The following is a 230,686-nucleotide window of genomic DNA, read 5'->3' on the forward strand; positions in this document are numbered from 1 at the left end:
TGGACAATGCCAGTTCAAAACTGGAACCTGACATTGTCACAACTGGCCATCCACTTTGAAGGTCGATTAGATGGTGAACTAGAACTTTAATTTTTAGGCTGACACAGAATTCTGAACGCCCTCTATTAAGCCCCCTCAATCAAAAACGTAAAAATGTGTTCAGATTTATCCACATTATTATTTCTACTTCTTGATCGAATAAGCCTCAAGCAACCGTCGTCAACAAGGGTTTGCCTTTTGTAATGATCATTGTGTGTTCAAATTGCGCAGAAAAATTACCTTCACCGGAAACCAATGTCCAGCCATCACTTTTCGCTTCGGTGAATTGCGACTTAGTGGATAAAAAGGGTTCTATGGTAATGACCATACCCTCTTCCAAAATCCGTTTATCATTCTTATCAAAATAGTTAGGAATACATTCAGGGTATTCGTGCAAGCTTTTGCCAATTCCATGACTCGCCAGATCTCTTAATGTTTTGTAGCCTGACTTTTTCGCCACTTGCTCAATGGCCCTACCTATCAGGTTTAATTTGTTTCCCGCCTTAGCTACCTTAATCGCTTCCTGCAATGCTTTTTGAGTGCACTCGATTAAATGCTGTTTTTTTGGATGAATCGGTTCAACCAGAAAAGTAAAACCCGTATCGCCAAAATAGCCATTTTTTTCTGCAGAGACATCAATATTAACTATATCACCAGCCTGTATCGTACGACTTCCTGGAACACCGTGTGCGGCTTCTTCGTTAACACTGATGCAAGTCGTTCCAGGAAAGTTATACATCACGCGAGGCGCAGAATGTGCATTGTTTAGTTTCAAAAAATCGTCGCCAATATCATCGAGCTGTTTGGTCGTAATGCCCGGCTTTAAATGCTTTCCCATTTCCTGCACGCAAGCAGCAACAATTTGCCCAATGTGCTTTAAGTGTTTGATATCGTCTTCGGATTGAACAATCAAAAGCTATTCCTGTTTATAAATGAAGCTTAATTGAATATTTACTGATGGGTTACGCTTGGCTTCACCACATCCTATAGAAATCCCGGCAAATTTTTAGCTTTGAATCACTCTTTATAAATACCAACATAAATTTTACCTTCGGTATCAATATATCCTCGGTACATCCCGGATGTATTAAATGAAAATACGGGCTGCCCTTTGGTATCCATGCCAACAATGCCACCTTCGCCTTGCATTTTAACCAGCTTATCTAGAATCACTTCGTCTGCTGCTTGTTGTAACGATATTGTTTTGTACATAACTCTGGCACAAATATCGTGAGCAACCGCGGCTCGAATAAAGAATTCGCCATGCCCAGTGGCCGATATCGCACAACCGTTATTATCCGCATAGGTTCCCGCCCCAATAATTGGAGAGTCACCTATTCTACCGTACTTTTTATTGGTCATTCCGCCTGTTGAAGTGCCTGCAGCTAAATTTCCTGCTTGATCGATTGCAACCGCGCCTACCGTGCCAAATTTTTCGTCGTTAGGCCATGTGCTTTTATTGGTCGATGACAATTTGGTTCCTTCATCTTCAGAAAGTTGTGTTGAATCCGAATCTTCTTTTAGCAGCTCTATCAATTGATTCCAACGGCGTTCAGTAAAAAAATAGCTTTTATCGACTAACTCTACCTTTTGTTGTTTTGCGAACTCCTCCGCACGATCACCGCTCAACATGACATGATTCGAATACCTCATCACCTGAAACGCTAGCTTAATTGGATTTTTCACATGTGAAACACCGGTCACAGCTCCGGCGTTTAAGTTTTTACCTTCCATGATGGACGCGTCCATTTCATTGGTTTTATGATGCGTAAATACCGAGCCTTTACCTGCATTAAACAGTTCCGAATCCTCCATAACAGCAATGGAGGCTTGCACCGCATCAATGCTAGAACCACCCTGCTTTAATAACTGATACCCAGCTTGCAAAGCTTCCGCTAATTTTTGCTGATAAGCTTTTTCCAATGCTGGTGTCATGTTTTCTTTTAAAAGGGTTCCGGCTCCACCATGAATGGCAATCGCTACATTTGGATGAGACATTGTGCCCTCTCCCCATACCCAACTGGAACATATCATTAAACTTAATAATAGTGTCTTCATCGTAATCGCTTCAAAGTTTTTGTTTTATTGATATTCTTTAAAAGAAAAACATGATCAAGTTGCCAACGGACAACACAATAATCGCAAGCCAAGTAAATAACGTGCCCCAAAAGCGTCCAAATGAGGTACCCGGATCGCTCCCTAACCCTTGCGCATGTAACACGCGCCCAATAACCAGTAGCATACCCATAGAATGCGACAAATAAGCATTGCCTTGATTGGCTTCATAAAGCCCGAGTAATAGTAACGCAATCGGTATGTATTCGATGGCATTAGAATGTACGCGTATGGCTCTTTCCAGTGATTTATCGTTACCGCTTCCAATGCCAATGCGATATTTACGGCGCATGTACACCACCTGAGCCGCTAAAATGATCACTAAAATCCCGCAAAGCGAACCATAAAGTGCCGTTATGGGAAAAATCATAGAATAATTCTCGTTATTGTAGGGATAAGCGAGAGTATAGAATTTTAACTAAGGAAATTAAACACCTATTGTGAATAGCCAGAAAAGCTGATAAAACACCTTAAGCTTTCATTATTTTTTTAAATTTATGGTCACATCGATATTTTTTCGCAAACTCCACAAATGGCTCGGGCTTATTGTCGGGTTACAACTGGTTTTTTGGGTGGTTGGAGGCTTAATCATGAGCAGTTTGCCCATCGATGAAGTACATGGCGATCACTTATGGAAAAGCGCTGCAGCAAAACCTTTACCAGTAAATAAAATAGAACCCATTGGCAAACTCGCAGCCCAGCATCAACTCAACATCAAGGAGTACACTCTAAAATGGATTGCGGGGAAACCGCTGTACCAAATAAAAACGGTGAACGGTCAAGAATTGTATTTTGACGCACTAAATCATCAAACAATAACACCTATCGATCAAAAGCAGGCATCATCGATAGCCGCCAACTTGTATACCGGTAAAGCCAGCGTTTCCGCTGTAGACTATGTAACCGAAAATTCTACGGAATACCGAAAGAAACTTCCGGCATGGCGAGTTTCATTTGATGATGATGAATCGTCGACCTTCTACATTGCTGCAGCAACCGGTGAATTAATGTCGGTAAGAAATACACAGTGGCGTATTTTTGACTTTGTTTGGATGTTGCACATTATGGACTATGACGATCGATCCGACTTTAATCACCCTCTGCTTATCATTGCCGCACTTCTTGCTGTAATGATCAGTTTTAGTGGTGTTTATCTGGTATTTAAAACTTTTCGCAAACGTGACTTTTTCTGGCTAAAAAAATAACCACTTATTTATTCGGAAGGTAAAACCCAGACTTTTTGCACAATCACCGGGTAAGCCGGTACAAACTCGCCGATTTCATCCACTTCACCTACCGGTATTTGGCCGATTTTGTCGAGCACATCCATCCCTTCGATAACCTTTGCAAACACCGTATAACCATAGCCCAAATTGGTATTATTTCGATGATCAAGGTGGGCGTTATCCGATAAATTAAAAAAGAACTGACTGTCTGCACTGTGTTTATCGGTAAAGCGAGCCATAGCTAAGGTTCCCCGAACATTCTTTAATCCATTCGTTGCCTCATTTTTGACTGGCTCATAAACCTCTATCGGTTGATAGGTTTTGTTAAAGCCACCACCCTGAATGACAAAATCTTTTTCTACACGATGAAAAATAGTGTTATCGTATTTTTTATTTTTAACATAGCGCATAAAGTTTTTGCTGTTGACGGGCGACTTTTCCGAAAACAACTCAATCACAATATCACCATAATTCGTTTGTATTTTCACTTGTTCACTGGCAAAAACCGAAGTCATAAAAAATTGAAAAAGTAAGAAAAAAAGGACATTAAACGTAGAGGTATTCATGACAATGCCGGCATCTTTCATGTTGGATTTGATACAACTATTGTAATCAATTCTTACTGTCATTGCGAAACAGAAAGCAATAATTTCAAGCCATATAGATTGGTTTGGCTATTAGTATCAGGCGACACACTTTATTCGAGTAGATACCTTTGTGCCGCAGTGGTGAAACCACTCTAATATCCATTACCCCCAAAGAATGAACCCCATCGTCACCTCTATGTTGGCGATAAGAGAATATATTGAGCTTCATTATAACCGCTTAATGGTGTAACTGAGGCATCAAAGAGACAGGGAAGTTTAGAAAAAAAATTCGACCAGCCCACAATAATGCACCTATTTAAAAGGGAGTGCTCACTGAGCTGGTCATTGATATATTTAAAGCTAATGCGACTTAATTTCCGCCAGTCGTTTGCTGTTTTTCAGTAAAATATAGTCGGCTAAAATATTACCGGTTTCTTGTAGTTTGAAGTCGTCGTTTTCAAATAGAGTTTCATCAAAGTCTTTCAACGATTTTAAAGGTTCCATACCTTTATCTTTTAAACGCTGATTAACTCGTGCAAGGCGTTGCGCCTTTTTCGTTTCGATTTCATTTTTGCGTTTTTCCAGATTTAACGAAACCGACTTATCCATTTTACGCTCATTGTATTCCGCAATGTCTTCACTCAAATAGCCAAACTCTTTACTGCTTGAACGCCGTAATTGGTGCTTTTCTTGTAACGAGTTAATAAACTCCTGAACCTCATTCACGGGTTCATAACTGGCCTTTTTAATGGTATCCCACTCGAGTGCATTTTCGTAACTGCTTTCGCCATAGTCGTTCCGATCGAATGCGGTTGGAAATAATATGTCCGGTACAACCCCTCGATGTTGTGTGGTTTCACCTGAAATACGATAAAATTTGGATGTCGTCAGCTTTACCTGCCCTAATTGACTGTCGAGCAACCCTCTGAAGTGATTTAAATCTCGCAGTGATTGTACCGTACCTTTTCCAAACGTTTGTTCACCAACAATTAAACCTCGGCCGTAATCCTGAATCGCACCGGCGAAAATTTCGGAAGCGGATGCACTACCACCATTAACCAAAACAGCAAGTGGGCCGTCGTAAAACACGCCTTCATCCAAATCTGGGAAAACATGAACACGATTACGAGAGTCTTTTTGCTGTACCACCGGCCCTTTGTCAATAAACAGCCCAGTTAACTCAACAGCCTCATCAAGAGCACCACCACCGTTATTACGCAAATCGATGATCAATCCATCAACTCCTTGCTTGCGAAATTCAGTGATAAACTTGGCAACATCGCGAGAGGTACTCTTGTAATCGGCAATTCGCTTGTTGTATTTCGCATCCCAATCTACGTAAAACTTGGGAATATCGATAACGCCAAATTTCATTTTTTGATTATTGACTTCCACATCGATGACTTTCGACTTTGCCGACAACTCTTCGAGTTTGACGGTTTCTCGAATCAATTTTACCAATTTGGTTTCACCCGCGACGACTTCATCTTTAGGCAATACTTCAAGCGTAACTTCGGTACCCGCTTCGCCACGGATCAAATCGACGACATCGTCTAAACGCCAGCCAATGACATCTTGTACCGATTCATCTTTTTGGCCAACTCCAACAATTCGATCACCGGCTTTTAATTGCTTCGATTTTTCTGCCGGTGCACCGGTTACCAATTTATTGATTTTGGTGTACACATCATCGACTTGTAAAATGGCACCTATGCCTTCTAACGAAAGCTTCATTTCAATGTCAAAGTTTTCTGCTTCGCGCGGCGAGAAATAAGTAGCATGGGGCTCAATCGTGAGTGCAAAGGCATTCATAAAATACTCAAAGATGTCTTCACTTTTGTTCTGGCTCATGCGACGTTTAGCCATGGTATAGCGCTTGGTTAAAATATCCTTGGTTTCATCCCAGTTTTTTTCCGCAAGAACCAGCGCAAGAGCATCCGCTTTTACCCGTTGGCGCCAAAGTTCGTCTAGCTCTTCCTTCGATTTGATCCAAGGCGATTTTTCACGATCAAAAAAGTAGGTTTCATCGACTGTAAAATCAAAAGGTTTATCGAGCAAGCTGATCGCATAATCGTACCGTTCTAACCAACGCGTTTGAAACACCTGATAGATATCGTAAGCAGGCTTTAATTGACCGCTGATAATGTTGTCATCGATCATGTATCGATAACGTTGAAAATCGTCGATATCGCCCGACAAAAAGTAACTTTTGTTGCCGTCGAGAATATCAATATACTTGTTAAGAATTTTCTCTGATAGCTTGTTATTACGCTCAATATTGGGTTTGAGATAATGCAGTTCAGAAAAAATACGTGCAATATAGCGACTGGAGCGACCATGGCTCGGCTTGGGCATTAATTCGTCGATATTGGTAACGGGAGTCTCTATTAAAGACTTATCGACATTTGTCGTCGCTTGTGGTGGATCTTGAGCGACAACCCCTAATGACAACGCCATCAGAGTTGCAGCAGTGATATGTTTAATGGAGGACGCTGTATTCAACCAATGTAACTTCATAACTACTCAACTTTTCCCAACTTTAGATAAATTCAATGATTTTTGCAGACCTGGAACCCTATACCAGCGTTTCTCAAACAAGTACCAAAAAACCAGTTATCCAGTACAGACCTCGATTTTCAGCGTTTGTTTCATATCCTTTAGAGGTTCCTTGATACTTTATGCCTCTTCAAGCACAACATTGCAAGAAATCATTTCAAGGATTGTGATTGAGATTTACTCAATTGGCCCCAAATTAACTATAGTATATTTAACGCCTTGTTTTTTCTGGATTATTAATGTTAAAGAAAATGAAATCCTGGGCCGAACGGTGGCTAAACCAAGAAACGCCTGCCGGCGCCTTTCCGCAAACCGATTTTGAGAAGTTGCGTTATGGTTTACGACCGGGAGATGTGATTTTGGTCGAGGGTCGAACGCGTGTTTCGGAGGTAATAAAACTCATCACTCAAAGCCGATGGTCGCACGCTGCACTCTACATTGGCCGCCTTCACGACATTGAAGAAGCCGAAGTTCGGGAGCAAGTGCAAAAATTCGCCAACTTCGAAGCATCGGATCAACTCATCATTGAAGGACTGCTCGGCCAGGGAACAATTTGTACCCGCTTGTTAGACTATGAACACGACAACCTGCGAGTGTGTCGGCCGGAAGCTTTGTCGCACGCGGATGCCAAAGCGGTGATTCGCTATGCTGCCAATCACTTAGGCACACCCTACAATGTACGCCAGATGTTGGATCTGGCGCGTTTGCTGTTCCCATGGATGATAATACCCCGACGATGGCGTTCTTCGCTGTTTCGCAGCAGCGCCGGCGAACCGACACGTACGGTGTGCTCATCCATGTTGGCTGAAGCATTCAGCGCGGTAGATTACCCTATCCTACCCAAATTTAAAAAAATCGGAAAAGACCGCATTGAATTAATAAAACGCAACACCAAGCTGTTTACACCCGCCGATTTCGACTACTCGCCTTTCTTCCAAGTGCTCAAGTTTCCTTTTTGGGGGCAAATTGACAAGGCACATTATCGCGAACTGCCATGGAACCAAGACGGCTTGATGGCCAATGACGATGATCAGTTTACACTCGGATAAAATCTCTCGCTGTCCTTTAAATATTTTTTGCGATTTTCTTGCAATTCATAGTATTTGATCTAACTTTTAATCAAAGTGTCCATCAAATTCCCCTAACCCAGGTTACCGAAAGGGCCTGGGTATTTTTTGTGCTAAATTTGCGACCAGGCTTAGAAAACGCTGCGAAGGCGCAACAAAGAGACATTGATAGGAATCAAGCTCCCGGTTACCTTTTTCGGAATCTCAAAGCTTTGAGCGATGGCTTCTTACGCCTGCGAGTCGCCGCCAATAGCAGCAAACCTATCCCAAAGCTCAAGCTTCCGCTACTGGATGATCCAACACTTTGAGCGATGACTGAAACAGAAACCTGCCCACTTGCTGAGGCTCCGAGCTCGTCCGTTACCGTTATTTCAAACACTAAATCCGATGCTTGCGACGGCGCTGTAAAGGAAGCATTCAGTGTATCTGCATTGTTAAGCGTAACGTCTATGCCCGACAGCTGATGCCACTGATAGGTTAATGATTGATTTTCAGGGTCGGATGCCGTTGCTGACAGGCTGACAACTTGGTTAATATTAACCTGAATATTATTTTGAACATTCACTACGGGCGCTCTATTCGCGCCATTTAAAATCACTTTTACGTAACTTGGGTTCTGCAAGGTCGCGCCAGAGGATGGATTGAAAAGACGTATAAAAAAATCTTCTTGTAGCTGGGTGCCTTCAATATCATCAGCGACATTAATATGGATGGATTTATCCGTTGAATCACCAACGTCCCACGTTAATGCCTGCGTGGAAACACTGTAGTCTTCATCTCGTGTTGCACTACCCGGTAAAATCTCGTATTCAACTTCGACACTTTCAGCATCAACTGAGGCATTCACTCTTTGGACATTGATGATTAAGCTGTCACCTCTGTTCACATTAATTTGAGAGTGCGCAAACTGAATACTGCCTTGATCGTTCGCCAGCGTTTTGTCTCTCAATACGTATAAGCCACTATTAATATCACTCACTAAAATGAGTCCGGAAGGTAAAAAAGGATAAACGCCCCACGCGCCATTGTAAGTTGCATTATTACTCGATGGAAACGTGTCAAAATATCCGACGTGTTGAGGTGCTGATGGATCCGTAATATCGAGAATGGTCAAACCTCTTTCATAGTTTGACATATAATATCGATTACCACGCACAAAGCCATTGTGATCAATGGCCCCTGTCGGCCCTGTCCATTGCCCAACTTGCACAGGAGCTCGCAAATCATCGATCTGAAAAATTCGAACGGTCGAGTTTAAACCCCCACGGATTTCATCAAACTCATCGTGCAATAAAATATACCGCTTGTCTTCCGTTACCCAGCCAGAGTGAATGTACTGAGCGGATAAAGGCACATCATCATACCCAATGCTCGATAATTGCCGAGTGTCCGATGGCGTCGTAATATCCCACAACAACATTTCTTTTTCATTAAAGTCGACAAAAACACTGCAACCGGTGGATGTCGCATTAAAGCAGTCATTGTCTTTTCGAGCGTCGTGAATTAAAACCGAAGCACCATCATGAGTATATCCATTAAAACTCGACTGATTAGACTCTAGCGTAATCGTTTTAGGGTTCGCTAGTGAATAACTGTGAAACGATCCCGAATAACGGCTCGCACCAACCAGCTGCAATTGAGCTTCTGTATTTTCTTGGGCAATGTTTAACGAATGATCCACGTTACTGATATAAATATTGTGAGCATTTCCAACACTGTTGTTTTGCTCTTCCAACAATATCGAGTCAGGTAAACTGTTTAAGTCGATTATCGTTACACCATCGGAGGCACCATCAACCGTACAATATGCGTACGCTTGCCATGCACCTTTTTGCTGATCAAAATATTGATAGACTTTGATATCTCGCCAAGTCGCAGAACTTCCGCCGATTGTTCCAACTTCAACAGGGTTTTCTGGGTCGATTAAGTCAAAAACCGCAATGCCATTGCGAACCCCCATGATCGCGTACTCTCTGCCTGTATTCAGGTCCACATGCCCCCAAATATCGCTGCCCGAACTGGGATTAGAGCTGAAAGCGTTTAAAGGTACATGGGCGACCAAGTCAACGTTGTCACAAGGGAAACTACCCGCCATCCCATTATCACACGCTTGACGACTTTGCTTTTGATCTAACGCTTCAATGGCTTTCAACTTTTGCATGAGCTCAGAAGAGTGATTCAGGCTTTTTCCATCCGAAATCACCCGAAAGCCTTTCGCGCGTAGCGCTTCCGCCATCTCAGCGGGCACGCCATAAAGATTGGTGACGTTAATATCTGGGCTTTGCACCTGGAAATGATCAAATCGATTATACCCAGCCAACACAGGTACGATGTCACTGTTTAGATAAAATAGATCTTCAACGGACTGAACAAAATAATGGCCGCTCGCGACGAGCACTCGGTCGCCTTTATTGACTCTTTGAGCGGCATAGCCAATCGTTTTACACGGTCGCAATGGGTTATCACAGAAACCGACGTTTTTACCTTGTTCTGCAACATAACGATCTTTGTTAGGCTCCGAGTGTGGGTAAACCAGGCCAACATAAACCAAAAGCAAGAATAAAACTAAGGCGCTTTGTTCTGATAATCGGATCATCGTTATTTCCTAACCCAAGTCAAGCAGATACCAGTTATACAATATAAGGCATTAGAACACGTTAATTAGTTTCAAAAAGTTGAATATATACATCAATAATGGCACAAATTGCCTATTATGTTGTTAATATAGGCACGATGATTGCCCAACAATCAAGATGATTACACTCCAGCTTGGAAGAGTCTTAAAATGAATACTTACTTTAAAATGATAACGTTGTTTGTCTTCACAATGGGACTACTGGCTTGCCAAAAGCCAACGCACACCCATACTGTAGCGTTTTCACCAATCTATAACGCCAAAAAATTTGAATGCAATGAAAACTTTAGAAAAAGTGGACATAACTGGTCGTTAACGCAGCTGCAATTTTATCTTCACAATATACAATTTAAAGATTCCGATAACCAATGGCACTCGGCTTCAGTGGCAACACCGCCTCATCCTCATCGCGATATTGTACTGTTAGGAGGCGTTTGCGGAAGCGCCTTCAACTGGAACCTGCAACTTAATAGCGAAGTAACGCCAGAAAAAGTCACTGCCATTCGCTTCACGCTTGGTGTTCCTTTTGAATTAAACCACCTAAACCCAACGACGCAACCCGCACCACTCAATCAACCGGATATGTTCTGGACTTGGCAAACCGGATATAAATTTCTGCGACTTGAGTTAGCTGCCGAAAACAATACTTTCCTCTTCCACCTTGGCTCAACCGGATGCGAGTCGCCAGCGGCGGTGAAAGCCCCACAAAAAGCCTGTAAAAACCCCAATCGATTCACCATTGAACTGGATAACTTTCAAGCAGGCAAAACCATTGCGGTGAATTTGTCACAACTTTTGTATGACTTTCACTTGATCTCATATCCCACGTGTAAGTCCAATCCAGAAAACGAAACCTGTATTATTTTATTTCCACGAGTGGGTTCGGAAGGTGAGCAGCAACTGTTTAATGTTATATGAAAATTGTTGTTTATTTATTTGCACTCTTTCTACTCACCGCCTGCGATAAACAACAGCATCCATCTGATTTTTCCTGGCCACTAAGAGAAGGGTTCCCAAAACCACAAGTGCCGGAAAATAATGTCATGACCCAAGCGAGAGTAGAACTCGGCCGGCATTTGTTTTACGACAACAATCTTTCGTTCAACCGAACGCAAAGTTGCGCGTCTTGTCATCAGCAGCAATTTGCGTTTGCTGAACCTTTAAAAACATCCATTGGTTCCACTGGAGAAGTTCATCGGCGCAATGCCCCCGCGCTGGTAAACATCGCCTACAACAAAGTATTAACCTGGGCACACGATGGTTTAACCGATATCGAAACACAGCTGCTGCTCCCCATGTTCGGTGAAGAACCCATAGAACTTGGCATTACCGGACACGAAGATGACGTTTTACAGCGATTTTTTAGCCCCAAGTATCAAGCATTGTTTGCAAAAGCTTATCCTAACGAAAACATTTCATTTAATACGATCAGTAAAGCCATCGCGAGCTTTGTACGCAGTTTGATTTCATTGAACTCCCCTTTTGATCGTTACGCTTATGATGGAGACGACTCTGCACTTTCGCCGTCGGCACTTCGAGGCATGAATTTGTTCTTTTCCGAAAAATTAGAATGCCACCATTGTCATGGAGGCTTTAATTTCACTCAGTCGACGTTTCATGAGCAACTGATTGTTGATCGACGACCTTTTCACAATACAGGTCTTTACAACGTCAACGATGATGGTGCCTACCCCGCTATCGACGATGGGCTTTTTGAAATTACTTTAAACCCGAAAGATCACGGCCGCTTTCGAGCACCAACATTAAGGAATATCGAACTCACCGCTCCCTATATGCACGATGGAAGCCTAGCAACCTTAGAAGAGGTTATTGAATTCTATGCAGCTGGTGGTCGCACTATTCTCAATGGGCCAAACAAAGGTGATGGACGGAAGAATCCATTAAAGAGTCCCTTTATGAAAGGCTTTGATTTAACCGAACAAGATAAAAACGATTTAATGGCCTTTTTGATTTCTTTAACCGATCACGCGTTTACACTCAACGAAGCTTATTCCAATCCCAACAACTGAGTTTAAACGCACGCGTTTAAAACCCATCTTGAGATTCACAATAACCTGTCACTGGATTTCTGTACAAAAGTATGTAATTTATGACGTTTTCGATTAAAAGAATAAGGAAGGTACATGAGATCAATTGTTCAACTTGCCGTATCTGGCTTACTAGTCGCTAGCTCATTCAGTTTTGCCAAAGAGCAAAAGCTTAGCTTTACCTCGACCGAAGTGGCTCCCGGGATCTTCATGCTGATGGGTGTCGGTGGCTTTACCGGTGGTAATATTGGATTATCGATTGGTTCTGATGGTGTGGTTATGATTGATGACTCTATGCCACCAATGCTCGACATAATGAAAACAGCAATTAAAAGTGTAACGGACCAACCGGTCGACTTTTTGATCAATACCCACGTTCATGGTGACCATACAGGCAACAACGCAACAATGGCTGCAGAAGGCACTTATATCGTCGCGCATGAAAATCTGCGAGAGCACATGCTCACTAAAGGCATTTTTGACGGAAAAACGAATATTAAAGCCACCCAATCCATGCTTCCTGTGATCACGTTTTCAGAGTCCATGAACTTTCATTTAAACGGTGAAAACTCCGAGTTAATTCATGTTGCTCAAGCGCACACCGATGGCGATGCCATCATACATTTTAAAAATGCCAATGTGATACACACGGGAGACGTTTTCTTTAATGGTATGTTTCCTTTCATCGATCTTGACAGTGGTGGCAGTGTTGCAGGGTATATTTCCGCACAAAGAAAAATACTGTCTCTTTGTAATGAGACAACCAAAATCATTCCTGGCCATGGCCCTCTAGCTCATAAAGCCGATCTTGAAAGTGCCGTTGCTATGTTAGAAGAATCCAGCAGCATAATCACGAAACTCATTAAGCAAGGTAAATCCGAAGATGAGGTGGTTCAGCTGAATCCATTAAATCAATTTGATAAACAATGGAACTGGCCATTCATCACCACTGAACGAATGACGCGCCAACTTTACAAAGGACTGAGTCAAAAGCAATCGCACCATCACACACAATCCACTCATTCACATTAATGCTGAAAGGGAGCCTTTATTCAAGGCTCCCTTAAATTAACCAATTAAAACTCTAGGCGTGCAATTAACGACACATATCGCGGACTTTGATACGTTTGTGTTAATCCATAATTTGGACCACTCCACTCCTCTACATCAATGGCAGCATCATGGCCAAATAAGTTAAACACGGTTGCTTTAAGCAATAAGCCGTCGAACACATCTTCATTTCGATAGCTGTAAGATAAATCAAACTTATGCGTCCACGGTAAATTGCCCGCTGAACCACGGGGTGCCGGATTGCCATTTTCATCATAAAATCCACCGATGTACCAACGGCTGACACAATCACTCCAAGGGCTATCGGGCGCACAAGAGTCGACACCTTCTGGATGCGGATTTAACGTATTCAATGGTCGACCGGAAGCCCCCCGATACACCAACCCTAGCGTTTGAGAGTCGGTTAAGTCATATATCGCAGACAATTTTACCGAGTGACGACGATCATTCGGTAAATCACCGTAAGCGTGATCCAATGCATCACCGTAGTCGTAGTCGGAAGTCCATCCAGGGTCCGCTTGCCCATTGGTCGTTTTTACCAAACCTTCTGTGTTACCGAAACTGTGCGACCAAGTGTAAGACGCATAAATTTCCAAGTTATCCGTAACCGGACCTTCTAAAATAAAATCCCAAGCAATGTACTTTCGTTGAGGCTTCGCCAATTGGAGTTCTGACGGAGTCAATGTAATGTGATCAACATTCCCGTCACCATCGAAGTCATAGGCAATTTGCACTTCTTCTCCCGGATTGGCCAAAATGTAAAAGCTGCTTTGTCCCGTGTTGTTTTCAATGCCCAGCTCTTCAAGTTTACCGGATAATACGGGCATATAATCGGTATCTTCAACACTGCGCTTTAGCTCATTAAATGTCGCTCGCACACTGGCGGTATAATCAGAAAACTGAGTCGCGTATCCAAATGAAATTTGATCGGAGTACATCGCCTTTAAATTTTTAGACGCAATCAAATTAGGATCAGTAATTCCGACCTGACGATAATAACGATCAACCAAATTAGTGCCACGTACTGGAGAACCGTCTGAGTTTAATGCCGGTTGTTCACCTGGCGTAGGGTTTTCGTAATAGTCAAAATACTCAACCGACGAACTGCCTTGTGTAATATTCATGCGCGCGGCCACTGGCTGATAATAGCGACCAAAAGACGCAAACACTTTGTGCTCTCCTTTGCCGCCGATATCCCAAATAGCAGCCAATCGAGGTGCAAAATTACCGTCCATATCCACATACTTTTCACCACTGGAAACGGTATTAGCAAACTCAACGTAACGCAGTCCGTAATTAAACGTCCACTCTTCCGACATTTGCCAACTGTCTTGCACATAAAACGCATCCGATGACACCGTTGAATCAGAAAAGCGATTACGTACGCGACGACGAATGAACTCTGTACCGTCCGGTACACCGTCTAAAAATGCTTGATAACCAACATTCCCAACTTGCGTTGAATCCTGTCCGGAAATTCCATACAACCACCAACCGGTTGCGGCACTGTCATCCAGGTCGTTGATGTCTCCGACGGCAACACCATTTTGTCGGCTGTTGTGATACACATCGATATCGTAACTATCAAACCCAAAAGAAACCCTGTGGTTGTCAAGATCCAAATGAAAGTCTGCTCGAAATTGCTCTCGTGTAAACTCTCTTGGAAGAATAGACGCGTTACTATGCGTACTGTAGGTTACGCAGGTTCCCGTAATACAGTTTTGAACTAATGGTCGATCATTCGCAGGAACCGGCTCTTCTTCCTCTAACGTTTCTCCCCAAACAACATCAAGAGAAAACCGGTCTGAAAACTGACCGCGATAAGTTACGCCTCGAAATTGTCCCCCATCTTTTCCGTAAGATTTCCCATCGCCTTCATCTATGGGTAAAACAATATTATTGGCAGAATCGTAGGGGTAGGTAACCGTTTCCCACTCTCGAGCCGTATTAAAAGCAGTAATGCCCAGTGAGTGGTCTTCTGAAAGGTGCCAATCTAAATTGATGAACCAGCGATCGGACGTCGTTTCCGTTGATGAAAACGTTGAGTTGCCTGCACCTTCGCTGTTCGTTGTTTGTGGGTTGAACAGTGCGTAAAAAAACGCTCTATCGTGCACAATGGGTCCGCTTGCCCAAACACTGTATTCACGAAACTTTAGTGAATCACGCTCGTTATTGATCATAAAAGAGTCGGGATCATCGTTTAATCGGACAGACTTATGTGGGTCATAAAGCGACGAAGGATCGAGACGGTATTGACCGCCAAAGCGATATTCATTATCTCCTGACTTTGATACCGCATTAACAATACCACCTAACGCTCCACCAAACTCAGAGGTTATACCGCTTGTTTGTACGTTGGTTTGGGCGATCGCTTCCCATGGCATGGTGAATGCGCCAAGACCTGACTCAATTTGAGTAATATTAATGCCGTTTAGGTAATACCCATTTTCGGCCGAAGAAGCCCCCCCAATGGAGCTTGCGCCGCGAAAAGAATTTGGTGCGCCATTCTCTACCGTTCCGGGCGTCATCAACACCATCGACTCAAAACCATTTTCAACCGGCATGATTTGCATGTCTTCGTAATCGAATGATCGTCCGGCGGTGGTTTCAGCCATATTGAGCGATTGAACGCGACTCCCAACGACCTGAACGAAGTTTCCTCCTCCATTCCCCAACACCGTATCGACAATGGTTGGTTCACCAATAATAATGCGAACCCGTTGCGTTTCTTTGTTATACCCTTCACCGACTATTTCAACCTCATATTCGCCTACGGGTAAATTACGTAACGCGTAATCACCCACATTATTGGTGGTCACACTTCTAACAATACCCTTAGATGTATGGCGAACAACTACTGTTGCATTGCCAATATCACGACCACTGCTTGATTCCACATGCCCTCGAATTTCTCCGCCGGTATCCGCAGCAAATAGTGAACCGCCAGATAGCGCGACAACAACGGCGGTCGCTATGATTTTTAATTTCATTTGATATTCCTCCTACCTAATGTCATGAGTTGCAAAACCCCGAGTTAACTTGTGATGGTTATCAAGTTATAAAATCACGCTATCACAGCAAACTTTTTGTATACAATATACATATTTGAGAATGTGTTTTTTTGAGCGAAATATGTCGATTTAATACAAAACGGAAAGTCGCTTTTGTGCTTTACAACAATCCGTAAAATAATCTGGCAGGAAAATCTCACTCTGCTAATATCAATTCATGAGCAGTGCCGAACAAAAAAAAGCTGAAAGACGTGTTTACACCCGCAAACGATTGCGTTGGGCAGTAAAATTAAGAAGTAATACGGAAGATTTGATAAGCACGCTAACGGTCAATATTTCTTTTGGTGGTATTTACATCGAAACCAGTGACTTTATTGAACAAAACACGCCGGTTCTCTGTCTTTTAGCCGTTAACAATAATCCAAAGCAATTAATTAAAGTTCCATCTAAAATCGCGCGTATTGTGTTTTTAGCCTCCAACCGAGGATACGGATACGGCGTTGCTTTCGGTGGGTTAAGTAAAGAGGCGCTGGAACTCCTTAAAAAATATTTGTTATAAAATAAATCCTTTTTAAAACTTAGTATGAAAACTCAACTCTATCGTTCGAGGTGGACCTATAGCAATTTGATTGGGATAGAAGATATCGCCCCAAGGCGCATAATCTTGATCGAACACATTTCGAATGTTTAAAGCGACTCTCGAGTTAAATCCGGTTTCGTAAGCCACAAACACATTGGCCAATGCGTATTCCTTTAATACGACAGAGTTTTCAAAGTTGACAAATCGATCACTGACATAACGAATACCACCACCAATTTCGATCGGATAATCCCAAATATAATTATTGCTAAACCAAACATTCGCCACCCATTCTGGCACATTAGGTGGTGTATTTTGTGACGCATTAACACCAAAGTCTGGATCGACAAATTTACCGTACTTTGCATCCGTATACGCAATGTTGCCGCCCACTCGAGCGTCTGAAGAAAATTTATGTGACAATGCAAACTCGATACCTTGTGAAGACTGCTCTCCCGAGTTACCAACCGTATCGTGCGTTACTAACAATAAAATATTACTGCGCTTAATATCAAAAAGGGCACCGGTAAATTCAGTCGTTCGGCCACTGGAAATGTATTTCATTCCGCCTTCGTATTGTCGAATATCACTGTAATCGAAGTTTTCATTGGCATTAACTAAAAGCGTATTCGATCCAACGGGATCATGGCCTGTACTCCACTGAGCATAGATCGAGAGGTTATTGGTCAACCGGAAATTGGTCGCCAAACGGTGTGATGTAGGCTTTAATGTTCGAGAAAAACTGTCTTCCGCAATATAGTCTCCATTCACATCAAAGTTGTCTCTCGTTAATTGAATTTTTTCAGCTCGAATACCCCATAACCAAGTCCAATCTTTTGAAACCCACATCATATCTTCAAGTATTAGAGCGAATACCTTGATTTCGGTCGGACTGGCTCTTTTATCTAACGGACCAAAAGCACCCCGACTGGGCATAAAAGGATCGACACTGTCCCCGTCCGGAAATCCTCTCTCTCTTAAAAAATCCGTTTGACTTACATCAACACCCAAATACAACTCGTTGTCCATTTTACCAATATCAAGCTTCCACGTTGAATCGAATTGAAACCCGTAAAGATCATGATCATGAAAAACAAAAAATCGATCCCGATCGATTTGCTGTGTATCCGAGTTAAAAACATAACTTTCCGCATTTTGCCAAGCTCTTCGGGCATGGAAGTGATACAACTGAAGCTTCACTTCGTTGTCATTATCTAATGTCCAACGATTCAGCAGACGACTCCAAAGGTGCTTCGAGTCGGAACGTTGGTCAAACACATTGTAATTATTGAACCGCATTTGCTCGTCTAAGACACGCCCATCGTTCGTTTCAATTACGCCACGAATTGGGTTACGAGCAAATGACGCGGGTACCAGAGGTGTGCCCCAATAAGCCGGTAAATCATCTTTTAAATAATCAAAACTTAATAAAGTTTCGAAATTTTCCGTGTGTCGATTTAATAATGAAAAAGTCATATTCAACGAACTGGAACGCGTATTGTCTACCCAGCCATTTGATGTGGCTCGATTCAAGTCCACACGTAACGCAGAGCTTTCTTTCAGCGAGTGATTAACACCCAACGCCCACTCGTTGGTATTGTAGGTCGCATTGGACCCAAACAATTCGGTTGTCGTCCCTCCGGTGAGCTCGGGTTTTTTAGTAATCATATTGATCACACCTGAAGCGGTACCTGCTCCGTATTTGAGTGTGGATGGACCTTTTAATATTTCGATGCTTTTCAAATTAAACGTATTTTGAGGACGCATTGTCATTGAAGCAGGCCCTGTTCGAATACCATCTCTGAGGATGATCACAGAATCCCGTATAAACCCTCTCATTGAAAAGCTTGAAGGTTCCGCGGGTGACTCGCCTGAAATAACGCCGACTAAATTCTCGGCGGCTTCGGTCACACTTTTTAAACCTCGAGCTCGTGTTGTTTTGCTGGTGATAATATCGATGGACAAAGGCAGCTCCAATGCACTCACTGAAAATGGATTGCCGGTTTCAGGAACTTCATCGAGTTTGAGTTGACGAACAGCGGCACCGGTCACTCTCACGGCCAACAACTCTTCCAAAGTCATATTAAATAAATCTTGAGACTTATCTTTCTTGACCTCTTCAAGCGTACGCTCCGAAGCAATGACATAATGTGAAAACACAAATAAAAACCACAAGAAGCAGTGGCGCATAATCATAATCACCAATATTTAATGTTTAAGGTTTATTGAATGAAGCTAAAAGCAGTATAGTCAAAAAAGTCGGAGAACGTGGCGGGATTAAGACAACAGCTCTAATCTATATCATTGATACAAAAGCGTAATTTTTACCTATTTACAAACGTTATAAGCACTATTGCCATCCTTGGCCGTGTTAATTTTACCTCACAGGAATCTCGAGTTTAGATACAAGAGATTTTGAAAATTTAAACTCCAAGGTATACGGCAACAACGTAGGTACGGCGTACAAAAGATCGAAAGTATCAATCGCTACGGCAATTCGATGACCCGCTGGAACATTGTATGCGGTAGCAACCAAGTCCCAATTCACTTGTTGCGTTTCAAACACTTTTGCATCGTGGCGAGTAACCGGCCCATGCGTGATCAACCGCGCCATTCCATTAGGAGAAACATCATACAGGTAGGCATTCATTTGAAACTTCGAGTATGAAGGCTTCACTTGCACTTGCAATTTCGGAATGCCCCGAATTTTGAGTTCGCGATTTAAGGGCTCACCTTCAAATACAATGCCATTTACCCGGCTAATACTGGCAAGAGGCACCGTGACTGGAACATCGAGATGCGCATCAAGCAGTTGCGATAAAATAGGAATGCCCGTCGTCGCCAAGGTATCCAACCCACTGATGATCACGTCAGTTTTTCTCCACCAAGGCTTATAAGGTGAGCTCCTCAATTCGCCATTAGAAAACAAACCACGATCCGCCAGATAATACGTTTGATTGCTTACCGAAGGACTTGGCCAACTGTCGAATAAGTCTCGTGAATCTTCATTCGCCAGCTTCATAGTGGTTGAAGGTTCGTCCATAATGCCAGTGTCTTCACCCTTTAACCAATAATCAAACCAACGATGTGTATTCGTCCAGGTATAATTCTGTAACCCAATTAAACCAAACCCTTCTGCTGAAGCGTGGGTTCCTTGATTCAAGTCCAAACGTTTTGGACCGGTCAATTGCTGATAAAACTGAATCAGGTTGTTGGGTTGGAAAAGATTATCACCAAAGCTGTTTGCAAGATAAACCGGTGCTTGCCGATCGTTTATCGCTTGTACAAGAGGACCTACTGAGCGCTCTTCAGCCCATTCGATCACTTCCGGAATATCTTGATGAGTGATTAAATTCCAATAGTTTTGCGGAATCGACGCTTCCAGATTGGCCGTAATCAGTCCGCTGGTTACTAATAAAAACCCCCAGAACATACGCGGCGTTTCAAATTGATACAACGCCTGTTCTAACGATGCCCAAGTACTCATAGCTACCGCTGTTTTTAAGCGTGGCTCCAACGCTAATCCTACCGTTGCAATCCCAGAGCCATAAGAAATACCACTGATTCCGATATTATTAACATCTACCTGAGTATTGCTTTCTAACCAATCGATGATAGCACTCAAGTCGGCCATGTCTTTTTCGCCGGCCACATTAACCTCTCCAGAGGAGCATCCCCAACCTCGAGCGCTGTAACTAAAAACCAGATAACCTTTTTCCGCAAAAGATTTTGCCTGCACGATGTACTCATGCTCATCAAGCACCCAGCTGTTTACAAAAATTATGGCTGGATACCCAGCATTCCCAGGAGAAATTTTTGGCGTAAACAAGTTGCCTGCAATGGTTACACCGTCGTAGGAAGTGACTTCGATACTGTCATCAAATTCATACCGCTCGGACTCGGGTAACTGAATTTCAAAACAGATTTGAGCTTGTGCGGAAAAAGAAAAAAGCAGCAACCAGACAACACAACTGAGTCGCACAACACGTGTGATAAATGTTTTCATGGCATTGGTCCTGTAGTGGATTGTTTTTGTTGTTCGTATTTTATCCAACCACATATCGGAGGTCTGATCATCTTACCAGATGAGATTTTTATAAATTCTTTTTTTTCTGAGATTATTTTGTTTCAAACACCCAGCTACCTTATTGTTTTTATTACATTATTTTTATCTTGGTCGTTCACTTTTAATTTTTTTCACAAAAAACAAAATGTGCAAGTGCAATATGAAACCGGAAAACCCAGCAGCGAGGAAATTGGGATAAATCAAAGCGGTACTCGCAGAACGGCAGGAAGAATGGACCCAAATTAACACTCCACTGCTCTTTAAAAGTTGACAAAAAAACGATTCAGACTTAACTTTGTAAGCGCTTTCATAACACACCTCATGTTTAACGCGTTAAAGAGCCCAATACACAAAATCGTTCCAGTTTAGAGGTTCACATCGCATTCCAAAACTAAGGTGTCCGTGTTCACCCTGAGCCGGTAGTCGTTGGTTAAGAACAGTTCAGAAAGATAAAGGAGAAAACCAATGCATCGCAGGGCCGTATCGACTAAATGTAAGCCTTCATTCTTGAGCATCACATTATTGGGTTTATGCATTTCTATTTGGAGTTTTACACCGCTTCACGCCGACCTGTTACTCGAAGCTGAAAACTATCAACGTTATTTTGATACGACGCCAGGAAATGCAGGCGGAGCATTTCGCACCGATAACGTTGATATTGAGCCCACATTGGATCAAGGAGGTGGCTTTAATGTCGGTTGGACCGACAGCGGAGAATGGCTGGCGTTCGATTTTGAAAGCGTGGCTGGAACCTACCAGCTGATATCGCGAGTCGCCTCTTTACCCGGAAATGCTCACTATCGCATTTTAGTGGACAACCAATTAATCGCCTCAGACACTGTCGCTTCCACAGGAGGTTGGCAAAACTTTGAAACGCACACGTTAGCGCAAATCCAGCTAACCGAAGGCAGTCATACATTACAAATCGCAATAGACGGCGGAGAATTCAATTTAAACTGGATCCAATTATTAAAACATGACGATGATGACGGCGATGGTGTTTTAAACGAGCAAGATCAATGCAGCGACACACCACCGAATACACCAGTGGATAACCATGGTTGCCCAAACAATGCCGACACCTATGGTATTGAAAATCCGCAAGCCAATAGCATCCAATTTTATGTTGAGAGCGAGCAATGGGCGATTGTGCATTACCAAATTAATCAGCAACCACAGCAAAATATTACCATGTCCAATAATAATGGTCGCAATACGTTGCTTCTCGAACACTTAAATGACGGGGATCTTATTAATTACAACTTTACTTATTGGGATGTAGCCATTAATGGAGCCAAAGATACACCTCTGTCTCAATACACACATCATTTCGATTCCACACCGTCAGACAGCGACAATGATGGTGTATTTGATGACGATGACGAGTGCCCGAACACAGCACCTAATACACCGGTTAACAGTGTTGGCTGTCCTCAAAGTGAACCTGATAGCGATGGTGATGGTATAGCAGATGCACAAGATGCATGCCCTAACACACCTTCAGGCACACCTGTTGATGAACAAGGGTGTCCTCACGACACGGATCTCGACAGTGATGGGGATGGCGTTACAGACGACATCGATTTATGCGCAAATACGGCTAGCGGTGTTGCCGTCGATCAAAATGGCTGTCCCATCAATTCTCTGGGTGAAATAGTGCCACTTTATGACGCGTCTACACCATTAGAACCCGCCATCACTTACGATCGGGGTGATGCATTAGTAACCCGTTTTTCCGATCGCGCGCGCGATCGACACGCAAAAGAAAACCACTTTCAAGCTTACGATCATTACCTCGCGTTTTACTGGGAAAACCGGACTGCAAGTATTGAAATCGTTGATTACATTGCCAAGGGTGGTGATCGGATTCGTATGAATGTCACTACGCAAAGCAAACTACGAAGCCGTGAAGCAGAAAACCGTTGGTTTTATCTAGGCACCGGAACACTGGCCCACTACTGTGACAATTTATCCATGAACGAGATCGATACAACGCACTACTGGCGAGAAGGCACCTACAACTGTCGCGAAGGTCGCCCCATTCAAATCGGTGACAAAATCGAATTTGAAATCAGTCAGTTTCTAGATGAAACAACGTTACCCAGAGGCCGCGCAAACTATTACGGAACCACCTATTTATATATTGTTGGACAAGGCTTAGTGCCTTGGGATGTTACGGACAAAGAGGTTTTTCAAGCGGGGAAGCTTTATCAACGAGATTCCATTCCCGTACCCGAAGAGGCTCGACTTGGAGGTGATACAACATTGCACGTACAAATGACTGCGGAACCCGATGGTCACTTTCAACAAATGGCCAACAACATAGGTTATGACAATGGACAGCCGTTTGTATTAGGTCGTAGAGTGCATCACTCATCGTTTGTCGATGGTTCGCACGATGAACATTCAGAAAATGGCGTTTTCGATGTCGCTGTGAATAAAGCCGGCCCACTTTACATCGAGTCGCGGTGCTCTAGTTGCCATGTAAGAAATGGGCGCGCAAAAGTTTTGGACGTGGGAACGCCATTAAAACATTGGGTTTTTAAAGTGGGAGACGCATTAGGCAACCCACACCCGAAATTAGGTCGTGTTTTACAAACTGCGGCGGTTCCAGAAACGCAGAGTGAAGGAAACGTTTTCATTTCTCATTACTCCGTTCACAATGGATTACGCAAACCCCATTACCAGTTCAGTGACACAACGCCAGAAACGTTTTCTGCCCGTCTTGCACCGCAATTAAATGGACTTGGTTTACTCGAAGCCATTCCGGAACAAGCCATTTTAAATCTTGCTGATGAAACCGATCGGAATGGTGACGGCATTTCTGGTAAGCCACAAATGGTCTTCGATCCATTAACCGGTGAAACGCGACTTGGACGATTTGGCTACAAAGCAGCAACCAGTTCCTTAAAACATCAAATTGCGGCAGCTTTTAATACGGATATGGGTGTCATGACGTCGTTGCTACCGACACCAGATTGTGGAAGTGAGCAGCAAAATTGCGGGAACATCGGCAGTGAGCTGGACGATCACCACCTTGAAAACTTAGTCAAATACATTGCGTTGTTGGGCGTAAGACCACAGCGTAACTACAACGATGATGCCGTGGTACGAGGCAAAACGGTTTTCCGTCAAATTGGCTGTAATGGTTGTCATGTCGAAACGTTCCAAACCATTGCCTACCATCCTTTCGCAGAATTGCGTAACCAAACAATACACCCCTATACCGACTTACTGCTTCACGACATGGGAGAAGGACTGGCCGACACACTCGGAGAAGGAGAAGCATCAGGTAGTGAATGGCGCACTGCTCCATTGTGGGGGCTCGGTCTTTCGGCTTGCGTTACGGGTGGAGTCGCTGGACAACGCGGGTGGGATGCATTCGGCCTAGATGGCCATGAGTACTGTACTCCACACCACAATTACTTGCACGATGGTCGTGCCAGAACCATTGATGAAGCCATTCTATGGCATGGTGGCGAAGCGCAAAACGCCAGAGACTCTTATCGCTCTCTTCCCGAAAACGAAAAAGACGATCTCCTCCAATTTTTGCAATCGCTTTAGTATGAGCCCGGAGCTTTAAAGGATTAAAGCTCCTGAATTAACTGAACAAACAGTGCAACGAGCGCTGATTTACCTTTCATTGAGACGATTCAATTTTGCGGTGCAAAACTGTATAATTTCGAATCAATTTACGAAATTGCAGTACTCCATGTTAAAACAATGTTTTTTATTTCTATTATTCTCGTTGCATGCAAAACGCTTTACGCACAAGCAATAAGTCCTTAAGTATTCACGACTTTCTCAAAGGCCCCTTCTTTTTGCTTTGTTTGTCTTACTTTTTGAGATAAACCTTCATTAATTTTTACCAAGTAATTTTATTTCATTTAAAGTATCAGAAAATTTTTAAAGAAATAAAAAGAGACACCTGTGAGCGAAAAAGTAAAGCGATTACAGCACATCGATTTAATGCGCGGCTTAGTGATTATTCTTATGGCGCTCGACCATACCAGAAACTACTGGGGCATCACTCAGTTTGATCCTACAGATTTATCGCAAACCACCCCAGAGCTTTTTTTAACGCGATGGGTCACCCACCTATGCGCACCTGTTTTCGTATTTTTAAGTGGCGTTAGTATCTGCTTATACGGCAATAAAATTCAATCGAAAAAGGCACTGACTCAATATCTGTTGAGTCGTGGTTTCTGGTTGGTTCTACTTGAATTAACGATTGTTAACTTTTCGTGGAATTTCGACTTGGGCAACTTTTTTGTACTTCAAGTTATTTGGGTGCTTGGCGTTTCCATGATAATCATGGCAGCACTCATCTGGTTACCAAAGTTCTGGGTAACATTGATGGCTATAGCCATTTTACTCGGGCACAACGCCTTAGATAATCTTCAGATTGCAAATACCAGTGATTTGCATTGGTTTTGGTCTTTTCTCCACCAAAGCAGTTTACATAAAATCACCGAACAACTCTCCGTTTATGTCGCCTACCCTTTACTACCATGGGTCGGCTTAATGGCTTTCGGTTATGTCACGGCGCCTTGGGTTGCAAATGCAGAAAGTAAACAGCTACTGCATGCCGGTTTGTTACTGATCTCTGTTTTTGTGTTTTTGCGATATTTTAATATTTACGGAGAACCCATTCATTGGGATACGCAGGACCAAGGCATTATTTACAGTGCTTTATCGTTTATCAACCTTAATAAATATCCGCCTTCTTTACTTTATTTAATGGCGACATTAGGCGTAAGCAGTTTGATCATGGCCAAAATACAAAACTGGCCAATTTTTATAAAAAATATTTTACTCATTTTCGGTCGAGTACCTTTGTTTTTCTATCTGATTCATATCGCAATAATCCATGCCTCTTTGCACGTTTGGTACTTTCTTATCAACCAGAGCCAGTATCACCACAACTTACACATTGTCCCGCCGGATTTTTCACCCAGTTTAGTGAAAACGTACATTGCATGGTTAATTCTTATAGGATTGCTGTATCTACCTTGCCGTTGGTTTTACCTGCTAAAATCTCAAAACAATAATAGATGGTTAAAATATTTATAGATCGACTCTGATTGCGAGCATCCATTTTTATTTTTGCGGCTCTTTCCACTATGTTTAATGATACTGAAATAAACATAGTGGAAGTATGCCATGCGATCGATCACTCTATTACTGCTGTTATTAAGCACACTTTTACTCAACGCCTGCGGTAACTCCTCCAGTTACGGTTCATCGAATTATTCACCTACAACCGGTTCATTACAGATCACCGTATCCGGATTACCCGATGGTAGTGACGCAAACGTTACGGTAACGGGCCCTGGGAACTATAGCCAATTGGTGACCGAATCAATAACACTGGAACAATTGACACCAGGCTCATACACCGTTACAACAGAGAATGTTTTAGCCGATACGGAAACTTATGGCTCTTCGAATGCGAGTCAATCCGTTACCGTTACGGCGGGACAAACCGCTTCAGCGACGGTCGAGTACGCGGTTTTAGGTTTTAATAAACAAACAACGTTTCCAAAAGGGTTAGCGGTAACCTCACCAACCGAAACGGTCACTGACATTCCACCTTTACTTTCGAAACTCACTCAACCGCTATCGGTGAATTGGACGACCGCCTATGCCGACGCTGTGAACAGGATCAATGAGTTACTCAATGGAACACTAGCGGTAAACGATGCGTTTACACCTAATTTATTTTTTCAATCGGGCGTTAATGCGAATTGCTATGGTCCCAACCTGCTCTACCAAGACCACCCGGATGGTGCCATTCCAAATTCCGGTGAGTTACCTGGTGGCGATTTAATGATTTGGTTAGAAACCGATACGGCAAGCGGACATACTTGTTCGGCGGCTCAGCTCAATGCTCGGCTCCAAGGTGTTCGAAACCAATCGTTTGCCGCATTAATGGGTTTGGCAAGCATGCTTTACCTTGCGGATGCAAACAGTTATCCACGCCCAAGTTCAGGCGATACATTAGACTTAACCGATGAAATGAATGATGCGGGCATTTCAGGAGTCACATTCAGCTCCGCAAGCTTAATGCGCGTGAGTGATTCGGAATGGCAATATGAACAAAGTTACGATTATACCGAAGGCTCAAACACTTATGCGATTACGGTTTCCATGAACCATATCACCGCGTCCAGTGAATTTAACTTTGAAGGATTACTGCAATTTTCGGTCACCGGAGACAGCTCAGTCTTTGGCGGCGGAAATTGCCCAGACAGTGATAGAACTCTGAACGGTAGCCTTGCTTATTCACGCAGCAGCGAAACGGTGCTCGCCTTTCAAAGTCGAACCGCAATCTTGTGTGGTCCAGATGTGGAAGGTTTTGTGACCGATTCAATGGCTGCCGATTTTGGACAAGTCGATCCGAGTAATCGTTACGACGCAACCAGCAACCCCGATGGTTGGAGTGAAAACTTTAATTTATTTGGCGCAGAAATGGATCCAACAACATTAGAAGGAAGTTATGCCTATGTTTGGCAAGCCGGCGTGGGAGACAGTCACACTCGTACTTTTTTAATGGGGGTGAATTATCATGAAACAGGTGGTACCGGTCCGTTGGACGGCGAAGCCTACGCTGGATTTGGTGATCCCATTCAGTCAACCGATGGCAACATTCAAGGCATGATCTGCAATTGGGCAGGCCCGAACAACAGCCATACTTTGCAGCCATTCGCGCAACGACAATTTTTCTCGTTAGATGAAGTGAGTGGAGTTTTTAATACACCTACCGGTGGTAACGATATTACTTACGCCCCAACCAATAGCTGCGAATACGACGGTATGGGAAGCTTTATTTACGATACGGATTTAGATAACGACTTAAGCGATGAAAGCGCATCGCCGGCGATTACCGAAGACTTACTCAATGCGTTTGATTTAGATAGCGACGGCACACCAACCATACCCGAGGCCATTGAAAACAGAGGCTATACTTTACCGACTATACCGGGTAATTTCCCAGGTACGTAAAGGCGTTTGGCCACTCACCCAGGCAGGTGAGTGGCCCTTGTTTTTAACTGGGATAAACGTAGCTTGATTGCAGCCCTAACGGAATACCAATCCACCAGTAAATCAATAAAAAGATACTCCAACCAACAAACAGTGCCACACTGTAAGGCAACATCAATGAAATGACGGTACCGATACCGGTATCTTTAACATAGCGTTGGCAATAAACCACAACCAAAGGAAAGTAAGGCATTAACGGCGTAATAATATTTGAGGTTGAGTCGCCCACACGATAAGCCGCCTGTGTTAAGTCGGGAGAAATACCTAACTGCATCAACATAGGCACAAAAATGGGCGCTAATAATCCCCACTTTGCCGAGCTGGAACCAACAAATAAATTAACCACACCCGTTAAAACGATAATACCGACAATCGTTACGGCACTTGGCAGTTGTAAGGCTTTTAATAATTCAGCGCCTTCTATTGCCATTAATGCACCAATGTTTGATTTACCAAACGCATCGATAAACAACGCACAGAAAAATGCCATAACGATGTAGTAAGCCATCGAGTTCATCGACTTACTCATCGCATTGATCATATCTTTGCTGCTTTTAAAACTTCCGACCAAATAGCCGTATACAACACCGGGAATAATGAACAATAAGAAAATAAGCGGTACGATGGACTGCATGAGCGGCGCGCCAAAGTTCGATAATTCACCATTCTCAGCTCTTAGCGGTGAATCCGACGGATAAGCGGCAAAAAATAGCAGCACTAATCCTAAAATCATGACTAAAGATGCCGCTAAAAAACTTCGCTTTTCTTTGCTGGTAATTTCGTCAAACGTGGGATGATCATCGTCATCCATTTCAACTTTGGTCGAAGCCAGTTTAGGCTCAATGATTTTATCGGTGATGTACCACCCGATTAAAACAATTAAAATGCTCGAGGCCGAAGTAAAAAACCAGTTGTTGAGCGGGTTAATTTGCATATCGGCTTGAATAATTTGTGCACCACTTTGCGTAAAGCTCTGTAATAGCGGATCGATTCCTGAAGGAATAAAATTGGCACTAAATCCGCCGCTTACACCCGCAAATGCAGCCGCAATACCCGCAACAGGATGACGCCCCATTGCGTAATAAATAATTCCAGCAAGAGGAATGACAAGAACGTATCCAGCATCGGTTGCAGTATGGCTCACAATCGCAATTAAAATAACCGAAGGGGTAAGCAAAGCTTGCGGTGTCACTTTGAGCATCAATTTTAAACCAGCATTAATAAAGCCCGAGTGTTCTGCGACACCAACACCTAACATAGCCACTAACACAACCCCCAACGGTGCAAATCCGGTAAAGGTTTTAACCATACCCGCTAAAAACGCAGCTAATGCATCGCCTGTTAATAAGTTATTTACAACAATGGGGTTACCGGTTCGAGGATCTAATGCTTCAAAGGACACTTGAGAAAGTATTGCAGACAATACCCAAATAATTACCATTGAAATAAGAAAAATCATGGCGGGATCGGGTAGCTTGTTTCCCGCCCGTTCTACGCCATTGAGTATTCGCATAATCAGTGACTGTTTGGTCAACTCAGACATCGACTCTCCTAAATTATTTTTATACTAACGGTGAAAAATGGGCACTAAGGTGCCATTTTTTAAGGGTTTAAGCAAATTTTTTGTCAATGAGCGCTTTAAGGGAACATCCATAACCAGCTCAATACGATTCGGAACACTAGAGTCTCTAGCTCAGCGCTTGCTTGAACTTTATTTTGATCGATCGCCAATGCGTTAACGGGACGTTAGGCGCTTTATTGAGCAATTCAGCGTAATCTTCATCCGAAAGTTGAACCTCCCCACCGTGTGCCAAAATAACCGAATGACTTTTCATCGACTGAATTTTATTTAAAGACATACGATAGCGATTTGGGTGAAATATAGGAAATGGCGGAATAAACTGCCCTCTTACTTTAACAATTAAATCCGCAACATAGGTTTTCTGACTGGGTAAATGATGCAGTGATAAATCTCGATCGGTGTGGCCTTGCGTAAAATGCGCTTGCCACTCTTCAAAACCGGGAATGACGTCTAAATCATTCAACCGAACGTCTGGCTTTAATTTTGCCGAATACCAAAGGTTTTTGAAAGGCTTGCCTTTTCGCTTGGCAACCCATCGCGCCAAAGCAATATCCGTTAAGTGCATTAATGTTCCATCAAACCCCGAATACCATTGCCCTTTCACATTACTGGCAGCGATTTTACAACCGGTTAAACGTCTTAACTTATGAGCGGCGCCAGCGTGATCCGGGTGCATATGAGTCACAATCACTAAAGCAAGGTCAGAAAATGAACGGCCCAGCTCTTGAGTTATGAAATGTTGAATCACATCGATATCCGCTCGGCAGCAGCCATCGAGTAACATGAATTGATTATCGCTTTCAGCAAGATAAATGGACTGGATGTAACCGGGTAACTCGTATAGCTTCATCGACGAGTTATCGAGATTTATGACGTTTACTTTCATTGATGCTTTCGGATATTGCTAGATGAGGTCGATTATGCGCTAAGAGAGGTGACAGATCAACTGGTCGGACCATGAAGATTGAGTCGCTTAATTTCTATTTAACCGCCATTCCTTCATTTCGGTTATTTAACGCTTGCTGAGACACTTCCGCGTCCCAGCGCAATGTCACAATAAAAGAAAGTCTACTCACTCCAATGAACGATGATAAAGTCCATCATGACGGAATAATCGTCATTAAAAATTTTAACGGGTGTTTCACTGCTGAATGCACAGTCACCATAACCCAAATAAACGTTTGCATGGTTTTCTAAACCCCATGACACTAAATCCAGTATTTGAGTATCATTCCACTCTACGCCAGTGTAGTGCGTGTTCCGCAACTCATCGATAAGAGCGTTGAGCGGCAAGTTATCGTTAATCCCAACATTATAAAAACCATAATAACAATAGCTCGAATTGGGTGAATCCAAATTGCTGTGCAATAACATTTCAAATTCACGTTCGTCCGAAGTATCAAAATTGCACGCTTCAATATTACTGACGTTTACCAATCCACTAAAACTTCCACTCACATTTTCTTCTGTTGCACAAGACAGGTCATTTGAAAATGATAATGAACAAAAAACTGAAAAAACGAAGACGAAAAAAACATTTTTTTTCATAACAGTACCTTGAATAAAATGAATAACGGATATTCGACACTAACAACGAGAGCCAAACCCAAACGATAAAATCCATAGCGGATAATACGAGCCGCACATTACAGAAACTTTTCGAAAAGAACAAATCTCTTATTGTGATTGAACTGATTTTCATTTCAATACGTTATCCATTGCCTTTTGACTGACAACGATTGACTCAAAGAAACCTATAAAAAGTATTATTGGTTCAAGGTATTTGGAGATTGGGCAACTTGATAATATTGAATTAATTTTGAACTGAAAAATTAGGCTAATAACGATTTATTGTCATTACCAACTCGTTAAGAGGATAGTGTGGATAATGGGTAAATGTCACGACGCCGATCAACGAAAAACATCGTGACATTTGAAAAGAGCAACCGTAATTGCGTTCTAAGTAATCGAAGTCCATCGCAATAATTACGGAATCGATTACTTATAACGCTTATGTTTCGCATCGCACTGAAAACAAAAAAATCCTCAATACGTGTCCTTTGAACCAGTCACTAGTTGCCACCTAATCGATTCAACTGTTGAATAACCGATTGCGATCGATTCGTTACTCCAGTTCTTATCGGCCGACTTGACCAAGCACTGTTTAAAAATTGCCAAAGCCCATGATCTGATACACCCGGTGGCGCGCTTGGGTTGTAAAGCCAACCCGGATGCGCATGGCGATAAGCTCTATCAATCGCTTGTTGGCCGCGTCCGAAATACACGTAATTATTTGTTTCTGAGCTTATAACGGAATACCGAGTGACCCATTGACCATCGATTAATTGAGTATCAAAGCTGAGAGTTACTGTAACTTCCAAGTACGCCAATCCGCCTCCCGCACCATCATAAAAATAGACACTGTAAGTTTCAGCAGTAATTCCCTTGAGTGGCGAGCCATCATGGTATGCAGACCTATTAATTAATTTTACGCCTTGTGAAGTCTCGGCGAGTTCTCGTAGCCTTTTATAGGTTACATTTTTTTCGCCATTGAGTTCCCTAAAAATAACTTTGTCTTTCTTTATGTGCATTTCGTGATTAAACGCTTGTACAAACGCTGCCGTTACCGCACCGTTAGCAAACTTACCACCCGTTAACGCCGATGCGGTCCCTCCAACAACGGCGGCAGCAGAAATTCTTGCGGCTCGTGCTGCCACACCCACTCCTTTTATCAGTCCGATACCTCCACTGGCCAGCTGCGTTAACCCTGCACTTGCAAAACCGTGCCCAAATTTTCCTCCTTGCAAAACGCTCATTACTCCGCCACTCACTCCATGAGCGGCGGCTTTCGCAATATAAAGTCCGAGCCCTGCAGCACTTTTAAAAATTTCACCGATACCAAACGTTACAACTGCACTCATGGCACCAAAAAGAGCCCCCTTTAACGTACCCGTATTAATGTATCCTGCAAGCGCTCCGGCCAGAAATACCGATGCCCCTCCAGTAAAAGGCGCTAAAACAACACCAACTACCGTAACCACAAGAGACAATATAGGACGCCAATACTTCTTAAAAAAGTTACCGATGGCTTTGAAAAAGTATCCGCTCGGGTCAGTCATACTGAGGGGGTTATTCAAAACATAACTGTAACGATTAAAGGCTTGTAAATTGTCAGCGCTTTGAATGTTTGGATCCGCTTGTAAAAATCGTCCCAAAGTCGAATCGTAAATCCGACCGTTCATATGAATAAGGCCCACTTCATCCAGATGTTCATGTCCGGTAAAGCCACGCGAAGTGATGAGTTCCGTAACTCGGTAGGAAGACTGCTGAGCCGTAGTCAGAGGATTCCAGCTGTTAAAATTGCGTCGAGCACCAAAGGCATCAAAGCTGAACTCATCGACAATATTTTGATCATCGTCGGTAACGATACTGATTGAACCCAAATGGTCTTTGTGCAAATAGTGAGTTTGATGATCAATTAAAATACCCTGATTGTTATAGCGATAAATATTCAAGACATCACCGCCAATATAACGCTTGTATTCAACCTCTCCGTTGGACAAATACACCACTTCGGAGCGACCGACAAAATGTCGAGTTGATGTTCCTTCGCTCGATCGATCTACCCGTTCGTAACGTGTTCGCGTCGGTGAGTATTTAAACTCAGTTGTATGTGTGTTTTTTGTTATAGAGGCAGGTTTATTAAATGGCGTATAGGTCAAGATACGTCCATCACCTGAAGTCATATTCCCGTTATTGTCGTATTGAAATTGCTTTGTACCGTTCGATCCACTAATTGCCGTAACCGCATGAGGACCGGCACCGTTTTGACCATAAGTGTAATGCCCCACATCCGATTTGTAGGTGATGTTTCCAAGATCATCGTAGGCAATGGTTTGAGTATTCCCTTGAGAAGTGGTCGCTTGAGTTAAGCGGTTCAGATCATCATAAACAAACGACTCAGACAATTGCTTATTACCACTAAAATCCTCTCGATAAGTTAAATTACCCAAAGCATCAAATTGATAGGCCATATTTTGGATAATGCCATCGTCACTTACAATAGAACTGATTCTGCCCGTATGGTTTTCATGTGTACGATTTATTGCAACGCCATTCCCCAGTAACTTCCGTTCGATTTGTCCCCTCGCGGTCATGGATAGAATACGAAAGTAGCGCTTACCGCTTAAGGCTTCTTCTTGCTCGTATAAATAGCCAAACCGATTGTAGTGATATTGAATACCGATACGACTATCGACCACATCAAAATATTGAAACTTCCGATTGAATTGATCGTAGGTGACTTCTTCGGTATAGGTTTTAGTAGCGATTTGACTGGTCGAGCCAATCGGCCGGGCAAAATTATCGTAATGATACGTTTTTAAATAATTCGAAACGATATCTTCCTCTGAGGAAAGCGTACCTATTTTCTCCGCATCGTAGTGCCAGCGCGCATCCGCAGCTAACTGGCCACTGGCGCTGAGATCCACTCGTCGTATTAACCGTCCTAGCGCATCATAATAATTGCGACTGACTTGGTTTTTTGCATCCCTTTGTTGAACCAGTTCATTCAAAGCATTGTAGTCGTACATCCATTGACCTTTATTTTGATCGTCCATTGCATATTTTCTTCCGAGTCGATCGTAAAAAATATGAGTGATGTTACCATGATCATCAATCACTCTTTTCGGTTTACCAAATACATTAAACTCCGTTTGGATTTGGTTACCCAATGTGTCTGAGACTTGAACAATTTCACCCAAAGCGTTTCTTAATTCTATTTTCTCCTGATTTAAGCTGTTTCGATAAATGACTCTAAACCCGTCATACTCGGTTGTAGAAATATTGTTATCTGGCAATCGAACACGCGTCATTCGTCCCAAAATATCGTAATTAAATAGACTCCAATAAGCAGTTTCATCCTCGTAATAAGGTTCGCTTTTCCGCTTCACTCGCCCCAATCCGTCGTATTCAACATCCACATGAACCATGCGGCCATCAAAACCGGTTGTCACTTGCCGAATCTCTCGACCAAGTGCATCAACATAGCTGAATACGGTTGGATTGCCAGCGCTTTCACGTTCTACTCGATAAACAGCCGATGCCGGACACTCTATGTTTGTGCACAATCGTTTAGTGATTTTCGAGTACTCTCCTGTACTGGTTCGACTAAAGTATTGCCCTCCTAATTTGTCGTAAGCGATGTCGGTCGTTACACCATGAATATCGATTGTTTGCGTAGGACCAAACAGTCCAATACGGGTAACATTAAGTGTACGTTGATTAAGTGCATTATACGTTTCCAATGTGTAACGCCCATTATCATCGTAAACATTGGTGCTGAAGCGATTAATAAAATAGGGATTACTTGGATCCTGCTCATTACTCTCACCGCAATTAACAACATGCAAACTGCACTGGCTGACACGTTGTTTATTACCATAAGCATCGTACTGATGCACTGTCGTAAGTTTTTCGGATTCACTACCCTTTGGTTCGAATACCTCTTCAATTAACAGTCCATTATTGGGGTCATAAGCAAAAGAAGTTGTGATCTCACGATGGCTTAAATTTCTCCGCATATGCGTGACTTTCGACTCGGTGAGTCGACCTAAGTACCAGTTGTCAATGTCGTCTGTGTAAGTATTTTCGGTAATTTTTTGTGCTTGCACATAACCATTACTGTCTTGTGTTACAACACGCGAGTAAACGGTATTTCCGTATACGTCATTTTCAAAAGTCGTGGTGACTTGCTTTAACTTTGTTCCATCTAGAGAAAAGCTCACTTCTTTCGTTTTAATAATATGAGGCCTCACAACATTAACGTTCGGCGGCATAGGAACACCCGTATACGTTTCATGACCTTTAAAATAATTGTTAGCGGTACTCAACAACACCGCATTTTCTGGAATTTGGGGTTGTGAACAAGCCAAACTTTCACCGATACAAATACTCGGAGAACAATCTTCATCGCAATAAGATACTGGCGGCTGTAATAGTCCGTCCAACGTGTGGGTGTAGTTGTTCCCCAACCAAACGACCTCTGTTTTTTCAGGCATACCTATGAATGGAAAGTCCTGACGATACGTCGTGGTCGTTAATATTTTGGTTTGAACATCCAGCGAGCTGACTTCATGAAATCCAAGAAATCCTCGGCCACCACTTTGTACTTTTGCACCACGGTATCGATAAGTTACACTACTTACCGCATCAGGGTTGATGGCACCCAATTTAAATGCTTCTACCTTGGGCGCCGTAGAACTGACAGAAGCTACAACGTATAAGGGTACAGCAATATCGGTTACTAATGAGCAGCGCCATAGGCATCGGTCGTTTTGAGGATCAATTTTTTCTTTGGTATATACGTTTGGATCCGTCAAAGGTTTGTATCTCACTTCCGTTTTACTCGATAATCCATTATCCACTCTAATAATTCGATCATGTGCAAGTTCACTCGAACGAGCTTTACGGGTGATTAATTTATTTTCACTTTTATCTAAACGAACATGATCAGCAACACCATCACCTGTAAAGTCGATAAAAAACTGAATGTCTTGGGTGAGGTCTCCGATGCTAATGTAGGTATTGGTTTCGTACGTATCGAAATCATTGTGTTGATCCCCCTGCCAAATGCGAACCATCCAGCTATTTTCTCCGGGATACACAATATCAAGCAGGCCATCGTGATTGTAATCGATCAGTTCCAAACGATTATTATCGTTCGGTAATATACCTATAGAGCCGGACAATCCCGAACCTGTTCCAGAAGAAAGCCAGAAGTACCAACGATCACCATTTTTGTATATAACGTCTGAAAAACCATCCGCGTTAAAGTCCACTACTTTGATATGTTCAATGTCCATATCATTTGCGCTACTGCTTGCAACTGATGTCATTTCGCTGAGTGTTAAACTGCCATTCGATGTAAATACGGACCAATAGTATTGTGTCGTCGATGAGCCACCACTACCTTCGCAAGGCTCGATGACTGCATTAGGTTGAAGAGTCTTTTTGACATCACAACTTCCACCAGAATTATCATCCCAGGTTTTAATGACCTTTGCTAAAACATCAACATGCCCATCTCCGTTAAAGTCGCCAGGTTGTGGTACAAATTGTTGCGAAACGGTCGCGTGGTCGGCCGAGTGTTCGTTTAGTCGAAAAGTTAAGCTTTGACTGTTTGAAAAATTTCCGTGTTCGGTTTGTTCTTTTAACTTCAACCGACCGTTTTCAGGATGTAAAATATCGGCCAAGCCATCGCCATTAAAATCCACAAAGTGAGTGAATTGAGCGGCTTTTTGGTAAAATGAATCCGAAGCACCCTTAGATACGCGATGTATTTTCTTTTGTTCCAAATAATCGGTAAGTTCTGTACCATCGGACTGATTCAGCCACCATTCGTATTGAACATCCGTATAATCGGCCAAAAATCGACGCGAATAAATCACATCACCTAAACCATCGCCATTCGCATCTAAACTCCTCGTAGATACAATTCCCTCTTGTAAGTGCAACAAAAAGTCATCACGATTCCATCCCCAGCGCCAACTGTTATCATAATTTGCATCCTCAATGAAACGTTCACCATCGGAAATCATCGTCCGTTGATAGGCAGCGCGATCACCGTTGTCGTAAAAATAAACCAGATCCTGTATGCCATTTCCATCAATATCAACAGGCATCGCATGAATCGGGTTGTTTTTTAGCAATGCCTGATGTCTAGCAGATTCAAACCCCGAATATTTGGTTTGCCACTCAAAAACAACGGGGCTAAAGCAAGCAGTCTGCGCAACGTCGTTGCACTCTTGAATGGACGTAAGCCGTGCTCTTTTTCTGTCGATAGGGTAATCGTAAGAAAGGTGGTAAGAACGATAAGCTCGATTTTTATCGTAACTATTGATCGATACCAATCGTTTGTTCAACGTATGTTTAGAGCCAGCTAAAAAACGTATTGGCCGATCAGTACGTAGCTCATCATAAATAAACTCAACATAATTGTAAGGCGATTGACTTCCCTCCCCAATTTTACCGGTATAATCGATTCGCGAAATATAAAACTCACCAGTGGGTGTGTTTTCGATGTATTGAAAATCGATATAATTGCCAACATTGTCAGAAAATCGGTTGATCGCCCAGGCTAATGCTGGCTTTGAAGAATCAATGTGACCGTTTCGGTTTGCTTCAATAAACGAATCTTCCGTTAATCCGTATTCACTTACCGAACCATCTTTTCGCCAGACTTTAAAGTAAGCAGGCCCACCCTTTACATTGCCAAACGATTTTATTCGAGCAAAACTATCGATTTCCGTTCGATACTCTGCTCCGTCTTTTCCATATACCCCGGCATGCAGCATGAGTCGCTGTCCATCCAAACAAAACCGATCGTTGTCATCTAATTGAATGCTACGATTCACTTCATCTTGTTCAAAAGTTTTCGGGCATCGAGAGATCGCAGAGAGACCACTGAGCGACCACCCCACACCGATGACACCGTTTCCTAGATGACTGTTGTAATTAAGCGATAATGTAGGCGCAACACCAGCAGTACCTGTAGGTATGGTTAATGGTATTTGATACGTTGCCGCCCCCGATTCATCGACACGAAATACACCCTGAGTAGCACCCACTTGCTCAGAGAAAATATCGACTGGAGGAATGGGTTCGATATGCGGCGCAGGCGCTGGTTCGGGGCTGTCGTATTCGAACGAAACATCCACCGGCCCACCTACCTTAAAGTTTCCACAACCTTGATTGTTGCACGCCTGAACGCGATAACTGAATTCACCCCGAGCGGCTTTGTTCAATGGCTTACTGAGATCGGTTCCTTGGTAAACTAATTGCCAATCATTCAGTTCGCCAGATTCTTCTAATCGATATTCCGTCACTTCATTATGTTCACCGTCTAGTGGCGAAGTCCAAGAAATCAAGTAAGACTGACCCGCATTGTTAGGTACATTGATAGATTGTGGTGCTCCAGGTGCTCTCAATGCCACTTGAGTAACAGCAGGTGTTGATAGGCTACTGCATTCACTCCGTTCATTACACGCAGATACACTAAACGAATAACTTCCATTTGTTGACAACGACACGTTAAAGCTCAGAGCGGGCCCTTCGTAAAGTAAACGCGGTCGAGTTGCCGTTCCCATTTCTTCTAAGCAGTTTTCACCAAGACACTCAAAACGTTGAAACAGCCGATAAGAAACGGCATTATCTTGTTCAGTCCATTGAACATTAAAATCACCCGTAATGCTTGAACTCGGCGAAGAAACCGTTGGAGAATCGGGTATCAACATTACATCAACCGCATGCGATAAACTTCGATAACCGCTGCACCCGGAATCATTACAGGCCCGAACACGGTAAAAATATTGATTGTTGGTTTTACTGTGCAAATATTTTAGTTGAGCAAGTCCACTATAAATCGGTGAACTGCCCCATTGATTACCGACTTTTTCGAAAAGCTCGTAGCGTGAGACGGTGCCTTCTGAATTTCCCCATCCGATGGTGTAATCCCCTGAAGCGTTCATTGATGGACCTGAAATGGATTTTGGAATTCCTGGAAGATTGAGAACACGAACGCTTGAACTTTCTTTATAGGCACCACAACCGGTTGAGTTACATCCCCTTACTTTATAGGTGTACGATCCGTCGCTTTTTAATGTCACCGATTTTGATAAACCATTTCCTGAAAATAGCGAGTTCCATGAACCGCTATTTTTTCGCTCAAGCAGCTCATATCTATTCACTACGCCCGTTGCTTCGCTCCATGAAATGGTATAGCTACCCGTTGCGTTTGACGAAGGAACATTGATGGAAGCCGGCTCACCAGGAACCGGAGTATAAACCGTTAGAATTGAAGACAGTTTATAAGCGCCGCAACCAGAGCTGTTGCAGGCCCTTACCCGATAGTAATAAGAGCCATTGGCTTTGTTTGTAAAAGACTTACTTTTACCACTACCGCTGTATTTTTGTCGCCATTGGCCGCAGCCAATCACTTTCCCATAATGTTCAGATGAGGTATTGTTTTTAGATACGTCACACGGTACTTGTTCGTACTCTTGCAATTCATAAAACGACACTCGTCCACTGGCGTCTCCCCAGCTAACGGTATAGTTGCCGGTATCGTTAGAGCCAGGCACGTTAATGTGCGCTGGTATACCCGGTACATTTAAAACATCGAAAGCAGTACCGGCTCTATAACTGCTGCATCCTGAATTGTTACACCCTCGAACTCTGTAATTGTAGGTACCATCACCACGGCCGCTTACGCTTTTAGCTCGTGCCGTTCCACTGTATATTTTCGTCCACCCACTACTTCCTTTCTTTTCAAACAGTTCATAGCGCGAAACCGCACCATTTGAAACTCCCCAACTGATGGTATAACTGCCATCACTTTGCGTCCCCGTTGGGATCGAAAGAGAGCCCGGAACTCCGGGTACCAATAACACAGAAAAATAGGAACTGGTTTTATAACTTCCACAACCATTCGCATTACACGCCCGAACTCGGTATCGATAACGACCATTTCCTCGTGGTGATAAGCTTTTTGACCGACTTGAACCGCTGTACACCTTGTTCCAACTACCATCGTTTTTCTGCTCGTAAAGCTCGTATCGTGTCACCGTGCCACTGGCAACTCCCCAACTGATGGTATAGGACCCTGTTTTGTTCGAAGCAGGAACCGAAATAGTGCTTGGTGTACCAGGAGGCGGCTCGACAACCGTTACTGTAACAACGCCGCTGGTTTTGTATGCACTGCACCCTGCTGTATTACAACTACGAACTCTATACCGGTAGCTGCCACTGTTTCGTCCAGACAACGAGGTATTCACGTTGGGACCATCGTATACTTTTATCCATGAACTTGAATTTTTTTGTTCAAATAGCTGATACGTTGCTCCAAACTTCGACATTGACCAACCAATTGAATAACTCCCCGTATTACTGGTTGCCGGAACAATAATGGCAAGCGGCGTTGTGGGAGGGTAGCTGCTTCCGCCATCCTCGACGATTATTTTATCGGCAGTCACTTGCTCTAATTTTATTGGGCTAGCAAAAACTTTCGGTAATAAACTCACTGCCGTAAAAATCATAATCCAAAATAGCGGTTTATAATTCACTTCTATCCCCTAACTTTATATTTATTTTTGAAAACCTGAGGTCAGGCATTGTCGGTTACTCAAACCTTACAAAAAAATACAGAGAAAAAAGTTCGGAAAAGATTAAAAAAAGCTTAAGTTAAGTATTAGGCCAACACTAACTCATTGAACACAAAGCTTTTTTAGTTTTTCAAAGTGAATGGGCTGGAATGGGTAATCACAATCGCAACTTGTTCATTTTTCAATCAAATCGTACCAAATCAGCGCTTTTGCCTCATTTGCTCAAAAATGCTCAACCGAAAAAAGTCACAAGTCGACAGAAACTCGGGGCAAATCCACTGAAAAAATAAACGAAAGGGGCAATGATTAATACAACTTGAGACGAGTACACCAGATTATGGATTTCACCAAGTGCACCTTCTTGAAATAATGCCAACCCGAAAATCGGATTGGCATTTTATTAACGGATCTTATTTAAAGGATAAGTAATACTAGAATCAATGTCGCCAATGATGCTTAGCCTGCTTTTCTTCTAATGCTTTAGCTGCCGCTTCTGGCATTCCGCTTAAATTTAAGCGCTCAAAGAAAAACGGTTCACGTTTGTGACCTTTACGCCCGACTTCGTTCATGGTTTTTGCGTCAAACAAGCGGCCATTGATCATGGTGTAAGCGACTTTTTCAGATTGTTGAATGTCTTTTAACACGTCACCATCAACCACGACCAGGTCGGCGAGTTTGCCTACTTCGATAGAGCCGATATGTTTATCCATACCCAAGTATTTCGCACCATCGTAAGTGGCACCACGCAATGCTTCCCACTGAGAGAATCCACCTTGATGCATCATCCAGGTTTCCCAATGCGCAGCCAAACCTTCACGCTGACCATGCGCGCCAATCACAACACGTACGCCTTTATCCCGCAGTTCTTTTGCAAAACGGGCGACTTTAAAGTGATTGTAATGATCGTCTGGTGCTGTAGTACGACGAATGGAAACCGGTTCTACAAAATATTTAGGCGTCCAACGCAGCAGACGCTCGTTTTCCCATACGTTGGTGCGATCATACCAGTAGGTTTCACCACTTAATCCTCCATAAGCCACAACAAACGTCGGCGAATAACCGCTTTCGGTTTGTGACCAAAGTTGCTTTACGTCATCATAACCTTTAGCAATTGGAATGGCGTGTTCAATACCAGTATGACCATCAATCACTTGCGTCATGTTCGCATAAAACTTGGCACCACCTTCTGGCACGACCATAATGCCTAACTCATTTCCTGCAGCAATCACTTGCTGACGTTGATCACGACGTGGTTGGTTGTAACTCTTTACCGAAATAGCACCGAGATCTTTCAAACGTTGAACGTGAAATTTCGCATCGTCGTAGCTGTCAATATTCGCACTGTATCCTGGTGCTTTTGCGCCGTATAAAATAGTGCCTGTTGAAAATATTCTTGGGCCAATTATTTCGCCGGTGCGTTGCATTTCTGATGCGGCAAAAATCTCCGAACTGTCGTTTGATGGATCGTGAATTGTCGTAACACCAAACGCAATGCTGGAATAATTGGCCCAGTTTTGTTGCGGTGTGATTTCATCTCGACCTTGTCCGCCGTGCGCATGCACATCGATCAGGCCAGGGAATATGGTTTTACCGCTAACATCCACAACCGAAGTATCTTTAGGAATTGTCACCGTGCCGTTTTCACCAATGGCTTCAATGCGATTGTTATTAACCAAGATCACCGCATTTTTGATCACTTCTTGATTGTTGTCCGCATCACGCATCGTGATCACGTTCGCGCCAACCAATGCTATGCGACCTTTTGGTTTATCCGCATTAACACTGAAACTTAAATCAATGCCTTTTGCTACTGGTTCTGGTAGTTCTTCCGGTGCACCGGGTAAATAATCATAAGCATCTTTTAAATCTCGACTGAACAGGGTCGCACCGTGCGCCCAATTCAAGCGTTTGCTGTCTTGCGACCAATGCAAAAATTCACCACTGCGTTTCGATACTTTTTTCACAGCAACCGACTGTTCACTGGAGCCCAGCACTTCCGATTTTCCTGTAATGGTAAATGGCGCAACGTACGCATTAAACTGCTCCATAAAAGCGATCCAGCTTCCGTCGGGAGAAACACGATACTCAACGATGTCCTTACTGGAATAATGTTCTCGCACATCTTTCCCATCAACACCAACACTGAAAAGTTTTCCTCCTTGTCCCCAACCAAAAGTTGAGTAAAAGATGCGATCATTTTTCGCGCCAAAGTGAGGTTTATCCCCCTCTTCCTGCACTCGTTTCATGCCATCGCCATCAACATCGGCAATATAAATTCCAGGCTCCATTGAATACTCAGGAGAGGTTAACCAGCCACCCGCAAATCGACGAAACACAACTTTCTCACCGTTTGGAGAAAAGTCTGGCTCGACATAATGCCCAGGTTCTGTTGTTATCACTTTACCACGACCACCACGCGATGATACAACACGCACACTACCCAACTTTTTATCGTCCCAAGTGACATAAGCAATGGATTTACCGTCTCTTGAAAACGTTGGGTAAAACTCAAAATGATCATTCTGTTTTGTTAAACGTTCTCGCTTACCAGACTTCACGTCTCGAATATAAATTTTCCCTAACGCTTGATACGCAATCTTTTTACCATTAGGTGACATTTGTGCCCAACGGATCATTTTGACGTCAAAAGTATCGGGGGCAACGTCCACATCGAATCGTAGCGCTTTGGTAACTTTCTTTTCCGCTTTAACTTGCAATGGCAATGTTTTCAGCTTGCCAGAGCGGGCATCAACCTTTTGAATTTTTCCACCGGCCCAAAAAACCAACGAGCGATTGTCTGGCGTCCAGTCAAAATGAGTAAAGTTACCCTGACTGCCATTGGTTTCTTGCAGGTCACGATCCATTCCATCATACAAAGGCGTTTCTAAACCGGTTTTTAAATCTTTGATAAACAAAACCGTTTTTGAATCAACTCGCCGAACAAAGGCAAGAAACTTTCCGTCGCTGCTAGGTGTGGGTGCAATGGCACCACCTGGACCACCGGCAATTTGAATATCTTCGCCAGTTTCGGTGTCATAACGTCTAATTGAAAAAATTTGAGTGGTGGGGTTTTTATTGTATTCCCAAACGGTTCCGGGCGTTGAATCGATAGAGTAATAAACAAAACGACCGTCTGGTGTGAACGCTGGTTCGGCAATGGTTTTTTGTGCCTGTTCACCACCCAACCGTTCTTTCAGCTGCAGTCCGTTACCACCGGCTTTGTGATAAAGCCAGATTTCACCGGCTGCAATGCTTCGGGCCGATACAAAGCCTTTTTTAACCGCAATGTACTGACCATCGGGTGACCAATTCGGATTGTGTACCAGATTACGCTTTTCTTTACTGATCTGCTTTGGCTCACTGCCATCAGCATTCATAAGCCAAAGGTTATCGGCTCCGTCTTCGTCAGAAATATAGGCGATTTGCTTACCATCCGGACTAAACCGTGGCTGCATGCTCCAACTCATACCTTTCGTAATGGCTTTGGCGGTTCCACCTTCGATCGGCATGGTATAAATATCACCCAACATATCGAAAGCGATGGTTTTGCCATCAGGGCTCACGTCGACATTGGACCAAGTGGTTTCCTGAGTATCAATCGTAATGCTCTGTTCTTCGCCAGGAGGGTTGTTAACATCCCACTTATCGGCTTTTTTCTCTTCTTGTTTTTGTTCAGCAGGCTTGGCGCTGTCTTTTACCGCCTCATCGGACCAGGCGGTGACGTTTATAAACGACACAGACAGTGCTGCTGCTATACAGGTTGTTTTAAACTTCATTCATTTCTCCCGGTATCGCAGATATCATTGATTTTCGGGTACGCAGACTACCGGGGATGCGATTTCAGGTAAAGCAAAGAAATGTTTCAAAGGTTGAGAAGTTTAAAAACCATCTCAAAGATGCCTTTTATTGCCTATAGCGTGTTGCAGGATTGTCTAAACCACACATCTCTATTTTAGAGAAGATCTCTAGTAACATCTAAGAAGTTATCAAGGTTGACACTTTAATGCCGCCGTTCCTTGGTCCACGACTTGATCTGGGTTAGTCATTATAGTTATCGCATTGTCGAGTAACGAGTCGGCACACTTGTCATAGTAATCCAGAGTACGTTCAACACACTCTTCCGCGGTTATCCCAAAGCGCTCAGAAAAACCAGGCTGGTTGCACATTTGTTCGGTCGCCTCCAACAATGCCTGATGCACCTCTTCGTCGCTGTAGTTTTTAAGATTAAACTCTGATAATTGATCGACACCACGCTTTTTGGCCACATCACGGGCCACCTGCAGGTTCCACTCCTTTAAAGCTTTGTTTTGCTGTGTGGCATTGTAGAGCGCCATTCGAGGATGTGGTGGCTCTTCTTTAAAAAACGTAGGTTCAATCCAAAACAACCAAGAGACAGACACTAACGCAGCACCCAAAATAATATTGACTATAACGTTAAACACTTTCATACATGTTGCTTAAATAATTTATATACGTTTCATTATGTCTTAAATACTGTCGATTCGCTATCATTCAGGTTTACTTTTTACAGTTCAAAAAACGATGAATCAATACAACAAATTCGACAGCCTTAAGCCCGAGCTTACTCAACGAAGAAGATTAGCAAACAGTATTTGCCGAGAATTTGCACGCGATCCCAGTAAAGGCAATTTAAAGAAGCTTAAACAACTCTTCGCCCAATGCGGAGAACAAGTGTTTATCGAATACGGCTTCCATTGCGACTACGGCGATAAAATCACACTCGGTGATCGCGTCTATATCAACACTCGCTGTACTTTACTTGATGGTGGACAGATCGTAATCGGAGACGACTGCTTGATTGGTCCTAACGTACAAATACTAACGGTTTCGCACGATAAAGATTCTGAAAAGCGTTTATCAAAAGCCAATTATGCACGAGACGTTACGATCGGCAAAAACGTGTGGATTGGTGCCGGAGCCATTATCCTTCCGGGCGTTTCCATTGGTGACAACGCAATCGTTGGTGCCGGTTCGGTTGTCACTAAAAACGTGACCGACAACACGACGGTTGTCGGCAATCCGGCTAAAGTTTTAAAACAATCGGTTTAAACCATTTAGTGCAGCGACACGATACGCTTCGGCCATGGTTGGGTAATTGAACGTTGTATTCACAAAATACTCGATGTTATTGCCCCCATTTTGTTGCTGCATAATGGCCTGCCCAATGTGAATGATTTCTGAAGAACGCTCACCAAAACAGTGAATGCCTAATATTTCTTTGGTTTCGCGATGGAACAAAATTTTTAAACTGCCGACCGTGGTATCAGCAATTTGTCCACGAGCCAAATCTTTAAAACGCGCACGGCCTACTTCATAAGGTACTTGATCTTCTGTCAGTTCCTGTTCCGTTTTACCTACCGAACTGATTTCGGGAATGGTATAAATGCCTGTAGGAATGTCTTCGACCAGTCTCAAGTTACAGACATCCTGTAAAATATTGGCTGCCGCAATACGACCTTGATCCAATGCAGCACTGGCTAGGCTAGGATAGCCTATCACATCACCGACCGCATAAATGTTCTCAGCCGATGTCTGATAACAACCGTTAACCTCTAGTTGACCTCGACTGTTTGCCTGCAAACCAATGTTATCCAAGTCCAGAGAATCGGTATTTCCCGTTCGACCATTGGCAAATAACAAACAATCCGCCTTGATTTGCTTTCCGGATTTTAAGTGAACCACAACACCATTACTGCCCCCTTCCACTTTCGCATATTCTTCATTATTGCGAATAATGACACCGGAGTTCCAAAGGTGATAACTGAGCGAGTCGATAATTTCTTTATCCAGAAAACTTAACAGTTGATCACGCATATTTACCAGATCCACTTTGACACCTAAACCACGAAAAATAGACGCATACTCGCAACCAATGACACCGGCACCGTAAATAATGATGCTACGTGGATTACGCTCAAGCGATAATATGGTATCGGAATCGTATATTCGTGGATGATCAAAATCGATATCGGCTGGTCGATACGGTCTCGAGCCTGTCGCAATAATAATATTTTCCGCACTGATTTGATTAATGCTACCGTCGGCTTCATTAATGGCAATGGTATTTGCATCAACAAAGCGAGCGTCACCGTAATATATATCGACACGATTCCTATCGTAAAAACTGGAACGTAACGAAACCTGTTGTTTAATTACAGATTGTGCGTGTTTTAGAATATCGGCAAACGTCAGGGTTGCAGGATGATCAAACTCCTGAAATAACGGACTGGAATTAAACTCGACTAAGCGTGCGACACTATGACGCAACGCTTTTGATGGAATCGTTCCCCAATGCGTACAACCGCCTCCCACTTTTTGAAAACGCTCGATGATAGCGACTTTCTTTTTACTTTTTGCCAAATTCATGGCAGCGCCTTCACCGCCAGGTCCGGAGCCAATAACGATGGCATCGTAATCGTATTTAGACATAATATATTCAGCTATGTATTGTCCGACGTATTTTCAAATAAAAAAGGCACCGCAATTTTGCAATGCCTTTATGGTATTCAACGTAAATTGAATTTACTTCTACTTAAAATGCTTTTAAGTTTTAGGCAAAGTAACACCGGTTTGCCCCTGATATTTACCACCACGATCTTTATAAGACGTTTCACAAATTTCGTCTGATTCATAAAACAGCATTTGAGCAACACCTTCATTTGCGTAAATTTTAGCAGGAAGCGGCGTTGTGTTTGAAAACTCTAATGTGACGTGCCCTTCCCACTCTGGCTCCAACGGCGTTACGTTTACAATAATGCCACAGCGCGCGTAGGTTGATTTACCAAGGCAAACGGTTAATACGCTGCGAGGAATACGGAAGTACTCGACCGTTCGCGCCAAAGCAAATGAGTTAGGCGGAATAATACAAACATCAGACTTCACATCAACAAAACTTTTATCATCAAACGCTTTAGGATCAACGATTGCAGAATTAATATTTGTGAAAATTTTAAACTCGTCAGAACAACGCACATCGTACCCGTAACTGGACGTACCGTAAGATACGATTCGCTGATCGTTAGCGTAACGTACCTGGCCGGGCTCGTAGGGATCGATCATGCCTTCGTTTTCAGCCATTCGGCGGATCCATTTATCTGATTTAATTGACATGCGTTACCTCAATTTAACTTTAATATTTAAAACTCTTTTAATCGTTCAACATACATAGGTGCATTTGGATATTCTTAAACAGTTAATCAGAAAGTGTTTGTGGCAAGGATGCCACTTCCAAGCCTCCAGGGATGGATACACGGCGACTTTCTGAATAACTGTTTAAGAATATCCAACTGGATACCTTTTCTAACTATTTGATTAATAACTTTAATCGTTCGTTATTGAAATTTTAGGAAAAGTCGAGCCATAATCTTTTGCCAACAGCGATAACCGCGCGGCCATGGTTCGAGCAATGTGCCGATATATCTGGGCAACCGCACTTTCCGGATCCGCAACCACACTGGGCTTACCGGAGTCGGCATCATCGCGAATGCTTTTCGCTAAAGGCAAACTGCCTAAAAATTCAACATGACTTTCATGTGCCAAAGCTTCACCACCACCTTCTCCAAATATGTGTTCGGCATGGCCACAGTTAGAACACACATGAACGCCCATATTTTCTACAATGCCGAGTACCGGTACCGATACTTTCTCAAACATGTTCATGGCTTTTACGGCATCGGCAAGCGCAATATCTTGCGGGGTAGTAACAATGACGGAAGCGGTAACGGGCACTTTTTGTGACAGCGTAAGTTGGATATCGCCCGTACCGGGTGGCAAATCAACAATCAGATAGTCCAGTTCACGCCACTGAGTATCATTTAATAACTGTTGTAATGCGCCACTTGCCATGGGGCCGCGCCAAACCATCGCCTGCTCGGGCTCAACCAAGTAACCGATCGACATGGATTGAACACCGTATTGCTCCACCGGCAAAATGCGTTTTTGATCGAGCGTTTCCGGACGAGCATCCGCTTTACCTAACATGATAGGTTGACTCGGCCCGTAAATATCGGCGTCAAGCAAACCCACTTTTGCACCTTCCGCCGTGAGCGCCAAAGCCAAATTCACGGCAGTCGTGGATTTTCCAACCCCTCCTTTGCCCGAAGCCACCGCAATGATATTTTTTACGCCTGCCAAAGAAGCAACTCCGGCCTTATGAACATGGCTCGCCACCTGCCAGTTCAATTCAATTTCAGCACAAATGTTCAATTTCTGCTTTAACAGTTGTTTTAAACTTTCGATATAAGTGGCTTTTTCCTTACTGCACGGAAAGCCAGCGACCAGTTTAATTTGGGCATTATCTCCGTCGATCTGGATTGACTTGACCCAGTTTGCCGAGACGACGTCTTTACCCAGTTCGGCCAATTCATATGACGCCAGACACTCTTTGATATTTTGTTCGGAAACAGACATTGAAATCCACTTTATGAGAGCGAAACGGTTTAGAGGCGCGATTATAACGAAAAGATGTCCGCTTTTATACGTCCTTGCGGTCACATTCGTATATTTTGGGCAACAGTTTTGTTATAGTTCGCCGTTCTGAACTCAATTCCAAATTTTTGTTTATTTTCCAACCTTTAGGGTTTAACAGGTTAAATAATGAGCCGAAAAATTCTCGTCACCAGCGCATTACCGTATGCCAACGGATCCATCCATATTGGACATATGCTGGAGCATATTCAAACCGATATCTGGACGCGTTTCCAAAAAATGCGTGGTCACCAATGCATCAGTGTTTGCGCTGATGATACCCATGGCACACCGGTAATGCTTCGTGCTCAAAAAGAAGGTCTTTCACCGGAAGCTTTTATTGCCGCCACCCGCGAAGAACATCTCAAAGATTTTGAAGATTTTCTGGTGCATTACGACAATTACCATTCAACCCACTCCGAAGAAAACAAAGCATTGTGCGAATTAATTTATAACCGTCTGAACGAGTCCGGTCATATCGCTCGCCGCACAATCTCACAATTGTTTGATCCGGAAAAACAGATGTTTTTACCCGATCGCTTCGTTAAAGGAGAATGCCCGAAATGTGGCTCCGACGATCAGTACGGTGACAATTGCGATAATTGCGGTGCAACTTACAGCCCGACTGAATTGAAAAACCCGAAATCAGCCGTTTCTGGAGCGACACCGGTTTTACGCGATTCCGAACACTTTTTCTTTAAGCTCACCGATTTTGAACAAATGCTCAAAGTATGGACGCGCCAGGAGCACGTACAGGAACAAATTGCGAACAAGCTGGATGAATGGTTTGATGCCGGTCTGGCGGAGTGGGATATTTCGCGTGATGCCCCTTATTTTGGTTTTGAAATTCCTGGCGCACCCAACAAATATTTTTATGTGTGGGTGGATGCGCCCATTGGCTACATGGCCAGTTTTAAAAACTATTGCAGCAAAAACCCGAACATAAACTTCGACGATTTCTGGAAAACCGACAGCGACGCGGAAGTGCACCACTTTATCGGCAAAGACATTGTTTACTTCCACACGTTGTTCTGGCCGGCCATGTTGGAAGGTGCCGGATTCCGCAAACCAACACGTGTACACGCACACGGCTTTTTGATGGTCAACGGCACCAAAATGTCAAAGTCAAAAGGAACCTTCGTAAAGGCGCGAACCTATCTGAATCACTTAAGTCCGGAATACTTGCGTTATTATTTTCTCGCCAAACTCACCAGTCGCGTCGACGATTTTGATCTGAACCTCGAAGATTTCGTGGCGCGTGTCAATGCCGATCTGGTTAACAAATACGTGAATATCGCCAGCCGTTGCGCCAACTTTATCAGTAAGCGATTCGACGGAAAGTTGGCTGAAGGCACCGCTGAACACCCACTTATTAAAGAGTTTCAGCAAGCCGCGGAAACCATTGCCAACTATTACGAACAAAAAGAATTTGGTAAAGCGGTACGCGATATTATGGCCCTGGCCGATAAAGCCAATAAATACGTCGATACCGAAGAGCCCTGGGTAAAGATTCGTGACGAAGCGACGGCTGCTGAAGTACACACCATCAGCTCGGTCGCATTAAATTTGTTCCGTATTCTGACGATTTATTTAAAGCCAGCGATTCCCGCAATCGCCGAACAAGTCGAAACCTTTTTCAATATTGAACCCTTGCAGTGGCGTGATGTTCAAACCGTATTAGAAGATCACGAGATTAACCGCTTTAAAGCTATGATCAAACGCGTTGAAGCCAAACAAATAGAAGCCATGATAGAAGAATCCAAAACAGAAACTGCGGCGGCAAATGAACCGCAACTCGCCGAGCCGTTAAAAGACACCATTGAATTTGGTGATTTCGAAAAAATCGACTTACGCATTGCCCGTATCGCCAAAGCAGAACACGTCGAAGGCGCAGAAAAGCTTCTGAAACTGCAACTGGATCTCGGCGGCGTTACCAAACAAGTATTTGCTGGCATAAAGTCAGCCTATTCACCAGAAGAGCTGGAAGGCAAATTAACGGTCATGGTCGCCAATCTGGCACCACGCAAAATGCGCTTTGGGCTTTCCGAAGGTATGGTTTTAGCAGCTGGCCCTGGCGGTAAAGACCTCTGGATCCTAAATCCTGATGAAGGCGCCGAACCCGGCATGCGTGTGAAGTAATCAAGAGGTATTGCCGTTCATGTTGTTAAGCGCTCAACCTTTTGCCCTCTACGCTGAAAGCTGGTGGGCCTATATTGGATGCGGACTGCTATTTCTAGCATTAGTGTGGTGGAAAGTGCGTCATTGGCATTTTGCCGCTCAGTCTATTTTGTTGTCGATGTTTGCCGCCGGTGCTTTCAGCTTTACTCAAGTACCGGAGGCCGAAACCTATGCTCCTGCAACCATTGCGTTTATCCTAGAGTTGGAAAACGAAGGCAGTGCAGGAGAAATCAATATGCTGCTGCATATTGCTTTGGTGTGGTTTATTCTTATTTTACTAAGTGCTTCGGCGCGTTACGCCTGGATTTATTTTAGGGGTAAACACATCAAGCATAATGAGCCGTCGAATGAGCCAAATTCCACAAAACATTGATGGACCAAAAAGATCTTGAAAATCATTTGGTTGAGTCTGTTCGACTAAGATAGGATAATGATGAGCTGATAAGCAAACAGCCTGCACCTATTAAAGAATATCCTGCTACGTGACTGAATACTTATTGCTGCTGGTCAGCACCGTTCTTGTGAATAACTTTGTACTGGTCAAGTTTCTTGGCCTGTGCCCCTTTATGGGTGTTTCGAGCAAAGTTGAAACAGCGGTCGGTATGTCTTTCGCAACAACCTTTGTGCTCACACTCGCTTCTGCCTGTAGCTATATTGTCGATACGTTTTTGTTAACGCCGCTAAATTTGGAGTATTTACGTACGCTCTGTTTTATTCTCGTAATTGCCGTAGTTGTGCAATTTACGGAAATGGTGATCCATAAAACCAGCCCATTGTTGTACCGCTTGTTGGGCATATTTTTACCCCTCATTACAACAAACTGTGCGGTATTGGGTGTTGCACTACTCAACATCAATGAACAACATAATTTTATCGAGTCCATCGTTTATGGTTTTGGTGCTGCGGTTGGATTTTCTTTAGTGTTGGTACTTTTTTCTTCCATGCGAGAGCGCATCGCCGCTGCCGATGTGCCAGAACCGTTTCGAGGGCCAGCCATTGCACTCATCACCGCAGGGCTAATGTCTTTGGCATTTATGGGCTTTACAGGGCTGGTGAAGTTTTAATGGATGTCATCACTGCGGTTCTGATTTTAGTAGGTTTAACAGCAATTTTCGGTGCCTTGCTGGGCTATGCGGCGATTCGTTTTAAAGTGGAATCGGATCCGGTTGTTGATCAAATCGACAATATATTGCCACAAACGCAATGTGGCCAATGCGGCTACCCAGGCTGTCGCCCTTATGCCGAAGCCATCGCCAATGGCGACGCAATTAACAAATGCCCTCCCGGTGGAGAAGCTGGCGTTAAAGCGTTAGCCGATTTATTAGGGCGCGAGGTGGTGCCACTGGATGAATCCTTAGAAAAAAGCATTCCGCGTGTTGCCTATATTCGAGAAGACGAATGCATTGGCTGTACTAAGTGCATACAGGCATGTCCGGTAGACGCCATTGTCGGAGCAGCCAAATTAATGCATACCGTTATAGTCGATGAGTGTACTGGCTGTGATCTCTGCGTCGACCCATGTCCGGTAGACTGTATCGATATGTTGCCGATAACTCACAACTTACAACAATGGCAGTGGCCGGACCCAAAGCTCCATAACAAACATTCTGCACAGTTAATTCCAGTGAAGCAGGTATCCTGATATGTCGGAAGCTGGCGATATTCTGTTCCACAGCGAATACAAGTTTCACGGCGGTGTCCATCCCGAAGAAATGAAGTCACTGTCTAACGCATCGGACATTGCTGAGTTACCCCTTCCGCCCTATTTGATTCTACCGCTTGGGCAACATGTTGGAATAACCGCGCAACCGATCGTGGCAATAGGGGATTACGTAAAAGCCGGGCAAGTAATAGCCGAAGCGCCAGTCAATGTTTCAGCCAATGTCCATACAGGCTGTAGCGGTAAAGTAATTGCAATAGAAAACCGACCGGTTCCCCATCCATCGGGAATGGAAGACTTGTGTGTAGTCATCGAAACCGATGAGCCACAAAAGTCTGTAGCATTTGATCCCATTACATCGCCCTTAAGCTGTGATCGACAAATGTTACTGGAGCGAGTGCAACAGGCCGGTATCGTTGGATTAGGCGGTGCATCATTTCCAAGCCATATCAAATTAATGGGCTCTATTGAAACACTCATCATTAATGCTGCTGAATGTGAGCCTTACATCACTTGCGATGATCGCATGATGCAAGAGCAAGCCCCGCAACTTATCGAGGCTTTTAACATTGTTATGCACCTCACTCATGCGAAGAGCTGCGTAATAGGCATTGAAGACAATAAGCCGGAAGCGATTGAACGTTTACACGAAGCCATAAAAGCATATGGGCATACAAACATTCGCATTTGTGTTTTACCGACCAAATACCCAAGCGGCGGAGAAAAGCAGCTGATTGAATTGGTTACCGGAAAGCAACTGCCGAAAAACGAGTTGCCAAGTTCAATGGGACTTTTGGTGCATAACGTGGCTACAGCCTTTGCCATTTATCAGGCCATTGTTCAGGGTATTCCATTAACGGAGCGCATTGTCACAATAACGGGAGAGGCTTGCGAACTCCCCGGTAATTACCGTGTTAAATTGGGGACACCCATCAACTGGTTACTGCAGCAAGTTGACGCTAAAGAAGTGAACTCAATTATCATGGGTGGCCCAATGATGGGTTATGCCATTCAAGACCAGAGCGCCCCTGTTGTTAAGGCTACCAATTGCCTAATTGCAGCAAAACCAGGAGAGCTCGCGATTCCGGAACAATCGCTGCCTTGCATTCGGTGCGGTCAATGCGCCGATGTGTGTCCGGCATCTTTGTTACCGCAACAGCTTTACTGGTTTGCTCGCAGTGACGATTTCGAGAAAGCCGAAGCTTACAACTTGTTCGATTGTATTGAGTGTGGTGCCTGTTCCTACGTTTGCCCTAGCAAAATCCCGCTAGTGCAGTATTACCGATATGCGAAAAATGAAATCCGTCACCGCGCCGAAGAAAAACAAAAAGCGGAACAGGCTCGCGAAAGGTTCGAATTCAGAGAGTTTCGCTTGAAGCGAGAAAAAGAAGAGCGCGCCGAGAAACATCGAAAAGCCGCCGAAGCGCGTAAGAAAGCTGCCGAAGCGCAAGGCGAAGCCGATGAGAAAAAAGCCACCATTGCCGAAGCCGTAGCGCGTGCTAAAGCCAGAAAAAAAAATACGGAATCCTAGACGCCTTTTAACTAGAACAACAGCCATTCCCGGCGAGGTGCGTCTTGCCAGGAACACAGACAAACCAACTGAACGGGCCATTAATGACAGGAGGCTCCATTAGATGTTGCACTCATCCCCTTTTAAGTCTGCAGAAAATACAGTCAGCCGACTGATGCTGACGGTGATACTAGCAACGGCTCCTGGTGCATTAACACTGATTTATTTTTTTGGTTGGGGTGTGTTGTTCAACTTGATGACCTGCGCTTTCGTTGCCTTGGCGAGTGAAGCCATCGTATTAAAACTGCGACAACGTGACATTCGTCGCGGCCTTTTTGATCACAGCGCGTTATTAACCGCCGTTTTACTCGGGTTAGCCTTACCTCCTCTGGCACCTTGGTGGGTCGCATCAATCGGCACGGTATTCGCCATTGTTTTTACGAAGCATTTATTTGGGGGGTTGGGTTATAACCCGTTTAATCCGGCTATGGCGGGCTATGTATTACTGTTGATTTCTTTTCCGGTTGCCATGACAAGCTGGCTACCACCGAGTGAGTTAGCCAACTCTACACCTGGTTTTACCGATAGCCTCTCGTTATTTTTTACCGGAAAAGACACCCTGGGTGAAAATTTAAGGTATTACCTGCTAGGCGCTGACGGGTTTACCATGGCCACACCGCTTGATCAGTTAAAAACAGCCGCTTCTATGGGCTTTATTATTGATGAGGTCGCCGACAAGCCGATATTCGATGGATGGCAAAACGTTGGTTGGCAATACGTAAACCTTGCGTTTTTAGGCGGCGGTATTTTGCTTTTATTGCTCAAAGCAACCAGTTGGCATATTCCGGTTGCTTTCCTCGCCAGCCTTTTTGTTATTGCAGCGCTGCTCCACGGTTACGACGACACGCGATTTGCTTCGCCCATGCTGCATCTGTTTAGCGGTGCGACCATGTTAGGCGCGTTTTTTATTGCGACCGATCCGGTGTCCGCAGCAACCACCAATCGAGGAAAAATTGCGTTCGGGATCGGCGTCGGATTTTTTACCATTTTAATTCGTACATTTGGTGGCTACCCAGATGCTGTCGCTTTTGCAGTCCTGCTGATGAATATGTCGGCACCATTAATTGATCACTATACCCAACCCAAGGTGTATGGCGCATGAAAAAATCTTGTGTATTTCCGGAGTTAAATAAGTCATGCTAGCGCGATCCATTTACAAAAATGCGATGATTCTGGCCGCTTTTGCTTTGCTCTCGATTGGGCTTATTGCGCTGTTCAATCAACTCACCAAAGATAAGATTCGTGCGGAAATGCAGTCAAAGCTCGCACGTACTTTAGGAGAGTTGGTTCCAGGATCGGCTTACAATAATGATGTGTATCATGACTGTGTTGAATTCGACTCGAAAGGCGTTTTAAACAAAAATGGAAGCACTCGATTTTATCGTATGACTCAGGATAACCAGCCGGTTGCATCTGTGTTCACGGTTGTAGCGCCAGATGGTTACAACGGTAACATTGAATTGATCATTGGTTTGTATGCGGATCAGCGAATCGCCGGTGTGCGCGTAATTCAACACAATGAAACGCCTGGTCTCGGAGACAAAATAGAACTTCGTAAATCGGACTGGATGTTGCAATTTGCCGGCCTTTCACTCGACCAGGTTTCAGAAGACGAGTGGAAAGTACAAAAAGATGGTGGGAAGTTCGATGCGTTTACCGGCGCTACCATTACACCCAGGGCGGTCTTAAAAGCGATCGAAAAAGGTTTGGTGTTTTATCAAAAGCATGCCAACGAAATCTTCAACCGTCCTAACGCTTGTGGAGCGAGTCATGAGTCAACCTGAATACCGACAAATCAGCATCGACGGCTTATGGAAAAACAATCCGGCTTTGGTTCAGTTACTGGGCCTATGCCCGTTATTGGCGGTCAGCAATACCTTAATCAACGGGCTTGGATTAGGTATCGCAACCACCATGGTCTTAGTCGGTTCCAATATTTCCGTTTCATTTGTACGTCATTGGGTGCCCAAAGAAATTCGCATTCCTGTGTTTGTCATGATGATCGCTTCTTTCGTAACAAACACTCAGCTGTTAATGAACGCTTTCACTTATGAGTTGTACTTAGTACTCGGCATTTTTATTCCACTGATTGTCACCAATTGCAGCATCATTGGTCGCGCCGAAGCGTTTGCATCCAAAAACCCCATTCTGCCCTCATTTGTAGACGGACTAACTCAAGGCATTGGGTTTTCCACTGTGCTGGTTTTGTTAGGGGCTATTCGCGAATTATTAGGGCAAGGTACACTGTTTGACGGTGCTCACTTGCTGTTAGGAGAGTGGGCTAAGGTATTAACCATTCAAGTGGTTGAAATTGACCAATCTTTTCTGTTCGCTATTTTGCCACCGGGTGCTTTTTTTGGACTCGGACTTTTAGTCGCGGCTAAAAACTTAATCGACAAGCGCATGCAATTAAATGCACTGAAAAAAGCGGAGTTGATTGAGGCTTCTTCCGTCTCGAATTAGATCTTAATAACGTAATGTGCTATCACAAGACTAATGGTGGTTCCGTTACTTGCGTCATAGATTACACTAGACGCGAGCATCAATTACTGGCACCATGATCCGTAAATAAAAAATACAGCACCCCTATGCCAAATGGTCGTCTTGTCGTGGTTGGCACCGGCCTAATCACGCCGCAACATATCACACAGGAAGCGAAACGCCATATTCGAGCGGCTGATCGCGTCTACCATATCGTTCCCGATCCACTCGGTATCGACTACCTCTCCTCGCTTAATGAAAACCTTGTGTATCTCGGTGACTGTTATCAAAAAACATCGAATCGACGTGAAACCTACAACATGATGGTTGAACGCATTATGCAAGGCGTACGTGAGGATTTAAAAATTGTCGCAGTGTTTTACGGACATCCAGGTGTATTTGTAACGCCTTCTCATGAAGTTATTGATATCGCCCGAAGCGAAGGCTATCGCGCTTTTATGTTGCCCGGTGTGTCTGCAGAAGATTGCTTGTTTGCTGATTTAGGTGTCAATCCAGGCTCTTCAGGTTGCCAAACTTATGAAGCCACTTATTTTTTAACACATCATCTTTCAATCGACACAACCACGCCTCTTATTCTTTGGCAGCTTGGAGTTATCGGTGATATTGATAACTCACGACTGAGTCCGGTGACAAAAGCGATTCAAATGCTCTCTTCTAAATTAAGCGCTTTATATTCAGATCAGTACCATGTCGTGCTTTATGAAGGCGCAACAAACAGCCTCCTAGAGCCAATCATAAAAACAGTACCAATTGACGCTTTGGTCGACCAAAGTCTGTCTCACCGTTCTACTTTATTCGTTCCTGCGAAAAACAAAAGTGAAATCGACACTTTTATGTTCGAAAAACTCGAGAAGTTGAAATTAACGATCTTGTAATAAAGTTAAATTTTAAGGAGAATCATAATGTCAAAAAAGCTCGAAGAATTACTTAAAAAAGTGACTAATGACCCTGACTTCCAAGAAAAGTACCGTTCCAATAAAGAAAAAGTCATGGACGAATTTGGGTTAAACGAAGAAGAAAAAGAGCTGCTCAGAAACAATGATACAGACAAGCTGAATCAAAAACTGGATAACAAATATAATTTGAAAGCGAATGGAATAATTCAAATTAATAAAAAATAACTTTTTGAGGTACTATGTACCTCTATTTATCAGAGAATTTTTCATGCGCTTTCGATTTGTTTTATTTCTACTCCTTTATTTGAGCCAAAACACTATCTTAGCAACCGACGAGGAATCAATTTCTCAAATCAATGACCTAGCCTATCAAAATATAAAATCGGGAAATTATGGAAAAGCGTTTAATTTTGCTGAGCAAGCAAGAATTGCCTCTTTCTACAACAATGATAAGAACAACTTAATCATAGCGTTAAAGCATCAGGGGTCATGCTATTTCTACCTTAACCAATATGATAAAGCGATTCAGCATTACAGTAACGCGCTGGAGTTAGCAAGAAGCACCCAAAATATCGTTGAAATTTCAAAACTATTAAACAACCTCGGAACAGTATATTTAGAGCTCGAAAACTTCACTATTGCAAAAGAATTTTATCAAGAAGCCTACAATAAGAGCTTAAACAGCAACGAAATATCCGAACTTAGTCGCTGGCAAACATTGGTTAATTTAACTCAGTCTTCCGCTTATGCCGAAGATCAATCTGAGTATGAAACCTTTTCAGCGATTATGGACGAATCTTTTAAAACCATTTCTGATGCATTTACGTTAATGTATTACTTTCAAATTAAAGGAGATATAGAGGCATACAAAGGAAGACTAAAAGACTCTCGCCAACATTATGAAAAAGCCTTAGAGATTGCTTCTAGCAATCAATTCTCTGCGATTGAAAAAGAGATTTTATTAGACATTGCCGAGTTGAATATCGCTGAAAATGCCTTAAGCGACACCAAAGAGAAGTTATTGCAAATTACGAAAGAGTTAACACTTAAAAAATTTCCTGAGCAAGCCAATAGAGCCCATGAGTTGCTTTATAGCATCTACAAACAACTGAGCCAATTTGACAGAGCCCTTTTCCATTTAGAACAAACCATCGAACTGAAAAATCACATCAATAGCTTGAAAGTTATGCATATTGGAGAAATAACAAAAATTGAACAACAAACAGAAAAGCAAAAGGAAAGTTTATCAAAGCTGAATAAAAGTAATGAGCAACTTATGCAAAGTCTTGCTGAAACAACCGCATCAATGTGGTACGGCTGGATAGCATTTGGTTTCGTTTCTGTATTATTGATTGTGGTTCTTTGGGTAACGAGAAAAAGATAGAGGTACCGCTTCCAAACCATCTATTTATAATTTTCGTTGAAATGGAGCGCAAGCCTAGCGTTTTGCATCCTTTTTATTGGTTTGTTATTTAGGCACACTTATGGTTAATAAAAAACTGACAGCAACGCCACAATTCCCATAAAAACAGCTAAAAAAGCAAAACCAATTTTTCGATTGTCATCTTGCTGTTCGGAGTGAGGAATATGCAACTTCTCAATGATTTCACCGTTTGTCATGCCTTTACAGTAAGGGCAAGTAGTTTCCTCAAGCAAATGCTTCAAGCCGCACTTGGTACAACGAGTTGTTTCTGAAGGCTGAATAAATACACTTTCATCGAAGTCAAAAATTCGCATAATAACTCTTTTAGACTATATAACGCCCAGCACACTGGCCGACTAAAAAACGCAGCTAAGGAGGTCCCGGCCGAAGACGGATGGTCCTGCTGCAAATGACTTTTTGCAAACAACTCTACTTATCAGAGCCATTAATATTTTGTTTGCCTTTCTGACTTGCTCCAATAGCAACACCAATAGCTATGCCGATCCCTATACCAAGTGCAAGATTACCCACTGCCACCCCAATTCCAGCTCCGATGGCAACACCTATACCGATTCCAAAACCGGTTGGATTTTCAATTTTGCTACTTTTCTTTTTCCAGTTACTCATGTGGTACACCTAGACAGCTAACCACCTAAAGCCTCGGCGCGTTAGTGCGCACGGCCCGCAGGGCGATGCTGTCTTTACTGTTAGCATCTAATTTAATGGTTTACTTGTGGTCACCCCAGTTTTTCCACCACTATGGCAATTCGAATTACGGATAACCCAACTTTTTTCACTTAATTTAATCAGATACCACGAGGACTCATCGATATTTGGCTGATTCAATGCTACTCCCGTTTTGCTCATGGATGTTAGTTGTTTTTTATGGTGGTTAACTGCAGTCTCTAAAAATAATTTGTCATATTGTAATTTAGTATCTTTGTATCCTTCTTTTTCTAACTCTGATAGGACACAAATTTATCTTTGGATTTATTTTGAATGATGAGCATATGAAAGCTATTATTCTGGTCATACACGTCGTAAAGTCCTACATAAGCCGATACAGGCCAAGATTTATTTTTTTAAAAGAATTTAAACTGAATGTAACTTTAATGCCATCTGCGATATCTCCTATTTCTTTTATATTAATCAGCCCACTTTCCGCTTCAAGTTCAATGATATTTTCCGAGGCCATCACAAGTAAGCAAATCAGAAGCGCAAAGAATAATGTACCAATATTTATCATATTAATTACTTAACTCTACGCTAAACCTGCTAAACCAAAACGAAGTGCGTGGTTTGAGATCGGCTTAAGCGCTTGGTTAAATTTATAAATTTGTGCATTCGTCAGTTAACTATATTTGTGATACAACATAATTTTTAGTCTGTAACCCATAAAGTATGAACAATTGGTTTAGTTGCTGAGCCGCCCCAGAATGGGATAATGTCACAACCATTACTCCATAAGCCAATTTTCTTACCGGAAGCGTAGGCTGCCATTGCAGCTGAAATCATACCATCATAACCTGCCATGGTAGGTTTAATATGAACGAGTGTAATATCATTGCAATTGTCAGGGTTACTTATTCCTGATACCCACAAGGTCATGCCTCCTTCACCATGCATGGTATATTTTTGAATTTTTACTCCCTGACCGTACGGTGTAAGATAACCTGAAGCAAAAGATTTAAATGGAATCAACAAAAAAACCACTAAAAGAAATGAATACTTTTTCATAATTGATACTCTTAATATTGAAAGAAATTTAACATTAGTGCATTCGGACCCTAAGAACCGCACATCCAATTATCTCATTTTAGCAATTTTCCCATATTTTTGAACAATCACTTACAGTTAAGATTACCACCGTCTCATAATGAATTAGGAAAAAGCAGACCAAATTTCGGCATAACACAGCTGAACAAAATTCATACTCAAACTAATTCTTGAAAAACAATAAGTTACAAAATAGAAAGTTTTACGTCGGAAAAAACGAACTGTTCAAGCTCATTGCATAACTTTGTGAATGCCGCTAGTAAAATTTAGGTGTACTTAACAAATACGCATCGCTCAAACTGGGTTTTCTCAGCTTTTAGGAAGATCCTTTTCCGAATATTCAACTTCAGCTCGAAGATACTATCCCAAATAAGGGTTGTCAGATATACCTAACCCACAAACTCCCATATGATAGGCTAAGACGCGACTGGTCCATATTAGGTATTTTCTTAACATTCGATACAAAAAAGCCGCTAATTGTTAGCGGCTTTTTTTATTTCGATAGATAGCTATCTAATCTTTAAACTTCTCAAACACTAAACAAGCGTTTGTTCCGCCAAAGCCAAAGCTGTTGCTCAAAATCCGGTTGAGCTCAATGCCCTCTTCCAGTTTTTGCACAATGGGCAAGCCTTCGGCATCAGGATCCATTTGTTTAATGTTAGCTGAGCCTGCAATAAAGCCATCTTTCATCATAATTAAACTGTAAATGGCTTCGTGCACACCGGTTGCACCGAGTGAATGACCCGCTAACGACTTGGTTGATGAGATTTTCGGCATTTTATCGCCAAACACTTCTTTCAATGCTTTTAATTCCGCCACATCGCCGACAGGCGTGCTGGTGCCATGCGTATTCACATAATCGATATCACCCGCTACGGTTGCCATGGCCTGCTGCATACAGCGTACCGCACCTTCACCCGACGGGGCTACCATATCGTAACCATCCGATGTGGCGCCATATCCAACCAGTTCCGCGTATATTTTTGCGCCACGGGCTTTTGCGTGCTCCAACTCTTCCAGCACCAAAATACCACCGCCAGAAGAAATTACGAAACCATCTCGCGTTGAATCGTACGGACGAGAAGCCGTTTCTGGCGTGTCGTTGTACTTGGAAGACAGAGCACCCATCGCATCGAATAATAAGGTTAAACGCCAATCTTCTTCTTCCCCACCACCAGCAAACATAACGTCTTGTTTACCCATAGCGATTTGTTCATACGCATTACCAATACAGTGCGCGCTGGTCGCACAAGCGGACGAGATGGTGTAGTTAATGCCCCTAATTTTAAAAGGCGTTGCTAAACAGGCTGAAGTGGTACTGGCCATGGTTTTTGGCACTGCGTAAGGACCAACCCGCTTTACACCGCGCGATTGTGAAATTTCTACCGCTTCAACCTGCGTGCCTTGTGAGCCACCGCCAGAACCCGTGATTAACCCAGTGCGCACATTAGACACATCAGAATCCGTTAAACCCGCGTCTTCGATTGCTTGTTGCATCGAAATGTAAGCGTAACCGGACGCATCCGCCATAAAGCGCACAATCTTACGATCAATGTGATCTTTGATATCCAGATCGGGACGCCCTGCTACATGACTGCGCAGTCCTTTTTCTTTATAAATTTCTTTAAATTTAATACCCGACTTACCCGCCTTTAAGGAAGCAGTAACTTCTTCAACATTGTTACCAAGGCAAGACACAATGCCCATACCTGTGACCACGACACGTCTCATAATGATTCCTGAATATTTCGAGTTGAGAATTTATTTCTGTTCAACATACAGAAGACTCAAAGGACCGGCAAGTACGCCCTGCCCTAAAAGCTGTCGGTTGAATCGAACAAACCCACTTTTAAGTCTTTTGCTGTGTAAATTTCTTTTCCGTCAACAGCGACAGAACCGTCCGCGATAATCATCTTAAGTTTACGTAAAATCAAGCGTTTTACATCAATACGGTAGCTGACTTTTTGCGCTGTGGGCAAAATTTGCCCGAAAAATTTAATTTCACCAGAACCCAACGCTCGGCCCTTACCTGACTGCCCAAGCCAGGAAATGAAAAAGCCCGTCAACTGCCACATCGCATCAACCCCTAAACAACCTGGCATTACTGGATCGGATTCGAAGTGACAATCAAAAAACCATAAATCCGGACGAATATCGAATTCCGCATCGATATACCCTTTATCGAATTGTCCACCTTGATTACTGATGGCCGTTATACGATCCATCATAAGCATATTGGGCAGTGGTAAGCGAGAAACAGTGTTTCCAGCTGGTCCTACAAGCTCACCTTTGCCGCAAGCTATGAGTTCGTCGCGCGAGTATTGACTGGTTATTAACATGGATTACCTTAGGGTTTCTGACTGAAACAAGCTATCGTCAGGGCACTAGTTTGAGCGCGTATTATGCCTATGTCGACTCACTAAACTGGTATGACCTTGAGTTTACATGTGTTCGCTTAGACACTCTACCGCATCTCAATGTAAGTGACCGTTTTATAAGAAATTGTCAATCGCAGACAAAGCAATAATTTTACCAAATGCTATGCTGTTATAGGTGAAGGACTCAATTAAATATCTCAACAATAGCACAATAAGAGCATTGGTATTCTCATGTTAAAGATTGCACCTCGCCTGTTAGCACCGCTCATCACCGTGTTACTCACCGGCCACCTTTTAATACTTTGGCTAATCAAAGCCGAATTATCGATATACCTTTGGGTTCTGCTGATAGACGCATTAGCTGCGGTTATTCTTTATGCGCTATGCAACATTAAAGTCACTCCCGCACTGAGTGAACTTGAGCGTTATGTCAATGAGTATTCAAAAACCAATAAAGTGAATATGAACTTTCGATTTCAACTCACCAAAAGTGGTTGGTTTGAAGCGCTCTTTAACAAAGCCAATCACCGGTTAGGTAAAGCCGATGAATTACTCAACTTGGTTTACAGCTCTAGCGCTCGATTAATGCCAATGTCGCAAGACTTAACCGAGTCCTACAATTCGTTGCATACAAAAGCGGAAAATCAAGAAAGCTACGGGAAAAAACTGAATGAGTCCGTGGCTCAAGTTGTAGACGCTTCCGCACAACTGAACCAACACATAGATTCAATTTTTGAACAATTAAGTGAAGCAACACAAGCGGTGCAGGAAACTCGTAGTAGTGCCGGCCAAAATGCAACCAGCTTGCAAGCCTTGACACAAAGTATGACTCAAGCGAATGAACATATTAATCAACTGAAAATCGACAGCGAGCAAATCAATAGCATTATTGATGTCATCAACTCAATTGCCGAACAAACCAATTTGTTAGCTTTAAACGCTGCCATAGAAGCGGCTCGAGCCGGAGAACAAGGTCGTGGCTTTGCAGTAGTTGCAGACGAAGTGCGAACACTCGCGGAACGCACTGCTGAGTCCACTCAGGAGGTAAGAGCCATGGTTGAGCGTATTCAACAAGGTACTTCCAGCGTTTTTGAAACAATGGCTTCGGGGAAAGAGGCCAATGAACGAACCGTCGACCTGTCAGATACCTCAACAAAACAATTAAATCAGGTGGATGATGCCATGCATGAAATCGAAAACCTGATGCAAGCCAGTGCGCAATTGGTTCGTCAACAAATTGGTGTTGTTGAAGAGTCTAAGAAGTCGGTTGCTTTACTGGTGACCTTAAACGAAGAAACGTTACAAGATACTGAGCATCAGGCTGTTACAGCTGAAGATCTGGTCAATTTATCCAATTCTCTGCGCAAACAGCTGAATGAATTTTCTCTTAGCGAAGCGAGCTGGAATGAACTGCGACGCAGCAAACCTCGCACCGCAGAACAAGAACCTAACTCTCAAAAAGCAACAAACTAAATCGTTCGTCACTTTTTAATTAACGATTATTCTTTACGCCAAGTTGTCCCTTCGCGTGTATCTTCAAGCACAATGCCTTCGGCCAGCAATTGATCACGAATTTCATCGCTGCGAGCAAAGTTTTTATCTTTCCTCGCTTGGGTTCTTTCCGCAATTAATGCCTCGATATGTTCCGCGTCAAAGTTTTCACCCATCGAAGTAGACTGCAAAAACTCAGCCGACTCTTGCTGTAATAGGCCCAATACTCCGGCCAGAATTTTCAATGTATGTGCCAGGTTCGACAGCTCAGGGTCGGCATCCTTTTTCGCCCGGTTCACTTCGCGCGCCAGTTCAAATAACACAGCAATGGCTTCCGGTGTATTAAAATCGTCGTCCATCGCTTGTTTAAACTTTTGCTCGTACGCGTCAAGTACTTTCCCTGTCGAAAAATCCACATCGCGTAATGCAAGGTATAAACGCTCCAGGCTCGCATCCGCAGCATTTAATGACTCGTCGGAATAGTTTAATTGACTGCGGTAATGGCTCGACAATAGGAAAAATCGCACCGACTCTGCTCGATATTGCTTCAGCACATCGCGAATGGTAAAAAAGTTGCCCAAGGATTTAGACATCTTTTCTTTATCCACTTGTACCATACCGGTATGTACCCAGTAATTCACAAATCGACACCCATTGGCCGCTTCGGATTGAGCAATTTCATTTTCGTGATGAGGAAACTGCAAGTCAGAGCCTCCACCGTGAATATCAAATTGGTCACCCAAGCATTGCTTACTCATGGCCGAACACTCAATATGCCAACCCGGTCGCCCTTTGCCCCAAGGTGAGTCCCAACTGGGTTCATCAGGTTTTGCTGCTTTCCAGAGTACAAAATCCAGTGGATCGCGTTTGTCCTCGGCGACATCAATTCGCTCACCAGCCCTCAAATCTTCTATATGTTGCTTACTCAGCTTACCGTAATCTTTAAAAGCAGAAACCGAATAGTACACATCGCCTTTATCACCTTGATAAGCAACCTGCTTGTCCATCAGCGTTTGAATCATGTTAATAATATCGTCCATCGATTGCGTAGCACGGGGTTCATCGTCTGGTCGCTCCAATCCCAGAGCATCAAAATCCTCGAGCATGATACGCTCAAACCTTTCCGTTATGGATTCAAACGACTCTTTATTTTCATGCGCGCGGTTGATAATTTTGTCATCAATATCGGTTACATTTCGTACATAATAAACGTCATAACCACTGTATTTCAGATAGCGAGCCATGACGTCGAATGCGGCATAAGTTCGCCCATGACCGATATGACAATAGTCGTAAATGGTAACGCCACACACATACATACCCACTTTACCTTCCACTATCGGTTTAAAGGCTTCTTTTTGGCGAGTGAGATTGTTGTATATCTGTAGCATTGGATTGATATTCCGTAGTTGTTAAATGCATCGAAACCACGAATTATACTGAGTTATCAACTTCATTCGTAGCTTCAAATCGATATTAAAATGGCTGGCGAGGTAATTCATACTATTTTTATGGCATAATGCCCCGAAAATTACCGACGAGGAGTTAAAAATGGTTATTCTGCATACCAATATGGGCGATATCACATTAGAGTTATTCGCTGATAAAGCGCCGGAAACGGTTGCCAACTTTCTTGAATACGCAAAATCAGGTCATTACAACAATACAATATTTCATCGCGTGATTGATGGTTTTATGATTCAAGGCGGAGGCTTTGAACCCGGGTTGCAACAAAAAGACACTAACAGCCCGATTAAAAACGAAGCGAATAACGGTTTATCCAATGAAGCCGGCACAGTTGCTATGGCAAGAACCATGGATCCCCACTCTGCTTCGTGTCAATTTTTTATTAATGTTAACGACAACAAGTTTCTCGACTTTAAAAGCGAATCACCTCAAGGTTGGGGCTATTGCGTATTTGGTAAAGTAACTTCAGGTATGGAAGTGGTTAACCAGATTAAAGGAGTAGCCACAGGAAATTTAGGTGGGCACTCCGATGTGCCGAAAGAAGATATTGTGATTGAAAGTGTTGAAGTTCAATAAGAAATTCACTTTTAACTGATGATGATCACACACTTTATTTCAGACTTACATCTTTGTGAAGAACAACCGCACCTGTTGCGGTTGTTTCATCATTATCTGGATCATTTTGCAACAAAAGCCAATCGGCTTTACATTCTTGGCGATCTTTTTGAAGTCTGGATTGGCGATGACTATCAAACCGACTGGATCAACGAGTTACAAAAAAAACTTCAACAGCTTACATTGGGCGGAACGTCCATTTATTTTTGTCATGGTAATCGCGATTTTCTATTAGGAAAAGAATTTGCAGCAAGCGGCAGTGTGACATTGTTGGAAGAATACGCTCTCATTGATTTGGAAGGACAAAAAGCGTTAGTTTGCCACGGAGATTCAATGTGCATCGATGATGTTGCCTATCAAGAGTTTCGAGCAAAAGTTCGCACCCAAACCTGGCAAGATGAATTTTTAAACCTACCGATTGAACAACGTTTGGCAATTGTAAACAGTTACCGAAAACAAAGTAAGGATGCTACAGCTGCAAAAGACAATGAAATTCTCGACGTTAATACCCAAGAAGTGGCTCGAATTTTTAAAGAAAACAAAGTTTCGTTGATGATCCACGGTCATACCCATCGACCTGCGGTTCACAACGTTGAAAATACAACACGAGTTGTTTTAAGCGACTGGCGAAACTATGGGCAATTTTTAGAATTTAAAAGTGGTAAGTTTCAATCTTTTCATTTTGATTTGGCCAGTATTCAAAACGATGAGCAACTAAAGTTTTCTTAAACAGCCCCTACCTCGCGCCTCAGGTTGATGGCACCCCACTGTGAAAGCGAAACACTTTGTCGGGTGATTGGATCAGCTCTGCCTCTAACTTACCAAAGAAGTCAACGCGCTCGGCGATGGGCTCTTTTGAGTACTCTTCAGCCAGCGCTAAATAATCCATAAAATGCCGGCTTTCCGATTTCAACAAAAAGCGATAATACTTGGCAAGCACGGGATCCGAATCTTCCATCACAGGTGCCAGGGCCGCAAAGCGTTCACACGACCGCGCCTCGATATAAGCACCAATAATTAACACATCAACCAGACCGCTCTCTTCACCCATTTTTACCGGTTCACGCATTTTGGCCGCATAGCGAGAAGCCGTGAGGTGCTGATATTCAATTTTGCGCTCTCGCATTAAGTCGAATACCTGCTCAAAATGACGCAGCTCTTCGCGCGCCAATCGACTCAGCTTGTGCAATAAAGAAGCCCGCTCTGGAAACTTGAACATCAAGCTCAAAGCCGTTGAGGCGGCTTTCTTTTCGCAACGCGCGTGATCAATTAACAGCAAGTCTCGGTTTTCCAATGCAGCGTTTAGCCAGGCTTTCGGTGTTTCGCAATGTAAAAATTCTTGTACAGCAGAGATATCCATGGATTGGCGTAGCTTTTAAGGTAAAAAGTTTGAGAAAGTCGGCATTATATCAAGCTGGGTATCGGTTAACCATTCAGATTATTTTAAAGATAAGCTTCGCACGTTTCGAGTAAGACGCTCCCTTACCCCTTTGTTATTCTCACATTGTGCGTATTTCAGTAATGTGTAGTCCCGTAAAATAGGTGAAAGCTGCGCACGCCATTCGGGCTTTTGCTTTATCACACGCCGTATAAAGGTTTGTGCTCCTTCCTGTGGATGCTTCTCGATACCCAGTTTCTTCAATCGATTGAGTAACTTTCGATAAGCGTTAGCCACAGGATCGAGAGCGGGCTGATATTTCGCAATTCGCCAAGCAATAAAACCAATAACGGCACTGACGAGCAACAAAATAACCAGATGACGTGTTGCTCCTGACAATTTGCTCAGTTTCAAATAACGCAGCAAATCCCATTGATTGTCCTGGTTAAAATCCAGCACCCACTCTTGCCAAAAAGCGTTCATATTATCCATCCATTGGCGCGCATAATCATACCAACGCACCCCTAATAATTCTGCGTCTGGTAGCGTATCGAATAAGAATCCGCGTTGCCCAACTTCACTTAACAAACTTTGTTCAATTCGGAACGGTGCAATCGCTGCCGTTGGATCCAACCTCACCCAACCCTTATCTTGCAACCAGTACTCTAGCCAAGCATGAGCATCGCTTTGTCGAATCAGATAATAATCGCCAATCGGGTTGTATTCACCTCCTTGATATCCGGTCACGACACGTGCCGGGATCCCGACCGCTCGTAAAATAAAAGTGACACTCCCTGCATAATGCTCACAAAATCCTCGCTTATGATTGAACCAAAAATCATCCACCATGTCTTCACGCATAATGGGCGGCTGCAAGGTATAAAAATACGGCTGCTGATTAATGTACTGCAATAAAAAAGCAACAAAATCTTCAGGATCGTTGAAGTTCTGATACTGCTGTAGTGCCCATTGACGTGATTCTGGATTGGAGTTTTCAGGCAACATTAAATTGAGCTGTCGCGCAACTGGGTTAAGTGTTTTATCAATCACTGCATTCACCGAAGACTTTACAGAATAACGAATTCGATTACTTATTTTACTTGGCGAATAAAAAGTAGCATCGGAATTAACAGCACGTCCTTGCTGAAAGCTAATGGGTACATCTAATCCAAACAACCAATTTTGTCGCGTCGGCTCTTGAGTCACAAAGTATTCAAAAACCGTATCGACATCTTCTTGGATCTGGCTTGAAAGTCCTTCCCTTATGGGATCCGCCCGCCAGGTAATGCCATCGTAATTTTCAAACACCAAACCTCGCCAATACAATTGATCACTGCTTGGTTTCAACTCTTCCTCAAACTTCACTCGAAATGCCGGGTCATCATTTAAGTTCAAGACACCAATGTCTCCCGGAGTCATCGAATCGGATATGCCGCTACCGGCGGAAGAAACACCTGGCATTTTCCACAAAGGACCTGGTAGTCGTGGAAAAAAAAGAAAGAGTAAAATCATGATCGGTAAAGACAAGGATAAAATTTTCACACTGCTCTTCCAATCAAATACAAGTGACTGATGACTGTTCGCTTGCGTAAGCGCATGTACCAGAAACGTAAACGCTGCGAAGACATAAATCATTAATAAGAACGATTGCGAGAATAAAAAACTCATTGACAAAATGAAAAAACCTAAAGTAAGTAACAAGTTTAAGTCACGATATTTATAGGCTTCTAATATTTTCAAACTGTACATAGTAGCAATTAAAGCAACACCCGCATCTTTTCCGCGTAGCGTTCCGAAATAACGCCACACGATTACAGCTATTACTAATGTGATTGCAATGATCAACCAACGATTTAACCGAGTCGATTTATGAGTATGTAGTCTGAACAATACCCAACTTGGTGCCAATAAAATAAAAAACACCAAAAAAGAAGGCAGGCTAAATAAAAACGGAAACAGCACCACGAGTTGTACAATGGCTAATCGACGCAAGGTAGGTTGTGTTAAAGTTCGTTGATTTTCTGGAAGTAGTAACACGTTAAAACCTTTGCTAGTTAAACAAAGCTAAAGCCATTAAGCACCGTTGCAAATGCTCCGGTCCGTTGCCAGGAGAAATGTCCTGTTCGGGCAATCTCAATCCGTAAAACTTTCCTTCCTGTTCTGCCTGATTGACTAAAAAACACAGGTAAGACAATCGCAACTCTTTATTCACCTGTGTAAAATTATCATAATCAAAGGTGTCGGGATCACTCAAATAATCGACAAATTGCTTGGTTTGTAATCCTTTTTCACGCGCAAAACTCTTCCAATGAACGCGCGATAAAAGATCACCTTTTTGGTAACTTCTTAAACCGTAATATTCTTCAACGCCGGGTTGAAATTGTTCGGAATATTTATCGTGTTGGCGCTGTCCGCTCATTGAGGCCATATCAGGTTCTAATGGTTGTGGATATACCAGACAATAAGCATCGAAAAACAACCAAGACCAAGCTTGCAAAAAACCTAACGGGAAAATCGTTTGACACCGAACCGGTTGGATCGGTTGCTTGCCTCTTTTTTCACATAATTGGTGCAACTCGACTCGTTGCTCCGCTGACGGGGTAATATTTAGCGTGTGTAAATTCTGATTTTTCAAACCAATACTGATCGCCTGATGGGGTTTATCTCCGGTAATGGATATGGGAAATTTCGCCGTTTGCCCACAATAAACTGGTTCGGGTTGATGCACTGAAAACCTTAACCCCACCAAATTAGTAAACGTGAGCAAAATGGTAATGAGGCCAATAGCAACGGTGGTAAAAGTAGCGATAAATACCAGGTTATTCTGATAATTGGTTGCGCCGATGCCCATTAATAATATAGTCAGCAATAACAAAAAGCCATAACGCGTAGGAAAAATATAAGTATTACGCTGCGTTAAAGTTTGTCGCCTAGATTTGGGCGCTCGAGACTCCTGCCACGACAAAATTTTTTTCCGCCACTCGCGTCGCAGTTGAACGAACATTGAATAGAACCCTTATAAAGGAACCGCTATTTGTTGCAAAATGGTTGAAGCCACATCGTCACCCGACATATCGCTCTGACCATGGGTTTGAAGTCGATGACCAACAACAGCAACAAAAACACGCTGAACATCTTCCGGAATCACAAACTCGCGCTGCTGTAACCAAGCATAGGCTTTTGCTGCTTGTGTGATTGCCAGTCCGGCACGCGGAGAAAGCCCATGGACCAGTTCTGCTGATTGACGTGTTTCTAATACTAACTTGAGCACATACTCGACGAGATTATCACTTAACGTGACTTTCGAAACCTCGTTTTGCATCAAAACCAATTGTTCCGCATCAATTTGCGCTTTAGCTGAATGTGCCATAGCCCGTTTTTCACCACTCATCAGTAAAGACTTTTCAAATTTAGGATGTGGATACCCAAGCGACAAACGAATTAAAAACCGATCCAGTTGCGATTCGGGTAACGGATAAGTTCCAATTTGATGTGATGGGTTTTGCGTTGCGATAACAAAAAACGGTTTGGGCAATTGCCGCGTTTCGCCTTCGATTGTTACTTGTTGCTCTTCCATGGCTTCTAGCAATGCACTTTGTGTTTTTGGCGTTGCGCGGTTGATCTCATCGGCCAAAATAACTTGAGAAAAAACCGGTCCTGGATGAAAGACAAACGCTTGTTGATTTCGGTCGTAGATGGCTGTGCCGGTGATATCTGCAGGTAACAAGTCAGATGTAAATTGTATTCGCTGAAAATTTAAACCGAAAACACGTGCAATGCTGTGTGCCAGTGTCGTTTTCCCCATACCGGGTAAGTCTTCAATTAACAGATGACCTTTTGCTAACAAACAAACAATCGCCAACTCAATTTGCGGCTCTTTACCAAGAACAATTTGATTTAATGTATTCTTTATAGATTCGATAAGCTGAGACATGTAAGACCATCATTAAAACTTTATGGGCGTTTATTGAATACAGTTTCAAAAACAAAAATTTAACGTAAAGACCAAACGTTTTTGAGACTGCTTTTAGGTTTTTACTAATACCCAAACATCACGCACATTGGTACGACCGCTCGGCCAGTACAAACACGCGTCAATTGCTTTTAAAGCAGTATAGCTGTTAAATTCATTTAGCAGAAGCTCAGGGTCGAGATTGTTATCGAGTAGGCGTTGCCAAGAATGATGATCAATGATGGCACCCGCTGCATCTGAACTGCCATCACATCCATCGGTTGCTAACGCGATGAATGTGGCTGGAAGGTTATGCTGGTGTAGAAATCTAGCTACGAGTAATGCGACATGACTGCAACGTCCCCCTATTCCATGATTTTTTGGGAGTTTAACCGTTACTTCGCCGTGCCAAACTAGACCGCCGAACGAATTCTCCAACAACAGATTCCTCAGCTCACTGAAATACCGTGTAAGGCTTTGATTCAACTCACGAACATCGACATTAGAGATATTTAAACGTGTCGTTAAGCTATGAGCGATAGAGTCCGCGAGTTTTTTGCTATTACCTACGCACAGATGTCGAATGGGAGAAGTAAAAACCGAAGCGCTTAACGGCGATTGACATAAGCGACTTAAATGCACCGGTAGCAACTCTCTATCAACATTGGACGTTGATGGAAACAATAAACCAGAACCAATCACCGCAGGATCATCATCAGGAACGTCAGACAGAGACATTTGCAAAAACGTCACGGACTGAAATCGTTGTCGTAAGCGCCCACCTTTAATCTGTGATAACGATTGGCGTACTGCATTAATTGAGTTTATATCAACATCGCTAGCCAACAATTGTTGCGTTAGCGTTTGAATCTCTTCAAGACTTGCCCCATTAACCGGCAACTCCACCATCGCTGATGCTCCACCCGATAACAAAAATAAAAATGCGCCGTTTTTTCGAGTTTCAATGTAATCAATTAAAGTATGAGCAGAGGCTATGGATCGCTCATTAGGAACCGGATGACTGCTTTCCAAATACTTGAACTTCCGCAACGGCTTTTGATAGAAGGAGTTGTACTTTTGAGCGGTAATCACCAATCCATCGACTACGCTTTCTGGTGCCGCATCCAGGATACCGCACGCCATAGCAACCGAAGCTTTACCAATAGCAACAACATGCACCGGTGAAAGCAACGAAATATATTGAACGGAATGAGCGGTTAAGCGCCGAGCGTCTGCATTTTCCATCTGTTCTGCTACGATGGATAAAGTCGAATTTTTTCGCTGAGTAGTGGTAAGCCAATCCATTAAAAACAGTTTTCTAACGGTTCAAAAAACCGATATCGAAAATAAACTGAGAACAAAAGAGATAATTCCACCAAGCACACCAAATAAGACCCAGTTAAAGGAAGTTCCAGCAACCGTAATAAGATAATAAGCTTTATTGTGCCGGCTAATCTTTAAGCCGACATACATCAAAACAAAACTGCTCAAGATGTAACTTATAATGCCTAGCGTCCACAAGTCTGTACTCTGTGGCCATTTAACAGAATAAAATAACACCAAAAACGCTTGTAGAGTCACCAGGCTCCAAAATATCCGTAACATAAGGCATCCATTAAAAAATCTAACCGTAAAATGACTAACGCATTCACTCCAAAAGAAGAGACATAAATTATGACAAATTTTTGTAACTTTGTGTTAACTTTTGAAGAAAAATTGTTAACCCATTTACGGATCACGTTACTCTAGTTTAAATGTTAGTCAATATTTTGAAATTTAAAAGTTCTACAATAATTTGCCTCAAGCCCTGTTAATTGAGGTTTCACAAAAAAGGGAGCGTTATGCTCCCTTCCGATCGGTTTCCGTTACCCGACTAATAAAATGACTTTTCTTCACCTGCATATTGCTTCAGCAACGAACAAGGTGCGAATCGCTCCCCATGCTTCTGTTGATAGTGTTCCAGTCGAGCCACGACATTGACTACGCCTTGAGTATCAATATACCGGAATGGCCCACCTAAAAATGGCGGAAAGCCAATGCCAAAAATGGCGCCAATATCACCATCGCGACAACTTCGAATGATGTTGTCTTCCAAACAACGTACCGCTTCATTCACCATCAATAACAAACAGCGCTCAACAATTTCAGAGTCATCCATCATATTGTTCGGTTGCACGCCAAGCACACGATAAATGGACTCATCCACCGGCTTGTCACCTTTGGCTTTGCTGTTGTAGCGATAAAAGCCTTTGCCATTTTTGCGCCCTTTTCGGTCATCGTCCTTCAGTTTGGCAAACATCGCTGGCGGCGCCATTCTTTCTCCAAAAGCGTCTTGTAAGATTGGGGCTACTTTTGTCGCGACATCGATCCCAACTTCATCGAGCAGTGTCATAGGACCCACCGGAAACCCGGCATTAACCAAAGCACTATCCAAACGATCGACGGGTACCCCTTCAGCAACCAGTTGACCAGCTTCATTCATGTAGGGCGCAAGAATACGATTGACATAGAAGCCAGCACCGTCATTCACTACAATAACCGTTTTGCCCTGCTCTTTACCAAAAGCCACACTTCGTGCAATCACTTCTTCACTGGTTTCATTGGTTTTAATGATTTCCAGCAGTGGCATCTTTTCTACCGGAGAGAAATAATGCAGCCCAATAACTTGCTGAGGACGGCTGGACGCTTTAGCAATATCTTTGATTGGAATGGATGAGGTATTGGTCGCAAACACGGTATGCTCTGAACAATGAGCCTCGATATCTTTTACCATCTGATGTTTGAGCGACAAGTCCTCAAATACCGCTTCTATCACCAAATCGCAGTGTTTAAAACCCGAATAGTCTGTAGCACCGGTAATGCGCGACTGCACACGTGCGGCTTCAATGCCGGTATACTGTCGTCGCTTCAACTTTTTCTTAATCAACTTCCAGCTGTAGCCCATCGCATGGTTTAAACCCGCGGTAGACACATCTTTAACGCGCACTCGTTTACCCGCTTTGTCTGCTGACACGTAAGCAATACCCGCCCCCATTAGGCCACCACCAAGCACCCCGATGTGTTCAAATGGAGCGGGGTCGATTTCGGAATCGACGCCCGTATCTTTTTTCAGCTCGTTGACAGCAAAGAAAATGTTCATGAGTTGTTGTGCTTCGGGTGAAACCACCAACTCACCAAAATAACGCGCTTCAATCTCCAGTCCTTTTTCAAAGCCATGCTCCATTCCCATTTCCATACACTCAATGATTTTCATTGGAGCGGGATAATTTCCGCGTGTTTTCGCTTTAACGGACTTACGCGCCTGATCAAAAATGACTTTACGGCCAAAACTGTTACTTTCCAACGCGAGTTTTTGTGCGCCACTGGCACTTAATGCGCCTTTCCAATTTAATTTTGGATCATCTTTCGATTTACGCCAACGACCGCTTTTCGCCATCGCTAGTACACGTTTTTTTGCAGCCAACATTAAGTTAGCGACCGGCACAACTTCGTCCACTAATCCTACTTTTAACGCTCTTTTGGCAATCAATTGTTTTCCGGTTAACATCAAATCCAGAGCTGTAGCAATGCCTGTCAATCGCGGCATACGCTGAGTACCACCGCTGCCAGGTAATACACCCAATTGCACTTCAGGTAACCCCAGTTTTGTTTTAGAGCTGTCGCTACAAATTCGCTGATGACAAGCCATCGCCAATTCCAGCCCGCCGCCTAAACATGCTCCATCAATGGCTGCCACAACGGGCACTTTCAAGTTTTCCATTCGGTTAAAAATGTCTTGTCCGGCTTTGGATAAACTTTCTGCATCACTCGCGGTGTTTACCGCATTAAGCATGCTGATATCCGCACCCGCCACAAAGCTTCCGGCTTTTCCACTTGTCACTATGAGCCCAGAGACGGCGTTGTCTTTTTCAATTTGCTCCAGCAACTCACTGATTTCTTCCACAAACTCTTTTTTTAAAGTGTTTTGACTATCGCCAGGTACATCAATCGTAATGACACCGATACCTTTATCCTTCAGCTCATATCGAAAAGCGGATTGCTGACTCATTATTCTACCTCCAGAATCATCGATGCACCCAATCCACCCGCGGCGCATGCGGTTGTTAAAGCGGTTCCACCACCGCGCCGTTTCAATTCATTCAACATCTGCGTAATTAAACGGGCTCCGGTTGCGGCGAAAGGATGACCATACGCGAGGCTGCCACCCAACACATTAAATTTATCCATATCAATTTCGCCAATCGCTTTACTACGATTGAGCTTTTCTTTTGCAAAGGTATCTGATGCAAACGCCTTAACGTTGCACAAAGTCTGAGCGGCGAATGCTTCGTGCATTTCAATCAGGTCCAAATCCTGCAGTGTCATTCCTGCGCGATCCAAAGCCAGAGGTGTCGCATACGAAGGTCCCATTAACATGTCACAAGTCGCATCAATGGCGGCAAAGGCGTAGCTTTTGATATAACCCATAATTTCATAGCCTAGTTCTTTCGCGCGAGCCTCACTCATCATCAACAAGGCGGCCGCACCATCGGTTAGAGGGGTACTGTTCGCGGCGGTTAATGTTCCGTGCTTGCGATCAAAGCAGGGTCTCAACTTGGCATAACTTTCCAATTTCGAGTCGAAACGAATATTGTTGTCAATCGTCACTTCTTTTTTGTACGGGGGAACAAACGCGGTCATCACTTCATTGGCTAGCTTACCCTCTTCCCAAGCTTTTGCGGCCAAAGAGTGTGATCGGTGCGCAAGCTCATCTTGCTCTTCTCGAGTAATACCATGATCACGCGCCATCTGTTCAGCGTTTTCACCCATGGTCAACCCTGTACTGTATTCTTTAATCGCTGGTGGCACAGGAGCCAAGTCTTTCGGCCGAAGTTGCGCGAGTAATTTTAAACGCTGACTTAACGTTTTTGCTTTACTCAAATCAAGCAAAACCTGCGCAAACTTTTTTGAAACGCCAATGGGAACAACCGAAGAAGAATCTGCACCTCCCGCAATACCCACAGAAACCGTACCCGCCATAATGGACTCTGCAACACTGGCCGCCGACTGAAAACTGGTCGCACACGCTCGCGACACAGAATAAGCATCGGTGTTTACACTCATCTCAGTTCCTAACACAATTTCACGAGCGATATTAGGCGCATCTGGAAGCGTGATAACTTGACCATAAACGATTTGATCGACCAGTTTGGGATCGATTTCGGTACGTGCCATTAATTCATTAACAACCAATTTGCCCAAGTCAATTGCATTCATTCCACGATAATGCGTCAATTGGCGTGCGAAAGGTGTTCGTAATCCAGCAACGATGGCAACACGATCGCCTTTACTCTTGCGAGTGGACTTTCGGGCATTTTGCTTGGCTTCAGGCTTTGTCGAAGCATTGGTTTCTGTTGTCATAGCTCGATCTCAGTGTGTTAAAACTTTAGGTGATCAGTCGATGTCGACCCTAAAGAAGTCTAGAAGTGATTGATAGGAACTCAAACTCTACTCGATTTCCCCAAAATTTTCAAACACCCGTTTTAAATACTCGTTTTGATTCTTATGGCTTGTTCATTTGTATAATTCCTGCGCAATTTTGTATTTTGTTGCAAATTGTCGGGCTAAGCCGTTGAAAAAGGCTGGAATTTCGTTGAGCGATCCTTTAAAAATGTCATCCTTTAACCCTTAATAGCCACAGACAGATTTGCTTATGGAAGTTCGATCAGCCGTTCAACAATTACAATCCTTTTTAGAACAACGAATCATTGGCCAGCAGGCATTGGTGGAAAAAATATTAATTGCGCTCCTTGCGGATGGCCATTTATTAGTTGAGGGTGCACCTGGCCTAGCCAAAACTCGAGCCATTAAAGAGCTTGCACGCGGTGTAGAAGGCGATTTTCATCGCATTCAATTCACTCCCGACTTATTACCCGCCGACTTAACGGGCACTGATATTTTCCGTCCTCAAACCGGAACGTTTGAGTTCCAGAAAGGCCCTATTTTCCACAACCTGATCCTGGCCGACGAAATTAATCGTGCGCCAGCAAAAGTTCAATCCGCGTTACTGGAAGCCATGGCTGAACGACAAATTACCGTCGGAGGTCACAGCTACCCATTGCCTCCGCTGTTTATGGTAATGGCAACACAAAATCCGATTGAGCAAGAAGGTACTTACCCCCTACCGGAAGCACAACTCGATCGTTTTCTAATGCACGTTTTGGTGGATTACCCGGACAGCTCAGCAGAGATGGAAATTCTCCGACTTTCACGAGCCGAATCTCACCACCAAGCGCATTTAAATGAACCCGAAGAAGAATTAACCAAAGAGGCACTGTTTAAAGCACGTGACGAAGTGTTGGATATTTATATGGCCGAAGAAGTCGAACAATATATTGTTCAACTCGTGATCGCTTCTCGAAATCCGTCGCAATTTGACGATCAGTTAGCCCGTTGGATCGATTTCGGAGGCAGTCCCCGTGCGACCATTGCCTTGGATCGCTGTGCTCGAGCTTTCTGTTGGTTACACGGTAAATCGTTCGTCACTCCCGACGCGGTACAAAAAATTGCTTATGAAGTGTTGCGTCATCGTATTTTGCTCAGCTATGAAGCTGAAGCCGAAGGTGTAACACCAGATAAAGTGATTAGTCGTCTACTGCAGGTCGTTCCCGTTGCCTAATGGGTCAGTTGAGATGTGGTTCATTAACAGTCAGGAAACTCATCATTCATGAAACATTGGCGGCATACCAACCCAAGTCGGACATCAACACTGAAGAGTAATCAGGTAGGCATTGAGCTAGCACTGGAAGAGTTGCTGCGCTGTAAACAGTTAGCCGACAATCTGCAGCTCCCCACGCGTCAGAAAGTTAAAACACATTTATTGGGTGGATTCATTTCTCACTTTAAAGGACGCGGAATGGACTTCGATGAAGCGCGCCCTTACCAAATGGGCGACGATATTCGTTCCATTGACTGGCGTGTAACTGCTCGAACCGGCGACGCACACACTAAAATATACCGCGAAGAGCGAGAGCGCCCGGTGTTTGTTTTATTGGATCAAGGCGCTGATATGATGTTTGGCTCGCGTCAGCAATTCAAATCGGTACAAGCAGCCAAAATGGCGGCAACCATTATGTGGAAAACGCTGAGTGATGGTAACCGTTTTGGCGCCCAACTTTTTGATGAAAACCATCATTACGAATACAAACCTGCCAGCAATCGCAAAAACTGCTTGCGTATTCTCAATCAAATAGTCGAAAACCATAACCAACAAATTCAAAGAATTTATTGCTCAGAACAAGCGCAACGCCCAGTAAAAAACAATCTGGCCACTACCTTGCTTCGAACGCGTCACCTGGCGCGTCCCGGTAGCTTGATCTTTATAATAAGTGACTTTCAACAATTTAATCACGAAAGTGAACATCATCTACTGCGTCTCAGTCAGCACAATGAAGTTAACTTGATGCAAATTTGTGATCCTCTTGAGCGCGAACTACCACCTTCCGGTCACTACACCATTACCGATGGTAAACGACGTGCGGTATTTAATACGCAAGGACACAATTTTCGAAAACAATATCATGATATTTTTGTCCAACAGAGCGATGCAATGAAGAATCTGTGTTTAAAACATCGCATTCGTTGGCATCTTATTGGTACTGAACAGAATATAAACCAACTATTAAATTCGTTGGTGGAAACAGGAAACGGATGAACAGTAATAACGACCTTTTGTCACAACTGCGCGATATCCACACCCCAGAACCTATTGGCTGGTGGCCATTGGCGCCTGGCTGGTGGATTTTGTTAGGTTTGTTCGTTGTTGGAATCGCTCTGTTTTTTTTCTGGCGATGGAAGCGTTCGCAACGAAGACGTTCCATTACACTCGCGCAATCAAAACTTACAATGTTAAAAAGCCAACCTGCAACAAAAAGACAATTGATCGAGGCACTGCATTTATTGCGACGAGTCGCACTGGTTTATTTACCTCGCGACCGAGTGGCGAGTATACCATTGCATCAATTTGTTCAATACTTGGCGAACTATCATCAAATTTCCCTCAAGCCTTCCAGCCTTGAATTAATGAAAGATGCTCAATATCGACCCAATATTGAAATTGACAACCAACATTGGCAAAACTTACTTTTCGATCTTAATCGGTTAATTTTATGCCTTTCGGAGACGCCTCTCGTGGCATTGGAGGCCACACATGTTTGAGTTTGCCTGGCCTTGGTTTTTTTGGCTCTTGCCTCTACCGCTACTTACCTTTTTTGTGTTTCCAAAAGCCAAAGACCATGAGTCTACCGCCTTAAGAACCAGCCTTTTCAATCGCTGGCAAAAATTTTCTTTACAGGCATCCAGTAGTGATCGGAGTCAATGGAAACACCTGTTTCTCAGTGCATTGCTGTGGACAATCGTATTGGCGGCCTGCGCTCGCCCTCAATTTATAGGGGAGCCTATTGAACTACCCGCATCCGGTCGCGACCTGATGGTATCCATGGATATTTCCGGTAGCATGGAAGCCACTGACCTTCAACTGAATGATCAACCAGCCACACGACTCACCGTTGTCAAACACATACTTTCAGACTTTATTCAACGTCGCGAAGGCGATCGATTAGGATTAATTCTGTTTGGCGAAAATGCCTACTTGCAAACACCGCTCACCTTCGATTTAAAAACAATCAGCCACATGTTATTAGAAACCGAAATTGGCCTCGCTGGTGCCTCGAAAACGGCCATTGGTGATGGCATAGGTTTAGCCGTTAAACGATTAAAAGAAAGACCCGCTGAAAACAGAGTTTTGATTTTACTCACCGATGGCCAAAATAATGCTGGCGCATTGGAACCCATCGAAGCAGCAAAGCTCGCTAAGCATGCTGGAATTCGAATTTACACCATTGGTGTAGGGGCCGATGAAATGATCATTAACGATTTATTGTTCGGACAGCGACGAGTTAACCCTTCCGAAGAATTAGACGAAGAAACGCTTACGGCCATCGCAGAAATGACCGGCGGCCGGTATTTTCGCGCGCGTGATGAACAGGAGTTAAAGCAAATTTATCTCGCTTTAGATGAATTGGAACCGGTGGAAAATGAAGGCGAAATTTATCGTCCGGTTAAAGAACTTTATTATTACCCTCTATTGTTAGCATTAGCTCTCTATTTATTCAGCTATCTACTTTCTATGGCGTATTCTTTGATTTTAAAAAGGACAGCTGCGTATGAATGAGCTTTCCTTATCTCAATGGCTAAGCGATTTTACTTGGCTTCGACCAGATGCCCTTTGGCTCTTTTTGATTCTTGTTCCAATCGTTTTTTTCAGCTGGCAATCGTTACGTAATCGAGGTCAGTGGAAAAAAGCCATTGATCCACATTTACTTAAATTTTTACTACAGCAAGGCGAACGTTCTCGAAGTGGCTTACCCATGTTAACGCTCTCACTTTCATTGTTTTTTACGATTATTGCGCTGGCCGGTCCGAGTTTTAGTAAACAAAAAGTACCTGTTTATCGTACTGACGATGCTCGAGTGATTTTACTCGATCTTTCATTGTCGATGGACGCCATGGATATAAAACCATCAAGGCTCACTCGTGCTAAACATAAATTACAAGACATCTTAAACGCAGCTGAAGAAGGCGAAACAGCGCTGATCGTTTATGCAGGCGATGCGTTTGTGATCAGTCCGTTAACCAGTGACTCAAACACCATTACAACCATGGTACCTGTGTTAAGTACAGGCATTATGCCTTTGTTAGGTAGTGAGCCCGCTGCGGCGTTTGCGAAAGCCAAAGAGTTATTTAACAATGCTGGCAAACGAGAAGGACAAATCATTTGGATAACCGATGGTATTGATGATCAAGATGCTGAAATGATTCTGGAGCAATTGGAATCGACCCAACATAAGTTATCCATTCTAACCGTCGGTACAGAACAAGGCGCTCCAATTCCTTTAGGAGATGACAAAGGGTTTCTCAAAAATGATATGGGAGAAATCGTTATGCCAACGCTGCGAATGAAACCCTTTCAGCAAATTGCCAGTCAATTCCCAACACAAATGACCGCAATCACAGCCGACAACTCCGATATTGAACAGTTAGTAAAACCGACAACCAAAGATATTGAAAGAAATTCAGAAAATAAACAAAACAATGTGCAGGATCAAATGGACCAAGGCTTTTGGTTTATCATTCCCCTAGTTCCTCTTATGTTATTGTTATTTCGAAAGAATGCCCGTGTACCGGGAGTCGTATTAGCTTTGTGTTTTACATTACATATTCCCGAAAGCACAGCCAGTGTTTGGAACGATCTTTGGCTTACACCGGATCAACAAGCACAACGCGCACTTAATAACAAGGATGCTACAAAAGCCGCTGAGCTGTTTAACCATAAAGAGTGGAAAGCCAGCGCGGAATACAAAGCAGGCAATTACCAACAAGCCGAGCAATTGTTTGAAAATTTTTCCAATAATGCAAGTGCTTTATACAACAAAGGCAACGCGCTTGCTTTACAACAAAAATTTGATGAAGCGATCGAGGCATACGAACAAGCATTGGCGAAAAACCCAGAAATGGAAGACGCTAAATTCAACAAAGAACTGATTGAAAAATTAAAGCAACAACAAGAGCAGCAGCAACAAAATCAACAAAATCAAGATGAGCAGCAGCAAGATCAAGAAAACCAAGAGCAAGAGTCCGAGCAGCAACAAAGCGAACAACAACAAAAAGAACAACAATCGTCAGAGAAACAGGAACAACAACCTGAAGAGCAGGAGCAGTCTGAAGAGCAAAAACAACAAAAAGAAATGGAATTGCAAGATCAACGGAATGAACAAGAAAAAGATCAAGCGCTTGAACAATGGCTAAGAAAAATTCCTGATGACCCTGGTGGTTTACTCCGCCGAAAAATGTATCGTGAATATAAAAAGCGTGGCCGCGAAAACCGTTACCAGAAAGAAGTTTGGTGAATACATGAAACTAATTTTGAAAAATATTTTATTGCTCGCATTAATGTTAATTTCGGCTCAAGCTTCAGCTGAAATAAAAGCGTTTATCGATCGTCAGGATATCCGGGCTAATGAAACGTTCACATTAGTAGTTGAGTTGGATGAATACACCAACGACACACCGGATCTTTCGATTCTTCCTAAAGAAATTTCCATTCTCAGCTCATCCAAATACCATCGCTCTTCCGTTGTTAATGGAGTTTCCGAAACTCAACTCGGTTGGAAGATCCAGTTGATGATTAAAGATGCGGGGGTTTATACCATTCCATCGTTATCAGTAAATAATCAGAAAACTCAACCCATTCAAGTCACCATTAAAGCATCCACTGATACGTTTACAACCGACGAAGACTTAAAAGCAATCATGCTAAAAGCCGAAGTATCAAATCCGGAAGTGTATGTACAGGAACAACTGCTGTATACGGTAAAACTGTTCCGAGCGGTACAAACGCAATACGCCAGTTTAACCGAGCCAACGCTTGAAAATGCACTTATTGAAAAAGTGGGCGAAGATACACAATACGAAACCGTGATCGATGGTAAACGCTACTGGATACTGGAACGTAAATACGCCATTTTCCCACAACAAAGTGGTGATATCACTATTCCTAAAGTTGTATTCAGTGCTGATGTTGTCCAACGAGGCGGATCGAGTTATGGTCGAATACTGGGGCGTACTCGTCCTGTATCCATTTCTACCGAAGAAGTCGCAGTAAAAGTTAAACCTTATCCTCGCGGACACAGCGGGCTTTGGTTGCCGAGTCAAAACCTCTCCATAGAAAGCCGTTGGTCCGATCCAAAAGATAAAGTAGTCGGTGAGCCTTCAACCTGGACCATTACCCTAAAAGGACAAGGCTTGCATGAAAATCAATTGCCAGAACTCAAGTTACCAGAAGTAGACGGAATAAAATGGTACCCAGATACGGCACAAAAAAGTCGCTCCGTAGGTGCCGAAGGTATTACCGGTGAACGAGTCGAACGTATCGCTGTTGTCCCTACTCGCGACGGTCAAATTCAATTGCCAAAAATAAAAATTCGCTGGTTTAATACCAGTACCGAAAAATACGAAGAAGCCGTGTTAAAGTCGCAAACCATAAACGTTAAACCCAATCCGGATCAGGCTCAGGCCACTGCAAGTTTTTCAACCATCCCATCAAGCGAAACCACATCGGCTGAACCCAAAGTTATCGTTAAATCTTCGCCTTATTGGCAGTGGTCAACTTATACGTTTGCCGGACTTTGGTTATTAACTTTATTACTTTACGTTTTACGAAAATCGCCAACAACTACACGAAACGACTATGTGACATCGGTTGCTCCTATGTCTTCCTCAAAGGAAAAGTTAATCCGTGCGTGTGCAACAGGTGAAAGCAAACAAATATACAATGCACTGTTAGTTTGGCTTAATGAAATTTCAGAAGCAGACAGTTTTCAAGGTCACATAGAAAAAATTCGCAAGCAAAATATTAGACAGAGCCTGCAACAACTGGAAAACAGTTTGTTTAGTCCCGAAGAACCGGAATGGAATGATGGCCGTTCGCTAAAATCCTGGCTAAATGAAATAGCAAATGATATGGCATTAGCGAACAATTCGAAAACGCCTTCGGAGTTACCGGAACTTTACCCAGGCAACTGATCTTTTCTTTCAATTTGAGCATCAGCCCAAATTGGAGTGGAAAGTAGACGGTGCACTATCAGGGAGAGACGAGCAAAACAAATCCGGACAGTGTAAAATGACACGAAATTCAACAATCATAATGCTCGGGAGGTTTTCCATGAACTTTTCTCACGCAAAAGCCGTTGTCAGCGGTGGAGCTTCTGGTTTGGGCGCTGGTGTTGCCAAAGCCATCGTCGAAGCAGGTGGCCAGGTGGCACTGCTGGATATCAATGAAGAACAAGGCACTGCTTACGCGAAAGAGCTAGGCAATAACGCACTCTTTGTTAAAACCGATATCAGCGACGAATCCGACGTTGTCACAGCGCTTGATAAAGCTGCAAACGCTTTTGATGGCATAAATCTCGCTGTTGGTTGCGCGGGGGTACTCGGTAATGGTCGGATATTAGGTAAAAAAGGCCCTATGCCTGCTGAGTTTTTCCAAAAAGTGGTCAACATAAATCTAGTCGGGTCATTTTTGTTAACACGAGAAGCCGCGAAGCACATGCAAAAAAATGAGCTCAACGAAGGTGGTGAGCGTGGCGTCGTTATTCATACAGCTTCAATAGCAGCCTATGAAGGCCAGTTTGGTCAGGTGGCTTACTCAGCAACCAAGTCAGCACTCGTGGGGATGATTCTTCCTACAGCTCGTGAATTTGCTCGCGACGGTATTCGTGCCATGGCTATCGCTCCCGGTATATTTGAAACCCCAATGATGGACGGTGTAACCGATGAAATCCGACAAGCCTTATACGACAGCGTCCCATTCCCTTCTCGCTTTGGTAAACCCGAAGAATTTGCGCTTACCGTTCGCCATATTTTCGAAAATCCAATGCTTAATGGAAGTGTAATCCGATTGGATGGTGCTTGTCGGTTGCAATAAAGAGTAAAATCTATTTAGCATACAGGCTCAGGTAACGTTCAATTAATACCTATATTTTACGTTGCCTGAGCTTGTCGAAAGCGAAATACGTAACATTTTAACAACCGATCACTTTTTCAGTTTTTCCAATCGCTGTTTTGCCAAACGATTCTTTGCTTCCTGTTTTGGCCAATCACTCCAGAAACGCTCAATTTTTCTTAAACGACTGTGGTAAGCACGAGATTCTCGTTCGGTATGTCGAAAGTAGAGTTCCAGTGCTTCCGGATCTTGATTTAACAACTCGCTGTCTATTGGTCGTATACTCATTTTTCGTCTCCTGATTATGTTGAGTTCAATTACAACCAGAAAACATGGCAACCATCTTGAGAAAATCGGACACAACGGGAAACATTGTGGCAAGAAAATGTCTTGAATTCACTCCAACATGTAAAAAACAGTCTGAAGTTATAAAGTCAATTATTGTTTTATTCTGATTTTTCTAAATGTGACTTCAGATTAAGAATTGAATCTGAGTGGGTCGTATTTCACCGAAATAACCAACTTTGGGAGAAGTGTAGAGAATCTTTAAGAATGCCTTTGGCTTTTCGCTTGAAACTGAGATAATCGCTTTCCTTTCTGTCCCTCATTTAAAGTATGAGCTTTATGTTTGTAAGTTCCATAAATTTACATTTAATTACAATTACACAAAATCCAAATTAAAACCTTTTGCATAATACGCTCGTCAATTAAGCCAACACTAAACAAAAAACAGGATATCAGTCGAAGATGCAGTATACGTCGGTGATTAAATTTTTCTTTCTTGCTCTCTTAAGCTTGACCGGCAGCGACCTTTTCGCCCGCAAACAAACGTATCAAATCCCTCGAGTAAGTCAGGCTCCTCAAATTGACGGTGTACTGACTCACACCGAGTGGACGCAAGCCACTAAAATTGAACTCAAGTTTGATATTAATCCTGGGGAAAATGCCAAGGCGCCGGTAAAAACGACAGCCTTTGTTATGGAAAACGGTGAGTATCTATACGTTGCATTTGATGCTAAAGATGAAAACCCAGAGCAAATTCGTGCTTACTTTCGCGACCGTGACGAAATTTTTCAAGATGACTTTGTTGGCATTATAATTGATACCTTTAATGCGGAACGTCGTGGTTTCGAATTCTTTGTCAACGCACTTGGTGCTCAAGGCGATTTAACTCGCGACGATACACGTAACAACGAAGACTCATCCTGGAATACCATCTGGGACAGCGCCGGACAGATTACCGATGACGGCTATCGAGTGGAAATGGCCATTCCGTTTCGTAGCATTCGCTTTCCGTCTGGAATGAGTGAACAAACCTGGAGCATTCAGTTTTTACGCATTTACCCACGTGACGCGCGTCACGTCATTTCTAATTCAAAGTACGATCGCAATATCGACTGTGAAATATGTCAATACGACAAAATTGAAGGATTTAAGGCGCTCAAGGCCAGTGATCAGTTCGAGTTAACACCGACTTTAACAGTTTCTGACTCAACTTCACGCGATCCTGTTAACGATACGGCATGGCAAGAATCTGAGAGCAACGAAGTTGGACTGGATCTTCGATGGGCAATCACTGAAGACTGGATCGCTAATGCGACCTTTAATCCTGACTTTTCACAAGTTGAAGCTGACTCAGCACAGTTGGATGTCAACAATACTTTTGCCCTTTACTTTCCGGAAGCTCGCCCTTTCTTTCTTGAAGGTCGAGATTACTTTTCTTCCCATAATAATTTAGTGCACACCAGAAATATCGCCGATCCGGACTTTGGTGCCAAAGTTACCGGAAAAACGAATGGAACGACGTACGCATTTCTCACCGCACGGGATCAAAATACATCTTTTATCATTCCAGACGCTTTAGGGTCAGAACTGGAAGTACTGGAAAATACCGAGTCCGACGTGTTTATAGGTCGTCTGCAGAATGAAATTGGAGACAAGAATAATCTTGGATTAACTGTGACACACCGCGCAGCGGACAACTATAAAAATCAAGTCGCTGCAATTGATAGCCGATTTTACTTTAACGATGCAAACTCAATTCGAGTCCAATGGATGCACTCTACTACTGAGAACCCGAACTCTACCGTGAGTGAATTCAGTCAGGACTTTAACGTTTATCCCGTGCAATCGGATAAAGCATTAACGGTTAATTACCGACACAACAAACGAGATTTCACGATTTGGGCAAACTATCAGGATTTTGGTGAGGATTTTCGTGCTGACTTAGGATTTATTAATATGGTTGATTATCGCCAAGCCGTATTGGGTGGTGAATATCGCTGGTTTAATGAAAACGGAAGTAAATGGACAAGCTGGTTTGTTTCCGGAGACTGGGACAAAACGGAGTCTCAATCTGGCAAGTTATTGGAAGAAGAATGGGAGTCTTATGCTGGTATCAAAGGACCAAAACAATTTTTTTCCCGAGCTGGACGACTAGTACGCGATAAATACTTCGATGGTATTTTATTTAAAGAATCATTTAATAGTGTTTGGGCCGAGTTCAGACCTTATGGAGACCTATGGGTTGGCAACTACTTTCAAAAAGGAAACCGAATCGATTACAGTAACGCCAAAATTGGTACGTTAACCTTGTTTGAACCGAGTATTAACTGGCAACTTGGCCAACACTTTTCTTTACGTTATGACGGAACACTATTCGATTTAAAAACACCGGCCGATTCTGATCCCAGCAACTTTTCGGGTGAACGTTTAAAAGCGAACATCACAAACTTAAGGATCGCTTATCAGTTTGACTTACGTTCACGGTTACGACTCACAACACAAATGAGTAAAGTAAAAGCAGAATCTGATGATTCAACAAAAAAGAAACGTGGTTGGCAATTACTTTACTCGTATAAACTCAACCCACAAAGCTTGGTTTTTGTAGGATACTCGAGCGAAGGCATTCAAAAAGACCCGTTAACTGAAATCACGCCTAGTGGCAAAACGTTATTCGCAAAATTGAGCTACGTTTGGCAGAGTTAATGTTTCACCATAACTCTGCACAGTTCGGGTATCATCAGCCGTTTTAGAAAATAGTGTTTTTATTAGAGCGCGTCGATGCCTAGTGCCATTTAAATGCGCTCAATTTAATTGTAAACCATGATAATCCAAATGGTTTCCAATAAAAGTAGAGATAAAAAAGTAGCTGTGATCGTAACCATCTCGCATGTTAACAGTTATATCGATTCCAGCTTCTTCGCACACATGACACAAGAGTTCTGGCTTTAATTGCGCATCCAAAAACTCATCTTCGCTTCCTTGCTCAATAAGGATCTGCTTAACTCGATAATTTTGCCGAATCAACTCACACGCATCATACAGCTTAGATTCTTCATAGGCTTGCAAATACTCTTTATAAATATTTTTTCCCCAAGGAACCTGGCTCGGTGCACAAATAGGAGCAAATGCTGAAACACTTTGGAACTTATCCGGATTACGAAGTGCGATAATTAATGCGCCATGTCCCCCCATTGAATGACCAAAAATCCCAATTTTTTTAAAGTCAATTGGAAGCATATCCAAAGTAAGAGTGTACAGTTCTTCCGTAATGTACTGATACATTTGGTAGTTTTTTTTCCAAGGCTCTCGCGTCGCATTGATATAGAATCCAGCGCCAGTGCCAATATCCCAACGATCCTCTTCACCTTCGATACCACAACCTCTGGGACTGGTATCTGGAACAATAATGATCATATTGTGTTTTTTCGCGTATTGCTCAACGCCAGCTTTTTGAACAAAGTTTTGATCGTTACAGGTCAACCCTGATAACCAGAATAATGCAGGGTATTCGGTTGGCGCCTCTAACTTCGTATAAGGAATATATACAGAAAAAATCATCTGACATTGACAACTTTTGGAAAAGTGCTGATACCGTTGCCAGATCCCCTCAAAGCATTTGTGATGTTCAATAAGTTTCATGCCTAAGTATTCCCTAAATATATAACCATTCTTGCACGTTATTCTTTACATTTGGCTGAAAGAATAACATGACTTTTTCATTAAAATTTTATGACAGAGCGAATCGATTTCCCTTGATGCATATAATCAAAAGCTTTATTTATTTCTTCCAATCCTAATTCAAAAGTCACCATAGGATCGATCTTAATTTCTCCAGCCATATATCGTTCTACATACTCAGGAAGTTGGCTGCGTCCTTTAACACCACCAAAAGCAGTGCCCTTCCAAGTGCGCCCTGTCACTAACTGAAAGGGACGTGTAGAAATTTCTTCTCCTGCACCAGCAACACCGATAATCACACTGGTTCCCCATCCTTTGTGGCACGACTCCAATGCGGCTCGCATCAGTTTAACATTGCCCACACATTCAAAAGAATAATCGACACCACCATTGGTCATCTCAACAATAACTTCTTGTAACGCGTCGTTGTGATCGTTTGGATTAACACAGTCCGTTGCACCGAGTTGCTGTGCCATTTTAAATTTATTGGAATTGATATCAATGGCAATGATTCGATCAGCACCCGCCATTACCGCACCTTGAATAACGCTCAAACCGATTCCTCCAAGCCCAAACACAGCAACACTTGAACCAGCCTCAACTTTTGCGGTATTCAAAACTGCACCAATTCCAGTGGTGATCCCGCAGCCAAGCAAGCATACTTTTTCAAGCGGTGCTTTCGGGTTTATTTTAGCTAAGGCAATTTCCGGTAATACGGTGAATTCAGAAAATGTCGAAGTGCCCATATAATGAAAAATTTGTTTGCCCTGGTATGAGAATCTTGAAGTGGCATCGGGCATCAAACCTCTTCCTTGTGTTAATCGAATAGACTGACACAAATTGGTTTTTCCTGTGTGACAAAAACGACATTCACCACACTCAGGAATGTAAAGCGGAATAACGTGATCACCTGGTTTTACTGAAGTAACGCCGGTGCCAACATCAACGACAACACCGCCTCCTTCATGGCCTAAGACGGCTGGGAATAGTCCTTCTGGATCGGCACCTGAAAGCGTAAATGCATCGGTGTGACATACACCAGAGGCTTTAATGTGCACCAACACTTCCCCGGCTTTGGGTCCATCAAGATCCAGTTCTACGATTTCTAACGGGGAGTTGGCTGAAAATGCAACGGCGGCTCGTGTCTTCATAATACCCTCCTTTTGGTGTAACTATAACAACTGCCTCGCCACAGAAACAATTGAATCCTTTTCTCAATTTGAGTTGTATTAAAAAGTTTTAGCTCATTTCAACGTTAAAACTATCTCCCCCCCCCCAAAAAAAAAGCGCCCCGAATTGGGGCGTTTTTTTAAAATTAGGCCGATTTAGCCTTTTTCTTTTTTACGGCTTTCTTTTTCAATGCTGCTTTAGCAACGGCTTTTTCAATTTCCGACTTTTCAGTAATTGCACCGGTTAATACGTTTTCTTGAATGATGGCTGCATTTCGAATGCAACTTTGAACAAGAATAAGTAGCTCTCTCAGCGCAACAGAAAACTTCGCGAACTCGTGACTTGAACTACTGCGAAAATCAGCCACCATTTGACGCCAACGCGCGAGCAAAGACTCATTTTCCTGCAACCAACTTTCGATTTTCTTTTCGGCTGTTTTGCAGTCTGCTGTCATTTGAATGACTGCAACGGTTAAGCTACGTTGCTGCCAATCGAGTTCTTCTCGGAAAGAAGCACGGGCAAAGGCTTGCCAATGATTGTCGACTGGTTGCAAAACGATCTGGTCCAGGAACCAATGTAATTCAAGCTCTGCGCCTAATTTGTAATAAACTTCTGCGACTAATTTAATGGACAAATTCGTCATTTTCGCCATTTCAACAATATCCAACGCAGAGAACATCGTACTCAAATAAACCACTTTTGAAGCCAGTTCGCGTGGAACACCTTCTTCTGCCATTTTATTGATTTTATTCTCGAGCGCTTTGGACTCGTCTTCATCAAGCGTTCGAGCAACTTGTTTTTGCAACTCTTGAACACCCGATTTGAAATACTCTATACCTTCCGAAACCGCTAAATTTTTACGACGATGACGCAAGAACCAACGTGTACAGCGACGAACCATACGTTGCGTTTGGTAAAGCATATAAACTTGCGTTTTCGAGGGCACTTTAAGGTCCAACATTTCGATTTGAGTCCAAAGCTCATTCATCGAAAATATTTCCTTAGCCAAGGTAAAACAGATAGCGACATCGGCAGGAGATGAACCTGTTTCATCAATGATTCGATAAACAAAGTTACTACCAAGATAATCAACCATTTCATTGGTTAATACAGTCGCAATAATTTCTGAACGCAGTGGGTGTTGATTGATTTCTTGTTTAAACTTGCGACGTAAAGGTTGAGGAAAATAATGGATCAACTTTTCTTCAAAGTATGGTTCACTATTGATTTCTTTACCCAATAATGAAGGCTTAAGTTCCATCTTACCGTACGCGAGCAATACTGCGAGCTCAGCTCGCGTTAAACCCTCACCCTGGGCCATTCGTTCGAGAAGCTCCTCATCGGACGGAATAAATTCCAACTCTCGATTTAACTTTCCATCTCGTTCCAATGCATGAATAAAACGCATTTGCTCTTTTAACATAAAAGGTGCACGCGCTTCTGTGCAACTGATGGATTGCGCTTGCCGATAATTTTCTTCAAGCACCATGTCTGCGACTTCATCGGTCATATCCATAAACAACTTATCACGTTGTTTACCGGTCATATCACCAGCATCCACAATCTTGTTTAATAAGATCTTGATATTGACTTCATGATCCGAGCAGTTTACGCCGCCAGCATTATCGATAAAGTCCGTATTACAGCGACCTCCTGTACGAGCGTATTCAATGCGTCCTAGTTGCGTGAGTCCCAAATTACCGCCTTCTCCGACTACTTTACAACGTAATTGGCTACCGTTAATTCGAAGAGAGTCATTGGCCCGATCACCAACTTCAGAATGATGTTCACTCGAAGCTTTAACATAGGTGCCTATTCCACCGTTCCACAACAGATCAAACTCTGCCTGCAATAAAGTATGAATTAACTCATTCGGTGACATACTGCTTTTCTTTACACCTAACAACTTTTTCATTTCTGGTGAAAGAGGAATCGATTTTAACGCTCTGGAAAAAACACCACCGCCTTTCGAAATTAATTCGCTGTTGTAATCCTCCCAACTCGATCCAGGCAACTCAAACAATCGCTTGCGCTCTTTCCAGCTGCTTGCAGAATCGGGATTAGGGTCAATAAAGATGTGTAAATGGTTAAACGCAGCAACTAATCGAATGTGTTTTGAAAGCAACATCCCATTTCCAAAAACATCGCCGGCCATATCTCCTATGCCCACTACAGTAAAATCTTGAGTTTGAGTATCGTGTCCCATTTCCATAAAGTGGCGCTTAACACTTTCCCAAGCACCACGAGCCGTGATTCCCATTTTTTTATGGTCATATCCAACACTGCCACCGGAAGCAAAGGCATCACCTAGCCAAAAGCCATAATCGATTGAAATACTGTTCGCAATATCGGAAAAAGTAGCGGTACCTTTATCGGCTGCTACAACCAGGTAAGGATCCAAGTCGTCATAACGCACAACGTTTACGGGTGTGACAACTTTTTCATCCACATAATTATCGGTTACATCCAAAAGTCCTTTAATGAATGTTTTATAACACTCTATGCCTTCTTTCATAAAGGCTTCTCTGCCACCTTCTGTAGGAAGGCGTTTGCAAACAAACCCGCCTTTCGAACCAACCGGTACAATAACGGTGTTTTTAACTTGTTGTGCTTTCACTAGCCCCAATACTTCCGTACGAAAATCTTCTCGTCGATCAGACCACCGTAAGCCACCCCGAGCCACTTTTCCGCCACGCAGGTGGACACCTTCCACACGAGGTGAGTACACAAAAATTTCAAACATCGGAACGGGTAATGGAATTTCGGGCACTTTTCTCGGATTTAACTTAAAAGAGATGTAGTCTTTTTCTTCACCATTCTCATTTAATTGATAAAAATTGGTACGTAATGTCGCATCAATCACTTTTAAGTATCGATCAAGAATTTTATCTTCATCCAAGTTGCTAACTGAATCGAGTAAACCGACGATTTCTTTCTTAATTGCTTTTAACGCTGAGTCATTCCGCTCAATTGCCGGATTAAATTTTTGATCGAAATAGTCAACTAACAAGCGAGCTATTTGAGGGTATTTCGCTAACGTTTCTTCAATATAGGTTTGACTAAAAGTGAAACCCACTTGCCATAAATATTTAGCATAAGCACGCAAAATACTGGTTTGTCTCCAGTCGAGCCCCGCACTTAATACCAATCGATTAAAGCCATCATTTTCCGCTCGACCATTCCAGGTTTTTAAAAACGTTTCCTGAAACTTGGCTTTTACATCATCAAGTATTAAATGTTTACCCGATGAATGCATCATGCTGAAGTCCATGATCCAACGAATGGCACGATCCTTCAACTCGACCCGATACGGTGTTTCTCCTAATACGTCCAGCCCCATATTTTCCAGCATGGGTAATACGTCAGACAGCGGAGTAGGTTTGTTTCGATGAAAAAGCTTAAACTTTAAAATACCTTCAGAGTCTTCCTGAGGTCGATACAACAACATGCTTAAGTTATTCGTCTCAGTTAAGGTCTCTAGATGAGTAACATCCAACACAGTAGTTTGTGGAAGAGTTTCCTCTTTATAACCCGAAGGAAAAGCTTCTCCGTATTGTTGAGATAAACGCCCTCCTATTGCTTCGCCAAATTCCATTTTCAAAGCATCGGTAAGGTTGTCTTCCCACGAGCGAGCAGCTTCTGCCAACTCTCTTTCGACGGACTGTAGGTCGTATTCAATTTCATCAGCATTTTCGACCGGTACAGTAAAGTGTATTCTCGCAAGAATGGATTCGGAAAAGTTTGTTGTAAATTTAATTTCACCACTGGCATGAAAGGTTTCTGCCAATATATTAGTCACTTTTAACCGCAACTTAGTGGTGTAAATTTCTCTAGGAACATACACCAAGCACGAAAAGAAGCGACCATAAGGATCACGTCGCACAAATAACCGGATAAGCGCACGCTCTTTAATATGCATAACGCCCATTGCAGTACCTAGCAAATCGTGAATACTGATTTGAAACAGTTCATCACGAGGATAGGTCTCTAGAATGTTGCGGAGAACTTTCGCATCGTGGCTACCCAATGGCAAACCGGAACAATCCAGTACCGCCTGTATTTTTTCACGAAGCACAGGAATAGACATAGGGTTAACGTTGTAGGCAGCGGAAGTATACAAACCGAGAAAACGATCTTCGCCGACAACATTACCTTGCTCATCAAACCGCTTTACACCGATATAGTCAATGTGAGCCGGACGGTGAACGGTGCTGATCGCGCTTAACTTAGTCAGTACCAATAGGTTGGAGTTATCGAGAATTAGGCGTTGTGCGCCTTTCGGAAGATCTGTCAGCGAGTATTTTTTAGGTGACCACAATGGCACGGTCGATAAACCTAACGACGACTTCTTTCTTGGAACAAGGTAAGACTTTCCAGATTGTTCTTTTAAATCATAAGACGTATACGACAACAGCGTAAAATGATTGCCAGAAATCCAATCCAGGAACTCTTTCGTTTCCTCACGCTTTTCTACCGAAACATTCGCCTTGGATTCGTCCACTCGCTGGATCACTTGCTTCAGCTTTGACTTCATAGCCGCCCAGTCACGCACAGCGGTTCGCACATCAGCCAACACACGTTCTAGATTTTCGCGGATAATATCGAGTTCGCTTTGCTCGACCTGACGATCCACTTCGATATACATCGGAGTAAAAGTAGCCCGATTGTCGTTTTCTTGCGCTAATTCAACGGAACATATTACATTTTCATCGTTGCGCTCAATTGCAATGGGTAAGTGAATGTGGAGGTGAATACTTAATCCCAATCGATGCAACTCCATTCGAACCGAATCGACCAGAAAAGGCATATCAGGATGAACAAGTTCAATTACGGTGTGACTGGAGCGCCAACCGTGACTTTCAAACTCGGGGTTAAACACTCGAACACAGACATCCTCTTCTGACTCGTGATGTAAAAAATTCCAGAGACTGAGTACTGACGCATAAAGATCACTGGCAGCTCGTTCGTTAAGATCTTCTGGAGAAATACTGCCATAAAAAAATTGTGCAAACCGACTAACTGCTTTGGCTTGAGATTTATTAAATTTGCTTTCGATGAGATTAATGACGTTTTCGAGCAACACTGGTTGATGCTCAATGGGTGCCTGCGCCATATACAAATACCTTCCCGACTTTGTGGTTTTTGAAGTTGCTGATGTGAATAATAAGCCTGATGATAAATTATAGAAATCACCAGACCCGAATGTGCATGAAAAACAGGTTTAACGTTGGGGTGTAATTTTAGGCTATTAACCAGAGGTTCGCATTAGACAAATTGCGGTTTTTGAACTTTTTTCAAGTTTTTGGGTAGTGGACAAACCACTACCCAAAATGGAACACTAGCGACGATAGAAAAATGACGCCAACGCTGGCAATAAAATGACTGCGCCTAACATGTTAAACAAGAACATGAAGGTAAGCAAAATACCCATATCGGCTTGAAATTGAAGTGCCGAGAAAATCCAGGTACTCACGCCAATCGCTAGGGTAATTCCAGTAAAAAACACAGCATTTCCTGTTAAATTTAAGGTTTTATAAAACGCCTCACTGATCGATTCGCCTGCACGAATAAAGTCGAGCATCCTAGAAAAAATATAAATACCATAATCCACCCCTATTCCAACACCTAATGCGATTACGGGTAAAGTTGCAACAGTCAATCCAATTTCAAGCCAAGTCATTAATGCTTGCGCCAAAACAGAAACCAGTGCAAGAGGAATAATTATGCAAAGCGTAGAACGAATGGAGCGGAAGCTGATCAAACACAATAAAATGACGGCTATGTAAACACCAATCAACATGGGGTATTGAGCTGCAGCAACGGCTTCATTGGTCGCGGCCATAACACCAACAGGCCCCATCGCAAGTTCAAACTTTACCAGCTCCGAAGGGTTTTCCTGATTATAGGCTTTAACGGCATTAATAACTTGCTCAATCGTTTCTGCTTTATGATCATTCGTAAACACCAGAATCGGCATAAACTGACAGTCTTTATCGAATAATCCTGCAGAAGTCTCAATGTACCTAATGGATTGCGCTAAAGTTGCTTGCTCTCTCGGTAAAACTTTCCACTTTAAATTTCCTTCGAAGAAACCGGCATTCAGTACCTTCGAAATACTGGTAATACTTAAAGTCGATTGCACCCCACTTAAATTGTGTAAATTCCATTGAAAGTCATCGATGGTTTTCATTACTTCAAAATCGGTACAGCCATCCACTTTGGTTTCTGCCATGATGGAAATCACATCGGTACCGATTGAAAACCGTTCGGTAATAAAGGCGGTGTCCTGATTATAAACAGAGTCTGGACGCAACGCGGGTGCTCCCGCATGCAAATCACCAATTTTCATATCAGACGCCATAAATACACCACCTACTGCTAATAACGCTGCAACTGCAACCGTTACTCTTGCAATTCGAGGCTGTGCAAAACTGGCAAATTTGCGCCAAAGAGCGGTTTGACGCTCTGCGCCTTTCGCAACTTTTTGAGAAAAAGATTGACCAAATTTAGCGTAAGACAACAGTACCGGTAATAAAATGAGGTTGGTCAAAATGATAACGGCAACACCAATACTTGCGGTAACAGCGAGCTCTTTGATGATATCGATTTTTATCAACAGCAAAGTTAAAAAGCCGACGGTGTCGCTTACCAGCGCAATCATTCCCGGTATGAAAAGTCGGCAACAAGCCGCACAGGCAGCATCGAGAGCAGAAGTTCCACTCGCCACATTTTTACCGACGGCATTGATCATTTGCACACCGTGACTGACGCCTATGGCGAACACCAAAAACGGTACCAGAATAGACATGGGATCAATCCCAAAGCCAAACAAGGTGAGTAAACCCAACTGCCAAAAAACAGCGACAACGGAAGTTACTAAAGGCAAAATCGTAAGTTGAATACTGTGTGAATAAAAATAAACCAGAAGAGCGGTAATCAGAACAGCAACACCAAAAAACAACAGTACACCTTCGGCGCCATTGCTGATGTCACCAATCATTTTGGAGAAGCCAATAATATGAACTTTTACATTGGGATACTGCTGCTCTAAGTCGGAACGAATCTCTTCCAGTTGACGAGCAACGGCAATAAAGTCTGTTTTTTCTTTAGTCGTCGGATCAATTGAAAATAACTGACTTGAAACCATGGCCGCCGAAAAATCATTCGCCACCAGTCGTCCAACAAAGCCCCCTTTTAAAACATTTTTACGTACGGTTTCGAGACTGCGAGCGTCATTGTTAAAGTCGGCAGGAATAACAGGCCCACCTTCTAAGCCGTCTTCAACAACTTCAATATAGCGAGTATTGGGTGTAAATAACGACTGAACTTGTGGTTGGTTAATGCTTGGAATGGCATTAACCCGAACCGTCGCTTCGTTCAGAGCATTAAAAAATTCAGGGTTAAATATATCACCCGACAAATCTTCTAAAGCGATTAAAATTCGATTCGCACCACCGAACTGTTCTTCATGCTTTAAATACGTCTGCATGTAAGGATGTTCCAGCGGAATATTTTTCTCGAAGCTGGCATCAACTTTTAGGTGGGATGCAAAATACCCCATAATTGCGGTGACCACCACAAACAGAATAAGCACCACTGCACGATGTTTAAAAAACGTATTACTGATAAATTTATTCAGAGTCGATTGCTGCATTCTAACGCAACTCCCATAGCTATTGTTTTATCTCGCGACCTTCAAAGTTCATGACATTGATGCCCTTTTCACCCACAACGACCAATCGGTTCAGTCCGGTCATTACGCCTGCCATAAGGCCACTTCGATCATTTCGTTGCGTCATGTTGACTGTTTTTCCATCGTCTCTGGAAAATAAAACAACACCATCAACCGCGAAATAAACCAATTGTGCCCCGCCCACATGAACCATACTGTTAATCGAAGCGCGGCTGTTCGTTTCTACCTTTTGCCAGTTCAGCCCCTGATCGGTTGAACGGAACAAATGCCCTCTCAATCCCATCACATGAATACTACCAGCCGGACTGACGGCAACATTAAATAAAGAGCCTTCGTAGGGTGAATCCATTGTTTGCCAGGTGTCACCAAAATCATCTGAAATGGCAATGAACCCTAGTTCTCCCACCAAGTAAAGTCGGTTGTTTCGACTATCAAACGTCATGCCATAAAAATGAGGTAATCCAAAATCAGGATCTTCCAGATAACTGATGTCAACAGGCTCCCAATGAGTGCCTCCATTTTCGGTTTTTAACATCAGCCCATAAGCACCTACTGCGATTCCCCAACCGCCATCTCGAAACCAAACATCCAACAATGCTGGATAAGCGAAATCTTCTGCGTCCTTATGCTGAAGTTTCCAGTTTTCCCCTCCGTCAGTTGTTTTTAAAATGACCTGCTGATGTCCAACCGCATAGCCCGTTTGATCATCAATAAACGCTAATGCCGTTAACGTTGCTCGTGTCGGCACACTGACTTGACGCCAGCTCTCTCCGTTATCGTTTGAAATAACGACATGCCCTCGCTCACCAATTGCAACAAGCTTTTGCTCTGATAAAGCAACAATGTCTAGTAGCATTGACCCTGTAACTTTAGCCGCAGGCATCGAGTCTTGAGCAAAGCTTTTCGAGAAGCAGAAACAAGTTAGAAACAAAAAGAAAAAATATCGCTTGTTATACATTGTTACCTCGCATCCATAATCATTCTTTAACGATGCCTTTAAAACGCTCAAACAGGATAGAAAAATGTTCCGTTCATGAAGCCGGTTATGAGCATACTAAAACAAAGGCCGGAAAACCGGCCCGATTGACAAACTCATTAATTCCAAACTCGTACACCCAGCCAAAAGCTGGATGCCTTTGGATTTACCGACGACCCGCTCGGCGTAATGCCGCTGGCGTAAAGTCAGACTCTGAACGTTTAATATTAAAGTCGTACATATCGTCTTCATTGTCTAATCCGATGGCGATGTATCGACCTGCTTTTAAATCGTGAATAACATCTAAAGTTGACCATAAAGTCGGCACTTCATAATAGTTCAACGCATAAGCAAATCCAACACGCCAGAGCTCATCTGAGTTATCGTAAATATCGGTAACTGCGATTTGCCAGCTGTCTTCATCGAGGAAAAATACGCGCTTTTTGTAAATATGACGGGTATCTTCTTTTAAGGTAGCTTCAACAACCCAAACTCGGTGCAACTCCCAACGCGTGTAATCTGACTTAATGTGACCCGGCTGAATAATATCATCGTATTTCAACTCATCAGAATGCAACTTATAACTGTTGTAGGGAATATACATTTCCTTTTTACCTAACAGCTTCCAGTTATACCGGTTGGGCGCGCCATTAAATAAATCGAAGTCATCGGTTGTTCGAAGGCCATCCGCAGCGGTACCAGGCGCATCGTAAGCAACATTGGGCGCTCGACGTACCCGGCGCTGTCCGGTGTTGTAGGTCCATGCTTGACGTGGTTTTTTAACTTGGTCGAGCGTTTCATGAACGAGCAGTGCAGTTCCAGCAAGTCGTGCTGGCGATAAAACCCACTGCTTAAATAAAAACAGCATATTACCCGCTTCCAACTCTTCCGGAGTCATACCTTTACGAGTGTAGATTTGATCCAGTTCATCGCGAAACTTAACCATAGTATAAGCACCGTCTCGAGTCGGTGTCGCTTGACCGGTGTCGCGCGTAACTGTCACACCACGATACCGTACGATATGATTCCAAATCGCCTCTAATCCGTTTTGCGGAATTGGAAAAGGTGTTCCAATTGCAGCACTTTTTAATCCGTTTCCACCTTCTACCAATTCGGTGCGAGTTGCGTTAGCTTTCGTCGCGTCATACACATATTGCGGGTAAGAAGCGGAGCGACGTGTTGGATACACTGGAATGTTAAAAGTCTCGGGATAAGCTTGGAACATCGCCATAATGCCAGGCGATAGTTTGTCAGCAAACTGTGCTGCATTTTGCGCAGTAATCGTAAACGAAACTTTATCGTTTGCAAAAGGATCCGGGTGATGGTCTCCTACTTTATATCCTGCTGGAGGCTTAGTTATGCCGCCATTCCATACTGGGATGGTTCCCTCAGCATTTCCGGCTTTTTCGGAGCCCATTGGCGTTAGATCTTTACCGAGCTTTGCAGCATCGGTAGAGCTGACTTTTGCTACAGCACTTTGCGCAATCGCTAGCGCAATCGCCCCAGAAAGAATGCTTTTTAATGTTTTATTCATCTGTTCAAACCTTCTTAGAATGAGTAACTAGCGGTTAAAGCAACAAAATCGCGATCTGAAAGCTGATTAGCTGTACCACCACCGAAATATCGATTGTACGCAAAGTCGACTCTCCACTCTTGCAGATAATCAAATTCCGCGCCCAAAGCTAATGCCTTGCGACCTTCCACGAAGTTGCTGATCGGTGCAGGCGTTGTTCCAGACACATCGTGTTGGAATATCAGCCGTGGTGACATATTCCAAGCCCCAATAACACCACTATAGTCAGCCTTCAGAACCACTCGGTAACCCCAAGAGAAGTCATCTGCAAACCGATTCGTTTCTACACCTTCACACTCGACAGGTATTCCGGCTTGACTGGATGGCTGAATACTACCTGGAGTTGCTGTTACACAAGTGTAACCATTGGCAGGATCGTAAATAAAGCCAGTCCCTCTGCCATCACGGTCCGGATTTCCGCTGCGTGCAGTTCCTGGTGCTTCAAACCGCAAAACACTTTGATCGGGCATATCTTGTATTTGATTAAATCCAAACTCCGTTAAAAACGTCCACTGTGATGCTCCGAGTCCAGGCCCTAATAAATTGGTCAGCGTAAACTGTCCTTGAATCGTATCAAACAACCGATAGCCAGAGATCTCCTCTCCTGGCGCTGCGGATACATTTAATTGTGAAGTACCCCGTGGCACAGAAAGGCCATCGATCGTCGCAAAAAGTAGCTCTACATCGTCTACCTGTAAAGGCTCATCGATTCGATAAGAGACTTCACCCGCGATAGAAAGACCGCCATCTGTCGCTGTATTAAAGCTAATTCCATAAAGCTCAATATCTTCAATGTATTCGAAGAATCCAGTGACGCCGCCTGCTGACAGTTCAAACGCGTTTGCTGAAATGACCGGGCGCTTGTTATGGTAGTTCAAATAATAAAAGCCAAACTCGGTATCCCCTAAATCTTCTGAATACCAACCCAGTTTGATACCAAACTGACCATCGTCTCGAGCTTCACGATCGGCGATTCGACGTGCAACGGTACCACTGGTACCTTCTCCGTATTGAGAAAAGCCCAGATGAATCACATCTCGGGAGTCCCACTCTCCTGCAAAGTCAGCAGTCGCAAAGTATGTTCCTGACTCATCCGTACGAAATGCTTCCCACTCAAATTGCGCATAAGCTTCTAATGTAACGGTTGGCGATAAATCGATCGATGCCCATAATGTTTGCACAGGAATGAACGCCTCTTTCAGTTCCGCTCCCGGAACTCGCAGCTTAGTCGCATCGATCGGGTTTGCTTCAGAAATACTGTGTTGAATAAATGTGCTTTCTCCCCAGTTGATTACCTGCTCACCAACACGAACTTGCAAAGCCGATTCATCAAAATACCAAGTATGGAAAATATAAGCATCCAACAGCCTTACGTCTTCACCATGAACCTCTTTTGCTTTATCGGTAAGCTCTCGAAATCGTCGGTCTTCATCATTCAGTTCAAAATCATAGAACCAAGCACCGCGAACAAAAAATCCCACACCGCTCGAATGTTTTAATCCAAAATCATGCGTCGCTTTAATTACTTTTGAGAAAGTATCCCATTGATGGAAATTTTGGTTGCCGTCATCACCGTTGTTTGACCAAGCACCGATCGACATTTGATTGGAGCCGGGGGCATCCGTTAAATAATTCGCACTTCGATTCGCATTGTTGGATCGACCAATTAAATTTGGATCGCGTTTTTCGGCACGCCAACTGGCACCAATAGACAAGGTAGTATCAAAACTTCCTTCCCACTCGCCCCAAGAAATGCCTACCGCATGTGTCGCGGGAACCGCTAACGCCAGAGTAACGGCAGATGCCAGCTTGGCCAACTTTGGAGACGAGGATTGAGCACATAGGTTAAGCCCTTTTTTTGTCATCTTTTTTACCTTCCCCGTTTTTAATTTTGTTTGGATGCTGATGGTTAAATAACCAGATTTCTGTTTAATAATCACCAGTTTGAAGCGGATTAATTACTTAGACTAACCATCAAAACAGTGAACTATTGGACTTTATTATTAAAAATCCTCCGACCAGTTTAAAGTATTTTTTTAAATATATTATTTTCCAATATTTTCAAAGAGTTATAACATTGAATTGTATTTTGCAACGCAACAATTTTAACTTTCTTGCCGCGTCAAGCCTATAAATCGACGGTTATCATCAATCTGAAGAAGAAATCGCCCAAAAACACCTTCATGCTCAACGAAAGGGAAAAAATGCTTTGCAGGAATTTGCAGACGCGTACCGTTTCGCGCGCGACAGCGAACATAACGAGCAGAACCTCGGTAAATTTTTAACCATTCTTCCTTGGGTATATTCAAATCAATTAAATAGGTTGGCATAGTAAACCAGTTCAACCGCGTAATAAAAAAGTATTACGCGGATAAAAAGTAACTGTTTATTTAAAAAAGTACTCTTCCATTTTCATTTCAGTGCTCTCATGGCAATGTATGCCTTCTTTTTCAAGCGCTTCAAGTAGGGGCTCATAAAAGTGCCTCTGTACTGGAATATGAACACCTTTATCGGATATTTCACCATCCAGGATCAATTGGCTAGCAATCCCCACCGGATAACCTACGGTCTTTGCCATCGCACTGAACCCATCAACATCACCTTTTACGACCAAAGTGGAAGACAAGAATTCACTATTACCTTGGTATACAATTTCAAACTTATGCTGTAGCGCGATCATGTCAAACTCGCCAACTTTATAGTTCAACTTCTGTTTCAATACATGACAGAACGCATCTAGCATTGAATTTGTATCAGGCAATGCAGAGTTAGCGTCTAACCCTAACCAATGAAATGCCTCTTTTACCGTGTCCGAAAGCGTAATACCGCACCGATTGAGTTGTTCGTGTAGCCATTGTTCCCAGGTAAGCTCCGTATTAACCGAAGAGTTAACATCCAATAAACCAAGTTGATGAGCGGCTTCGAAAATTTCTGCAAACCCGGGATATCGTAAAGTACCACGAATCAGGTTTTTCACTTCAGGGATTCCATAAGCTTCACGATAAGGCACGGAGTTGCGATTTGGATATCCCTCCAACATCAACTTATCATTTATTTTGACTGGCTTTACACTGCGCAAAAGTTGCTCTGAAGAAATGGTGGTTACAGCGTTATTTTTTAAATAGCTCGCCTCATTTAATAAGGCTAGCAATACCGCTCTAGGAGCCCAGGCAAATTTGTAACCTAACGGATTATCATTACACTCAGGAGCAGGTAGTCCACCACACCAAGACGCAAAAGAAACCACTTCAGCGCCTTTATCGTGCGCTTCATCGATCACTTTCATCGCCGATAGATGATCGATACCGGGATCCAACCCAATTTCATTCAATATCAATACACCATTATTACGTGCAGCCTGATCGAGTTCGCGCATTTCGTCACTGACGTAAGATGCAGTGACCATAGGCTTTTTACGCTCTATACACAGTTTCGCTATTGGTACGTGAAAAATGTAAGGCACCAAACTGATCACCAAATCGTGCGATTGGACCAAATCTCCCATCTGCTGCATATCGGTAACATCAGCACTGGCTGCAGTCACACCGACATTTTCTTTTGCTAGCGCTTCGGCTTCGGCAAGAATATTAGAGACCACCGTTAATCGATTTTCATCGTTACGTGTTAAATATTCAACCACAGGGCCAGCAACAAAACCGGCACCTAATACAAGTATTTTGTGTTCCATAAACGTTTAACCTACTTAGGTAAATTCAATAACAATGGCTGGAGAATGGCTGCGCCTAATTGTTTACTTCGTTCTGGTGACCAGCCTTTTACAGGATCCGGTAAATTCGCATTGTCTTTAAAAGGCATTTCCAAAGTTGCCGATAGACAACCAAACGTTTCACCAACCCAAGAGCTTGCAATGCTTAAATCGGCTTTACCTGGTTCATCTTTCGGATAACCAAACTCGGTTTGAAACTCAGGTGTCGCCGCCAGAAAGTCCTGCTTAAACTTTTCTTCCTTCTCTGCCATGCTTTGATTAAAACTGGGGATACCTTCACAGCAGGCCAAAAAGTTATAGGGCAAGCCTTCATCACCGTGAACATCGATAAATATATCTGCACCTACCTGTTGCATCATCTCTTTTACCAAGAAAACTTCCGGACTCTGCTCCATGGAAGCTTTGTCCCACTCCCGATTTAGATTTACGCCAGCAGCATTGGTCCGCAGGTGTCCGCGCTCCGATCCATCGGGATTCATATTAGGCACCAGATAAAAACAACTGTTTTGCAATAACTTTTTACTGACCGCATCATCATCATCTAACAATCGCTCCAGCAATCCTTCTATAAACCACTCAGCCATTGTTTCGCCGGGATGTTGTCGTGCGATCATCCAAACTTTATTGGCAGCAACAGGATTTCCGACCGTTAAAAGATTAATTTCTCGACCATCAAGCGATTCACCAAGAACACGATGTTCTACCAAAGGGTGAAGAGCCGCTTGATGTACTAAGGATAAGTGGCGCTCGTAACTGTAAGGAGCGAAGTAGGCAAAATAAGCACTGTTATGTTCAAAAATCAGCTCAAACTTCAATTGGTTGTCATGATAGTCGGTAGGAATGCGAAACCAATCTTCACCATCATAACTGCAGCAGACTCTATAATCTTTCCAGCCATCCGGAAAAGAGCATTTTTCAGCATCTTTTATTGCAAACTCTACATTTTTCCCTAACGCATTGTTTGCTTTAAAGAAAAACCACTGCTTAAATTCTGACTGATGGTCATTTTTGATGGCAAGGACAAACTTTGTTTCAGCCGACTTTTCAACAACCTCAATATTGCCCGCGGAAAACTGAGCATTTATTTGAACCATAAAGGAACCCCTTTAAACAACAATGTCGAAAGGATAAAGATGTCAAAACCTAATGTAAATGGCTCTTAGAACTTAACCTCAAATCTTTAAGCGGTTGATTAAAATTCATCCACAAATTCAATGAGTACAACCCAGAGCAAGCACCTTTGATCAAAAAGCGAACAAATACAAAAAAGGCAGCTTAGCTGCCTTTGATATCAATAAATTTTCGTTGCAAAGCGATAACTTCCTTATCGTTTTTATTATTACCGCTGATCCCTTCTTTAAACGCCGCACTGATTGGCTTTTCGCCGAGCCAAGCTTTAAACAATACTTTGTCAAATCCGCGCTTGTTAATATTGCCCAGTACTTGATCGTTATAGCGAACCGTAACACCACGTTTAGGTTCATAATCAAAAATTAAGGTATCCCCTTTTTCATAAATACTCCGAAATAGCCCGATGAGTTTTCGCAGCTCATTACGGTAAGCTTGCAGTTCTTCCGATGTATTATTAATTCTTAAACTGCCAGCTAACTCTCGACCAAAGCTTCTTGCAGAAACGCGATCCAACGCGAAACGAATTTTTAATCGTTTGTGCGCTTCCAAAAAAATGACATCGGTATCGATTGAAGACTTTTCCTGAAGATACAACGCCGCAATATAATAATCGGCATTGAGCTTTTTAACCGCACCCAGACCATTCAAAAACACTTCGGTGTCGGAAACCGTGTCTTTTTGCAATGCATAAAGCTCGTCGTTACTTGCAGAATGCGCAAAAATAGAAATGAAACAAAGAATGGAACTGACTAACAAAGGCTTGAATTTGATTCGCACAGTGACACCTATCCTCGAACTCGCTGACTTATTGGAAACTCCCGAATTTCGCCAAGTTGTCCAGTCCCTCGGAACAGGCTCTTATTATATTGCATGGTAACTCAGTGCCTGTCTATTGCCCAAAATCGAGATGTCAAGAAATAAACACGCTTTGACTGGTTATACCACGCTTCAACTCAACAATTTATACCAATTGTTTCTAAATGTCACATTTTTATAGGGAATTATCTCGCTCCTAATTTACAAGCTAATCGTCGAGCACAATTTCAGCCGCAGGTGCGCGCATATTATAAGAAGACGCCATGACACGCCCGTACGCACCAGTATTCGCGATCAAAATTGTATCCCCTTCAAAAGATTCGGGCAGCAGGCGATCAATGCCCAACTTGTCGCCGGTTTCACAAATCGGACCAACGATTGTGTATTTACGGCTGACAGGTTGCTGTAACCGAGAAAGGTTTACGATAAAATGATAGGCGCCGTATAACGCCGGGCGAATCAACGAATTCATCCCGGTTTCAATACCCAAATAGCCGGTACCTGTTTTGCCTTTCAACTGAGTCACTCGTGCCAACAACACACCACTTTCTGCTACGATAAAACGCCCAGGCTCCAACCAAAGTTCAATAGAGTCACCAATAAGATGCTTCAATTGAGCTAAAGATTCATCAACTTGCCGTAAGTTAAGTTCATTTTGTAATGGCTTTTCAACAATTCCCAATCCACCACCTAGATCCAAACAAACAACATCAGGAAAATGCTTCAGCAAGTTCAATAAAACCTGCCCGTTGTCATGCCAGTTTTCAGCACTTAGAATTCCGCTTCCAACATGGCAGTGTAGGCCGACAACTCGTACATTATGTTGCGCAAACAGTTGCTTTGACTGAAGTAAGGCATCTATAGGGATACCAAACTTGGCTTCATTTCCGGCCGTTTTTACGTGATGGTGATGCCCTCTTCCTGTGCCCGTATCGATTCTCAATAAGATTTCACGTTCAGCAAAAACTTCCGGCCAATGTTCTAGAGGGTATAAATTATCAAGCGTTAATCGCACGCCGTGTTCGAACGCTTCCAAGTATTCAATTCGAGGAGCGAAGTTCGGAGTAAATAAAATACGCGCCCGCGAAATTTGCGGAAATAACTTCAAAATATAGCGAACCTCTTGAATGGACACACACTCAAAGCCCAATCCTTCTTGCTCTATTCGATGCAATATTTGTGGATGCGAGTTCGCCTTAATCGAATAAAATATTTTATCGATATTTTTTAAAGCTATTAACTTTTCAATTTGATTGGCTACTTTTTGTAATGAGTAAACATAACAAGCGCCTTGAGACTCACGCACCGCTTCGAGTTCATGAACGCGTCGATACCACCAACTGTCGGTAACGAGACTTTTTGCTGAGGTCGATTCTGCAGCGAATAACTCGCCCCATGTTGAGCCAAAAGAATCACAATTAATATTATTGGAAATTAACGTTTCATGCAGTTGCTTAACTAACTGTGGCGCTTCGTGTTCTTCAATAACAAATGTAAAGTTCAAATTATTTGCCGCTTGCGTCAACATGTGTACCGATCGATTACGGAACAATCCAAATGCCTCACTGAGTTGCGCCAATAACATTCGAATTGAACGTCCGACAATACTAACCGCCGCACAATTTTCCATTACAGTAACTCGACATATTTTTTCGAGTTCACGTACAAGCAGCTGGATTCTTTTGCTTGAGATCCCTTGTGTTAAATTATCCAGAGTCACAGTAACATTTGTCTCCGATGTCGAAATCTGATCAACCGATAAACCATGCCGATAAAAAATATTAAACGCTTCGGCCAAAAATCCTGGCGTTTGCCACATATCCGATGTTTCCATAGCAATCAGTAACACGCCATTTCGAACCGAAATGCCCTTAACTTGAGGTTCCGATTGTTGAAAGTTTCCGATCAAGGTACCTTTTTTGTTTCGGTCAAATGCAGAGCCAACAAACACCGGTATATTTGCGTTTCGCACGGGGCGCAAACAACGAGGATGCAACACCTTTGCGCCTGTAGATGCGATTTCTTGCGCTTCACGATAATCCAACTGCAACAGCTGTCGGGCTTCGGGTAGGTGCCTCGGGTTGGCAGAAAACATTCCCGGCACATCCGTCCAAATATCCAACTGAGACGCGCCTAATAAAACCGCAAAATACGCTGCAGACGTATCCGAGCCACCTCTTCCTAACACTACCGTCTCACCACACTGATTCGCAGCAACAAAGCCCTGAGTTATGATAACGTTACCCAGCTTCGACAGCTGTTCGCTGTGTTCGGTGTTTTTTTCAATTCGACATTCAGCATTTAAATACCGGTCCGCCACCGAACGATGCTCACCAGACTCGGCGATTAACCACTCTCTCGCATCAGTATATTCAACCCCGCCAATGAGTTTATTTTCCAGATAGTGGCGTAACATCAACGAACTCAATTGCTCACCTAATGCCATAACGGAAGCCTGTACTGCATAAAAAGAAGCTAACTCTTCCTGTAACAGCCGTTGATGACTTTGACGAACCGCTTCAATCTTTTCTTCTATCAGTGGACGAAAATCCGATTTTGGTAAATCCAAAACAGAAATTTTTTCCATATGAAGTTGCGATAACTGCTCGCAGATGTCATCAATATTGATCTGTTCCGGTTGATTAATCACGCTTTCGAGTAGATTTGAAACACCACTAAAAGCAGACACCACCAACAACACCTGTTTTTTCTGTTTGCGGTAGCCTTTCACGATTTCAATAATGTTATTTATTGACGTTAAAGAAGAAACACTGGTGCCACCAAATTTGGCGACTATCCATGGCTGCGCATAGGTCATTGGGTTACCTGCTTAAAATAAAAGAACGAACATCGTCGATTTGATTGGATAGGATAAATTTACGTTGTGGTAAGGATTTAAGTGCGAACACACTGGCCGGCCACTTGATCGTTTGTCCGGTAATATCCTGCACCGTTTCAGAAAATTTTAACGGATGCGCCGTTGACAAACAAATGACATTTTTCTCTAACGACTTCTGTGCTGCGCAAAGTCCCACTGCGGTATGAGGATCGACCAAATGTTTTTGTTTTGCCAGTTGCTGCATCATCTGTTGAGTACGTTGATCACTGATGCGGTGCACTTCAAATACTTCATGAAATTTTGCCAACACGTTTGACTCTATCCGAAACTCGCCAGTATCAACAAGCGTTTTCATTTTGTCCTTAATGTAATCCGCATCGCGATCAACCAGTTCGAATAACAACCGTTCAAAATTGGACGCAATTTGGATGTCCATCGCTGGACTTAAAGTCACTTGCGACGGCAAAGGCCGGTAAATGCCTTCGTCATAAACCCTGGCTAACAAGTCATTTTCATTGCAGGCGACAATTAATTTTTTCACTGGCAGACCACATTGAATGGCATAATAACCCGCCAATACATCGCCAAAATTTCCAGTAGGAACTGCAAAACACAGGTTTTCACGCAATGCAATGGGTTGTTGGTTGAAGGCGTAAAAGTAGTACACCATTTGCGCCATGATTCGGCACCAATTAATGGAGTTTACGGCCGTAAGATTTAAGCGTTTTCTGAGTTCAGCATCCGCAAACAAGGTTTTTACTATCGCCTGGGCATCATCAAAACTTCCGTTTATCGCTATCGGGAACACATTATCTGATGCACCACCGATCATCTGCAGCTCTTGAACTTCCGACACTCGCCCTTCGGGATAAAGCATAAACACATCGCAATGCTTCACACCCGATAAGCCAGCAATCGCAGCACCACCAGTATCGCCGGAAGTCGCACCGAGGACGGTGATGGGCTCATTTTTCTCACTTAACAAATAATTGAACAGCCTGCCTAAAAACTGCAGCGCAATGTCTTTAAACGCCAGCGTTGGCCCATGAAATAACTCCAACACCCTAAAGTCATCGTATTGCTTTAGCGCCACCACTTCGTTTGTATCAAAACTCGAGTAACTGTCAGCAATCAATTGCTTAATATCGTCAGCCTTGATATCAGGCGACATAAAGGGTTTAAACATTTCCAGGGCAAGTGTTTGATAATTCGTCGGTATCAGCCCAGCCAAATTAAACTTTGGAAACTTCTCCGGCACAAAAAGACCACCGTCTACTGCAAGCCCCTGCAAAATAGCCGAAGTAAAACTGTGTTGTGGTTGCCCACTTCGAGTACTCAAATAACGCATAGCTGGTTTAACCATTAGGTTGTATTGCCAATATTTTGAGAAAAAACCTTGAGAAAACAAAAACTTTTTGGTTATATGGTAGCTGCAAATCGATACGATTTTTGTATACTCTTTAGATTCTGCACAATAACAAATGGGAACTGCAAGGTCGCAATCAACACCTCAGGACGACGCCAAGGACGCACAGAAAACGCCAAGAGCGATATGAAGTACAAGGCAATATAAAACTAACATGCTGAATTTATTATAATAATTACAGTATTCAGCGATTGTTTTTGCGGTTGTTCCGCCTGTTTAAATCGTTCGACATACGGCTATTCAGATGTTCTCTGAAAGCGCAAAGACTTAGAGTAACTTCAGGTACACCTAAGGGGGTTGTAGTGACACGTAATTTGTTAACCCGGCTATTTTTGTGCCGAATCCGGCAATTTTTTCTGATTGCTTTCACTTTATCCAGTTTCGGATATGCATCTGAGACAGTAACACTCAAAGACGGCAGCCAACTTTCGCTGAAAGGTATTGGTATGGCGCAAGAGTTTCGTACCGATATTTATATGGGTGCTCTGTATGCTCCCGTCGGTTATGAATCGCTCGACCTCATTAAAGACATTAAAACACCCAAACGTATCGTCGTTCGTTACGTAGCGGATAACTATTCCTATCGAAAAGTTGGTCGACACTTCAAAGAACGCATTGCCATGAATAACGATCGAAGCGAATGGATGCCCATGACGCGAGAAATCGTTGGCTTTTCCAACTTGATCACACAAAACATGGTGACGGGTGATGAAATCACTTTGGACTTTATGCCAGGCGTAGGTACGGAAATCTATCTAAATGGCGTATTATTTGAGACTTTCGAAAACCCTCAATTTATTAACCTTATACTCAATGCCTGGACAGGATCTGTACCTCCTACCAAATCATTCAAAGCCGGAATCACGGGCGAACTGGATCAAGGAGAAACAGAGTCTCTAATAAGCCAATTTTTGGCGTTAACCCCCATTCCTGGCCGCTTTAAACTTGAACCACAAGTAGAAGAAACTGCAGAAGCGGAAAAAGAACCCAAAGCGGTCGCACAAAAACCAGTAAAGCAACCAGAGCCCAAACCAAAACCACAAGTTGCTAAAAAAGAGGAGCCAAAAAAGGAACCACCTCGACAGGTTGCTACGGTTACAACAGTTCAAGCCAAACCGAAAGCTCAAGAGAAAGAAAAACCAGCGCCAGCGGCTGAAAAGATTGCCCGTGTAGAAGTTGAAAAGCCGGTTATAAAACCTGAAGTTCAAACGCCTCCACCGCAAGAAGATTTAATCGATGAAGACTTAATTCGTGGTTCTTATATTCGCGACCTGATCGACGCTGTACGAAAAAATCAAACGTATCCTCGTAAAGCATTGATCAATGGAGAAGAAGGCGACGGCATTGCACAAGTTATCATCAGCCGAAGTGGTGAGCTGGTTGAAGTTAATTTAACAGAGCGCACCGGCTCAAGAGAGTTGGATAAAGCGGTGATTAAAATGATTCGTCGTACTTCGCCTTTCCCGCAAATTCCGAATGAAATTAAAGACAGTCAGTTTGAATTTGAAGTACCCGTTAGCTTTAAATTGTAATAGTAAAATCGTTCAGGGTGGATTTTTCCACCCTGTTTATAAAAACGTTCAGGTTAAGTTAAAGTAATCCATTCTGTTCCCTCGGTTTGTCTGGCGATTGAATATTGTAAAGAGTCAAATTCCGCCAAAATTTCCGAAACTTCCTGTTCCGAATTATTTTCTTCGCTTAAGTGCAATGCAACCACTGTCTGTAATGGATTATTTCGCAATGGGTGGTTCTGCAACTCATCCAATAATCGCTTCGCCTGATGATTGCTTAAGTGCCCGAGAATTCCAGCAATACGCTGTTTTAACGACGGCGGATATTTGCTGCGTTTCAAGCGCTCAATGCAGTGGTTGAACTCCAGCAATATCAACTGACAGCGCGTTAGCACCTCTGTGATGTGCGGTGTTATATGGCCGGTATCGGTAAGTATACCTACACACTGTTGTTCGAGAGAAAAAACAAATTGCACCGGCTCTCGTGCGTCGTGCGGTACCGTGTAAGGCAATACCTCTATATCACCTATGATTTCTGAAGATTCTGCACTCAAATAATTAGCATGTTTAAGTTTTTCAAACGATCGATGTAACGAGCAGCCTCGCGTTAACCACACAGGAATGTCAAATCGATTACTAAGTCGGACGACACCCGATGCATGATCGCCATGTTCGTGAGTCACCAATATCGCATCGATTTGATGAGCCTCAACCTGCTTCTGTTGCAACCGATTTTGAACGTCTTTTAAGCCAAAACCACAGTCAATCAAAAGCAATGTATTATCGCTGGCGACCAGTGTTGCGTTACCTTTGCTCCCTGATCCCAACGATGCAACTCGTAATGCCATTAACGCTTTTTTTTCTGTCGAGTATTTCGGCCAAAAGCTTCTGCTATGTGTGGATACAGTTGTGCCATTTTGGCATCGGTTAGAGGATTACCTTCGGTATCAATAAAAGAAAGCGTAACAGCCCCCTGTTCTTTGCCACCAATAACTAATTGATAAGCGCCTTTAACCAAGTCCAGAGCTACACCTTCATCATCGCCTAACAAAGAAGCAAAAAAGCCTGGTTCATTCGCTTCAAACTCAAAAAAGTAAGTACCAGTAATTTGATCTTTATCACTCAGAGTAAAACCAAATGGCTCCAGTACTTTTGGCGCTTTCAGCCAAACTGTACGCCAATCGCTATCAGCCACATAAGCCGCATTGTTGTTTACGTCTTTACCCAATGAAATAGCGAAACCCCGATTTAATTCGGCTAATTTTTTTGCATTATCGAGCCGCTCTAAGTAATCCATATAGCCGACAAATTCATTTAAAAACGCCGTCGCTACTTTATTCTTTTTAGGAACAGAAACCCAGCTGTCTTCGTCGTAAGGCATTTGCTGATGCTCAAGCAACTCGACTTCAACGCCCACTTCACCTTTACGCTCGCCAGCAATCACTTTTATTCGATATTGAGTGCGTACGAATCGAGGTAGATCGGTTCCAAACACGCTGCGCCACCACGCTTCGTTGTCAGTAATCACCCAGTCCGTCTGAAAACTGCCATCGGCGTCTTGATATGTCACTTCTTTGTATTTAAAAAAGGCTTTGATTTGTTCCACAAGCTGATCGGCCTCAATCATCCAGTAAACCCCTGGAAAAGTTGATGCACGATTAATGCGCATGCCTTGCGTAACTGCCAAAATTTGTATTGGAGGCTCTTTGTCGAGTTTCTCTCCGATAGGCAGCTGAGCCGCCTGTGAAGGTAAAGGCGGTATTTTAAGTTCATCGTCCATGCGCGAAGCATCGTAATCTGCGGGTAACTCAATGTCTTTTTCTTGTTTGGCCTTTAAATAGTCGTTAGTGGAGTCATGAATTAACCCATTTTCTCCGTACAGCCAGCTACAACCCGACAAAGTCAAACTGAATGCTGGAATCCAAACCCAAATAAACTTCATTCAAATCTCCTCAACCAACCAGAGATAGATGACGCAAAGTACTCTTTAATGCGTCTTTACCCGTTTCCAGCGGTGTTAATGGTAATCTTAAGTAATCTTGTATTTTATTCATTTGCGCTAAAGCCCACTTCACAGGAATAGGATTAGCTTCAACAAACAGTTGGTAGTGTAAATCTTTAATTTTTGCTTCAATTTCATGCGCCAGCGACAGTTGTTTGTGTAGCGTATGCGTACAACGCTGACTCATCAGTTGAGGAATCAGGTTCGCAGTTACTGAAATGACACCGTCACCTCCCTGCTCCATAAAAGCCTGTGCGGTAGCATCATCACCACTGAGTACAGCCAATTGACCTTTACATCCGGCAATAAGTTCCCGAGCTCGCTCAAGATCACCGGTAGCGTCTTTAATACCCATAATATTGGGGTGCTGAGCTAATCGAAACACCGACGAATTGACCAAATCACAACCTGTTCGTGAAGGCACATTATAAAGATATATCGGATGTTCCGCGGCATCAGCGACCGTTTCAAAGTGTTGGATTAAGCCAGATTGTGACGGCTTCACATAATAAGGTGTCACCGTAAGAAAGCCGTCAATTGGCAAATGGTTTAAACGATGAGTGTTAGCTATGACTTTTTCAGTCGCTACCCCACCATTACCAACAAGAACTTTCATCTGTCCACCGGACTCCGCCAGCGTCAATTCAACGAGTTGAATAATTTCAGCTAAATTTAACGCTGTCGATTCCCCAGTCGTTCCGGCTACCACGATGCCTGCCGTACCTGATTCTCGGTGCCAACGCACAAGAGAGCGATAGGCATCGATATCCATAGTACCTTCTGCTGTAAAGGGAGTAACGATTGCGACAAGACTGCCCGACAACATTCAACTTACCCGTATTTAAGCCAGTTTCAAAGAATGCGCTATGTTACTCATCACCCTCTCAGAGTACAAGTTTTGCTTAGAGTCAGTTGGCCTAAATCGCATAGCTTTTGCTTGCATCTCAATCAACAAACCATTCGATTCGATCAAACGTGAGCAAAATTCAATCAGAACTGATGAAATTCGCTGACATTTGCCCTATTTATCGCTACACTTCGCAGCTGTTTTAACCAGCAAGACCAAAGTATGACCGCACGACTGATATTGTCCGCCATCGCACCTAACCAACCTGGAATGGCCAATCAAATCGCCAATTTAATTCATGAGTTTGGCGCAACGATTCTAGAAAGCCACATGACGGTAATGAGTCGAGAGTTTGCGGTCATTATGGAAGTGTCCGGCCCTTGGAATGCATTAGCAAAACTTGAGCATCAACTGCCATTAAAAGCGCAACAAATTGGCATGCTCACTATGATAAAACGATCAGAAACCGCTAAAAACGACATTCCTATGACACCCTATCGAATTGTCGTTACTTCAGTCATTGATCGAAGCGTCATTAATACACTAACCGGATTTTTTGCAGAACAAAAAGTCAATATAGAAGAAATGAACTGTCGCACTTTTCTCGCGCCTCACAATGACAACATGATGAGTGAAGTCAAGCTCACCGTGACATTAACACCGGATCAAAACTGCGACGAAATTCGTTCAAACTTTAAACAACTATGCGACTCACTATCATTAGACGCAAGTTTCACGCCGTTAAAAAATTGTTAGCCAAACCTTGCAAGGTGCATTTTTATGGCGTAGATTCTTTAGAAAGTCACATTAAAAATTGGAGATCAGGCATTGAGTCATTCGCCTGCAATCGGAAAAAAAGCCCCTAATTTCAAACGTCCCGCCACTGGCGATAAAACCCTCTCTTTAAAAGACTTCAAAAATAAGCATCTGGTCATTTATTTTTATCCCAAAGACGCAACACCCGGATGCACAACCGAGGGGCAAAATTTTCGGGATCTCTACAAAAAATTTCAGAAAGCCAATTGCGATATTTTAGGTGTATCACGCGACTCTTTACGAGCGCATGAGCGCTTTAAAGAAAAACAGGCTTTCCCTTTTGATTTACTTTCTGATGAAGATGAGAGCATGTGTCAGGCCTACGATGTGATTAAATTAAAAAAACTCTACGGTCGAGAATACATGGGGATTGAACGCAGTACCTTTTTGATAGACAACAGTGGCAAATTGCGACAGGAATGGCGCAAAGTAAAAGTAAAAGGTCACGCAGAAGAAGTGCTTGCGGCGGTCGAGGCGCTCAATAGCTAGTCGGAAACGCCGTTTCACTAATTGCAAGTAGCAATCACTGGGTTTGTGATTAAAGCTTAATCAAAATACTTGCATCATTTGGAAACGGTCGCAGCTTTCAAATAGAGCTGGTTGTTTAGCAGACTTCGTCTTTCGCTATTCGTAACCTACCAAGAGGTATAAGAATGGCCAGAAAAAAGTTCAAGGGTAAACGCTTTTTTGTGCTTGATACGAATGTGTTGATGCACGATCCCACCGCCCTCTTTCGTTTCGCCGAACACGATATTTACATTCCCATGGTGGTGCTTGAAGAGTTAGATGGTGGTAAAAAAGGTGTTTCGGAAGTCGCACGAAACGCTCGTCAAGTCAGTCGCTATCTCGACGAACTCATGAACGGGGCAACTTCGGATGAAATTAAGAAAGGCATTCCGCTTTCCAATACCGCTTATGTTAACGATGAAATCACACGGGAAGGACGCATATTCTTTCAGGTAAAGGAACACCAAGACTCACTGCCCACCAGCCTACCAGGAAGTAAAGTAGACAATACCATTCTGAATATTGCACTGCGATTAAAAGAAAATCACCCGGACCAGCAAATCACACTGGTTTCCAAAGATATCAATTTACGCATTAAAGCAAAAATTATCGGTGTTCATACCGAAGATTATTACAACGATAATGTGCTCGATGAAATCGAACAACTTTTCACCGGCACTCAGGTTTTACCAGAAGATTTTTGGGAAACACACAGCCGCGAAATGGACTCATGGCTAGAAGAAGGTCGTACTTTTTATAAAGTTAAAGGACCATTGGTCGCTAAATGGTTTCCCAATATGTTTTTATATTCGTCTACCGACGATGGTTTCGAAGCCGTGGTACGCGAGAAAAAAGACAGCGTCGCAACAATTGAACTGGCAAAAGACTTTCATAACCAAAACCATAACGTTTGGGGTATCACCGCTCGCAACCGTGAGCAAAGTTACGCTTTAAATTTACTTATGGATCCAGATGTCGACTTTGTCACCCTCCAAGGCCCTGCTGGAACAGGCAAAACACTGCTTGCGTTAGCCGCTGCACTGGAACAAACCATCGAGCAAAAAATTTACAAGGAAGTCATCGTCACTCGAGTAACGATTTCGGTTGGTGAAGACATTGGTTTTTTACCCGGAACCGAAGAAGAAAAAATGACACCTTGGATGGGTGCCTTAATGGACAACCTTGAAGTACTGGCACCTGGTTCAACGGATGATGAATGGGGAAACCAGGCTACACAAGATATTTTACGACGCTGGTTGAAAGTTCGTTCACTCAACTTTATGCGTGGCCGCACTTTTCTCAATAAATTTGTCATCATCGACGAGGCACAAAATCTGACACCAAAACAAATGAAAACGTTAATTACTCGAGCAGGCCCTGGTACAAAAGTTGTGTGTCTTGGCAATGTGGCTCAAATTGATACGCCCTATTTAACCGACACCAGCTCCGGATTAACTTTTGTTGTGGATCGTTTTAAAAAGTGGCTTCATAGCGGGCATATCACTTTACAGCGCGGGGAACGTTCACGACTGGCTGATTTTGCTTCTGACGAATTATAGGGAGCACTCAATGCAGAAGCCTTATGCGGCTTCTGCAGACTCTTCTTCATCTGTGGTTTTTACGTCTTCCCACGCATTAATGACCGCTTTCACCAAAGTGGCCAATGGAATGGCAAAAAAGACTCCCCAAAACCCCCAAATACCGCCAAAAAACAATACTGCTATAATAATTGCAACCGGATGCAAATTCACCGCTTCTGAAAACAGAATTGGAACCAGTACATTTCCATCAAGCGCTTGAATAATACCGTAAGCAATCATGAGCCAAACAAATTGTGAGTCGAAACCCCACTGCACATACGCCATTAACGCAATTGGTAATGTAACGACCGCAGCACCAATATAAGGAATTAATACAGAAAAGCCTACCAGCACACCCAACAATAATGCGTAACGCAAATCCATAATGCTGAACACAATAAAACTTACCGCACCAACAATAAATATTTCCAATACTTTACCGCGGATATAATTTCCAATTTGAGCATTCACTTCGCCCCAAACTCGATTGGCCAAATACCGCTCTTTGGGCAACCAGCGCAACCCCCATTGAATGATTTCCGCTTTATCTTTTAAGAAAAAAAACAGCATTAAAGGTACCAGTATGAGGTAAACCAAAAGCGCTGCGACATTAAGTAATGAGCTTAAAGAAATTGAAACTACCAGCTCGCCAAATCCGCCCATTTTTTCACCAAAAGATTGGTATAACTCACTCATTTGCTCTGGTGTTACAAAACTTGGGTATTGCTGCGGTAGCTGATCCAAGGTTGTTTTCACTTTTCCTAACATACTTGGCGCGTCCGAAACCAAGTTTTCGAGTTGCTGCCAAATTAAGGGGACAACGCCCAAAATTAATAGTAGGCTAACCGTTACAAAACCAGAAAAGACAACAATCACTCCCCAGCGACGGCGCAATCCTTTATCTTCAAACGCTTGAACAATCCACTCCAATAAGTAGGCCAATACGATGGCAACAAAAACCGGCGCTAAAAGATCCGACAATGTGTAAATCAGCAAGAAGCCGAGTAACAAAATCATCAGCAGGATGACAGCTTGTGGATCAGAAAAGTTTCGGCGAAACCAGCGAATGAACAATTTAGTCATTTTGAATCCTGCAACGTTAAACTACAAAATGGAGCATCGTTAAACAGCGTAACCGTGACCTGCCACGAATCGTCATTACGCTCTTGCAATTGCACTTGCAATGCGTAACGATCAGCCAAACGCGACAAATCCTGGAAAAAAGTATAATCTGAAATTATAAATTGAAAACATTCTTTAGAACGACCTTGCATCATGAGTTGCTTAGCTTTAACTAATAACATTGGGCAGCGAAGCTCTCGCAAATCGTAGAAATAAGTTATTGGCTGTTCAGATATTTTCAACGGATAAACTTGATGCTAAGGTAGAAAACGCTATTGTATACATAAACCGAACCTCATAATACTGCCTGACAGAGAAATTCCTGAATCATTCAGCCGGAACTTTTACTGTCAAGTTTATTCAAATTCATATTGGCCGTAATGAAAGTTGAACTTGTTTTGAAACATACACTCAGTCTTCGCGCAATTCTGGCAACTCTGGCAATAACGACTTGCAGTTTAGTATGGTCGGCCAGCAACAAGCTACCAGATATGGGAAGCAGTACTTCCCGCACGCTTTCAGTGACTCAAGAGCAAGCCATTGGGGATGAATATATTCTTGGCGTTAGGCGATATTTGCCACTGGTGCATGACCCCTTAACCGTCGACTACATCAATCATCTAGGCTTTCGCATTGTAGAGCAAAACCCAGATGCCCAGGATCGTAAGTTCTACTTTTTCGTCATTCAAGATGTTTCCCTGAACGCATTTGCGCTACCTGGCGGCTATATCGGAACGCACACTGGCTTAATCACTGCAGCAGATAATGAAAGTGAACTTGCTGCAGTACTGGGTCACGAGATTGCGCACGTGACACAACGTCACCTCGCTCGACGATTGGAACTCCAAAACCAGCTCTCATTTCCGGCACTGGCCGCATTTATCGGAGCAGTCTTGGTAGCCAGTCAAAACCCGGAAGCCGGCATAGGAATGATGGCAACTTCACAAGCGGGTATGCAGCAGGCACTGATCAACCATACTCGAGAAAATGAAAAAGAAGCCGATCGAATTGGAATCATTGCCTTAAGCCGCGCAGGTTTTGATCCAGAAGCGGTTGCGGGCTTTTTCGAAAAAGTACAACACTCTACGCGTTACCTACGAAAACCACCGGAGTTTTTGATGACTCACCCAGTCACCCAAACCCGAATTTCAGATGCACGTGCCCGCGCTCGCGCTTTGCCTTCTCCTAGTAACCCCGATTCATTAGACTTCCATCTGGTCAAAGCGCGCCTCAGTGTTAAAAACGAGAAGCTTCAAGCGCCGCAATACGCCGAAAATAAAAAACGGTACCAACAAGGCAAGCTCACGAAGGAAATCGAACTCTATCACTACGCGTTACAAGCAAGTAAGCACGAAGATTTCTCAACGGCAATTCACTTGCTGAAACAACTGTATTTACAAAGACAACGCAATCTGATTTACCTGGTAAGCCTGGCCGAAACCTATATCGATGCTAAACAACCAGAAAAATCAATACCATTTCTGGAAGCAGAACTAAAAACGACACCCACCAGCTATCCCCTGATTATGACCTACGCCAAAGCACTCATCGACAATAAACAGCCCACAGCGGCCCGTGCTATTTTGCTAGAACACGCGTATAAGCCCAATGCAGAGCCCCAAATTTTTAAGCTGCTCGGTGAAGCCCAGAGTTTGTCAGGCTTTGCCGATGAAGTTCACGAGTCTCAAGGTCAATACTTGTTTGCAACGGGTGATCTAAAGGGGGCATTAGCCCAATTTGAACTCGCTTTGGGCCGTGGTTCGGACGATCCCTACGCAACAACTCGCATTCAAGCGAAAGTCGATAAAATCCGCTATATATTGCGGGAACGCCGGTTAAGGCACTGACGTTATTCACTCCGTTATAAAACCCTGATAATTAAACAACCAACTCAGCTCCAGATACGCACGCCCGATTTTTGTGCATGAGTCTTGACGATATTGGTCTGACCAGTTATTTTGTTATAAAACACATTGAGGTCAGACCTATGCCAGAATACAGAGCCCCATTATCCGATATTCGTTTTTTACTTCATGACTGGTTAAATGTTACCGAGCATTATCAAAAATACGGATTTGATGAAGCCGCCGACAAAGAATTGATCGACGCCATTTTGGAGGAAGGCGCCAAGTTCTCGCAGGAGGTACTCTCGCCTCTTAACCAAAGCGGTGATCAACAAGGTTGTCAATTTAACGACGGTGAAGTCACCACTCCAGAAGGTTTCAAGCAAGCCTACCAACAATTTTGCGACAACGGCTGGCCTGCATTAAGTGGCGATCCCGAGTTTGGAGGCCAAGGTTTGCCTTATTCCCTGTCTATGGTGCTGGCAGAAATGATTGCAGGCTCCAATATGTCCTGGGGCATGTATCCTGGTCTTAGCCAGGGTGTGATCGAAGCGTTAACATCGCATGGTTCCGATACTCAAAAACAAACCTACCTACCCAAAATGATTGAAGGACGGTGGACAGGTACCATGTGCCTGACCGAGCCGCATTGTGGTTCCGATTTAGGTATCCTTCGCACCAAGGCTGAGCCTACAGAAAATGGCAGCTATAAAATTACCGGTACCAAAATCTTTATCTCGGCAGGTGAGCACGATATGGCCGAAAATATCATTCACCTTACTTTGGCACGCCTTCCTGGTGCCCCCGAAGGTACCAAAGGCATTTCACTGTTTATCGTTCCTAAGTTCAAACTAAATGAAAACGGAGAACCCGGCGAACGCAACAGCGTCAGCTGTGGCTCTATTGAACATAAAATGGGTATCAAAGCCTCTGCAACTGCGGTATTGAATTTCGACGAAGCCGAAGGCTTTTTAATTGGTGAAGCCAATAAAGGATTGAACTACATGTTCACCATGATGAATGCCGCCCGACTCGGTACCGCACAACAAGGTCAGGCCGTGAGTTGTGCATCGTACCAAGGCGCCTTGGCTTACGCTAAAGATCGATTGCAAATGCGAGCACTTTCCGGAGCAAAAGAACCTGAAAAGTCAGCCGATCCGATCATCGTTCACCCAGACGTTCGTCGAATGCTGTTAACACAAAAAGCATTCGCTGAAGGTAACCGTGCGCTGGCGTACTATGCAGCAACTTTGGTTGATGCCGAAAGCCGGGCCGAAGGAGAGCGTAAATCAAAAATTCATAAAGAGCTGAGTTTTCTTACGCCTATTTGTAAAGCCTTTATGACAGAGACCGGCGTTGAATCCACCAACTTGGGAATGCAAGTTTTAGGCGGGCACGGGTATATTAGTGAATGGGGAATGGAACAACTGGCTCGAGATGCTCGTATAACCCCAATCTACGAAGGAACCAATGGCATTCAGGCGCTGGATCTTTTAGGAAGAAAAGTTCTCATGGATAAATTATCCACACTTCGTCGAGTCCAAAAGAAAATCAAATATTTCTGTAAAGACGCCGCAACCGATAAAGCATTAAAACCCTACGCCAGTGAGTTGAAAACACTGCTCCGAAAATGGTTTATGATTACGCTAACAGTCGCACGCAAAGCAGGGAAAGACCGAGAAGAAGTGGGTGCAGCTGCGTTCGATTACCTCATGTATTCGGGGTATATTTACCTGGCTTATACTTGGTTACAAATTGCGTATTGCGCAAGAAAGAAAGATGCGGATAGTGAATTGGCTAAGAGTAAGCTGGCAACGTGTGAGTTTTACTTTGCACGATTATTGCCTCGCGTAAAAACACACGCGGCTAATATAAAAAGCGGCGCAAAACCACTGATGCAAATGTCGGAAAGCCTATTCTAATTTTTAGAGGCGTTCACCGGTAATTTAAGAATGGGACGTTGCGCGTCGGCGTCCCAATAGCAACAACATGAAACCTGCTGAAACCGCTATACTGCCGGCTTGAACGTCGCTTCCCTTCTCACGTTTTTGTGATCCTTTTAGCTCTATATTTTCTACAGCCAGCTTTAAGCTTTTTCGCTCATTATTTTCTTTATCAGGCTCTATCAAAATAGCCAATGAATGAAGTTGCTCACCGGAAACAGGAAAATGAAACGCATTTTGCTGCGTTAAACTCAGTTTTCGATTATCAAAAAGTAATGTCCAACCTCTACAAGATAAAGTTTTAGTGCAGTCATCTTCACCTTCCGCAGTTAGTTGAAAAGAAAACTCGCCTTTACCTTGAATCAGCGCTAATGCGATTTTGGGATGAGAGTCTGTCAAAGTCGATGACAAGTATTCCACTTTGTCATCAAATACTTGCCAATTTTCATGCTGTGTAGTGTACCACTGAACCGACGCATTTGAAGAAACTTGCGATTGATGGTTATAAAATGATAAAACCATCCCTTGTAAATTCACCTGCCGCTTTACACCACTATAAATATCCTGAACTTCCAAAGTTCCTATTTGCTGGTCAGTTTGTGAAGAGTTTAGCTCAACGTATACTTTACAACTCATTCCTGGCTCAATAATGGAAAAGCAGTTCTGTTTTGCTATCGAAAAGCTTTGAGCGGCATTATTGGTTAATTGAACTTCTAAACTCATTTGTTGAGCCGAATGATTCGCAATTAAAACCGGCAACATCATCGCCTTACCTTGAGGTAATAAGCCAAAGTCAACGACTTCCGGAGTAAAAATTCCACTGGTCGTACTTTCTATCCAGGATTTAAACTCTGACAGTCGCGTAAAAACACTGTCGATTCCCACTTGATTACACGCATAAGCCCAACTGACGATGCCTATCAGCAACCATCGGCCATTTTGTTCAACCATCAGTGGACTCCCGCTATCGCCAAAGCAATTGCTGCGTGTTATATCCAAAGGTTGTGCACAAAACATGGATGAATGGATTTCAACCGGTTCAGGCTTCTCCGATTGACTGGCCAGAGCTTCACTCATTTCGGATTCGCATTGTTGCTTGTCTTTCAATAAGAAAGCGGCGGGAGCAGTTTGCTGTTGAAAGTCTTGCCAACGAAAAAGATCGGCCAAAGTACCACTGTAAAAAAAGTTACTTATCGATGTTTGGCTCTGCTGGACGTGACCCTCTGGTACCGCGTTGACTAACCTTAACAGAGCAATATCATTGGCCAACGTTGCGCGCTGCCAGTCTGGATGTTGTATGATACTCTGGACTTGTCGTTGAACATTTCCACGCTTCGACTTAAGCTTGATAAAGAGTTCTTCAGCTTGGTAGTTATCGACACAATGCGCGGCGGTTAAAACCCAGAAGCGTTCAAAGATTACACCAGAACAAAAGGATTCAGGGTCTGATATTTGATTAACGTGGTCGATCGGCTTGTTCTGTGAAAATATCGCAACCACTGGTGGATCAGCTGAGTTATTAGCATAAGCGAAAGCAGAGCAACAACTGCCCATATAAATTATCCATAATATCAGTCGCTTAAACTTTATCATTATACTCAAATATCGTGACTCACGAACGAACAGTGTACCAGAAATACCCTACATAAAAAGTGCAAGATTTACACGTCGGGTAAATTACGCTCATTGTCTGGACAGTCTTTCACGATTTTCTTAGACTGCGCAACAAAGACTCTCCATCATGGAATTAAATTATGAACAAAACAATCCTATGTATCAGTTTGTTGGCTGTCATGCCTAATTTCGCCAATGAACCATTGGCGAAACAATGTAGCCTGATTGAAGACGATGGTGCACGGCTCGTTTGCTACGATAAGATTTTCCGTTCACCGAGCTCCGATACAACGCAAAAGCAGACACCACAACAGTCCGTAGACAATGCAAAAAATGAACATTCAATAACCCCTACTCCCGCCTTGACCCATGAGAATATTTTCGGATTTGAAAACAAACGGTCACAGCATTCTCCAGATAAGCTGGAAAGCCGTGCCATTGGCAGCTTTAAAAATTGGAAAAAGAAAATGAAAATCAAACTGGAAAATGGGCAAGTGTGGAAAGTAACCAGCTCAAGTAGCATGTACTATAAAATCGAGAACCCCAAAGTTACCATTGAAAAAGGGGCTTTGGGGGCGTTCTATATGGGAATTGAAGGAGTCAATCGCCGGCTTAAGGTTACTCGTATTAAATAAGACATTAAAAAAGGGAGCGATGCTCCCTTTATGTTTTATGGTCGAATCGAAAACTTAAGATACCAATAACGCCCTTGCGGATCGTATACGCCCGGTAAATAACCGTTCAAATCACATTGAGTACATACGGGTGGCTCTTCATCAAATAAATTTCGAGCGCCTAAGGCAACATCCGTATCGTACTCGCCGAGCTTAAAGCTGTACCCAACTTGAAAGTCTATGTAGTAAGTATCGTCGAGAATATTAGTCGATGCAGCATCATTATTAGGGTTCGGATTACTGCATAACCCAAGCGCAGTTAAACTGTTTGGAGAACCATCTAAGAAGTCAGAGCACGACTCATAAATTTTAGAAATATAACGAAGTGTTGTACTTGCTCTCCAATCATTCTTTGAATAGTCCAATGTCAAATCGTATTTCCACTCAGGAATTGCTCTATCAGGATTACTTCCAAACTCAGTTCCATCTCGATCAGTTGATCGATTACCGTCGCCATCAATTTCAATGTACTCATTAACGAAAGAGTTTCTCCAGGTAACGTTAATTCGACCGATACTCAGCTCCGTACTATAAGATACTTTGAAGTCAGTACCCGATGTCTCAACCCCACCAATATTTTGCAGGCCGTTGTCAAAACCATTAATTGTACCGGACGCTGTTCGCGAAATGGCATCACAGTTACTGGGTCGAAGACCTGAAACACATTGGTCCAACAGCGCTTGTGCATCGGCTTGAATTGCATTGTCAATTTCATGCTCATAAAACGTAAGCTCAAACGACAAACTCGAGTCATCAAACCAATCTGGGCTATACACAGCTCCCCAAACTAGCGACTCAGACTCTTCTGGTTGTAACTCGGTATTACCGCCAGTTTGAACCGAAATTTGACCGTCTCTTTGGTTATAGTTGCTAAAGTTTGAGTTGGTCCAAATTTGACTACAAGCAGAATGGTTACTTGGATCACCGCAAGGATCAGTTAAAGTCTCATCACTCCGTGCGCCGGTATTAAACAGTTCACCGATAGAAGGTGCTCTAAAACCTTCAGAAGCCGCTATTCTAAAAGAAAACTCTGGTAAAGGACGCCACAAAAATCCGATTTTAGATGTGGTTGCATCAAATTTTGAACCCGCAGTTGTTTCATAATCCGATCGTCGGAGTGCCGTCGTCAACTCCAAAATATCGGCACCTGGCTTACCTTCAATGAATGGAAATTTTGCTTCTATGTAAAACTCATCGGCTGTAAAAGCTCCATCGGTAGGGCTCGCTGGTATCCCCATTGTTTCACCACTCGAAGCAACAGGATCGGGACTAAAAAATCCGCTCTGAACACGGTGTTCCATACCACTAGCAAATGCTGCGTATCCGCCAGGCATTTGAAACAACTCACCTGTAATATTCGCACTAAACAACTGTACTTTATTTTCACTCACATCTTTTTGTTCGAACATAATGTAATTCAACATTTCATTGGTAATTGCATTTTGTCCGAAAATATCAAGTGGTACGCATAATGGATCGGCATTACACTCATCGACAGGTCCCAGTGCTTTTTTAATTCTTGCTGCGTTAAGAGCACCCGTTTTAATTTGCGTAGCATAGTTTTTACCCCAAGACATGCCAATGTCCCAGTAGTACGCCGCCCCCCCAACATCAAACGTCCCTTCAAATGCAGTAGTAATATAAGAAGTATTGACATTCTGGTGGTATCGTCTCGGACCGGCTTCAATGGGTCGTCGACCCGCGAAGACAAAGTTACTGCTGTCTAAGGTCATTCCAAAGGGGTTATAGGGATTTGTTGAGTCAATAGAAACAGTATCAGCAATACCGCCTGTTCCCGCATCAGGACCAATAAAAATGGGCTCTGGAGCCGCCTGATTTTGCGACTTCCGAATGTTATACATCACTTGAGTAACAAAACTGACTGAATTAGAAAGGTCGTAACGCGCCCTCGAGTAAATATTCGTCCTCTGACTTGGAGTCACGTATAAGTTAAAAGCAGCGTAATTAAATCGGTCGGCATCCGTAAACCCATGAAACTCTGTTGGAAAATTTAAAGTTCCACTCGTTGCCGCTGTTCCATTAGGTGTCACACTACAAAGCGTTGAGTCTTCAATATCGTCATCATTTGTGTCAATGAATGAACAGAGGCCACCATAATCATTAGTAATTTGAGGTTCAATCCAGACAAATCGACCAAAGGGTGTTGCCGAGCTTCCCCGAGTATTTCCGGTTCCGGCTAAAGGCGTATCCGCTAAGCTTCGGTCTTTAGAAAAAACAACATTTTGATCAACGTGGCTGACCGAAGTGACAATATTGTGCCTGTCGCCAATGGCTCCAAAGGTCAGTTCAAAGCTCGTCGTTTCACCATCATCGAGACTTCCAATAAAATCACCAAACCCACCATACGATGTATTCAGTTCCCAGCCATCAAAATCTTTTCGAGTAATAACATTCACTACTCCGGCAATCGCATCTGAGCCGTAAATAGAAGAGGCTCCATCTTCAAGTACCTCAATTCTCTCAACAATCGAAACAGGAATGGTATTTAGATCAACAGCACCCGATACTCCACTCGCGGAGGAACCATTAACCCAACGTTTTCCATCAACCAGAACTAATACACGGTCGGAACCTAAATGTCTTAAATCAACTTCCGCGCCTCCAGCACCAACACCACCACCATCCGACGGCATACCGAAGTTACCACTGCTATTAAATCGAGTATTTAATGCCGCGCCAGACGTCGACATCTTTTGTAAAATATCAGCAACGGAGGTTAATCCCGTTTTTTGCAAATCCTCTCTTGTTAATGTAAGTACCGGTGCATTACCAGCGGCTTGAGACTGCCGAATTCGGGAGCCCGTGATGACAACTTTTTCATCGGCTGATGCTTCTTCTGCATGGACCATTGGTGCCGATACAAATAAGGTTGAAGTGAATGCCAGAGGGATCAAGGCGAGCTTGAATGGTTGTTTCATTATCATAGGATTAACTCCCTTTTCTGTTTGTTTTTTTAGAGTTAAAACTCGTCTAAAACAGCACGGTTCGAAAAGCAGTTTTAGCAAGTATTTATCATCTCAACCATACATGATTTATTTCCCATTTAAAACAACAAACGCTTCTCGTTTCGAGATGCATATTAGCTAAATTTACCGCATCAAACGAAAGAAAATACACTGAGAACTGAGTAAAAAAAACAAAGTAAATGCCTTAATAAAAAACAATAATGACATCGCGCACAAAATATAATATTGAGTCGCTGTTAATGGGCCTGCAGGTCTTTGCTGTAGTGAAACTTTCCTTTATCATCAATAATAATGGCGCTGACACCGGATAGATTATTAATCAGCTTCAGTCCTTTCTCCGGACCTAGTACAAATACACTGGTAGATAATGCATCAGCTGTTGTTGAGTCATCGGCAATGATCGAAACGCTGACACTGCCTTTGGCAGAACGACCTGTTTTAGGATCAAGAATATGGTGAATACGTTCACCATTTTTAATAAAGAAACGCTCGTAATCTCCAGAAGTTGATATCGCGACATTTTCGAGAGGAACTTGTGTTAACACTTGGTTTTTATCACGAGGATGCTGGATACCAATCGTCCATAATCGCCCTCTCTTATCACCCAATAACCGACTGTCTCCACCCGCTTTAATAAAAGCATTTTTTACGCCACTGACCGCAAGAATTTTAATACATTGATCAACCGCATGGCCTTTTGCAATACCACCTAAGTCAATTTTAACACCACGACGTGTAAAGAATATGGTTTGTTGCTGAGCATTCATTTCAATAGCGGCATAGTCGATGTTTTTTTTCGAAGCATCAATAAAAATGTCATCTGGAGATGTTGCTTTACGGTAGTCGTACTTGTAACCCACGCTAGCAAAAGTAATATCAAAAGCACCTTGCGTTCGTTTTGAAAAGTCGATGGAGAGCTCAATAAGCTGGAAAAGTTCTTTTGAGATATTAACCGGCTCTTTATCTGCCATAGCATTAATACGATAAAGTTCACTGCTCTCAATAAAAGGACTCATCAGCTTCTCGATGCGATTCATTTCATCCACAACACTCTGAATTAAGCGCTGCGCATTTTTAGAGCTGTCCTCCCAAAGTTCCACTTGAGCTTCTGTGCCCATAACTTGAAACTCATGTTTATGCCATTGAGCAAAGGCGGGGTTTAAGAAAATTAGAAATGCTACAAACAGAGTTTTGTGTATGTTCATTTTAATATCTTATAGAGAAAAAATACCCAGCAACCTGGGTATTTTTACTGAGGTGCAAAAACAACAGGGTAATTACCTTCCCAAACACCAACATCCATAGCACCAAAATTAAGTCGTTTAATCGCCGCCATCAATCGCTTTTCGAGCTTGGGGTCATTCAACTGGCTGCTCACAATACTAACATCAATGACTTTTCCATCTGGTGATATTTTAAGTTTGAATACAACGGTACCTTGTAAGGAAGGGTTTTTTCTTAAAGCTCGATTATAAGCGGTGAAGATAGTGCCTTGTCCACGGTCAAACGTGAGCTGAATGTTTTCACTGGTTCTTGAGCCGCCTTTTCCTCCAGTACTGGCTGTTGATTGCTTTCGAGTCACACCCTGTATTTTACTGGTCACAGCGGTCGTTCCACTTCCTTTTAACGCACCACCACCTCCTTTTGAAGTACTGGCAACCGATTGATTAATACCGCCACTGTCTTGTAGTGCCGAGTTACCAATGACTTCTCGTCGAGTTTCCGTTTCCTGAGTACCTGTGCGAGTTAAATCCGTTGTTTCCGTGAGCTCCGCTACCGTTGTGTTTTCTCTTAAGTCAGCAAACACATCAAATACGGCGGCTTTTTCTTCAGCAACCTGCTTCGCCGATTTTACTGTCGGTTCCGGTTTCGGATCCGGTTTTTTTTCTTCCGGTTTTGGCTTAGGTTCTTCTTTCTTTTCCTCCGGCTTTGGCTCTTCCTTTTTTTCCTCTTCTTTCGGCAGCTCCGGGGGCGGAGGTGGCATTTTTTCCTTTTTTTGTTCAATGACTAACTTTACTAAACGATCCGGAACTTTATTCACTACGCGTACGTCTTTAGGAACATCAATCAATGGAATGATTATTCCAAACAGCAAGCATAAAATCAAAATCGTTAATAATATTTTGCGAAAACGACGACTCTCTTCCTCGGATATTTCCCAAGGAAGCATGGGTGTTAAAAGCGGATAACCACGACTCATCGACTACTCTCCAGCCTCTTTTTTATCCGATTTTTTAACAACCGCTAAGGAAATATTTTTATAATTAGACTCACTCAAAGTGTAAAGAATGCGTTTCAATAATTTATAAGGGATTTCCTTGTCACCCATTACCGTAACTTCACCAGCGTCATCGGGCGATGCGCTAATACCAAGTCGTTGTTGCAATTGAAATTCAAGCTCCTGCTTCAAGCCCGGAATAATGTTTTCATCACTCTCCATCACATCAGAAGCTTTCGCTACTTTACGGCCCTGAACAATCAAGTCGTCGTTATTAACCATAATTAATAATGTTTCTTCCGGTAATCTTTCTGATGAAGACTCCGGCAACTTTACCGCTTTTGTTGAAGGGAGCTGCTCCACCGTCGATGAGTTTACCAGCAGAAAAAAAACCAGAATGGTAAATATGTCCATTAAAGAAACCAGGTGCAAGCCGCCCTTGCCAAAACGTTTATGATGTCGCTCCATGCGCTTAGCGCGATTTGATAATTTCATTTATTGACCTCCCGCCTTTTTATCATAAGCAGGAGGCGCGCTACCAATAGAGATATCGGGAAACAACTCGCCATAAACAATGGTTTTTTCGTTATTCTCGTCCCTTTCATTCGTCATTAATCGAACAGCATCCATCGTCTGGATCAAAACATCGTACTCGATGTTCTCTTCTAACAATAATGTAATGGCTGTTTCATCTCGAAAATCCGGTGAAGACTTGAGCGACTGCAAAGACTGATTTAACTTTTCGAAGTTATAACCTTGCTCGTCATTAGGAATCGTCACAAACCCACCGGTTGCACGTTCCGCCAGTTCGAGTCGATTTGAACGTACAATAACCTCTAGTGCTTTGATCGGCTCTTCTGATTGTTGAGGAGGAGAACCTGTGCCAGGCAAATTTAAATTTAAGATGGACACCTGAGAAAACACTGCCGTAATTAACAGAAACGGAACCAAAACCACCATTAAATTCATGAAAGCGGTTATGTTTAACTCGGCATTGACTTCTCTAGACCGTTTTGCCCGACGCTGCCACATAATTGAAAGACTCCTTTAAACCTGAGGACGAACCGCAGTTTTCGCTGCAGGTCGCTTTGGTGCATCAGGAGGCGTCGCCGAACGAATGACATTAATAAACTTAACCGATGCCATTTCCAAACTGTCGATAATTTCAGTGGTTTTAGTTTGTAAAAAAGTAAACATTAACAATAAAGGAATAGCAGCCATTAAGCCAAACGCCGTCGTATTCATGGCTACCGAAATACTTGCCGATAGCAAGTTGGCTTTTTCCGCAGGGTCAACGTTTGCAACCGCTGTAAAGGCGGTGATAAGACCAAGAATTGTTCCTAATAGACCTAATAAGGTAGCAATGTTGGCAAAAGTCGCAAGATACTGCGTACGTTTTTCAAGTCGCGGCATAATTTCCATTAAGCCTTCTTCCATGGCCATTTCTAAATCATCATGACGCCGCCCCTGCCCAAGCTTACTTAAGCCATAAGCCAATATTCGGCCTAAAGCGGCATTGGAATTCGATGCAACGTTCAAAGCTTGACGAAAATCGCCTTTATTCAACACCGGTAAAAGCTTTTTCCAAACCATCTGATTTTTTGTTTTAACCAATTGCAAATAAACATAACGCTCGATGGCTATTGCAATACCTAATGCCATTACGATTAAAATGGGGTACATAAACGCGCCGCCTTCTTGAAAAAACTCGACTACGTTCATAAAGAACCCTTTTTCTTCGACTGGCGCAGCGCTAGTAACGCCTTGAGTAAGCGCGAACAGTGCTAACCCCTTCATGTTAACTCTCCGTTTCTGTTTGAGGACTTAAATTGATCTCAAAGTATAACTCAGGAAAAATACAAATTTGTATAATTCCACGAAAATTGCGAAAAACTTCACTTTTCAGTTTTAGGCTGAAACTCACGATATATTTTAACTCTGCGTTTAAATACGTTACTTTCTACTGGCCCATACACTTCATCAACAATACGACCTTGTATAGGCGATATTTGGTTATGCGGTCCTTTCTTCCAAGGGATAATATAAAGCACATTGGGTAACTCTTGGTTACCCTTAATGGTCAAACCTAGCTGAGCGTCTCTTACTCGTGTTGTCACATCATTGTCTTGCTGTTCTGCGCTAAACAACTGCATTGAAAAAAGAAGCATAATGCCACTTAGAAATACGCGAATCATTGGACTACCTCCTCAGTTGCTGGCATGCGACGCTTTAACTCAATGATCCAGTTTTTGACTTTTTGGTTGTCTGGGTTCTGCGCTAAATACAGCTCAAAGGATTGCAACGCCAATGCAAAGTCCTGTAAATAAAGATCCGCAAGAATCCCCAGGTTTAAATGTGCATTTCCATAATTGGGCGCCTGAGTTGTTGCCGCAACGTAGGCTTCTTTTGCTTCGTTAAATCGCCCCATAAGTCGGTAAACAACACCGCGCATGTTAAACGCAGGTGGGTAGTTAGGACGAGTCGCTAAAGCCGAATCAATATGGGATTCAGCTAAAAGATAATCTTTTTGTTGAATGGCAATTAAAGCTCTATTCAAATCAATATGCGGATAAATTGAATATTCTACTTTTATACTTGCAAGCAATTGGTCCGCTTGTTGGAAGTTTTCATTGGCTACGAGCTGTCGAGCTTCTTGCAACTTCTGTTCGAGCGTTGAAGGCAGCTCTTCCTGTAAAAAAGCAGGCCCCGTTAGAATATCGCTGACGACGTCTTCTGTGGGCTGTTTTTTATCGAATGAAACACAACCACCTAAAACGAAAAGACTCACCGCAAAAAATAATCGCATTACTTCATGCCTCCAAACCAACCTTCCAGTACTTCCTGCTTGTCATAGCGCGCGGGTTGCAATTTTGCCAATTCTGAAAATGATTTTTTGATCCAGTCATCGTACAAATTTTGCAATACTCGTTCGGAGTTCGAGGTGTAAATGGCGATCGCCTTCTCTTCAATTGGAAAAGCTTGATCTTCAATAAGATAGTTATACTCTTCCAACTCTTCTTCGCTCATACCTTTGGGACGTTCCGACTTGATAATGTCTTTCGCAAGCGTATGGTAAAGCTGTCCTACCCGATGAGTGCTGGCTGTCGTAAATTCAGCCACTTTAAACTTGCCGATTTCACCGTATGCTGCCAACGCCTTGTCCATTGCCGCACGTTTCTTTTTCAATGAATTAGCCAGTGGCAAAGTAAGTTTAATGGATTGGTAATTTTCATAAAGTGGTTCAGCTAACTCAAAAGCCGAGCGAGCCGCTAAGTAACGCGTTCTATCCGTGTTCTCTTTTCCACCACTCCGATAGCGACTCACAATTTTGCCACGCCAAAAATCCGCTTTCTCACGGTTGTTCTGCTGCTCATACAAGTCTACCAGCTTTGCAGCCGCTTCAACGGATTGAACAAAGGGCTGTTGATATTTCCAGTAATAATTTTTAAACGCACCAATGGCTGAGCTAATATTACTGGCTTTTAAGTAAAGGTCAGCAACATACCATTGAATGTCTCGGGCTTTTTCCGGATCTTTTGTTGCGCCACCAATTCTTTCATAGGCCATCGCAGCATCAGACCACAATTGCATTTTCTCGTAAACAAAGGCGAGACGCTCATCTAACCCTTCCGCAAGAGCATGTGATGCAAAACGACCTCGAAACCCTTCCAACGCAACTTTAGCAGCCGGCCAATTTTCCAGCTTCATCAACAGTACGGCCGCATCTATCTCAGCATTGGGCCGAATGGATGCATTCGGTTCAACAGCAACCATTCTTTGGTATTCGGAAATGGCTTTTTGTAGTTCGTTAATATTTTTAAACTGTTGTGCCTGTTGATATATCGCCTGTGCTCTTCTTTCGTGAAACACTTTTTTATCGGTTGGTGTCAGAGTAGTTTCGGTCAACACGCGAGTGATAGCCTGCTCTGCGGTAGCATACTGTTTTAAATCGAATAACCCGTTAGCAATAATAATTTTTGCTCGATCCGTTTGCGCATTGGTCTTACTGCCCGTTAATGCTAATAATTTTTCCGATGCCGATATGGCCTCAGGCAATCGATTAAAAACGATTAACTGCTCGGCGGCTCGTAGTACCAATTCGGCAGCGCGAGTGGATGCAGGGAAAAACTCAGCAAACAACAAAGTATAATTAATGGACTGTTCCTGATATTGCGCAACCTGCTGAACGTTTTGCTTAGGTGTTTGCTGTTCCAGTGCCTGTAGCGCTAGCAAAATATTATACGCCGCCTGTTCTCGCTTAGTGTAACTTTTGTATTGATAGGCAATCACATCGAATTCCTGGATTGCTTGCTGATATTGTTCCGCGTCGAATAAGGCTTCTGCCATTAAAAAGTGATAAGGCGCAACCTGCTGTTCTTCTTTTAACAATTGCAAAAAATGGCTATACCACTCTGCAGCCACTACATAACTCTCTTTTTTCCTTTTGGATTGAGCTTGCGCATGATAATGACTGGATACCTCTTCCAAGTTCTTCAATACACTTGGTTTTAATTCACTTTGCAACCCATCGGGAGCGTTTGCCCAGTACTCACTTTTTACACCAAATTTTGTTAAAAAGTCTTCTTTTGCGGGTAAAACCAGAGAAGGAAAACCACCATCCACGTAAGTCTTAATCACTTGAAGTTGAAAATGTGCAGCACGCTCGTGATCCGGATGTGTGTTTACGAATGCAAGATAAGTATTGGCTGCATCCTGAAAACGTTCTTGCGTAAGATACAGCTGAGATAAATGGTGGTAAATTTCATGTGCATAACGATTATCTCCATGCTTTTTGAAGTATTCGGTAACCGATGTGGGCCCATCAAGATGATAAAAAGACAACGATATTGCGCGTTGCGTATCTTTAATTAAGTCCGCAGCAACAAGTTTTACATCGCCACTCACTTGCGTTCCTTCCTTTAACCGCTCCAGAAGTGGAAAGAAGTTTTCCAATGCCGAATCGTAATCAACAACTTTAAATAATGACCAGCCGTTCTTATAAAGCGCCTTATCATAAAAATCCGTTTCATTGCCGTGCGTTAACACCTGTTGATAGGCAATAGCGGCTTGCCGGTAATCCTTTCTTAAAAAGTAGGCTTCACCCCGACGAAACTGCACTTCAACCATTTCAGGCGAGCTTTGATGTTCGGCTACCAGGTTATCCATTTGTTGTAACGACTCTTCTGACTTTCCTTCCAGTGCCAAAGCTCGCGCCAACTGATAACGAACGCTGGCATCATCTGCCTGTTTAGGAAATTCATCGATGATCTGCTGGTACAACTCGGCAGCACGAGTATAGCTTGCGTTACGGATCGCTTCAGGTAAGTGCGATTCGTCCTTTCCGTCTGCCAACTCCGCATTTTTTGCTTCGGCAAGTCGCATGTTCAAGTCTGCCAATCGACGCGTTGCTTGTCGCCTCACTTCGGCATGGGGAGATTGCATCAGCCTTAAATACGAATGAACCACTTGATCAGCATCGACTTGCTCAATATCAGACTCAGGCACTTCAACTTTTTTCTGATCAACAAAACGAACCGTAGGCTCCAATTTATCCAATGGAATACGCTTTAAACTTCGATCAACCTCCAATAAACCACAAGACGCCAAGCCAACGGTTAGGCTTACAGCCAAGATTAAACGAACTGAAAAGTCACGTGCGATCATTGCCGACTCTCCAGCAGTCGACCCACTGCTTCATCCTGAATCTTCGCAATAGACAACTCGGTTTGAGCTAACAAAAAGTCAATTTCCTGCTTGCGCTTATTCAGCTTTTCAATCAAAACTTGTTCCATCGCGCGTCGTGCCAACTCTCGATTATTCTCGATATCGAGCAATAAACCACTAATACGAGAGTCCAATGAAATAATTCGTTGGTCGTAGTTTAAAAACCGTGTCGCTGCTTTGGCATCTGCAGATTGAATACTTCGCGACTGCAATGCTAACTGTTCCATTGCTTGCTTGGCTTGTTTCACCTGTGTCTTTAAATGATGACTTCTTGGTCCATAACTGTCTGCAAGACGCCACAGCAATGCCCCGTGAATGCGCCGCCATTGCTCGTACTGATCTTCCAAATCAAACTCGGTTTGAGGTAAGTTATCTAACGTCAATTTAATACGCTGTAAGTCCTGATAATATTCAAGCTCTTCCTCATTCGCTAAAACCCAGAGATCATTTTGTGCTAAACGCTGGTTTGCTTGAGCGGACAATTGTTGAAAACGCAAGTTAAAATCATCACTCAACATGGATGCCGTTTTTACTGCGACTTGAGGTTTAATTTTCTGATAACGTAATTGGTGATTTTTCAACATTTGTTCAAACACCGGTAATTGTCGATGCCAGCGTTGCAATACCATGCTTAAATGTGACATTTCTTGAAACCGATGAAAATGTTGATTAAATTCGTTCGTAGCAACCACTTCCTGTAAATAGTATTCAACGGCATGATCGGTTACCGGTACATCGCCAGCTGCCCAACGATTAAAAATTTTATCGCCGTGAATGCCACGACTGTCGAGCCACTTTTGAAACAGATCTTCTTTTAGGTCTTGATGAGCATTTTCGATAATGGTGAGTTGCTCACCAAACATTGCGGCGGCTGTGACAAAAGACTCCAACGCTTCTTTTTTCGCACCTCGGTTGTAATAAGCAAACGCCAACGCCATTGCGGCTTCTTGTACCGCAGGATCCCTTGCGTCGCGAGTCAGTAACTCTTGCCAATACGCAACTGCTTTGTCTTCCGTTTTTGATTCGTAATAAGCCCACCCCAAAGCCAGTAACGCTCGATTACTGAAGACACTGCTTAAACGAACATTAATTAGATACTCTCGCGCTTGTTCTTGTTGCTTTTTTTCAAGATAATAATAACCAAGTGCAAGGTTAGCGCGATCGTATAAACTTCGTTCTACATCCGATGACTGAGCATTAGGGTACAGGTTATCGAAGAGCTCTATTGCCTCTTCCAATTGATTTTGTTGTAACAAAAATATCGCCAAATTAAACTGCGCAAAACGCCCCTGTTCCGATGCGGGAGAAATTTTTAGCAACTGCGCTTGCGCGTCCGAAAGTTGCCCTTGCTCGAAGGCAATTTGCGCACGAATTAACAAAGCTTCATCGACCAGTTCAGGAGGTAAAAAGGCTTCCGCTTTTTGTAAGTGAATCTGTGCGTCTTGAAATCGTCCATTCATGTAATGTGTTTTTGCGAGATAAAACCGCACCTGAGCCAGTTTTTCGCCTTGCGATTGCTCACTCAAAAGTCCAGTAAAAATATGTTCAGCCGACTGCAACATGCCATAGCTGAGATACATCACCCCACGCAATAGCCGCAAATGATGTTTGTGCTCTTCCACTTCCCCTTTATATTCAGCAACGTCCAACCGCGTTAATGCTGAAAAATAATTTTCCTGGTAGTAGTCGTATAGCAACTCACCAAAAGCCAATTCTTTTAGTTGAATTTTTGCGTCGGATTTAAGCGCCAAAATCGCTGCTGTTTGCTCATCAGCAAAAGCTTTGCAAGTGAGACCAATTGTTCCAAATAACAGAGCAAAAGAAAGCAGTTTGTTCCAGCAATGAATTGGAAAAATTAAAATTCTCATTTAAAAAATGCCTTTCCTTGACAGGTCAATTCCACTCTTTCACACTGAGTGCCGGTTGCTGTTTATCGGCATCGTCCATTATTTTAATTTCGAGTAACTTGGCTTCGGTATCTTTTTCAAAATCATGGCTTACCGCCAATTTATATTCACGATTTTCCGGACCGTACCCAATCACGACAGCAACGACTTGATGTTCACCGGTAGTAAAGTTGTCCAGGTGCAAACGCTGCACCGCACCACGCCTTAGTGCATCCAGCTCTCGATCCGTGTACAAATATTGGGTGATCCACTCCCCATCCACCTTGAGCTTAATGCTGTCGAGTTTGAAAAAGTGCCCTACATCAACTGAGACAAAAAACGCAACCTGAGTTGAAGCTGGAAAGAGCAAATCTTCTTCGAGGATGAACAGCTCGCGATTAATCGACAATACTTGCTTTTTTAGCTCTTCTAACGAATCAGCGACAGGAGCCGAATCAACTTCAGCAAAACTCGTAAAAGAAAAGCCAAGTGAGGTAAAAATGACCAAAACTGATCTCAGTAGCTTCGACATGCTACAACCGCCCATAGATTAAGATTATTGAGTTAGAACCTATTGAGTTTGATGGCGTCAATAGGGTCTCTTTATTATAGATTCAATTATGCGGGAAAATAACCGAATAAAATCTGTAACCGTGCACAAAACTTGAGATTTTTCCTGAGTTTACGGCTTAGTCAGCAGCAATAACCTCATGATTCGTCTCGATCCACTTTAATTTGCCTTATCAAATTTTGGATACGGTGAATATCCTGCTTCCCGTAAAACGGCCCTACCACGTCACCGTCCGGTGTTACCATTATGGTCGCTGGAAGCTTTGATGGACGTTTAAAAGGCACAATGGGAGCCGGTTTACTCGCCACGATAGGGTACTCCATTTGATATTTTTGCTTTGCAGTTTCCAACTGCTCATTAGATACAGGATCGTAACTGAATGCCAACAGTTCGAGCCCATTCTCCACTCGTTTCTGGTATATTTCATTCAACTCGGGCACTTCTTCCAGGCAAGGGCGACACCATTCGGCCCAAAAGTTAATGACTAGCCAACGACCTCGAAAGTCCGATAGTGATGCCTCTTGCCCATCCAATAAGAAAAACTGAGAATCATCTCGGCTGCACGACAGCAAGCAGCAAAAACCAAGCAAAAACAGCCAGATTCGTATTCCTGATCTATATTTAGAATTAATAATGCTCAATGTTTGGTACCTGTAACAAAAACACAAAATCTCTTACAGAGATTAACAAAGGCGAATGTAGCTACTATAACTACCGAAGCAGAATCATCAAGCTGTTCAGATAGTTACTTTGAATTAATTAGGTTAAACTATGCAACCGATTGCTCAATTTGACAAGAGAAGTGGGGTTGAATGGAATCATTACGTCTAACTTTTCCCGCGCAACAACAGGGACAACATTTACTGGTAGAAACCGAAACGGCAGCCTTAAGAAAGTGGCTCAAGTCACTGCCTTATGGCGATATGGGACGGGCTGTACCGGAAGTTTGCCGTGCTATCGCCAGCTTGAACCGATCGCAAATCGGTCAAGCCCAACGCCGCGACTTGGTCAACCTGTTTGACGCGACCTACGCTCAAATATTCGATGCTTACCGACCGAATGCCCCTCATATTATTAACGATGAACTGCGCCGTCGTGAGCATGAGCATCTACACCATTTAACTCGGGAAATGGCCTTTGCTCATAAAATTCTGACCGATGGCGAACTTAAGAAGCGCAAATTCTGGGGCAAAAATAAAGAACTGATACGCTCCATAAACCTATCGCTGCATTACCTCGGCCTCTTATTAATGGAGCATTACGAGTCTTACAGTCCAATACCAGTGTATTTATGGCGTGAATGCAACAGCCTTTATTCCTACGCTCAAAAAAAGCATCTCGAAGACGTCCCTATTTTTGATGATGACTATTTTCAGTGCTTATCCACCATAGAGCGTACCTTTGCTCGCACGTGCCTGATGTCCCTTTCCGATCCTTATCATCTGTCGCAAGGCGAGCATTGGCAACTGTTTAAATATTTGGAAAGTTGGGCGCACCTGGTTCAGTTTTCAGATGACTCTAATGACTTTGGCGAGCACCAGTGTTTTGTTGTACAACTCGACAGTCAACTTAAACCCGACTATGGCGCACAATTCAACGGCGACGTCGATGAAGACGATGTCGTGTTTATGCTCACGAATGACGTTATCCGACAGCTGAAATACCAACTCGATACGTTAAACCAGCAAAACGAACTACCATCTGGCTTCTATCGCGATATACGACGTGCATCTGCCCAATCTTTACTTGAGCATATGTCACTACACTGGAATGCAAAAGTTGAACGCAAAGGCCGACGTTACCCAGTGATCACTCGTCTCGATATTATCTGGGGTATCCATCCGGTTCATACGCTTTTAACAAAGCACATGAAGGAGCCGGAGTCCTCTCATTGGGATGCGCATACCATTGAGTCGTTTATCGAGCACGAACATAAAATCCCTCTCGCCTGGGATGCCATAAATGTCAGTGATGGGGGTATTGGGATCTCCACGCATCAGAATATTGCACACCGATTAAAAGTTGGTGAATTGGTGATTATTCGCGAATATATTGATAAAAAGCCGTCATTTCGTTGGCGCCCAGCGATTTGCCGCTGGCTGTTTGGTGATGAAAACCAAGGCACAAACGCGGGTTTAGAGTTTATCGATGGTTCGCTGATACCCTGTCGACTCAATAATAAACTGGCAAAAGCGAAAAAGTCTTTAGGCCAAGCCGCCCTCTTATTTAAACCTTTAGCGAATAACCCAAATGATCCCATATCGTTACTTGCAACTCGAGGAACTTTTCGCGAAGGCCGAGATTTTCTCCTGAGACATGGCAAACTTGTCGAAGACATTAAAACCCGAAAACGTACCTTGGTAACGCCTTGCGTCGAACTATTTCACTATCAAACCTATGAAGTTATCGAAGTGGAAGAGTCGCCAGAAGACGGTGTTAATGAAGTACTTCCCTGGACGTCAATGCCCAGCTACGACGACATGGAAGATGAGCAAAACCACAACGATATCAATCTGGACTCGGTTCGCTTACCAGGGGATCACTAAGTCGCCGCATTAACGCGGCGCGCGCCTCCGCAATTCTTCCAGCCAACTCAGCATCAACCTCAGACAACCGCTTTAACGTTGATTCATCGGGAACCTCTTGAATTCCAGCTCGAAAAATATCCGCCAGTTGATACGTCTGTGAATCTCCAGAAAGAGAATAACCTCCACCTTCTAATTCAATAATCAGTTTGGCAGCCATCAGCTTATCCACCACTTTGGATAAATCATCAAGTCGTACTTTGGGTAAATGCTCTTGAATGCTAAATATGTCCACCACTTGGCGATGGCTCTGTGATTGCACTAACAACTTTAATATTCTGGCGGCTAATACAAACGGATGACTGGCGTCTTTATCTGAATCTGGCTGAAAGACATCCAGTCCGTGACACAGTTCAGCCCCTAGTAGCACTATCATCCATGACACTTGAATCCAAATAAGAAATAAAGGAACCGAGGCTAAAGCGCCAAAAATCAACTGATAAGTAGAAAATTTCTTTACAAATAATCCAAAACCCCACTTCGCAATCTCAAACAAAATGGCAGCAAAAATAGCAGCAATCGCAGCGTGAGAAAGTTTCACCTTTCGATTGGGCACAGCAATAAACATTACGGTAAAGGCAACAAAAGCCATAAACATGGGCACACCACGTTTTAGTAAATCACTTTGGCTCTTCACCACATCCGATACCAAAGGTAAAGAGGCAAAATAGGAACTTACCCCCAAACTTAAAGCAAGCAGTAACGGCCCCATAGTCAGAACCGCCCAGTACACTAAAAACACTCGTACTGCCGAATTGTGCTTTTTCACCTGCCAAATGTGGTTGAACGATTTATCGATCGTACGCATCAACAACAACGAAGTTAACAACAGCATCACCGTTCCAATGGACGTGAGCCCCTGTGTATTCTGTACATACTGATTGAGATAGCTTTGAATGGCCTGACTGGACTCTGGCATAAAGTTTTCAAAGATTAAACTTTGAACATCTTGCCCCATGTGCTGAAACTGAGGAAACAGAGAAAGCAGCGCAAAAACAACGGTTAAAAAAGGAACCAATGACAATAAACTGGTAACGGTTAATTCGGCGGCAATCGAAGTGCAGCGATCGCGATCGAATCGCCTCAGAACATATACCGAGAACTGTTTAAACCAATGAAGCTTTTCTTCCATTTCCAATTCGGCCTACAATAGGTGATTCATTCTAAAGATTAACTTTTAAGGCTGGACTATGTCAGATTTCACTATATACCACAATCCTCGTTGCTCAAAGTCGCGCCAAACATTGGAGCTGCTTCGCGAAAATGGCATTGAACCCAAAATCGTCGAATATCTGAACACACCACCGAGCAGTAAAGAGCTGGATCGCGTACTCAAACTGCTTAAGATGGATCCACAACAATTAATGCGAAAAAAAGAAGCTGAATACAAAGAAGCCGGATTGAACGACGACTCTCTTTCCCGCAGCGAACAAATCAAGCGTATGGTTGCTAACCCAAAAGTCATTGAAAGACCTGTAGTCTTCACAAAAGACAAAGCCGCTGTCGGCCGACCACCCGAAAACATTTTGGACCTTATTTAATGGTTAAAATTCTGGTCCTTTATTATTCGACACACGGCGCGACCAAACAATTGGCGCGTCTGATTGCTCGCGGTATAGAATCGGAAGGCACTGAAGTCCTATTAAGAACAGTACCGCGTATATCCGCCAATAATGAACAAACCGAAGCCGCGTTTCCGGCCGAGGGAGATCCTTACGTTACGGTTTCCGAATTAAAACAGTGCGATGGCCTGGCCCTGGGTAGCCCTACTCGCTTTGGCAATATGGCTGCGCCACTTAAATATTTTCTCGAACAAACCAGTGAGCTTTGGTTAAGCGGAAATCTGGCCGGAAAACCCGCCTGCGTATTCACTTCAACGTCCAGCTTACATGGTGGCCAAGAAACCACTTTAACCAGTATGATGCTGCCGTTATTTCATCATGGTATGGTACTTTGTGGTCTTCCCTATTCGGAAACTGATTTACTGCATACGCAAAGCGGTGGTACACCTTATGGCGTGAGTCACTTTGCTGGATTACAAAACGATCAACCATTAACCGAAGAAGAAATACGACTGTGTAAAGCGCAAGGCAAACGCCTGGCACAACTGGCAATAAAACTGAAAACTTCAGATTAATTTGAAAATTCCATACATTGAAAATCAAGATGCAAATAAAACAAACACTTTCTATTACTCACACCATTACGCAACTCAGCTTTTTTGCATTGTTCGGCCTAATGCTATTGTGGCCATTATTTTGGTTTCCCAGCGAAGGAATCGACAACCGATTGTTAACCGCAATATGGGTTTTCCCGTTATTGTTTCCATTAATCGGCGTCATAAAACGTAAGCTTTACACCTACGCCTGGCTGCAATTTATCAACATGATTTATTTTTGCCATGCGATTATGTATTTAATGTCGAGTGAAAGCGAACGATGGATCGCCTTGGTGGAGTTGATCTTGGTCATGATCAATTTTACAGCAGCGATAGTGTGTATCCGCTTAAATAAAAAATTAACGGAACAAACCTAGATCCTATTGATAAACACCGAATCGTAAAAAATGATCGCAAAGGACCAAAGCAGCCATCGCTTCAACTATCGGAACCGCTCGAGGTAACACACAAGGATCGTGACGACCCTTGGCTTTAAAAGTAACGGCATTCCCATCAGTATCAACCGTGTTTTGATCACGCATAATGGTCGCCGTGGGCTTAAATGCCACGCGGAAAATGATGGGCATTCCGTTACTGATCCCACCTTGAACGCCGCCGGAAAAATTAGTTGTCGTTTTAACCACACCACCGTCATTGATAAAAGCATCATTGTGTTGCGAGCCGTTCAATAAAGTACCGGCAAAACCGCTCCCAATCTCAAAACCTTTACTCGCATTAATACTCAACATGGCTTTCGCAAGATCCGCTTCGAGTTTATCAAAAATGGGCTCACCTAAACCCACCGGAACATTTTTAACCACACACTCAATCACTCCACCTATGGAATCACCGGCTTTTCGTGTCTTTTCAATTCGTTCGACCATTTGTTCCGCTACATTTTGCTCAGGACAGCGAACCACGTTAGCTTCCACCAGTTCACGATCCACGATCAGAGGATCAATATGAGTCACCAGTTCTGCAACAGATTTTACAAAACCAACAATTTCAACACCGCACTTTTCCCGTAATATTTTTTCAGCAATCGCACCTGCCGCAACCGTGGGAGCAGTAACTCGCGCGGAGCTGCGCCCTCCTCCAGCCACGTCTCGAATGCCATACTTTTGTTGATACGTAAAATCCGCATGACTGGGGCGATAAAGCGACGCCATTTCAGAATAATCTTTAGAACGCTGATCCTGATTGTGAATAATCAAACTGATCGGTGTTCCCGTGGTTGTTCCATCAACGGTACCTGAAAGAATTTCAACGCGATCCGACTCTTTACGTTGCGTCACGATTTTACTTTGTCCGGGTCGACGACGATCGAGTGCCGGTTGCAAGTCCGTTTCGGATAACTCAATACCTGCCGGGCATCCCTCTAACACGCCGCCAATGGCTTTACCGTGTGATTCGCCCCAGTTGGTGAATCGAAAAATGGAGCCTATTGAATCGCCTGCCATAAAAATATTCAACCTTAACTATTGATGGGTTACACCCATCCTACAATTTAAATAAAAATCCAATAAAGGTATTGACTTAATCAACGATCACTTCCGAAGCGATACCCACTTCATTCAGTTTATCAAAATAATTCGGAAACGACTTGCTCACAACGTCTGCATTATTAATCACAACATTGGAAATACGAGAACCGATTAGTGCAAGACTCATTGCCATTCGATGATCATCGTAAGTTTCAACTTGAGTTCCGGTTAATTCACTTCCGGTTACTGCAAGATAATCCGAACCATACTCAACTTTAGCCCCCAGTTTTTGCAGTTCACGAGCCGTATCGACAATACGGTTAGACTCCTTGTACGCCAAATGCGCAATGTTTTTCATCACCGTGGTCCCTTCAGCAAAGCAGGCAGTCGCCGCCATAGTTTGCACTACATCAGGCATTTCTCCCATATCCATTTCGACAGCGTTCAACTTACCCAAGCGACTGAGTGTTAACTGTAGGTTATCGCGTTTAACGTCACAACCCATTTGTTGTAATACGCGATAAAACTGGGCTTCACCTTGTAAAGAATCAAAATCAAAATGTTGCAAGCTAATCTGTCCGCCATTAATCGCTGCGGCAGCCAAAAAGTAAGAACTGCTCACTGGATCGGGAGCGATAGAAACGGTACCACCGTTATAACCTCGTTGAGTAGGTACTAAGTAACTGGATTCACGCTTTTCAACTTTCACGCCGAACTGTCGCATCAATGCAACCGTCATATCGATGTATTGAGTGGACACCTGATTGTCAGCCAAGCGGATCGTAAAATCGTGCTTTAATAAAGGGGCTATCAATAATAACGCACTCACATATTGACTGCTTTTACTGGCATCGATGTCACATTCAAAACGAGTAACCGGACCGCGAACCGTAACCGGTAACGTATCACCAATTGCATCAATAGAAACACCGCATTGACTTAACGCGGCAAACAGCTCCGACATAGGCCGTGTATTCATTTTGTCGCTGCCGTAAATACGAGCTGGCTCCGATTGTAAGGCCGCTACTGCTGTCACAAAGCGAGAAAAGGTCCCACTGTGCGCGGTATAAATATCTCGAACATCACTTTCCGCAGAGATACCGGGTTTGGCATTTAAACAATCACCCACTCGTTGCAACTGATACCCCAAGGCATTCAGCCCGACAATAGCGGTATTGATGTCATCGTTATCCACTAAGTTATTCAATGTCACCGGTTCTTGCGCCAACGCCGCAATAATAACCAAACGATTAGCCAAATACTTGCTGCCCGGCAACGTAATCGATGCATCAATGGATGAAACTGGAATGATTTTTCGCTTCACTTTTGTATATACAACCATCAATTAAAAAGTTCTTAATTGTAACCCAGCATCGCATAAAAGCTTTATTTCAAGCATATTCGATAATGTTATTGACAAAACAAGCCACGCAATGCAATTATACAACTCATGAATAGACGCGACTCAAAAATCATTCGAATCATCAACCTATCCGGTTGGTTTCATCATCACCATCACCCTTTCAGGTGACGGTGCTGTCGCGCATGTAATTGAATAAGTTACCAGCAAAGCCCCGTTTACAAAAGTATCCGGGGCTTTTTCTTTATGCGGCTCCGGAATAACTCAAAAGCAAATGAACACGTTTTAAGAGGATCACACAATGACGTTAAAACTGGTGTTACCCAAAGGCCGGATCAATAACAAGGTTATACAACTGCTTAATGATATCGGAATCACGCTGATCGGTGATGACCGAAACTACCGTCCTCGTGCTTACGGGTTTGATTTGGAAGTTAAATTATTAAAAAGTCAGAACATTCCATCACTGGTTGAACTGGGGCAGCACGACATTGGATTTGCCGGGCTGGACTGGATTTTAGAACGCCGCAGCGAAGTGGAAATACTCAAAAACCTTGAGTTTGATCCCGTTAAAATAGTCGCTTGCATTCCCGAAGAGTGGAATTGGCAAGACGTCAAACAAAGAAAAGTCATCGTCGCTTCTGAATACAAACGCATCGCTTCGGATTACCTCGACAAAAATAGTTTTAACTACCAATTGCTCCGCAGTTACGGAGCAACGGAAGTATTTCCTCCGGAAGATGCCGATATGATCATCGATAACACCAGTACCGGCACCACCATCAGTGCCAATCGGTTAAAAATTGTTGATACAGTAATGAAAAGCTCGACTCAATTTATTGCTAACAAAGAAGCATTGCTTGATGTCGGAAAAAGACGCGATATCGAAAATTTATTAACGCTCATGCAAGCCGTACTCAATGGGCGTGAAAGGGTGTTACTGGAAATGAATTGCCAAACTAACAGCATCGAGACCATTGTTAACTTGCTGCCCGCCATGCGTTCACCAACGGTCAGTCGTTTGTTCAACGAAGAAGGCTTTGCAGTAAAAGCAGCTGTACCCAAAAGCACAACACAATCTTTAATACCACAACTGTTACAAGCCGGTGCGACCGATATTTTGGAAACACCCATTCGAAAATCGCTGTAGTCTACTGGGGATCCAAAATGCTTAAGCTCGACTTTAATGAACGCTGCGACTTTCCTAACCTATGGTTGCAAGACATTACCTTCGACTGGCAAAACCTTTGGCGTTATCCTGAACGCCAGATATTAGAACGTAAAATGGCCGAACGCTATCAGCTATCAACCGAACAGGTATATTGCAGCAATGGCGGAGACGAAGCCATCGCGCTTCTAATGCGTATTGTTCGCGAAAGCAGCCGTTTAATTTTGCCGTTGCCCGCCTTCAGTCAATACACTCAAGGCGTTTCAAACTGGAACTTAAATTGTCAACTGATTGCCCCTAAGAATGACTTAACGATCAATACAGAACTGCTCATTAAAACCATCGAACAACAACCTGGCTCAGTAATCGTTATTACCCGCCCGAATAATCCTACCGGTGAATTGGTTAACGACTCTACCCTAGAATCCATTTTAACCACCGCAGATAAAAATAACAGTTGGGTGTTTCTCGACGAAGCCTATATCGAATTCAGCGACACAGAAAGCTTTGTCAATCAACTCGACCGTTATTCCAACCTAGTCATTTTACGAACATTTTCCAAAGCCTATGGGTTAGCTGGAATACGCCTGGGCTATTTATTAGGGTCCGACTCGCTTATTAAAAAGTTCAAACAACGCAGTCTTCCATTCAACATTCCCACGCCAACCATTAGCATAGCGATGCAAGCTTTAGTCAAGGTAGCTGATAATGATGTGCAACATTATTGCAAACAAATCAAAAAGAACCGAAAGCAATTAACCGATTGGTTACAAGTACAAGGTGTCGACTTTTGCTGCTCACAAGCCAACTTTGTTACATTAAAACTCTCGGCATTAAAAGCTCAGCTATTAACCAATGAGCTGGCCAAGCAAAATATTCAAGTCAGATGCTTTACCGAAACATACTTAAAAGGATGCGTTCGGATCACTTTGCCTTATCAGCTACCACCACTTCTTACAGCTTTATCCAAAGTACTTCATCCGGAATTGATTTGCTTCGATATGGACGGTGTGCTTATTGATACGCGTGAGAGTTATGACCAGGCAATAAAGGCTACGGTTAAACAACTGACCGATTGCGAGGTCACCGATGACGATATCGAAAATCTACGTTCGAAAGGGGGTTATAACAACGATTGGACCCTGACTCAAACACTGATTTCACAGCGTGGATTTTCCATTACCTTGGACAAAGTTATCGACTGTTTTCAACTGTACTATTTGGGTGACGCCAACGATGGTTTTATTAAAAATGAACAACCGATTCTAGTGCCATCAATAACAGCAAAACTTAATAACAAGTCTATTCTCTTCGCCATTGTTACCGGTCGCCCGAAGGCTGAAGCTTTACTTGGACAACAAATGATCGGTTGGCAACAAGCCAGCCTTATCAGTGAAGACGATGTGACTGAAAGCAAGCCCAGTCCAGAAGGAATTAACCGCCTGAAAAAACAACTAAATGTATCCAACACCTGGATGATCGGTGACACACCGGATGACATTCACGCAGCAATCAACAGCGATTCAGTCGCCATTGGCATTGATCGAAATAACCGGCAATCACTCATCGAAGCTGGGGCGAGTTTGGTTTTAAACTCTGTCAATCAACTAGAGGAATTATTATGAGTGTGGAAGTGGTTAGAAAAACACGAGAAACGGATATTCACCTTGCGCTTAATATCGATGGTAATCAACAAATCAATATCAATACCGGCATTGGTTTTTTCGACCATATGCTGAACGCACTCGCCAGTCATGCGCGATGGGACATTAACCTAAAAGTAAACGGAGACCTTCTAGTCGATGATCACCACACCGTCGAAGATGTAGCAATTGTACTGGGTGAAGCTTTAGAGCAAAGCTGGCGTGGTAGAACTTCAATACTCCGATATGGCCAACGTTTGTTGCCTATGGATGAAGTCTTGATCCTTTGCGCGGTGGATGTATCCGGTCGCCCCTTTTATGTGGGCAACCTAGAGTTCACTCGTGAAACACTCGGTGGCATCAGCACCGAAATGTTTGAACACTTTTTTTACACGTTGGCTATGAAGTCACAAATCACGTTGCACTTAAAACCCATGACCTTTCGAAACAACCATCATTTAATAGAAGGTTGCTTTAAAGCACTCGCCTACGCGTTAAAAGAAGCGCTAAGCCAAACTAAAGGTGAAAACACAACCAAAGGCATTTTGTAAGAGCGCTAAAACAGCATTACGAGTTGCGAGTTAAAAAATACTAATGCGTCAAAAAGCGCTGCTTCAATGAAACATAAAGACAAATAAATGATGAACAAAACAGTCACACTACTCGACACTAATGCCGGTAATTTATTCAGTTTAAGTGCAGCACTGACTCGTATTGGCAAACACGTGGTCATTGCTCAAACACCGAACCAAGTACAAGGCAATGCACTGGTCATTCCCGGACAAGGAAGGTTTGGAACGGTGATGAAAAACCTCAACAACAGAGGTTGGATCGATTTTCTGAATCAATGGATATTCGACAATCAAACATTACTGGGAATATGTGTCGGTATGCAAATTTTCTTTGAAGGCAGCGAAGAAGATCCGGATACAAAGGGTTTAGGCTGGTTAAAGGGCCGAGCCAAAAAGTTAAAATTTCCCAAACAACCCATGGTTGGCTGGGCAAAAATTGAAAGTAGCTTATGGCCTAAAGGCGCCCCCTACTTTGTCAACAGTTACGCAATTCGGGAGTCTGAACAATGCGTCGCCACAACCTGCTACGGAGAAACCTTTTGCGCCGCCGTCAAACTCAACACACTTATTGGTTTTCAATTTCACCCGGAAAAATCGGGTCAGTACGGCCAACAACTTTTAATTCAAGCGCTCAAGTAACAAAATGGTAATGACATTGAACACGAATCAATTAAGCAAACGTATTATTCCCTGCCTCGATGTGAACAATGGCCGCGTAGTCAAAGGCACTCGCTTTTTAAATCTTCGCGATATGGGTGACCCTGTCGAGCTTGCAATGAAATACGAACAACAAGGCGCCGATGAAATTGTTTTTTTGGATATTTCCGCCAGCAGTGAAAAACGTCCAACGGCACTTAACAGCGTAACCCAAATTGCGAGCAACCTGAGCATTCCTTTCACTGTTGGCGGCGGTTTGAAAACAATTGAAGATGTTAAAGCGTTTCTTGATGCCGGTGCCGACAAAGTGGCATTAAACACCACTGCGGTTATTAAGCCAAACATCATCGATCAGGTTGCCAAAGAGTACGGCAGCCAATGTGCGGTCGTAGCCATCGATGTTAATCGAGAGCACGACCAACAAGTGATCTATATTCATGGTGGGCGAACTCGCATAGATAAAGATTTTACCGCCTGGGTTAAAGAAGTCGAACATCGTGGCGCAGGAGAAATTCTTCTCACTTGCATGCACAAAGACGGTACCGGCAATGGTTTCGATACTGAATTAACCGGCTCTGTGGCCAAAAACAGTAACATCCAGGTGATTGCTTCCGGCGGTGCCAATAATGAACAACACTTCCTAAATGCATTTCGTGCAGGTGCAGACGCTTGTTTGGCGGCGGGAATGTTTCATAGTGGCGAATACACCATTGAGCAAGTTAAAGCATTTCTTAAAGACAACAATATAAATGTACGAGTTTAGTTACTCGTTGCGAGTAAACACATTAACGAACCATTCACTCATTGATAATACAAAAGTAGAAAGATATGTTAATACCTTCCATTGATCTCATGAATGGTAAAGCCGTTCAACTTAGACAAGGCAAAGAGAAAGTCATAGAACGCGAGGACGTTTTTCAGTTACTAGAAAAGTTCTCTGTATACGGTGAAGTTGCCCTAATCGATCTGGATGCCGCTCTGGGTAGGGGCTCAAACGAATCGCTGATCATGAAACTTCTGAAACATCGTTCTTGTCGGGTTGGTGGTGGCATTCGAGATCTTGAAACAGCGCAAAAGTATATAAAAGCCGGTGCTTCGAAAATAATAATTGGCACAAAATGTCGTGAAAACTGGGTTAAAAAATTACCTAGGGAAAGCCTTATCTTTGCCATCGACGCCAATGGCGATTACTGGTCAACATCCGGTTGGCAGAACACGGAATCAATCAAAGTACTTGACTTAATACCGGAATTGATGAACCACTGCTCAGAGTTTCTTTACACTCAAGTAGAAAAAGAAGGCTTGTTGGAAGGGTTGGATCGCAAACGCATACAACAAGTGGTTCAAACCGCTAAAGTTCCGGTAACTGTCGCCGGGGGCATCACGACCCTTGACGATATTAAATGGTTTACCCATTTAGGAGCGAATGGTCAGATTGGCATGTCGATCTACACAGGAGCTTTGAAACTAACCGACTGTTTTATGACACAACTCGATTTCGATAAATCCGAGTTAATACCGACTATTGTTCAAGATATCGAAACAAACAAAGTTCTAATGCTGGCTTATTCCAACCGAGATTCGCTAACTCAAGCACTAACCTTAAAAAAAGGTATTTATTGGAGTCGAAGCCGACAAGAATTATGGCAAAAAGGTCTCACCAGTGGAAACCAACAACAGTTGGTACATGTCGATTTCGATTGTGATGGCGATACACTTTTATTTAAAGTGAGGCAAAGTGGTAATGCCTGTCACTTTGAACGTTACAGTTGTTTTGCGAGTGAACGAAACGACTTTTCCTTAAAGCGACTGGAACAGTTATTAGTCTTGCGAAAAAATACAAAGCCAGAAAACTCTTTTACAACACGCCTGTTTCAATCCCGTACATTAAGAGCAGAGAAGATCCGTGAAGAAGCCAACGAGCTAATTGAAGCACAAAATTTTGATGACGCGCGTTGGGAGGCTGCCGATTTAATATTTTTTGCACTCACGGACGCACTAGCGAAAGGTGTTCGATTTGATGACATTCAAAAAGAACTTCGCAGTCGATTTAATGACCGAGAGCTTTTAAAATGATTTACAATGCAAACGATTGGCAACGCCCAAAACTTTCTGCAGAACAAACCATCGCAGAAAGTGTTAAGTCGATATTGCGAGATATTTCCAGTAATGGCGACTCAGCAATTGATCGTTACTCTAATCTGTTTGATGGTTTTACACCACAGTTCATTGAACTAAAACCGTTTGATGTATATGATTTAGAGCCCTCGTTAAAACAATCGATTCGACAGGCCGCCAAACGCATCAAAACATTTGCCCAGTTTCAAAAAGAAAGTTTTACCAATAAAAGTTTTACAGATGATTACGGTGAATACGGGCAAGTGGTGACACCGATAGAACGTGCCGGATGCTACATTCCGGGTGGTCGCTTTCCGTTAATTTCTACCGCGCTAATGACGTTGATCCCCGCCAAAGTGGCTGGCTGCCAAGCGCGCATTGCGGTGTCACCCTCCAATCACCCGGCTCTGCTTGCTGCAGCATCGTTGGCGGGCGCAACACAATTTTTTAACATTGGAGGTGTACAGGCGATTGGCGCACTCACTAACGGCTACCAATCACTTCTACCTGTAGATATCGTCGTTGGCCCTGGCAATGCTTACGTCAATGAAGCCAAAGCACAAGTTCAACATCGGTTAAACATTGACGGTTTGGCTGGTCCCAGTGAAATGTTAGCAATATGCGATGACCAACAACCCATAGAATGGTTGGCTTATGATGCTTTGGCTCAGTCGGAACACGACCCAATGGCATTATCCGTATTGATCAGTGACAGTAAGCAATGGCTTAGTGCGATGAAATGTTTTTTATCCAGCAATAAACCATTCCAAACTTTAATTGCTGATCAACAAATTGCATTAATTGAAGCCGACTCTGTCGATAGCATAGTTCAATTTTGTAATGACTTTGCGCCGGAACATCTTATGCTCTGCGATGAGCGCATTACGCCCAATCAGTTAAAACACTTTGGTTCGCTGTTTATCGGTGCCAACAGTGCCATAGCGCTGGGTGATTATTGCGCCGGACCTAACCATACACTTCCTACGTTAGGGTATGCTCGTCAAAGTGGTGGTTTGAATGTTCAAACGTTTTTACGCGTTCAAACCTTTCAAAAAATATTCGATAGCGGCCGTGTGAATTTGTCAAATATTGCTATGCCTATCGCACAATCGGAGGGGTTAAAATACCATTTAGAGAGTATGAAAATAAGGAGCAGTTAACTCTTAGGTATTGAATTAAGGTATAGTGCAATTAAAGCACTATACCTTTACATATTGATTAAACAGGACAAATAGGAGCAATCTTCGATTCACCTACATTTTTATCATCCTCTGCTTTTTGCACCGGTTGATTGCAGTCGGATGCAACCGTAATGTAACAACTGGTGCTACCCTTTGCTCCCTCATTATCAGTTACAGTCAGTGTCGCGCGATGAGTAACGGTTCGATATTCATTCCCATAAAATGTTCGATAAATACTACGACCGCCGGCGGAACCACCCGTACTGAAAGTCCATTTATAATCCACTATGCTACCGTCAGAGTCATAACTATTTGAACCATCTAAGTGACTATAAACCGACCCAACGCCGTAATTTGGAGACGCGCTACAACGAGCAACCGGAGCTTTATTAGGCGGGTCAACCCAGTCGCCACGAACGATAATTTCATTAACTCTTACGTATTGAGGTTGATTACTCGGACCTAATAATCCAACCAAACGAATCGCTTCGGTATTAATAGCCGAAATATTATGTTGGTTACGAACCTTATCGTTACCATGCCGTGAAACTAAGGTTTCCCAAGAGCCATCAGAAAGATACTCTATTCGATAGTTTTGAAGCGGATACCCTTCGCTGGAGATTACTTCTAATCCATCAATACGAACGGCTTTAGGCCAGGTCAATTTTACCCATTGAGGTAGAGATGAATTGCTATTAGTCCAACTATAATAACCACCTACACGTGAATCCAAGTCGCGATCATTCACTTTGCTTGCTGAATAACAGTTCAAGCCTGAGCCTGAACAGTAAGTGGAAGAAGCTGTAGCAGTCGCCTCAGGCGCCAAGTTGTTACCAAGCCATCGAAGTCGATCTCGTAAATGATAGAGTGCCTGCGAGACTAACCAAGTGCTATTTGCTATGGCGCCGTGCGACATGGTTTCCCAGGATTGAAAATACCAACCTAAATCGGTTCGATCATCAACAGCACTTTTATGCGAGAAAGCTCGTACATCAAGTCCAATATTTAAAAAGTCGAGTACCCTTTCACCAGACGTAAAGCTTCTTACTGATAAGTGTTTTTTATTCGTAAACTGACTTCGCAAGTCCGTTTCCCACGCCCAGTAACTGCTGTCTCCTTGAGCAGGGTTATCGATTTTTCTGTCGTATGTTCCGAGTTCGCCCGCTCCTTTATTCGCGACACCATCAAAATTATGAACAATAACGGCTACATTTGGGAACTCTTGCTGAAATTTTTTGGCTAAACGCATCACTAATGCACCGCCTCGACTATGCCCTGCCAAATACACAGACTCTAGATTATGGCTGTAAACTTTACTTTTTAGCCAGTCGTAATAAGCATTCACAATTTCTCGTTTATTGTCTTCTGAAAACTTATGGTTGAAGCGTGCATCGAAAGCTAACCCTACAAAAGTGTCAGACTCTTCGTAAATACCATCACTGAAGATTCTGTATGCAATAGATCGCGTATCGATATTGAAGGTTCGAGTCGCATCCGTCTTTATCCAGCCGTCATGAAATTTATCTGGCTGGCCTGTAATAAGGTTTTGGTCTCCGTTTCCAAACCGCTGCCCCGCGGATAAGAATACTAAATGACGCACATGAGCTCGAGCTGGCTGGTTGTACCGTGATAAATAAGTATTTTTCTGTTTTTCATTTGCAACACCGTGGTTTTCCCACCACCTATATTCATCCATTAATTTACTATTACACGTTAAACTATTGCGACAATAACGAATTTTATCGACTGTAGTTAAAGTCGTAAGCGCTTTAACTTCAGGGCTAAATACTGTTGCGAGTATGATGCCCATTAAAAAGCATTGAAAATTGTTCATTAAACGAACTCCTTAACCTGGTATTAAACGGAGTCGTCACTATAAATAAAAAGGTTAAGTCAGTTGATTATTAAAACGTTAAGTTTTTCTTAAGTTTTACTGAAGTTTCTTAAGAAAAAATCTCATAACCTATATTTTTCGACTGCGTTGAATGGTTTATATACAACTGGAGACTAAATGCCAAACAACACATTTGATTAACGCGCTTTAATTAACAACCATCTCAAAAATAGAGTTTTGAAATTTAGTCAAAGTATAGAAGTTTGAGTGAACGAAATTTACATATTGTATAGAAATTACTCAAAAGGCTATTGCAAATTATTGAAAATCCGTAAAGCATTGTCAGTAATTGTGACCCGTTTTGATTTATTCAGATTTTCAATACAATTTGAAATACCCTGTAAATCTATAGCATTTTGAAAATACGAGAAATAAGCCCCCTCCAAAAATGTAAGGGGCGCAATGTCCTAAAGAAAGTACTAAGAACGCAAAGAGTAGATGACTGGTCGATTTAACACGTTTAAAAGAGGAATAGCACAGGACAACCAACCCACCAGCATGACCAATCCTACCGCCATCATATAAGTAACCGCATCGCTACTGCTAACTTCCAAGTCAAAATGATGACGCAATAAAACAAAAACTAAAGTAATAGTAACAAGGCTGAATACGGCTCCTGTCGCAACTGACTTTAAGTTCTCCCGCCATACAAGCCGCATAATATCTCTACGCCTTGCACCTATGGCCAAGCGCGTTCCGAACTCGAACACCCTGATCTGTTGGCTAAAGCTAAAAATGCCGTACAAACCAATAGCAGCCAATATGAAAGTCAAAAGTGTTAAAACGGTAGTCACTACCGTTGTGACTGCATCGGCGAATACAATTCTATTTTTAATTTCCTGCAAACTATTAAAACTGTAGACAGACAACAGTCGGTCACTGTTTTTAACAAATTCAACCAACTCTTTCCTAGTCAGCGATTGACCGGGGTAGGTTTCAATCAATAGTCGAGTATATGCGTCATGAGTTGGTGAGTGAACACGATAAGAAACCTCTTCATCTCCGATGGTACGTCTATTTTTGACAACTCCGATTACCGTAAAGTAATCACTTGTACCCGACGTTAACTTCGCCCCAATCACCGGTCCATCTTCTGCCAACCTATTAGCAAAAGCTTCATTGATGATCATAAGCTTATCTCTGAATTTCACTTCTTCCTGTGTAAAATATCGCCCCTCTACGAGTGGTTGGTTTATCATAGTAAAATAATTAAAATCGACCACCTTTCCTTGAGGAGAGTAATTCTCATTGGTATTGAGATCCGTTATTGCCCATAGTGACATAGGCGTAAAAGGTGAATCATTCTGACTGACACTTTTAACTTTTGGTAAACTTTCAATATTTTTTCGAATCAATTGAATACTCGGCTTGAGTTCTTCCCGTGTTAGGTTTTCTGAAGAAATCGTCGTTAGCTCTAACGCTGACACATTGTCAAGCTCAAACCCTAACGGTTGTGTGATGTTTTCCGCAGCCTGACAAAAGACAATAAAATTAAAAAATATCAAGGTTATTGAAACGGCGACCTGACTGATCAACAATGCCTTTCTAACGCGTACAGGCACTTGAATACCCAACCCTTTACCACTGCCTTTTAAATTTTCTATTAGGGACCGATGATCGACTAAAAAAGCGCACAAACGAGCGAAAACTGCTGATAAAAGAAATAGCAATAGAGTAGCCATACCAACGGTAAAGGTATTCAGTGAAACTTCTACAACTCGTGGTAGCCATAAGTTCAAATATTTTTGGGTTAGAACGATTCCAATTTGCGAGAATGCTAACGCGAGCAAACAGGCACCAGCCACAACAATAAAGGATTCAGCCCAAAGCAGTTGAAAAATTGATGCTCTATTTGCACCTATACTGGCTAATATCGTTAACTTTTTACTTTGTCTGGACATTCGAGAAAAGTACAAGTTGATAATATTGACTACTGCAATAAACACTAAACCCAATATGCCTGCTATTAACAGTAATATCGTTTGTTTACTGTCACCAAGAATGACATCTTTCAATGAAAGTGCTTCTACCTTTACATCCCAGCCATCAAAAAATACATACGAGGAAACTCGTTCGCGCCATAAAGGTGAGATCATTGACGTTATTTTAAGCTCCACTTGCTTTTCCGACATTCCATCCGACTTTTTTACCAAAATAAAATTATTCCAATTGTAAGAATGCCAGCTTTCTCTTACCTGAGGTGTTACTTGATTAAAATCCCAAGGTAAATAAATATGAGTGGCTCTTCCCACCTGTACGATTTCAGGCTCAATGAAACTTTCAGAAAGAACACCAACAATTCTGAAACTTGTTCCACTCATGGATATGGACCGTTCAAGAATATTCGGATCCGAATTAAAGTTTGCTTTCCAGGATTGATAACTAATGACCGCAACGGGATTATACTCATCAACCTTTTCGGTAGGGTTAAAGACTCTTCCGCGCTCCAATATAGGCGAAAGCAGCTCAAAATATTCAGGACTCACATAAGCAACGGGAACTGAAGGTTGTTCGGGATGAGTGCTAAGTACCTCGGTCGCGTAAGATATTAAGGCGGCTTTGTCAAAAATTTGTTGGTTGTTATATATATGCATTAAAGTTGGATAGGGATAAGCTCTATTATTAACCACTCCATCCTTCTCTACAAACCCATGTTGAAGCAAATAAAGCTTTTCCGCATCAACATAAGGCATTGATTGAATTAGGGTTACATACCCTATTGTTAACACACACAGCAAAGCGCCAATGGTTAAACCTAACGTCGTAGAAACAGCCATCACAAACGAACGGCTTTTATTGAGTGAAGCAAATGCTTGCTTAAACACATGTTTTTTTTGGTTCATACAGCTTTACTCATTAATTCTTCATAAACCAATACGCCATCTAATAATTGATAACATTTTTTCGCCAAGCTTGCGTAACGAGGTTCATGTGTCACCATACAAATGGTGACACCTTTTGCATTTAAATCACTCAGCACTTGCATCACCTGATCACCGGCTTTTGAATCTAGATTTCCGGTTGGCTCATCCACGAGCAATATCGTTGGTTCAGCAACTAAAGCTCTGGCAATTGCGACACGCTGTTGTTGTCCGCCAGACAATTGGTTAGGCTTATGATCTTTTCGGTGCATCATATCAATCAGAGCCAAACACTCACAAACTCGCTCGAGAACTTTGGATTCTTGCCGTTTGTTTTTACTGTATCGAAGTGGCAATGCCACATTATCAAACACGGATAACTCATCGATAAGATTAAATGATTGAAATACAAATCCAATTTTTTCGTTTCGTATTGCAGACGCTTCATCTAAAGTTAACGCAGTAACATTCTCGCCCTCAATGAAATACTCCCCCTCTGATGTAAAATCCAATAGTCCAAGAATAGAAAGCAGCGTTGACTTACCACACCCTGACGGTCCTGAAATAGACACATAATCGCCGGCATCGATCTCTAAATTCACTCCTTGAAGCGCATGTGTTCTCATATTTTCAGACTCGTAGATTTTTGAAATTCCACGCAATTTAATTTTTGGTTCCATATCATTACTCCAGTATTTTTTATTGTATTAAGAGAGCTGCTTTATTCTTCACCTTGTCTGGTAAGCCCGAAACTATATACTCTGCACCTTCTTCAACCGTCGATGTAACCTCAACAATATTTCCCGCGAAACGACCTAGCGTAACATTTTCTCTAACAGCTCTACGGCCATCATTTTGCAACCGAAACAAAAAAATCGACCGGCCCTCTTGTGCGATTGAAGGCCTATCGATATAAAACGTATCAAAAACTTGTTCTATAATAATCTTACCATCGATATTGAGCAGAGGCCTTGCGTTTGGAGGAAGCGAGTCTGTAAGGGCAACCTCTACTGTTACCGAATTTTCTTCGACAATCGGATCGACACGCACCACTGTTCCCATAATTTTTTCACTGTGTATGCCAACCTCTGCAGCCTGCCCAATTTCAACTTTCTGAGCTTGAGTTTGTGGTACCCGAACTAACGCTTTTAACGATTCAATACTTCCTATTAGTGCAATTTCTTGCCCGACTACCAAAGACTGACCAAGACTCACAGGCAACCTTTGAAGCACGCCTTCCATGCCAGCTCGGATCACAAGTCCATCCATATTCTTTTTGAGTACAGCCAGTCTGGACTTCGCTAGCTCCACTCGCGTTTGCTCAACCTTCAGCGATTGTGCATGCAGATTTTTTAACAATGCGATTCTATTTCTAATGAGATCCAATCGCTTTAAAAGTTGCTTTTCCTGCAACTGACCACTGGTAAATTCAAACTCAGAGATGATTCCTTCATGAATTAACTTTTGCTGTGCGATTCGCTTTAACTTTGCGGTTTCATATAACGCTTGAAGCTCCTCCATTTGGCCACGCTCGAACAAAAGCTCTCTTTTCTGCGACGCACTTACCTGACTAAAGTCCGCTTTCGCCATCGCCAAGTTTTGTTGGGCTGCGAACAACTCTTGTTCAAGTTCAGGGTTTTCCAAACGTACAATTTCAGACATCTCAGTGACTTGCGCTCCTGGCTTTAATAAAATCTCCTTTACGGTTGCAGCGGTTCGCGAAGTGATCAGCAGGTAGTGTTCGGACTCTAATACTCCAAAGCCATCAACCGTTATGTTCATATTTCCACGCTTCACTTTTCCTACTAATAAGTGATCTGCGTTTACTTTTTCGACATCATTTTGAAAGAAATAACCCATCGTTAGGAATAATACGGTTATCAATAGGGCTAACTTCACTCCTCCCCTTAATAAGCGACCTTTTTTATCGTTTTTTTCTTTAAGAACATCCATAACTTCCTACCCGCTTAGGTTTTTCGTACGTCGTTTTTCTACTGCTTGCTCTCAGGAGAGATCGACGCTTCAACCATTACGATTACATATGTAATCACCCCTACAGATTACATATGTAATCCATATTATGCAAGCGCTTTAAATGGAGAAAGTGGTTTTGCTTGGAATATCAGCAGATGGTGACCAGAATATTACGACTCACCCAGCTACTTCCGGGTGTCTTCTACTCTAGCAAGCTGTAGTAGTTTCGCATAAAATGCGCTCTATTCGATTGCCGCTTTGTGCCACTCATGTTTTCTCTGTTTAAAAAGAAACCAAAGAAAGAAAAGCTCTTTGAAGTCACTTTCGTCCCGGAAGTCGACGGATAACATTTCGATAAAGTCGCCCCATTCTCTGATGAATCATTGCAAAATATTGACGACTGTATAATCGAAAAGTACACCGACGAAGCATTAAGGTTTAAGCACTGGACGAAACTCAATGCATTTTGGCTGTCTACAGTTACAGCCGATCTCAATCACCATTACAAAATGTATGAGTCTGAATACTTCCTTATCGCTTATCCTGCAAACAACCCAAAGCCTACCTCCTTGCATGATTACTTGGAGCTTTCACATTTTCGGGTTCTATCTTCGCTTAAGGGTATTGCTCAAACGATTCGAGAAGGCAAACTTCCCGTTTTAGTTTTCGCCGATCAAGAGGATTATTACGAGTACATCGAACAGTTTTATTCTGAAGGAGAATTTGGTCTTTCTAGCGGTACATTTATTAATAGCGGAATCAAACACTTCAATCTTCCTTTTACTGAGCTTTTAGAAGTTGAACCGACCATCATTCATGAATTAACTCACGCTTACCTAAGCCATCTACCAATTCCTACGTGGTTGAATGAAGGCATTGCAGTGAATATTGAAGATGCCTACTGCCAGTCAGCGCCAATAATGACAAATCGAGAATCCGTTGCAAAACATTTAAATCATTGGAATGAAACAACTATACAACATTTTTGGAGTGGCGAATCTTTCAAAAGCTCGAACGAAGCGAGTCCATTAAGTTATGAATTGGGGCGTCTCATTGTAAAATCGCTTAGCCATAACTACAGCAAGTTTACACAGTTCGTTAATACAGCCCACTTTGAAGATTCAGGTAACAAAGCCGCAATTGATGCATTTGGAGGCCCTATTCACTTGCTTTTAAATGAAATTCTTGGCGAGAAGAACTGGAAGTTTAATGGTCACTAATAAAATACGATCGTCGTATTTTTATTTTTTTCTTGACCACGAGCTTGATGAAGAAGAGTCTTGCATTGGAATCTCTGTACCACGAACCACGCGAAAAGCTTGCTTAGGATACTTTTCATTAATGATAACAATTGCATCATCAAAATCTGAAGCTTGAAATGTATCAATAACTTCTTTTTTAGTACCTGCTGAAATAAGTGCAGTAAAGTAATCCATACAGACGCCTTAAAAATAAAGTGAAAACATTGTATAAGTTTAGTTCATCAGGAGGGTTGTGACACTAAATAATCAACGTCGCCCTCTTTTTCCCTTGGCAACCTCAAATTTAACCTGGATACTCTTACTCCCTATAAGCTTGCCATTTAACCCCTTTATCGCGGCTCTGGCTTCATGCCCTTCCATATCTACAAACGCAAAGCCTTTACAGTTTCCTGTAAATACATCCATAACGATTTTAACGCCACGCACAGTACCGTAATCAGAAAAAAGTGATAACAAATCAGCTTCTTTCGTCGATGGTGGCAAACCACCTACAAACAATTTTTTCATTGTGCATTTCCAATGTATAATTTAAAAAAAGCGTTATTTAACTAAAACTTAAGGTTCGCTATAACATTATTTAGATGCATTTGCTCCTTGCTAACGTGGGAAGAACCAGAATCAGCTAAACTCGCTTTGGTCAACATCTCAATTTTAGTAATATATTCCTGAGAACAGCGGCTGATAGTTGACTTTATGGCTTCTAAACATTGCTCAATTTCATCCACATTTCTCACCCAGGTTTCAATTATCAAACCATCTTCTGGTTTTATTTTTACTGGGTAACCAATCGCTTTTACAAGTTGGTTAAAGTCTTGACACCAGTCTTTCGGTGCTTGGTGGATTAACTTAAAAAATAACTCGATATAAGGCTGTTTCCTAATTACCGGAGGTCGACTTTCATCGATACCTACAATTTTTAAATCACTAATATTTTCCATTGACGATTCTCCCGGTAAGTAGATGCCAAAAAGGAAGAATACTTACTTCTTCCTTTTTCAAGTCAGCAATTCATCTGTAAATATTAGAATCGCTTGAACAATTTAATCGACACTTACTGTGGGACAATATTCTCAGCTTGAGGCCCTTTTTGGCCTTGAGTTAATGTAAACTCAACGCTTTGACCTTCGAGTAACGTTTTAAATCCCGAACCGGTAATCGCAGAGAAATGGGCAAAAACGTCTGGGCCTGAAGGCTGCTCAATAAAACCAAAACCTTTAGACTCATTGAACCACTTAACGGTTCCTTTTATGGTATTAGACATCAATATATCCTGAAACTTGAATTAAAAATAACGCCAATATTGGCATGAATAGCGGGAAAAGAGACTGGTACTTAAAACTTCAGAACGACGTAAAACTTCAAAACAACGAAATGATAGGCAATAAACAAGAGACTTTATTTCTAGCTGTTATTGAGTATATAGGTATTCCCCAACAAGTCAACTTAATTAATTCCACGGTCTGAAAAGACTTTATAGGTCAACTTCTAGCGCTGAGATATACTCACAGCTCTTTAATTGCCAGAATAAGATTTTCTCTGGCTTGCTCTTCCCATTTCTTAAAAAACAAGTCCGTTTTATAGATACGCTCTCGCTGTAAAAAGCTTTGTAGAATTTCCTTTCGCTTTTTTCGATAAATAAATGCGGGTACCCACTTGTATTCCATTCTTACATTATTTTCGAACTCCTGATAAACACTAGGCGAACTACCAAGAATTGAAAGATCGATATCGACGATTAACTGTTCGTCACACGTTATTGCAACTGTAGAGTGAAGGGTCGCCATAATTAACTGAAACACTCGTTCAATTACCGTTTTCTCACATTTTCTAACCTCTAAAAAGTCTTTTGCCCAGTTGGCACTATCTAGTTCGTTGGTTGATGATCGAGGTTTATAAATCGCATCGTGGAACCATATAGCCAACTCCAACTCACTGGGATGTTCAGCTAAGTCCTTTGAGGTGTCAAAGTGTTTTAATAATGCATTGATATGAGAGAGGTTGTGATAATGTCTGTGCTTTTCGGAATAGGCGTTTACCAAAGCATCAAAGGTTTCTTTGGAGGGTGGAATATTTAGTTTTTCCATGAGTTGACTCCAGCGCTGGTAATTCATCAAATTGATTTGACTCATAATTTCCTTGGACCACTTATTTTCATTTCAGAGGATCGAATTTCAAATCAAATGAAAGAGCTTTATTAAAAGTTAGCTTTAGTATGTACTAATTCGATCTGCGTTGGATGGGTGAAGCTTTGCGTAACCCATCAATTTCCACATTTAAGAGATGGGTTAACACCCATCCTACATTTTGCTCAACTGCATTTAACTTTTGTTGAATAACCTATATACAATGTTAGTTCCGCTATATCAGTTCTTTCCCATTGAACTCGTCCTTCCAACCCTTCTAGTGAAATTTCGCACGTATCTCCCAGAACACCCTTGATTTTTTTGTTTTCATCCGCAATTTTTTTGATAATATGATATCGGTATTGTTCAGGATCAATTAAACTCAGTCCTATATCACCGCGAACATCAATCTCTGTTCGGCCTACAACATTTGATTTTTGGATAAACTTTCGTAATTGGGCAATTTTCTTTTTTAAATCTTGATTTGAATCCACCTTAACTTTTATATATAAATCTACAAAGTTTGTGTCAACTCGCTTACGATCCTCAATGAGTTGGATAGCGTCATCATCCAGTTTAACCGGAGTTAAAAAACCTTCCCCATAGGCTACTTCAATATCGGATGTTTTTGATGACTCTCGAACAATATTATTGATGGTCTTAATAATCTCAGTTCTTCTGTTGCTTGGTGACCGACTATCATTTATCAGCCTAATTTCCTGAATTAAGAAATCAGGTTTTCTATCCAGCGTTATCGCAGGCATATCATAGAAATCACTACTTGATATTCTTGAGCCAGTAATTACTACTTCTTCGGAAAACACATTAACAGAAATTAGCAATATTAAAAAAATACCGCAAACCTTCATAATTCCCCCTCAAATCCAACGTTTTTAAAAAGCTATACTTTTCTTAAATGTATATTAATATGCTTAGAAAAACCACTTTCAACTTTAGCGATATTTGAAAACTCACTCCACCCACTAATCGCCTCACTCACTTCATCAATAATCTGTTTAGCCAGCGATTTTTTAATCTTCGCCAAATAAGCCACCGCCATAAAATCCTCTTTAGTAAATTTATCCCGCTTACCATTAACACTCATTTGATGTTGGCTGGTCCAAAGTCCTTTGGGATTATAAGCAAAACAAACATCAAACGCGGGCGACAATCGCCATTGCCCTTTTTTATTCATCACGTAAGCAATGTTTTTGGTGTGGTCATCCTGATTACGCGCTAATACATTGAACACCATTCGGCGAAATTGCTCAACGATGTCCTCTTTCGATAAATTCAGTTGTTCCATTACTTGAAACGCTTGTTCGTAACTGTGTGCACCGGCCATATTAAAATCCAAATGATTGATTGCACATAAGCTTTGCACGTGGAGTTTGTCGCCGTTATCGAATCGATCGAATCGTTTGGTAATAAAGTGAGCGCGTCCGTTTTCCTCCAGTAAGTGCGACTCCATCATAGTAATGCCCGCATGCTTCGCCATTAAATAATACGCGTACTCCACACGGCCAAACCCTTTGGGATCGGCGAGTTCTTTGTCTTTATTGTTTTCAACACCATCGAACTTTAAAATCCAATAACTAAAGTTTTCCGGAGCTTTTACCTGGCCAGATCGAACTTCATTGGTTTGTTGGTTCCAAGCAACGACAGCTTTTGCTCTCGCACCACCGGCCGACGTACCCACGCGAATAATTTCTTCAAACGCTTTTTGTTTGACTTCGTCTTGTTCAATGATGGCAGCCAAAGTTTCACGCTGCGTTAAAATATCGCCTGCCAGATCTACCAAAGCATTAATGTGCAATTGTTCTGAGCGCGTATTGCCTCGGCGAATCGCCGGCTTAAACTCCAACGCGCCCATACCTCGTTGACCGAGATAACAGAGTCGTTCCAAAGGCGTAAACGACTGCGCGCTTCTGCCCTGCCGCGCTAACCAGGCATCAATCAACGCGTTACCAAACTTATCGGGTAAGCAATCGGCCATCATCCCGGGCAACCCATGAAAGGTTTGAGGGTTAAGCGCAGGAAAGGAGTAAACTCGATGAGCCAACGGCATGGTAAGAGGAGCTGGTTGAATACCACTTTCAATAAATTCCGGCAGAAATTCAAATTGGCCAATGTGTCGTTCGGCATTCCAAGCAATAGCGGCTATTTTCTTTCCCCACAAGATCACATCGGCCACTTGTACCGACGCCGTCACCATGTCCAATCGCCTTTTTCTTCTTGCACTTGAGCATTTGTTGATTCGCTTTTGCCGCGACTTCCACTGGCTCTTTTACGTTGCTTGCCTTTTAATTTGGCAAGTTCTACCGGGCTTATATCGGGCTCTTTTAAAAATGGCTCTAACAAGCGCACCGCTTTTAAGGCAATCAACATTTTTACTAATGTCGCGACCGAGGTGTTATGCCCCGTTTCGGCCTGAACCACGGTTCGACGGGAAACACCCGACAAATCAGACAGTTGCGATTGACTCAGGTTTTGATTTAAACGTTCGCGCTGAAGGGTTTCAGCGATTGCCGAGAGTACGCCCTGTTCAGAAATGCTCATAATGCGCTCTATTATGCCCAATAATTGAATTAAACCTCATTATGAGTATTATAGAGCCTTTTAAGAAATATTCAATTAGCGCGATATATTGCTCATAGCTCAAGTTAACCGGTATTTTTGCGCATTATATCACTCATTATACTTAAATCTCTTTACCCACCTATCGTCTACAATGCCAGTGATTACCATGACTCCAGCATTTTCGCTTGGCCGCCGGACGCGCATGAACCACAACAATCGTTTTATCACTATGCTCTTTATCCAACACGGTCACTACTTTTACTTTACCGTGACCATGACCGTGTCCTCTGGGATGAACGACACAGCCCGAAAGAGTTAATGAAAGTGCGATCAATAGAATAACAAGTTTCATACTTTTTCCTTTAGTTACATTCTTTCCTTAATTAAACGGGTTATACCAACTTAGGTTGACTTCATTGGGCCAATGGCTGCCTATTTCCGCTTGTTGGATTGAGCAACTCAAATACTAAAAATATTTCAATCTCAGTCGTTTGCTTATTGTTATTACAGACATTAACAGCTCGCTTGATCCTTTTCGTTATAATAGAGATACTGCGATAATGATCGAACTTTCACACTCCGTTTATATTCCAGAAGACGAAATTGAATTTAACGCAATCCGCGCTCAAGGCGCGGGCGGTCAAAATGTCAACAAAGTGTCTTCCGCCATTCACTTGCGATTTGATATCGTAAACTCTTCTCTACCCGATTCATATAAAGAGCGATTATTAGCACTTTCTGATAGCCGAATTAATAGTGAGGGCGTGCTCATTATCAAAGCGCAAAGCTTTCGTACTCAGGAACGTAATAAGCAAGATGCCATTGAACGATTAATTGAGTTCATTCAAGATGCTGTTAAAGTAAGAAAAAAGCGTAGACCAACGAAACCCAGCCGTGCTTCACAACAAAAAAGGATGGATAAAAAAACAAAACACAGTAAAACGAAACAACTGAGAGGTAAGGTTGATTATTAGCAAACCTTAAAAACACGGAGCTGGAAGTTTCCAAGAATCACTTTGTTGTTCCAGGACTATCACATTGAATCCGTTAACAACTTTAACTTAAAACCTTCGTGCGTTGCTTTAAAACCCAGCTTTTCATAAAATCTAAGTGCATCCGGTCTTTGTTTATCAGACGTTAATTGAACCATCGAACAGTTTCGTTTTTTTGCTCGATTGATTGCCCATTTAAACATTCGTTCACCAATACCCATCCTGCGATAATTGTTATGAATGCGAACACCTTCAATAAGACAACGCCATGAGCCAATGTGAGTCAAATAAGGTATAAAAGTTAATTGCAACATTCCGATAATTTTCTCACCATGCTCGACAACAACAAGTTCATTATTGGGATCGTGTGAAATATTTTGAAGCGCCTCGACATACTTCGAGTTTATCGGACAAGTAATATCTTCTCTTTGAGCACCTAGCGCATCATCAGACAACATGAAGACCAAATGCTCTAAGTCATTCTCTGCCGCTTCTCGAAATTGAACCTGTAAAACATTATTCATAAAACTGGTAAACTTCCGTCAAAAACTATAAAGCAGCATCCAAAACCTGCTGAATTAAATCACGGTCTTGCTCGCTAATACCATCGTCCTTCATAGAGTTTTCGATATAGTCAAGCAGCACCTTTTTGGGGTTATCCGCTTCATTACATTGCTCATGCGCTAAAGGTACTTGCGGAATGACGTAGCCAATGGCGAACAAGTCATACTCTTCATCGGCCTCCATCTCTCTTAAAATCGCCTCAGTTTTTGCCCAAAAATCAGTCATTTATTTGCCCTCGTGTCGTGTCACTATGGTACTGCAAATAGCGTCTATAATAAATACATTGGCTTACGCGGAGGTGGTTGATGGGTGTCCCTACTAAACAGGAGCTGGATGTTGCCATAAAAGCAGCGGTTCAAATGCGTGAAGATGGAAATGATCCGGATTATCTTGCCAAATGCTTATTAAACTTAAACTATCGAATGGAGCTGATGGAAAAAGTACTTTATCAAGCAAAACTCTATTTACGCTCGGGTCACGGCCCTCAAGAACACACTCGGTTGTTAAGGGCCATTGAAAAAGCAGAAAAAGCAGGTATGCAAACAACCGATCGTGAGAACCTGGGCATTGGTTAACAAGCCATTCTCATTTCGGCAGTAAACCGATTGATTTGTCCCAACAATTGATCAGGTTGCTCCGCAAATTGCTCAATAAGCTTAACGATTGCTGAGCCCGATATGACACCTTTAAAGCCATGTTCACGAGCTGCAGCCACTTGCTCAGGTTTAGAAATCCCAAACCCCATTACCGCTGGTGCTGCTTTCAGCCTCAATAACTGCTCTGCTATATCTTCAACCGGCATCTGTGCCGAAACTTCTGTCCCTGTCACGCCTGCACGTCCCAACACGTAAGTATAACCTCGTGACATTTTTGCGACATGCTCTAATACATCTGGAGATGGTCGGGGAGGTAAAATAAAAACAGAGTCGATATTGTAATTTTCCGAAGTTTGAATGAAAGGTTTACTTTCTCTCATCGGAACATCGGCTATTAAAACCGAATCAATTTGAAGAGCTGCGCATTGCTTATAGAAACTGTCACACCCTTTACGATAAACCAAGTTCGCATAAACCAACAATCCGATTGCTATATCAGGATGTCTTAGCCGTACCTGTTGCAATAGTTCAAATGCACGCGTTGGTGTAATGCCTTGTTGTAATGCTCGAATTGCCGCACCTTGGATCACCGGACCATCGGCAACCGGATCCGAAAAAGGAATTCCTAACTCTAAAGCATCGGCACCAGCAGCGACCAATTCATCAATGATGGAAAGTGATGTTTCAAAGTCGGGGTCACCCAACATGACGAAAGGAATAAAGGCAATGCGTTGTTCACTTTCACACTGCTCAAATAATTTTTGATAGCGGTTCATTTTACAATTCTCTCGATGGGTTTAAATTGCGAACGTATTCCAAGTCTTTATCTCCACGCCCCGAAAGATTCACCAAAATACTGGTGTCTGGGCCTTTTTGTTTAGCAAGTTTCAGCGCGTAAGCTAAAGCATGTGATGATTCAAGAGCAGGAATAATGCCTTCACTTTGTGCCAATGTTTGGAAAGCGGCTAAGGCTTCCTCATCGGTTATGGTTTCGTAGGTTGCACGACCACAGGATTGAAGATAAACGTGTTGTGGACCAACCGCCGGATAATCAAGACCTGCCGAAACCGAATAAGACTCTTCAATTTGCCCGTGTTCATCTTGCATAATTTTGGTATGTGAACCATGAATGATGCCCAGCTCTCCTTTATTTAACGTTGCGCCATGCTGATGGGTATCTAACCCCTTGCCTGCTGGTTCTACACCAACCAATTTTACGGACGGCTCTTCAATAAAATCAGTAAACAATCCAATGGCATTGGAACCTCCTCCGACGCAGGCAACTGCGTAGTCCGGTAACTTGTTGTAGTGTTCCAACATCTGTTGTTTGGCTTCGCGTCCGATCACTCGCTGAAACTCCCGAACAAGCGTGGGAAACGGATGCGGTCCGGCCGCAGTGCCTAACAAATAATGCGTGTTTTCATAACTGGCCGCCCAATCACGTAACGCTTCGTTAATCGCATCTTTTAACGTACCGCTACCGTTGTCTACGGGAATCACTTTAGCCCCCATCAATTCCATTCGATACACATTGGGTTGTTGCCGAGCACAATCCACTGCGCCCATGTATATTTCACAAGTAAGCCCCATCAAAGCGCACGCCAATGCGGTTGCAACTCCGTGTTGCCCAGCTCCGGTTTCCGCAATAATACGTGTTTTCCCCATTCGTTTTGCAAGTAACACCTGCCCCAATACTTGGTTGGTTTTATGAGCACCTCCGTGCAAAAGGTCTTCGCGTTTTAAGAATATTTTCGCTTCTTTTCTGCCGGTTAAGTTTCGACATTGGTACAATGGTGTTGGCCTACCTGCATAATCCGACAGCAAAGCATTCAACTCATCAACAAATGCTCGATCTTCAATGGCTTCTTCAAATGCTTTTTCTAGTTGTTCTAATGCAGGCACCAAAATTTCTGGCACAAACATACCGCCATACTGACCAAAATAGGCGTTGAATTTTGACGGTGACTTTGATGTTCCGAAAGCCGTCTCTGCTTTAACATTCTCTATTATTTCTGCTGTATTCATTACTCACTCCATATTCAGTTTTTATCGACTCTTAAATCAGCACCTACAATGAACATCGAAACTTACGGTTCATTTTTGTTGCGTCAGTTACCGGGCACTGTTCAATATTTTATATATCATCGCTTACGCTAGCATTACTCTACCCAAAAAGAGCCTCGCATCATTCTATTGCCTTTATTGCACTGAAAAACTGTTTTATTTTTCGGCTGTCTTTTTCGCCTTTTAAACTCTCTACACCGCTGCTCAAATCGATTACTATATCAGGATACTTTTGCAATCGTTTAATATTCTCCGCGGTAACACCACCGGCTACCACAACTTTTGACTGAGGTATTTTTTCAAAACAGCATTCCAAAACATCCCAATCAAACGACTCTCCGGTGCCACCAAATTGATTTTCACTTTTAGTATCGAGCAATAGCTTATCGACCAATCCAAGGTAGGGTTCAATCAATCCAACATCTTCTTTTGAAGCAACGGCAATGGCTTTCCATATTTTCACACCTTTCGGAAGATAGCTTTTCAATTTGCGAACATACTCAGAACTTTCATTGCCATGCAATTGAATAACATCTAAAAGACAGCTTAGACAAACATCGACTATCCTTTCAATTGCTTCATCAACGAATACACCAACCAGATTCGTATTCGACGATTGCTCTCTTATTTCTGCAGTTAATAACTTCGCTTTTTCAGGTTCAATAAAGCGCAAAGAGTTAGTGTAAAAAACCAACCCCAAATAGCTTGCACCTTGCTCGACACAAAGTTTACCAATAGCTGGAGTTGTTATACCGCATATTTTTACTTCACCATAAACGAGTTTTTTAGCAGCCAGCTCAACATTCCTTGACGACATCAATGATGAGCCCACCAAAAAACCATCGATACAATTCGCTAGATCTATAATGTTCATTCGATGTTCAATGCCCGATTCAGAAATAACCAGAGCACTTTTAGAAAGCAGTCCTCTAAGGCGTTTAGTATTGCTCAAATCAACCGACAGTGTTGTTAAATCACGATTATTGACTCCGATGATTGCAGCACCCAGTTCTGTAGCACGGTAGCACTCGTCTTCATTATGCACTTCGGTAAGAACATCCAACTCAAGCAGTTTTGCAATTTTCGCCAACTTCAAATATTGCTGGTCATTCAATACCGAGAGCATTAAAAGTATCGCGTCAGCACCATAAACTCGAGCCTCATAAACTTGATATTCATCAATGAAAAAATCTTTACAAAGCACCGGTTTCTCGGTGTACTCCGATACACCCTTCAGTAAAAGGTGGTTACCGTTAAAAAAGTGGTTGTCGGTAAGTACGGAAAAAGCATCGGCACTTGCCTGGTAAGACCGCACACATTCTTCAACAGTAAAATCGGGCCGAATATCTCCTTTTGAAGGTGATGCTCGCTTATACTCTAGAATGTAACGCGCTCCGGGTTTTGCCAGCGCCTGATACAAAGAGCGTGTCGAAGGCTTTGCCAACTGTTTGAGGTCATCAAGGCTCACATTGTGCTTTCGTTGCTCGAGTTCTTTGAACTTGTGTTGAATGATGTTATGCAAAACATTCGCTTTATCCGCCATAAGAAAACTCCGCAAGTGCTGCAAGACGTTCGGCAACTTTGCCAGAAGCGATCACTTCTTTTGCTTTATCAACGCCTTGCTTTAAATCGTTCACTTTTTCTGTAAGAAATAGAACCGCAGCTGTATTTAAGGCGATTGCATCCACATGCGCTTGTTTGCCATATCCCTTCAACACGCATAATAAAGCAGCAGCAATTTCTACAGGATCATCCATCTGCAATTCACTTAAACGGATACGTTTTAATCCTGCGTCTTCCGGTGAAATGCTAAATGTTTCAATTTGGCCATCATTCAAAAAGGCGACTTGAGTATCGGAGTGCAGGGCAATTTCATCCAGTCCTCCTCCATTAACAACAAACGCTTTTTTACACCCTAAATTATTTAAAGCCTGAGCCATGGTTTTTAGCAACTTTTCATCGTACACACCCATTAGCTGGATATCAGGAGCAGCCGGGTTTGCCAACGGGCCAATCAAGTTGAATAAGGTACGTGTTTGCAACGCAGTGCGTACTGGCATCACGTGGCGCACGCCAGGGTGATATAACGGTGCAAACAAAAAGCAGAAATTATGTTTTTCTAATGATTGTTCAGCGTGTTCAGGGGTAACATCCAGTTTTACACCAAAGCGTTGTAATACGTCGGATGAACCACTTTTTGATGAAACAGAACGATTACCGTGTTTTGCCACTTTTACACCGCATTCCGCCGCAACCAAACCAACTATGGTGGAAATATTTATTGTTCCCAAACCGTCACCACCGGTTCCACACGTATCCACAATGGTTTCATTTGGTTTTACAAATGGTGTTGCTGAAGCACGCAATGCACTCGCAGCACCTGCAATTTCTTCTGCTGATTCACCTTTGATTTTTAGTGCGACTAATAATGCAGAAATTTCAGCTTCGTTCAGCTCACCGTTTACAATTCGACCAATCAATTGATGCGATTGTTCCCGATCCAAATGTTGCCCCAAATAAAGTTTTTCCATTAATGCATTCATTGAGCGCCCCTTGTTTTTTCAGTTAACATCAGATTGATGCTTTGCTCGATTAATCGACTGCCATGAGTGGTTAGTATCGACTCAGGATGAAATTGAAATCCCAATATTTTCTTTTGTTTGTTAAAGATCGCCATCACCTGCTGTTCGCATTCGGCAATAACGTCAAGCGAGTCGGGTAACTCAGATGCAATTAACGAATGATAGCGACCAACGACTAATGGACAGGGAATATTATTAAAACAATCGTTTTTTGAATGATGAATTTTTAACGCTTTTCCGTGCACAGGTAATAGCGCATGAGTAACACTGCCACCAAAATGTTCAACCAACAACTGGTGCCCCAAACAAACGCCCATAATCGGAATTTTCCCTACAACTTGATTTAAAAGCTCACGACAATTTCCAGCTTGCTGAGGATTGCCCGGCCCTGGTGAAATCACGAGAAAGTCATGTTGATTAGCCAACGCTGTTAATTCCGAAACCGGTAAATGATTACGGACCACTTTTACTTGATGATTTAAAACCAAAAACTCATCCACCAAGTTGTACGTAAAGGAATCGAAATTATCGATGAATAAAACCCTAGCCATTGGCTCGCTCCTTTTGGTTTTCTTCTGTTATTCGATTCGCCAGATAAATTGCATTTATTACAGCAGCCGCTTTATTTTCGGTTTCAATGGTTTCCATTTCGGGACTGGAGTCGAATACAATGCCCGCTCCCGCCGAAACCGTTGCTTGTTTTTTCTGTACCATGGCACTGCGAATAACAATGGCCGTATCCATATCGCCCGCAGCATTCAAATAGCCCATCGCACCACCGTAAACCCCACGATAGTGTTGTTCGAATTTACGGATAAGTTGCGTTGCCTTGACTTTTGGCGCACCAGAAAGTGTTCCCATATTCATACAGGCCTGATAAGCCGAAAGCGCATCCAATTCCGGTTTTAGTACTCCGGTTACTTTTGAAACCAGATGCATTACATGTGAATAACGATCAATTTCCATCAAACGCACCATGCGACGACTGCCACTTTCGCACACTCTAGCAACATCATTACGTGCTAAATCCACCAACATGGCGTGTTCGGCTTTTTCTTTTTCATCATTTTTTAGTTCTAGTTCAATACGCGCATCCAAATCAAAGTTAATACTACCATCGGCATTAAGGCCACGTTTACGCGTTCCTGCAATCGGGTAAATACTTAGGTCGCGGTTCTTAGTATCAAATTTAACCGCACTTTCCGGAGATGCGCCAAATAACTGATACTCGGGTGTTTGGATAAAAAACATATAAGGACTGGGATTCGACTGGCGTAACAATTGATATGCCAACAATGCATTCTGACACGGTAACGAAAACGTTCGTGCTAACACCAACTGAAAAACATCGCCATCGATAATATGTTGCTTCGCCCTTTGAACAAGCGCCTGATATTCATTTGCAGAATGGTTGACTTCAATGTTTTCGATATTAACCGGTTGCTTTAAACAATCGAATTGGATTGGAACGCTCGTCGACTCCAGTAAACGTTCGTCCCGACTTAACTGCTGCTGATAATCAAAATAGACCGGTTGCACTTTTTCATAATTAAAAACTTTCGATACCAGACGACTGCTTTTATTCTGATGATCCAACACCAGGAGTCGATCGGCGAGATAAAAGTCAAAATGCGGAAATGCAAGCGCTTCGTCCAACTCTGGCAAAGATTCAAATAACTGATAACAATCAAAACTGAAAGTGCCTATTAATAAGCTTGAAGTATCATTATTGTCATTGACTTTCACCAGTTTGATAACATTACGAAGCGCATCCAAAACATTATTTTCTTGCAATTTTTTCACTTCATCCACTTCATTGTGTAACGCGCAGTGAAGAATAGTCACTCTGAGCTGATTTTCTACCAATACGGCTTGCGTAAAACACTCTGCTAAGGGTCCCAACAACTGATGACCGTTGACATTTAATGCCGTAAAAACCACCTCTTCACCGTAGCAAGCGATTCTAAGCGCGGCTGACAACATTATCAGGCTACGAGCATGCTCTTTGGTGCTTATGGATGCCGTTTCCAATAATGCAGAAACAGGGTTGTTTAAACACAAAGATTGAAAAGCACTTAAAGCGTCGGGTTGACTCGACAATAGTTTGCTTAGCGTAATGACCGATTCAGCATTATCAAAATTCACAGTCATGTTCAGGCCACCTGCTTCATAGAAGACAAACGACCGGCAGCACGAACAAATGCATCCAGTTCAACCATCAATTGATTGAATTGCTCCGGATAAAGTGATTGTTGACCGTCTGATAGCGCTTCTTTGGGCTCGTGATGCACTTCGATGATCACTCCATCGGCACCGACTGCAACCGCCGCTTTCGCTAAGGGAGCAACCAACTCTCGAATGCCAGTACCATGAGAAGGGTCAACAATAACCGGTAAATGCGATTTCCGTTTCATAAAGGCAACGGCGTTAAGATCCAACGTGTTCCGTGTAGCTGTTTCAAAAGTGCGTATTCCACGCTCGCACAAAATCACATTAGGGTTTCCAGCATCAACAATGTATTCGGCGGCAAGTAAGGTTTCTTCGATGGTTGCCGATATCCCTCGCTTCAAAATCACCGGCGTTTCGGTACACCCAACCGCTTTTAGTAAATTAAAGTTTTGCATGTTTCGTGCGCCAATTTGTAATGCATCCACGTGTTGGCAAATCAAATCAATATCGGCACTGTCCATGACTTCGGTAACAGCAGGAACGCCAAGTTCACGGCTGACTTGTTGCATGGTTTGTAACGCTTCGCGACCACCCCCTTGAAAACTGTAAGGACTGCTTCTCGGTTTAAATGCACCACCGCGTAAAGCAACCGCGCCCGCTTTCACAACAGAGATTGCCGAAGCTCGAAAACTTTCCAGACTTTCAACAGCGCAAGGCCCTGCTATAACAGAAAAGTGCTCGCCTCCAAACGGAACCTTACCAATTCGAACGACAGAATCAGCTGGATACAGCTCGCGACTGACTCGTTTGTAATTCGTTAGTATGGGCTTTACGTCGTCAACCATCGGATGCGCCGATATATTCAGCCCCTGCAATATGCGTTCGTCTCCCAATGCTCCCAACACGGTTCGTTCCGTTCCTGGCATATACAAAGGCTTGAGTCCGGCCTGCTCTATTTTTGAGAGAATTTCATCAGCATCATTTTTCGTTGCTTGCACTTTTAATACAATAATCATGGTCATTCACCTTATGTCAGTTTTTTAAAGTCATAAAAAAACCCGCCAATGGCGGGTTTTAAAAAAATCATTCAAACAATAGCGGTTATCACCCGTCAGATAACCTCTGCGAGTACCACCACCAATTAGCTGCTTGTATCAATTGTTGATTAATCATGTTCGTTATCTGAGTTTTTCGCTTTTATTTCATCCACTCGACTGAAGTGGCTTATTTAACAAACGTTTCGTTTTTGAAAAAAAAAGCCCGTCAAAATTGACGGGCTTTTAATTTTTGTTGGCTGAATTAGGTTTATTGAAACTTTCAGCTCACACAACACTACGCCCGTCGGGAGTTTGCCACCACCAACGAGCTTGCCAAAATTGAATTGCGCTAACGTTAATTTCTTTCATAGACAGTAAAATATGCAATTACATTCACTAAGTCAACTGTTTCGTTATTCCTATTTCGTTATATCAAGTGCATTAATCTTTAAAGCATCGCTTTGTTCATGGGTTGACTGTTGAAATAGCAACGCGACTCTTCCAACTGCAAGTGCAAAAGCTCGGTTTCAACCTCCACGCCACTGGGTACCCCAACCAACCTCAAACAGACCTCTTCAATTTTTCCGCGAACAGGTACATGAATCAAATTAGAAAAAAGTAACGCTGAATCAAATTTTAAGTCTTGAAAGTCAATCGGTAGTCGATGTTTACCTCTTAAATCCTGATATTCAAAAAACAAAGCCAATTGACCATCGATAAAACTGGAAAGCTTAAAGCTCGCCAGAATATTTAGCGCAATCGACCAAGGAGAATCGGTTTTCAAAGATGTTTTCGGAAGGTACTGCTCAGGTTGGAGGTATATCGTATGCGTATACCCTTGATTCATATCTAGCGGGTTCATGTTGTAATGCTCTTGTCTTGGTTATCTTTATAATGGTCTATCTATTTATCCGTCTAAACTTACTCACGACCCTACTGAGCAAATTTTAATCAATGCATACTCTTACAATTTGAGATAAAAATCAAGCTATACAATTTACGGTTGCGACTTATATCTCAAAGATCATGGATCAAGCCGTTTTTCTGAGTTCCGGCCCTGGTTGAGGTGGCTCAATGACTTTGACAAACAACTCATCAATTTCGAATTCAAAGTCATTGTCTTGAAACATCAAGGTGAGAGAAACTTTAGAAATGGCTCCTTTTATAGGGAGTTTCACCAGGTTTGAAAATAGCAGCTCCGAGTCTTTATCCAGCAATTGACTGTCAATCAGCAGTTGTTGCGGACCACGACTGTCAGTATATTCAATGTACAAAGACGAGGTCTGTATGGTCGAGTTGCTCACTTTTAACCATAGCGCAAGATTTAAAGATACCGACCAGGAAAGTGTCGGGTCAGATACATTTCCTCGTACAGGCAAATATTGTTCAGGAGTCAGTCGACTCACTAGCTTTGCGTAAAATGCCACTCCTGAGTGCCTCCATAATGCATACAACTTAAAAGCATTACTTAATGTGTAGCAGGCGATTGAAGATTAAAGTGTGATTTACTTCATGTTTTTTTGGGAATTGCTATAACAAAACTGTATACCATATACCCTAATTTAAAATTTCCTTAATATTCAACGCATTGTAAATTTGTGAACGGTTCACCTTGTTTAGAATACCTTGCTATAAGTTTTCTATTTTTAATACCCAGTATGACCGACCGTTTTGCAAAAAGTTCTTGCTATTGAGTTAAATTGTAGCAACAACGCTTAAACTTCTTTTCACTACCACAAGGACAAAGCTGATTGCGACTCAGTTTAACCGCTGCTTGCGGCTCGTTAAATCGACCGGATACGTAAAACCACTGCCCTTCTACGCATTCAAAATCGGATACTTCATCGTGACATAATAGTCGTTCCTTCTCCAAATACCAGGCACGAAAATGAACTTGCGACTTGAGCTCCATCAAAGAGTGTTGCAATACTTCAAGTTTGATCCACCGTGTTTGTTTCGCGCTTTTGGTCAGCCCATCAATACTGAGCGATTGGCGATAATCCGGATGGTGCGTGTCGTACAAATAGGCACCGTTGTGCAAGCAAAACGCACTAAAACGAGAACGCATTAATTGCTCTGCATTGGCCGCCTTTTTATCCTCAATAATCGGCTTACAACACCGCTCGAACGCTTTGCCACTCCCACAAAAACAAGAAGACCGCCGCACAACTTATAAACCCCTTTGCCACTCTTGTCGAAGTGGAATGCTGCCCGGTTGATGCAATGCTGCATCGATTTGCGCCAACAACAACGGTTTATCTTTATTGAGTGTTCCTTTCAAAACCAAATAGTTTGAAGCATGGTCTGAACGAAAAACGGTTTGTTCTAGCTCTAAATGCTCCAGTAATAATTTCATTTCAGAAATCAATCCTTGCGTATCGGGTATCTGGTAATCACCACCGAATCCTTTGACGACTCGCTCATCACCTAAAGGATACGACACAACCAAGGTCGACAAAAACTCGGGTTGAGCCTCGTTCATCAGTTTCGCCGAATTAGCTGCATGTTGCTCAGAGTATCGAACACCGCCCATTCCATTAAGAATCATAACCGACGATTTAATACCAGCCTGTTTTAACTTTAAAAGTGCATCGAGTGAAGACTGATAAGTCTCGCCTTTTTCAATCGCTTTTAGCACGGCATCATCGCCGGATTCACAACCCACATAAACCAGTTTGAGTCCAAGTGATTTCAACATTTCGAGTTCATCAACCGACTTTCGCGACACATTGCGAGGCAAGCAATAACTCGAAACCCGAGTAACGTCAGGGAGGTACTTTTTGATTGCCAACAAAATGTCTTTTAAACGACGTACCGATAATGTCATGGCATCACCATCGGCAAGAAAAACTCGTCTCACAGGCGCTTTGATTCGTGCCACTGCCTGCAACTCTCGTTCGATTTCCTCTTGAGCTTTGGGTCGAAACTTTTTTTGTGGCTGCGTATACATATCGCAAAAGGTACACTTATTCCATGAACAACCATTAGTCACCTGTAAAATTAACGATTTCCATTCACTGGGTGGTCGAAAAACAGGTTCGATGTAGGGCAATGCGATCATTGTGCTTTTAACTGTCTCTCCGTTACATATTGACCGATTTTATCATAATTTCGCTAGGCAGGATCGATAACCACTCTATGGTTTTATCGCATTACTTTTTCGAACGCGTATTAGCAGAGCACAAGAATAGAGTGATTCAATAAGTTTTTAGATATTACTCCGCTTCGCTTGCCAAAATGACACCGCAATTACGATTTTCCTTGATTTGTTTGTCAAGTAATTGTTGTGTTTTTTGATAAAGCGATTCGACACGCATCTCGGTATTTAGCAACATCGCAGCAACATGAATGGTCACGTTGTCACTCGACTCCGTACTCTTTATTTGATTCCAGACTGACTTAAAAATCTGTTCCAGTATTTTTCCGGCCTCTTCTTTCGAACGACAATGTTCAAATAGCATCACAAACTCGTTGCCCGCAATTCGAGCAACCATAGCATTTTCTGTTTTACACGCCAAAAGTCCTTGAGCAATACTGATAAGTAACTGATCGCCCTCATCATGCCCTAGGAGCATATTGACAGATTTAAGGTGATTCAGCTCCAACAAAACGTATAACGATTGACTCACTTTATCCGACTTACGAGACGATAATATGTGGAAATGGCTGTTGAAGCTGCATCGGTTAGGCAATCCGGTTAATGAATCATACAGCGAAAATTCTGAAACTTGCAGCTCGGCCTGCTTTCTTAATTGCGCTTCTTGTCGAAATCTATTGCGCATTCGAATATACATGGTGAGAAATATTACGCTAATGATCACCACAATCATGAGCAAAAAGCCGCTCATTGTATAACGCAACCAATGTACCTGAGCTTCCCTCGACTCTAATTCACTGTATAAAAAAGAGTTCAAGTCTACTGTATTTTTAATAATTCCCCATGTTTTGAGTTGTTTTTGCGTTTCCTGCCATCGATGATGACTCATATGACCAATTGGCACCTGACTCATCACCATAAGCTCACGCAATACATTTTCTTCAAACCTTAAATGATCTTTGTTTTTGGGCGAGTGATATTTCTCAATTATCAACGCAATCATTTCTTCAGGGTGATCCATTGCATAATGCCACCCTTTCAAAGTCGCTAAGATAAATTTTTTCACTACTTCTGGCTTTTCCTTTAGAAACGCCTCCGATGTAAAAATTATGTCGCCGTAATACTCTATTCCATAATCTTTAGGATCAATAATTCGATACTTTAACTTTTTACTTTCCAAGTAATAGGGCTCATTGCTGCGGTACGCATTAAAAAGATCGGTGTTTCGATTAACGAGATCGTAAATATTGGTACTTAAAGGCACACGTTCCACTTTATCGTGTAAGTCAAATTGGTGAAGTAAGCTGACCAACGAAAGACTCTGGTTTCCCGGAAACATCATAATGCGTTTTCCAGCTAAGTCGTTCACACTCAATATTTCACTGTCTGCCAACGAAAGTAAAATGGAAGGCGTATATTGAAAAGTTGCAGCAAGTGCAACGACCATTTTGCCCTGCGAGCGATCGACCAGCAAACCGGCATCCCCCTGGCTGAATTGAGCACGCCCGGCTATTACTTCGCCAGCAGGCGTAATTCCAGGCTCAATGGGTTTGAGAGTAACTTCAAGACCCGCATCTCGATAATATCCTTGCTCAATAGCGGCGTAGTAGCCCGCAAATTGGAATTGATGATGCCAACGCAGCTGAACGGTCACTGGCTCCAGAGCACAGCACACCGCTGGCCATAGAATCACCAACCCAAAATAAAGATGTCTTTTTGAAGTTTCACACACCCAGCGCAATGGGTACTCCATGCTTAAATTTTGACTTGAGTGTTTTATAAACTATAGCAGAGTGTGGAACAATCGAAGCTTTATCAGCCAGTTAGACAAAAACTCTAGTTTTTTTGATCGTCCAGCGTACAAGTTGCGGAAATATTGTTCATAGATAAAGAAAAATTTAGTTTTTACTTGTGATACGCCTTAGTTTTCGATAAATTTGTGCCCGAACCACGCGCCCGTAGCTCAGCTGGATAGAGTAGTTGGCTTCGAACCAATTGGTCGGGAGTTCGAATCTCTCCGGGCGCGCCAAATAAGATAAAAAGCTCACCATTAGGTGGGCTTTTTTCGTTTTGGGAGCCCGGAAGATTTGAACTCCTTAGTTCGACAAATTTGTCTGGAACAAATTTGAACATCGGAGGAACGACGATAGCCCCGCAGGGGTGAGGCGCAAGGACACGCCGAATAATCTCTCCGGGCGCGCCAAATTCAGAAAGGTTAACGGTAAGCAATCGTTAACCTTTTTTATTTTTCCCTCAAATTTTCCCTCAAAGCTCGACCCATTTGTAGAGAATAAATTTGAACACCGGAGGAACAACAATGGCCGCGCAAGGTTAAAGCGCAAGAGCACGCCGAAAAACCTCTCCGGGTGCGGAGAATAGAGTAGCAACTCACCATCTGGTTAGCGTTTATTATTTCACAGTTGAAGGCCGTAACACTTTATAGTCCGCTAAAATCTGAGCGACATGCTTTTTTGGACTCACCTCTGGATAATGTTTCACAATCATCCCTTTTTCATTAACAATAAACGTTTCTCGCCGCGTATGCGGCCAAGGGAAAATGTTCACTAAGTCCAGTTGGTCTGACAGCTTTTTATCCACATCGGCTAACAGGTCAAACTCGACATTAAACTCTTTAGCAAACTCAGCATGCGATTCCACATCATCTAAACTGATCCCCACGACTTCGAGCCCCAGCTGTTTCAACGTTGCATAACTCTTTGCAAAGCTTTCGGCTTCAATACTGCAACCCGGAGTGTTGTCTTTCGGATAAAAATAATAGGCCACCCAACCATTTTGATATTTCGCGTTGTTTACCGTTTCACCTTTCTGATTTTGCAACTCAAACGCTGGAAAGGGCTTACCAGCCCAGTCTTTGGCATACGTTGAGCAGGACATTAATAGGCTAATCGACATTAAGATGACACCATTCCAAAAAAGCTTATTTTTCATCATGTTTTCCTCGATTTAAAATATTCGACCTAGAATACTTCGTTAACTGTACCTGACCCGTCAGATATTAGCGAGTTGCTGAATTGCCAGCTTCAGCATGTCACCGATATAATAGTTACAACATTAGATTATTCGATTAGCCCCGTATTTGTGCAGTGATCTCTTCTCCGACAGAACTCAAATCTAAAATCCAAGCAAAAGCACGTGAACTGGGCTTTCAGCAGTGTGGCGTATCGCCCATCGATATTGGCGAACAGGTGGCACACTATCGCAATTGGTTGAAGAACAACTACTTTGGCGACATGGAATATATGAAAACTCGGGAGCCGATGCGCAGTGATCCTCAGCAACTGGTACCGGGCACCTTATCGGTGATCAGTGTACGGTTGAACTATTTAAAAGCGCCTGCGGGCTTTAGTCAATGTATTCAGGACCCCAATCAGGCCATCATTTCTCGTTATGCGCTAGGTCGAGACTACCATAAACTGATGCGTAAAAAGCTTGCTCAGTTAGCCAAATACATAGAAGCGTTAACGTCTCATACGCATTTTCGCGTATTTGTCGACAGCGCTCCCGTGTTGGAGCGAGCTTATGCACAACAAGCTGGACTTGGGTGGATTGGCAAAAACACCATGCTACTCAATGAAAACGAAGGTTCATTTTTCTTTTTAGGCGAAATATTAACAAATCTGGAATTGCCGGCCGACGAGCAGCCCGAAAACCAATGCGGTGCTTGCACCGCTTGTATAAATTTGTGCCCAACCAACGCAATTGTCGCCCCCTATCAACTCGATGCACGAAAATGCATTTCTTATTTGACCATTGAACATTTTGGCTCGATTGATGAAGCGTTACGCCCTTTAATGGGTAATCGCATCTACGGCTGCGATGATTGCCAAACCGTTTGTCCCTGGAACCGGTATGCTCAAACAACCGACCTTCAAGACTTCCTACCACGGAATCATTTAAACAACATCGATTTATTATCACTGTTTTGCTGGACGGAAAGTGAGTTTCTAAAACGCACGGAAGGTTCTCCAATCCGTCGCATTGGTTACCAACGATGGGTTCGCAATATCTCTGTCGCTCTTGGCAATGCTCCTTTTCAAGAATCAATAAAACAAGCTCTGCTCAATAAGCTTAAGCAAATAGACTCAGAAATGGTGCGTGAACACCTTAAGTGGGCACTGGAACAACAGCTTCAAAAAGAGCAAAGCCTCATACCTATTTCTATCGTTTCCGAAAAACAACAAAAGTTATTGCGCACGACTAAAAAAATCATGGCTCATATTGATTAGCGCATAAAATAAATCCGTCATTTCATTCCATTTAAATATTTCCAATTGCAATATTAGTCTATCCGTTTTCTTTCTTTTTAGGTACCGCCGTTTTTATTGACTATTTTTAATATCGCAGTCTTTCTAAAACAACCATTTCAAGTACAGGAGATCAAATGAAAACAATCATACAAATAGCGGTTTCCATCAGCGTATTCTTGCTTGCGATATCAAATAGCCAACCTGCGCTTGCTCACAAATCCGTTAAAGCAACTACCACTTCAATAAAACCTGTGTTAGTGAATGACAAGAAGAATAGAGAAGTGCAAAAACATTTCTTATCAATGATTCATCATGTTGACTCAAAAAAATATCAACAGCAGGTTACTTTTGATGAGCATATTGTACTGTCTTATCAATTCGCCCAAAACCGAGAGCCAACACCCGAGGAATTTTGGATGCTAAGACTCATTCATCGCTCTTCCAAATTGAAAACCAGTGACGTATTAGGTATTGCTCTTCGAGGTAATGAAAAAAATGGTTTAACGTTTAAACGACTTGCGCAAATGCAATCGCATTTTAAAACCAGTAATTTTAAGTCGAATGCAACCTCAAAAAAAGTAAGCGAACGCCTTGCCAATATGAACATTACCGATATTTTTTCGCTTAATGAGGACATGGATAAATCCGTTTTATTTTCTGGAAAAAAACAAACATCTATCCCACTTTATAACAACAAACCCAATGAAAGCTACAACATCTACTTTGGTTTCTTACACACTCACACCGGCTTTTCTGATGGTGAAGGCACTCCCGATGAAGCCTATAAACACGCAAGAGAGCAAGCAAAACTCGACTTTTTCGCAGTAACCGATCACGGTATTATGATTGATATTTGGCCATGGGAAACCGAATGGCGCGATATTAAACGCGCTGCAAATCGAGCTAACGATCCTGGAAAGTACATCACTTTATGGGGCTTTGAGTGGTCTAATCCGCTACTCGGTCATATTAATGTCATCAACTCGAATGACTTTACTCACACCCTTTCGCGACTTACGGTAAGCTCGCTCTATCGATGGATCCTCGACCGACCACAGGCATTTGGTCGATTTAATCATCCGGGTGAACTCGATTTAATAAACCTCGAGTTTGATCACATGAGGTTGAATGCGCAGGCTATTCCACAAATGTTAGGCATGGAAATTTGGAATGGTAATAAAGGTTTCGATGAATACCACTATAGCGGAGGATGGGAAACGTCTTATGGTTATCTCGATGAAGCCAACCGCCAGGGTTGGTACATTGGTGCACTCGGGGCGCAAGACAATCACCGGAAAAACTGGGGCACGATGAATCAGTTTCGTACCGCAGTATTGGCTACCGACCTTTCTCGCGATGCAATCATCGAAGCTTACCAAAATCGCCGCTTTTATGCGACAGAAGATGGCGACCTATTCATGGACTTTCGATCGAACGGATACGCCATGGGCTCTCAGCTTTCAGGCCTAGAGCGTAATTTTACAGTGACACTTTGCGACGCATCCGGCGATCAATTTCAACAAGTTCGCTTATTTAAGAATGGCGACAACATCCAAACACAACAAAACTTTACGCGGGTAAATAAGCCAAATAAGTGGAATGTAGGACCATCACAATGCGTTACGGCAAATCTTTCTGATACTGACAACGAATCTCCTGCCTATTATTACGTCATCGTTACTCAGACAGATGATAACGACAGCAATGGTCGTAACGATGAGGCGGTTTCTTCGAGCATTTGGTTTCGATAATTAATCTAAAAAATCCGGCTCATACATAGGGCCGGAACGAAAAAGAAGTGAAACGCCTTTACCCTTCTCGCTGGCGTTGAACTTCCTTGTAGAGTTGCTGCCCCTTTAAAATTCCCATTATCGCAGTGAGTAAGCCAAACACCACCAACATAATAATTGGCAAAACGAAAACACAAGCAATGAAAATCATTCCCGCGTGAACGCTGTAGCTTTGAAAAACATTTTCAAGGTTTTGATCATGCAACTCAACCGGTCGCACCAGGAAAAATACTTCCGCTGAAATCAATAATAAAGAAATAAGCAGCCAAATACCTACTCCAAACGCATTCAAAGCGGCAATACTTAATACGCAAACACCAAAAATACGAAACGCCGGTAATGCAGCTTTGCGAATTTTTTCCGTTACTTTAGTTTGTTCGCTGATAAAGTCGATTAATGGATAACTTAACAATACCAGCGCCGTAGCAATACCACCAGCAATCACCAGCATCCAATGAGATGCCATTACCAAGCTCGCAGAAAGTATAAATAATAAAATCAATAGCAAACTACCCTGTGATTTCAATAGCGGAACTTTGTGCATTCCCGGCAGCATCGCTTTAAATACTTTATCCAACACCGGCTTATCGATTGGATTCAATTCAATCACTTCAACGGTTTGCTCTGCCAGTAACTGTTCAAGATAAGCGAGGTCTTCCCGAGTTTCAATCACTGCCCAAAACTGACTTTGTGTTGGAATGACTAAACTACGACCCGCCCTGCTTAATGCGCTTTGCACTCGATTCCAGCTGAAAGGTCGATCTTTCGACACTTTTTCAATCAATTTAAAAATGATGGTGCCGCACTTATAAACACCGATGTCGTAGCCTGATGCCATTTTTTCACCACTGCTTCGAACATTGTTTTCCTGGTTAAACTCAACTTTAAACACGGAAGATTTTTGTAAGTGTTGATGGATCTTCCCATTATATAGTAGCGATAAGACTTGATGACTGTTTACTGGTTGGCTCACTAACGTTTTCAACATATCGCCAGCAATCACACGATTGACCGGCCAATATATGAAGGTTTCCTTCATATAGCTTTCTGCGACCATTAAACTTTTACGAACTGCAATTTGTTCACGCTCTATTTCAAGAAATGTTGGGCTGTATCCGAATTTAAAAGCCTCTCGAGCAATCACTTGACGGGCACTGGACTCTTTTTCAATCAATACAAATACCGAGCTGATCCCTGCATAACTCATGGCTTTAAAGTGTTGTTCAAGAAAAGGCTTTCCATTGACTGGCAAGTTCAGCTTTTCACCTTTTGGGGTAACCAGTTGTTTAAGATTAACCGTTGTGTCGAGTACGCATTTCATGAGTCAAGTCTCCAAAACGCCTGCCACCATTTCTTTTTATTCAAATACAGACGCTAACTAACCCATAACTATAGCACCTTTCATCGTAGTGAATTGTGATTGATTACTGGATCTCGGAAAAGTAAAGAAAAAAGAATCGAACGGAAGATACTGGCTGCCGTATATGTCTGGCAGCCATAAAGATTTAGTGATTTATAACTGTATTAATTAACTTTTGTTGGATAGTCGCGATATCGGACTGCTTTGCGCTACGTATTGCCGCCGCATAACCATAAAAGTTTTTGGCTTGATCAAGCTGACGTTTACCTAACGCTTCGTCGCCCATTGTTTCGTAGCGCACATCAGGATCTTTCAGCCGTGCTTTCAACTGATTCCCAATCTGCTCTGCCACCTTAATCGATAGCTGCTCCATTATTTCAATTTCTGATGGCAACTGAGGTCGCTTAAATGGCAAGTTGAATTCACCGATACTCACCCCTTGATTACCTTCGCCTTCAAACAACTGTTTATCACGAGCGGTTTCATTGATTAACACATGACCACTTTTTTGATCGACTAAACGAAAGTTTACCGAGAGTATTCCCGTCTTGCGGGTATAGGTCACATTAACAGTAACGTCTTCATTCTTTTCATCAATAATAAATTCCGCAGGAGCCGGGCCTTTTCCACCATCTTCCTGCCACTCTTTATATTTTGGGTTGGGTGTACGTACCGTTTCAGTAACCACACGCATGGTTTTCTGGCTCTGATTATTTTCCGTGTTAACCCCTGCTTGCAAAATATCACCTTCAAGTATCAGCAATCGTCCGGGCGCAGAAGTATCTGCCTGAGACATTTGTTGAGCCGATACCAGCGCGATTTCACCGGGCATCTTTTCATACACCCAACTGTAAACCTGTTTGGCAACCGATTTTCCCGCACTGTGATGAGTACCGGTTTGCGCAAAGTCTTGAACCAACATTGATGTGGACGCATACTCGATGATGTTTTTACGTGCTTCAGCGAGAGTCTCTTTAAATTTCGGAAAATCCGGATTAAACTGATTGATAATCTCCAGATAAGCTAACTGTTCGCCGTATCGTTGTTTCTTCTTCATCACATCCGCATAATTCATTAACTTTCTCAAATAATCGTGCTCAGCATCATGCTGTGGTGGTAACTCTAATACTTCACGAATTTGCCGCGCTTTCACGAAATTTTTATAACCACCTTTGAGAGCACCTTGCGAAGCACTTTGTAACGCACGATTTATAAAAAAGTCATTCAGAGACTGAATGCTGTTTTTAAGTGTGCCTTTTATCGATGCAAACATAGGGGTATCGGAAACCCGCATTAACTCACCAAAAGCCAACTCTGGCTTTCCATCTTCTAATGCTTTACGGAAAGCCGTTTCAAAGCCTTGTTGTTCAGCATGCGCTAGTTTTTCTTTTGCTTCCTGATTATCTGGGTCCAAACCTAAAACTTTGCGCAAAAAAGTAGCCGCATGAGTAAATTGACGCGCGGCCAGCGCGGTATCGGCTTCGACAATCCAATTCACCAGAGTCTGTTCTTTTTGCTGCACATAATTGCTGTGATGTTCACTGCCTTCACCAGCAATACGAGCAGCCACACTCATGGCATTAATGCGTTGAACTTGATCATTAACAGGGATTTTACTGACCTCTACTAATTGACGCGATAAAGCATCTTGTGATGATGTCGCTTCTGAACTCAATTTTTGGCGGGTTTGTTGGTAACGCGACTGACTCCAGTTCGCCAATATTTCGGCATCCTGTTTTTGTTTTTCAATGAGCGTTAGTGATACCGCACCCGAAGGTAATCGATTATTTTCCAGTTCCTGATATATCGCTTGTTGTTTGTCCGCTGCCAACTGTTCAGCAATTTGCGTAGCTATCGCCTGAAGTGATTTTTTACTCGAGCCACTGGCTTGTGCTAAATCGCCCTGCACCTTTGCGTACAAATGCTCTAGAGTACCGGCATTACGAGCATCCGTGATTTGTTGTTGCGTAACCTGTGGTTTTGGAGCCCCACAACTAGTCAGCAACAGCGCTAACGTCAACAAACCGATGAGTGATGTAGTTTTTACTTTCATTAGTTGCCTCAATCAATTTAGTGATTCGTGTCATCGTCTTTTTCAGACTTGTTTTCAGTTGATGCTTTCTTAGAATCAGACTTTTCTTTCTCTGTCGTCACATTTTTGTCCGATGCACTTTGCGCATCCGCTGTATTTGTTTCTTTAGGAGAAACGCCATCATTGTTAACCGAAGTTTCGGGCGACTTATCAGACCCATCCGTTTTGATTGCAGTATCTTTTGTTGTTGCTTCGGGGGCATTCTGTAGGTGTACAGTATCGGTACTTTTGCCTTCAGAAGACTCATCGATGGGTTCCTGCTCCATTGTCTGTGGCTCCTGCGGAACCAAGGATAAATCCATTTCGGTTATTTGTTGCCGTAACACGGGTATTTGTTGATGGCCCGCAAAATGATCCATTAATTGCCCAAGCCAATCATTCGCTGTGTTCTTATTGCCTTGCTGTATCGATTGTTTCACTAATTCAACTAATCGACCCTGAATTAACTTCACACCATCCAATGCATCCTGATTACGACTGTCGATATCAAGCACTTCACGATATTTTGCAAGTGCGTTATCGGCCTGTGGTTGTACGAGCCTATTTTCCGTGTAAGCAACACGCGCTGCATTTAATTTACTTTTTATTTTAAGCTGCGTTAATGGATCGGCCAATAACTGTTGTCGCTCCAATTCTTGTTGTTTTTTAGCTTCTTCTTCAGCAGCCAGTTTTCGCTCTTCGTCGACCTGTTTTTTAATCAACACAAACTGCTGCTCCAATTCCGCAATACGCTCATCTGATGGCGCAATTTTCTTTAATTTGACAATCGATGCTCGCGCATTTTCGACCGATTTATTTAATAATGACTGTTGTGCCAATTTCACATACTGATCTTTAATACTTTCAATCCCCTGTCGTGCTTCGGCGTTTGCAGAATCGATCGATAGTGCTCGCTCAAAATAATAAAGGGCATTATCATTGGTTGGTGAGGTCAATTTGTTCTTTTGTAAGGCATCGTTCCCTTGTACCAATAAGTCATTCAATTTTTGTTGATGCTCGGCTATAGCCTCCTGCTGTTTTTGGTGCTGCTTAAAGCGGCTATGTTCCTGCGTTAATTCATCAATGAGCGCGTTATGAGGATCGGTTGTTTCAACCACAGTGTAATACTGTAAATACAGATTTTCATTGCCGTTTGCTAATGCCTGCTTAGCGTAACTGGCTGTTCGATTAAGCGCCGCCGTTTTTCCAGCCAACGCTTTTTGATTATTTTCATCCAAAACCAAAACGCGTACATAATTTTGCAAAAGCGTACGTATTTGGCTGGGATCTAACTCTGGCAAAGGCTCAAGCGAATCGGCTTCTACTAACAATTGAGCAATTTGTTTTTGTTTCGCTTCTTCTTCTGCAGTAGATGGCTTTGCTTTATCCGCTTTGGTGGCGGTACCTCCATCACTTAACACATGCTTGTCACTCGCTAACTGACTCGGTGAGCTCGTTTGAGTAGGAGAAGCCGTTTCCGACATTTCAGGTAGTTTTTTCCCGGTTACCTCAGCGTAAAATTGTTTCGCTTTAGGTAGCCACATTGACTGTTGTAAGTAACCAACCACGCCGACAATCGCCAACACGAGCACCGCCCAAGGCCAACGCGCTTTCTTATTGCTTTTTTCCTGATAGAGCCTTTCGCCAGCGACCAGGTCGTCTTCATCTTCGAAAATTGCCGTTTCTTCTTCTGAGCGATCCGCTCTTAACTCACTGGTGGTTGTACGGTGGGTTTGGGTGATTTTACCCGACATAAACTGATCAATTTCTTTGGCTAAAGTTACAGCTGTGTCAAATCGATCTTCCGGTTTTTTCGCCAACATTCGATCTAATAGCCACTGATAATGCTTTTGACGAACCGGTAACCTTGGTACCGGCTTAGTCACATGCTGTAGACATACCGCTACCGAATCTTCACCATCATAGGGCACTGTCTGTGTAAACATTTCGTACAAGATAATGCCGAGACTGTAAATATCCGACCGACCATCGAGTGTACGCCCACGACATTGTTCCGGACTCATATATTGAGGAGTACCGATGAGCTTACCCTGCTGAGTCATTTGAGTAGAAGAGTTGGAAGCTTTGGCAATTCCAAAGTCCGTTAACACCGGCTCACCGTCATCTCGAAACAAGATGTTCTCTGATTTTACATCGCGATGGATGTAGCCCTTCTCATGCGCAAAATGAAGCGCCACGGCCACTTTTTTAATCACCAGCAAGGCATCCTTTGCCTTCATTCCGTTATTAATTCGGTTCCGAAGATCCATATCTGGCAGATATTCCATTGCTAGATAGTAAAAACCATCGTGCTCGCCCACATCGTAAACGGTAACAATGCCCGGATGACGCAATTTCGCTACAATTTTTGCTTCACGAATAAAGCGTTCTCCAAACGAAGGATCTGCCGCCAGAGCTGGAGACATCACTTTCAACGCAATTTCCCGGTCAAATCCTTTCTGGATCGCCAGATACACCGTTGCCTGGCCACCCACGCCCAGTGTTTTGACTATTTTATAACCAGGAATATTAATTGAGCTCACAGTTTACCCCGGGGACCATAATCGTATTTGGCCATCACTAAACGGCTGATTAAACGATGACGCGATGAATTATTGTTATTACTCTTAATGGTGCTGTCCCATAATAATAGATCCTGCCAAGAACTTATAGCAACTAATTGAATTATAAATAGTTTATAAATTGCTCAGGTCGGTGATTTCGTCGCTTAGAGCATGCAAATGATGATATTGTGGATTGAACTCTCAAGGCTTACTTGCAGAAGCAAAAAAAAGAGCTTTACGTCTATATACGATTAGCTCCCAACGGTTACGATGCTCTTTAGTTACGTCGCGTCTTCCGTTAAGAAAAGCGCTTGTTGAAGACGAAAAACTTTTCGCAAACCACTTCGTTTAAACTTTAATGTACTCTTCAATCGCACCTATTGACACGATTACTATTAAAATTCGATACGCCTTCTCTTTTAAAAAGTGACCTTTACTTCAGATAATTACCTCATACGTTTTCCATTCGATAAACATCAAAATAGATCGTTTGATCACCTGTTCTATTCGAAAGTGAATTTTTTAAAGCACAACGAGCTTGGTAAATTTCAACCTTCTTAAATTTCAACACTATTAGCAAAGTGCGCAGTGTGTCGAATTTTCGGTGTGATAAAAATCTCAACCTTTAAAGGAAAATCTTCATTACTCTATAAACTCATTAATTATCGGTGCCAATTCAATTTTTTTCTATTGACTAGTCATTAAAAAATAGTGTGACAGGTATCTGATTTTATCCAATTTAAGTTTGATTAACTCAATTTAGTTTCGATAGTATTTTCGCGCTTAAACCAAGCATGCAGGAATTTATTGTCTCTAAAGCGATGTATCGCGTTTAGTTCAAGGAGCCGGTAAGGAGTATCCCGCAGTTTAAAAAAACTCGAAAAAATTGGAGAACAACATGAGTAATGATTACTCTCAAGGCCTAAAGAAAAACATTCCTTTCAAACATTCAAAATACAGTTTAGCCGTTTCAGCAGCACTCGTTGCTTGCGTAAGCACTGCTTCTGTAATGGCAAAATCGGTTGCGCATAACAATCAAGATGTCATCAAATTAGTAGCAAATGCTTCGGATAAAACGCAAAAACCAAAATCGAAAGAGCATGCTAAATTCCGCTCAATTCACTCAAAGCAAGCCATACCTAATCAGTACATTGTGGTTTTAAACGATAAATTTGTGAATAAACAAATCTCACGCATTGCCGGTAAATCTTCAGAGAGTTTAACAAAAGAAGCATTCATCAACTTTAAAAGCCAAGTGGTAAAACACGTCGCAAACGAAGTGGCGGTTAAGCACAATGGCGAAATCAGCGAAACCTATCATGCGGCTCTGTCTGGCTTTGTTACTAAAATGAGTCGTTCGGATATCAACAAACTGCTATTGGAAGATCGAGTTGCCTTTATCGAGCAAGACCAAATTGTTAGTGCCTATGACACGCAGCAGAATGCAACGTGGGGATTAGATCGTATCGACCAACACAGCTTACCTTTAGATGGAAAATACCAATACTCGGCCGATGGTAACGGTGTGACGGCTTATGTAATCGATACCGGGGTATTCGCAGGTCATTCCGAATTTTCTGGAAGAATGCAACAAGGCATGACAGCCATTCAAGACGGTCGCGGTACGAATGACTGTAATGGCCATGGCACTCATGTCGCAGGTACCGTTGGTGGAAAACAATATGGCGTTGCTAAAAATGTAAACATTGTTCCCGTTCGAGTTTTAGGGTGTGATGGTAATGGAACCAATTCAGGCGTTATAGCAGGTGTCGACTGGGTCGCACAAAACGCATCGACTCCCGCGGTTGCGAACATGAGCTTAGGTGGAGGTCCGTCTTCCGCTTTAGATAATGCTGTGAATCGCGCCATTGATAAAGGTATTGTCTTCGTAGTCGCCGCAGGAAACAGTAACTCTAATGCATGTTACGGTTCACCCAATGGTGTTGCTAATGCAATTACCGTTGCATCATCAACATCGAATGACACTCGTTCAAACTTTTCCAGTTGGGGATCGTGTATTGATTTGTTCGCACCTGGCTCAAACATTACTTCAGCCTGGCACAATGGTGGAACCAATACCATCAGTGGAACATCAATGGCAGCCCCTCATGTTGCAGGCGTCGCAGCGCTTTACTTGCAAGAAAACCCATCGGCATCACCTTCACAGGTTACTCAGTCATTGATTAACGCAGCGGCTATCAATCAAATAAGCGACCCCAAAGGTTCACCCAACCGATTGGTACAAACAGGCAATGACAATACACCTCCTCCCGGTGGTGATAATCGGTTGCAAAATGGAAAACCAATATCGGGCCTTAGCGCATCGCGTGGCGAAGAAAGGATATATACCATGGAAGTACCGAATGGCGCGTCGGATATTAACTTTACAACCTCCGGTGGAAATGGCGACGTGGATCTCTACGTTAAATTTGGATCTGCACCAACCGATAACGCTTACGATTGTCGTCCTTACAAAAATGGGAATGCCGAGTCCTGTCATTTGAATCAATCCGGTGGCACCTACTATGTACGCTTAAAAGGCTACAGTGCGTTTTCTGGAGTAACACTCGAAGGAAAATACAGTGGTGGCGACGATGATTCTTCCGGTGGTATAACACCCATTGATGCAACGATAACCGATATTTCAGTTTCTCAGGGGTATTGGACGCGTTACACGTTGGACTTACCTGAAGGTTACTCAAACATGACCATTCGTATTTTTAGTGGTTATGGTGATGCAGACCTATATGTGACGCACGGTTCCCCCTCTTCTTTGTACCAATTTCATTGTCGACCCTACCAAACCGGCAATAATGAGGCGTGCGCGTTTACAGCACCGCCAGCGGGCAAGTGGCATATCGATGTGTATGGGTATTATGCTTCCAGCTATATAACCTTAAATGTGAAAGCCGATTAGACTTTCTTACTCTGCCGCTTAAATATACTAAGCGGCTTTTCGTTAGAAGCTGTATTAAGGATTAGGCGCTTGCTCAATGTCGTTCATTTTATCAAGCTCATCACCCTGTTCTTTCAACGACTCCCCATACAAGCTATCCACTTTCTCAACAAACTGATCATTCGATAGAGTGTCCGACCAAAATACAGACGAAGGTAAAATAATGCCATCATACAACGGATAACCACGAAACTTTCGCGCATCAAAGATAGGAGGAATAAGGAAAATTAACACAAGTCCCCAGGCAATTCCATTTGACCAAATAATACGTACGGTGGACTTTTGCGGTAACGATAAATAAAAATTGCTCCACAATAACAAAGAAAATATCGCCCCATTCACAAAGTAACGAAGCTCCGTAAGCCATAAGCCATAATGCCCATTAAATGCAATGATTCGAAGTGCATGCGGGATCCATTGAAAAGCCATTGCCGCAATAAGACTCACCGCCAAATGGCTGTAAAAACGACTTTCATGGCGTAACATACGACCGCTCAAAGACCAAAGTGAAGCCCAGCCAAATATAATCATTAATTCGTAAATCAATTCATTAATAATGCGTGATGCTGCAACACCACGATAATTATGCCAAGAGGCCAGCTGCCATTCACCCACTACAAAAAGTGCCAGTAATACCACTACTACCCAAACCGAACTTAATCGATGAAACAGTTCTTCAATAGAGTGCAAAGGCCACGCATCTTCTACAGGATGTCCTTCATCCCAAAGGCTGATATAACTGCGACCTAACAATAACGTATCGCCTGATTGCAACTGAGTTCCAGACGCCACTTTATGGCGCTTAGTGGAACGAATGCCATTGCAACTGTTTAAGTCGTAAATGATCCAGTTTCCCTCTTCATTTCGCACAAGTTCCATGTGATGCGGCGATACATGAGGTTCATTTAAAATAATATCGTTATCGAGAGCACGACCAATACGGATCCGGTTTTGATCTTTAAAACGATAACGCTGAATGACTTTCTTCGCGCGATTAATTTCTTCAATCACTAGATTCATTGGGTATACTCCATAAAACGGCGTAAAAATTGTTGCGCCTGAGACTTCTCAATACCCGAAATGGTGTAATGACTGACTAAGCTTTCACGGTTGTGATTAATCGTTGCCGACAGAAACAGAGCGTCATAGAGACCAGGAAATTGTTTGTATTCGCGCACACAATACACACTTTTATTCACATGTATCGATTCATCGGGAGCGACAAAATCGGTGGAACAGGAAAACTCCGTAACGTGATCTTCACTTGCCACATTTCCAGCACTGGCATTAGAAAAAGTATCGTTTAGCATACGGTAAAATTGCCACTGTGAAAGCTCGGTAGAGTGATACCAAAAAAACTCCATTTCCAAAATCCCGGTATAAAAGTCTGGTGCAATATAAATGTACTCCGAGTTTTTACAACGCCGGTAAACCTCAGTGAACTTTTCATCGTTTCGCTTGTTTGATTCTCCCCAACAGCTGATAAAGTCCGTTAATTCGCCAATAACCTGAGCATTGCCCAATGAAACGCTTTCCCACTTTCCATCAAAAAGTTTCTTCATCAGTTTTCGTTGATTACTTTTTAATTGTTGATACGCCTGCTCCGAAAAAGTCAGCTGTTGGGTATTCTGGGCTTCTAATAGCGCTTTTAGTTTATCCAGAGGCACCAGGAAACTGATTTGATTGCCAGATGTTGCCACATTAACTCCAATCACCTGCCCTAGATGATTCAACACTGGGCCACCGCTCATTCCTGGATTAATAGAGCCGGAAAATAAAATGCGATCGTAATAAGAGTGCGCTGTTTTTCCATTATAAGTACCCGGTACAACAGTCATTCCCAAATCTCGTGGATTGCCTAACGAAAATATCTCTTCGCCCTTTTCGGGTTCCTGATCTGCCAACTGTAAAACCGAAACCGAATTTTTCGACGAAAGTGCAACCAAAGCCAGATCGTTGATCACATCAATTTGTCGAACTTCCAAAGGTAATGAGTTTAATGTGTGATCCATCGCTTCCAGGGTATACTTTTCAGGGTGCAAAATGTATTTTGAAACCACATGATAATTGGTTGCCAAAACGCCACTTTCGTTTACCGCAAATGCAGAGCCAATAGACGCTTTGCTTCCCGATGCCTTATCGATGGTCCGAATCTGATAAAGGCGATCCTGAAAGTTATCGAATAATTGCCGTGCATCGCTACTGGTTTGAGACCAAAGAAATGTCGAATATAACACTGAGCAAAAAATGATTATTGGTTTCACTAAAGCTTCTCGTTTTTTAAGTTCTTGGTTCTAAAAAATGCGATGAACCTTACTGGGTATCAACCGATCGGTTATCGTTTCGTACCTATGATTTAGAGCTTGTTGACCTCGCTCCCGCTCTCCGCTTCGCCGATAAAATCGGTACTAAACATTCTGCCCGGCAACCCAACCGGATGACCAGGCCCACTGAAAATTAAACCCACCCAAATGACCGGTTACGTCCACTACTTCACCAATAAAAAACAACCCCGGGATCGACTTGGTCATCATGGTTTTCGATGACAATTCATTGGTATCCAAACCACCTAATGTTACCTCAGCGGTTTTATAGCCTTCCGTACCCTGTGGATAAACAGTCAACGCCGACAGCTTATCCGCTATAGCTTCCAGCTCTTTATTTGCCATTTCAGCCATGACTTTTTCACCCACATGAGTACCTTTATCATGAGCGGAATCGGTTAACCAATACTTTATCATATGAGTGACTAGCCGCTTTGTGAATCGTTTACTGAGCACCGTTTTTAATTGATTTTTGGCAGCTGTTTGCTTTTGCTCCAATAACCAATCGAAAAGACTTTCATCGGGCGACAAATTCAATATGACGGGTTCTCCCAGCTTCCAATAAGAAGATACTTGCAAAATCGCAGGGCCGCTTAAACCTTTATGCGTATACAACAGGGCTTCTTTAAAACTACGATTGCCGCAGGAAGCGATCACATCCAAACTATTTCCCGCCAATTCTAATGCCTGCTGTTGCCAGCGCTGATTCATCACAAAAGGTACCAGTGCCGCCGAAGTCGGTAACACTTTCAGCCCTAACTGTTTCGCAAATTCGTAACCGAAGCCATGGGGCCCCATTGAAGGAATACTGAGACCACCTGTTGCAATGACCAAGGCGCCCGACTCAACGGCTTGCCCATTGGCTTTTAATCGAAAATGTTGCGCACCCACTTCAATTTCCGTGGCTTTGCATTGCGTTTGAACGTCTACGTTATAACGATAGCATTCCGTTAATAGCAGTTGAACGATATCTTTTGAGCTGTTATCGCAAAAAAGCTGCCCCAAAGTCTTCTCGTGATAGGGGATCTGGTGACTCGCCACCAGCTCGATAAAATCCCATTGTGTGTATTGATTCAGGGCCGATTTACAGAAATGGGGGTTCGCGGAAAGAAAATTGTCAGCCTCGGTGTACATATTGGTGAAATTGCAGCGGCCACCGCCAGACATCAGTATTTTGCGTCCTACTTTGCGTGCTTGTTCAATCACCAATACGGATTTGCCGCGCTTTCCGGCCTCTATGGCGCACATCAGGCCAGCGGCACCGGCTCCGATGATGGTTACATCGTATGATTTCATTCAATTTTGAGTATTTTTGGGGTATGCGGAGGATATCGGAAGGTGGGGTTTGGCTCAATAGTGTTTTATTTGGTTTCGCACCGCTGCGCTTGCGTGCGAGTCACTTTTGTCAGTCGATACAAAAGTAACCAAAAAGTCTTTGACGCTCGCCGCTGTGGCAAGAGATCTGAGTTTGGAAGTATCACATACAAATTGAAACAACAGAGTTGCAGGACGATTGCTGTCGCTACTGGCTAAGACTCCATCTCAATTGTTTGTAATGCCTAAGCTTCCAGAAGACTCTGATTTTAAAAAGTCTACGAAGCCCAGTTTGATCACTTGCGACAGCATTCATCCAGCGAATCGAGCCGAGCAGTAATAATCTTGTTTTTCGGTCAATTCGGAGCAAGTGCCACAGCGGCTAGCGTAAAGCTTTTTTGGTTACTTTTGCAGCGCTTGGCAAAAGTGACTCGCACGTAAGCCTTAGCGGTGCGAAACCCAAAACGCAAAACCCAAAACCCAAAACCCAAAAACCGAAAACCGAAAACCGAAAACCGAAAACCGAAAACCCAAAATCAAAAAACTAAACCAAAATCCCATGCTTATACAAAGGCAACTCCCGGTACCTCTTCCCGGTCGCCGCGAAAACCGCATTACAAATAGCTGGAGCCACTGGAGGAACACCCGGCTCACCGACACCTCCTGGAGGCGCATCATTGATAATCACATCCACATGAGTCTTCGGCACATGGTTCATACGCGCAATTTGATAATTATGAAAATTACTTTGCTGAACAACACCTTGTTTGGAGGTGATTTCTCCGAATAACGCAATCGAAATTCCAAACACTGCCGCACCTTCCATTTGCGCCTTCACGCGTTCTAAATTCACAACCGTTCCGGCATCACACACCATCCAAATATTTTCAAGCTTCAGTTTGTTGTTTTTCGATTTTGATACTTCTACAACAGTCGCCACATAAGAGGCAAAACTGCGATGCGCTGCAATTCCCAAAAAACGATTTTTTGCACGCGCGTTTTCCCAATGGGCATTGTTGGCCGCTCGTTCCACGACACGCTTTAACCGAGCGGTATCGATTGGATAGCTCGTAATATTTTCACCGTAGTTTCCATATTTAGCTTGCTCTTGCGACAAATCAATATGGCGATCACGGCCAATCAACTGCAATAAAAAATCTTTTGAGTCCTTTCCGGCCTGTTGCGCGAGTTCATCGGCAAAACTGCAGGCGGCAAACGCATGATTAATATTCGTTACTGAACGCAGCCAACCAATACGATGATGTGCCTGTGCTTTTCCGCTGGCGCAACGCACGTTGGCAATGTCGTAAGGCATATCGATTAAACCAAGATCGGCTTCGCTACCGAGTTGATCCGCTCCTTTTTGAAACGTAGAACTGATTGTCGGCTCGGCGACATGATGTTGCCAGGCGGTAACGTTTTTACGATTATCGAATCCTGCCTTGAGTTGCTGATAACTTTCGGCGTGGTAGTAACCTTGTTGAATTTCATCTTCACGCGTCCATACCACTTGTACCGGATAACCCTGCTTTTTCGCTAATACCGCAGCTTCCACGACAAAGTCTGCTTTCGATTTACGGCCAAACCCACCGCCGAGCAGAGTCACATAAATGTCGATATTTTCTCGCTTAACGCCCGTAATTTGCGCTACGGTATTTTGCGCACCTTGTGGTGCTTGGGTCGAAGCCCAAATTTTAAAACGTCCTTCTTTAAATTCCGCCGTTGCCATGGGTGGCTCCATTGGCGCATGGATCAAGGTCGGCACGTAATATTCCGCACTATGGGTAGTTGCCGCATTTTCAAACGCCTGGTCGGTGCTTCCTTTTTGTCGTAAGACCTGATCGGCATTGGTGCAACTTTGCTTCAGGTCTTGTTTTTGTTGAGTCGAATCATGCGTTCGATGTTCACTCCACTGCCATTCAATATTAAGCTGCTCTCGCCCTTTCATGGCCGCCCAGGTATTTTCAGCAATCACCGCAACACCCCCCAGTGGCTTATACAGGGGGGGCTCTTGTAAGTTATCCAACGCAACCACATCAATCACACCTTTCACTTTTTTCGCAGCGGCCGCATCAAAAGCTTTTACCTGACTGGCCAAAACCGGAGGACGCGCAATTACGGCAACTTTCATACCGTCAAGACGAACATCAATTCCAAATGTTGTATTTCCTGTTGCTATCGCATTACCATCAATCAATGGCACTTTTTTATTCTGATTGATGTAAGTAAAATCTTTGCTGTTTTTAAGAGCCACTGATTCTTTGTTCGGCATATCTAATTTGGCTGCGTCGGCAACTAGTTCACCAAAAGACATTTTTTTTCCAGATACCGAATGATGGATAAATGACTTTTTAGCCGAGCATTCTGCTACGGGAACACGCCATCGATTAGCTGCCGCTTGTTCTAACATGTTCCGAGCACTTGCCGCTGCCTGGCGTAACAGATAATAAAAGTTTCGAATGGATCGCGAACCGTCTGTATTCTGGCTACCGTATTTGGCATCTGCTAAGGCTTGCTCGACTTGAATGTGTTGCCAGTCAACGTCCAACTCGTCAGCAATGATCATAGGAATACTGGTACGAATGCCTTGTCCCATTTCCGAACGATGACAAATCACCGTCACGGAATTATTCGCTGCGATTTTAAGATACACATTAGGTTGAAACTCAGCATGCCCCGCAGAAGAATCCGCCCACTTCATAGGCGATGCACTAAGGGACGGCATTTGCAACGCAATCACCAGGGATCCACTTCCAATCCCTAACGTTTTTAAAAATGAACGTCGACTGACATTAGACAGGGCAATGGAATTTGTGACATCGGAATGAAGCCCTTGTGACTCATGCTGAAAAATTCTTTCGAAGTAATTCATATTGCCCTCGGTTAATTATTTATTTAATTTTTAATCCGTTCATCTAGAACCCATAGGCTACTGATAACGTTTTATTTTGCTTTTTCTGCCGCCAAGTGAATTGCTTTACGAATGCGCTGATAAGTCCCACAACGACAGAGATTTCCCGACATCGCGTTATTAATATCTTCATCGGAAGGACTGGCATTTTTCGCGAGAAGTGCAGCGGCGCTCATAATTTGCCCCGACTGACAATATCCACATTGCGGTACATTCATCTCTAACCAAGCTTGTTGTACCGGATGGTCACCCTCTTTCGATAACCCTTCAATGGTAGTAATCGATTTACCCTCCGCCGCCGAAACGGGTAATGTACACGAACGCATCGCTTCGCCATTGACATGGACCGTACACGCTCCACATAACGCCATGCCACAACCGTATTTGGTTCCGGTCATATTCAACTCATCTCGCAATGCCCAAAGTAAAGGCATTTCTGGCTCAACGTCGAGCTCCGTTTTTTTACCATTGATCATTAAACTAATCATAAAGCCACTCCATGATGTTTCAGGTTTTTTTTGTGATTCAAAGGATGGTTTTTTAAATAAATCAAATGTTCAGGCGTATCCAAGTCATAGGCAGTTTCCATTACTGGAACCTTCTGCACGCGCTCAATTTCATTTTCCACAAGCGTTCGCGCGCCTTGCTCACCTGTTAATTGTTGTAGCGATTTAAATAATCTTCTTGGGAATAAAACAGGTGGACACAAACTTTTTCCTTTAGCAATAGCAATGCAATTGGGCTGTGTTTGCCAACTTTGAATGATCGATAGCAAAGCATCTTTAGAAATCCTCCATTGATCCACCAACAATATTAATGCGCCATCAAAGTTATCGGTTAATTGTGATACACCACTCGCAATAGACTGCCCCATTCCCAATGACCAGTCGTCGTTAACTAATTTTGTTACCGAGGAAAAATTCACTAACGCGCTAATTTCATTTTTATAAGCACCTAACACACAAAAAAGCTCACCTTCAATGTTTTGTTGTTTAACATGCAGTTTTACAGCTTGTAAAAGATCAAGTTGTCGCTGAATTAAATACTGCCCATTGAGCCGAACCAGCTGTTTGGGCTTTCCGAGCCTTTTCGACTCTCCAGCAGCAAGTAACAAAAAGGCAATTTTTAGACTCTCGCTCATAAGCTTCAAGCATTCCGTTCCTTTCTATTAGCAACGACACAAAGCTGAATTTGCGCCAATATCGAAAGTGCAATGGTCGCTGGGTTATCAGCACCGATATTTAATCCAACCGGGCCAAAAAGTCGATCAGCCACATCACGCTCAGTCAGCTTTAACTCATTCAGCAGTTTTTGTTTGCGTTTATTCGGCCCTAATAAACCAATGTAGGTTATATTAGTCTGCAATAATTGCTTAAGAAAGTTTAAGTCCTGCGTTAAATGATGAGTCATTATTATGGCGGCATCAAAAGATTGACACTCCGTATGGTGGATATTTTCTGCGCGCACCTGACGTTTATTTTCACAAGTCCGAAACGCAGCTTGCTGTAAATACGCTTTGCGGTGATCCCAAAGTGCAATGTTCCAGCCAAGTTCTTTGGCCATATTATAAAGCGGTACAACATCTGGCCCTGCCCCACAAATCAATAATCGCAAAGCAGGATTTACCGGAATCGCCAGCTGACCATGAGATTGCGATAATGACGACAATTCATTGGGCTGATTGCGTTGAAAAGGCGCTGACACATCGTTGGATGGATGCGGTAACCATTCGTTTTGAGTGGGCTCGCCTTCTGACAATTTCAACCGCCAAAAACCGTGTTGATGCTCTGACAACTTTTGTAATAACTCGTTAAATCCCAAATGGTGGTTTTCAGGTGTCAGTGGCTGCAATAAAATCTCTAAAGCGCCTTCGCAGCCTAACCCTAGCCCCCATACGATATCGTCTTCATTGCGTAAATCGTATGTGAGCAACGTTTGCTTTTGATCGACCAAACACCGATCAGCGTGTAGCCGAATGTCTTCTTCTAAACAACCACCGCTAAGTAACCCATAACAGTTTTCACCCTCAATCAACATCATGGCGCCAGGCTTTCGATAAGTCGAGCCTTGAGTACCCACAATGGTTGCCAACACATAGCTCTGTTGTGGCTTAAAGACTTTTTGAAACAATAACCAATCTTGATTCATACACTTAAACACTCGTCCAACTTGTTGTGATCGGCGACGTCATGAAAAGAGGTGGAGCCTCCTTCTTTAGCAATTAAGTCTTGTAACGCTCGCCAAGGCAGCCATGCACACTGCTTACGCACCGGATATTGTTTCACCATTGATAATGGGGCAAAAGCGGTTGATATTGCGCACTTGCCAATAAGCGCCTTATCTAAATGCTCGGCAAACTCTTGCGCTCTTTCAAGCGTTAGTCCTTGCAATTTTTCACACATTAGCGAAGCCGACGCACGACAAATTGCGCAAGACTCACCGCTAAACTCGATGTGTTGAATGACTCGATTTTTAATCAACATTCCCAACGTTAACTCGTCACCACAAAACGCATTACTTTCGGAAGACTGAATCGGTAAAGAAACAGAGTCGACCCAGCCAATAGGCTGTTTATGATGCCGCATTAATATTTCGCTGTATAAGGAATGCTCCAAAATACGTTAGCCCTAGTTTTGTTGCTTTTCTTTGCAGAAAACTACCAAGTTAACGCAATAATGGCAATCAGAAAAGATCGACAGACGGTTTCAGGTATCATTTTTGAAACTTTGCTAATCGCTAAGACGCCTTCGCCATACGGGAAGCAATACAGTTTCGCCCAGCATCCTTACAGGCGTACAACGCCAAATCCGCATTTTGAACCAGTTCCGCCTGGCTGATGGTCGCGCTAAAGCTACTCACACCGAAGCTACAAGTCACTCGGCCAACGGTATCATGGACGAAATGAGCAACTTCGCTGCGAAGCTTTTCCGCGAGCTGCATACACTGATGCTCACTGGAACCAGCGGAGATAATCATAAACTCTTCGCCTCCCCAGCGACCTAAAATATCGGTACTTCTTATGTTTTCTTTCAGAATTTTCGCAACCGTTATGAGGACTTGGTCACCTATTTGATGACCGTAAGTATCGTTGACACGTTTAAAATGATCGATGTCGATTAAAATAATCGAGAGCGCAGCCGGATAACGATCAACGCGTTGAAACTCATCATGTAGACGTTTATCCAAAAACCGACGGTTATAGAGCCCGGTCAATTGATCGGTCACCGATAAAGCTTCTAACTGTCGATTTTTGTTTTCCAAGTCCCCTTTCAACTCTTCCAAGTGAATGTTTGATTGCTGCAACCTTTCATGAGCCAATTGTATTTTATGGTTAAACCGTGACAACTCGCGATAACGAAAAATTAATACCAACAAAACACCGGCCACCGTTAAAACAATCACTTCTCGATAATACAGCTCAAAAAATCCGGGCTGCCGATATTGAATTTGAACATCACCTGATAGATTTTCTTGAATAGAAGGCCAGCGTTGAAGCTGCCGCCAATCGTAATAACGTCCATGGTAAAACTTTTTCATCTGCTCTTCGTGCTGCTCAACAAACGCTTGCGGATCAAGTACAATTTCTGCAGCAAGTTTTCCGACCAATGTGCCATCCAACAAATATCCACCGATCACACCAGAGCCCATCAATGTAGACCATAAGGTAAATACGGGAACGCTCGATGTTTCGGTAATCAATTTAGCGACATCGTAAGGAATGTATTGATTGCCTTCTGCGTCTTGAAAAATAAGAAGGTATACCGCACTGCTATCGTCGGGATCTAATTCACTCAGTTTGGATTGAAGCTGTTCAGGTGTCCAGCCAATCCAAAGCTCTATATTCCGGCCCGGCTCTATTTGATGAATCGCTTCGGTTAAATTATTAATACGGTGCTGCGCCCCTAATCCCGAGCCAGCCACCAAGTACAAGGTTTGATAGGGATTAACCGCCAACAACTCCTTTGCCACGGCCGCGTAATCCAAATTTACCGGTATTATTACTGAGTCCAGCTCATTCGCGACTTGGCTTTGTTCGGGATTAAGAATCAATAGCTGACTCTTAGCAAAGGTATTGTGGTATTCGAGCAGCAACTGAACGGCCCATTCGCTCTCAACAATAACGTAATCCAGTTTCGTATTTTGGTATTTTCGACTTAAATACTCATGAAAGTTTTCAAGATGCTCCTGGGTCGGAAACCTCGCAGCGTCCAAATATTCGACAAAGACTTCTGCACTCGATCCTTCACTTTGAATGTGCTGCTTGAATCCCCGTTCAACTTCCTTTTGCCATGGCAGTTCACTGTGCCAAGAAAATAGCAGAAGCACATTGATATCTTTAACATGACCGGCTTGCAGAGATTGCGACAGCAGAAACAGCAAACCCACCGTTATTATTCGCATACTTCACCCACAGCAAAACAAAGACTTAGGTATCAGTCGGCATAGGATTTGGCTACTCGACACCTACCTCTTTATCTCATATTCCAATATTAACTATAGCTGATGGCGCGCAGATTTCGTTCGGATTGCCCCTATTCAATCACACTTTACCTCTAACCATTTGAAACTTATAAAGTTTATGTTTATTGTTGACACTCTTAGATTCGGCAAAAATGAGCCCAATATGAAATACCTGCATTCCATGATACGTACCCGAGATCCCGAAGCGTCACTGCGCTTTTATTGTGAAGGCTTGGGCCTTAAGTTAATCAGGCGTAAAGACTATCCTGATGCAAAGTTTAGTCTTTACTTTGTTGGAGAAAGTGAAAACGGTCCAATGATCGAATTGACCCACAATCATGACGATCGAGAATACGTTAATGGCGATCAGTTTGGTCACTTGGCTTACGAAGTAGACGACATCTATACGCTTTGCCAGCACTTAGCCGATTTAGGCGTCACTCTTTTAAGGCCACCACGCGACGGACGTATGGCCTTTGTTAAAGATCCGAATGGGATATCCATCGAGTTACTGCAGAAAGGTTCACCCTTGCCTCAGCAAGCGCCGTGGAAGGACATGCTCAGCACGGGCAGTTGGTGATCACTTTAAATTTAGAAGGCACATCAAAAATTGAGGATTATTTTATTTATTAAGTTGAGAAATGTGAGAGAGCAGCATTCGCACGAAGAATGAACGGCAACGACCGCTCGTTTCACATTTTTTTGAGCGCAATAAGGAGTCAAAAACGAATTTAGGGTTCTTTGGTTTTAGAAAACAATTGAAATCGATTTTTACCGGCTCGTTTCGCATCGTACATCGCAATGTCCGAATTTCGAGTCAATGACGTGTAGTCAGTACCGTCTTGAGGATACACCGCAATCCCAATACTGAACGTTGTACGTATTTTTTCGCGATTAATAATAAAGGGCTTTTTAAGCGCAGCAACAATTTGTTGCGCCACTTGCTCGGCATCTTCATCGCTGGATATTTCCGGCACCCAAACAGCGAACTCATCCCCGCCTAGTCGACAAATTGTATTGGCACCACGAATCGCTTCGGTCATTCGACCGGCAATTTCGTAAAGTAAATGATCACCCGCTGAATGGCCGTAGGTGTCATTAACCAGCTTGAAATTATCGAGGTCAAGAAACAGTAAGCCATGTTTATGACTAAAGTCTGACTCCATCAAGTTTCGATTGACAATACGCTGAAATCGGGTGCGATTCGGAAGGCCCGTTAACGGGTCATAATTCGCTAAACGTTCGAGTCGCTGCATGGCCACCGCTCGCTCTGTAATATCCCGAATGGCTAGCATAACCGAAGGTTTGTCATTGTATTGAGAATGATGAAACTGAATATCAACAAACTTCTCAGTACCAACTTGAAGTAATTGCAAATTAGTAATTTCTTTATCTTTATTTTGAATGGCGCTGAAAATAGACTTTAAAGATGCCTTGGAAAATAAGCTTTCTAATTGGGCACCCTCGATATGTTCATGATCCATATCAAATAAAATTTCGGATGCACGGTTCGCGCTAACAATAGAGTCATCCTGTAAAATAATAATAGCATCGAAAGTAGCATCACTGAGCTCTCGCCAACGCCTTTCACTTTCTTGCAGTTCCTGCTCAACTCTTTTACGCTCTGCAATTTCTTTGGTTAACTGCTTTACATTTTCCGATAACTGTTTTTTTGTGGATTCCAAACTTCGAGCGTAAGCTAATAATCGTTGTTGCACAACGCCTTGAAAATTGCTGTCGCTACTTTCCTGATCGAACACACTGCTTTTCGCGGGCATAAACGCAAGCTGTTGATCGGTAATATTCAGTTCCGGATGACGACCGATAAAGTCTTCAATTTTATCTTCGATCACATGCGGCTGCGCCATTAAGAACAGACAGCTTTCCTGCTCCAATGAGCGACAGGTTAACTCTCGGGCTTCTAGCGGAATCCCAAAACTCTCCTGACACCACCCGCTGGAATAACCCGCATTCATTACGCAAACCGGATGTTCCACTGCAATACCGTTGGTTAACCAAGCGTCGCACTCGAAGGAATATGGGTGCTTATATACGAGGCAATAATCTTCATCAGGAGATGGATTCGACTCTTCGAGAATATCGACAAATGCCCAGCCGGAATAAGCGAAATGTATGGGGCCTGCCGATAATTTCGCAATGGGATCGGTCAAGTCCATGGTGGCATGAAACTTTCGCGCATCAGACTGCCCTACCGCGTGAGCAAGTTCATACAAAATACTGGCAGAAAACAGATCCGCACTTTTATGGTGCTCAACACCAAAAATTTTTCGCACCAATTGAAAAAACTCAACCGAAAAGGCAGCACCTCGCACTAATACATAGCGAGAACCATGAATTTCAATCGAGCCCTGCTCCGGATTCGCATTTTGTTGCTCAAAAAATTGTTTGACTTTTTGTTCTGCTTCTTCAAAAAGCGGTGCAAAAACATCCGGTACTTTTACTGTTTTTAGCATGTGAATTACTTTTAAACCTCGCCACATGGTCAATTCAAGTGCTTACTTACTCTAATAAACACTTGGCCATCAAGTTTAATCTAACTGTCACAGTTTGAGATTAGAGTATCTGTTTCAAAAATGAAAGTCTGTATTCTGTATGCAAATTAAAATAATCGCACTTATCGCATTAAGCGTTTTACTGCATGGCTGCAACAATACTTTACTCCCCGAAGTAGCACCAGAGCAACGAGTACCAGTAAATGACGAACGGATCCTCAACAATGAAGCAACGGTTCCCCCCATGTGCTACACCAAAACCGAGCAAAAATTTAATCCTTGTTATGTCTGTCATCAGGCCTATAAGAAAAAAGACGACCGGTATCGTTACAATCAATTGAGTGACTTTGGGTTACAAGGTAGTTATTTATTCTCCGATGTCGGTATGAAAAACCATTGGCAAAACCTGTTTATCAACCGCGAAAAGTGGATAAGTCGTATTTCCGATGAAGCCATTATTGAATACATTAATCAAGATAACTATTCCGATTTATCGCCCCGTTTATTAGCTCAAAATTGGCAGGGGTTCATTCCCGATTTAACCAACTATCAAAAAGGAAAAGTAGCATTCGATCAACAAGGTTTTGCTAAAGATGGCAGCGGTTGGGTAGCTTTCAATTACAAACCACTTCCGAGCACTTTTTGGCCAACCAACGGTTCTACCGACGATGTGCTTTTACGGCTTCCAGTTCAGTTTCGCCAAAAAAACGGCACAGAGTCGAACACCATTTACCATCTGAACTTATCGTTGCTAGAGCTCAATATTAAACAACTCAAAAGTATCGACATCTTTCCAGTAGACGAAAAAAGTCTAAATCGAGATATCGATGGAGATGGAGCGCTTCGTTCAAATGTACAGAAATTGATTGCGCAACCTTATTATTTTGGAGACGCCAGTGATCACCAACGGATTCCACAGCAATATCCCAAAGGTGTAGAAATCATGCACTCTGTTCGCTACCTTGGCATCAGTCAGAACGGTGAGATAACGGTTCCACAAAGAATGAAAGAACTTCGCTATATGACGAAATTCCGAGAACTTACCAATGCCGATATTGATAATCGATACCGTCGCGAACGTAAAGAGAAAGTTGAAGAAGAGTTACCCAACTTTGTGTATCACGGCGATAATGGCTTCGAAAATGGATTTGGATGGCGATTGCAATCGTTTATTGAAGATTATAATGGACAACTTCGCCCTCAAAGTTATGAAGAGTCCATGTTTTGCATGGGCTGTCACAGTGCAATTGGCAGTACGATCGACCACACCTTTTCTTTTCCACGTAAAGTTACAGGTGCAATGGGTTGGGGCTATATGAACTTGAAAGGAATGAACGACGCACCATCGATAAGTGAGCCAGGAGGTGAAATCATTAACTACTTTAAGCGCGTTGCTGGAGGTAACGAGTTTCGTGAAAATTCAGAAATAAAAGCGTTGTGGTTTAAGCCCGATGGCTCATTGAAACTTGATAAGCTGAGTTCCGCTGATGTATACCAACTCATAACGCCGTCCCCAAAACGCGCATTAAAGTTAAATAAAGCCTATACCTATATTGTTCGTCATCAGTCCTATATTTTTGGTAGAGATGCAAACTCATTAGCAATGAACAATGTACACAAAGCAATCAGTGACAATCAAATTCCGCTGTCCATTGATCATCGAGTAATGAGCTGGGATATTCGCCTAGATTGGTCTGCACATAAAAATCCAAATGATACTAAATAGTTGAACCTTTGTGAGTTATCCAAATAAGAAGTGGGTCACTCTTGAGCGTTTTTTGCTGCACTTATGTCAAAGTTTCTAGAAGCTTTGCAACAAATCAGTCACTTATTATTCAAAAATGTTTTTTTTAACCGTTACAAATATTTAATGACTGTCATTTAAGTTAACGCTCTGCGATATTAACTCAATTGGAAAAATAAAATGAACACGTTTCAATCATTATTCATGAAGAGCGCATTGCCTATTATCGTCGTTTCCGGTCTGTTTTTAACAGGGTGTGCTGAAGAGGGTTCGACTGGCCCCGAAGGTCCGCAAGGTGAACAAGGTGTAGATGGGCAAGACGGACGAGACGGACAGGACTTAACAAAAGTCAGTCGATTGGTTCGGATTGCAACCGTAGCAACAGGTGCCGAAGTTACCGGTATGTACAAAACAGATAACGGAGAACTTTTTTTTAACGTCCAACACCCTGCAGATGATCTTCCCTTTCCAGAAAATAACGCTGCGGTGGGTGTCGTTGCTGGGTTAGATATCGACAATCTGGATCCCAAGCTTGAATCTATTCCCGTTCCAACGTTGGGGTCACCCGAATCACAAACAACACAAGTTATTGTGGGTAGCTATCAGGCCCTCGCACGTGCTGATGACACCATGGCTGGCGCATTACCTTTTGGTATGGGAGGTATTATCAATGCGATGAACGATACAGAGTTGAAACAGTCACAAGATCCTGACTTTAATGCTTTCATACCGACATCTGCGGATGGAACCAACGGTTTACTTTTTACAGCTTGGGAAGACCGACCTGGCTCAATGACACGCCTTACCATCAATAAAAACATCAATGATGGTACATGGAACATTACGGATGCCATCAACGTCGATTTCTCTAGCGTATTCGGAACCATGATTAATTGTTTTGGTACGGTTTCTCCCTGGGGAACGCCTTTAACATCCGAAGAAAATTACGAAGCGGAAAATACGGTTCGGTGGAATGATGTCACCTACAGTACTGGCTACCCAAATTACGCAGATGTTCAATTGCTGCAGCAGTATTTGGGTGGGACGTTTCCAAATCCCTATCATTACGGTTACATCGTTGAGATAACCGAGCCGCAAGCAGCGTCACCTGTTCCAGTAAAACATTTTACACTGGGGCGCTCCGCTCATGAAAATGCGGTCGTAATGCCCGACCGAAAAACGGTTTATCTTACGGATGATGGCACTGACAAAGCGTTCTACAAATTTGTTGCGGATATCGCGGGTGACTTAAGCTCAGGCACTCTATACGCTGCAAAACTGTATCAAGATGCAACATCAGATATTACAAAAGCCGGTTTCGATATTGTATGGATTGAGCTGGGCAGTTCAAACAATACTGAAATTGCAGGTTGGATAGCCGAATACGATGGCATTGACGAAACCGACTATGTTGAAGGACAAACCAACTACATTACCGATCAAGAAATTCAAGACTGGGCAATCAATGGTACCGGCGACGACCGTTATGCATTTTTAGAAACTTTACGTGCTGCAGAAGCAAAAGGCGCTACTACGGAATTTCGAAAAATGGAAGGTATAGTCATCAACCACAACGGTGCAGCAAACAATACCATTCCGTTTATGTACGCAGCTATGTCTGCTGTTGAACGAGGTATGAGCGACTCTGAAGGAGATATTCAACTGGAACAAAACAAATGTGGTGTAGTTTATCGATTGGGTCTCGAAGCGGATTACGATGTCTATCGCATGGATCCTGTTGTCGTTGGTGGTCCATATGACAGCGAAGCGACCTCGAATAAATGTTTGGTAGACAACATTTCTAATCCGGACAACCTACTCGTTCTGAATGATGGCCGAGTGTTGATCGGAGAAGATACCGGAAATCATGATAACAATATGATCTGGGTTTATAACCCTGATGGAGAATAAACTGAGTACCTCATTGTAAATGGAGTTCGCTGAAAGACGCGTTTTACTCAGCTTTCAGTGAGCTACAATAATGCACCCGATGTCAAAAAAGAAAAGTGAATCGACAACCTACTTATTCGGCGCCCTTTGTTTTATCTTTAATGACTTTTTTTCTAACGAGTTCTTCAATGCTTTTTTCACTCACCCCTGCAGCTCGAAGTACCGATAAGGTATCTTCACCTAATTGTGGCGGCGCTTTTTTATATTCAACAGTCGATTCAGAAAAGTTTACCGGGTTTGCCACCTGCTTTAAGGTTGACGACGTTAAAAATGGCATATCAAACACCATCTTTCGGTGTTGGATTTGAGGTTCGTCGAAAACGTTATCGAGGGTATTGATTGGAGCACAGGGTACTTGCCTGGCTTCCATTTGGTCTAGCCAATATTTACTTTCGTACGCCTTTAATTTGGGCTCAATCAATGCAATCAGCTCATCTCGATGAGCAACGCGTTGTTGATTGGTTTGAAACCGAGAGTCTTCGGCCCATTGAGCGCAATCTAGCGCATCGCAAAACCGTTTAAATTGGCGGTCATTACCTATCGCTAACATCACATAACCATCTTGGGTTGCAAAAGCCTGATAAGGAACAATATTCGGATGGGCAGTACCTTGGCGTTTCGGAACTTGCCCTCCAACCAGATAATTCATATTTTGGTTGGCAAGCCAAGCAACCTGCGTATCGAGCAACGCAAGATCGATGTATTGACCTTTTCCGGTTTGCTCTCGGTAGTACAACGCCGCTGTAATCGCAGAAACAGCGTACATGCCGGTCATTAAATCAGCCACGGCAACACCCACTTTTTGTGGTCCGCCACCTGGCAATTGATCGCGCTCACCGGTAATACTCATCAAGCCCCCCATTCCTTGAATGATGGCGTCGTAACCAGGCCGATTGGCGTAAGGGCCCGTCTGACCAAACCCCGTAATGGAACAATAAATAATTCGCGGGTTAAGTTTTTTCAAAGTGTCATAATCGAGATCGTACTTTTTCAATCCGCCCACTTTGAAGTTTTCGACAAAAATGTCGCTTTCTTTTATCAGCTCATGGATTAATGCTTGCCCTTCTCGCTGAGTGATATCGATTGCAATGGATTGCTTGCCCCGATTTGCGGATAAGTAATAGGCAGACATTTCGGTTTCTTCACCTTCAAGCGATGTAAAGTAAGGGGGTCCCCAATGGCGTGTGTCGTCACCGCCTTGCGGGTTTTCTACCTTAATCACCTCCGCGCCGAAGTCGGCCAATACTTGAGTGGCCCAAGGACCCGCTAAAATACGGCTGAGATCGAGTACACGTATACCTTGTAATGGTCCTGACATGGTTTTAAGTTCTAGGCTTAGTTATGAAGGAATTGTAACTGCAGTTACTGTTTTGGTCATGTTTTCTGAATGGAGCAAAGAACAATTGTAAAAAAATGCCGGCAGTTGCCGGCATTTAAATGGTTTATTTTTATTTACGCTTTAAGTATAAGCCGAATAACCCCAGCAACATAAACAAAGGCATGCTTCCACCACCACTTCCACCACTGGAAGCGGGGGCCGTTACGGTTACCGATTTACTGGTAGTATTCGAATTATTTTGTGCGTCAGTAACCGTTAATTGAACGGTATAAGTTCCCGCCGCGCTGTAAGTATGAGATGGAGACTGCACGGTGCTCGAGTTGCCGTCACCAAAGTTCCAGCTGTAGGTTAACGCGCCGCTTCCACCTGTCGTTGAGTTTGTAAATGTTGCCGTTAAATCACTCACAGTGAATGAAAAATTAGCAACCGGTAAGTTAGCCGCAGGCTCTGTCACCGTTACAACTTGCGATGAAGTATGTGTTTCATTATTTGCGTCAGTCACCGTTAATGAAATATTGTAATCGCCGGCACTTGCATAAGTATGCTGTGGCGACTCTTCGGTGCTTGAATTGCCATCACCAAAGTCCCAAGCGTAGCTTAATGTTCCTTCACCACCCACAGAGTTGTTGTTTAACGTAACTGTTAAATCACTGACAGCAGTACTGAAAGAGGCAGAAAGAGGAACAGCCACTTTACGCAGTTGAACGCTTGAAGTTGAGTTATCACCTGATTGACTCAACACTTCCATTTCGAATCCATTGACGGTAAGAATGATTCCAGCTTGAGGAGAAGTGGGCTTCGAGTAATCATCAGAGTCTCTAAAAATCGAATTTCCAGTGGCTTGAAATGCCGCATCTCTTAACTGATTGGTAGAGGAACCCGTCGAAGTGCTAAGTCCAGCATCAATAACACCGATTAGTCCGTAACCGGGGTGATTTCCAACATCATTATCGGTATAGGCATCGTTTCTCAACCAAACAACAACGCCAGGAACATAGCTACGTGAACTTAATCCTGCATCAACACCATTATGACTTCGAAGCTGTAAATAGTAATTTTGAGGCATACCGGTATAAGAGTTTTGAATGCGACTGAACCCGTTGTAGTTAAACGAATTGTCAGACTCAGCGCCATCTTGTAACACACTGTTTCCATCCGCAGTGATACTAAAATCATCAGCGGCAAAACCATAGCCACCGGTATTGGTGTCCGTTCGATACTCAAACTCTATGGTAATGGATTGACCACTGAATGAAGTTAAGTCAAAAGATAAATCGACCCAACCTGCATCACCTTCGGCACCCGAAATCGTTGAAGATTTATCCGAAATGTAATTCGAGACATCACTATAGCCAGCGTACTGGCCCGTATAAGGATTTGTTGCGTTCGTATGGTTTCCAGCAATCGGTGTACCATTGACTTTTACCATCACCAAGTCCCAATCTTTCTCTATATCCCAATGTGCTTTCATTGCGAACGTAATGGAAGAAGCAGAAGGTAAAGTCACATCAAATGTCATTGTGTTATTTAAGTTATTCCCTTGACCAGAATAAAACTGATAACTCCCTGTATAAGGCTCATAAAAGCTTTCACGAGGACCAGGAACATTCACACGAATTTGATTGGTTTCTGCAGAAGTATGATTAACCGCTTCGACTAACGTATGAGTTTGCGCACCGGTTTCTAGCTCATCGAGTTCAATCGTCAACTGATCAATCCAGTCACCACCAAACTTTCCTTGTAAGTAGTCTCGTCCATAAGGGCTGAAGCCGACAGGTTGAGTTCCTGAAAGCGTGCCAGCCCAACTACCCATAGACATAACCGACCAAATGCCAACAGGGGAGCCCTCACCAGTATAAGTCGTGTCGTATTCATCGGGTAACCCCAAGTCATGTCCAAATTCATGTACCACGACTCCAGCAGCCGCATCTATAGGCTGAACGGTATAGCCAAAAAGTTTGATACCCGAATTATCGACACTCTCTCCCATAGTATTAAAGTTTCCGGTCTGATTGACGAAAAATCGATGAGACCAAATCGCATCGTCACCTAAACTTCCGCCTCCGGCTTCTTCGCCAATACTAGAGTGATACACCATAACATGATCAATAAATCCATCTGCTTCGTTTAAGTTTCCATCTCCATCGCGATCATAAGGATCTTCCAAATCGAATTCGCTCAGATCGATTCCGTAAGTTGCTACCGCTTTAGTCACGGCTTCGGTAATTAACTCTCCAGGCCGGATATCGTTATCGTTATTGTCAGCGTCGTTTGCGCCGTAGTAACTCGCATTATTATCAGCAGTTACCCAACCGAAGGTTTCACCAGTAAAGAAAAACGTATTTCCAGACTCCGCTTGATAAAATTGGTAACCCGACATTAAATTCTGACCACTGGGGCCTTCGTATCCGGTAGGTGAAAACTGTAAATCTTGATAATGCTGAACGTTATAATCAGCGTAATACATATCGGTATCAGAAGAACTTAACCCATTATCGTTATAACGCAAATTAGGAAAGTCGATAAGAACCGATAAAACTTTAACCGTCGTATTGGCGGTTTTTGATGATTTATGAAGGCTTCCTTGTTTATTTTTCAGCGCAACGACTTCCCTTTTTGCCAACTCAGTCGGTTGTACATAAATTTTAGTTTTTGACAGGTAGTTGTTTAACGCAGCTTGTTTTTCAGCATCACTGGCATCGAATGATAATTCACCACGCTTAGTTAACCAATAAATAATACGCTCTTCATTAACAACGCCAGGATCCTTCACATGAGTCGCTTGAAGAGTTGAGTCAGCCAAAGAACTCAGCGACGTGGTCGCCAATGCCGCTGACATAATGATATTCAGACTGGATTTTTTCATCATGACTTACCTTTATTGCAATTTTGAAACTGTGTATTTTTTTTACGAATGTGTTCGCGAATCACCTGCTCTTTTTCCGATTTTGACATGTTGTCATTAATCAGCCCTTTTTCTGTCAACAAGGGTTCAAGCTTCCAGATATTTTTTACGGGAGGAGGTGCGGAACAATTCACAATGGGGGCCGGTTTTGTTGGTTCGGATTCGAACGAATTAACCGAAGATTCTTCGCTGGTTGTTTGACAGGCAGAAAGAGAAAGACCTGTGGCCAGCAAACATGCTACTACTCGAAAACTCATGTTTACCTATCTTTGCTTGAGATAAAGGCTAATTATACAACTGAATCAGTGGGTTACATCTGTTAAATAATACCGTTTTTAATGTGTAAATCTTCACACATCTGTGATTAAAAATCATTCACTCTTTGTATACAATACGGGTCTCAAAGCAAGTTTGAAAGTACTTATTCTTTATTTTCAATTGGTTAGGTAGTACTACTCCCTGTTTACACACTAAAAAGTTAAAAACATTAAAGTAAGCCTTTTTGTTATACTTTCGAAAATTATCAAAGAAATCACTGCCTTAACAGTGAAAACCGCATAAAGATGAAGGCAATCGCATGAACTTACTCCCACACGAAACTGTAGAAACACACACTCAACCCGATGCCAGCGTGATCTGGTTACACGGATTAGGCGCCGATGGTAATGACTTTAAACCCATAGTGCCGGAGTTGGAGTTACCTGAAAATGCAGCAGTCCGATTTATTTTTCCTCATGCACCGTCCATTCCGGTGACCATTAATAACGGATTCGTTATGCCGGCATGGTTCGACATTCTTGATATGAATATTGATCGCAAAGTCGACAGTGAGCAACTTTTAAAGTCCGCCGCGCATGTTATAAATTTTGTTGAGCATGAAGTTAATCGTGGTATTGCTTATGATCGAATCGTTATTGCAGGGTTTTCCCAAGGTGGTGCCGTTGCATTGCAAGCTTTGCTCAGCTATCCACACAAGTTAGCGGGCTTACTAGCGCTATCCACTTACTTCGCAACACATGAAAGTATTAACTACCATGACGCAAACAATAATACTCCTATTGAAATCCATCATGGAATTTACGATCCCATTGTGCCCGTAGCATTAGGAGAAAAGAGCTACCGAATTTTGCACACGCGCGGATACCCGGTAGAATACAGAACGTACCCAATGGAGCATTCGGTATGCCCACAGCAAATTCGAGATATGGGAAGGTGGTTTGAGAAAGTTTTAACACGTTAAGTTACGAGTTGCGAAAAAATGATAAATTTTCACTTAGTACTGTTAACCTCTGCTTGACAATACTTAACTTGCAGCTCGGCTCTTGTCGCTTTTTTAATGGCGCTCTTGAATATACGTTTCGAACACCTCCGGCTCTATGGGTCGATTGTAAAAATAACCTTGAACTACATCACAGTGGTGCGCTCGCAAAAAGTCAACATGTTGCTGAGTTTCAACGCCTTCGGCAATAACACTGAGCTCTAAACTGTGCGCCATATTAATAATGGCTTTAACAATCGCCTGATTTTGTTTACTTTCACCTAGAGCCTGAATAAACGACTTATCAATTTTTAAATTATCAATAGGCAATTGTCGCAAATAGCTTAATGATGAATAACCAGTACCAAAATCATCGATTGATAATCGTACACCCAGATCATGAACCGAATTAAGAATGTCGATGGTCATTGATGGGTCCTGCATCATCATACTCTCTGTAACTTCGAGCTCCAAACAGTTTGCGGGAAGTCGACTTTTCTTCAATATTTCTTCGACCAACTGTGGCAAATTCGCACTGTACAGCTGTCGCATCGATAAATTGATTGCTACCCTTTCGCCATTGTGCATCAATTGATTTTTCCGCCAATATTGCATTTGTTTACAACCGGCTTTCAATACCCACTCGCCGATGGCAAGTATTAAGCCCATTTCTTCCGCTTTCGAAATAAATTTATCGGGATAAACAAGCCCATTTTGCGAACTATTCCAACGTACTAAAGCTTCCATGCCTACCAGCTGATCGGTTTTCAAACACACTTTGGGTTGATAGTGCAGTGTAAAATGTTGTGCATTTACCGCTTCTCTCAAATCAGTTTCAAGTTTTAACGATTCACTCACTTCTTGCTGCATTTGCTCAGTGAAAAATTGATAATTGTTACGTCCGTTATCTTTCGCTTTGTACATGGCGATATCGGCATATCGCATCAACCCATCCACATCGTTAGCCGATGCAGGAAAAGTAGCGATTCCGACACTCGCACCTACAAAGACCTGATTGCCTTTGATGTAAAAAGGCTCAGACAGTGATTCAATAATTTTCTTTGCAACAATTGCGGCATTGCGCCCCATATGCACCGACTCAAGTAAAACCGTAAATTCATCACCGCCAATGCGACTAATGATATCACCATCACGAACACATTCTTTTAAGCGTTGCGCAGTCTCTTGCAACAAGCAATCACCTACTTCATGGCCAAGGTTATCATTCACCTGCTTAAAATGATCGAGGTCGATAAATAATAACGCCAAAAAATGATGATTACGTTCAGCCCGAGCTAATGCTTGCTCCAACATTCGAGCAAATGACGCTCTATTGACCAGCCCGGTTAAGACATCATACTGGGCCAAGCGCGCTAATTGCTCTTCCGTCTTTTTACGCTCTGTAATATCCTGAAAAGCGATCACCACACCAACAAACATACCATTGTCATCAATAGGCGTCGCAGTAAACTCTGCTGAAAACAGTTCTTTTTGCTTATTCCAAAACACACCCACGTTCTCAAAATGAGTATTTCCTTTTACACAATTTGCATAGACCGGGCTGTCATGCCATTTGGTATTCGGTGCTTTTGAATTCGACAAGCACATAATATCCATAATATTCTTGTTATCCAGTTCACCTTCATCATACCCCAACAATCGTTGCGCTGCCGGGTTCGAAAAAGTGACCTTTCCACGTTTATTCAAGCCTAATATTCCTTCACCCACCGAACGTAATAACAGATTATTTCGGTTTTCCAATCGTTGAATATCTTCCAAGGACTGCCGAATTTTAAATCGTTGTTGCTCAAGCTCGATAAATACTCTTACTTTACCAATTAATGCATGTGGTTTAACCGGTTTAAACAAATAATCCACAGCTCCCACATCATAGCCGCGAGACTCAAATTCATCATTTGGATCAGCCGCTGTAATAAAAATTATTGGTGTATAACGAGTGTCTTCATTAATACGCATCATCTCCGCAGTATCAAAGCCATCCATTATTGGCATCATGACATCCAGTAATACCACGGCAAAATTATGACGCATAGTTAACGATAAAGCATCTTGTCCAGAAGTCGCACTGTAAATTTGAGCGCCAACACTTTTTAAAATCTTTTCAATAACCCGGTGGTTTTCCAACCGATCGTCAACCACTAAAACTTTCGGTACTCGAGATGTCGATACCGTATCGTAATATGTTTCAACCACTGCTTGCATGATACGAACTCCTAATCAATAAACTCTTTCAAAGTCCTTCCCACATCAACCTAAAGTGAAGCTAAAAATCTACCGATTTCTTTTATCGTTAATATATGATCGACCTGTGTCGTCGCAATGGCGGATAACGGCATTTCCTTATAAGCTGCTTCGAACGGATTTTGCACTATGGTGAGCCCATTTCGTTTTTTTATATAAGCCAGTCCCTGACTGCCGTCGTTGTTGGCTCCAGTTAAAACCAAACCCACTAAATGTTCTTTATAAGTGTCAGCGGCACTTTCAAATAAAACATCAATCGAAGGCCTTGACCAGTTAACAGGAGCATCTACAGATAAACTAAATGTTCGTTTTTTTTCTACCAGCAAATGGTAATCAGGCGGAGCGAAATAAATAATTCCACGAGCAATAGGTTCACTCTCTTCCGCTTCTTTAACCGTAGGTAGGCATTGTTGATTAAGTAACTCCGGCCAGTTAGAACTTTCACAGCCCTTAGAATGCTGCACCCATATCATGGCAAAGGAACACTTTGCTGGTAAAGCGTTAATTAATTGTTGCGTTGCTTCTACACCTCCAGCCGACGTACCGACTACGACGGCATCATAAGTGCTCATTTTCTCACCCACTTTTTAGCAGTACATCATCAATAATAGGTTCATGAGAATAGACTTCTTCTGAATCAGATAATTCATGAAGAACGCGCTTTTTATAGGCGCAATTTTTCTTATCGACCTGCTCAAACTTACCCTCAAATTTTAAATGACTGATCGACTCTTTGCTTCCCAAGCATAGAAATCCATTATTACATAAACTTTCATAGAACAATTTAAGAACGCGCGATTTAAGTTCATTATCAAAATAAATCATAACATTTCGACAAACAACCATCTGCATTTCACCAAACACACCATCAGTTACTAAATTATGGTGAGCAAATGTAATATGCTGTTGTATTTCCGGATCGATTCGCGCAACATCATACTTACATAAAAAGTGATCTTGAAATACACTTTTCCCACCCGCCTGAAAATAAGCTTCGCCAAACTCGTCAATTTTCTCGCGCGCAAATATACCTTGCCGAGCTTTCATTAATATTGAATGATTAAAGTCGGTAGCGTATATTCTCGCTCGTTTTAACAAACCAGCCTCTTTTAATAAAATCGCCATAGAGTAGACTTCTTCACCACTAGCACATCCTGCGTGCCAAATTTTAAAAAAGGGAAACGTCTTTAATACTGGGATAATATTTTCATTCAAATATCTGAAGAAATAGGCATCACGAAAAAACTCCGTTACATTAATAGATAAACGCTGCAATACATTATTCAAAGAGTCCTTATCATGCAGTACTGCTGGAATCAGCTGTGAAACATGCTCTAACCCTTTCACTTTAAGTTCCGTTCGTATATTCCTAGTTACTGACGCTCTTGCGTATTGCCTGAAATCGTAACCACAATAGCGATAAATACACTCAAGCAATAACTCAATCTCAATTTCTTCCAATACTTCGGGTGACATATTCAAATACTGTCCTTTAATGGTACAACCATACCTTTACCATCGATAACAAATTTTCAATATTCACAGGCTTCGCCATATAATCGTTTGCGCCAGCCTCAATACATTTATCTCGATCAGATGCCATTGCTTTAGCCGTTAATGCAATAATGGGAACAGATTTCGAAAAATCACTACGGATCTTTTTCATTGCTTCATAGCCATCCATCTCAGGCATCATAATATCCATTAAAATGAGATCGATTTCATCATCTTCGCTTAACTTATCGAGTGCGAGTTTACCATTGTCGGCTAACGTAACTTTGAGGCCATGCTCTCGCAACACCTTCGATAAGGCATAGGTGTTGCGCAAATCATCATCAACCACTAAAACTTTTTTGTCTTTTAATTCCGAACCTGAAATTTCCGCTTCTGTTTTCGTGTCACTAATAGCTTTCGATGTTCGGTTACCTGCAATGCTATATAAGAACAGATCAACTTCTTCTTGCAGACGCTCAGGTGATTGACCATCTTTAATAACAATTTTATCGGTAAAATTCATTAGCTTCTTGTATTCATCTTCAGTTAATTGTTTACCGGTATAGACCACAACGGGTGGTAACTCTAACGAGGTATCTTTTTCAACTTTCGACAACAAATCAATACCACTCATATCGGGAAGGCTCAAATCGAGAATACAACAATCTATTTTCAACTGGCGGAGCATTTGCATGGCTTCTTCACCCGTATTGGCGGTATGTATTTGCAGCTGTTTTTCTTTCAAGTATTGACTGATCGCGTGACAAGCCTTTTTATCGTCTTCAATCAACAACAAATGTTTTATATTTTTCTGAATGAGTGTTTCGAATTTGGTAAATATTTGATCCAGTTGATCCATGGAGGCTGGCTTAGTCAGAAAGCCCAAGGCTCCTTGCTTCATTGCTTGTAAATCCTCATCTTCTGCCGATACAATGTGCACCGGTATTTGTCGAGTTTCTGGTGATGCTTTTAACGACTCCAATACTTTTAATCCATTCATATCAGGAAGTCCCATATCCAAAATAATGGCTTTGGGTGCATGCCTCATCACCAATGATAACGCTTCAATTCCTGAGCTCGTTGTATAACATTCAAATCCGTGCTTTTCGGCCATTTCCGCGAGGATTTTTGCGAATTGCGCATCGTCCTCAACTATCAGTATCTTATCTTTATCGCTGTTTTGTTGTCTTACAGAGGTTGCAGTGTGAGACAACGCCATACTTTTATTCGTTAGCTCTGTAGAGATTGAGGAAGGTAAATGATCAGGCACTTCACTCCTTGTCGCCGCCGGGTGAGTAAGCTTCTTGAGCTCGCGAGGAATATAGACAGTAAAACAACTGCCCTTATCCACTTCACTTTGTAAATGAATTTCCCCCCCCAAAAGGCCTACTAATTCTCTGGATATCGTCAAACCCAAACCCGTACCACCATAAGCACGACTGGTAGAACCATCTGCTTGCTGAAAAGCTTCGAATACTTCACGGTGTTTTTCATTAGCGATACCAATTCCTGTATCAGTCACACTTATTGCAACAACATCCGTATTAATCAAATTTTCATTATTGAAGTGAATTCCTTTTTCGGTAGGCTTTACGGAAAGCGTTACACTACCATTGCTGGTAAATTTAAAAGCGTTTGATAACAAATTTCGCAATACCTGTTCTAAACGTTGTTCATCCGTATAAATGCTGGGCGCCATGCTTTCATCGATTTCAACATTGAATGCGACACCACGATCTTCAGCAATGGGTTTAAACTGGTCATAAACTTTACTACATAAGTTACTCACTGAAATTTCTGCCGTTTCGATTCGAAGTTTACCCGCTTCAACTTTAGACAAGTCCAGAATATCATTGATTAAAGCGAGCAAAGATTGACCTCCACCATAAATGACGTTTAAGTCTTCTAACTGCTCCTCCGTTAGGTTTGCTTCGCTGTTCCGAATGAGAGACTGTGACAACAAGAGTAAACTGTTCAAAGGTGTTCGTAACTCATGAGACATATTGGCTAAAAACTCAGATTTATATTTACTCGTTACTGCCAACTGCTCTGCTTTTTCTTGTATCTCTGCGCGCGCCAGTTCAACTTCAGCTTTCTGACGTTCTAAATCGCGAGTTTTTGATGTCAGTTCACTGTTTGACTCTTCCAACATATCTTTTTGCGCCCTAAGCTCTTCCTCAGATTGCTTCAATGCTTGCGCTTGTTCTTCCAGTTCTTCATTTGATGCCTTTAACTCTTCTTGTTGAGTCTGTAACTCTTCGGCTTGTTGTTGCGTTTTTTCGACCAACTCTTGTAGCTGAGTTCGCGAACGCGATGACTCAATCGCAACCGCTAAGTTTTCAGTTGATTTTTCCAAAAACTCAATTGCCGCATCTGAGAATATTTCACATTTTGCTAGAGCAATTACGCCAATTAATTCATCACCTTTCGATTGAGAGTTAATCAAAGGTGCGACTAAAATATGCTTGGGTTTGGACTCACCTAGGCCAGAGTCAACCGAGAAGTGAATATGTTCATCTGGAACCTCAGAGAAAAGTATTACTCTTCGCTCCAATGCCGCTTGCCCTATCAACCCCTCCCCTAGGGCAAACGAGCTTTCAGCCGTACTTCGTCGTTTGTAGGCAAAACTCTGTTTTAAATTGAGTTGTTCATTTTCATTTAAGTAAAGTGCTGCGACTTTCGCATCCAGATATTTTGCGATGTATTCAAGTGCGCTTTCACTGAGCTTACTGATTGTCTGCTCTCCACGAATGACATCCGCTAGACCAGCATGTCCCGATTTAATCCAATTAAGCGTATCGCTTTCTGCTTTTGCATGCTGTAACCCTTCAGTCATTAGCTTTAACGAATTACCAAGTGCGTCTTTCTCGCTTTGAACTTGAAAGTTTGTTTGATAATCACCTTGAGCAACTCGACGAGCATGGTTTGCAATGCGTTTCAATACATCCGTCATACGGCTTAACGAATCACCTAAACGTTCCGTTTCATAACTCCCTTTAAGATCTACTTGCACATCGTAGTCGCCTTGAGCAATGGTTTCGGAGAGGTTCAAAACTTGATTAAACGTTTTCACTACCAGTCGTGTTATTAAAAACGCTAACAAAATACCAACCGCTAACGAAAGCAACATGAGTAAAAACGCAAACCAAGTGAGTTCATCAAATGCGCTGCGAATTTCACGAAACCCCGTTTCCATTTGCTTTTTTTCATACTGGACTAAATTTTCCAACTTAGTATTGAGGCGCCTTTCCATCGAACGTACTTGATTATCCATTCTGGTCTGCGCGACATCCCAATCTCCGGTTAAGCGCATTTCTATCAATTGTTCAACGACCGGAAGAAACTGTTCTCGATACTGACTTAAAAGTCCAAAAAGTCGTTGTTGCTCTTCTAATAATTGCGATTGAAATTGAGCAATTATTGTAAACGCGTCATCATTACGTACCCAGTGATCATTAAACTCCTTTCGAAACTTGTCGTCCTTTAATAACAAAAAACCTCTGAGAGATTTCGCAGCATTTGCCGCACTAGCACGGAAATCCGCCATTGCTTTAATTAACCGTAAAGACTTTTCGCTCGCGCTTCGACTAGCTTGTAACTCCAACATTTGAGTGACAGTGTCAATCATTTGCTCATTTTTTGGCGCGGCGCTATTTTCAAGCAAAGTTAACGCTTTGCGATTTTCTGGGCTGTGAGCAATACGTTCAATGTCATCCTGTAACTCTTGCATTTCGATAATGTTTTGCTTAACTTCTCGCCAAAGCGCTTGTCTTGACTCACTGTTTTGTTCGTATATTTCGTTGAGTTCACTGATATTGAGTTGAATTTCACTCCAAGCGAGTTCTCGTTCTGATTTAAAGCTATTATCTTGTTGTGCAACCCAACCTCTCAATGCAGAAAGACTTTGAATCAAAGAGTTTTTAATATTCATGGTGGCAATCGCACTAGGCGTGCGAACGTTTTCAATTCGGTCAGACTGCTGATCGACAGATGCCACATTCGCTAACAGTAAAACAAGGACGAACCCAAGTAAAGCGACAATCAATAGGTAACCAGAACCAATTTTGACACCAATGGAATTTAGTTTCACTGCCTTCTCCCTTATGGGTTGAGTCTTGTTTTATATAAATTGAAATTAACGATTAACGATTAACGATTCAGGTATTATAAAAAATGTTAATGAAGCTGAAGCAAAGGTCATTGATAAATTAGAGGCATTTCGAACGAGAGAAAGAACCTGCGTAATCACGCAAAGTAAAAACAAGTACAACTTCATTGCAAACTTCCTTTCTTGGTCTAACTCAAAATCTCCATGCCACCAGGACAACCACCAGCGAGCTCCTGCTAATACCTGAGTCAACCATCCTAAATTAAGTCTGTGCAAAACTGAGTACTCTTTGCTTTGTAAAACATCTCAAAGCATTGAATTATTTTGATGATACAGTTGTGTTTTTCTTAGTATAGACCAAAGAAAAACAATAATAGAAAAATCTCATTGGCAACCAATGAGTGTATAAAAATACTCACATTTGAGATATTGGGTAAGGAAATACGGTTTTAGTGCACGCCGACAATTCAAAACCAGTGCAGATCAACAAACTTACTCATTTTCTAACGATAACTGATAATATACAGCTGGTGTATCACCTAACGGATCACGATGAATGTAAGACTTAAGGTAACTCATCCCGAGCTTTTTCATAACACCAATCGAGCCCTGGTTATTTTCATCTGCAACGGCAGAAAAACGGCAATATCCTAACTGTTCAATTAAAGCTTCCAACACAGACTTTGCCGCTTCGGTAGCGATGCCATACCCCCAACATTTACGCTTTAAGCGCCAACCCAGTTCCAAGTTATCCCACTCTGGTTCGTCACTGAAAAACTGCATGGGACGCACCAGTATCCATCCTAAAAATTCGTCAGTACGTTTTTCAATAACAGCCCACATACCCCAACCTTTTTCGTGGTTTGTGTAAGACTGCAAGCGTGGTAAGTAGACTTGATCGATTTCCTCACGCGTTGTCGTTTTGCCCTTTGTAATAAAACGCATCACCTCGGGGTCCTGGTCCAGCTCGAAAAACAGGTCACCGTCATTCGTATTCATAAGCCGAAAGCGGAGGCGTTCGCTGTCGTTAATTTTCATATTTATATCAGATGCAAATTTAAGGAATGCTGGTAATTCTAAAATATTACCTATTTATATGCAGCTTTAATTTTGTGTGTTAGACCTTGTTTGATTGTCATTCGACTCCTAACCTTTATAGAGTGTTCATCCGATAAGAGAGCATCCATGAGCGTAAAATACCAAAGTTCGACAACACTAAAGATAGAAGGTCAAAACTTGCGGATGATCAGCTTTGAAAAGTTGGCAAAACCATTTGACCTGGAGCGCTTGCCTTACTGCGCTAAAATTCTGCTTGAAAATTTGTTAAGGCATGAAAATGAAACATTCGTCCATGCAAAAGACATTGAGCAATTATCCGAATGGGATACCAAACGTTCTCAAGAGCATGAAATAGCATTTGTTCCTGCAAGAGTTATTTTGCAAGACTTTACTGGTGTACCCGCCATCGTTGATTTGGCCGCTATGCGCAACGCAATGAGCGACTTAGGTGGAGAAGCGGATAAAATCAACCCTTTCAATCCAGTGGAGCTCGTGATCGATCACTCTATCATGGTGGATCATTATGCCAGCCAGGACGCATTCGAAAAAAACACAACCATTGAAATTGAGCGAAATCGCGAGCGATACCAGTTTTTAAAGTGGGGCCAAAAAGCCTTTTCCAACTTCAAAGTCGTGCCACCCGGGCGCGGTATAGTGCATCAGGTCAATTTGGAGTATTTGGCACGCTGTGTATTTGATCAGATGAAAAACGGTGAACGCTGGGCCTTTCCAGACACCCTTGTCGGAACCGATTCACACACAACGATGATCAATGGGCTTGGCATTCTCGGTTGGGGTGTTGGAGGTATTGAAGCCGAAGCCGCCATGCTTGGCCAACCCGTCACGATGTTGATTCCTAAAGTGGTCGGATTTGAACTCCAGGGCCGATTACAACCCGGTGTTACCGCCACGGATTTGGTGCTAACGATAACCGAACAGCTACGTAGCCACGGTGTGGTTGGCAAGTTTGTCGAGTTTTACGGCCCTGGCTTAAAACACTTAACAACTGCTGACCGTGCAACGATTGCCAATATGGCTCCGGAGTATGGTGCCACATGCGGCATCTTTCCACTAGATAAAGAAAGTATTCGTTACCTCACGTTAACCGGTCGACCTTCAAATCAGTTAATACTGGTAGAAAGTTACGCTCGAGCCCTCGGGATCTGGCACGATGAGACGACTCCCAATGCCGTTTATCACGAAAACATCGTATTCGATCTGGGCAGCGTAGTGCCTTGTATTGCAGGCCCGAAAAGACCGCAAGACAAGGTGCCATTAACCATGGCAGCCAAACAATTTCGCAACTGGCTGGAACAACGCATTAGCATCATCGATCAACCCGAACAAAATTATTTTGCCGATGAAGGCGGTTCGGCGGCAGAAAATGATGCGCTTACCCGATCACAACAAAGTGTTGAAGTCACCTTCCGCAATGAAACGTTTCAATTATCGCCCGGAGCGGTAGTCATTGCTGCCATAACCAGTTGCACCAATACTTCCAACCCATCGGTTTTAATTGCTGCCGGGTTATTGGCACGCAACGCACTGGCCATAGGATTAACCAGCAAGCCCTGGGTAAAAACCTCTCTGGCGCCTGGCTCACAAGTGGTAACCGAATACCTGAAAGATGCCGGTTTAATGGACGATTTAGAAGCACTTGGGTTTAACCTAGTGGGTTATGGCTGTACAACCTGCATTGGAAACTCAGGACCATTAGCCGACCCCATCGCGCAAGCGATACGGGTTGGCAAATTACCTGTTTGCTCGGTACTTTCCGGAAACCGAAACTTTGAAGGCCGCATTCACGCTGATATTCCCGCTAATTATCTCGCTTCGCCGCCACTGGTAGTCGCCTACGCATTAGCCGGAAATATGAACATCGATTTAACGCAAGAACCTTTGGGAAAAGATAAAAAAGGGAAGCCTGTTTTTCTGAAAGATATCTGGCCAAACGATAACGAGATCAATGAAAAAGTGGCTAAATTTGTTTCACAAAATCTGTTTTTAGAAAAGTATCGCGATGTATTCAGTGGCAATCCAGTTTGGGATCAATTAACAGCCGGCGACAGCGATATTTATCAATGGCCGGATTCGAGTTACATCAAACATCCGCCTTTTTTTCAATCGATGAAAGCCAAACACAGCCAACCCCTGTCGATTGAGAAAGCGCGTTGTTTGGTAAAAGTCGGCAACAGTATTACCACGGATCACATTTCACCGGCAGGAGCTATTGCCGAGCATAGTCCTGCCGGACAATATCTTCTATCGCTCAATATTAAAGTAAAAGACTTTAACTCTTACGGTTCACGAAGAGGCAATCATGAAGTCATGATGCGCGGTACTTTTGCTAATGTGCGTTTAAAAAACCAACTCGCCCCAGGAACGGAAGGGAGTTATACGACACATTTTCCGAGTGGTGAGCCAATGTCAATATACGATGCAGCTATGAAATATAAAGCAGAAAAAACACCTTGTATTGTAATCGCCGGAAAAGAATATGGAACCGGGTCTAGCCGCGACTGGGCCGCTAAAGGTCCTTCGCTATTAGGTGTGCGTGCTGTAATGGCAGAAAGTTACGAGCGTATTCATCGCTCCAACTTGATTGGCATGGGTATTTTACCCTTGCAGTTTATCAATAACGACAACGCCGAGTCTTTAAATTTACAAGGCGATGAGTGTTTTTCTATTCCCTTGCCAAAGCCTGGCGAAAGCACACTCAAAGTCAAAGTATTCGATAACAATGAAAGCTTGAAAGCTGAGTTCGATATGCTAGTTCGTATCGACACCGAAAACGAATACCAATATTATTCTCACGGTGGTATTTTACAGTTTGTGATCCGTAAACTGTTAAACCAATAAACCGTCAGCTTTAATCGGTACTCCAATAGAATAGAACGTTAATCCCTATGACCAAACCCATTGAAACACGGCTTAACTTGCGCATTATTGAACCTGCGGATTATCCACAACTGGCCAAACTGATGGATCTGGTTTACCCCGATATTGGCGGCGCCTGGCCGAAAGCAACTATTCAAGCCTTGGTCAATGCATTTCCCGACGGGCAGATCTGTATCGAAGATAAAAGCACAATCGTTGCCGTCGCTCTTACTATTAAAGTCAACTATTACCGCTATTCGTCACGCCATACTTATGCCGATGTGATCAGCGAAAAAGAAATTGCACGTCATGACGATCGCGGTGATGCACTTTATGGACTGGATGTTTTTGTGCACCCCGACTATCGAGGATTTCGGCTGGGTAGGCGCTTGTACGAAGCACGTCGCGAACTGTGCCGAATACTGAACTTAAAAGCGATTTTAGCCGGCGGTCGGATTCCCGGTTATCAAGATTACGCAGAGAAAATGACTGTCGATGAATACATTGAACAAGTGGAGCGTAAAAAGATTTACGATCCCATTTTATCGTTTCAACTGTCGAACGACTTTGATATCAAACGGTTAATGCACAAATACTTACCTGAAGATAAAAAATCAAAAGGTTTTGCAACACTGCTTGAATGGGATAATATTTTTTACGAAGAAGACACAGAGTCCATTCATTTAACTGAAAAGTCCATCGTTCGCATTGGAATCGCACAATGGCAAATGCGAAGCGTTCATTCGTTAGACGACCTTATTGCCCAAGCCGAATTTTTAATTGACTCCTTATCCGATTATCAATCGGATTTTGCTGTACTACCGGAGTTTTTTAGCGCGCCTTTAATGGGACTTGCAACCGAAAAACCCGCCGTTGAAGCCATTCGTTTTTTGTCTGAGTTCAGTGATGAAATTCGTACTCGCCTTTCGCAAATGGCAGTAACCTATAACATTAATATTGTGGCAGGCAGTTTACCGGTAGAAAAAAATAATCGACTTTATAATGTCTCATACTTATTACACCGCGATGGCAAAATTGATGAGCAATTTAAAGTACATATCACGCCGCATGAAAAGCGCGACTGGGTTCTGGACGGTGGCGATTTGGTGCAAGTTTTCGAAACCGATGCAGGCAAAGTGGGCATTCTCATTTGCTACGATGTCGAATTTCCCGAACTG

178 protein-coding genes and 1 tRNA gene (1 of these 179 cut by a window edge) are annotated in these 230,686 nt (G+C 42.8%); 63 read left to right on the forward strand and 116 right to left on the reverse strand.

All coding sequences use genetic code 11. The features are described 5' to 3' along the window. Window positions 1-205 precede the first annotated feature (205 nt). The 3 genes from map to ACTUJY_RS02700 form a co-directional block, all read right to left on the reverse strand. Window positions 206-952 (reverse strand): type I methionyl aminopeptidase, encoded by a 747-nt coding sequence (gene map / locus ACTUJY_RS02690; protein ID WP_463614509.1) that lies wholly within the window; start codon window positions 950-952, stop codon window positions 206-208. Window positions 953-1,056: 104 nt separating this feature from the next. Next, entirely contained in the window at window positions 1,057-2,037 is a 981-nt protein-coding gene (locus ACTUJY_RS02695; RefSeq protein WP_463614510.1) for an isoaspartyl peptidase/L-asparaginase family protein, read from the reverse strand. Window positions 2,038-2,134: 97 nt separating this feature from the next. Continuing rightward, complete coding sequence (locus ACTUJY_RS02700) at window positions 2,135-2,524, reverse strand: MAPEG family protein (protein ID WP_463614511.1); 390 nt, start codon at window positions 2,522-2,524, stop codon at window positions 2,135-2,137. 127 nt (window positions 2,525-2,651) lie between these two features. Here ACTUJY_RS02700 and ACTUJY_RS02705 point away from each other — a divergent pair, with 127 nt between their 5' ends. After that, on the forward strand, window positions 2,652-3,359 hold the full coding sequence (locus tag ACTUJY_RS02705) for a PepSY domain-containing protein (RefSeq protein WP_463614512.1): 708 nt from the start codon (window positions 2,652-2,654) through the stop codon (window positions 3,357-3,359). An 8-nt stretch (window positions 3,360-3,367) separates the two neighbouring features. Here the strand turns inward: ACTUJY_RS02705 and ACTUJY_RS02710 are convergent, their stop codons facing one another. Further along, on the reverse strand, window positions 3,368-3,946 hold the full coding sequence (locus ACTUJY_RS02710) for a peptidylprolyl isomerase (protein ID WP_463614513.1): 579 nt from the start codon (window positions 3,944-3,946) through the stop codon (window positions 3,368-3,370). Between the two features lie 381 nt (window positions 3,947-4,327). After that, window positions 4,328-6,484, reverse strand: coding sequence for a carboxy terminal-processing peptidase (locus tag ACTUJY_RS02715; protein ID WP_463614514.1), 2,157 nt, complete (start codon window positions 6,482-6,484; stop codon window positions 4,328-4,330). Window positions 6,485-6,762: 278 nt separating this feature from the next. Here ACTUJY_RS02715 and ACTUJY_RS02720 point away from each other — a divergent pair, with 278 nt between their 5' ends. Continuing rightward, window positions 6,763-7,572, forward strand: a complete 810-nt coding sequence (locus ACTUJY_RS02720; protein ID WP_463614515.1) for a YiiX/YebB-like N1pC/P60 family cysteine hydrolase — start codon at window positions 6,763-6,765, stop codon at window positions 7,570-7,572. 205 nt (window positions 7,573-7,777) lie between these two features. Here ACTUJY_RS02720 and ACTUJY_RS02725 read toward each other — a convergent pair whose 3' ends face one another. Further along, entirely contained in the window at window positions 7,778-10,186 is a 2,409-nt protein-coding gene (locus ACTUJY_RS02725) for a choice-of-anchor B family protein (RefSeq protein ID WP_463614516.1), read from the reverse strand. Window positions 10,187-10,375: 189 nt separating this feature from the next. On the opposite strand from ACTUJY_RS02725, the gene ACTUJY_RS02730 reads away from it, so the two are divergent. From ACTUJY_RS02730 to ACTUJY_RS02740, 3 genes are all read left to right on the forward strand, one after another. Then, a complete protein-coding gene (locus ACTUJY_RS02730; RefSeq protein ID WP_463614517.1) occupies window positions 10,376-11,143 on the forward strand; it encodes an MbnP family copper-binding protein in 768 nt (255 codons plus the stop codon). Further along, window positions 11,140-12,255 (forward strand): MbnH family di-heme enzyme, encoded by a 1,116-nt coding sequence (locus ACTUJY_RS02735; protein WP_463614518.1) that lies wholly within the window; start codon window positions 11,140-11,142, stop codon window positions 12,253-12,255. Before ACTUJY_RS02730 ends, ACTUJY_RS02735 begins: the two co-directional genes overlap by 4 nt. Before the next feature lie 114 nt (window positions 12,256-12,369). Further along, window positions 12,370-13,305 carry an MBL fold metallo-hydrolase gene (locus tag ACTUJY_RS02740; protein ID WP_463614519.1) on the forward strand — a complete coding sequence of 312 codons (936 nt, stop codon included), beginning with the start codon at window positions 12,370-12,372 and terminating at the stop codon, window positions 13,303-13,305. Between the two features lie 44 nt (window positions 13,306-13,349). On the opposite strand, the gene ACTUJY_RS02745 is transcribed toward ACTUJY_RS02740, so the two are convergent. Further along, the gene (locus ACTUJY_RS02745) at window positions 13,350-16,334 is read right to left on the reverse strand and encodes a TonB-dependent receptor (RefSeq protein ID WP_463614520.1); all 2,985 of its coding nucleotides are present in this window, start codon (window positions 16,332-16,334) and stop codon (window positions 13,350-13,352) included. Between the two features lie 238 nt (window positions 16,335-16,572). On the opposite strand from ACTUJY_RS02745, the gene ACTUJY_RS02750 reads away from it, so the two are divergent. Continuing rightward, window positions 16,573-16,914 (forward strand): PilZ domain-containing protein, encoded by a 342-nt coding sequence (locus ACTUJY_RS02750; protein ID WP_463614521.1) that lies wholly within the window; start codon window positions 16,573-16,575, stop codon window positions 16,912-16,914. Between the two features lie 12 nt (window positions 16,915-16,926). On the opposite strand, the gene ACTUJY_RS02755 is transcribed toward ACTUJY_RS02750, so the two are convergent. Together ACTUJY_RS02755 and ACTUJY_RS02760 are read right to left on the reverse strand one after the other, a co-directional pair. After that, a complete protein-coding gene (locus tag ACTUJY_RS02755) occupies window positions 16,927-19,125 on the reverse strand; it encodes a TonB-dependent receptor (RefSeq protein WP_463614522.1) in 2,199 nt (732 codons plus the stop codon). 187 nt (window positions 19,126-19,312) lie between these two features. Then, on the reverse strand, window positions 19,313-20,941 hold the full coding sequence (locus ACTUJY_RS02760; RefSeq protein WP_463614523.1) for a CocE/NonD family hydrolase: 1,629 nt from the start codon (window positions 20,939-20,941) through the stop codon (window positions 19,313-19,315). Between the two features lie 525 nt (window positions 20,942-21,466). Between ACTUJY_RS02760 and ACTUJY_RS02765 the strand changes: the two genes are divergently transcribed. The 3 genes from ACTUJY_RS02765 (at window position 21,467) to ACTUJY_RS02775 (ending at window position 28,006) form a co-directional block, all read left to right on the forward strand. Further along, window positions 21,467-24,565 (forward strand): di-heme oxidoredictase family protein, encoded by a 3,099-nt coding sequence (locus ACTUJY_RS02765; RefSeq protein WP_463614524.1) that lies wholly within the window; start codon window positions 21,467-21,469, stop codon window positions 24,563-24,565. A gap of 366 nt (window positions 24,566-24,931) precedes the next feature. Beyond that, on the forward strand, window positions 24,932-26,074 hold the full coding sequence (locus ACTUJY_RS02770) for an acetyltransferase domain-containing protein (protein WP_463614525.1): 1,143 nt from the start codon (window positions 24,932-24,934) through the stop codon (window positions 26,072-26,074). 90 nt (window positions 26,075-26,164) lie between these two features. Further along, entirely contained in the window at window positions 26,165-28,006 is a 1,842-nt protein-coding gene (locus ACTUJY_RS02775; RefSeq protein ID WP_463614526.1) for a hypothetical protein, read from the forward strand. Window positions 28,007-28,049: 43 nt separating this feature from the next. Here ACTUJY_RS02775 and ACTUJY_RS02780 read toward each other — a convergent pair whose 3' ends face one another. From ACTUJY_RS02780 to ACTUJY_RS02805, 6 genes are all read right to left on the reverse strand, one after another. Next, window positions 28,050-29,588: an AbgT family transporter gene (locus tag ACTUJY_RS02780; RefSeq protein WP_463614527.1), complete on the reverse strand. Its 1,539-nt coding sequence runs from the start codon at window positions 29,586-29,588 to the stop codon at window positions 28,050-28,052. 145 nt (window positions 29,589-29,733) lie between these two features. Beyond that, window positions 29,734-30,513, reverse strand: a complete 780-nt coding sequence (locus tag ACTUJY_RS02785) for an MBL fold metallo-hydrolase (protein ID WP_463614528.1) — start codon at window positions 30,511-30,513, stop codon at window positions 29,734-29,736. 182 nt (window positions 30,514-30,695) lie between these two features. Next, window positions 30,696-31,085 carry a hypothetical protein gene (locus ACTUJY_RS02790; RefSeq protein WP_463614529.1) on the reverse strand — a complete coding sequence of 130 codons (390 nt, stop codon included), beginning with the start codon at window positions 31,083-31,085 and terminating at the stop codon, window positions 30,696-30,698. Between the two features lie 614 nt (window positions 31,086-31,699). Then, window positions 31,700-40,747 carry an RHS repeat-associated core domain-containing protein gene (locus ACTUJY_RS02795; RefSeq protein ID WP_463614530.1) on the reverse strand — a complete coding sequence of 3,016 codons (9,048 nt, stop codon included), beginning with the start codon at window positions 40,745-40,747 and terminating at the stop codon, window positions 31,700-31,702. 476 nt (window positions 40,748-41,223) lie between these two features. Then, entirely contained in the window at window positions 41,224-44,562 is a 3,339-nt protein-coding gene (locus ACTUJY_RS02800; RefSeq protein WP_463614531.1) for an amidohydrolase family protein, read from the reverse strand. A gap of 210 nt (window positions 44,563-44,772) precedes the next feature. Then, window positions 44,773-45,234 carry a hypothetical protein gene (locus tag ACTUJY_RS02805; protein WP_463614532.1) on the reverse strand — a complete coding sequence of 154 codons (462 nt, stop codon included), beginning with the start codon at window positions 45,232-45,234 and terminating at the stop codon, window positions 44,773-44,775. Window positions 45,235-45,328: 94 nt separating this feature from the next. On the opposite strand from ACTUJY_RS02805, the gene ACTUJY_RS02810 reads away from it, so the two are divergent. After that, complete coding sequence (locus tag ACTUJY_RS02810) at window positions 45,329-45,856, forward strand: sugar O-acetyltransferase (protein ID WP_463614533.1); 528 nt, start codon at window positions 45,329-45,331, stop codon at window positions 45,854-45,856. Here ACTUJY_RS02810 and sthA read toward each other — a convergent pair. The 3 genes from sthA to apbC form a co-directional block, all read right to left on the reverse strand. After that, the gene (gene sthA / locus ACTUJY_RS02815; RefSeq protein ID WP_463614534.1) at window positions 45,839-47,236 is read right to left on the reverse strand and encodes a Si-specific NAD(P)(+) transhydrogenase; all 1,398 of its coding nucleotides are present in this window, start codon (window positions 47,234-47,236) and stop codon (window positions 45,839-45,841) included. The genes ACTUJY_RS02810 and sthA overlap by 18 nt on opposite strands. Window positions 47,237-47,350: 114 nt before the next feature. Continuing rightward, window positions 47,351-47,917 carry a dCTP deaminase gene (gene dcd / locus ACTUJY_RS02820; protein WP_463614535.1) on the reverse strand — a complete coding sequence of 189 codons (567 nt, stop codon included), beginning with the start codon at window positions 47,915-47,917 and terminating at the stop codon, window positions 47,351-47,353. 210 nt (window positions 47,918-48,127) lie between these two features. Next, entirely contained in the window at window positions 48,128-49,216 is a 1,089-nt protein-coding gene (gene apbC, locus ACTUJY_RS02825; RefSeq protein WP_463614536.1) for an iron-sulfur cluster carrier protein ApbC, read from the reverse strand. A gap of 186 nt (window positions 49,217-49,402) precedes the next feature. On the opposite strand from apbC, the gene metG reads away from it, so the two are divergent. From metG to ACTUJY_RS02880, 11 genes are all read left to right on the forward strand, one after another. Next, entirely contained in the window at window positions 49,403-51,412 is a 2,010-nt protein-coding gene (metG, locus tag ACTUJY_RS02830) for a methionine--tRNA ligase (RefSeq protein ID WP_463614537.1), read from the forward strand. A gap of 19 nt (window positions 51,413-51,431) precedes the next feature. Further along, complete coding sequence (locus ACTUJY_RS02835) at window positions 51,432-51,824, forward strand: hypothetical protein (protein WP_463614538.1); 393 nt, start codon at window positions 51,432-51,434, stop codon at window positions 51,822-51,824. 109 nt (window positions 51,825-51,933) lie between these two features. Further along, on the forward strand, window positions 51,934-52,515 hold the full coding sequence (gene rsxA / locus ACTUJY_RS02840) for an electron transport complex subunit RsxA (RefSeq protein ID WP_463614539.1): 582 nt from the start codon (window positions 51,934-51,936) through the stop codon (window positions 52,513-52,515). Further along, window positions 52,515-53,093: an electron transport complex subunit RsxB gene (rsxB, locus tag ACTUJY_RS02845; protein ID WP_463614540.1), complete on the forward strand. Its 579-nt coding sequence runs from the start codon at window positions 52,515-52,517 to the stop codon at window positions 53,091-53,093. The genes rsxA and rsxB overlap by 1 nt, the downstream gene beginning before the upstream one ends. 1 nt (window position 53,094) lies before the next feature. Further along, window positions 53,095-54,642: an electron transport complex subunit RsxC gene (gene rsxC, locus ACTUJY_RS02850; RefSeq protein WP_463614541.1), complete on the forward strand. Its 1,548-nt coding sequence runs from the start codon at window positions 53,095-53,097 to the stop codon at window positions 54,640-54,642. Window positions 54,643-54,745: 103 nt separating this feature from the next. After that, on the forward strand, window positions 54,746-55,783 hold the full coding sequence (rsxD, locus tag ACTUJY_RS02855) for an electron transport complex subunit RsxD (protein ID WP_463614542.1): 1,038 nt from the start codon (window positions 54,746-54,748) through the stop codon (window positions 55,781-55,783). Between the two features lie 34 nt (window positions 55,784-55,817). Then, window positions 55,818-56,465, forward strand: a complete 648-nt coding sequence (gene rsxG / locus ACTUJY_RS02860; protein ID WP_463614543.1) for an electron transport complex subunit RsxG — start codon at window positions 55,818-55,820, stop codon at window positions 56,463-56,465. Further along, window positions 56,452-57,144 (forward strand): electron transport complex subunit E, encoded by a 693-nt coding sequence (locus ACTUJY_RS02865; RefSeq protein WP_463614544.1) that lies wholly within the window; start codon window positions 56,452-56,454, stop codon window positions 57,142-57,144. Before rsxG ends, ACTUJY_RS02865 begins: the two co-directional genes overlap by 14 nt. A 125-nt stretch (window positions 57,145-57,269) precedes the next feature. After that, on the forward strand, window positions 57,270-58,058 hold the full coding sequence (locus ACTUJY_RS02870) for an SAM-dependent methyltransferase (protein ID WP_463614545.1): 789 nt from the start codon (window positions 57,270-57,272) through the stop codon (window positions 58,056-58,058). 27 nt (window positions 58,059-58,085) lie between these two features. Further along, on the forward strand, window positions 58,086-58,304 hold the full coding sequence (locus ACTUJY_RS02875; RefSeq protein ID WP_463614546.1) for a hypothetical protein: 219 nt from the start codon (window positions 58,086-58,088) through the stop codon (window positions 58,302-58,304). A gap of 43 nt (window positions 58,305-58,347) precedes the next feature. Next, window positions 58,348-59,463: a tetratricopeptide repeat protein gene (locus tag ACTUJY_RS02880; protein ID WP_463614547.1), complete on the forward strand. Its 1,116-nt coding sequence runs from the start codon at window positions 58,348-58,350 to the stop codon at window positions 59,461-59,463. Window positions 59,464-59,567: 104 nt separating this feature from the next. On the opposite strand, the gene ACTUJY_RS02885 is transcribed toward ACTUJY_RS02880, so the two are convergent. The 6 genes from ACTUJY_RS02885 to fabA all read right to left on the reverse strand — a co-directional run bounded on the left by ACTUJY_RS02885 (window position 59,568) and on the right by fabA (window position 63,617). Then, window positions 59,568-59,816, reverse strand: coding sequence for a hypothetical protein (locus ACTUJY_RS02885; RefSeq protein WP_463614548.1), 249 nt, complete (start codon window positions 59,814-59,816; stop codon window positions 59,568-59,570). Between the two features lie 115 nt (window positions 59,817-59,931). After that, on the reverse strand, window positions 59,932-60,129 hold the full coding sequence (locus tag ACTUJY_RS02890; RefSeq protein ID WP_463614549.1) for a hypothetical protein: 198 nt from the start codon (window positions 60,127-60,129) through the stop codon (window positions 59,932-59,934). Window positions 60,130-60,550: 421 nt separating this feature from the next. Continuing rightward, a complete protein-coding gene (locus ACTUJY_RS02895) occupies window positions 60,551-60,748 on the reverse strand; it encodes a hypothetical protein (RefSeq protein ID WP_463614550.1) in 198 nt (65 codons plus the stop codon). Window positions 60,749-60,882: 134 nt separating this feature from the next. Beyond that, window positions 60,883-61,239, reverse strand: coding sequence for a hypothetical protein (locus ACTUJY_RS02900; RefSeq protein WP_463614551.1), 357 nt, complete (start codon window positions 61,237-61,239; stop codon window positions 60,883-60,885). 552 nt (window positions 61,240-61,791) lie between these two features. Continuing rightward, complete coding sequence (fabB, locus tag ACTUJY_RS02905) at window positions 61,792-63,009, reverse strand: beta-ketoacyl-ACP synthase I (protein ID WP_463614552.1); 1,218 nt, start codon at window positions 63,007-63,009, stop codon at window positions 61,792-61,794. Between the two features lie 83 nt (window positions 63,010-63,092). Then, window positions 63,093-63,617, reverse strand: coding sequence for a bifunctional 3-hydroxydecanoyl-ACP dehydratase/trans-2-decenoyl-ACP isomerase (gene fabA / locus ACTUJY_RS02910; protein ID WP_463614553.1), 525 nt, complete (start codon window positions 63,615-63,617; stop codon window positions 63,093-63,095). Between the two features lie 270 nt (window positions 63,618-63,887). Here fabA and ACTUJY_RS02915 point away from each other — a divergent pair, with 270 nt between their 5' ends. After that, window positions 63,888-65,129 carry a methyl-accepting chemotaxis protein gene (locus tag ACTUJY_RS02915; RefSeq protein WP_463614554.1) on the forward strand — a complete coding sequence of 414 codons (1,242 nt, stop codon included), beginning with the start codon at window positions 63,888-63,890 and terminating at the stop codon, window positions 65,127-65,129. A 26-nt stretch (window positions 65,130-65,155) separates the two neighbouring features. On the opposite strand, the gene cysS is transcribed toward ACTUJY_RS02915, so the two are convergent. Beyond that, window positions 65,156-66,538, reverse strand: a complete 1,383-nt coding sequence (gene cysS / locus ACTUJY_RS02920) for a cysteine--tRNA ligase (protein ID WP_463614555.1) — start codon at window positions 66,536-66,538, stop codon at window positions 65,156-65,158. Between the two features lie 160 nt (window positions 66,539-66,698). Here cysS and ACTUJY_RS02925 point away from each other — a divergent pair, with 160 nt between their 5' ends. Both ACTUJY_RS02925 and ACTUJY_RS02930 read left to right on the forward strand, forming a co-directional pair. After that, window positions 66,699-67,190: a peptidylprolyl isomerase gene (locus ACTUJY_RS02925; protein ID WP_463614556.1), complete on the forward strand. Its 492-nt coding sequence runs from the start codon at window positions 66,699-66,701 to the stop codon at window positions 67,188-67,190. A gap of 18 nt (window positions 67,191-67,208) precedes the next feature. Further along, complete coding sequence (locus ACTUJY_RS02930; RefSeq protein ID WP_463614557.1) at window positions 67,209-67,958, forward strand: UDP-2,3-diacylglucosamine diphosphatase; 750 nt, start codon at window positions 67,209-67,211, stop codon at window positions 67,956-67,958. 19 nt (window positions 67,959-67,977) lie between these two features. On the opposite strand, the gene ACTUJY_RS02935 is transcribed toward ACTUJY_RS02930, so the two are convergent. The 7 genes from ACTUJY_RS02935 to fadI form a co-directional block, all read right to left on the reverse strand. Beyond that, window positions 67,978-68,589 carry a MiaE family protein gene (locus ACTUJY_RS02935; RefSeq protein WP_463614558.1) on the reverse strand — a complete coding sequence of 204 codons (612 nt, stop codon included), beginning with the start codon at window positions 68,587-68,589 and terminating at the stop codon, window positions 67,978-67,980. Window positions 68,590-68,667: 78 nt separating this feature from the next. After that, window positions 68,668-70,644 carry a transglutaminase TgpA family protein gene (locus tag ACTUJY_RS02940; protein ID WP_463614559.1) on the reverse strand — a complete coding sequence of 659 codons (1,977 nt, stop codon included), beginning with the start codon at window positions 70,642-70,644 and terminating at the stop codon, window positions 68,668-68,670. A gap of 13 nt (window positions 70,645-70,657) precedes the next feature. Beyond that, window positions 70,658-71,611, reverse strand: coding sequence for a DUF58 domain-containing protein (locus ACTUJY_RS02945; protein WP_463614560.1), 954 nt, complete (start codon window positions 71,609-71,611; stop codon window positions 70,658-70,660). Between the two features lie 12 nt (window positions 71,612-71,623). Then, on the reverse strand, window positions 71,624-72,541 hold the full coding sequence (locus ACTUJY_RS02950) for an AAA family ATPase (RefSeq protein ID WP_463614561.1): 918 nt from the start codon (window positions 72,539-72,541) through the stop codon (window positions 71,624-71,626). Window positions 72,542-72,634: 93 nt separating this feature from the next. After that, complete coding sequence (locus ACTUJY_RS02955; protein ID WP_463614562.1) at window positions 72,635-73,864, reverse strand: glycerate kinase; 1,230 nt, start codon at window positions 73,862-73,864, stop codon at window positions 72,635-72,637. A gap of 568 nt (window positions 73,865-74,432) precedes the next feature. Beyond that, the gene (gene fadJ, locus ACTUJY_RS02960; RefSeq protein ID WP_463614563.1) at window positions 74,433-76,607 is read right to left on the reverse strand and encodes a fatty acid oxidation complex subunit alpha FadJ; all 2,175 of its coding nucleotides are present in this window, start codon (window positions 76,605-76,607) and stop codon (window positions 74,433-74,435) included. Continuing rightward, window positions 76,607-77,959 carry an acetyl-CoA C-acyltransferase FadI gene (gene fadI, locus ACTUJY_RS02965; protein WP_463614564.1) on the reverse strand — a complete coding sequence of 451 codons (1,353 nt, stop codon included), beginning with the start codon at window positions 77,957-77,959 and terminating at the stop codon, window positions 76,607-76,609. The genes fadJ and fadI overlap by 1 nt, the downstream gene beginning before the upstream one ends. A gap of 292 nt (window positions 77,960-78,251) precedes the next feature. Here fadI and ACTUJY_RS02970 point away from each other — a divergent pair, with 292 nt between their 5' ends. The 7 genes from ACTUJY_RS02970 (at window position 78,252) to ACTUJY_RS03000 (ending at window position 86,081) form a co-directional block, all read left to right on the forward strand. Then, window positions 78,252-79,217 carry an AAA family ATPase gene (locus ACTUJY_RS02970; protein WP_463614565.1) on the forward strand — a complete coding sequence of 322 codons (966 nt, stop codon included), beginning with the start codon at window positions 78,252-78,254 and terminating at the stop codon, window positions 79,215-79,217. A 48-nt stretch (window positions 79,218-79,265) separates the two neighbouring features. After that, window positions 79,266-80,252, forward strand: a complete 987-nt coding sequence (locus ACTUJY_RS02975) for a DUF58 domain-containing protein (protein ID WP_463614566.1) — start codon at window positions 79,266-79,268, stop codon at window positions 80,250-80,252. Then, window positions 80,249-80,755, forward strand: a complete 507-nt coding sequence (locus ACTUJY_RS02980; RefSeq protein WP_463614567.1) for a DUF4381 domain-containing protein — start codon at window positions 80,249-80,251, stop codon at window positions 80,753-80,755. Before ACTUJY_RS02975 ends, ACTUJY_RS02980 begins: the two co-directional genes overlap by 4 nt. Continuing rightward, the gene (locus ACTUJY_RS02985; protein ID WP_463614568.1) at window positions 80,748-81,770 is read left to right on the forward strand and encodes a vWA domain-containing protein; all 1,023 of its coding nucleotides are present in this window, start codon (window positions 80,748-80,750) and stop codon (window positions 81,768-81,770) included. Before ACTUJY_RS02980 ends, ACTUJY_RS02985 begins: the two co-directional genes overlap by 8 nt. Further along, window positions 81,763-83,505, forward strand: a complete 1,743-nt coding sequence (locus tag ACTUJY_RS02990; RefSeq protein ID WP_463614569.1) for a vWA domain-containing protein — start codon at window positions 81,763-81,765, stop codon at window positions 83,503-83,505. The genes ACTUJY_RS02985 and ACTUJY_RS02990 overlap by 8 nt, the downstream gene beginning before the upstream one ends. A gap of 4 nt (window positions 83,506-83,509) precedes the next feature. After that, the gene (locus ACTUJY_RS02995) at window positions 83,510-85,180 is read left to right on the forward strand and encodes a BatD family protein (RefSeq protein ID WP_463614570.1); all 1,671 of its coding nucleotides are present in this window, start codon (window positions 83,510-83,512) and stop codon (window positions 85,178-85,180) included. Window positions 85,181-85,319: 139 nt separating this feature from the next. Further along, a complete protein-coding gene (locus ACTUJY_RS03000; RefSeq protein ID WP_463614571.1) occupies window positions 85,320-86,081 on the forward strand; it encodes an SDR family NAD(P)-dependent oxidoreductase in 762 nt (253 codons plus the stop codon). A gap of 108 nt (window positions 86,082-86,189) precedes the next feature. On the opposite strand, the gene ACTUJY_RS03005 is transcribed toward ACTUJY_RS03000, so the two are convergent. Next, window positions 86,190-86,387 (reverse strand): hypothetical protein, encoded by a 198-nt coding sequence (locus tag ACTUJY_RS03005; protein WP_463614572.1) that lies wholly within the window; start codon window positions 86,385-86,387, stop codon window positions 86,190-86,192. Window positions 86,388-86,846: 459 nt separating this feature from the next. Here ACTUJY_RS03005 and ACTUJY_RS03010 point away from each other — a divergent pair, with 459 nt between their 5' ends. After that, the gene (locus ACTUJY_RS03010; protein WP_463614573.1) at window positions 86,847-89,087 is read left to right on the forward strand and encodes a carbohydrate binding family 9 domain-containing protein; all 2,241 of its coding nucleotides are present in this window, start codon (window positions 86,847-86,849) and stop codon (window positions 89,085-89,087) included. 99 nt (window positions 89,088-89,186) lie between these two features. Here the strand turns inward: ACTUJY_RS03010 and fghA are convergent, their stop codons facing one another. From fghA to thrC, 13 genes are all read right to left on the reverse strand, one after another. Beyond that, window positions 89,187-90,023 (reverse strand): S-formylglutathione hydrolase, encoded by an 837-nt coding sequence (gene fghA / locus ACTUJY_RS03015; RefSeq protein ID WP_463614574.1) that lies wholly within the window; start codon window positions 90,021-90,023, stop codon window positions 89,187-89,189. 80 nt (window positions 90,024-90,103) lie between these two features. Continuing rightward, window positions 90,104-91,213, reverse strand: a complete 1,110-nt coding sequence (locus ACTUJY_RS03020; protein WP_463614575.1) for an S-(hydroxymethyl)glutathione dehydrogenase/class III alcohol dehydrogenase — start codon at window positions 91,211-91,213, stop codon at window positions 90,104-90,106. A gap of 164 nt (window positions 91,214-91,377) precedes the next feature. After that, on the reverse strand, window positions 91,378-96,345 hold the full coding sequence (locus ACTUJY_RS03025) for an NAD-glutamate dehydrogenase (RefSeq protein ID WP_463614576.1): 4,968 nt from the start codon (window positions 96,343-96,345) through the stop codon (window positions 91,378-91,380). A gap of 225 nt (window positions 96,346-96,570) precedes the next feature. Further along, entirely contained in the window at window positions 96,571-98,886 is a 2,316-nt protein-coding gene (locus ACTUJY_RS03030; protein WP_463614577.1) for an efflux RND transporter permease subunit, read from the reverse strand. A 19-nt stretch (window positions 98,887-98,905) separates the two neighbouring features. After that, entirely contained in the window at window positions 98,906-99,781 is an 876-nt protein-coding gene (locus ACTUJY_RS03035; protein WP_463614578.1) for a WD40/YVTN/BNR-like repeat-containing protein, read from the reverse strand. 286 nt (window positions 99,782-100,067) lie between these two features. Further along, window positions 100,068-101,435, reverse strand: a complete 1,368-nt coding sequence (locus ACTUJY_RS03040; RefSeq protein WP_463614579.1) for a DUF1329 domain-containing protein — start codon at window positions 101,433-101,435, stop codon at window positions 100,068-100,070. A 14-nt stretch (window positions 101,436-101,449) separates the two neighbouring features. After that, on the reverse strand, window positions 101,450-103,339 hold the full coding sequence (locus tag ACTUJY_RS03045; protein ID WP_463614580.1) for a DUF1302 domain-containing protein: 1,890 nt from the start codon (window positions 103,337-103,339) through the stop codon (window positions 101,450-101,452). Window positions 103,340-103,579: 240 nt separating this feature from the next. Next, entirely contained in the window at window positions 103,580-103,804 is a 225-nt protein-coding gene (locus ACTUJY_RS03050) for a DUF2835 family protein (protein ID WP_463614581.1), read from the reverse strand. Window positions 103,805-103,860: 56 nt separating this feature from the next. After that, entirely contained in the window at window positions 103,861-105,162 is a 1,302-nt protein-coding gene (locus tag ACTUJY_RS03055; protein WP_463614582.1) for a saccharopine dehydrogenase C-terminal domain-containing protein, read from the reverse strand. Window positions 105,163-105,173: 11 nt separating this feature from the next. Further along, on the reverse strand, window positions 105,174-106,295 hold the full coding sequence (locus ACTUJY_RS03060) for a M14 family metallopeptidase (RefSeq protein WP_463614583.1): 1,122 nt from the start codon (window positions 106,293-106,295) through the stop codon (window positions 105,174-105,176). A 181-nt stretch (window positions 106,296-106,476) separates the two neighbouring features. Beyond that, window positions 106,477-107,109, reverse strand: a complete 633-nt coding sequence (locus ACTUJY_RS03065; protein ID WP_463614584.1) for a chalcone isomerase family protein — start codon at window positions 107,107-107,109, stop codon at window positions 106,477-106,479. 247 nt (window positions 107,110-107,356) lie between these two features. Next, window positions 107,357-109,966: a bifunctional aspartate kinase/diaminopimelate decarboxylase gene (locus ACTUJY_RS03070; RefSeq protein WP_463614585.1), complete on the reverse strand. Its 2,610-nt coding sequence runs from the start codon at window positions 109,964-109,966 to the stop codon at window positions 107,357-107,359. 4 nt (window positions 109,967-109,970) lie between these two features. Continuing rightward, entirely contained in the window at window positions 109,971-111,350 is a 1,380-nt protein-coding gene (thrC, locus tag ACTUJY_RS03075; RefSeq protein WP_463614586.1) for a threonine synthase, read from the reverse strand. A 365-nt stretch (window positions 111,351-111,715) separates the two neighbouring features. Here thrC and ACTUJY_RS03080 point away from each other — a divergent pair, with 365 nt between their 5' ends. Beyond that, window positions 111,716-112,945 carry a TonB family protein gene (locus tag ACTUJY_RS03080; RefSeq protein ID WP_463614587.1) on the forward strand — a complete coding sequence of 410 codons (1,230 nt, stop codon included), beginning with the start codon at window positions 111,716-111,718 and terminating at the stop codon, window positions 112,943-112,945. A gap of 53 nt (window positions 112,946-112,998) precedes the next feature. On the opposite strand, the gene ACTUJY_RS03085 is transcribed toward ACTUJY_RS03080, so the two are convergent. The 3 genes from ACTUJY_RS03085 to dapA are packed head-to-tail and all read right to left on the reverse strand — an operon-like array spanning window position 112,999 to window position 115,752. Then, window positions 112,999-113,772: an MBL fold metallo-hydrolase gene (locus tag ACTUJY_RS03085; protein ID WP_463614588.1), complete on the reverse strand. Its 774-nt coding sequence runs from the start codon at window positions 113,770-113,772 to the stop codon at window positions 112,999-113,001. Continuing rightward, entirely contained in the window at window positions 113,772-114,866 is a 1,095-nt protein-coding gene (bamC, locus tag ACTUJY_RS03090) for an outer membrane protein assembly factor BamC (protein ID WP_463614589.1), read from the reverse strand. Before bamC ends, ACTUJY_RS03085 begins: the two co-directional genes overlap by 1 nt. A gap of 10 nt (window positions 114,867-114,876) precedes the next feature. Continuing rightward, complete coding sequence (dapA, locus tag ACTUJY_RS03095; protein ID WP_463614590.1) at window positions 114,877-115,752, reverse strand: 4-hydroxy-tetrahydrodipicolinate synthase; 876 nt, start codon at window positions 115,750-115,752, stop codon at window positions 114,877-114,879. A 243-nt stretch (window positions 115,753-115,995) separates the two neighbouring features. Between dapA and ACTUJY_RS03100 the strand changes: the two genes are divergently transcribed. From ACTUJY_RS03100 to ACTUJY_RS03110, 3 genes are all read left to right on the forward strand, one after another. Then, window positions 115,996-116,529 carry a glycine cleavage system transcriptional repressor gene (locus ACTUJY_RS03100; protein WP_463614591.1) on the forward strand — a complete coding sequence of 178 codons (534 nt, stop codon included), beginning with the start codon at window positions 115,996-115,998 and terminating at the stop codon, window positions 116,527-116,529. A 72-nt stretch (window positions 116,530-116,601) separates the two neighbouring features. Continuing rightward, window positions 116,602-117,078: a thioredoxin-dependent thiol peroxidase gene (gene bcp / locus ACTUJY_RS03105; protein WP_463614592.1), complete on the forward strand. Its 477-nt coding sequence runs from the start codon at window positions 116,602-116,604 to the stop codon at window positions 117,076-117,078. A gap of 164 nt (window positions 117,079-117,242) precedes the next feature. Continuing rightward, the gene (locus ACTUJY_RS03110) at window positions 117,243-118,655 is read left to right on the forward strand and encodes a PhoH family protein (protein WP_463614593.1); all 1,413 of its coding nucleotides are present in this window, start codon (window positions 117,243-117,245) and stop codon (window positions 118,653-118,655) included. Window positions 118,656-118,676: 21 nt separating this feature from the next. Here ACTUJY_RS03110 and ACTUJY_RS03115 read toward each other — a convergent pair whose 3' ends face one another. Both ACTUJY_RS03115 and ACTUJY_RS03120 read right to left on the reverse strand, forming a co-directional pair. After that, on the reverse strand, window positions 118,677-119,759 hold the full coding sequence (locus tag ACTUJY_RS03115) for an AI-2E family transporter (RefSeq protein WP_463614594.1): 1,083 nt from the start codon (window positions 119,757-119,759) through the stop codon (window positions 118,677-118,679). Beyond that, a complete protein-coding gene (locus tag ACTUJY_RS03120) occupies window positions 119,756-120,040 on the reverse strand; it encodes a sulfurtransferase TusA family protein (protein WP_463614595.1) in 285 nt (94 codons plus the stop codon). The genes ACTUJY_RS03115 and ACTUJY_RS03120 overlap by 4 nt, the downstream gene beginning before the upstream one ends. A gap of 138 nt (window positions 120,041-120,178) precedes the next feature. Between ACTUJY_RS03120 and ACTUJY_RS03125 the strand changes: the two genes are divergently transcribed. Continuing rightward, the gene (locus tag ACTUJY_RS03125; RefSeq protein ID WP_463614596.1) at window positions 120,179-121,645 is read left to right on the forward strand and encodes a M48 family metalloprotease; all 1,467 of its coding nucleotides are present in this window, start codon (window positions 120,179-120,181) and stop codon (window positions 121,643-121,645) included. 140 nt (window positions 121,646-121,785) lie between these two features. After that, entirely contained in the window at window positions 121,786-123,564 is a 1,779-nt protein-coding gene (locus ACTUJY_RS03130) for an acyl-CoA dehydrogenase C-terminal domain-containing protein (RefSeq protein WP_463614597.1), read from the forward strand. Window positions 123,565-123,588: 24 nt separating this feature from the next. Here the strand turns inward: ACTUJY_RS03130 and ACTUJY_RS03135 are convergent, their stop codons facing one another. Then, the gene (locus ACTUJY_RS03135) at window positions 123,589-125,139 is read right to left on the reverse strand and encodes a serine protease (RefSeq protein ID WP_463614598.1); all 1,551 of its coding nucleotides are present in this window, start codon (window positions 125,137-125,139) and stop codon (window positions 123,589-123,591) included. Between the two features lie 200 nt (window positions 125,140-125,339). Between ACTUJY_RS03135 and ACTUJY_RS03140 the strand changes: the two genes are divergently transcribed. Beyond that, a complete protein-coding gene (locus tag ACTUJY_RS03140) occupies window positions 125,340-125,834 on the forward strand; it encodes a hypothetical protein (RefSeq protein WP_463614599.1) in 495 nt (164 codons plus the stop codon). A gap of 35 nt (window positions 125,835-125,869) precedes the next feature. Here the strand turns inward: ACTUJY_RS03140 and ACTUJY_RS03145 are convergent, their stop codons facing one another. The 12 genes from ACTUJY_RS03145 to ACTUJY_RS03200 all read right to left on the reverse strand — a co-directional run bounded on the left by ACTUJY_RS03145 (window position 125,870) and on the right by ACTUJY_RS03200 (window position 139,831). Then, entirely contained in the window at window positions 125,870-128,818 is a 2,949-nt protein-coding gene (locus ACTUJY_RS03145; RefSeq protein WP_463614600.1) for a TonB-dependent receptor domain-containing protein, read from the reverse strand. A 278-nt stretch (window positions 128,819-129,096) separates the two neighbouring features. Next, window positions 129,097-130,065, reverse strand: a complete 969-nt coding sequence (locus ACTUJY_RS03150) for an FAD:protein FMN transferase (protein WP_463614601.1) — start codon at window positions 130,063-130,065, stop codon at window positions 129,097-129,099. A 44-nt stretch (window positions 130,066-130,109) separates the two neighbouring features. Next, window positions 130,110-131,060 carry a TonB family protein gene (locus ACTUJY_RS03155; RefSeq protein ID WP_463614602.1) on the reverse strand — a complete coding sequence of 317 codons (951 nt, stop codon included), beginning with the start codon at window positions 131,058-131,060 and terminating at the stop codon, window positions 130,110-130,112. A gap of 3 nt (window positions 131,061-131,063) precedes the next feature. Next, the gene (locus ACTUJY_RS03160; protein ID WP_463614603.1) at window positions 131,064-131,573 is read right to left on the reverse strand and encodes an ExbD/TolR family protein; all 510 of its coding nucleotides are present in this window, start codon (window positions 131,571-131,573) and stop codon (window positions 131,064-131,066) included. After that, window positions 131,574-132,110: an ExbD/TolR family protein gene (locus tag ACTUJY_RS03165; protein ID WP_463614604.1), complete on the reverse strand. Its 537-nt coding sequence runs from the start codon at window positions 132,108-132,110 to the stop codon at window positions 131,574-131,576. It lies immediately after the preceding gene. A 15-nt stretch (window positions 132,111-132,125) separates the two neighbouring features. After that, the gene (locus ACTUJY_RS03170; RefSeq protein WP_463614605.1) at window positions 132,126-132,875 is read right to left on the reverse strand and encodes a MotA/TolQ/ExbB proton channel family protein; all 750 of its coding nucleotides are present in this window, start codon (window positions 132,873-132,875) and stop codon (window positions 132,126-132,128) included. Window positions 132,876-132,973: 98 nt separating this feature from the next. Then, window positions 132,974-133,273 carry a hypothetical protein gene (locus ACTUJY_RS03175; protein ID WP_463614606.1) on the reverse strand — a complete coding sequence of 100 codons (300 nt, stop codon included), beginning with the start codon at window positions 133,271-133,273 and terminating at the stop codon, window positions 132,974-132,976. After that, window positions 133,270-133,884 carry a tetratricopeptide repeat protein gene (locus tag ACTUJY_RS03180; RefSeq protein ID WP_463614607.1) on the reverse strand — a complete coding sequence of 205 codons (615 nt, stop codon included), beginning with the start codon at window positions 133,882-133,884 and terminating at the stop codon, window positions 133,270-133,272. Before ACTUJY_RS03180 ends, ACTUJY_RS03175 begins: the two co-directional genes overlap by 4 nt. Further along, complete coding sequence (locus ACTUJY_RS03185; protein WP_463614608.1) at window positions 133,884-136,742, reverse strand: tetratricopeptide repeat protein; 2,859 nt, start codon at window positions 136,740-136,742, stop codon at window positions 133,884-133,886. Before ACTUJY_RS03185 ends, ACTUJY_RS03180 begins: the two co-directional genes overlap by 1 nt. Next, window positions 136,739-138,670 carry a tetratricopeptide repeat protein gene (locus tag ACTUJY_RS03190; protein ID WP_463614609.1) on the reverse strand — a complete coding sequence of 644 codons (1,932 nt, stop codon included), beginning with the start codon at window positions 138,668-138,670 and terminating at the stop codon, window positions 136,739-136,741. The genes ACTUJY_RS03185 and ACTUJY_RS03190 overlap by 4 nt, the downstream gene beginning before the upstream one ends. 25 nt (window positions 138,671-138,695) lie before the next feature. Next, complete coding sequence (locus tag ACTUJY_RS03195; protein ID WP_463614610.1) at window positions 138,696-139,220, reverse strand: hypothetical protein; 525 nt, start codon at window positions 139,218-139,220, stop codon at window positions 138,696-138,698. A 176-nt stretch (window positions 139,221-139,396) separates the two neighbouring features. After that, a complete protein-coding gene (locus ACTUJY_RS03200) occupies window positions 139,397-139,831 on the reverse strand; it encodes a TlpA family protein disulfide reductase (protein WP_463614611.1) in 435 nt (144 codons plus the stop codon). A 240-nt stretch (window positions 139,832-140,071) separates the two neighbouring features. Between ACTUJY_RS03200 and ACTUJY_RS03205 the strand changes: the two genes are divergently transcribed. Then, entirely contained in the window at window positions 140,072-141,805 is a 1,734-nt protein-coding gene (locus tag ACTUJY_RS03205) for a hypothetical protein (RefSeq protein WP_463614612.1), read from the forward strand. On the opposite strand, the gene ACTUJY_RS03210 is transcribed toward ACTUJY_RS03205, so the two are convergent. Then, entirely contained in the window at window positions 141,768-142,976 is a 1,209-nt protein-coding gene (locus ACTUJY_RS03210; protein WP_463614613.1) for a YihY family inner membrane protein, read from the reverse strand. The genes ACTUJY_RS03205 and ACTUJY_RS03210 overlap by 38 nt on opposite strands. A gap of 58 nt (window positions 142,977-143,034) precedes the next feature. Between ACTUJY_RS03210 and arsC the strand changes: the two genes are divergently transcribed. The 3 genes from arsC to ACTUJY_RS03225 are packed head-to-tail and all read left to right on the forward strand — an operon-like array spanning window position 143,035 to window position 144,379. Further along, a complete protein-coding gene (gene arsC / locus ACTUJY_RS03215) occupies window positions 143,035-143,385 on the forward strand; it encodes an arsenate reductase (glutaredoxin) (RefSeq protein ID WP_463614614.1) in 351 nt (116 codons plus the stop codon). Next, a complete protein-coding gene (gene wrbA / locus ACTUJY_RS03220; RefSeq protein WP_463614615.1) occupies window positions 143,385-143,981 on the forward strand; it encodes an NAD(P)H:quinone oxidoreductase in 597 nt (198 codons plus the stop codon). The genes arsC and wrbA overlap by 1 nt, the downstream gene beginning before the upstream one ends. 29 nt (window positions 143,982-144,010) lie before the next feature. Continuing rightward, complete coding sequence (locus tag ACTUJY_RS03225; protein WP_463614616.1) at window positions 144,011-144,379, forward strand: DUF2069 domain-containing protein; 369 nt, start codon at window positions 144,011-144,013, stop codon at window positions 144,377-144,379. 3 nt (window positions 144,380-144,382) lie between these two features. Here the strand turns inward: ACTUJY_RS03225 and aroC are convergent, their stop codons facing one another. Further along, window positions 144,383-145,462 carry a chorismate synthase gene (aroC, locus tag ACTUJY_RS03230; RefSeq protein ID WP_463614617.1) on the reverse strand — a complete coding sequence of 360 codons (1,080 nt, stop codon included), beginning with the start codon at window positions 145,460-145,462 and terminating at the stop codon, window positions 144,383-144,385. 76 nt (window positions 145,463-145,538) lie between these two features. Continuing rightward, window positions 145,539-146,828 carry a 3-phosphoshikimate 1-carboxyvinyltransferase gene (gene aroA, locus ACTUJY_RS03235; protein WP_463614618.1) on the reverse strand — a complete coding sequence of 430 codons (1,290 nt, stop codon included), beginning with the start codon at window positions 146,826-146,828 and terminating at the stop codon, window positions 145,539-145,541. A gap of 319 nt (window positions 146,829-147,147) precedes the next feature. On the opposite strand from aroA, the gene hisG reads away from it, so the two are divergent. The 7 genes from hisG to hisD all read left to right on the forward strand — a co-directional run bounded on the left by hisG (window position 147,148) and on the right by hisD (window position 154,164). Further along, window positions 147,148-147,996: an ATP phosphoribosyltransferase gene (gene hisG / locus ACTUJY_RS03240; protein ID WP_463614619.1), complete on the forward strand. Its 849-nt coding sequence runs from the start codon at window positions 147,148-147,150 to the stop codon at window positions 147,994-147,996. A gap of 17 nt (window positions 147,997-148,013) precedes the next feature. Then, a complete protein-coding gene (locus tag ACTUJY_RS03245) occupies window positions 148,014-149,639 on the forward strand; it encodes an aminotransferase class I/II-fold pyridoxal phosphate-dependent enzyme (RefSeq protein ID WP_463614620.1) in 1,626 nt (541 codons plus the stop codon). Next, window positions 149,636-150,208 carry an imidazoleglycerol-phosphate dehydratase HisB gene (hisB, locus tag ACTUJY_RS03250; RefSeq protein WP_463614621.1) on the forward strand — a complete coding sequence of 191 codons (573 nt, stop codon included), beginning with the start codon at window positions 149,636-149,638 and terminating at the stop codon, window positions 150,206-150,208. Before ACTUJY_RS03245 ends, hisB begins: the two co-directional genes overlap by 4 nt. Before the next feature lie 87 nt (window positions 150,209-150,295). Next, window positions 150,296-150,868: an imidazole glycerol phosphate synthase subunit HisH gene (gene hisH, locus ACTUJY_RS03255; protein WP_463614622.1), complete on the forward strand. Its 573-nt coding sequence runs from the start codon at window positions 150,296-150,298 to the stop codon at window positions 150,866-150,868. Between the two features lie 10 nt (window positions 150,869-150,878). Further along, the gene (hisF, locus tag ACTUJY_RS03260; RefSeq protein ID WP_463614623.1) at window positions 150,879-151,649 is read left to right on the forward strand and encodes an imidazole glycerol phosphate synthase subunit HisF; all 771 of its coding nucleotides are present in this window, start codon (window positions 150,879-150,881) and stop codon (window positions 151,647-151,649) included. 65 nt (window positions 151,650-151,714) lie between these two features. Then, entirely contained in the window at window positions 151,715-152,962 is a 1,248-nt protein-coding gene (gene hisI, locus ACTUJY_RS03265; RefSeq protein ID WP_463614624.1) for a phosphoribosyl-AMP cyclohydrolase, read from the forward strand. After that, the gene (hisD, locus tag ACTUJY_RS03270) at window positions 152,959-154,164 is read left to right on the forward strand and encodes a histidinol dehydrogenase (protein ID WP_463614625.1); all 1,206 of its coding nucleotides are present in this window, start codon (window positions 152,959-152,961) and stop codon (window positions 154,162-154,164) included. Before hisI ends, hisD begins: the two co-directional genes overlap by 4 nt. A 58-nt stretch (window positions 154,165-154,222) precedes the next feature. On the opposite strand, the gene ACTUJY_RS03275 is transcribed toward hisD, so the two are convergent. From ACTUJY_RS03275 to ACTUJY_RS03290, 4 genes are all read right to left on the reverse strand, one after another. Beyond that, on the reverse strand, window positions 154,223-156,019 hold the full coding sequence (locus tag ACTUJY_RS03275; RefSeq protein WP_463614626.1) for a PKD domain-containing protein: 1,797 nt from the start codon (window positions 156,017-156,019) through the stop codon (window positions 154,223-154,225). Between the two features lie 479 nt (window positions 156,020-156,498). Then, window positions 156,499-158,922: an ABC transporter permease gene (locus ACTUJY_RS03280; protein ID WP_463614627.1), complete on the reverse strand. Its 2,424-nt coding sequence runs from the start codon at window positions 158,920-158,922 to the stop codon at window positions 156,499-156,501. Next, the gene (locus tag ACTUJY_RS03285; RefSeq protein ID WP_463614628.1) at window positions 158,919-159,620 is read right to left on the reverse strand and encodes an ABC transporter ATP-binding protein; all 702 of its coding nucleotides are present in this window, start codon (window positions 159,618-159,620) and stop codon (window positions 158,919-158,921) included. Before ACTUJY_RS03285 ends, ACTUJY_RS03280 begins: the two co-directional genes overlap by 4 nt. Window positions 159,621-159,639: 19 nt before the next feature. After that, window positions 159,640-160,893, reverse strand: a complete 1,254-nt coding sequence (locus tag ACTUJY_RS03290; RefSeq protein ID WP_463614629.1) for an efflux RND transporter periplasmic adaptor subunit — start codon at window positions 160,891-160,893, stop codon at window positions 159,640-159,642. A 404-nt stretch (window positions 160,894-161,297) separates the two neighbouring features. On the opposite strand from ACTUJY_RS03290, the gene ACTUJY_RS03295 reads away from it, so the two are divergent. Then, window positions 161,298-162,134, forward strand: coding sequence for a hypothetical protein (locus tag ACTUJY_RS03295; RefSeq protein WP_463614630.1), 837 nt, complete (start codon window positions 161,298-161,300; stop codon window positions 162,132-162,134). Window positions 162,135-162,155: 21 nt separating this feature from the next. On the opposite strand, the gene ACTUJY_RS03300 is transcribed toward ACTUJY_RS03295, so the two are convergent. The 9 genes from ACTUJY_RS03300 to ACTUJY_RS03340 form a co-directional block, all read right to left on the reverse strand. Further along, window positions 162,156-162,350 (reverse strand): hypothetical protein, encoded by a 195-nt coding sequence (locus ACTUJY_RS03300; protein WP_463614631.1) that lies wholly within the window; start codon window positions 162,348-162,350, stop codon window positions 162,156-162,158. Between the two features lie 72 nt (window positions 162,351-162,422). Further along, entirely contained in the window at window positions 162,423-162,683 is a 261-nt protein-coding gene (locus ACTUJY_RS03305) for an RNA recognition motif domain-containing protein (protein WP_463614632.1), read from the reverse strand. A 41-nt stretch (window positions 162,684-162,724) separates the two neighbouring features. Next, a complete protein-coding gene (locus ACTUJY_RS03310) occupies window positions 162,725-163,114 on the reverse strand; it encodes a hypothetical protein (RefSeq protein WP_463614633.1) in 390 nt (129 codons plus the stop codon). A gap of 113 nt (window positions 163,115-163,227) precedes the next feature. Further along, entirely contained in the window at window positions 163,228-163,437 is a 210-nt protein-coding gene (locus ACTUJY_RS03315; RefSeq protein ID WP_463614634.1) for a cold-shock protein, read from the reverse strand. Window positions 163,438-163,678: 241 nt separating this feature from the next. Further along, window positions 163,679-164,305 carry an HD domain-containing protein gene (locus ACTUJY_RS03320; RefSeq protein WP_463614635.1) on the reverse strand — a complete coding sequence of 209 codons (627 nt, stop codon included), beginning with the start codon at window positions 164,303-164,305 and terminating at the stop codon, window positions 163,679-163,681. Between the two features lie 179 nt (window positions 164,306-164,484). Further along, complete coding sequence (locus tag ACTUJY_RS03325) at window positions 164,485-165,168, reverse strand: hypothetical protein (protein WP_463614636.1); 684 nt, start codon at window positions 165,166-165,168, stop codon at window positions 164,485-164,487. A gap of 32 nt (window positions 165,169-165,200) precedes the next feature. Continuing rightward, entirely contained in the window at window positions 165,201-166,514 is a 1,314-nt protein-coding gene (locus ACTUJY_RS03330) for a type II toxin-antitoxin system HipA family toxin (RefSeq protein ID WP_463614637.1), read from the reverse strand. Then, window positions 166,508-166,858, reverse strand: a complete 351-nt coding sequence (locus ACTUJY_RS03335; protein WP_463614638.1) for a helix-turn-helix domain-containing protein — start codon at window positions 166,856-166,858, stop codon at window positions 166,508-166,510. Before ACTUJY_RS03335 ends, ACTUJY_RS03330 begins: the two co-directional genes overlap by 7 nt. A 160-nt stretch (window positions 166,859-167,018) precedes the next feature. Beyond that, window positions 167,019-167,231: a hypothetical protein gene (locus ACTUJY_RS03340; protein ID WP_463614639.1), complete on the reverse strand. Its 213-nt coding sequence runs from the start codon at window positions 167,229-167,231 to the stop codon at window positions 167,019-167,021. Between the two features lie 208 nt (window positions 167,232-167,439). Between ACTUJY_RS03340 and arfB the strand changes: the two genes are divergently transcribed. Next, the gene (arfB, locus tag ACTUJY_RS03345; RefSeq protein WP_463614640.1) at window positions 167,440-167,853 is read left to right on the forward strand and encodes an alternative ribosome rescue aminoacyl-tRNA hydrolase ArfB; all 414 of its coding nucleotides are present in this window, start codon (window positions 167,440-167,442) and stop codon (window positions 167,851-167,853) included. A gap of 59 nt (window positions 167,854-167,912) precedes the next feature. On the opposite strand, the gene ACTUJY_RS03350 is transcribed toward arfB, so the two are convergent. Both ACTUJY_RS03350 and ACTUJY_RS03355 read right to left on the reverse strand, forming a co-directional pair. Further along, window positions 167,913-168,395 (reverse strand): GNAT family N-acetyltransferase, encoded by a 483-nt coding sequence (locus ACTUJY_RS03350; RefSeq protein ID WP_463614641.1) that lies wholly within the window; start codon window positions 168,393-168,395, stop codon window positions 167,913-167,915. A gap of 25 nt (window positions 168,396-168,420) precedes the next feature. Beyond that, window positions 168,421-168,660 (reverse strand): hypothetical protein, encoded by a 240-nt coding sequence (locus ACTUJY_RS03355; protein ID WP_463614642.1) that lies wholly within the window; start codon window positions 168,658-168,660, stop codon window positions 168,421-168,423. Window positions 168,661-168,740: 80 nt separating this feature from the next. Here ACTUJY_RS03355 and ACTUJY_RS03360 point away from each other — a divergent pair, with 80 nt between their 5' ends. Beyond that, window positions 168,741-169,010 (forward strand): hypothetical protein, encoded by a 270-nt coding sequence (locus ACTUJY_RS03360; RefSeq protein WP_463614643.1) that lies wholly within the window; start codon window positions 168,741-168,743, stop codon window positions 169,008-169,010. On the opposite strand, the gene trpA is transcribed toward ACTUJY_RS03360, so the two are convergent. From trpA to ACTUJY_RS03420, 12 genes are all read right to left on the reverse strand, one after another. After that, window positions 169,007-169,807 (reverse strand): tryptophan synthase subunit alpha, encoded by an 801-nt coding sequence (gene trpA, locus ACTUJY_RS03365; RefSeq protein ID WP_463614644.1) that lies wholly within the window; start codon window positions 169,805-169,807, stop codon window positions 169,007-169,009. The genes ACTUJY_RS03360 and trpA overlap by 4 nt on opposite strands. Window position 169,808: 1 nt before the next feature. After that, window positions 169,809-171,056: a tryptophan synthase subunit beta gene (trpB, locus tag ACTUJY_RS03370; protein WP_463614645.1), complete on the reverse strand. Its 1,248-nt coding sequence runs from the start codon at window positions 171,054-171,056 to the stop codon at window positions 169,809-169,811. Window positions 171,057-171,216: 160 nt separating this feature from the next. Beyond that, entirely contained in the window at window positions 171,217-172,638 is a 1,422-nt protein-coding gene (trpCF, locus tag ACTUJY_RS03375) for a bifunctional indole-3-glycerol-phosphate synthase TrpC/phosphoribosylanthranilate isomerase TrpF (protein WP_463614646.1), read from the reverse strand. Continuing rightward, complete coding sequence (gene trpD, locus ACTUJY_RS03380) at window positions 172,628-173,638, reverse strand: anthranilate phosphoribosyltransferase (RefSeq protein ID WP_463614647.1); 1,011 nt, start codon at window positions 173,636-173,638, stop codon at window positions 172,628-172,630. Before trpD ends, trpCF begins: the two co-directional genes overlap by 11 nt. Then, the gene (locus ACTUJY_RS03385; RefSeq protein ID WP_463614648.1) at window positions 173,635-174,228 is read right to left on the reverse strand and encodes an anthranilate synthase component II; all 594 of its coding nucleotides are present in this window, start codon (window positions 174,226-174,228) and stop codon (window positions 173,635-173,637) included. The genes trpD and ACTUJY_RS03385 overlap by 4 nt, the downstream gene beginning before the upstream one ends. Then, window positions 174,221-175,828: an anthranilate synthase component 1 gene (locus tag ACTUJY_RS03390; RefSeq protein ID WP_463614649.1), complete on the reverse strand. Its 1,608-nt coding sequence runs from the start codon at window positions 175,826-175,828 to the stop codon at window positions 174,221-174,223. The genes ACTUJY_RS03385 and ACTUJY_RS03390 overlap by 8 nt, the downstream gene beginning before the upstream one ends. Before the next feature lie 2 nt (window positions 175,829-175,830). Continuing rightward, window positions 175,831-176,862, reverse strand: a complete 1,032-nt coding sequence (aroF, locus tag ACTUJY_RS03395; RefSeq protein ID WP_463614650.1) for a 3-deoxy-7-phosphoheptulonate synthase — start codon at window positions 176,860-176,862, stop codon at window positions 175,831-175,833. Between the two features lie 469 nt (window positions 176,863-177,331). After that, window positions 177,332-177,745 (reverse strand): hypothetical protein, encoded by a 414-nt coding sequence (locus tag ACTUJY_RS03400; RefSeq protein WP_463614651.1) that lies wholly within the window; start codon window positions 177,743-177,745, stop codon window positions 177,332-177,334. 169 nt (window positions 177,746-177,914) lie between these two features. After that, a complete protein-coding gene (locus tag ACTUJY_RS03405) occupies window positions 177,915-178,310 on the reverse strand; it encodes a hypothetical protein (protein ID WP_463614652.1) in 396 nt (131 codons plus the stop codon). 260 nt (window positions 178,311-178,570) lie between these two features. Next, on the reverse strand, window positions 178,571-179,050 hold the full coding sequence (locus tag ACTUJY_RS03410) for a YchJ family protein (protein ID WP_463614653.1): 480 nt from the start codon (window positions 179,048-179,050) through the stop codon (window positions 178,571-178,573). 3 nt (window positions 179,051-179,053) lie between these two features. Next, window positions 179,054-179,944: a radical SAM protein gene (locus tag ACTUJY_RS03415; RefSeq protein WP_463614654.1), complete on the reverse strand. Its 891-nt coding sequence runs from the start codon at window positions 179,942-179,944 to the stop codon at window positions 179,054-179,056. A 154-nt stretch (window positions 179,945-180,098) separates the two neighbouring features. After that, window positions 180,099-181,733 carry an ABC transporter substrate-binding protein gene (locus ACTUJY_RS03420; RefSeq protein ID WP_463614655.1) on the reverse strand — a complete coding sequence of 545 codons (1,635 nt, stop codon included), beginning with the start codon at window positions 181,731-181,733 and terminating at the stop codon, window positions 180,099-180,101. A gap of 199 nt (window positions 181,734-181,932) precedes the next feature. Between ACTUJY_RS03420 and ACTUJY_RS03425 the strand changes: the two genes are divergently transcribed. Continuing rightward, a tRNA-Arg gene (locus ACTUJY_RS03425) sits at window positions 181,933-182,009 on the forward strand. A gap of 380 nt (window positions 182,010-182,389) precedes the next feature. Here ACTUJY_RS03425 and ACTUJY_RS03430 read toward each other — a convergent pair. Beyond that, on the reverse strand, window positions 182,390-182,929 hold the full coding sequence (locus ACTUJY_RS03430; RefSeq protein ID WP_463614656.1) for a peroxiredoxin: 540 nt from the start codon (window positions 182,927-182,929) through the stop codon (window positions 182,390-182,392). Window positions 182,930-183,084: 155 nt separating this feature from the next. On the opposite strand from ACTUJY_RS03430, the gene queG reads away from it, so the two are divergent. Then, complete coding sequence (gene queG / locus ACTUJY_RS03435) at window positions 183,085-184,227, forward strand: tRNA epoxyqueuosine(34) reductase QueG (protein ID WP_463614657.1); 1,143 nt, start codon at window positions 183,085-183,087, stop codon at window positions 184,225-184,227. Window positions 184,228-184,382: 155 nt separating this feature from the next. Next, the gene (locus tag ACTUJY_RS03440) at window positions 184,383-185,999 is read left to right on the forward strand and encodes a CehA/McbA family metallohydrolase (RefSeq protein WP_463614658.1); all 1,617 of its coding nucleotides are present in this window, start codon (window positions 184,383-184,385) and stop codon (window positions 185,997-185,999) included. Between the two features lie 58 nt (window positions 186,000-186,057). On the opposite strand, the gene ACTUJY_RS03445 is transcribed toward ACTUJY_RS03440, so the two are convergent. The 3 genes from ACTUJY_RS03445 to ACTUJY_RS03455 form a co-directional block, all read right to left on the reverse strand. After that, window positions 186,058-187,359, reverse strand: a complete 1,302-nt coding sequence (locus ACTUJY_RS03445) for a hypothetical protein (RefSeq protein ID WP_463614659.1) — start codon at window positions 187,357-187,359, stop codon at window positions 186,058-186,060. Window positions 187,360-187,543: 184 nt separating this feature from the next. Continuing rightward, a complete protein-coding gene (locus ACTUJY_RS03450) occupies window positions 187,544-189,451 on the reverse strand; it encodes a tetratricopeptide repeat protein (protein WP_463614660.1) in 1,908 nt (635 codons plus the stop codon). Between the two features lie 17 nt (window positions 189,452-189,468). Then, the gene (locus ACTUJY_RS03455; protein WP_463614661.1) at window positions 189,469-192,012 is read right to left on the reverse strand and encodes a protein kinase domain-containing protein; all 2,544 of its coding nucleotides are present in this window, start codon (window positions 192,010-192,012) and stop codon (window positions 189,469-189,471) included. Between the two features lie 919 nt (window positions 192,013-192,931). Here ACTUJY_RS03455 and ACTUJY_RS03460 point away from each other — a divergent pair. After that, window positions 192,932-194,950: a S8 family serine peptidase gene (locus ACTUJY_RS03460; RefSeq protein WP_463614662.1), complete on the forward strand. Its 2,019-nt coding sequence runs from the start codon at window positions 192,932-192,934 to the stop codon at window positions 194,948-194,950. Between the two features lie 54 nt (window positions 194,951-195,004). Here ACTUJY_RS03460 and ACTUJY_RS03465 read toward each other — a convergent pair whose 3' ends face one another. The 9 genes from ACTUJY_RS03465 to ACTUJY_RS03505 all read right to left on the reverse strand — a co-directional run bounded on the left by ACTUJY_RS03465 (window position 195,005) and on the right by ACTUJY_RS03505 (window position 205,939). Beyond that, entirely contained in the window at window positions 195,005-196,009 is a 1,005-nt protein-coding gene (locus ACTUJY_RS03465) for an FHA domain-containing protein (RefSeq protein WP_463614663.1), read from the reverse strand. After that, window positions 196,006-197,253: a S1C family serine protease gene (locus ACTUJY_RS03470; protein WP_463614664.1), complete on the reverse strand. Its 1,248-nt coding sequence runs from the start codon at window positions 197,251-197,253 to the stop codon at window positions 196,006-196,008. The genes ACTUJY_RS03465 and ACTUJY_RS03470 overlap by 4 nt, the downstream gene beginning before the upstream one ends. A gap of 144 nt (window positions 197,254-197,397) precedes the next feature. Then, entirely contained in the window at window positions 197,398-198,609 is a 1,212-nt protein-coding gene (locus ACTUJY_RS03475; RefSeq protein WP_463614665.1) for a BaiN/RdsA family NAD(P)/FAD-dependent oxidoreductase, read from the reverse strand. Between the two features lie 562 nt (window positions 198,610-199,171). Further along, window positions 199,172-201,499 carry a xanthine dehydrogenase family protein molybdopterin-binding subunit gene (locus ACTUJY_RS03480; RefSeq protein WP_463614666.1) on the reverse strand — a complete coding sequence of 776 codons (2,328 nt, stop codon included), beginning with the start codon at window positions 201,497-201,499 and terminating at the stop codon, window positions 199,172-199,174. A 71-nt stretch (window positions 201,500-201,570) separates the two neighbouring features. Next, window positions 201,571-202,026: a (2Fe-2S)-binding protein gene (locus ACTUJY_RS03485; RefSeq protein WP_463614667.1), complete on the reverse strand. Its 456-nt coding sequence runs from the start codon at window positions 202,024-202,026 to the stop codon at window positions 201,571-201,573. Further along, window positions 202,023-202,679: a nucleotidyltransferase family protein gene (locus tag ACTUJY_RS03490; RefSeq protein ID WP_463614668.1), complete on the reverse strand. Its 657-nt coding sequence runs from the start codon at window positions 202,677-202,679 to the stop codon at window positions 202,023-202,025. The genes ACTUJY_RS03485 and ACTUJY_RS03490 overlap by 4 nt, the downstream gene beginning before the upstream one ends. 5 nt (window positions 202,680-202,684) lie before the next feature. Next, window positions 202,685-203,686 carry an XdhC family protein gene (locus tag ACTUJY_RS03495; RefSeq protein WP_463614669.1) on the reverse strand — a complete coding sequence of 334 codons (1,002 nt, stop codon included), beginning with the start codon at window positions 203,684-203,686 and terminating at the stop codon, window positions 202,685-202,687. Next, window positions 203,683-204,153: an iron-sulfur cluster assembly scaffold protein gene (locus ACTUJY_RS03500; RefSeq protein WP_463614670.1), complete on the reverse strand. Its 471-nt coding sequence runs from the start codon at window positions 204,151-204,153 to the stop codon at window positions 203,683-203,685. Before ACTUJY_RS03500 ends, ACTUJY_RS03495 begins: the two co-directional genes overlap by 4 nt. Window positions 204,154-204,274: 121 nt before the next feature. Continuing rightward, complete coding sequence (locus tag ACTUJY_RS03505) at window positions 204,275-205,939, reverse strand: diguanylate cyclase (RefSeq protein ID WP_463614671.1); 1,665 nt, start codon at window positions 205,937-205,939, stop codon at window positions 204,275-204,277. 223 nt (window positions 205,940-206,162) lie between these two features. Between ACTUJY_RS03505 and ACTUJY_RS03510 the strand changes: the two genes are divergently transcribed. Beyond that, a complete protein-coding gene (locus tag ACTUJY_RS03510; RefSeq protein ID WP_463614672.1) occupies window positions 206,163-206,579 on the forward strand; it encodes a VOC family protein in 417 nt (138 codons plus the stop codon). A 151-nt stretch (window positions 206,580-206,730) separates the two neighbouring features. Here ACTUJY_RS03510 and ACTUJY_RS03515 read toward each other — a convergent pair whose 3' ends face one another. Next, on the reverse strand, window positions 206,731-208,473 hold the full coding sequence (locus ACTUJY_RS03515; protein ID WP_463614673.1) for a diguanylate cyclase domain-containing protein: 1,743 nt from the start codon (window positions 208,471-208,473) through the stop codon (window positions 206,731-206,733). Between the two features lie 139 nt (window positions 208,474-208,612). Here ACTUJY_RS03515 and ACTUJY_RS03520 point away from each other — a divergent pair, with 139 nt between their 5' ends. After that, window positions 208,613-210,238: a hypothetical protein gene (locus ACTUJY_RS03520; protein WP_463614674.1), complete on the forward strand. Its 1,626-nt coding sequence runs from the start codon at window positions 208,613-208,615 to the stop codon at window positions 210,236-210,238. A gap of 198 nt (window positions 210,239-210,436) precedes the next feature. Beyond that, window positions 210,437-212,167, forward strand: a complete 1,731-nt coding sequence (locus tag ACTUJY_RS03525) for a PhoX family protein (RefSeq protein ID WP_463614675.1) — start codon at window positions 210,437-210,439, stop codon at window positions 212,165-212,167. Between the two features lie 112 nt (window positions 212,168-212,279). Here the strand turns inward: ACTUJY_RS03525 and ACTUJY_RS03530 are convergent, their stop codons facing one another. From ACTUJY_RS03530 to ACTUJY_RS03540, 3 genes are all read right to left on the reverse strand, one after another. Continuing rightward, window positions 212,280-213,524, reverse strand: coding sequence for a CaiB/BaiF CoA transferase family protein (locus ACTUJY_RS03530; protein ID WP_463614676.1), 1,245 nt, complete (start codon window positions 213,522-213,524; stop codon window positions 212,280-212,282). A gap of 130 nt (window positions 213,525-213,654) precedes the next feature. Beyond that, a complete protein-coding gene (locus ACTUJY_RS03535) occupies window positions 213,655-216,411 on the reverse strand; it encodes an immune inhibitor A domain-containing protein (protein ID WP_463614677.1) in 2,757 nt (918 codons plus the stop codon). Then, entirely contained in the window at window positions 216,411-216,707 is a 297-nt protein-coding gene (locus tag ACTUJY_RS03540) for a hypothetical protein (RefSeq protein ID WP_463614678.1), read from the reverse strand. The genes ACTUJY_RS03535 and ACTUJY_RS03540 overlap by 1 nt, the downstream gene beginning before the upstream one ends. Window positions 216,708-217,027: 320 nt before the next feature. Between ACTUJY_RS03540 and ACTUJY_RS03545 the strand changes: the two genes are divergently transcribed. Next, window positions 217,028-217,690 carry an alpha/beta hydrolase gene (locus tag ACTUJY_RS03545; protein WP_463614679.1) on the forward strand — a complete coding sequence of 221 codons (663 nt, stop codon included), beginning with the start codon at window positions 217,028-217,030 and terminating at the stop codon, window positions 217,688-217,690. A gap of 93 nt (window positions 217,691-217,783) precedes the next feature. Here the strand turns inward: ACTUJY_RS03545 and ACTUJY_RS03550 are convergent, their stop codons facing one another. The 5 genes from ACTUJY_RS03550 to ACTUJY_RS03570 form a co-directional block, all read right to left on the reverse strand. Next, window positions 217,784-219,931 carry an EAL domain-containing protein gene (locus tag ACTUJY_RS03550; protein WP_463614680.1) on the reverse strand — a complete coding sequence of 716 codons (2,148 nt, stop codon included), beginning with the start codon at window positions 219,929-219,931 and terminating at the stop codon, window positions 217,784-217,786. A 50-nt stretch (window positions 219,932-219,981) separates the two neighbouring features. Next, window positions 219,982-220,542 carry a chemotaxis protein CheB gene (locus tag ACTUJY_RS03555; protein WP_463614681.1) on the reverse strand — a complete coding sequence of 187 codons (561 nt, stop codon included), beginning with the start codon at window positions 220,540-220,542 and terminating at the stop codon, window positions 219,982-219,984. 4 nt (window positions 220,543-220,546) lie between these two features. Further along, window positions 220,547-221,446: a CheR family methyltransferase gene (locus tag ACTUJY_RS03560; RefSeq protein ID WP_463614682.1), complete on the reverse strand. Its 900-nt coding sequence runs from the start codon at window positions 221,444-221,446 to the stop codon at window positions 220,547-220,549. Between the two features lie 16 nt (window positions 221,447-221,462). Then, window positions 221,463-225,554, reverse strand: a complete 4,092-nt coding sequence (locus tag ACTUJY_RS03565; RefSeq protein WP_463614683.1) for a response regulator — start codon at window positions 225,552-225,554, stop codon at window positions 221,463-221,465. A 510-nt stretch (window positions 225,555-226,064) separates the two neighbouring features. Beyond that, window positions 226,065-226,610: a GNAT family N-acetyltransferase gene (locus ACTUJY_RS03570; protein WP_463614684.1), complete on the reverse strand. Its 546-nt coding sequence runs from the start codon at window positions 226,608-226,610 to the stop codon at window positions 226,065-226,067. A gap of 147 nt (window positions 226,611-226,757) precedes the next feature. Here ACTUJY_RS03570 and acnA point away from each other — a divergent pair, with 147 nt between their 5' ends. Beyond that, window positions 226,758-229,490, forward strand: a complete 2,733-nt coding sequence (acnA, locus tag ACTUJY_RS03575; protein WP_463614685.1) for an aconitate hydratase AcnA — start codon at window positions 226,758-226,760, stop codon at window positions 229,488-229,490. A 47-nt stretch (window positions 229,491-229,537) separates the two neighbouring features. Further along, a protein-coding gene (locus tag ACTUJY_RS03580) for a nitrilase-related carbon-nitrogen hydrolase (RefSeq protein WP_463614686.1) crosses the window boundary here: on the forward strand, window positions 229,538-230,686 show its 5' portion. 378 nt of this gene lie beyond the right edge of the window; the window shows 1,149 of its 1,527 coding nt (coding positions 1-1,149); its start codon is at window positions 229,538-229,540; its stop codon lies off the right edge, out of view.

The sequence above is a fragment of the Pleionea sp. WD8-19 genome, from assembly GCF_055326765.1.

Coding starts and splice junctions, on each gene's coding strand:
- ACTUJY_RS02695 (WP_463614510.1), bottom strand. CDS start 2,037: ATGTCTCATCCAAATGTAGCGATTGCCATTCATGGTGGAGCCGGAACC.
- ACTUJY_RS02700 (WP_463614511.1), bottom strand. CDS start 2,524: ATGATTTTTCCCATAACGGCACTTTATGGTTCGCTTTGCGGGATTTTA.
- ACTUJY_RS02705 (WP_463614512.1), top strand. CDS start 2,652: ATGGTCACATCGATATTTTTTCGCAAACTCCACAAATGGCTCGGGCTT.
- ACTUJY_RS02710 (WP_463614513.1), bottom strand. CDS start 3,946: ATGAATACCTCTACGTTTAATGTCCTTTTTTTCTTACTTTTTCAATTT.
- ACTUJY_RS02715 (WP_463614514.1), bottom strand. CDS start 6,484: ATGAAGTTACATTGGTTGAATACAGCGTCCTCCATTAAACATATCACT.
- ACTUJY_RS02720 (WP_463614515.1), top strand. CDS start 6,763: ATGTTAAAGAAAATGAAATCCTGGGCCGAACGGTGGCTAAACCAAGAA.
- ACTUJY_RS02725 (WP_463614516.1), bottom strand. CDS start 10,186: ATGATCCGATTATCAGAACAAAGCGCCTTAGTTTTATTCTTGCTTTTG.
- ACTUJY_RS02730 (WP_463614517.1), top strand. CDS start 10,376: ATGAATACTTACTTTAAAATGATAACGTTGTTTGTCTTCACAATGGGA.
- ACTUJY_RS02735 (WP_463614518.1), top strand. CDS start 11,140: ATGAAAATTGTTGTTTATTTATTTGCACTCTTTCTACTCACCGCCTGC.
- ACTUJY_RS02740 (WP_463614519.1), top strand. CDS start 12,370: ATGAGATCAATTGTTCAACTTGCCGTATCTGGCTTACTAGTCGCTAGC.
- ACTUJY_RS02745 (WP_463614520.1), bottom strand. CDS start 16,334: ATGAAATTAAAAATCATAGCGACCGCCGTTGTTGTCGCGCTATCTGGC.
- ACTUJY_RS02750 (WP_463614521.1), top strand. CDS start 16,573: ATGAGCAGTGCCGAACAAAAAAAAGCTGAAAGACGTGTTTACACCCGC.
- ACTUJY_RS02755 (WP_463614522.1), bottom strand. CDS start 19,125: ATGCGCCACTGCTTCTTGTGGTTTTTATTTGTGTTTTCACATTATGTC.
- ACTUJY_RS02760 (WP_463614523.1), bottom strand. CDS start 20,941: ATGAAAACATTTATCACACGTGTTGTGCGACTCAGTTGTGTTGTCTGG.
- ACTUJY_RS02765 (WP_463614524.1), top strand. CDS start 21,467: ATGCATCGCAGGGCCGTATCGACTAAATGTAAGCCTTCATTCTTGAGC.
- ACTUJY_RS02775 (WP_463614526.1), top strand. CDS start 26,165: ATGCGATCGATCACTCTATTACTGCTGTTATTAAGCACACTTTTACTC.
- ACTUJY_RS02780 (WP_463614527.1), bottom strand. CDS start 29,588: ATGTCTGAGTTGACCAAACAGTCACTGATTATGCGAATACTCAATGGC.
- ACTUJY_RS02785 (WP_463614528.1), bottom strand. CDS start 30,513: ATGAAAGTAAACGTCATAAATCTCGATAACTCGTCGATGAAGCTATAC.
- ACTUJY_RS02800 (WP_463614531.1), bottom strand. CDS start 44,562: ATGAAGTTTAAAACAACCTGTATAGCAGCAGCACTGTCTGTGTCGTTT.
- ACTUJY_RS02805 (WP_463614532.1), bottom strand. CDS start 45,234: ATGAAAGTGTTTAACGTTATAGTCAATATTATTTTGGGTGCTGCGTTA.
- ACTUJY_RS02810 (WP_463614533.1), top strand. CDS start 45,329: ATGAATCAATACAACAAATTCGACAGCCTTAAGCCCGAGCTTACTCAA.
- sthA (WP_463614534.1), bottom strand. CDS start 47,236: ATGTCTAAATACGATTACGATGCCATCGTTATTGGCTCCGGACCTGGC.
- dcd (WP_463614535.1), bottom strand. CDS start 47,917: ATGTCAATTAAATCAGATAAATGGATCCGCCGAATGGCTGAAAACGAA.
- apbC (WP_463614536.1), bottom strand. CDS start 49,216: ATGTCTGTTTCCGAACAAAATATCAAAGAGTGTCTGGCGTCATATGAA.
- metG (WP_463614537.1), top strand. CDS start 49,403: ATGAGCCGAAAAATTCTCGTCACCAGCGCATTACCGTATGCCAACGGA.
- ACTUJY_RS02835 (WP_463614538.1), top strand. CDS start 51,432: ATGTTGTTAAGCGCTCAACCTTTTGCCCTCTACGCTGAAAGCTGGTGG.
- rsxB (WP_463614540.1), top strand. CDS start 52,515: ATGGATGTCATCACTGCGGTTCTGATTTTAGTAGGTTTAACAGCAATT.
- rsxC (WP_463614541.1), top strand. CDS start 53,095: ATGTCGGAAGCTGGCGATATTCTGTTCCACAGCGAATACAAGTTTCAC.
- rsxD (WP_463614542.1), top strand. CDS start 54,746: ATGTTGCACTCATCCCCTTTTAAGTCTGCAGAAAATACAGTCAGCCGA.
- rsxG (WP_463614543.1), top strand. CDS start 55,818: ATGCTAGCGCGATCCATTTACAAAAATGCGATGATTCTGGCCGCTTTT.
- ACTUJY_RS02865 (WP_463614544.1), top strand. CDS start 56,452: ATGAGTCAACCTGAATACCGACAAATCAGCATCGACGGCTTATGGAAA.
- ACTUJY_RS02870 (WP_463614545.1), top strand. CDS start 57,270: ATGCCAAATGGTCGTCTTGTCGTGGTTGGCACCGGCCTAATCACGCCG.
- ACTUJY_RS02875 (WP_463614546.1), top strand. CDS start 58,086: ATGTCAAAAAAGCTCGAAGAATTACTTAAAAAAGTGACTAATGACCCT.
- ACTUJY_RS02880 (WP_463614547.1), top strand. CDS start 58,348: ATGCGCTTTCGATTTGTTTTATTTCTACTCCTTTATTTGAGCCAAAAC.
- ACTUJY_RS02885 (WP_463614548.1), bottom strand. CDS start 59,816: ATGCGAATTTTTGACTTCGATGAAAGTGTATTTATTCAGCCTTCAGAA.
- ACTUJY_RS02890 (WP_463614549.1), bottom strand. CDS start 60,129: ATGAGTAACTGGAAAAAGAAAAGTAGCAAAATTGAAAATCCAACCGGT.
- ACTUJY_RS02895 (WP_463614550.1), bottom strand. CDS start 60,748: ATGATAAATATTGGTACATTATTCTTTGCGCTTCTGATTTGCTTACTT.
- ACTUJY_RS02900 (WP_463614551.1), bottom strand. CDS start 61,239: ATGAAAAAGTATTCATTTCTTTTAGTGGTTTTTTTGTTGATTCCATTT.
- fabB (WP_463614552.1), bottom strand. CDS start 63,009: ATGAGACGTGTCGTGGTCACAGGTATGGGCATTGTGTCTTGCCTTGGT.
- fabA (WP_463614553.1), bottom strand. CDS start 63,617: ATGTTAATAACCAGTCAATACTCGCGCGACGAACTCATAGCTTGCGGC.
- ACTUJY_RS02915 (WP_463614554.1), top strand. CDS start 63,888: ATGTTAAAGATTGCACCTCGCCTGTTAGCACCGCTCATCACCGTGTTA.
- cysS (WP_463614555.1), bottom strand. CDS start 66,538: ATGCTACAGATATACAACAATCTCACTCGCCAAAAAGAAGCCTTTAAA.
- ACTUJY_RS02925 (WP_463614556.1), top strand. CDS start 66,699: ATGGTTATTCTGCATACCAATATGGGCGATATCACATTAGAGTTATTC.
- ACTUJY_RS02930 (WP_463614557.1), top strand. CDS start 67,209: ATGATGATCACACACTTTATTTCAGACTTACATCTTTGTGAAGAACAA.
- ACTUJY_RS02935 (WP_463614558.1), bottom strand. CDS start 68,589: ATGGATATCTCTGCTGTACAAGAATTTTTACATTGCGAAACACCGAAA.
- ACTUJY_RS02945 (WP_463614560.1), bottom strand. CDS start 71,611: ATGTTCGTTCAACTGCGACGCGAGTGGCGGAAAAAAATTTTGTCGTGG.
- ACTUJY_RS02950 (WP_463614561.1), bottom strand. CDS start 72,541: ATGTCTCAGCTTATCGAATCTATAAAGAATACATTAAATCAAATTGTT.
- ACTUJY_RS02955 (WP_463614562.1), bottom strand. CDS start 73,864: ATGGATTGGCTTACCACTACTCAGCGAAAAAATTCGACTTTATCCATC.
- fadJ (WP_463614563.1), bottom strand. CDS start 76,607: ATGAGTCAGCAATCCGCTTTTCGATATGAGCTGAAGGATAAAGGTATC.
- fadI (WP_463614564.1), bottom strand. CDS start 77,959: ATGACAACAGAAACCAATGCTTCGACAAAGCCTGAAGCCAAGCAAAAT.
- ACTUJY_RS02970 (WP_463614565.1), top strand. CDS start 78,252: ATGGAAGTTCGATCAGCCGTTCAACAATTACAATCCTTTTTAGAACAA.
- ACTUJY_RS02975 (WP_463614566.1), top strand. CDS start 79,266: ATGAAACATTGGCGGCATACCAACCCAAGTCGGACATCAACACTGAAG.
- ACTUJY_RS02980 (WP_463614567.1), top strand. CDS start 80,249: ATGAACAGTAATAACGACCTTTTGTCACAACTGCGCGATATCCACACC.
- ACTUJY_RS02985 (WP_463614568.1), top strand. CDS start 80,748: ATGTTTGAGTTTGCCTGGCCTTGGTTTTTTTGGCTCTTGCCTCTACCG.
- ACTUJY_RS02990 (WP_463614569.1), top strand. CDS start 81,763: ATGAATGAGCTTTCCTTATCTCAATGGCTAAGCGATTTTACTTGGCTT.
- ACTUJY_RS02995 (WP_463614570.1), top strand. CDS start 83,510: ATGAAACTAATTTTGAAAAATATTTTATTGCTCGCATTAATGTTAATT.
- ACTUJY_RS03000 (WP_463614571.1), top strand. CDS start 85,320: ATGAACTTTTCTCACGCAAAAGCCGTTGTCAGCGGTGGAGCTTCTGGT.
- ACTUJY_RS03005 (WP_463614572.1), bottom strand. CDS start 86,387: ATGAGTATACGACCAATAGACAGCGAGTTGTTAAATCAAGATCCGGAA.
- ACTUJY_RS03010 (WP_463614573.1), top strand. CDS start 86,847: ATGCAGTATACGTCGGTGATTAAATTTTTCTTTCTTGCTCTCTTAAGC.
- fghA (WP_463614574.1), bottom strand. CDS start 90,023: ATGAAACTTATTGAACATCACAAATGCTTTGAGGGGATCTGGCAACGG.
- ACTUJY_RS03020 (WP_463614575.1), bottom strand. CDS start 91,213: ATGAAGACACGAGCCGCCGTTGCATTTTCAGCCAACTCCCCGTTAGAA.
- ACTUJY_RS03025 (WP_463614576.1), bottom strand. CDS start 96,345: ATGGCGCAGGCACCCATTGAGCATCAACCAGTGTTGCTCGAAAACGTC.
- ACTUJY_RS03030 (WP_463614577.1), bottom strand. CDS start 98,886: ATGCAGCAATCGACTCTGAATAAATTTATCAGTAATACGTTTTTTAAA.
- ACTUJY_RS03035 (WP_463614578.1), bottom strand. CDS start 99,781: ATGCTACTAGACATTGTTGCTTTATCAGAGCAAAAGCTTGTTGCAATT.
- ACTUJY_RS03040 (WP_463614579.1), bottom strand. CDS start 101,435: ATGAATAAAACATTAAAAAGCATTCTTTCTGGGGCGATTGCGCTAGCG.
- ACTUJY_RS03045 (WP_463614580.1), bottom strand. CDS start 103,339: ATGACAAAAAAAGGGCTTAACCTATGTGCTCAATCCTCGTCTCCAAAG.
- ACTUJY_RS03050 (WP_463614581.1), bottom strand. CDS start 103,804: ATGCCAACCTATTTAATTGATTTGAATATACCCAAGGAAGAATGGTTA.
- ACTUJY_RS03055 (WP_463614582.1), bottom strand. CDS start 105,162: ATGGAACACAAAATACTTGTATTAGGTGCCGGTTTTGTTGCTGGCCCT.
- ACTUJY_RS03060 (WP_463614583.1), bottom strand. CDS start 106,295: ATGGTTCAAATAAATGCTCAGTTTTCCGCGGGCAATATTGAGGTTGTT.
- ACTUJY_RS03070 (WP_463614585.1), bottom strand. CDS start 109,966: ATGACCTATGCGCAGCCATGGATAGTCGCCAAATTTGGTGGCACCAGT.
- thrC (WP_463614586.1), bottom strand. CDS start 111,350: ATGGTTAAACCAGCTATGCGTTATTTGAGTACTCGAAGTGGGCAACCA.
- ACTUJY_RS03085 (WP_463614588.1), bottom strand. CDS start 113,772: ATGGCATTACGAGTTGCATCGTTGGGATCAGGGAGCAAAGGTAACGCA.
- bamC (WP_463614589.1), bottom strand. CDS start 114,866: ATGAAGTTTATTTGGGTTTGGATTCCAGCATTCAGTTTGACTTTGTCG.
- dapA (WP_463614590.1), bottom strand. CDS start 115,752: ATGTTGTCGGGCAGTCTTGTCGCAATCGTTACTCCCTTTACAGCAGAA.
- ACTUJY_RS03100 (WP_463614591.1), top strand. CDS start 115,996: ATGACCGCACGACTGATATTGTCCGCCATCGCACCTAACCAACCTGGA.
- ACTUJY_RS03110 (WP_463614593.1), top strand. CDS start 117,243: ATGGCCAGAAAAAAGTTCAAGGGTAAACGCTTTTTTGTGCTTGATACG.
- ACTUJY_RS03115 (WP_463614594.1), bottom strand. CDS start 119,759: ATGACTAAATTGTTCATTCGCTGGTTTCGCCGAAACTTTTCTGATCCA.
- ACTUJY_RS03125 (WP_463614596.1), top strand. CDS start 120,179: ATGAAAGTTGAACTTGTTTTGAAACATACACTCAGTCTTCGCGCAATT.
- ACTUJY_RS03130 (WP_463614597.1), top strand. CDS start 121,786: ATGCCAGAATACAGAGCCCCATTATCCGATATTCGTTTTTTACTTCAT.
- ACTUJY_RS03135 (WP_463614598.1), bottom strand. CDS start 125,139: ATGGGCAGTTGTTGCTCTGCTTTCGCTTATGCTAATAACTCAGCTGAT.
- ACTUJY_RS03140 (WP_463614599.1), top strand. CDS start 125,340: ATGAACAAAACAATCCTATGTATCAGTTTGTTGGCTGTCATGCCTAAT.
- ACTUJY_RS03145 (WP_463614600.1), bottom strand. CDS start 128,818: ATGATAATGAAACAACCATTCAAGCTCGCCTTGATCCCTCTGGCATTC.
- ACTUJY_RS03150 (WP_463614601.1), bottom strand. CDS start 130,065: ATGAACATACACAAAACTCTGTTTGTAGCATTTCTAATTTTCTTAAAC.
- ACTUJY_RS03155 (WP_463614602.1), bottom strand. CDS start 131,060: ATGAGTCGTGGTTATCCGCTTTTAACACCCATGCTTCCTTGGGAAATA.
- ACTUJY_RS03160 (WP_463614603.1), bottom strand. CDS start 131,573: ATGAAATTATCAAATCGCGCTAAGCGCATGGAGCGACATCATAAACGT.
- ACTUJY_RS03165 (WP_463614604.1), bottom strand. CDS start 132,110: ATGTGGCAGCGTCGGGCAAAACGGTCTAGAGAAGTCAATGCCGAGTTA.
- ACTUJY_RS03170 (WP_463614605.1), bottom strand. CDS start 132,875: ATGAAGGGGTTAGCACTGTTCGCGCTTACTCAAGGCGTTACTAGCGCT.
- ACTUJY_RS03175 (WP_463614606.1), bottom strand. CDS start 133,273: ATGATTCGCGTATTTCTAAGTGGCATTATGCTTCTTTTTTCAATGCAG.
- ACTUJY_RS03180 (WP_463614607.1), bottom strand. CDS start 133,884: ATGCGATTATTTTTTGCGGTGAGTCTTTTCGTTTTAGGTGGTTGTGTT.
- ACTUJY_RS03185 (WP_463614608.1), bottom strand. CDS start 136,742: ATGATCGCACGTGACTTTTCAGTTCGTTTAATCTTGGCTGTAAGCCTA.
- ACTUJY_RS03190 (WP_463614609.1), bottom strand. CDS start 138,670: ATGAGAATTTTAATTTTTCCAATTCATTGCTGGAACAAACTGCTTTCT.
- ACTUJY_RS03195 (WP_463614610.1), bottom strand. CDS start 139,220: ATGTCGAAGCTACTGAGATCAGTTTTGGTCATTTTTACCTCACTTGGC.
- ACTUJY_RS03205 (WP_463614612.1), top strand. CDS start 140,072: ATGGAATCATTACGTCTAACTTTTCCCGCGCAACAACAGGGACAACAT.
- ACTUJY_RS03210 (WP_463614613.1), bottom strand. CDS start 142,976: ATGGAAGAAAAGCTTCATTGGTTTAAACAGTTCTCGGTATATGTTCTG.
- arsC (WP_463614614.1), top strand. CDS start 143,035: ATGTCAGATTTCACTATATACCACAATCCTCGTTGCTCAAAGTCGCGC.
- wrbA (WP_463614615.1), top strand. CDS start 143,385: ATGGTTAAAATTCTGGTCCTTTATTATTCGACACACGGCGCGACCAAA.
- ACTUJY_RS03225 (WP_463614616.1), top strand. CDS start 144,011: ATGCAAATAAAACAAACACTTTCTATTACTCACACCATTACGCAACTC.
- aroC (WP_463614617.1), bottom strand. CDS start 145,462: ATGGCAGGCGATTCAATAGGCTCCATTTTTCGATTCACCAACTGGGGC.
- aroA (WP_463614618.1), bottom strand. CDS start 146,828: ATGGTTGTATATACAAAAGTGAAGCGAAAAATCATTCCAGTTTCATCC.
- hisG (WP_463614619.1), top strand. CDS start 147,148: ATGACGTTAAAACTGGTGTTACCCAAAGGCCGGATCAATAACAAGGTT.
- ACTUJY_RS03245 (WP_463614620.1), top strand. CDS start 148,014: ATGCTTAAGCTCGACTTTAATGAACGCTGCGACTTTCCTAACCTATGG.
- hisB (WP_463614621.1), top strand. CDS start 149,636: ATGAGTGTGGAAGTGGTTAGAAAAACACGAGAAACGGATATTCACCTT.
- hisH (WP_463614622.1), top strand. CDS start 150,296: ATGATGAACAAAACAGTCACACTACTCGACACTAATGCCGGTAATTTA.
- hisF (WP_463614623.1), top strand. CDS start 150,879: ATGACATTGAACACGAATCAATTAAGCAAACGTATTATTCCCTGCCTC.
- hisI (WP_463614624.1), top strand. CDS start 151,715: ATGTTAATACCTTCCATTGATCTCATGAATGGTAAAGCCGTTCAACTT.
- hisD (WP_463614625.1), top strand. CDS start 152,959: ATGATTTACAATGCAAACGATTGGCAACGCCCAAAACTTTCTGCAGAA.
- ACTUJY_RS03275 (WP_463614626.1), bottom strand. CDS start 156,019: ATGAACAATTTTCAATGCTTTTTAATGGGCATCATACTCGCAACAGTA.
- ACTUJY_RS03280 (WP_463614627.1), bottom strand. CDS start 158,922: ATGAACCAAAAAAAACATGTGTTTAAGCAAGCATTTGCTTCACTCAAT.
- ACTUJY_RS03285 (WP_463614628.1), bottom strand. CDS start 159,620: ATGGAACCAAAAATTAAATTGCGTGGAATTTCAAAAATCTACGAGTCT.
- ACTUJY_RS03290 (WP_463614629.1), bottom strand. CDS start 160,893: ATGGATGTTCTTAAAGAAAAAAACGATAAAAAAGGTCGCTTATTAAGG.
- ACTUJY_RS03300 (WP_463614631.1), bottom strand. CDS start 162,350: ATGGATTACTTTACTGCACTTATTTCAGCAGGTACTAAAAAAGAAGTT.
- ACTUJY_RS03305 (WP_463614632.1), bottom strand. CDS start 162,683: ATGAAAAAATTGTTTGTAGGTGGTTTGCCACCATCGACGAAAGAAGCT.
- ACTUJY_RS03310 (WP_463614633.1), bottom strand. CDS start 163,114: ATGGAAAATATTAGTGATTTAAAAATTGTAGGTATCGATGAAAGTCGA.
- ACTUJY_RS03315 (WP_463614634.1), bottom strand. CDS start 163,437: ATGTCTAATACCATAAAAGGAACCGTTAAGTGGTTCAATGAGTCTAAA.
- ACTUJY_RS03320 (WP_463614635.1), bottom strand. CDS start 164,305: ATGAGTCAAATCAATTTGATGAATTACCAGCGCTGGAGTCAACTCATG.
- ACTUJY_RS03325 (WP_463614636.1), bottom strand. CDS start 165,168: ATGAAGGTTTGCGGTATTTTTTTAATATTGCTAATTTCTGTTAATGTG.
- ACTUJY_RS03330 (WP_463614637.1), bottom strand. CDS start 166,514: ATGGTGACGGCGTCGGTACAAGTGGCCGATGTGATCTTGTGGGGAAAG.
- ACTUJY_RS03335 (WP_463614638.1), bottom strand. CDS start 166,858: ATGAGCATTTCTGAACAGGGCGTACTCTCGGCAATCGCTGAAACCCTT.
- ACTUJY_RS03340 (WP_463614639.1), bottom strand. CDS start 167,231: ATGAAACTTGTTATTCTATTGATCGCACTTTCATTAACTCTTTCGGGC.
- arfB (WP_463614640.1), top strand. CDS start 167,440: ATGATCGAACTTTCACACTCCGTTTATATTCCAGAAGACGAAATTGAA.
- ACTUJY_RS03350 (WP_463614641.1), bottom strand. CDS start 168,395: ATGAATAATGTTTTACAGGTTCAATTTCGAGAAGCGGCAGAGAATGAC.
- ACTUJY_RS03355 (WP_463614642.1), bottom strand. CDS start 168,660: ATGACTGATTTTTGGGCAAAAACTGAGGCGATTTTAAGAGAGATGGAG.
- ACTUJY_RS03360 (WP_463614643.1), top strand. CDS start 168,741: ATGGGTGTCCCTACTAAACAGGAGCTGGATGTTGCCATAAAAGCAGCG.
- trpA (WP_463614644.1), bottom strand. CDS start 169,807: ATGAACCGCTATCAAAAATTATTTGAGCAGTGTGAAAGTGAACAACGC.
- trpB (WP_463614645.1), bottom strand. CDS start 171,056: ATGAATACAGCAGAAATAATAGAGAATGTTAAAGCAGAGACGGCTTTC.
- trpCF (WP_463614646.1), bottom strand. CDS start 172,638: ATGGCGGATAAAGCGAATGTTTTGCATAACATCATTCAACACAAGTTC.
- trpD (WP_463614647.1), bottom strand. CDS start 173,638: ATGAATGCATTAATGGAAAAACTTTATTTGGGGCAACATTTGGATCGG.
- ACTUJY_RS03385 (WP_463614648.1), bottom strand. CDS start 174,228: ATGGCTAGGGTTTTATTCATCGATAATTTCGATTCCTTTACGTACAAC.
- ACTUJY_RS03390 (WP_463614649.1), bottom strand. CDS start 175,828: ATGACTGTGAATTTTGATAATGCTGAATCGGTCATTACGCTAAGCAAA.
- aroF (WP_463614650.1), bottom strand. CDS start 176,862: ATGATTATTGTATTAAAAGTGCAAGCAACGAAAAATGATGCTGATGAA.
- ACTUJY_RS03400 (WP_463614651.1), bottom strand. CDS start 177,745: ATGAACCCGCTAGATATGAATCAAGGGTATACGCATACGATATACCTC.
- ACTUJY_RS03415 (WP_463614654.1), bottom strand. CDS start 179,944: ATGATCGCATTGCCCTACATCGAACCTGTTTTTCGACCACCCAGTGAA.
- ACTUJY_RS03420 (WP_463614655.1), bottom strand. CDS start 181,733: ATGGAGTACCCATTGCGCTGGGTGTGTGAAACTTCAAAAAGACATCTT.
- ACTUJY_RS03430 (WP_463614656.1), bottom strand. CDS start 182,929: ATGAAAAATAAGCTTTTTTGGAATGGTGTCATCTTAATGTCGATTAGC.
- ACTUJY_RS03440 (WP_463614658.1), top strand. CDS start 184,383: ATGAAAACAATCATACAAATAGCGGTTTCCATCAGCGTATTCTTGCTT.
- ACTUJY_RS03445 (WP_463614659.1), bottom strand. CDS start 187,359: ATGAAATGCGTACTCGACACAACGGTTAATCTTAAACAACTGGTTACC.
- ACTUJY_RS03450 (WP_463614660.1), bottom strand. CDS start 189,451: ATGAAAGTAAAAACTACATCACTCATCGGTTTGTTGACGTTAGCGCTG.
- ACTUJY_RS03460 (WP_463614662.1), top strand. CDS start 192,932: ATGAGTAATGATTACTCTCAAGGCCTAAAGAAAAACATTCCTTTCAAA.
- ACTUJY_RS03465 (WP_463614663.1), bottom strand. CDS start 196,009: ATGAATCTAGTGATTGAAGAAATTAATCGCGCGAAGAAAGTCATTCAG.
- ACTUJY_RS03475 (WP_463614665.1), bottom strand. CDS start 198,609: ATGAAATCATACGATGTAACCATCATCGGAGCCGGTGCCGCTGGCCTG.
- ACTUJY_RS03480 (WP_463614666.1), bottom strand. CDS start 201,499: ATGAATTACTTCGAAAGAATTTTTCAGCATGAGTCACAAGGGCTTCAT.
- ACTUJY_RS03485 (WP_463614667.1), bottom strand. CDS start 202,026: ATGATTAGTTTAATGATCAATGGTAAAAAAACGGAGCTCGACGTTGAG.
- ACTUJY_RS03490 (WP_463614668.1), bottom strand. CDS start 202,679: ATGAGCGAGAGTCTAAAAATTGCCTTTTTGTTACTTGCTGCTGGAGAG.
- ACTUJY_RS03495 (WP_463614669.1), bottom strand. CDS start 203,686: ATGAATCAAGATTGGTTATTGTTTCAAAAAGTCTTTAAGCCACAACAG.
- ACTUJY_RS03505 (WP_463614671.1), bottom strand. CDS start 205,939: ATGCGAATAATAACGGTGGGTTTGCTGTTTCTGCTGTCGCAATCTCTG.
- ACTUJY_RS03510 (WP_463614672.1), top strand. CDS start 206,163: ATGAAATACCTGCATTCCATGATACGTACCCGAGATCCCGAAGCGTCA.
- ACTUJY_RS03515 (WP_463614673.1), bottom strand. CDS start 208,473: ATGCTAAAAACAGTAAAAGTACCGGATGTTTTTGCACCGCTTTTTGAA.
- ACTUJY_RS03520 (WP_463614674.1), top strand. CDS start 208,613: ATGCAAATTAAAATAATCGCACTTATCGCATTAAGCGTTTTACTGCAT.
- ACTUJY_RS03525 (WP_463614675.1), top strand. CDS start 210,437: ATGAACACGTTTCAATCATTATTCATGAAGAGCGCATTGCCTATTATC.
- ACTUJY_RS03530 (WP_463614676.1), bottom strand. CDS start 213,524: ATGTCAGGACCATTACAAGGTATACGTGTACTCGATCTCAGCCGTATT.
- ACTUJY_RS03535 (WP_463614677.1), bottom strand. CDS start 216,411: ATGAAAAAATCCAGTCTGAATATCATTATGTCAGCGGCATTGGCGACC.
- ACTUJY_RS03540 (WP_463614678.1), bottom strand. CDS start 216,707: ATGAGTTTTCGAGTAGTAGCATGTTTGCTGGCCACAGGTCTTTCTCTT.
- ACTUJY_RS03545 (WP_463614679.1), top strand. CDS start 217,028: ATGAACTTACTCCCACACGAAACTGTAGAAACACACACTCAACCCGAT.
- ACTUJY_RS03550 (WP_463614680.1), bottom strand. CDS start 219,931: ATGCAAGCAGTGGTTGAAACATATTACGATACGGTATCGACATCTCGA.
- ACTUJY_RS03555 (WP_463614681.1), bottom strand. CDS start 220,542: ATGAGCACTTATGATGCCGTCGTAGTCGGTACGTCGGCTGGAGGTGTA.
- ACTUJY_RS03560 (WP_463614682.1), bottom strand. CDS start 221,446: ATGTCACCCGAAGTATTGGAAGAAATTGAGATTGAGTTATTGCTTGAG.
- ACTUJY_RS03570 (WP_463614684.1), bottom strand. CDS start 226,610: ATGAAAATTAACGACAGCGAACGCCTCCGCTTTCGGCTTATGAATACG.
- acnA (WP_463614685.1), top strand. CDS start 226,758: ATGAGCGTAAAATACCAAAGTTCGACAACACTAAAGATAGAAGGTCAA.